Annotated in this window: 206 protein-coding genes, 1 tRNA gene and 1 riboswitch (2 of these 208 cut by a window edge); of the genes, 80 read left to right on the top strand and 127 right to left on the bottom strand. The window is 71.3% G+C overall.

The genetic code is table 11. The annotated features are described in order from the left end of the window. The 5 genes in view from tkt to pgl are tightly spaced (at most 45 nt apart) and all read left to right on the top strand, a layout consistent with a single transcriptional unit that may run on beyond the window. A protein-coding gene (gene tkt, locus J8403_RS32200) for a transketolase (protein WP_211126233.1) crosses the window boundary here: on the top strand, positions 1–1,312 show its 3' portion. Its footprint begins 767 nt before the window's first position; only the last 1,312 of its 2,079 coding nucleotides appear in the window; its start codon lies off the left edge, out of view; it ends in the stop codon at positions 1,310–1,312. Positions 1,313–1,357: 45 nt separating this feature from the next. Continuing rightward, positions 1,358–2,476 carry a transaldolase gene (gene tal, locus J8403_RS32195; protein WP_211126232.1) on the top strand — a complete coding sequence of 373 codons (1,119 nt, stop codon included), beginning with the start codon at positions 1,358–1,360 and terminating at the stop codon, positions 2,474–2,476. Between the two features lie 4 nt (positions 2,477–2,480). After that, on the top strand, positions 2,481–4,004 hold the full coding sequence (zwf, locus tag J8403_RS32190; protein WP_211126231.1) for a glucose-6-phosphate dehydrogenase: 1,524 nt from the start codon (positions 2,481–2,483) through the stop codon (positions 4,002–4,004). Continuing rightward, a complete protein-coding gene (opcA, locus tag J8403_RS32185) occupies positions 4,001–5,152 on the top strand; it encodes a glucose-6-phosphate dehydrogenase assembly protein OpcA (RefSeq protein WP_211126230.1) in 1,152 nt (383 codons plus the stop codon). The genes zwf and opcA overlap by 4 nt, the downstream gene beginning before the upstream one ends. Further along, positions 5,149–5,931, top strand: coding sequence for a 6-phosphogluconolactonase (gene pgl, locus J8403_RS32180; protein ID WP_211126229.1), 783 nt, complete (start codon positions 5,149–5,151; stop codon positions 5,929–5,931). The genes opcA and pgl overlap by 4 nt, the downstream gene beginning before the upstream one ends. Positions 5,932–6,208: 277 nt before the next feature. Here pgl and pgi read toward each other — a convergent pair whose 3' ends face one another. From pgi to J8403_RS32115, 13 genes are all read right to left on the bottom strand, one after another. Then, positions 6,209–7,861: a glucose-6-phosphate isomerase gene (gene pgi / locus J8403_RS32175; RefSeq protein WP_211128535.1), complete on the bottom strand. Its 1,653-nt coding sequence runs from the start codon at positions 7,859–7,861 to the stop codon at positions 6,209–6,211. 51 nt (positions 7,862–7,912) lie between these two features. Continuing rightward, on the bottom strand, positions 7,913–9,151 hold the full coding sequence (locus tag J8403_RS32170; RefSeq protein WP_211126228.1) for an MFS transporter: 1,239 nt from the start codon (positions 9,149–9,151) through the stop codon (positions 7,913–7,915). Between the two features lie 159 nt (positions 9,152–9,310). Next, positions 9,311–9,646, bottom strand: coding sequence for an RNA polymerase-binding protein RbpA (locus J8403_RS32165; protein ID WP_009718803.1), 336 nt, complete (start codon positions 9,644–9,646; stop codon positions 9,311–9,313). Between the two features lie 216 nt (positions 9,647–9,862). Beyond that, positions 9,863–10,090 carry a preprotein translocase subunit SecG gene (gene secG, locus J8403_RS32160; RefSeq protein ID WP_014059875.1) on the bottom strand — a complete coding sequence of 76 codons (228 nt, stop codon included), beginning with the start codon at positions 10,088–10,090 and terminating at the stop codon, positions 9,863–9,865. A 113-nt stretch (positions 10,091–10,203) separates the two neighbouring features. Further along, the gene (gene tpiA, locus J8403_RS32155; RefSeq protein WP_211126227.1) at positions 10,204–10,980 is read right to left on the bottom strand and encodes a triose-phosphate isomerase; all 777 of its coding nucleotides are present in this window, start codon (positions 10,978–10,980) and stop codon (positions 10,204–10,206) included. A 5-nt stretch (positions 10,981–10,985) separates the two neighbouring features. Next, positions 10,986–12,188 carry a phosphoglycerate kinase gene (locus J8403_RS32150; RefSeq protein WP_211126226.1) on the bottom strand — a complete coding sequence of 401 codons (1,203 nt, stop codon included), beginning with the start codon at positions 12,186–12,188 and terminating at the stop codon, positions 10,986–10,988. 82 nt (positions 12,189–12,270) lie between these two features. Beyond that, positions 12,271–13,275, bottom strand: a complete 1,005-nt coding sequence (gap, locus tag J8403_RS32145) for a type I glyceraldehyde-3-phosphate dehydrogenase (protein WP_059144928.1) — start codon at positions 13,273–13,275, stop codon at positions 12,271–12,273. Positions 13,276–13,451: 176 nt separating this feature from the next. Further along, the gene (locus J8403_RS32140) at positions 13,452–16,418 is read right to left on the bottom strand and encodes a M14 family metallopeptidase (protein ID WP_211126225.1); all 2,967 of its coding nucleotides are present in this window, start codon (positions 16,416–16,418) and stop codon (positions 13,452–13,454) included. 321 nt (positions 16,419–16,739) lie between these two features. After that, positions 16,740–17,729, bottom strand: a complete 990-nt coding sequence (gene whiA / locus J8403_RS32135) for a DNA-binding protein WhiA (protein ID WP_059144929.1) — start codon at positions 17,727–17,729, stop codon at positions 16,740–16,742. Further along, positions 17,720–18,739, bottom strand: a complete 1,020-nt coding sequence (locus J8403_RS32130; protein WP_211126224.1) for a gluconeogenesis factor YvcK family protein — start codon at positions 18,737–18,739, stop codon at positions 17,720–17,722. The genes whiA and J8403_RS32130 overlap by 10 nt, the downstream gene beginning before the upstream one ends. Next, positions 18,736–19,671: an RNase adapter RapZ gene (gene rapZ, locus J8403_RS32125; RefSeq protein ID WP_211126223.1), complete on the bottom strand. Its 936-nt coding sequence runs from the start codon at positions 19,669–19,671 to the stop codon at positions 18,736–18,738. The genes J8403_RS32130 and rapZ overlap by 4 nt, the downstream gene beginning before the upstream one ends. After that, positions 19,668–21,755, bottom strand: coding sequence for an excinuclease ABC subunit UvrC (uvrC, locus tag J8403_RS32120; protein ID WP_211126222.1), 2,088 nt, complete (start codon positions 21,753–21,755; stop codon positions 19,668–19,670). Before uvrC ends, rapZ begins: the two co-directional genes overlap by 4 nt. 182 nt (positions 21,756–21,937) lie before the next feature. Further along, positions 21,938–22,363: a Rieske (2Fe-2S) protein gene (locus J8403_RS32115; protein WP_211126221.1), complete on the bottom strand. Its 426-nt coding sequence runs from the start codon at positions 22,361–22,363 to the stop codon at positions 21,938–21,940. A gap of 246 nt (positions 22,364–22,609) precedes the next feature. On the opposite strand from J8403_RS32115, the gene J8403_RS32110 reads away from it, so the two are divergent. Together J8403_RS32110 and J8403_RS32105 are read left to right on the top strand one after the other, a co-directional pair. Next, positions 22,610–23,698 (top strand): LacI family DNA-binding transcriptional regulator, encoded by a 1,089-nt coding sequence (locus tag J8403_RS32110; RefSeq protein WP_211126220.1) that lies wholly within the window; start codon positions 22,610–22,612, stop codon positions 23,696–23,698. Then, complete coding sequence (locus J8403_RS32105) at positions 23,695–24,645, top strand: carbohydrate kinase family protein (RefSeq protein WP_211126219.1); 951 nt, start codon at positions 23,695–23,697, stop codon at positions 24,643–24,645. Before J8403_RS32110 ends, J8403_RS32105 begins: the two co-directional genes overlap by 4 nt. 82 nt (positions 24,646–24,727) lie before the next feature. Here J8403_RS32105 and uvrA read toward each other — a convergent pair whose 3' ends face one another. Beyond that, the gene (uvrA, locus tag J8403_RS32100) at positions 24,728–27,745 is read right to left on the bottom strand and encodes an excinuclease ABC subunit UvrA (protein WP_211126218.1); all 3,018 of its coding nucleotides are present in this window, start codon (positions 27,743–27,745) and stop codon (positions 24,728–24,730) included. Positions 27,746–27,975: 230 nt separating this feature from the next. Between uvrA and J8403_RS32095 the strand changes: the two genes are divergently transcribed. The 3 genes from J8403_RS32095 to J8403_RS32085 all read left to right on the top strand — a co-directional run bounded on the left by J8403_RS32095 (position 27,976) and on the right by J8403_RS32085 (position 30,810). Further along, complete coding sequence (locus tag J8403_RS32095; RefSeq protein ID WP_211126217.1) at positions 27,976–28,707, top strand: maleylpyruvate isomerase family mycothiol-dependent enzyme; 732 nt, start codon at positions 27,976–27,978, stop codon at positions 28,705–28,707. 4 nt (positions 28,708–28,711) lie between these two features. Further along, complete coding sequence (locus tag J8403_RS32090) at positions 28,712–29,368, top strand: MBL fold metallo-hydrolase (protein ID WP_211126216.1); 657 nt, start codon at positions 28,712–28,714, stop codon at positions 29,366–29,368. A gap of 131 nt (positions 29,369–29,499) precedes the next feature. Then, complete coding sequence (locus J8403_RS32085) at positions 29,500–30,810, top strand: MFS transporter (RefSeq protein ID WP_211128534.1); 1,311 nt, start codon at positions 29,500–29,502, stop codon at positions 30,808–30,810. Positions 30,811–30,900: 90 nt separating this feature from the next. Here the strand turns inward: J8403_RS32085 and J8403_RS32080 are convergent, their stop codons facing one another. The 4 genes from J8403_RS32080 to uvrB all read right to left on the bottom strand — a co-directional run bounded on the left by J8403_RS32080 (position 30,901) and on the right by uvrB (position 37,180). Further along, positions 30,901–31,905 carry a TerC family protein gene (locus J8403_RS32080; protein WP_211126215.1) on the bottom strand — a complete coding sequence of 335 codons (1,005 nt, stop codon included), beginning with the start codon at positions 31,903–31,905 and terminating at the stop codon, positions 30,901–30,903. 222 nt (positions 31,906–32,127) lie between these two features. After that, positions 32,128–34,098, bottom strand: coding sequence for a TerD family protein (locus J8403_RS32075; protein ID WP_211126214.1), 1,971 nt, complete (start codon positions 34,096–34,098; stop codon positions 32,128–32,130). Between the two features lie 169 nt (positions 34,099–34,267). Then, the gene (locus J8403_RS32070; protein WP_014059893.1) at positions 34,268–34,846 is read right to left on the bottom strand and encodes a TerD family protein; all 579 of its coding nucleotides are present in this window, start codon (positions 34,844–34,846) and stop codon (positions 34,268–34,270) included. Between the two features lie 195 nt (positions 34,847–35,041). After that, positions 35,042–37,180: an excinuclease ABC subunit UvrB gene (gene uvrB, locus J8403_RS32065; protein WP_211126213.1), complete on the bottom strand. Its 2,139-nt coding sequence runs from the start codon at positions 37,178–37,180 to the stop codon at positions 35,042–35,044. Positions 37,181–37,395: 215 nt separating this feature from the next. Between uvrB and J8403_RS32060 the strand changes: the two genes are divergently transcribed. The 4 genes from J8403_RS32060 (at position 37,396) to J8403_RS32045 (ending at position 40,697) form a co-directional block, all read left to right on the top strand. After that, complete coding sequence (locus J8403_RS32060) at positions 37,396–38,280, top strand: glycerophosphodiester phosphodiesterase (protein ID WP_211126212.1); 885 nt, start codon at positions 37,396–37,398, stop codon at positions 38,278–38,280. A 75-nt stretch (positions 38,281–38,355) separates the two neighbouring features. Beyond that, positions 38,356–38,991 carry a methylated-DNA--[protein]-cysteine S-methyltransferase gene (locus J8403_RS32055; RefSeq protein WP_211126211.1) on the top strand — a complete coding sequence of 212 codons (636 nt, stop codon included), beginning with the start codon at positions 38,356–38,358 and terminating at the stop codon, positions 38,989–38,991. Between the two features lie 359 nt (positions 38,992–39,350). Continuing rightward, a complete protein-coding gene (locus J8403_RS32050) occupies positions 39,351–40,004 on the top strand; it encodes a DUF4360 domain-containing protein (RefSeq protein ID WP_211126210.1) in 654 nt (217 codons plus the stop codon). A gap of 30 nt (positions 40,005–40,034) precedes the next feature. Continuing rightward, a complete protein-coding gene (locus J8403_RS32045) occupies positions 40,035–40,697 on the top strand; it encodes a DUF4360 domain-containing protein (RefSeq protein ID WP_211126209.1) in 663 nt (220 codons plus the stop codon). Positions 40,698–40,755: 58 nt separating this feature from the next. Here the strand turns inward: J8403_RS32045 and J8403_RS32040 are convergent, their stop codons facing one another. Next, on the bottom strand, positions 40,756–41,403 hold the full coding sequence (locus tag J8403_RS32040; protein WP_211126208.1) for a nucleoside/nucleotide kinase family protein: 648 nt from the start codon (positions 41,401–41,403) through the stop codon (positions 40,756–40,758). Between the two features lie 78 nt (positions 41,404–41,481). Here J8403_RS32040 and J8403_RS32035 point away from each other — a divergent pair, with 78 nt between their 5' ends. Beyond that, the gene (locus tag J8403_RS32035) at positions 41,482–42,024 is read left to right on the top strand and encodes a DUF1697 domain-containing protein (RefSeq protein ID WP_211126207.1); all 543 of its coding nucleotides are present in this window, start codon (positions 41,482–41,484) and stop codon (positions 42,022–42,024) included. 41 nt (positions 42,025–42,065) lie between these two features. On the opposite strand, the gene J8403_RS32030 is transcribed toward J8403_RS32035, so the two are convergent. Continuing rightward, positions 42,066–42,572: a type II toxin-antitoxin system PemK/MazF family toxin gene (locus J8403_RS32030; protein ID WP_246586084.1), complete on the bottom strand. Its 507-nt coding sequence runs from the start codon at positions 42,570–42,572 to the stop codon at positions 42,066–42,068. A gap of 70 nt (positions 42,573–42,642) precedes the next feature. Between J8403_RS32030 and J8403_RS32025 the strand changes: the two genes are divergently transcribed. After that, positions 42,643–43,878: an FUSC family protein gene (locus J8403_RS32025; protein WP_211126206.1), complete on the top strand. Its 1,236-nt coding sequence runs from the start codon at positions 42,643–42,645 to the stop codon at positions 43,876–43,878. Positions 43,879–43,965: 87 nt separating this feature from the next. On the opposite strand, the gene J8403_RS32020 is transcribed toward J8403_RS32025, so the two are convergent. After that, positions 43,966–45,174 (bottom strand): ADP-ribosylglycohydrolase family protein, encoded by a 1,209-nt coding sequence (locus tag J8403_RS32020; protein WP_211126205.1) that lies wholly within the window; start codon positions 45,172–45,174, stop codon positions 43,966–43,968. Between the two features lie 155 nt (positions 45,175–45,329). On the opposite strand from J8403_RS32020, the gene J8403_RS32015 reads away from it, so the two are divergent. Then, positions 45,330–45,635, top strand: coding sequence for a DUF6343 family protein (locus J8403_RS32015; RefSeq protein WP_211128532.1), 306 nt, complete (start codon positions 45,330–45,332; stop codon positions 45,633–45,635). A 196-nt stretch (positions 45,636–45,831) separates the two neighbouring features. Further along, the gene (locus tag J8403_RS32010) at positions 45,832–46,038 is read left to right on the top strand and encodes a hypothetical protein (protein WP_211126204.1); all 207 of its coding nucleotides are present in this window, start codon (positions 45,832–45,834) and stop codon (positions 46,036–46,038) included. 517 nt (positions 46,039–46,555) lie between these two features. On the opposite strand, the gene J8403_RS32005 is transcribed toward J8403_RS32010, so the two are convergent. The 3 genes from J8403_RS32005 to J8403_RS31995 form a co-directional block, all read right to left on the bottom strand. Beyond that, positions 46,556–46,924 carry a tetratricopeptide repeat protein gene (locus J8403_RS32005; protein ID WP_059144952.1) on the bottom strand — a complete coding sequence of 123 codons (369 nt, stop codon included), beginning with the start codon at positions 46,922–46,924 and terminating at the stop codon, positions 46,556–46,558. Between the two features lie 197 nt (positions 46,925–47,121). After that, the gene (gene coaE / locus J8403_RS32000) at positions 47,122–47,730 is read right to left on the bottom strand and encodes a dephospho-CoA kinase (RefSeq protein WP_211126203.1); all 609 of its coding nucleotides are present in this window, start codon (positions 47,728–47,730) and stop codon (positions 47,122–47,124) included. A 38-nt stretch (positions 47,731–47,768) separates the two neighbouring features. After that, complete coding sequence (locus tag J8403_RS31995) at positions 47,769–48,713, bottom strand: PAC2 family protein (RefSeq protein ID WP_093460953.1); 945 nt, start codon at positions 48,711–48,713, stop codon at positions 47,769–47,771. Between the two features lie 287 nt (positions 48,714–49,000). On the opposite strand from J8403_RS31995, the gene J8403_RS31990 reads away from it, so the two are divergent. Further along, on the top strand, positions 49,001–49,462 hold the full coding sequence (locus J8403_RS31990; protein ID WP_211126202.1) for a hypothetical protein: 462 nt from the start codon (positions 49,001–49,003) through the stop codon (positions 49,460–49,462). Between the two features lie 62 nt (positions 49,463–49,524). On the opposite strand, the gene rpsA is transcribed toward J8403_RS31990, so the two are convergent. Continuing rightward, complete coding sequence (gene rpsA, locus J8403_RS31985; protein ID WP_093460957.1) at positions 49,525–51,033, bottom strand: 30S ribosomal protein S1; 1,509 nt, start codon at positions 51,031–51,033, stop codon at positions 49,525–49,527. 368 nt (positions 51,034–51,401) lie between these two features. Here rpsA and J8403_RS31980 point away from each other — a divergent pair, with 368 nt between their 5' ends. Both J8403_RS31980 and hrpB read left to right on the top strand, forming a co-directional pair. Beyond that, positions 51,402–52,274, top strand: coding sequence for a class I SAM-dependent methyltransferase (locus J8403_RS31980; protein ID WP_211126201.1), 873 nt, complete (start codon positions 51,402–51,404; stop codon positions 52,272–52,274). Then, the gene (gene hrpB, locus J8403_RS31975) at positions 52,259–54,931 is read left to right on the top strand and encodes an ATP-dependent helicase HrpB (RefSeq protein WP_246586083.1); all 2,673 of its coding nucleotides are present in this window, start codon (positions 52,259–52,261) and stop codon (positions 54,929–54,931) included. The genes J8403_RS31980 and hrpB overlap by 16 nt, the downstream gene beginning before the upstream one ends. Before the next feature lie 220 nt (positions 54,932–55,151). Here the strand turns inward: hrpB and J8403_RS31970 are convergent, their stop codons facing one another. From J8403_RS31970 to polA, 7 genes are all read right to left on the bottom strand, one after another. Beyond that, positions 55,152–55,529 (bottom strand): hypothetical protein, encoded by a 378-nt coding sequence (locus J8403_RS31970; protein ID WP_078640848.1) that lies wholly within the window; start codon positions 55,527–55,529, stop codon positions 55,152–55,154. Next, positions 55,526–55,744, bottom strand: coding sequence for a hypothetical protein (locus tag J8403_RS31965; protein WP_043240610.1), 219 nt, complete (start codon positions 55,742–55,744; stop codon positions 55,526–55,528). Before J8403_RS31965 ends, J8403_RS31970 begins: the two co-directional genes overlap by 4 nt. A 120-nt stretch (positions 55,745–55,864) precedes the next feature. Further along, complete coding sequence (locus J8403_RS31960) at positions 55,865–56,485, bottom strand: hypothetical protein (protein ID WP_237511332.1); 621 nt, start codon at positions 56,483–56,485, stop codon at positions 55,865–55,867. Positions 56,486–56,487: 2 nt separating this feature from the next. Then, positions 56,488–57,489 carry a cell envelope lipid trafficking protein PgfA gene (gene pgfA, locus J8403_RS31955; RefSeq protein WP_211126198.1) on the bottom strand — a complete coding sequence of 334 codons (1,002 nt, stop codon included), beginning with the start codon at positions 57,487–57,489 and terminating at the stop codon, positions 56,488–56,490. A gap of 16 nt (positions 57,490–57,505) precedes the next feature. Next, positions 57,506–57,640 carry an SPW_0924 family protein gene (locus J8403_RS31950; protein ID WP_107119256.1) on the bottom strand — a complete coding sequence of 45 codons (135 nt, stop codon included), beginning with the start codon at positions 57,638–57,640 and terminating at the stop codon, positions 57,506–57,508. 189 nt (positions 57,641–57,829) lie between these two features. Beyond that, positions 57,830–59,626, bottom strand: coding sequence for a lytic transglycosylase domain-containing protein (locus J8403_RS31945; protein WP_211126197.1), 1,797 nt, complete (start codon positions 59,624–59,626; stop codon positions 57,830–57,832). 113 nt (positions 59,627–59,739) lie between these two features. Then, positions 59,740–62,478, bottom strand: coding sequence for a DNA polymerase I (gene polA, locus J8403_RS31940; RefSeq protein ID WP_211126196.1), 2,739 nt, complete (start codon positions 62,476–62,478; stop codon positions 59,740–59,742). Between the two features lie 277 nt (positions 62,479–62,755). Here polA and J8403_RS31935 point away from each other — a divergent pair, with 277 nt between their 5' ends. The 8 genes from J8403_RS31935 to J8403_RS31900 all read left to right on the top strand — a co-directional run bounded on the left by J8403_RS31935 (position 62,756) and on the right by J8403_RS31900 (position 72,482). Then, complete coding sequence (locus J8403_RS31935; protein ID WP_211126195.1) at positions 62,756–65,038, top strand: FdhF/YdeP family oxidoreductase; 2,283 nt, start codon at positions 62,756–62,758, stop codon at positions 65,036–65,038. A gap of 62 nt (positions 65,039–65,100) precedes the next feature. After that, a complete protein-coding gene (locus J8403_RS31930; RefSeq protein ID WP_119986987.1) occupies positions 65,101–65,616 on the top strand; it encodes a hotdog fold thioesterase in 516 nt (171 codons plus the stop codon). A 268-nt stretch (positions 65,617–65,884) separates the two neighbouring features. Then, a complete protein-coding gene (locus J8403_RS31925; RefSeq protein WP_211126194.1) occupies positions 65,885–66,340 on the top strand; it encodes a hypothetical protein in 456 nt (151 codons plus the stop codon). Between the two features lie 464 nt (positions 66,341–66,804). Then, on the top strand, positions 66,805–68,037 hold the full coding sequence (locus tag J8403_RS31920; protein WP_211126193.1) for a branched-chain amino acid ABC transporter substrate-binding protein: 1,233 nt from the start codon (positions 66,805–66,807) through the stop codon (positions 68,035–68,037). A 103-nt stretch (positions 68,038–68,140) separates the two neighbouring features. Continuing rightward, complete coding sequence (locus tag J8403_RS31915) at positions 68,141–69,073, top strand: branched-chain amino acid ABC transporter permease (RefSeq protein ID WP_211126192.1); 933 nt, start codon at positions 68,141–68,143, stop codon at positions 69,071–69,073. Between the two features lie 12 nt (positions 69,074–69,085). Further along, positions 69,086–70,840, top strand: a complete 1,755-nt coding sequence (locus J8403_RS31910; RefSeq protein WP_211126191.1) for a branched-chain amino acid ABC transporter permease — start codon at positions 69,086–69,088, stop codon at positions 70,838–70,840. After that, a complete protein-coding gene (locus tag J8403_RS31905; RefSeq protein ID WP_211126190.1) occupies positions 70,837–71,769 on the top strand; it encodes an ABC transporter ATP-binding protein in 933 nt (310 codons plus the stop codon). Before J8403_RS31910 ends, J8403_RS31905 begins: the two co-directional genes overlap by 4 nt. Further along, positions 71,766–72,482, top strand: coding sequence for an ABC transporter ATP-binding protein (locus tag J8403_RS31900; RefSeq protein WP_093460985.1), 717 nt, complete (start codon positions 71,766–71,768; stop codon positions 72,480–72,482). Before J8403_RS31905 ends, J8403_RS31900 begins: the two co-directional genes overlap by 4 nt. A 78-nt stretch (positions 72,483–72,560) precedes the next feature. On the opposite strand, the gene J8403_RS31895 is transcribed toward J8403_RS31900, so the two are convergent. Beyond that, positions 72,561–73,193 carry an ANTAR domain-containing response regulator gene (locus J8403_RS31895; protein WP_014059928.1) on the bottom strand — a complete coding sequence of 211 codons (633 nt, stop codon included), beginning with the start codon at positions 73,191–73,193 and terminating at the stop codon, positions 72,561–72,563. A gap of 96 nt (positions 73,194–73,289) precedes the next feature. On the opposite strand from J8403_RS31895, the gene J8403_RS31890 reads away from it, so the two are divergent. Both J8403_RS31890 and J8403_RS31885 read left to right on the top strand, forming a co-directional pair. Continuing rightward, positions 73,290–73,365: transfer RNA gene (locus J8403_RS31890), tRNA-Leu, on the top strand. 109 nt (positions 73,366–73,474) lie between these two features. Continuing rightward, entirely contained in the window at positions 73,475–74,233 is a 759-nt protein-coding gene (locus J8403_RS31885) for a transcriptional regulator (RefSeq protein ID WP_211126189.1), read from the top strand. A gap of 36 nt (positions 74,234–74,269) precedes the next feature. Here the strand turns inward: J8403_RS31885 and pyk are convergent, their stop codons facing one another. Both pyk and J8403_RS31875 read right to left on the bottom strand, forming a co-directional pair. Next, positions 74,270–75,700: a pyruvate kinase gene (pyk, locus tag J8403_RS31880; RefSeq protein WP_211126188.1), complete on the bottom strand. Its 1,431-nt coding sequence runs from the start codon at positions 75,698–75,700 to the stop codon at positions 74,270–74,272. Positions 75,701–75,857: 157 nt separating this feature from the next. Continuing rightward, a complete protein-coding gene (locus J8403_RS31875) occupies positions 75,858–76,622 on the bottom strand; it encodes an SIMPL domain-containing protein (protein WP_246586082.1) in 765 nt (254 codons plus the stop codon). Positions 76,623–76,847: 225 nt separating this feature from the next. Here J8403_RS31875 and J8403_RS31870 point away from each other — a divergent pair, with 225 nt between their 5' ends. Beyond that, positions 76,848–78,644, top strand: coding sequence for a bifunctional metallophosphatase/5'-nucleotidase (locus tag J8403_RS31870; protein ID WP_211126187.1), 1,797 nt, complete (start codon positions 76,848–76,850; stop codon positions 78,642–78,644). A 37-nt stretch (positions 78,645–78,681) separates the two neighbouring features. Here the strand turns inward: J8403_RS31870 and J8403_RS31865 are convergent, their stop codons facing one another. From J8403_RS31865 to J8403_RS31845, 5 genes are all read right to left on the bottom strand, one after another. Next, positions 78,682–80,190 (bottom strand): lysine N(6)-hydroxylase/L-ornithine N(5)-oxygenase family protein, encoded by a 1,509-nt coding sequence (locus J8403_RS31865; RefSeq protein ID WP_211126186.1) that lies wholly within the window; start codon positions 80,188–80,190, stop codon positions 78,682–78,684. Next, the gene (locus J8403_RS31860; protein ID WP_211126185.1) at positions 80,187–81,599 is read right to left on the bottom strand and encodes a pyridoxal phosphate-dependent decarboxylase family protein; all 1,413 of its coding nucleotides are present in this window, start codon (positions 81,597–81,599) and stop codon (positions 80,187–80,189) included. The genes J8403_RS31865 and J8403_RS31860 overlap by 4 nt, the downstream gene beginning before the upstream one ends. Before the next feature lie 165 nt (positions 81,600–81,764). After that, a complete protein-coding gene (locus J8403_RS31855; protein WP_211126184.1) occupies positions 81,765–81,998 on the bottom strand; it encodes a hypothetical protein in 234 nt (77 codons plus the stop codon). Positions 81,999–82,063: 65 nt separating this feature from the next. Then, positions 82,064–84,640 (bottom strand): aminopeptidase N, encoded by a 2,577-nt coding sequence (pepN, locus tag J8403_RS31850; RefSeq protein WP_211126183.1) that lies wholly within the window; start codon positions 84,638–84,640, stop codon positions 82,064–82,066. 107 nt (positions 84,641–84,747) lie between these two features. Then, positions 84,748–85,089, bottom strand: a complete 342-nt coding sequence (locus J8403_RS31845; protein ID WP_093470218.1) for a chorismate mutase — start codon at positions 85,087–85,089, stop codon at positions 84,748–84,750. Between the two features lie 636 nt (positions 85,090–85,725). Here J8403_RS31845 and J8403_RS31840 point away from each other — a divergent pair. Next, positions 85,726–86,112, top strand: a complete 387-nt coding sequence (locus J8403_RS31840) for a VOC family protein (protein ID WP_211126182.1) — start codon at positions 85,726–85,728, stop codon at positions 86,110–86,112. Between the two features lie 125 nt (positions 86,113–86,237). Here the strand turns inward: J8403_RS31840 and J8403_RS31835 are convergent, their stop codons facing one another. Next, on the bottom strand, positions 86,238–87,035 hold the full coding sequence (locus J8403_RS31835; protein ID WP_211126181.1) for a S1 family peptidase: 798 nt from the start codon (positions 87,033–87,035) through the stop codon (positions 86,238–86,240). Positions 87,036–87,276: 241 nt separating this feature from the next. Between J8403_RS31835 and J8403_RS31830 the strand changes: the two genes are divergently transcribed. Further along, on the top strand, positions 87,277–88,164 hold the full coding sequence (locus J8403_RS31830; RefSeq protein WP_211126180.1) for a hypothetical protein: 888 nt from the start codon (positions 87,277–87,279) through the stop codon (positions 88,162–88,164). Between the two features lie 126 nt (positions 88,165–88,290). Beyond that, complete coding sequence (locus tag J8403_RS31825; RefSeq protein WP_078640871.1) at positions 88,291–88,764, top strand: PPOX class F420-dependent oxidoreductase; 474 nt, start codon at positions 88,291–88,293, stop codon at positions 88,762–88,764. Between the two features lie 72 nt (positions 88,765–88,836). Here the strand turns inward: J8403_RS31825 and J8403_RS31820 are convergent, their stop codons facing one another. The 19 genes from J8403_RS31820 to hisI all read right to left on the bottom strand — a co-directional run bounded on the left by J8403_RS31820 (position 88,837) and on the right by hisI (position 110,577). Further along, the gene (locus tag J8403_RS31820; protein WP_211126179.1) at positions 88,837–90,318 is read right to left on the bottom strand and encodes a glycosyltransferase family 39 protein; all 1,482 of its coding nucleotides are present in this window, start codon (positions 90,316–90,318) and stop codon (positions 88,837–88,839) included. A gap of 130 nt (positions 90,319–90,448) precedes the next feature. Then, positions 90,449–91,510: a transporter gene (locus J8403_RS31815; protein ID WP_211126178.1), complete on the bottom strand. Its 1,062-nt coding sequence runs from the start codon at positions 91,508–91,510 to the stop codon at positions 90,449–90,451. Then, entirely contained in the window at positions 91,507–92,580 is a 1,074-nt protein-coding gene (locus tag J8403_RS31810; protein WP_211126177.1) for a translation initiation factor IF-2, read from the bottom strand. The genes J8403_RS31815 and J8403_RS31810 overlap by 4 nt, the downstream gene beginning before the upstream one ends. Beyond that, positions 92,577–93,509, bottom strand: coding sequence for an ABC transporter ATP-binding protein (locus tag J8403_RS31805; RefSeq protein ID WP_211126176.1), 933 nt, complete (start codon positions 93,507–93,509; stop codon positions 92,577–92,579). Before J8403_RS31805 ends, J8403_RS31810 begins: the two co-directional genes overlap by 4 nt. Continuing rightward, positions 93,506–93,937: a GntR family transcriptional regulator gene (locus tag J8403_RS31800; protein WP_093461017.1), complete on the bottom strand. Its 432-nt coding sequence runs from the start codon at positions 93,935–93,937 to the stop codon at positions 93,506–93,508. The genes J8403_RS31805 and J8403_RS31800 overlap by 4 nt, the downstream gene beginning before the upstream one ends. Before the next feature lie 262 nt (positions 93,938–94,199). Continuing rightward, a complete protein-coding gene (locus J8403_RS31795; protein WP_211126175.1) occupies positions 94,200–95,660 on the bottom strand; it encodes a glutamate synthase subunit beta in 1,461 nt (486 codons plus the stop codon). Continuing rightward, positions 95,653–100,203 carry a glutamate synthase large subunit gene (gltB, locus tag J8403_RS31790; RefSeq protein ID WP_211126174.1) on the bottom strand — a complete coding sequence of 1,517 codons (4,551 nt, stop codon included), beginning with the start codon at positions 100,201–100,203 and terminating at the stop codon, positions 95,653–95,655. Before gltB ends, J8403_RS31795 begins: the two co-directional genes overlap by 8 nt. A gap of 301 nt (positions 100,204–100,504) precedes the next feature. Further along, complete coding sequence (locus tag J8403_RS31785; RefSeq protein WP_211126173.1) at positions 100,505–101,236, bottom strand: VIT1/CCC1 transporter family protein; 732 nt, start codon at positions 101,234–101,236, stop codon at positions 100,505–100,507. A gap of 202 nt (positions 101,237–101,438) precedes the next feature. After that, the gene (gene lgt, locus J8403_RS31780) at positions 101,439–102,401 is read right to left on the bottom strand and encodes a prolipoprotein diacylglyceryl transferase (protein ID WP_211126172.1); all 963 of its coding nucleotides are present in this window, start codon (positions 102,399–102,401) and stop codon (positions 101,439–101,441) included. A gap of 70 nt (positions 102,402–102,471) precedes the next feature. Then, positions 102,472–103,299, bottom strand: a complete 828-nt coding sequence (locus tag J8403_RS31775; protein WP_211126171.1) for a DsbA family protein — start codon at positions 103,297–103,299, stop codon at positions 102,472–102,474. Positions 103,300–103,385: 86 nt separating this feature from the next. Next, positions 103,386–104,204: a tryptophan synthase subunit alpha gene (trpA, locus tag J8403_RS31770; RefSeq protein WP_211126170.1), complete on the bottom strand. Its 819-nt coding sequence runs from the start codon at positions 104,202–104,204 to the stop codon at positions 103,386–103,388. Next, entirely contained in the window at positions 104,204–105,451 is a 1,248-nt protein-coding gene (gene trpB, locus J8403_RS31765) for a tryptophan synthase subunit beta (protein ID WP_211126169.1), read from the bottom strand. Before trpB ends, trpA begins: the two co-directional genes overlap by 1 nt. A gap of 117 nt (positions 105,452–105,568) precedes the next feature. Next, positions 105,569–105,721 (bottom strand): tryptophan biosynthesis modulator TrpM, encoded by a 153-nt coding sequence (gene trpM, locus J8403_RS44820; RefSeq protein ID WP_372458418.1) that lies wholly within the window; start codon positions 105,719–105,721, stop codon positions 105,569–105,571. Between the two features lie 20 nt (positions 105,722–105,741). Further along, the gene (gene trpC / locus J8403_RS31760; protein ID WP_059144997.1) at positions 105,742–106,551 is read right to left on the bottom strand and encodes an indole-3-glycerol phosphate synthase TrpC; all 810 of its coding nucleotides are present in this window, start codon (positions 106,549–106,551) and stop codon (positions 105,742–105,744) included. Positions 106,552–106,711: 160 nt separating this feature from the next. Continuing rightward, positions 106,712–107,122, bottom strand: coding sequence for a DUF2752 domain-containing protein (locus tag J8403_RS31755; protein ID WP_211126168.1), 411 nt, complete (start codon positions 107,120–107,122; stop codon positions 106,712–106,714). A gap of 117 nt (positions 107,123–107,239) precedes the next feature. Next, positions 107,240–107,494: an HGxxPAAW family protein gene (locus tag J8403_RS31750; protein ID WP_211126167.1), complete on the bottom strand. Its 255-nt coding sequence runs from the start codon at positions 107,492–107,494 to the stop codon at positions 107,240–107,242. 288 nt (positions 107,495–107,782) lie between these two features. After that, a complete protein-coding gene (locus tag J8403_RS31745) occupies positions 107,783–108,514 on the bottom strand; it encodes a TIGR02234 family membrane protein (protein WP_246586081.1) in 732 nt (243 codons plus the stop codon). A gap of 67 nt (positions 108,515–108,581) precedes the next feature. Further along, on the bottom strand, positions 108,582–110,072 hold the full coding sequence (locus tag J8403_RS31740; protein WP_211126166.1) for an anthranilate synthase component I: 1,491 nt from the start codon (positions 110,070–110,072) through the stop codon (positions 108,582–108,584). A 139-nt stretch (positions 110,073–110,211) separates the two neighbouring features. Further along, positions 110,212–110,577 carry a phosphoribosyl-AMP cyclohydrolase gene (gene hisI, locus J8403_RS31735; protein WP_211126165.1) on the bottom strand — a complete coding sequence of 122 codons (366 nt, stop codon included), beginning with the start codon at positions 110,575–110,577 and terminating at the stop codon, positions 110,212–110,214. A 107-nt stretch (positions 110,578–110,684) separates the two neighbouring features. On the opposite strand from hisI, the gene J8403_RS31730 reads away from it, so the two are divergent. Both J8403_RS31730 and J8403_RS31725 read left to right on the top strand, forming a co-directional pair. Beyond that, complete coding sequence (locus J8403_RS31730; protein WP_211126164.1) at positions 110,685–111,728, top strand: hypothetical protein; 1,044 nt, start codon at positions 110,685–110,687, stop codon at positions 111,726–111,728. 102 nt (positions 111,729–111,830) lie between these two features. Next, entirely contained in the window at positions 111,831–112,463 is a 633-nt protein-coding gene (locus J8403_RS31725; RefSeq protein ID WP_211126163.1) for a TIGR03085 family metal-binding protein, read from the top strand. A 54-nt stretch (positions 112,464–112,517) separates the two neighbouring features. Here the strand turns inward: J8403_RS31725 and J8403_RS31720 are convergent, their stop codons facing one another. Beyond that, entirely contained in the window at positions 112,518–113,348 is an 831-nt protein-coding gene (locus tag J8403_RS31720; protein WP_211126162.1) for an endo alpha-1,4 polygalactosaminidase, read from the bottom strand. Between the two features lie 743 nt (positions 113,349–114,091). On the opposite strand from J8403_RS31720, the gene J8403_RS31715 reads away from it, so the two are divergent. Together J8403_RS31715 and J8403_RS31710 are read left to right on the top strand one after the other, a co-directional pair. Further along, on the top strand, positions 114,092–114,550 hold the full coding sequence (locus tag J8403_RS31715; protein ID WP_211126161.1) for an NUDIX hydrolase: 459 nt from the start codon (positions 114,092–114,094) through the stop codon (positions 114,548–114,550). A 332-nt stretch (positions 114,551–114,882) separates the two neighbouring features. Beyond that, a complete protein-coding gene (locus J8403_RS31710) occupies positions 114,883–115,047 on the top strand; it encodes a hypothetical protein (protein WP_211126160.1) in 165 nt (54 codons plus the stop codon). Positions 115,048–115,157: 110 nt separating this feature from the next. On the opposite strand, the gene J8403_RS31705 is transcribed toward J8403_RS31710, so the two are convergent. Next, positions 115,158–115,901, bottom strand: coding sequence for an SDR family oxidoreductase (locus J8403_RS31705; RefSeq protein ID WP_211126159.1), 744 nt, complete (start codon positions 115,899–115,901; stop codon positions 115,158–115,160). A 156-nt stretch (positions 115,902–116,057) separates the two neighbouring features. Further along, positions 116,058–116,189: a hypothetical protein gene (locus J8403_RS44430; RefSeq protein WP_281427955.1), complete on the bottom strand. Its 132-nt coding sequence runs from the start codon at positions 116,187–116,189 to the stop codon at positions 116,058–116,060. A gap of 155 nt (positions 116,190–116,344) precedes the next feature. Here J8403_RS44430 and J8403_RS31700 point away from each other — a divergent pair, with 155 nt between their 5' ends. Beyond that, a complete protein-coding gene (locus tag J8403_RS31700) occupies positions 116,345–117,109 on the top strand; it encodes a GntR family transcriptional regulator (RefSeq protein WP_211128530.1) in 765 nt (254 codons plus the stop codon). Between the two features lie 16 nt (positions 117,110–117,125). Beyond that, positions 117,126–117,620 carry an HIT family protein gene (locus tag J8403_RS31695; RefSeq protein ID WP_211126158.1) on the top strand — a complete coding sequence of 165 codons (495 nt, stop codon included), beginning with the start codon at positions 117,126–117,128 and terminating at the stop codon, positions 117,618–117,620. On the opposite strand, the gene J8403_RS31690 is transcribed toward J8403_RS31695, so the two are convergent. Beyond that, positions 117,543–117,995, bottom strand: a complete 453-nt coding sequence (locus J8403_RS31690) for a hypothetical protein (protein WP_246586080.1) — start codon at positions 117,993–117,995, stop codon at positions 117,543–117,545. The two genes, J8403_RS31695 and J8403_RS31690, sit on opposite strands and share 78 nt — an antisense overlap. A 67-nt stretch (positions 117,996–118,062) precedes the next feature. Here J8403_RS31690 and fxsT point away from each other — a divergent pair, with 67 nt between their 5' ends. Both fxsT and J8403_RS31680 read left to right on the top strand, forming a co-directional pair. After that, positions 118,063–120,927: an FxSxx-COOH system tetratricopeptide repeat protein gene (fxsT, locus tag J8403_RS31685; RefSeq protein WP_211126157.1), complete on the top strand. Its 2,865-nt coding sequence runs from the start codon at positions 118,063–118,065 to the stop codon at positions 120,925–120,927. Positions 120,928–120,951: 24 nt separating this feature from the next. Further along, positions 120,952–121,422, top strand: coding sequence for an OsmC family protein (locus J8403_RS31680; RefSeq protein ID WP_211126156.1), 471 nt, complete (start codon positions 120,952–120,954; stop codon positions 121,420–121,422). Positions 121,423–121,481: 59 nt separating this feature from the next. Here the strand turns inward: J8403_RS31680 and J8403_RS31675 are convergent, their stop codons facing one another. After that, positions 121,482–122,582 (bottom strand): alkene reductase, encoded by a 1,101-nt coding sequence (locus tag J8403_RS31675; protein WP_211126155.1) that lies wholly within the window; start codon positions 122,580–122,582, stop codon positions 121,482–121,484. Between the two features lie 147 nt (positions 122,583–122,729). Between J8403_RS31675 and J8403_RS31670 the strand changes: the two genes are divergently transcribed. From J8403_RS31670 to J8403_RS31660, 3 genes are all read left to right on the top strand, one after another. Beyond that, entirely contained in the window at positions 122,730–123,107 is a 378-nt protein-coding gene (locus tag J8403_RS31670) for a MerR family transcriptional regulator (RefSeq protein WP_211126154.1), read from the top strand. Positions 123,108–123,199: 92 nt separating this feature from the next. Then, positions 123,200–123,841 carry an RNA polymerase sigma factor gene (locus J8403_RS31665; protein WP_211126153.1) on the top strand — a complete coding sequence of 214 codons (642 nt, stop codon included), beginning with the start codon at positions 123,200–123,202 and terminating at the stop codon, positions 123,839–123,841. After that, positions 123,838–124,881, top strand: a complete 1,044-nt coding sequence (locus tag J8403_RS31660) for a CU044_5270 family protein (RefSeq protein ID WP_211126152.1) — start codon at positions 123,838–123,840, stop codon at positions 124,879–124,881. Before J8403_RS31665 ends, J8403_RS31660 begins: the two co-directional genes overlap by 4 nt. Before the next feature lie 57 nt (positions 124,882–124,938). Here J8403_RS31660 and hisF read toward each other — a convergent pair whose 3' ends face one another. The 8 genes from hisF to hisD form a co-directional block, all read right to left on the bottom strand. Beyond that, positions 124,939–125,709 (bottom strand): imidazole glycerol phosphate synthase subunit HisF, encoded by a 771-nt coding sequence (hisF, locus tag J8403_RS31655; RefSeq protein ID WP_211126151.1) that lies wholly within the window; start codon positions 125,707–125,709, stop codon positions 124,939–124,941. Next, a complete protein-coding gene (locus tag J8403_RS31650; RefSeq protein ID WP_211126150.1) occupies positions 125,706–126,116 on the bottom strand; it encodes a RidA family protein in 411 nt (136 codons plus the stop codon). The genes hisF and J8403_RS31650 overlap by 4 nt, the downstream gene beginning before the upstream one ends. Then, complete coding sequence (gene priA, locus J8403_RS31645) at positions 126,113–126,844, bottom strand: bifunctional 1-(5-phosphoribosyl)-5-((5-phosphoribosylamino)methylideneamino)imidazole-4-carboxamide isomerase/phosphoribosylanthranilate isomerase PriA (RefSeq protein ID WP_211126149.1); 732 nt, start codon at positions 126,842–126,844, stop codon at positions 126,113–126,115. The genes J8403_RS31650 and priA overlap by 4 nt, the downstream gene beginning before the upstream one ends. 76 nt (positions 126,845–126,920) lie before the next feature. After that, the gene (gene hisH, locus J8403_RS31640) at positions 126,921–127,586 is read right to left on the bottom strand and encodes an imidazole glycerol phosphate synthase subunit HisH (RefSeq protein WP_211126148.1); all 666 of its coding nucleotides are present in this window, start codon (positions 127,584–127,586) and stop codon (positions 126,921–126,923) included. Continuing rightward, positions 127,577–127,741, bottom strand: a complete 165-nt coding sequence (locus J8403_RS31635; protein WP_162952980.1) for a hypothetical protein — start codon at positions 127,739–127,741, stop codon at positions 127,577–127,579. The genes hisH and J8403_RS31635 overlap by 10 nt, the downstream gene beginning before the upstream one ends. An 85-nt stretch (positions 127,742–127,826) precedes the next feature. Then, complete coding sequence (gene hisB / locus J8403_RS31630) at positions 127,827–128,420, bottom strand: imidazoleglycerol-phosphate dehydratase HisB (protein WP_059142224.1); 594 nt, start codon at positions 128,418–128,420, stop codon at positions 127,827–127,829. Then, the gene (locus J8403_RS31625; protein WP_211126147.1) at positions 128,417–129,535 is read right to left on the bottom strand and encodes a histidinol-phosphate transaminase; all 1,119 of its coding nucleotides are present in this window, start codon (positions 129,533–129,535) and stop codon (positions 128,417–128,419) included. Before J8403_RS31625 ends, hisB begins: the two co-directional genes overlap by 4 nt. Continuing rightward, the gene (hisD, locus tag J8403_RS31620; RefSeq protein WP_211126146.1) at positions 129,532–130,857 is read right to left on the bottom strand and encodes a histidinol dehydrogenase; all 1,326 of its coding nucleotides are present in this window, start codon (positions 130,855–130,857) and stop codon (positions 129,532–129,534) included. Before hisD ends, J8403_RS31625 begins: the two co-directional genes overlap by 4 nt. Positions 130,858–131,013: 156 nt before the next feature. Between hisD and J8403_RS31615 the strand changes: the two genes are divergently transcribed. Genes J8403_RS31615 through ybaK form a run of 3 tightly spaced genes read left to right on the top strand, consistent with a single transcriptional unit; the run spans position 131,014 to position 133,915 of the window. Further along, positions 131,014–132,609, top strand: a complete 1,596-nt coding sequence (locus tag J8403_RS31615; RefSeq protein ID WP_211126145.1) for an oxidoreductase — start codon at positions 131,014–131,016, stop codon at positions 132,607–132,609. Between the two features lie 56 nt (positions 132,610–132,665). Next, complete coding sequence (locus J8403_RS31610; protein WP_093461062.1) at positions 132,666–133,406, top strand: LON peptidase substrate-binding domain-containing protein; 741 nt, start codon at positions 132,666–132,668, stop codon at positions 133,404–133,406. Between the two features lie 11 nt (positions 133,407–133,417). Continuing rightward, complete coding sequence (ybaK, locus tag J8403_RS31605; RefSeq protein WP_211126144.1) at positions 133,418–133,915, top strand: Cys-tRNA(Pro) deacylase; 498 nt, start codon at positions 133,418–133,420, stop codon at positions 133,913–133,915. Between the two features lie 381 nt (positions 133,916–134,296). On the opposite strand, the gene J8403_RS31600 is transcribed toward ybaK, so the two are convergent. The 5 genes from J8403_RS31600 to J8403_RS31580 all read right to left on the bottom strand — a co-directional run bounded on the left by J8403_RS31600 (position 134,297) and on the right by J8403_RS31580 (position 139,504). After that, positions 134,297–134,908, bottom strand: coding sequence for an ABC transporter permease (locus J8403_RS31600; protein WP_374212280.1), 612 nt, complete (start codon positions 134,906–134,908; stop codon positions 134,297–134,299). 158 nt (positions 134,909–135,066) lie between these two features. After that, positions 135,067–135,969: an ABC transporter permease gene (locus tag J8403_RS31595; protein WP_211126142.1), complete on the bottom strand. Its 903-nt coding sequence runs from the start codon at positions 135,967–135,969 to the stop codon at positions 135,067–135,069. Positions 135,970–136,044: 75 nt separating this feature from the next. Further along, positions 136,045–137,085, bottom strand: coding sequence for an ABC transporter ATP-binding protein (locus tag J8403_RS31590; protein ID WP_211126141.1), 1,041 nt, complete (start codon positions 137,083–137,085; stop codon positions 136,045–136,047). Between the two features lie 67 nt (positions 137,086–137,152). Further along, positions 137,153–137,950, bottom strand: a complete 798-nt coding sequence (locus J8403_RS31585) for an IPT/TIG domain-containing protein (RefSeq protein ID WP_211126140.1) — start codon at positions 137,948–137,950, stop codon at positions 137,153–137,155. Between the two features lie 240 nt (positions 137,951–138,190). Beyond that, positions 138,191–139,504, bottom strand: coding sequence for an NYN domain-containing protein (locus J8403_RS31580; protein WP_211126139.1), 1,314 nt, complete (start codon positions 139,502–139,504; stop codon positions 138,191–138,193). Between the two features lie 289 nt (positions 139,505–139,793). Between J8403_RS31580 and J8403_RS31575 the strand changes: the two genes are divergently transcribed. Beyond that, positions 139,794–139,973: a hypothetical protein gene (locus J8403_RS31575; RefSeq protein WP_093461070.1), complete on the top strand. Its 180-nt coding sequence runs from the start codon at positions 139,794–139,796 to the stop codon at positions 139,971–139,973. Between the two features lie 122 nt (positions 139,974–140,095). Here J8403_RS31575 and dnaE read toward each other — a convergent pair whose 3' ends face one another. Continuing rightward, the gene (dnaE, locus tag J8403_RS31570) at positions 140,096–143,641 is read right to left on the bottom strand and encodes a DNA polymerase III subunit alpha (protein ID WP_211126138.1); all 3,546 of its coding nucleotides are present in this window, start codon (positions 143,639–143,641) and stop codon (positions 140,096–140,098) included. A 214-nt stretch (positions 143,642–143,855) separates the two neighbouring features. On the opposite strand from dnaE, the gene J8403_RS31565 reads away from it, so the two are divergent. The 5 genes from J8403_RS31565 (at position 143,856) to J8403_RS31545 (ending at position 149,752) form a co-directional block, all read left to right on the top strand. Next, on the top strand, positions 143,856–145,181 hold the full coding sequence (locus J8403_RS31565; RefSeq protein ID WP_211126137.1) for a DUF2252 domain-containing protein: 1,326 nt from the start codon (positions 143,856–143,858) through the stop codon (positions 145,179–145,181). 89 nt (positions 145,182–145,270) lie between these two features. Then, positions 145,271–146,242, top strand: a complete 972-nt coding sequence (locus J8403_RS31560) for a thioredoxin domain-containing protein (RefSeq protein WP_211126136.1) — start codon at positions 145,271–145,273, stop codon at positions 146,240–146,242. Positions 146,243–146,286: 44 nt separating this feature from the next. Continuing rightward, positions 146,287–146,988: a hypothetical protein gene (locus J8403_RS31555; RefSeq protein WP_246586079.1), complete on the top strand. Its 702-nt coding sequence runs from the start codon at positions 146,287–146,289 to the stop codon at positions 146,986–146,988. Positions 146,989–147,051: 63 nt separating this feature from the next. After that, on the top strand, positions 147,052–147,882 hold the full coding sequence (locus J8403_RS31550) for a thioredoxin domain-containing protein (RefSeq protein ID WP_211126135.1): 831 nt from the start codon (positions 147,052–147,054) through the stop codon (positions 147,880–147,882). 226 nt (positions 147,883–148,108) lie between these two features. Continuing rightward, positions 148,109–149,752, top strand: coding sequence for an alkaline phosphatase D family protein (locus tag J8403_RS31545; protein ID WP_211126134.1), 1,644 nt, complete (start codon positions 148,109–148,111; stop codon positions 149,750–149,752). 62 nt (positions 149,753–149,814) lie between these two features. On the opposite strand, the gene J8403_RS31540 is transcribed toward J8403_RS31545, so the two are convergent. Then, the gene (locus J8403_RS31540) at positions 149,815–150,405 is read right to left on the bottom strand and encodes a dienelactone hydrolase family protein (protein ID WP_211126133.1); all 591 of its coding nucleotides are present in this window, start codon (positions 150,403–150,405) and stop codon (positions 149,815–149,817) included. 119 nt (positions 150,406–150,524) lie between these two features. Here J8403_RS31540 and J8403_RS31535 point away from each other — a divergent pair, with 119 nt between their 5' ends. Then, positions 150,525–151,679: a mechanosensitive ion channel family protein gene (locus tag J8403_RS31535; RefSeq protein ID WP_211128527.1), complete on the top strand. Its 1,155-nt coding sequence runs from the start codon at positions 150,525–150,527 to the stop codon at positions 151,677–151,679. Positions 151,680–151,695: 16 nt separating this feature from the next. Here the strand turns inward: J8403_RS31535 and J8403_RS31530 are convergent, their stop codons facing one another. From J8403_RS31530 to J8403_RS31515, 4 genes are all read right to left on the bottom strand, one after another. Then, positions 151,696–152,148: a GNAT family N-acetyltransferase gene (locus J8403_RS31530; protein WP_246586078.1), complete on the bottom strand. Its 453-nt coding sequence runs from the start codon at positions 152,146–152,148 to the stop codon at positions 151,696–151,698. A gap of 8 nt (positions 152,149–152,156) precedes the next feature. Next, entirely contained in the window at positions 152,157–153,098 is a 942-nt protein-coding gene (locus tag J8403_RS31525) for an RluA family pseudouridine synthase (RefSeq protein ID WP_059143467.1), read from the bottom strand. 67 nt (positions 153,099–153,165) lie between these two features. Then, positions 153,166–153,753, bottom strand: a complete 588-nt coding sequence (gene lspA, locus J8403_RS31520; RefSeq protein ID WP_211126131.1) for a signal peptidase II — start codon at positions 153,751–153,753, stop codon at positions 153,166–153,168. Between the two features lie 71 nt (positions 153,754–153,824). Continuing rightward, positions 153,825–154,661, bottom strand: coding sequence for a TraR/DksA family transcriptional regulator (locus tag J8403_RS31515; protein ID WP_211126130.1), 837 nt, complete (start codon positions 154,659–154,661; stop codon positions 153,825–153,827). Between the two features lie 598 nt (positions 154,662–155,259). On the opposite strand from J8403_RS31515, the gene ileS reads away from it, so the two are divergent. Then, positions 155,260–158,397, top strand: a complete 3,138-nt coding sequence (gene ileS, locus J8403_RS31510; protein ID WP_211126129.1) for an isoleucine--tRNA ligase — start codon at positions 155,260–155,262, stop codon at positions 158,395–158,397. A 215-nt stretch (positions 158,398–158,612) separates the two neighbouring features. On the opposite strand, the gene J8403_RS31505 is transcribed toward ileS, so the two are convergent. From J8403_RS31505 to rsmH, 16 genes are all read right to left on the bottom strand, one after another. Next, a complete protein-coding gene (locus tag J8403_RS31505; protein WP_125759965.1) occupies positions 158,613–159,803 on the bottom strand; it encodes a DivIVA domain-containing protein in 1,191 nt (396 codons plus the stop codon). 49 nt (positions 159,804–159,852) lie between these two features. Then, positions 159,853–160,149 (bottom strand): YggT family protein, encoded by a 297-nt coding sequence (locus tag J8403_RS31500; protein ID WP_014060001.1) that lies wholly within the window; start codon positions 160,147–160,149, stop codon positions 159,853–159,855. Between the two features lie 82 nt (positions 160,150–160,231). Next, a complete protein-coding gene (locus J8403_RS31495) occupies positions 160,232–160,852 on the bottom strand; it encodes a cell division protein SepF (RefSeq protein ID WP_014060002.1) in 621 nt (206 codons plus the stop codon). A 123-nt stretch (positions 160,853–160,975) separates the two neighbouring features. After that, positions 160,976–161,695, bottom strand: coding sequence for a YggS family pyridoxal phosphate-dependent enzyme (locus J8403_RS31490; RefSeq protein WP_211126128.1), 720 nt, complete (start codon positions 161,693–161,695; stop codon positions 160,976–160,978). A 3-nt stretch (positions 161,696–161,698) separates the two neighbouring features. Then, on the bottom strand, positions 161,699–162,439 hold the full coding sequence (pgeF, locus tag J8403_RS31485) for a peptidoglycan editing factor PgeF (RefSeq protein ID WP_211126127.1): 741 nt from the start codon (positions 162,437–162,439) through the stop codon (positions 161,699–161,701). 43 nt (positions 162,440–162,482) lie between these two features. Next, entirely contained in the window at positions 162,483–163,718 is a 1,236-nt protein-coding gene (gene ftsZ / locus J8403_RS31480; RefSeq protein ID WP_211126126.1) for a cell division protein FtsZ, read from the bottom strand. 276 nt (positions 163,719–163,994) lie between these two features. After that, on the bottom strand, positions 163,995–164,792 hold the full coding sequence (locus J8403_RS31475) for a cell division protein FtsQ/DivIB (RefSeq protein ID WP_211126125.1): 798 nt from the start codon (positions 164,790–164,792) through the stop codon (positions 163,995–163,997). Between the two features lie 13 nt (positions 164,793–164,805). Next, positions 164,806–165,900, bottom strand: coding sequence for an undecaprenyldiphospho-muramoylpentapeptide beta-N-acetylglucosaminyltransferase (gene murG / locus J8403_RS31470; protein ID WP_093461098.1), 1,095 nt, complete (start codon positions 165,898–165,900; stop codon positions 164,806–164,808). 6 nt (positions 165,901–165,906) lie between these two features. After that, complete coding sequence (gene ftsW, locus J8403_RS31465; protein ID WP_211126124.1) at positions 165,907–167,358, bottom strand: putative lipid II flippase FtsW; 1,452 nt, start codon at positions 167,356–167,358, stop codon at positions 165,907–165,909. A gap of 56 nt (positions 167,359–167,414) precedes the next feature. Beyond that, complete coding sequence (gene murD / locus J8403_RS31460; RefSeq protein WP_211126123.1) at positions 167,415–168,866, bottom strand: UDP-N-acetylmuramoyl-L-alanine--D-glutamate ligase; 1,452 nt, start codon at positions 168,864–168,866, stop codon at positions 167,415–167,417. Further along, positions 168,863–169,930, bottom strand: a complete 1,068-nt coding sequence (mraY, locus tag J8403_RS31455; protein WP_093470225.1) for a phospho-N-acetylmuramoyl-pentapeptide-transferase — start codon at positions 169,928–169,930, stop codon at positions 168,863–168,865. Before mraY ends, murD begins: the two co-directional genes overlap by 4 nt. Then, on the bottom strand, positions 169,927–171,366 hold the full coding sequence (locus J8403_RS31450; protein WP_211126122.1) for a UDP-N-acetylmuramoyl-tripeptide--D-alanyl-D-alanine ligase: 1,440 nt from the start codon (positions 171,364–171,366) through the stop codon (positions 169,927–169,929). Before J8403_RS31450 ends, mraY begins: the two co-directional genes overlap by 4 nt. Positions 171,367–171,428: 62 nt before the next feature. Then, positions 171,429–173,189: a UDP-N-acetylmuramoyl-L-alanyl-D-glutamate--2,6-diaminopimelate ligase gene (locus J8403_RS31445; RefSeq protein ID WP_211126121.1), complete on the bottom strand. Its 1,761-nt coding sequence runs from the start codon at positions 173,187–173,189 to the stop codon at positions 171,429–171,431. Between the two features lie 12 nt (positions 173,190–173,201). Continuing rightward, positions 173,202–175,184 (bottom strand): peptidoglycan D,D-transpeptidase FtsI family protein, encoded by a 1,983-nt coding sequence (locus J8403_RS31440; protein ID WP_211126120.1) that lies wholly within the window; start codon positions 175,182–175,184, stop codon positions 173,202–173,204. Positions 175,185–175,287: 103 nt separating this feature from the next. After that, entirely contained in the window at positions 175,288–175,851 is a 564-nt protein-coding gene (ftsL, locus tag J8403_RS31435; RefSeq protein WP_211126119.1) for a cell division protein FtsL, read from the bottom strand. Next, complete coding sequence (rsmH, locus tag J8403_RS31430; protein WP_211126118.1) at positions 175,848–176,810, bottom strand: 16S rRNA (cytosine(1402)-N(4))-methyltransferase RsmH; 963 nt, start codon at positions 176,808–176,810, stop codon at positions 175,848–175,850. The genes ftsL and rsmH overlap by 4 nt, the downstream gene beginning before the upstream one ends. 409 nt (positions 176,811–177,219) lie before the next feature. Here rsmH and J8403_RS31425 point away from each other — a divergent pair, with 409 nt between their 5' ends. The 4 genes from J8403_RS31425 (at position 177,220) to J8403_RS31410 (ending at position 182,864) form a co-directional block, all read left to right on the top strand. Next, positions 177,220–177,774 carry a beta-class carbonic anhydrase gene (locus J8403_RS31425; RefSeq protein ID WP_211126117.1) on the top strand — a complete coding sequence of 185 codons (555 nt, stop codon included), beginning with the start codon at positions 177,220–177,222 and terminating at the stop codon, positions 177,772–177,774. Positions 177,775–177,994: 220 nt separating this feature from the next. Beyond that, positions 177,995–179,050 carry an AAA family ATPase gene (locus J8403_RS31420; protein ID WP_211126116.1) on the top strand — a complete coding sequence of 352 codons (1,056 nt, stop codon included), beginning with the start codon at positions 177,995–177,997 and terminating at the stop codon, positions 179,048–179,050. After that, positions 179,050–180,438, top strand: coding sequence for a DUF58 domain-containing protein (locus tag J8403_RS31415; protein WP_211126115.1), 1,389 nt, complete (start codon positions 179,050–179,052; stop codon positions 180,436–180,438). The genes J8403_RS31420 and J8403_RS31415 overlap by 1 nt, the downstream gene beginning before the upstream one ends. Beyond that, on the top strand, positions 180,435–182,864 hold the full coding sequence (locus J8403_RS31410; protein ID WP_211126114.1) for a transglutaminase TgpA family protein: 2,430 nt from the start codon (positions 180,435–180,437) through the stop codon (positions 182,862–182,864). Before J8403_RS31415 ends, J8403_RS31410 begins: the two co-directional genes overlap by 4 nt. A gap of 385 nt (positions 182,865–183,249) precedes the next feature. Here the strand turns inward: J8403_RS31410 and J8403_RS31405 are convergent, their stop codons facing one another. From J8403_RS31405 to J8403_RS31395, 3 genes are all read right to left on the bottom strand, one after another. Continuing rightward, positions 183,250–183,642, bottom strand: coding sequence for a DUF3040 domain-containing protein (locus tag J8403_RS31405; RefSeq protein ID WP_211126113.1), 393 nt, complete (start codon positions 183,640–183,642; stop codon positions 183,250–183,252). Between the two features lie 272 nt (positions 183,643–183,914). Beyond that, the gene (locus J8403_RS31400) at positions 183,915–184,697 is read right to left on the bottom strand and encodes a methyltransferase (protein ID WP_093461116.1); all 783 of its coding nucleotides are present in this window, start codon (positions 184,695–184,697) and stop codon (positions 183,915–183,917) included. 265 nt (positions 184,698–184,962) lie between these two features. After that, on the bottom strand, positions 184,963–185,496 hold the full coding sequence (locus J8403_RS31395; protein ID WP_211126112.1) for an SAV_6107 family HEPN domain-containing protein: 534 nt from the start codon (positions 185,494–185,496) through the stop codon (positions 184,963–184,965). A gap of 186 nt (positions 185,497–185,682) precedes the next feature. On the opposite strand from J8403_RS31395, the gene J8403_RS31390 reads away from it, so the two are divergent. From J8403_RS31390 to J8403_RS31375, 4 genes are all read left to right on the top strand, one after another. Then, on the top strand, positions 185,683–186,555 hold the full coding sequence (locus J8403_RS31390) for an ATP-binding cassette domain-containing protein (RefSeq protein ID WP_211128526.1): 873 nt from the start codon (positions 185,683–185,685) through the stop codon (positions 186,553–186,555). After that, positions 186,527–188,611 carry a YhgE/Pip family protein gene (locus J8403_RS31385; RefSeq protein ID WP_211126111.1) on the top strand — a complete coding sequence of 695 codons (2,085 nt, stop codon included), beginning with the start codon at positions 186,527–186,529 and terminating at the stop codon, positions 188,609–188,611. Before J8403_RS31390 ends, J8403_RS31385 begins: the two co-directional genes overlap by 29 nt. A gap of 35 nt (positions 188,612–188,646) precedes the next feature. Next, a complete protein-coding gene (locus tag J8403_RS31380) occupies positions 188,647–189,267 on the top strand; it encodes a TetR/AcrR family transcriptional regulator (protein ID WP_211126110.1) in 621 nt (206 codons plus the stop codon). A gap of 391 nt (positions 189,268–189,658) precedes the next feature. After that, a complete protein-coding gene (locus J8403_RS31375) occupies positions 189,659–191,218 on the top strand; it encodes a phytoene desaturase family protein (protein ID WP_211126109.1) in 1,560 nt (519 codons plus the stop codon). 132 nt (positions 191,219–191,350) lie between these two features. On the opposite strand, the gene J8403_RS31370 is transcribed toward J8403_RS31375, so the two are convergent. The 5 genes from J8403_RS31370 to J8403_RS31350 all read right to left on the bottom strand — a co-directional run bounded on the left by J8403_RS31370 (position 191,351) and on the right by J8403_RS31350 (position 196,045). Continuing rightward, a complete protein-coding gene (locus J8403_RS31370) occupies positions 191,351–192,331 on the bottom strand; it encodes a hypothetical protein (RefSeq protein ID WP_211126108.1) in 981 nt (326 codons plus the stop codon). Between the two features lie 46 nt (positions 192,332–192,377). Then, positions 192,378–193,295, bottom strand: coding sequence for a methylenetetrahydrofolate reductase [NAD(P)H] (gene metF / locus J8403_RS31365; RefSeq protein ID WP_211126107.1), 918 nt, complete (start codon positions 193,293–193,295; stop codon positions 192,378–192,380). Positions 193,296–193,480: 185 nt separating this feature from the next. Next, the gene (gene thiE, locus J8403_RS31360; RefSeq protein ID WP_211126106.1) at positions 193,481–194,131 is read right to left on the bottom strand and encodes a thiamine phosphate synthase; all 651 of its coding nucleotides are present in this window, start codon (positions 194,129–194,131) and stop codon (positions 193,481–193,483) included. Positions 194,132–194,394: 263 nt separating this feature from the next. Continuing rightward, the gene (locus J8403_RS31355; protein ID WP_119987167.1) at positions 194,395–194,760 is read right to left on the bottom strand and encodes an Rv2175c family DNA-binding protein; all 366 of its coding nucleotides are present in this window, start codon (positions 194,758–194,760) and stop codon (positions 194,395–194,397) included. A gap of 103 nt (positions 194,761–194,863) precedes the next feature. Next, positions 194,864–196,045, bottom strand: a complete 1,182-nt coding sequence (locus J8403_RS31350; protein ID WP_246586401.1) for an NAD(P)/FAD-dependent oxidoreductase — start codon at positions 196,043–196,045, stop codon at positions 194,864–194,866. A gap of 249 nt (positions 196,046–196,294) precedes the next feature. Beyond that, positions 196,295–196,408: riboswitch (TPP riboswitch) on the top strand. A gap of 57 nt (positions 196,409–196,465) precedes the next feature. Here J8403_RS31350 and thiO point away from each other — a divergent pair. From thiO to J8403_RS31315, 7 genes are all read left to right on the top strand, one after another. After that, on the top strand, positions 196,466–197,695 hold the full coding sequence (gene thiO / locus J8403_RS31345; RefSeq protein ID WP_211128524.1) for a glycine oxidase ThiO: 1,230 nt from the start codon (positions 196,466–196,468) through the stop codon (positions 197,693–197,695). Further along, complete coding sequence (gene thiS / locus J8403_RS31340) at positions 197,692–197,892, top strand: sulfur carrier protein ThiS (RefSeq protein WP_059143435.1); 201 nt, start codon at positions 197,692–197,694, stop codon at positions 197,890–197,892. The genes thiO and thiS overlap by 4 nt, the downstream gene beginning before the upstream one ends. 171 nt (positions 197,893–198,063) lie before the next feature. Beyond that, positions 198,064–198,807, top strand: coding sequence for a thiazole synthase (locus J8403_RS31335; RefSeq protein ID WP_246586400.1), 744 nt, complete (start codon positions 198,064–198,066; stop codon positions 198,805–198,807). Between the two features lie 507 nt (positions 198,808–199,314). Further along, positions 199,315–199,773: an SRPBCC domain-containing protein gene (locus J8403_RS31330; protein WP_246586076.1), complete on the top strand. Its 459-nt coding sequence runs from the start codon at positions 199,315–199,317 to the stop codon at positions 199,771–199,773. A gap of 87 nt (positions 199,774–199,860) precedes the next feature. Continuing rightward, the gene (gene pknB / locus J8403_RS31325; RefSeq protein ID WP_211126103.1) at positions 199,861–201,801 is read left to right on the top strand and encodes a Stk1 family PASTA domain-containing Ser/Thr kinase; all 1,941 of its coding nucleotides are present in this window, start codon (positions 199,861–199,863) and stop codon (positions 201,799–201,801) included. 259 nt (positions 201,802–202,060) lie between these two features. Next, on the top strand, positions 202,061–202,945 hold the full coding sequence (locus J8403_RS31320; protein ID WP_211126102.1) for a deoxyribonuclease IV: 885 nt from the start codon (positions 202,061–202,063) through the stop codon (positions 202,943–202,945). An 88-nt stretch (positions 202,946–203,033) separates the two neighbouring features. Continuing rightward, positions 203,034–203,537 carry a DUF4396 domain-containing protein gene (locus J8403_RS31315; protein ID WP_211126101.1) on the top strand — a complete coding sequence of 168 codons (504 nt, stop codon included), beginning with the start codon at positions 203,034–203,036 and terminating at the stop codon, positions 203,535–203,537. 37 nt (positions 203,538–203,574) lie between these two features. Here the strand turns inward: J8403_RS31315 and J8403_RS31310 are convergent, their stop codons facing one another. Further along, positions 203,575–204,198 carry a sulfite oxidase-like oxidoreductase gene (locus J8403_RS31310; protein ID WP_211126100.1) on the bottom strand — a complete coding sequence of 208 codons (624 nt, stop codon included), beginning with the start codon at positions 204,196–204,198 and terminating at the stop codon, positions 203,575–203,577. A gap of 158 nt (positions 204,199–204,356) precedes the next feature. Here J8403_RS31310 and bfr point away from each other — a divergent pair, with 158 nt between their 5' ends. Then, positions 204,357–204,881: a bacterioferritin gene (bfr, locus tag J8403_RS31305; protein ID WP_093461144.1), complete on the top strand. Its 525-nt coding sequence runs from the start codon at positions 204,357–204,359 to the stop codon at positions 204,879–204,881. A gap of 130 nt (positions 204,882–205,011) precedes the next feature. Here bfr and J8403_RS31300 read toward each other — a convergent pair whose 3' ends face one another. Together J8403_RS31300 and J8403_RS31295 are read right to left on the bottom strand one after the other, a co-directional pair. Beyond that, positions 205,012–205,290: a (2Fe-2S)-binding protein gene (locus tag J8403_RS31300; RefSeq protein WP_211126099.1), complete on the bottom strand. Its 279-nt coding sequence runs from the start codon at positions 205,288–205,290 to the stop codon at positions 205,012–205,014. 140 nt (positions 205,291–205,430) lie between these two features. After that, a complete protein-coding gene (locus J8403_RS31295) occupies positions 205,431–206,780 on the bottom strand; it encodes a class II 3-deoxy-7-phosphoheptulonate synthase (protein WP_211126098.1) in 1,350 nt (449 codons plus the stop codon). Positions 206,781–206,947: 167 nt separating this feature from the next. Between J8403_RS31295 and J8403_RS31290 the strand changes: the two genes are divergently transcribed. From J8403_RS31290 to J8403_RS31280, 3 genes are all read left to right on the top strand, one after another. Beyond that, complete coding sequence (locus tag J8403_RS31290; protein WP_211126097.1) at positions 206,948–207,535, top strand: Uma2 family endonuclease; 588 nt, start codon at positions 206,948–206,950, stop codon at positions 207,533–207,535. 34 nt (positions 207,536–207,569) lie between these two features. After that, positions 207,570–207,626 (top strand): trp operon leader peptide, encoded by a 57-nt coding sequence (locus tag J8403_RS44815; protein WP_106516695.1) that lies wholly within the window; start codon positions 207,570–207,572, stop codon positions 207,624–207,626. A 93-nt stretch (positions 207,627–207,719) separates the two neighbouring features. After that, positions 207,720–209,675 carry an anthranilate synthase family protein gene (locus tag J8403_RS31280; RefSeq protein WP_211126096.1) on the top strand — a complete coding sequence of 652 codons (1,956 nt, stop codon included), beginning with the start codon at positions 207,720–207,722 and terminating at the stop codon, positions 209,673–209,675. Between the two features lie 272 nt (positions 209,676–209,947). Here J8403_RS31280 and J8403_RS31275 read toward each other — a convergent pair whose 3' ends face one another. From J8403_RS31275 to J8403_RS31260, 4 genes are all read right to left on the bottom strand, one after another. Next, entirely contained in the window at positions 209,948–210,976 is a 1,029-nt protein-coding gene (locus J8403_RS31275; protein WP_211126095.1) for a 6-phosphofructokinase, read from the bottom strand. A gap of 179 nt (positions 210,977–211,155) precedes the next feature. Next, a complete protein-coding gene (locus J8403_RS31270) occupies positions 211,156–211,836 on the bottom strand; it encodes a response regulator (RefSeq protein WP_211126094.1) in 681 nt (226 codons plus the stop codon). Then, positions 211,833–213,068 carry a MacS family sensor histidine kinase gene (gene macS / locus J8403_RS31265; RefSeq protein WP_211128523.1) on the bottom strand — a complete coding sequence of 412 codons (1,236 nt, stop codon included), beginning with the start codon at positions 213,066–213,068 and terminating at the stop codon, positions 211,833–211,835. Before macS ends, J8403_RS31270 begins: the two co-directional genes overlap by 4 nt. Positions 213,069–213,146: 78 nt before the next feature. Beyond that, entirely contained in the window at positions 213,147–213,872 is a 726-nt protein-coding gene (locus tag J8403_RS31260; RefSeq protein WP_059143424.1) for a lysophospholipid acyltransferase family protein, read from the bottom strand. Between the two features lie 126 nt (positions 213,873–213,998). Here J8403_RS31260 and J8403_RS31255 point away from each other — a divergent pair, with 126 nt between their 5' ends. Next, positions 213,999–214,820 (top strand): alpha/beta hydrolase, encoded by an 822-nt coding sequence (locus tag J8403_RS31255; protein WP_211126093.1) that lies wholly within the window; start codon positions 213,999–214,001, stop codon positions 214,818–214,820. Further along, positions 214,813–215,457 carry a hypothetical protein gene (locus J8403_RS31250; RefSeq protein WP_211126092.1) on the top strand — a complete coding sequence of 215 codons (645 nt, stop codon included), beginning with the start codon at positions 214,813–214,815 and terminating at the stop codon, positions 215,455–215,457. Before J8403_RS31255 ends, J8403_RS31250 begins: the two co-directional genes overlap by 8 nt. Positions 215,458–215,580: 123 nt before the next feature. On the opposite strand, the gene J8403_RS31245 is transcribed toward J8403_RS31250, so the two are convergent. The 6 genes from J8403_RS31245 to J8403_RS31220 form a co-directional block, all read right to left on the bottom strand. Then, entirely contained in the window at positions 215,581–216,399 is an 819-nt protein-coding gene (locus J8403_RS31245; RefSeq protein ID WP_211126091.1) for an endonuclease/exonuclease/phosphatase family protein, read from the bottom strand. Between the two features lie 25 nt (positions 216,400–216,424). Continuing rightward, positions 216,425–217,366: an ROK family glucokinase gene (locus tag J8403_RS31240; protein ID WP_059143420.1), complete on the bottom strand. Its 942-nt coding sequence runs from the start codon at positions 217,364–217,366 to the stop codon at positions 216,425–216,427. 57 nt (positions 217,367–217,423) lie between these two features. Then, on the bottom strand, positions 217,424–217,897 hold the full coding sequence (locus tag J8403_RS31235) for a DUF5304 domain-containing protein (RefSeq protein ID WP_211126090.1): 474 nt from the start codon (positions 217,895–217,897) through the stop codon (positions 217,424–217,426). 168 nt (positions 217,898–218,065) lie between these two features. After that, positions 218,066–219,427 (bottom strand): ArsA family ATPase, encoded by a 1,362-nt coding sequence (locus J8403_RS31230; RefSeq protein ID WP_211126089.1) that lies wholly within the window; start codon positions 219,425–219,427, stop codon positions 218,066–218,068. A 126-nt stretch (positions 219,428–219,553) separates the two neighbouring features. Beyond that, positions 219,554–219,994: an SRPBCC family protein gene (locus tag J8403_RS31225; protein WP_059143417.1), complete on the bottom strand. Its 441-nt coding sequence runs from the start codon at positions 219,992–219,994 to the stop codon at positions 219,554–219,556. 66 nt (positions 219,995–220,060) lie between these two features. Continuing rightward, positions 220,061–220,822 (bottom strand): metallophosphoesterase family protein, encoded by a 762-nt coding sequence (locus J8403_RS31220; RefSeq protein ID WP_211126088.1) that lies wholly within the window; start codon positions 220,820–220,822, stop codon positions 220,061–220,063. A 252-nt stretch (positions 220,823–221,074) separates the two neighbouring features. Between J8403_RS31220 and J8403_RS31215 the strand changes: the two genes are divergently transcribed. Next, the gene (locus tag J8403_RS31215) at positions 221,075–222,871 is read left to right on the top strand and encodes an AMP-dependent synthetase/ligase (RefSeq protein ID WP_211126087.1); all 1,797 of its coding nucleotides are present in this window, start codon (positions 221,075–221,077) and stop codon (positions 222,869–222,871) included. Between the two features lie 249 nt (positions 222,872–223,120). On the opposite strand, the gene J8403_RS31210 is transcribed toward J8403_RS31215, so the two are convergent. The 6 genes from J8403_RS31210 to J8403_RS31185 form a co-directional block, all read right to left on the bottom strand. Next, positions 223,121–224,263, bottom strand: a complete 1,143-nt coding sequence (locus tag J8403_RS31210; RefSeq protein ID WP_211126086.1) for a glycosyltransferase family 4 protein — start codon at positions 224,261–224,263, stop codon at positions 223,121–223,123. A 71-nt stretch (positions 224,264–224,334) separates the two neighbouring features. After that, positions 224,335–225,609 (bottom strand): hypothetical protein, encoded by a 1,275-nt coding sequence (locus J8403_RS31205; RefSeq protein ID WP_246586075.1) that lies wholly within the window; start codon positions 225,607–225,609, stop codon positions 224,335–224,337. 31 nt (positions 225,610–225,640) lie between these two features. Then, positions 225,641–226,765 (bottom strand): C40 family peptidase, encoded by a 1,125-nt coding sequence (locus tag J8403_RS31200; RefSeq protein WP_211126085.1) that lies wholly within the window; start codon positions 226,763–226,765, stop codon positions 225,641–225,643. A 275-nt stretch (positions 226,766–227,040) separates the two neighbouring features. Further along, entirely contained in the window at positions 227,041–228,066 is a 1,026-nt protein-coding gene (locus J8403_RS31195; RefSeq protein ID WP_137965412.1) for a C40 family peptidase, read from the bottom strand. 359 nt (positions 228,067–228,425) lie between these two features. Continuing rightward, positions 228,426–229,787, bottom strand: coding sequence for an NYN domain-containing protein (locus J8403_RS31190; RefSeq protein WP_211126084.1), 1,362 nt, complete (start codon positions 229,785–229,787; stop codon positions 228,426–228,428). Between the two features lie 17 nt (positions 229,788–229,804). Further along, entirely contained in the window at positions 229,805–230,050 is a 246-nt protein-coding gene (locus J8403_RS31185) for a hypothetical protein (protein WP_059143410.1), read from the bottom strand. A gap of 152 nt (positions 230,051–230,202) precedes the next feature. Between J8403_RS31185 and J8403_RS31180 the strand changes: the two genes are divergently transcribed. After that, positions 230,203–230,686: the 5' portion of a rhomboid family intramembrane serine protease gene (locus J8403_RS31180; protein ID WP_211126083.1), read on the top strand. The gene runs 251 nt beyond the window's last position; the window shows 484 of its 735 coding nt (coding positions 1–484); its start codon is at positions 230,203–230,205; its stop codon lies off the right edge, out of view.

The following is a 230,686-nucleotide window of genomic DNA, read 5'->3' as shown; positions in this document are numbered from 1 at the left end:
CCCCTCGATCATCGCGGCCCGTACGATCATCGCCTGGCCCGCTCCGAACGCGCAGAACACCGAGGCGTCGCACGGCTCGGCGCTGGGCGCCGACGAGGTCGCCGCCACCAAGCGCGTCCTGGGCTTCGACCCCGAGCAGCACTTCGCGGTCGACACGGACGTCATCAACCACACCCGCGCCCTGGTCGACCGTGGCCGCCAGGCGCACGCCGCCTGGGACAAGAAGGTCCAGGAGTGGCGGAACGCCAACCCCGAGCGGGCCGCCCTGTTCGACCGGATCAGCGCGGGCGAGCTGCCCGAGGGCTGGGAGTCCGCGCTGCCGGTCTTCGAGCCGGGCAAGGACGTCGCCACCCGTAAGGCGTCCGGCCAGGTGCTCAAGGCGCTCGGCGGGGTGCTGCCCGAGCTGTGGGGCGGCTCCGCCGACCTCGCGGGCTCCAACAACACCACGATCGACGCGTCCTCATCCTTCCTCCCGAAGGGCAACCCGCTGCCGGAGGCCGACCCGTACGGCCGCACCGTGCACTTCGGCATCCGCGAGCACGCCATGGGCTCGACCATGAACGGCATCGCGCTGCACGGCAACACCCGTGTCTACGGCGGCACCTTCCTGGTCTTCTCCGACTACATGCGCCCGGCCGTCCGGCTCGCCGCGCTGATGAAGCTGCCGGTCACCTACGTGTGGACGCACGACTCCATCGGCCTCGGCGAGGACGGCCCGACCCACCAGCCGGTGGAGCACCTCTCGGTGCTGCGCGCCATCCCGGGCCTGAACGTGGTCCGCCCGGCCGACGCCAACGAGACGGCCATCGCCTGGCGCGAGATCACCCGCCGCCACAGCGCGAACCCGGCTCCGCACGGCCTCGCGCTGACCCGGCAGAACGTGCCGACCTACGAGGCCAGTGAGGACGCCGCCAAGGGCGGTTACGTCCTCTTCGAGGCCGAGGGCGGCGAGCCGCAGGTCATCCTCATCGGCACCGGTTCGGAGGTGCAGCTCGCCGTGGAGGCGCGTGAGCAGCTCCAGGCCGCCGGGGTTCCGACCCGCGTCGTGTCAATGCCCTCGGTCGAGTGGTTCGAGGAGCAGGACAGGGGGTACCGGGAGACAGTGCTGCCGCCGTCCGTCAAGGCCCGCGTGGCCGTCGAGGCGGGTATCGGCCTGACCTGGCACCGCTACGTCGGCGAGGCCGGCCGCATCGTTTCGCTGGAGCACTTCGGCGCCTCCGCCGACTACAAGGTGCTCTTCCGGGAGTTCGGCCTCACTGCCGAGGCCGTGGTGACCGCCGCCCGCGAATCTCTCGACGCCGCAGGGCGCTGACACCCCGCAGACGACTTAGTAGCGACGAGTAGGAGAACACACCCCATGACAGACGCACTCAAGCGGCTGGCCGACGAAGGCGTCGCGATCTGGCTCGACGACCTCTCCCGCAAGAGGATCACCTCCGGCAACCTGGCCGAGCTGATCGACCAGCAGCATGTCGTAGGCGTCACCACCAACCCGTCGATCTTCCAGAAGGCGATCTCCAGCGGTGAGGGCTACCAGCAGCAGGTGGCCGACCTCGCGGTCCGCAGGCTCACCGTCGAGGAAGCCGTCCGCATGATCACCACGGCGGACGTCCGCGACGCGGCCGACATCCTCCGGCCGGTGTACGACGCGACGGGCGGCCAGGACGGCCGGGTCTCCATCGAGGTCGACCCGCGCCTGGCCCACAACACGGCCGCCACCATCGCCGAGGCCAAGCAGCTGGCCTGGCTGGTGGACCGGCCCAACACCTTCATCAAGATCCCGGCGACCGAGGCGGGGCTGCCCGCGATCACCGAGGTGATCGGCCTGGGCATCAGCGTCAATGTCACGCTGATCTTCTCCCTGGAGCGGTACCGCGCGGTCATGGACGCCTTCCTGGCCGGTCTGGAGAAGGCCAAGGCCGCGGGCCTGGACCTGCAGAAGATCCACTCGGTGGCGTCCTTCTTCGTCTCCCGCGTGGACACCGAGATCGACAAGCGCATCGACAAGCTCGGCACCGATGAGGCCAAGGCGCTGCGCGGCAAGGCCGCCATCGCCAACGCCCGCCTCGCGTACCAGGCGTACGAGGAGGTCTTCAGCTCCGACCGCTGGGCCGCCCTGGACCGGGCGAACGCCAACAAGCAGCGTCCGCTGTGGGCCTCGACCGGCGTCAAGGACCCGGCGTACAAGGACACCATGTACGTCGAGGAGCTGGTGGCTCCCGGCACCGTCAACACCATGCCGGAGGCCACCTTGGAGGCGGTCGCCGACCACGGCGAGATCCGCGGCGACACCGTGCGCGGCACCTACGAGCAGGCCAAGGCCGACATCGAGGCGCTGGCCGGGATCGGGATCTCCTACGACGAGGTCGTCCAGGTCCTCGAGGACGAGGGCGTCGAGAAGTTCGAGTCCTCCTGGAACGACCTGCTGAAGTCCACCGAGGCGGAGCTCAAGCGCCTCGCACCCTCGGAGGCGTGAAACCGTGACCAGCAGCAATCCGCTGCGTGACCCACGAGACCGACGGCTCCCGCGCATCGCGGGGCCGTCCGGCCTCGTGATCTTCGGCGTCACGGGCGATCTGTCCCGTAAGAAGCTGATGCCCGCCATCTACGACCTGGCCAACCGCGGGCTGCTGCCGCCGGGCTTCTCGCTGGTCGGCTTCGCCCGCCGCGACTGGGAGGACGAGGACTTCACCCAGGTCGTGCATGACGCGGTCAAGGAGTACGCGCGGACCCCGTTCCGCGAGGAGGTCTGGCAGCAGCTGGCCGAGGGGTTCCGCTTCGTACCCGGCGAGTTCTCCGACGACGAGGCGTTCACGACCCTGCGGGCGACCATAGAGGAGCTCGACAAGGCGCGCGGCACCGGCGGGAACTTCGCCTTCTATCTGTCGGTCCCGCCGAAGTTCTTCCCCACCGTCGTCCAGCAGCTCAAGAAGCACGGGCTGTCGCAGGGGCAGGGCGACTCCTGGCGGCGCGCGGTCATCGAGAAGCCCTTCGGCCACGACCTGAAGAGCGCCCAGGAGCTCAACCAGGTCGTCCACGAGGTCTTCCGGCCCGGTGATGTCTTCCGGATCGACCACTACCTGGGCAAGGAGACGGTCCAGAACATCATGGCGCTGCGCTTCGCCAACACGATGTTCGAGCCGATCTGGAACCGGTCGTACGTCGACCATGTGCAGATCACCATGGCCGAGGACATCGGCATCGGCGGGCGCGCGGGCTACTACGACGGCATCGGCGCGGCCCGTGACGTCATCCAGAACCACCTGCTGCAGCTCCTCGCGCTGACCGCCATGGAGGAGCCCGCCTCCTTCGAGGCGTCCTCCCTGGTCACCGAGAAGCTGAAGGCGCTGCGGGCGGTCAAGCTGCCCAGGGACCTGGGCAAGCACACGGTCCGCGGACAGTACGCCCCCGGCTGGCAGGGCGGCCAGGAGGTGCGCGGCTATCTCGAGGAGGAGGGCATCGACCCCCACTCGAAGACCGACACCTACGCCGCGATCAAGCTGGAGATCGACAACCGCCGCTGGGCGGGTGTCCCCTTCTACCTGCGCGCCGGCAAGCGGCTGGGGCGGCGGGTCACCGAGATCGCGGTGGTCTTCCAGCGCGCCCCGCACTCCCCCTTCGACGCCACCGACACCCAGGAACTCGGGCAGAACGCCCTGGTCATCCGGGTGCAGCCGGACGAGGGCGTCACCATCCGGTTCGGCTCCAAGGTGCCCGGCACCTCCATGGAGATCCGGGACGTGACGATGGACTTCCAGTACGGCGAGTCCTTCACCGAGTCCAGCCCCGAGGCGTACGAGCGGCTGCTGCTCGATGTCCTGCTGGGCGAGGCGAATCTCTTCCCCCGCCATGAGGAGGTCGAGCAGTCCTGGCGGATCCTCGACCCGATCGAGGAGTACTGGGAGAAGCACGGCAGGCCCGAGCAGTACACGGCCGGGACCTGGGGGCCGAAAGCCGCGGACGAGATGCTCGCACGAGACGGACGGAGCTGGCGGCGGCCATGAACATCGATCTCACGGACACCACGTCCAGCCGGATCAACTCCGCTCTGATCCAGGCGCGCCGGTCCACCGGCACGCCGGCCGTGGGCATGGTGCTGACCCTCGTCATCGTCACCGACGAGGGCAATCACTACGACGCGCTGAGGGCGGCCAGCGAGGCGTCCAAGGAACACCCCTCGCGCATCCTGGTCGTCATCAAGCGTCCGGGCCGGTCGCCGCGCGACCGCAAGATGGCCCGGATGGACGCCGAGGTGCGGGTCGGCGGCGAGACCGGCACCGGCGAGACGGTGCTGCTGCGGCTGCACGGCGAGCTCGCCAACCACGCCTACTCGGTGGTCCTGCCCCTGCTGCTGCCGGATGCCCCGGTGGTGGTGTGGTGGCCGGAGGACGCCCCGGAGCACCCCAGCGAGGACCTGCTCGGACAGCTGGCCCAGCGCCGGATCACCGACGCCCAGGCCACCGAGGACCCGGTCGCGGCCCTGGGGCTGCGGGCCGCGACCTACACCCCGGGCGACACCGATCTGGCCTGGACCCGGATCACCCCGTGGCGCAGCGTCCTGGCCGCCGCCCTGGACCAGCGGCACTCCTCGATCACCTCCGCGGTCGTCGAGGGCGAGGCGTACAACCCGAGCAGCGAGCTGCTCGCGCTGTGGCTCGCCGAGCGGCTGGGGGTGCCGGTGAACCGGCAGGTCTCGGAGGGCCCCGGGCTCACCGCGGTGCGGCTGGAGACGGCCGACGGCGTGATCTGCCTGGACCGGGCGAACGGCTCGCTGGCCGAGCTGGCGATGCCGGGCCAGCCCGACCGGCATGTGGCGCTGCAGCGGCGTGAGATGTCGGAGCTGATCGCCGAGGAGCTGCGCCGGCTGGACCCCGACGAGATCTACGCGTCGTCGGTGAAGTTCGGCGTGAACAAGCTGGGCAAGGGCGGCGTGGGCACGCTGGAGCGGGACGCCAAGGCCGCCCCGGCGACCGAGGTGGCACCGGGGCCGGACCGGCCGCCACTGCCGACCCGGGACCCGGAGGCGCCGCCGGAGCACGCGCCCGGTTCGCCGAAGAACCCGCCGCAGGCACCGGCACAGCCGCCGGCTCCGAAGCCTCACCCTCCGGCGAAGGCCCAGGAGCGGAAGGCGGACGGGAAGGCGGACAAGTGACCGCACCACAGGTGGTCGTCCACCGCGACAAGGAGCTGATGGCCCAGGCCGCGGCGGCCCGGCTGATCACGAAGATCGTGGACGCCCAGGCCACCCGTGGCTCCGCCTCGGTCGTCCTGACCGGCGGGCGCAACGGCAACGGCCTGCTGGCCGCGCTCGCCGCCTCCCCGGCGCGCGACGCGGTCGACTGGTCGCGGCTGGACCTGTGGTGGGGCGATGAGCGATTCCTGCCGGAGGGCCACCCCGACCGCAATGTCACCCAGGCCCGCGAGGCGCTGCTGGACGAGGTGGAGCTGGACCCGGCGCGGGTGCACGCGATGCCCGCGTCCGACGGGCCTCACGGCGGCGACGTGGACGCCGCGGCCGAGGCGTACGCCGCCGAGCTGGCCCGGGCCGCGCGGCCGGAGAACCACGGCGCGGTGCCGTCGTTCGACGTGCTGCTGCTGGGCGTCGGCCCGGACACCCATGTGGCCTCGCTCTTCCCCGAGCTGCCCGCCGTCCGGGAGACCGAGCGGATGGTGGTCGGGGTGCGCGGCGCGCCCAAACCGCCGCCCGTGCGGATCTCGCTGACCCTGCCCGCGATCCGCGCGGCACAGGAAGTGTGGCTGCTGGCGGCCGGTGAGGACAAGGCGAGGGCGGTCACGATAGCCCTGTCGGGTGCCGGGGAGCTGCAGGCTCCGGCGGCGGGTGCGTACGGCCGCCGCCGCACGCTGTGGCTGCTGGACCGGGCCGCGGCGGCGGGTCTGCCGCGCGAGCTGTATCCCCCGGCGTCGCCGTAACCCTCCTCTCGCACACGATCCCCCGCGCGCCTCGGGCGCCCGGGGGATCGTCGCGTTTTCTGTGCTGTTCCGTGCTCTAGGTGCTCCAGTGCTCCAAGCGGCCTCGATGCAGTCCGGCGCGGTTCGGGTGCGCCCCGAAGGGGCGCGGGGCTGTGTCGATATGCGGCTCCGCCGCGTGGGACCAGCCACGGCACAGCCGCGGACGAACGACGGCACATCCCGGCGCATCCGGCCGAGCGCTCAGGCGCTCCTCGTGCTCTTCCCGTGCCTCGGGACCTCAGCGGCCGCGCAGCGAGCGGTAGGTGGCCACCAGATGCTCGGTGGAGGTGTCCAGACCGGGCACCTCGGCGCCCTCGGTCAGGGCGGGCTCGACGCGCTTGGCGAGCACCTTGCCCAGCTCCACTCCCCACTGGTCGAAGGAGTCGATGTTCCAGACGGCGCCCTGGACGAAGACCTTGTGCTCATAGAGGGCGACCAACTGGCCCAGCACCGACGGGGTGAGCTCGGAGGCGAGGATGGTGGTGGTGGGGCGGTTGCCCGGGAAGGTCTTGTGCGGCACCAGCTCCTCGGGCACCCCCTCGGCGGCGACCTCCTCGGAGGTCTTGCCGAAGGCCAGCGCCTGGCCCTGGGCGAAGAGGTTGGCCATCAGCAGGTCGTGATGGGACTCCAGCCCGGGAGGCAGATCCTTCACCGGCCGGGCGAAGCCGATCAGATCGGCCGGGACCAGCTTGGTGCCCTGGTGGAGCAGCTGGTAGTAGGCGTGCTGGCCATTGGTGCCGGGAGTGCCCCAGACGATCGGGCCGGTCTGCCAGCCGACGCGGTTGCCGTCCCGGTCCACGGACTTGCCGTTGGACTCCATGTCCAGCTGCTGCAGATAATCGGTGAACTTCGACAGATAGTGGCTGTACGGCAGGACGGCATGCGCCTGGGCGTCATGGAAATTGTCGTACCAGATGCCCAACAGGCCCATCAGCAGGGGGACGTTCTCCTCCGGCGGGGCGCTGGCGAAGTGCTCGTCGACCAGATGGAAGCCGGCCAGCATCTCGCGGAAGCAGTCCGGGCCGATGGCGACCATCAGGGAGAGGCCGATGGCCGAGTCATACGAATAGCGCCCGCCGACCCAGTCCCAGAACCCGAACATGTTGTCGGTGTCGATGCCGAACTCGGCGACCTTCTCCGCATTGGTCGACACCGCCACGAAGTGCTTGGCGACGGCCTCCTCACCGGCCCGCAGCCCGGTCAGCAGCCAGTCGCGGGCGGAGAGGGCGTTGGTAATGGTCTCGACGGTGGTGAAGGTCTTGGAGGCGACGATGAACAGCGTCTCGGCCGGGTCCAGGTCGCGCACCGCCTCGTGCATATCCGCGCCGTCCACATTGGAGACGAACCGGAAGGTCATCGAGCGGTCGGAATAGGCGCGCAGCGCCTCGTACGCCATCTTCGGGCCCAGATCGGAGCCGCCGATGCCGATGTTGACGACGTTCTTGATCCGCTTGCCGGTGTGGCCGGTCCAGTCGCCGGACCTGATGCGGTCGGTGAAGACGGCCATCTTGGTGAGCACGGCGTGCACTTCGCCGACGACGTCCTCGCCGTCCAGCTTGATCTCCGCGGAGTGCGGTGCGCGCAGCGCGATATGCAGCACCGCGCGGTCCTCGGTGGTGTTGATCCGCTCACCGCGGAACATGGCGTCCCGCAGCTCGGCCACCTTGGTGGCCCGGGCCAGCTCGCGCAGCAGCCGCAGGGTCTCGTCGGTCACCAGGTGCTTGGAGTAGTCGACGTGGAGATCGCCGACCTGAAGGGTGAGGCGGCGCCCGCGCTCAGGGTCGCCCGCGAACAGGTCGCGCAGATGCGCGTCGCCCATCTCCTTGCGGTGTGCGGCCAGCGCATGCCATTCCGGCAGCTGGTCCAGCCTGGTGCGGCCTTCCATGGTCATCTCGGACATCAGCCCACTTCTCGTCGGTGCCTGGCCCCCGTGGCCACCAACCTAATTGATGACGGACCGCATTCCCGGAACGAGGGCCGCCACCCCGCAGACGAAGAGCGCCGCGGACCCCAGCGCGGGGGTGTTGAGCCCCCACGCCTCGGCCATCACCCCGCCCAGCAGCGCGCCGAGCGGGGTGCCCGCGATCGACAGGGTGCGGAAGGCGGAACTCACCCGCCCCAGCGCCCCGTCGGGGCTGCTCTGCTGCATCATCGTCACCTCGGTCACGTTCCAGACGATTCCCGCGAAGCCGAAGAGGCCCATGGCGGCGACCGCGGCCGGCAGGCTCCGTATCGCCCCGAGGACGACCAGGGCGCCGATCTGCGCGGTGCCGCACACCACGAGGGCACGGGCGCGGCCCAGCTTCTCGGTGAGCCGGGCGGCCACCAGCCCGCCGATCACACTCCCGATGCCGTACACGGTGATGACGGCCGCATAGCCGGTGTTCCCCGCGCCCAGCCAGCCGGTGATGTGCAGCACGAGGGTGGCGATGAGCGCGCCGATGCCGATATTGCACAGCGTGGTGGAGGCGCACAGCGCCCGCAGCGTCCGGTCCCGCCACAGCACGGCCAGGCCCTCGGCGATATCGCGCCGCAGCGATCCGCCCGGCGGGCGCGGGGCCCGCTGAGGGGGCGTCACCCCCAGCGAGGCGACCAGCACGGCCGCGGCGAGATAGGTGACCGCGTCCGCCGCGAACGGCATCGCGGCGCCGAGACCCAGCAGCACCGGCACCAGCGGGGCGCCCACGAACCGGCCCATGACCTCCTGCCCGGTCATCAGCCGGGCGTTGGCCCTGCTGAGCGCCTCCTGCCCGACCACCGAGGGCAGCAGCGCCGTGGCCGCGTTGTCGAACAGGGTCTGCAGCGTGGTCAGGGCGAAGGCGAGGGCGAGCAGCAGCCCGATGGTGGCCTTATCCAGCCAGACCGCGACGGCGAACCCCGCCATCAGGACGGCCCGCGCGCCGTCCACCGCCCACATCGCCCGCCGCTGGTCCACCCGGTCGGCGATCGCCCCGCCGATCAGCCCGAACAGCAGCCAGGGCAGAAAGCCGCAGGCGGTCACGAGCGAGACCAGCACCGGCGAATCGGTCAGCGAGACGGCCAGCAGCGGCAGCGCCGCACCCCGCAGGGCGTCCCCGAACCGGGAGACGACCGCGGCCGCCCACAGCCGCCCGAACCCCCCGCGCCACGCGGGCACCGCCGGTTTTCCGGCGCCCAGCTCACCGGCGTCCACCGCGGCCATGACATCCCCCTCCGCATCCACCCCGCCCGGCGGGACGGCTCCGACGGCTCCCCCCGGTGATCGAGCACCCCATGACCGTAGCCCGCACCACTGACAACGGCCCGGCCGCGCACCCCTCACAGGAGGTGCCCGGCCGGGCCGTCGTACCGCGTTCGGTGTCTAGATCTCGCCCCGGAGCTTGGCGAGTGCCTCGGCGAGGATCGCCTCGCCGTCGGCGTCGCTGCGCCGCTCCCGTACGTACGCCAGATGCGTCTTGTACGGCTCGGTGCGCGGCGGGTCCGGCGGGTTGTCCCGGTCCTTGCCGGCCGGGAAGCCACAGCGGGGGCAGTCCCACGTGTCAGGGATCTGCGCATCGCTGGCGAAGCTCGGCACGGTCTCATGTCCGTTCGAGCACCAGAAGGAGATGCGCAGGCGCGGCGCCGATTCGCCTCGCTCGGCCTCTCCCATCGGCCCCGCTCCGACCCGGCTTCCACGGATCGCGTTGCCACTTGCCACGGTCGTAACTCCCTGCGTGATGGTGCCGCGAAGCCTCGATTGGCAGCTTCGCCGCCCGGCGCCCCAGTCTACGTAAGGCCCAACGCGCGTCCAGTGAGAGGAGTTACACCCGTCCCCGAGGACGCCATGCCATCATAGGCCGCATATGGGCCCCGCTGACGACGGTACGTCAGTTATCGGGCGTCGGCCGGGCCCTCAGCGGGCCCCGCCGGAGCCTCAGTCGAGCTTCATCAGCAGCCCGAGCACGACGATGCAGACGAACCACAGCAGCCCGACCACCACGGTGATGCGGTCCAGGTTGCGCTCGGCGACCGAGGAGCCGCCCACCGAGGACTGCATGCCGCCACCGAACATGTCGGACAGGCCGCCGCCCTTCCCCTTGTGCATGAGCACCAACATCATCAGCAGCAGGCTGAAGATGATGAGGGCGATCGAAAACCCCATGATCACAGCTGGACCAACCTTCTCGGGCTTGTACGGACGTCGGGGGCCGGACGGTGCGATTCCCACCGCCTCGACCCCCGACAGGGTACGACGACGCGCGCGCTAGGGCCTACTCACTGGTCGCGGAAACGAACGATCTTGACGAATTCGTCCGCGTCCAGCGCCGCACCGCCGATCAGGGCGCCGTCCACATCCGGCTGGGCCATGATCGCGGCGACGTTCCCGGACTTCACCGAGCCGCCGTACTGGATCCGGACCTTGTCGGCGACCTCCTGGCCGTACAGCTCGGCCAGCCGGCCGCGGATGGCCCCGCAGACCTCCTGGGCGTCCTCGGGGGTCGCCACCTCGCCGGTGCCGATCGCCCAGACCGGCTCGTAGGCGATCACGATGGTCTCGGCCTGCTCGGCGGGGATGTCCTTGAGACCGCCGTCCACCTGCGCGAGGGTGTGGGCGACCTGGTTGCCCGCCTTACGGACCTCGAGGCCCTCGCCGACGCACAGGATCGGGGTGAGGTCATGGCGGAAGGCCGCCTTGACCTTGGCGTTGCAGAGCTCGTCGGACTCGCAGTGGTACTGGCGCCGCTCCGAGTGTCCGACGACGACGAAGGCACACTTGAGCTTGGACAGCATCGCGCCGGAGATCTCGCCGGTGTAGGCGCCGGAGTCGTGCGCGGAGATGTCCTGGGCGCCGTACTTGATCTTCAACTTGTCGCCGTCGACCAGGGTCTGCACCGACCGCAGATCGGTGAAGGGCGGCAGCACCGCGACCTCCACGGCCTCGTAGTCCTTGTCGGCGAGTGCGAAGGCGAGCTTCTGGACGTGGGCGATGGCCTCGAGGTGGTTGAGGTTCATCTTCCAGTTGCCCGCCATCAGCGGCGTACGGTCACTCACAGTGTTCAGTCCTCCAGTGCGGCGAGGCCGGGGAGCGTCTTGCCCTCGAGGTATTCGAGGCTCGCTCCACCGCCGGTCGAGATGTGGCCGAAAGCGTTCTCGTCGAAGCCCAGGATGCGTACGGCCGCGGCGGAGTCGCCGCCGCCGACCACGGTGAAGGCCGGGCTGTCCAGGAGCGCCTGGGCCACGGCCCGGGTGCCCTCGGCGAAGTCGGGGTGCTCGAAGACGCCCATCGGGCCGTTCCAGAAGACGGTGGCCGCGTCGGCCAGCTTCGAGGCGTACAGCTTGCGGGTCTCCGGGCCGATGTCCAGCCCTTGAAGATCGGCCGGAATCGCGTCGGCGGCGACGACCCGCGGGTTCGCGGGGGCCTTGGTCTTCAGGTCCGGGAATTCGGACGCGGCCGTGACATCGACCGGGAGCACGAACTCCACGCCGCGCTCCTTGGCCCGGCGCAGATAGTCCTGGACCGCCGGGACCTGGTCCTCCTGCAGCAGCGAGCCGCCGACCTCATGGCCCTGGGCCTTGAGGAAGGTGTAGGCCATGCCGCCGCCGATCAGGATGCGGTCGGCCTTCTCCAGCAGGTGGTCGATGACGCCGAGCTTGTCGGAGACCTTGGCGCCGCCGAGGACGACCGCGTAGGGCCGCTTGACGTCCTCGGTGAGCTTCTTCAGGACCGAGAGCTCGGTGGCGATCAGCTCGCCCGCGGCGTGCGGCAGCCGGGCCGGGAGATCGTACACGGAGGCGTGCTTACGGTGGACCGCGCCGAAGCCGTCGCCCACGTAGAGGTCGGCGAGGGCGGCGAGCCGGTCGGCGAAGGCGCCGCGCTCGGCGTCGTCCTTACTGGTCTCGCCGGCGTTGAAGCGCAGGTTCTCCAGCAGCGCGACCTCGCCGTCGCCGAGCGCCGCCACGGTCGCCTGAGCGCTCTCGTCCACGGTGTCGGTCGCGAAGGCGACCTGCTTGCCGAGGAGTTCGCCGAGCCGCCGGGCGACGGGGGCGAGCGAGTACTGGGGGTCCGGGGCGCCCTTGGGACGGCCCAGGTGCGAGGCGACGATCACCCTGGCGCCCCGGTCCAGGAGCTTGTTGATCGTCGGGACGGCGGCGCGGATCCGGCCGTCGTCGGTGATCGTCTCGCCGTCGAGCGGGACGTTCAGATCGGCGCGGACGAAGACCCGCTGCCCGGCGACCTGAAGATCGTCAATCGTCTTCACAGAGATGACTCCTTGATCATGGATCGGGGCCCGCTACGACGCCGTCGTAGCGGGCCCCATTCCTAGCTCATCGGGACGGGGGTCAGAGCCGCTCGCCGACGAAGACGGTCAGGTCGACGAGGCGGTTGGAGTAGCCCCACTCGTTGTCGTACCAGCCGACGACCTTGACCTGCTTGCCCTGGACCATGGTCAGGGAGGAGTCGAAGGTGCAGGACGCGGGCCAGTTGACGATGTCCGAGGAGACGATCGGGTCCTCGGTGTACTCCAGGATGCCCTTGAGCTGACCCTCGGCGGCCTTCTGGAAGGCGGTGTTGATCTCGTCCTTGGTGACCTCGCGGTCGAGCTCCAGGACGAGGTCGGTGACCGAGCCGGTCGGGACCGGGACGCGCATCGCGATGCCGTCCAGCTTGCCCTTGAGCTGCGGGAGGACCAGCGCGGTGGCCTTGGCGGCACCGGTGGAGGTCGGAATGATGTTCTCCGCCGCCGCGCGGGCGCGACGCAGGTCCTTGTGCGGGAAGTCCAGGATGCGCTGGTCGTTGGTGTACGCGTGGACCGTCGTCATCATGCCCTTGACGATGCCGAAGTTCTCGTCGAGGACCTTGGCCATCGGCGCCACACAGTTGGTGGTGCAGGAGGCGTTGGAGATGACGTGCTGGTTCGCCGGGTCGTACTTGTCGTTGTTGACGCCCATCACGATCGTGATGTCCTCGTCCTTGGCGGGCGCGGAGATCAGGACCTTCTTGGCGCCTGCGGCGAGGTGCTTGGCGGCGTCCTCGCGCTTGGTGAAGATGCCGGTGGACTCCACCACGATGTCGGCGCCGAGCTCGCCCCACGGAAGGGCCGCCGGGTCGCGCTCGGCCATCGTCTTGAAGGTCTGGTTGCCCACCGTGATGGTGTCCTCAGTGTGGCTGACCTCGTGCTTCAGCCGGCCGAGGATGGTGTCGTACTTCAGCAGGTGCACCAGGGTGGCGTTATCGGTCAGGTCGTTGACACCGACGATCTCGATGTCCGCGCCCTGCTCAAGGAGCGCGCGGAAGTAGTTGCGACCGATGCGGCCAAAGCCGTTGATGCCTACGCGGATCGTCACGAACCGATCTCCTCGTTGGTGTGCCGGTCTGGAACGCCGGCGAACGTATATGGGATGTCCCCGACCGCCTCCGACCCTACCGCTATCACGGGACGTACGTGACATTGGCATCGGCGGCCCATGACCACCGGAAAGTGGTACGGACCGCCGATTCAGTCACGATTTGTCACGCGCTGTCAACGACGCAGCGCACGTAGCGCGTCGGCCACCAGCCGGGCCCTCTGGGCGGCGTCCGGGACATGCTCCAGGCCGAAGCCCAGCAGCACGGTGTCCCGGGTGGTGACGCCCGCGACGGTGTGGAAGAGCTCCCGGGAGCGGGACCAGTCCCCCGAGTTCGCCGGGCTCCCCTCCGGCGCCCCCGAGACCGTCCAGGGGCCGAGCGCGGTCTCGAAGCCCTCGGAGTCCTCGGCGGTGCCGCCGACGGTGAACTCGGTGCCGTCCACGAAGGCACCCCGGCCGCCGGTGCCCGGGTCGGTGATGTACGAGACGGCCAGCTCGACCTTCTTGCCCGCGTAGCCGCTCAGGTCCACGGAGACCGGCCGCCACCCCTCGGAGGAGCCGGTCAGGCTGTTCCAGGCTCCGGTGCTGCCCTGTGCGCCGCAGCCGTCGTCGCCGGGGGTCAGGTAGTGCTTCAGGAACGGGTGCAGATTGAGCAGGAAGCCCGCCTCGCACTCGGTGGGCACCTGAGTGGAGGAACCGCCGTTCGCGTCGGGGAGGGTGGTCCAGTCGTCCTGGCCCGCGGTGTGCGCCTCGATGACCACATGGTCGTAGCCGGGCTCGGTGTCAAAGCTCAGCTGGAAGCCCAGGGCCGGTTTGTCGGCGGCGGCCACACCGGTCAGGTCGACCGTACGGGACAGCCGCATCCAGGAGTTGTCACGGTGGCTCGCGGCCGCCATCCAGTCGCCCTCATAGGGCTGGTACGGGGTGCGCGTGCCCGGGTACGCGCCCGCGCCCGCGCTGCGGAACTGGGGGAAGTCCTTCGGCGGCAGCACATCGGAGGTGACCGTGTAGGCGCCCGCGGCGTCCAGGGGGTTGCCGGGGGCGTCGCCGAGGTGCGCGCCGGTGCCCGCGAGCGCGCCGGCGCCCTGGAAGGCGGTGGGCGACTTCAGCGTGAGCCGGCTGTCGGCGCCCAGGTAGTACTGGCTGAAGTCATCCGTATCGGCCGGTCCCACCTCGGAGCTGCCGCCCGCCCGCTCACCGGTGGTGATCAGCTTGCCGCCCTCGTTGAGGAAGTCGCGCACCGCGAGCAGGGTCGGGCCGCCGGGCCGTTCGGCGCCGGTGTACCAGAGCACGGTCTTGAAGTGGCTCAGTACCCCGAGCGCGGACGGCGCCCCCTGGGTGGCCACGTCCCAGACGGCGGCCTTACGGCCGTTGTCGGCCAGCGCCCCGGTGTACGCGGCGGTGTGCCGGGCCGGGGAGCTGCCGCCCTCCTCGGCGATCACCAGCGTGTCGGCGCGGGCCCGCTTGGCCACGGTGTAGGTGAACGGCTCGCTGACGGTTCGCTTGCCGCTCTTCGTACGGCCGGTGAACCAGACCTTGACCCGCTGCCCGGGGTCCGCGCCCTCGACGGCGGCGCGGTACTGGTCGAAGAGGACGTTGTCCTCGCCGCCGTAGGTCTCGCCGCCCTTCCACGCCTTCAGCGAGGCGGTGCGGGTGCGGCCGCCGTCCACGCGGTAGTTGAGCTTCTTGTCGCGAACACTCTTGCGGACGGTGACGGCGACGTCCTGGTCGCCGCCGCGGGCGTAGGACGTGGTGAAGGCGTCGGGGGTGAAGTCGGGCGCGGTCAGGCCGACGGAGGAGGCCGGCCGGTCGGGGTGCTCGGCGGTCTCGGCGACGGAGAGCGCGAAGGGGATGTTCTTGGTGAACTCCTGCGCGATCAGCTTCTCGTCGTCGGGGAAGGTGAAGACGGACGCGCAGTCACGCGGCTGCCAGGCGTCGTTCGGGTCGACGCCGGAGGCGGTCTGACACGTCGACATCTCCGGGGTGAACATCATCATCCCGTTGACGTTCGCCGCATGGCCGTCGGCCTCGCCGTTGGTGGTGTACAGCTCCGAGGAGACCTGCGGGTGGTACCCGGGGATCGCGGAGTGCTCCGGGGTGCCGGCCAGGGACTTGTAGAGGACGTCGTCGGGGGTCGGGGTGGCGACCTGCCAGCCGACGCCGTAGAGCAGCAGTTCGGCGGCCGAGTGGTAGTTGATGCCGTACGTGAAGCCGATGCGCTTCTCGAACGCGTCCAGCGCCTTGGTCTCCGGCTCGGAGCCGGGCGCGGGGCCGCGGTAGGTCTCGTCGGCCGGGTCGGCGGACGAACCCTCGTTGTCGTAGCCCCACTTGTAGGCGAAGTTGCGGTTGAGGTCGACGCCGTCGCCCGCGGTGATCTTGCCGTCGCCGTTGTTGTCGCGCAGGTTCTTGCGCCACTGGCGGTTGTCCGGGCTCTGATGCGTGTAGTCGTAGCCGTCCGGGTTGGCGGACAGGACGAACCACAGTTCGGTACGGTCCACGATCCGGGTGACGCGGTCGTCCTTGCCGTAGTTGTCGAGGTAGTAGTGCATCAGCCGGCGGGTCATCTCCGGCGTGATCCACTCGCGGGCGTGCTGATTGGACATGTACAGCACCGACGGCTTGCTGCCGTCCCGGGTCTTCCCGGCGCCCTTGCTCAGCTTGAGGGCGAGGATGTCCTTGCCGCGGCCGGTCTTGCCGATGCTGACGACCTTGGTGAGGCCGGGGTGGGCCCGGCCGGTTTCGACGATCTCCTGCTGGAGCCCGCCCTCGCCGCTGTAGGGGCGGAAGACGCCGTCGCCCGCGGCCTTCAGGCGGTTGCCGGTCCGGGCGGAGATCTTCTTCTCGGTGAGCCGCACGCCCTTGCCGCGCAGTGCGGCGGCCTGCTTCCCGGTGAGGTAGAGCTCGACCGGGCCGGTGCCCTTCTCGGGCACCTGCCGCCCCAGTTCGGTGCCGTCCGCTCCGGCGCGCAGCAGCAGCGGAATCTGACCCTTGGTGACCTGGGCGGTCCATACGGACAGCCCGTCGCCGGCGGGGTTCGCCGGCGGTTGTGCGGGGGCCGCGGGTGCCGCGGCCAGTCCCCCCAGGAGCAACGCGGCCAGTGCCACCACCGCGCCGCTCGATCTCACCGTGCGTCTGAGCTTCATCAGCCCCCCTGGCTGTCGTGTGAAGACCCGCGGGTGCGCAGGCGCACCAGACTTGTCAGGACACATGGTCATGTCAACAGCGGCGCGCGGAACCGGTCCGAACACAACCCCGGGGACGCATACGCCCCCGGATCGCCGACGTGATCCGGGGGCGCGGGGTGCGGCTTCGGTGCGGCTGTGGGGGAGACCGCTCTTGGGGCGCTCGTTCCGCGGGCGGTCGCTCTCGGGGCAGCCGCTCTCGGGGCAGCCGCTCTCGCGGAGGTCGCTCTCGAGGTGGCCGCTCTGGGGGCAGCGGCCCTCAAGTGGCCGCTCTCGGGGCGGTCAGCCGACCATGCCCTCGGCCATCTCCTCGGTGAGGCTGGACTCGGTGCCGGGGATGCCCAGGTCCTGGGCGCGCTTGTCGGCCATGGCCAGCAGTCGGCGGATGCGGCCCGCGACGGCGTCCTTGGTCAGCGGCGGGTCGGCGAGGGCGCCCAGCTCCTCCAGGGACGCCTGCTTGTGCTCCATGCGCAGCCGGCCGGCCGCGGCGAGGTGCTCGGGCACCTCGTCGGCCAGGATCTCCAGGGCGCGCTGCACCCGGGCCCCGGCGGCGACGGCGGCGCGGGCCGAGCGGCGCAGATTGGCGTCGTCGAAGTTGGCGAGGCGGTTGGCGGTCGCCCGCACCTCGCGCCGCATCCGCCGCTCCTCCCAGGCGAGGACCGACTCATGCGCCCCCAGTCGCGTCAACAGCGCGCCGATGGCGTCACCGTCCCGGACGACCACCCGGTCCACCCCGCGCACCTCGCGCGCCTTGGCGGCGATCTGCAGCCGACGGGCGGCGCCGACCAGCGCGAGCGCGGCCTCCGGACCGGGGCAGGTCACCTCCAGGGAGGACGAGCGGCCGGGCTCGGTGAGCGAGCCATGGGCGAGGAAGGCCCCGCGCCAGGCGGCCTCGGCGTCGCAGGTGGCGCCGGAGACGACCTGCGGCGGCAGTCCGCGGATCGGCCGGCCGCGGCCGTCGACCAGGCCGGTCTGCCGCGCCAGCTGGTCACCGCCCGCCACCACCCGCACCACGTACCTGCTGCCGCGGCGCAGCCCACCGGGGGCCATCACCACCAGATCCGAGGAGTGCCCGAAGATCTCCAGGATGTCCTTGCGCACCCTGCGGGCCGCGATCCCGGTGTCCAGCTCCGCCTCGATCACGATGCGCCCGCTGACCAGGTGCAGCCCGCCCGCGAACCGCAGGATCGCCGAGACCTCCGCTTTCCGGCAGCAGGTCCGGGTGACGGGGAGCCGGGAGATTTCGTCCTTCACCGCTGCCGTCATCGCCATGGGCCGATCCTTCCATGCATCCGAAAAATACGGTCGTACGCGGCCGCCAGAAGCTCCGGGTCGTGCTTCGGGGCACCGTCGGTCGCGGCCACCGGCGCCAGCTCGACCGTGCCGCCCAGCCGCTTGGCCGCGTCGCACAGACTGCTCTGGTCGGGGACGGCGGCCTCATCGGCCAGCACCACGTCGAAGGCGAGTTTAGGGGCGTGTCGGGCCAAAACCTCCAAATGACGCTGCGGAGAGAAGCCATCGGTTTCTCCCGGCTGAGGGGCGAGGTTCAGTGACAGCACCCGCCGGGCCTTGGTCTCGGTGAGGGCCTGGAGCAGATCGGGGACCAGCAGATGCGGGATCACGGAGGAGAACCAGGAGCCGGGCCCCAGCACCACCCAGTCGGCGTCCATGACCGCCTCGACCGCCTCGGGGACGGCCGGCGGATCGTGCGGCACCAGATGGACCGACTGCACCTCGCCGCGGGTCAGCGCCACCGTGGCCTGCCCGGCGACGGTGGAGACCTCGTCCGGGCGCGCCGGGTCATGGCCCCGGACATACGCCTGGAGCTCCAGGGGGACGGCCGACATGGGCAGCACCCGGCCATGGGCGCCCAGCAGCTTGCCGACCAGGTCGAGCGCCTTCACATGGTCGCCCAGCTGCTCCCACAGGGCGACGATCAGCACATTGCCGACCGCGTGGCCGTGCAGCTCGCCCTCGCTGATGAAGCGGTGCTGGATGACCCGCGCCCAGGTCTGGCCCCAGTCGTCGTCCCCGCACAGCGCGGCCAGGGCCTTGCGCAGATCGCCGGGCGGCAGCACGCCCAGCTCGTCGCGGAGCCGTCCGCTGGAGCCTCCGTCGTCGGCCACGGTGACGACGGCGGTGAGGTCGCCGGTGATCCGGCGCAGTGCGGCGAGCGACGCGGACAGGCCCATGCCGCCGCCGAGTGCGACGACCTTGGGCTGCGCGCCCCGGCTGGTCCGTGTTCCGACCAGCCGTCGCAGCCGCTTCGTACGAATGGTCACTCGCGCCCCATGTCCCGGTGGACGATGACGGTCTCCACTCCCTCGGCGGCCAGCCGCGGGGCGAGCCGCTCGGACATCGCCACACTGCGGTGCTTGCCGCCGGTGCAGCCGATGGCGATGGTCACATAGCGCTTGCCCTCGCGGCGGTAGCCCGCGGCGATGAGCTGGAGCAGCTCCGCGTAGCGGTCGAGGAACTCCTTGGCCCCGGGCTGGTTGAAGACATAGCTGGAGACCTCCTCGTTGAGCCCGGTGAAGGGGCGCAGCTCGGGGACCCAGTGCGGATTGGGCAGGAAGCGGCAGTCCACCACCAGATCGGCATCGACCGGCAGCCCGTACTTGTAGCCGAACGACATCACGGTGGCCCGCAGCTCGGGCTCCTCCTCGCCCGCGAACTGGGGGTCCATCTTGGCGCGCAGCTCATGGACGTTGAGGCTGGAGGTGTCGATCACCAGGTCGGCGTCGCCGCGCAGCTCGCGCAGCAGATCGCGCTCGGCGGCGATGCCGTCCACGATCCGGCCGTCGCCCTGGAGGGGATGCGGGCGGCGCACCGACTCGAAGCGGCGCACCAGGGCCTCGTCGGACGCCTCCAGGAACAGCACGCGCCGCTTGACGCTCTTGGCGGCGAGGTCGGCGAGGGACTCGCGGAGGTTGTCGAAGAAGCGGCGGCCGCGGACGTCCACCACCACGGCGATCCGGGCCACATTGCCCTGGGAGCGGGCGCCCAGGTCGACCATGGTGGGGATCAGCGCGGGCGGCAGGTTGTCCACGACGAACCAGCCGAGGTCCTCCAGACATTTGGCGGCGGTGCTGCGGCCCGCGCCGGACATTCCAGAGATGATCACCAGCTCGGGGATGGCCGCCGCCTCGGCGGGCTCGCCCGACGTGCCCGTATTCACCTGCGCTCCGTCTCCATGGTTCTCGTGCCCGGTCATGGTCTGGTCCCCCCGTTCGACGAGGACGCCGCACCGGCGGCCTCGTCCTCAATGATCTCTCCTGTGGCGGTGTTCACGGCGGGCGCGGCCGGGGCGGACCCGGCGAGCGCCGCGGCGACCGTCTCGGCCGTCTTACGGCCGACGCCCGGCACCTCGCAGATCTGCTCGACCGTGGCGGCGCGCAGCCGCTTGACCGAGCCGAAGTGCTTCAGCAGGGCCTGCTTACGGCTGTCACCGAGGCCCGGAACGGTGTCCAGCGGCCCGGCCTTCATCGACTTGGCGCGCTTGCTGCGCTGGTAGGTGATGGCGAAGCGGTGGGCCTCGTCGCGGACCCGCTGGAGGAGGTAGAGCCCCTCGCTGCTGCGGGGCAGCACCACCGGGTCCTCCTCGTCCGGCAGCCACACCTCCTCGAGCCGCTTGGCGAGACCGCAGACGGCGACATCGTCGACGCCGAGCTCGTCCAGGGCCCGCTGGGCGGCGGCCACCTGCGGCTTTCCACCGTCGACCACGACGAGCTGGGGCGGGTAGGCGAACCGCTTCGGCCTGCCCTCCTCGTCGATCGGGCCGGAGGGTCCTTCGGAGGTGCTGTCGGAGGGACCGCCGAGCGCCTGCCCGGTGGTCCCTGTGTCTTGCGTCGTATCTTCCCTGGCCCCGGTGGCCTGCTCCTCCCACTCCCCCGTCTTCTGCTTCTCCAGCAGATAGCGCCGGAAGCGGCGGCTGACGACCTCATGCATGGAGCGGACATCGTCCTGCCCGGCGAAGCTCTTGATCTGGAAGCGGCGGTACTCACTCTTACGGGGGAGCCCGTCCTCGAAAACCACCATGGAGGCCACCACGTCATCTCCCTGGAGATGGGAGATGTCGAAGCATTCGACGCGCAGCGGTGCGGAGTCCAGCCCCAGGGCCTCGGCGATCTCCTCCAGCGCCCGGGAGCGGGTGGTGAGGTCGGAGGCGCGCTTGGTCTTGTGCAGCGCGAGCGCCTGCTGGGCGTTGCGCTGGACGGTCTGCATCAGGTCCTTCTTGTCGCCGCGCTGCGGGATGCGCAGATCGACCAGGGAGCCCCGGCGCTCGGAGAGCCACTGGGTGACCGGCTCGGCCGGGTCCGGCACGGCGGGCACCAGGACCTCCTTGGGGACGGCGTCGCCGCGCTCCTCCCCGTAGAGCTGCTGCAGGGCGTGCTCGACCAGCCCGGCGGTGTCGACGGCCTCGACCTTGTCGGTGACCCAGCCGCGCTGGCCGCGCACCCGGCCGCCGCGCACATGGAAGATCTGGACGGCGGCCTCCAGCTCGTCCTCGGCGACCGCTATCAGATCGGCGTCGGTGGCGTCGGCGAGAACCACCGCGTTCTTCTCCATGGCGCGCTTGAGCGCCCCTATGTCGTCGCGGAGCCGGGCCGCCTTCTCGTACTCCATGTCCTCGGCGGCCTCGTGCATCCGCTGCTCCAGGCGGCGCAGATAGGTGCCGGTGCGGCCGGCCATGAAGTCGCAGAACTCCTCGGCGAGTTCGCGGTGCTCCTCGGCGGTGACACGGCCGACACAGGGGGCCGAGCATTTGCCGATATAGCCGAGCAGACAGGGGCGGCCGATCTGGGCGGAGCGCTTGAACACCCCGGCGGAGCAGGTCCGGACAGGGAACACGCGCAGCATCAGGTCGACGGTCTCGCGGATGGCCCAGGCGTGGCCGTAAGGGCCGAAGTAACGCACGCCCTTCTTCTTGGCGCCGCGCATCACCTGGACCCGGGGGAACTCCTCGTTCAGGGTCACGGCGAGGAAGGGGTAGCTCTTGTCGTCACGGTATTTGACGTTGAACCGGGGGTCGAACTCCTTGATCCAGGAGTACTCGAGCTGCAGGGCCTCGACCTCGGTGGAGACCACGGTCCACTCCACGGCGGCGGCCGTGGTGACCATGGTCCGGGTGCGCGGGTGGAGGTTCGCCAGGTCCTGGAAGTACGACGAGAGCCGCGGGCGCAGGCTCTTCGCCTTTCCTACGTAGATCACCCGGCCGTGCTCGTCACGAAACTTGTAGACCCCCGGCGACTCGGGGATCTGTCCCGGCTTGGGGCGGTAGCTGCTCGGGTCGGCCATGGTCACCACCCTACTTGCGAGGAGTGACACATCCGGGCCTTCGGAGGTGGTCGGCTGAGGTCCAGTGGATTTGGGGATTCCGCGGCCGCTCGGGGGCGCGCCGGGCGCCCGCCGAGGCGCCGGACCCGCCCGGGCGTCCGGCTTGGCTCAGGCGCCGGGCCCGCCCAGGCGTCCCGCTCCGCTCAGGCGTCGGGGCCCGCCACGAGCCGTCCGCCCTTCGCGGTGACCGGGACCGACGGCAGCGGCTTCTCCGCGGGCCCCTGGAGGACCTTGCCGGTGCGGGCGTCGAACTGGCTGCCGTGGCAGGGGCAGTTGATCTTGCCGTCCTCGACGCTGTCGACAACGCATCCGGCGTGGGTGCACACCGCGCTGAAGGCCGTGAACTCGCCCTTGGCGGACTGGGCGACCACCACCCGCTGCTCGCGGTAGATCTTGGCGCCGCCGACCGGGACGACACCGGCCGAGCCGAGTTCGACGGGGGCGGTGGGCGTCGAGGACGTCTTCTGGCCCGAACCGTCCGGGGAGCAGGCCGCCGCGCCGAGACCGGCGGCTCCGGCCAGCGCGGCGCAGCACAGCACGGTTCGGCGGGAGGCGGGCTGGCTGGACATATACGGCTCCTGGAGGTGTGAAGGCCCTCCGACCATACCGGCACAGATCCCTCCGCTCGCCGCCGCCTCCCAGGGAGGACGTAAGCGCTTGCGCAAACGTTTACGTCGGCCCGCGGATGCGATACGTTACGGCCCCCGGCCCGGTGACTCCCATGAATCCGGTGGCCCCAGGAATCCGGTCACCCCAGGAATCCTGTGCCCCGACCCGACGACCCGACGACCCCTCGACGCGGAGGACCGCAGCGGATGGCAACCATGGTCGACGTCGCCCGGCGCGCCGGGGTCTCCGTGGCCACCGTCTCGCATGTGCTCAACGAGACCCGGCCGGTCCGTCCGGACACCCGTAAGGCCGTGCTGGACGCCATCGACGACCTCGGGTACATCCCCAATACGCTGGCGCGCTCCCTGGTGACCGCGCGCACCCGCTCGATCGGTCTGGCCGTCTCGGCGATCAGCAATCCGTACTTCACCGAGATCCTCCAGGGCGTCGAGTCCAGCGCCCTGGAGCAGGGGTACGGGCTGCTGATCGCCGATCCGCACGACGATCCCGAGCATGAGCGCAAGGCCGTCCGGCTGCTCCATGAGCGGCGGGTGGACGGCGTGATCGTCGCCCCGTCGGCCGAGCCCGCCGGGCTGCTGGAGTATCTGGCCGGCCGTAAGGTCCCCGCCGTCTTCCTCGACCGGCTGGTCGGCGACGCCCATGACCAGGTGTGCGCCGAGAACACCCGCCCCGTCGAACAGCTGGTCCAGCACCTCGCGGGCCTCGGCCACACCCGCATCGGACTGGTCGCGGGGCTGCCGGGGCTGAGCACCACCACCGAGCGGATCGCGGGCTACCGGGCCGGGCTGGAGCGGCACGGGCTGCCGTTCCGTCCCGGGCTGCTGGCCGAGGGCCACTCCGAAGCCCGGGGCGCGGAGGACGCCGTGCACCGGCTGCTGGCATCCACCGAGCCGCCCACCGCGATCATCACCGCGAACAACGCGATGACCATCGGCGCGCTGCGCGCCCTGCGCACGGCGGGCCTGGGCGTGCCCGACGATCTCGCGCTGGTCTGCTTCGACGACTTCTCCTGGGCGGATGTCTTCTCCCCCGGGCTCACCGCGATCTCCCAGCCCGGCCGGGAGGTCGGCGCCACCGCCGTCCGGCTGCTGCTCGACCGGCTGGAGAACCCGGGGCGGCCGCCGCGCACCGTCCGGCTGCCCTGCACCTTCGTCCACCGCACCTCCTGCGGCTGTGTGGCCGAAGCCCCCGACCGACCGCTCGACCGCCCGCTCCCCGGAACCCCCGGAATCCCCGGACTCGCCGGACTCGCCGGAAAGGACCCCGTCTCGTGATCGTCGTCGCCGGAGAAGCCCTGATCGACCTCGTGCCCGAGCGCACGTCGAGCGCCGCGGCGGGCGACCGGCTGCCCGCGCTGCGTCCGGCGCGCGGCGGCGGCCCGTACAACACCGCACTGGCGCTGGGGCGGCTCGGCTCGCCCACCGCGTTCTGCTCGCGGGTCTCCACGGACGGCTTCGGGGAGGCCCTGCTGGAGGGGTTGCGGAAGGACGGCGTGGACACCGCGCTGGTGCAGCGCGGCCAGGAGCCCACGACCCTCGCCGTCGCCTCCATCGGGGCCGATGGCTCGGCCGGATACGGCTTCTATGTGCAGGGCACCGCGGACCGGCTCTTCACCCTGCCGCCGTCCCTTCCCGAGGGGGTGAGCGCGCTGTCGCTGGGCACCTGCTCGCTGGTGCTGGAGCCGGGCGCGAGCGCGTATGAGGAGCTGCTGCGGCGTGAGGCCGCGCGTGGTGTCTTCACCACGCTGGACCCCAATATCCGCACCGGGCTGATCCCCGACGCCGACGCCTACCGGGCCCGTTTCCAGGGCTGGCTGCCCCATATCGGCCTGCTGAAGCTGTCCATAGAGGACGCGCGGTGGCTGGCCGGCTCGGAGGACGCGGACGATGTGGAGACGGCCGTGGGCGAGTGGCTGGCGGCGGGCCCGGCGGCCGTGGTGCTCACCCATGGCGGCGAGGGGCTGAGCGTACGGCGCCAGGACGGCTCCGTGCTCTCGGTGCCGGGCGAGCGGGTGGACATCGTGGACACCATCGGGGCGGGCGACACCGTGAACGCCGCGCTGCTGCACCGGCTGGCGGGCCACCAGGCGCTGTCGGCGCCCGCGCTGGCCAAGCTGGACGAGGCGGCCTGGCGGGATGTGCTGGGCTTCGCGGCCCGCGCCGCCGCGATCACCTGCTCCCGCGCGGGCGCCGAGCCGCCCTACGCCTCCGAGCTGGCCTGACCCCCGCCGCGCCACCCGTACGTACGCCGCGCCCGGTCGATCCGGGCGCGGCGTGGCGTATGGCAAGCGCGGGGGCCGGGGGCTACTTCGCGGCCGTCCGCTTGGAGGCGGCCGTGGACTTGGCCGCCGCCTTCTTGGCCACGGTCTTCTTCGCCGCGGTCTTCTTCGCCGCCGTGCTCTTGGCGGCGGCCTTCTTGGCGGGCGTCTTCTTGGCGGCCGCGCCGCCGTTGCGCGCGGCGGGCACCGTCGCGTCGCTCACCCAGTCGCCCAGCATGTCGCGCAGGAACTTGCCGGTGTGGCTGGCCGGGACCGAGGCCACCTCCTCCGGGGTGCCCTCGGCGATCACCAGACCGCCGCCGCTGCCGCCCTCGGGGCCCATGTCCACGACCCAGTCGGCCGTCTTGATCACATCGAGGTTGTGCTCGATGACGATCACGGTGTTGCCCTTGTCGACCAGACCGGAGAGCACGCTGATCAGCTTGCTGATGTCCTCGAAGTGCAGACCGGTGGTCGGCTCGTCCAGGACGTACACCGTGCGGCCGGTGGAGCGCTTCTGCAGCTCGCTCGCCAGCTTGACGCGCTGGGCCTCACCGCCGGACAGGGTCGGCGCCGGCTGCCCGAGCCGGACATAGCCGAGCCCGACCTCGTTGAGCGTGCGCAGATGGCGGGCGATGGTGGGCACCGCCTCGAAGAAGTCCAGCGCCTCCTCGATGGGCATGTCCAGCACCTCGGCGATGGACTTGCCCTTGTAGTGCACCTCCAGGGTCTCCCGGTTGTAGCGCGCGCCATGGCAGACCTCGCACGGCACATACACATCCGGCAGGAAGTTCATCTCGATCTTGATGGTGCCGTCACCGGAGCAGTTCTCGCAGCGGCCGCCCTTGACGTTGAAGGAGAACCGCCCGGGCTGGTACCCGCGGACCTTGGCCTCCATGGTCTCCGCGAACAGCTTGCGCACATGGTCGAAGACGCCGGTGTACGTCGCCGGGTTGGACCGCGGGGTGCGGCCGATGGGCGACTGGTCGACATGGACCACCTTGTCGACGAGATCGTCACCGGCGACCCGGGTGTGCCGCCCCGGCACCGCCCGCGCGCCGTTCAGCTCGCGGGCCAGATGGGTGTAGAGGATGTCGTTGACCAGCGTGGACTTACCCGATCCGGAGACACCGGTGACGGCGGTGAGCACCCCCAGCGGGAAGGACACGTCGATGTCCTGGAGGTTGTTCTCCCGGGCGCCGTGGACCGTCAGATGCCGCTTGGGGTCCACGGCCCGGCGCGTCGACGGCAGCGGGATGGCCTTCTTGCCGGACAGATAGTGGCCGGTCACCGAGTCCTCGTTGACCAGCAGCTCGCTCAGCGGCCCGCTGTGCACCACCTTGCCGCCGTGCTCGCCCGCGCCCGGGCCGATGTCCACCACCCAGTCCGAGGTCTTGATGGTGTCCTCGTCGTGCTCCACGACGATCAGGGTGTTGCCGAGGTCGCGCAGCCGCACCAGCGTTTCGATCAGCCGGTGGTTGTCGCGCTGGTGCAGGCCGATGGAGGGCTCGTCCAGCACATAGAGCACACCGACCAGACCGGAGCCGATCTGGGTGGCCAGCCGGATGCGCTGGGCCTCGCCGCCGGAGAGGGTGCCCGCGGCGCGGTTGAGCGAGAGATAGTCCAGGCCGACGTCGACCAGGAACCTCAGCCGCTCGTTGACCTCCTTGAGGACCCGCTCGGCGATGGTCTTCTCGCGCGGGCTCAGCTCCATGGCGCGCAGGAACTCGGCGCATTCGCTGATCGACATCGCGGAGACATCCGCGATGGACTTGTCCTGCACGGTGACCGCGAGAACGATCGGCTTGAGGCGGGTGCCCTCACAGGTGGGGCAGGGCACCTCGCGCATATAGCCCTCGAAACGCTCCCGGCTGGCGTCGCTCTCCGCCTCCGAGTGGCGCCGCTTCACATAGGGCACCGCGCCCTCGAAGGCCGTGGTGTACGCCCGCTGGCGGCCGTAGCGATTGCGGTAGCGGACCTCGATCTGGGTCCGGTGGCCGTTGAGGAGCGCCTTCTTGGCGCGCTGTGGCAGCCCGGCCCAGGGGATGTCCGTACGGAAGCCGAGGGCATCGGCGAGCGCGCCGACCAGCCGCCCGAAGTAGTCCTTGGTGTGGCCGTGGGACCAGGGGTGGATGGCACCCTCGTCGAGCGACTTCTCCTCGTCCGGGATGATCAGCTCGGGGTCGACCTCCATCCGGGTGCCGATGCCGGTGCAGTCCGGGCAGGCGCCGAAGGGCGAGTTGAAGGAGAAGGTGCGCGGCTCCAGCTCCTCGAAGGACAGGTCGTCGTACGGGCAGTACAGATGCTCGGAGAACATCCGCTCGCGCTGCGGGTCGTCCTCGTCGAGGTCGACGAAGTCGAGGATCACCATGCCGCCGGAGAGGCCGAGCGCGGTCTCCACCGAGTCGGTCAGCCGGCGCTTGGCGCTGTCCTTGACGGTGAGGCGGTCGACGACCACCTCGATGGTGTGCTTCTCCTGCTTCTTCAGCTTCGGCGGGTCGGAGAGCTGGATCGTGGCGCCGTCCACCCGGGCGCGGCTGTAGCCCTTGGTCTGGAGATCGGAGAAGAGGTCGACGAACTCCCCCTTGCGCTCGCGCACCAGCGGGGAGAGCACCTGGAAGCGGCTGCCCTCGGGGAGCTCCAGCACCCGGTCCACGATCGCCTGCGGCGACTGGCGGGCGATCGGACGGCCGCACTCAGGGCAGTGCGGCTTGCCGATGCGGGCGAACAGCAGCCGGAGGTAGTCATAGACCTCGGTGATGGTGCCGACCGTCGAGCGCGGATTCCGCGAGGTCGACTTCTGGTCGATCGACACCGCGGGGGACAGGCCCTCGATGAAGTCCACATCGGGCTTGTCCATCTGCCCCAGGAACTGGCGGGCATAGGAGGAGAGCGACTCGACGTAGCGGCGCTGCCCCTCGGCGAAGATCGTGTCGAACGCGAGGGACGACTTGCCCGACCCGGACAGCCCGGTGAAGACGATGAGCGAGTCGCGAGGAAGGTCGAGTGAGACGTTCTTGAGGTTGTGCTCGCGAGCGCCACGAACGATGAGACGGTCGGCCACGCCGGTCGGCACCTTTCTTGAGAGTGACGGGGTGCGCCGAGCCCGCTCGCCGGGGCGGCCCTGCCGGACGGAGCAGAGGCGGAGCGGAGCGAAACCCCCAACCCAGGGTATGGGGGCACGACGACGATGTCTTAAGGATGCAGCACACCGAGCCTATAGCACGCACATTCGATTTGCGGGCGACGGGAGCCGACTTCACCCGATCGTGTGGCGCGGACTACGGTCGGGTCATGACCGACTACGTGAGGGACGCCCTCGCCGTACAGGAGGCGACGGACCGGCTGCTGACCGCCGTCGCCGCTCTCGACGACGCGTCCCTCATGAGCCCTTCGGAGCTCCCCGGCTGGACCCGCGGCCATGTCCTGGCCCACCTGGCCCGCAACGCGGACGCCCTGGTGAACCTGCTCACCTGGGCCCGGACCGGCCAGGAGACCCCGATGTACGCCGACGCCCACACCCGCGACGCCGAGATCCTGCGCGACGCCGCCCGGCCGCTCGCCGCCCACCTGGACGACCTGCGCACCAGCGCCACCCGCTTCGACGCGGCGGTCACCGCACTGCCCCCGGAGCGCCTGCCGTACGAGGTGACCCTGCGCGGCGGGATCCGGGAGTCGGCGGCCGGGCTGCCACTGCGCCGCCTCGCCGAGGTCGAGCTGCATCATGTCGATCTCGGTATCGGCTACACCGTGGCGGATCTGCCCGCCACCTTCGTCGAGAGCCAGCTCTCCGTGCTCATCCGTACAAGGTTCGCCGGGCACCCGGATATTCCCCCGCTGCGGCTGGCCACCGGGCCCGGTGACGGGGACCTCCGGCACACCGGCCGCCCCGCCGCCCCCGGGGAGCCCCCGGTCACCGTCACCGGCTCCCCCGCCGCCCTGCTGGGCTGGCTCACCGGCCGTACGGACGGCTCCGGCCTCTCCTGCCCGAACGGCCCCTTGCCCGTCCTCCCCGCACTAGGCTGAGGCCATGACCTACAGCGGAGTAGTGACGGTCGGTGGACCGGCGGACGTGCACGAACTGCCCGATCTGATGATCTCGAAGGTCGCGGTCGGCCCCATGAACAACAACGCGTACCTGCTGCGCTGCCGGGCCACCGACGAGCAGCTCCTGATCGACGCCGCCGCCGAGCCGCACACCCTGCTCTCCCTGATCGGCGAGAGCGGCATCGCCTCCGTCGTCACCACCCACCGCCACCAGGACCACTGGAGCGCGCTGCGCGAGGTGGTGGACGCCACCGGCGCCCGCACCTACGCGGGCCAGTACGACGCCGAGGGCATCCCGGTGCCCACCGATGTGCCGGTCGCGGACGGCGACACGGTGCGGGTCGGCCGGGTCGAGCTGACCGCGCGCCATCTGGTCGGCCACACGCCCGGCAGCATCGCCCTGGTGTACAACGACCCGCACGGCCATCCGCATGTGTTCACCGGCGACTGCCTCTTCCCGGGCGGCGTCGGCAACACATGGAAGGACTCCGAGGCGTTCGAGAGCCTGATCAACGACGTCGAGACCAAGCTCTTCGACCAGCTTCCGGACGAGACCTGGGTCTACCCCGGCCACGGCGACGACACCACGCTCGGCGCCGAGCGCCCGCACCTCGGGGAGTGGCGCGAGCGCGGCTGGTAGCGACGCCGGCGGTACGCGCGGCTCGTAGCGGCGCGCACACCGCCCCAGAGCGCCGCGCACCTCCGTACGCCCCGTGACCCCCGGCGGGCCATGGCGGTTGTCGCGTCATGCACCATGACCGCTCCCCGTCCATGGCCCGCCTCGCCGCCGCGTCCCTGGCCGGCACCGCGATCGAGTTCTACGACTTCTTCGTCTACGGCACGGCCGCAGCCCTCGTCCTCGGCCCGCTGTTCTTCCCCACCTTCTCGCCGCTGGCCGGCACCCTCGCCGCCTTCGGCACCTTCGCCGTCGGCTTCGTCTCCCGGCCCCTGGGCTCGATGCTCTTCGGGCCCATCGGCGACCGCCACGGGCGCCGGCCGGTGCTCATCGCCTCCCTGCTGCTCACCGGCGTCGCGACCGTCGCCGTGGGCTTCGTCCCGACCTACGGCTCGATCGGCATCGCCGCCCCCGTCCTGCTGCTCGTGCTGCGGTTTCTGCAGGGGCTGGGGCTCGGCGGCGAATGGGGCGGTGCGGTGCTGCTGACCGCCGAGCACGCGCCCGCGGAGCGGCGCGGGCTGTGGTCGGGCTTTCCGCAAGTCGGTCCGGCCATCGGCTTTCTGCTGGCCAACGGCACGATGCTGGCCCTGTCGGCCACGCTGAGCGATGCCGCGTTCCGGTCCTGGGGGTGGCGGGTGCCGTTCTGGGGCGCGGGGCTGCTGGCAGGCGCCGGGCTGCTGCTGCGGGCCCAGCTGTCCGAGTCCCCGCGGTTCCGGGAGCTGGCCGAGCAGGGCGAACGGGCCAGCGCGCCACTGGCCGAGGTGGTGCGCGGCCACTGGCGGCTGGTCCTGCTGACCGCGGGCGGGCTCGCGGTGGGCTATGCCGTCTTCTACGCGGTCACGACCTGGTCCCTGGCGTACGGCACGGAGCGGCTCGGTGTCGCCCGCACCACCCTGCTGGGCTGCGTCATGGCGGCCGTGGCGGTCATGGGCGCCCTGACGCCGCTGGCCGCCCATCTCGGCGACCGCTTCGGGCGGCGGCCGCTGTGTCTGGTGGGCTGCGTGGCCACCGTGGTGTGGATGTTTCCGCTGGTCGCGTTGTTGCGCACCGGTGAGCCGCCGCTGATGTTCCTCGGCTTCCTGGGCGCGCTGCTCGCCTTCATCACCATGTTCGCCGTGACCTCGGCCTATCTGCCCGAACTGTTCGAGGCGCGGGTGCGCTGCACGGGAGCGGCGCTCGGCTACAACCTGGCGGGTGTCCTGGGCGGGGCGCTCACGCCGATCGTCGCGACGGCGATGTCCCACGGGGACGGCCCGCCCTGGGGCGTCGCCGCGTATCTGACCGCCGCCGCGCTGCTGAGCCTGGGCTGCTTCGTGCTGCTGCCGGAGACACGGCCGACGGCCGACCGTCCTGATGGTGGACGATCGGCCGTACGGCCTCTGGAGGCCGGGGAGGCGGCCGTGTGAGCCGTCTCCCGGATCCGGGACGCGGACGGTCGCCGCGCGCCTTCTGACGCCGTCGGGCGAGTCAGGGCGGTGACGCCGCGGAAGACACCGTCAGACGTCGGCGCTGTCCTTGTCCCGGGCCCGGTCCTCCCCGCTCCCCGCCTCCGCCAGGGCCTGTTTCCTCGAGGCGTGGAGACTGGTGACCGTCGTGACGGCGAGCACCGCGCAGATGACGCCGAGCGAGACGGGGATGCTGATCTCCGGGACATGCACCCCGGCCTCGTGCAGGGCGTGCAGCACCAGCTTGACGCCGATGAAGCCGAGGATGATCGACAGCCCGTACGAGAGGTGGACCAGCTTCTTGAGCAGGCCGCCGATGAGGAAGTACAGCTGGCGCAGGCCCATCAGCGCGAAGGCGTTGGCGGTGAAGACGATGTACGGGTCCTGGGTGAGGCCGAAGATCGCGGGTATCGAGTCCAGCGCGAACAGGACGTCCGTGGTGCCGATCGCCAGCATGACGATCAGCATCGGGGTCATCAGCCGCTTGCCGTTCTCCATGATGAACAGCTTGGTGCCGTGGTACTGGTCGGTGGACGGGAACCGCTTCTCGACCGCCTTGAGCAGCCGGTTCTCCTCGAACTCCTCTTCCTCCTCATCGGCCCGCGCCTCCTGGATGAGCTTCCAGGCCGTCCAGATGAGGAAGGCGCCGAAGATGAAGAAGACCCAGGAGAACGTCGAGACGATCGCGGCTCCGGCGGCGATGAAGACCGCACGCAGCACAAGGGCTATGAGCACGCCCACCATGAGCACGCGCTGCTGGTAGATCGTCGGCACGGCGAACTTCGCCATGATCAGGACGAAGACGAAGAGGTTGTCGACGCTCAGCGACTTCTCGGTGATGAAGCCCGCGAAGAACTCACCGGAGGGCCGGCCGCCCGCGAAGACCAGCAGCCCGAGCCCGAAGAGCACGGCGAGCGCGACCCAGACGGCCGTCCAGATCCCGGCCTCCTTGATGGAGACCTCATGCGGTTTACGGCCGCCTATGAAGAAGTCGGCGGCGATGAGGGCGCAGAGGCCGACGATGGTCAGCCCCCACATGGTCACGGAAACGTCCACAGTTCCTCCGGCATTCGTACGGCAATCTCAGCGTCGTCGCTGCCGGAGGTCTCTTCCGCCCATGGACCGCGCCACGGACCGGCGCCCCGGGATTCCGTCCGGCCTCCTGGGGCCGGACGGAATCCGTGGTGACGGGAACACCGCTACAGGAGTACTCCCCTCCGCGTACACGAGAGTACAGGAATTCCCATGGAAGAGTAAAGAGATGGATAAAAGCGCAGGTCAGCTGCCATATGACGGGCGGGCCCTGGCCGCCTTCAGAGCCCTCGCGGCCCGCCCCGCCTCGCCCAGCACCTGGTTCAGCACCCGGCTGCCCCGCGGCACCATCGACGGCTCGTACGTCCACGCATGGCCCACCCAGGGGTCGGCGAGGTGGTCGTCGGCGACCGGGGTGAGCCGCAGCAGCGACCGCCACAGCGGGTCCAGCACCGGACCGTAGCCCCGCGCGTCCTCACGGTCGGCGACCATCATCAGATGGACGCCCACGGAGGGCCCCTCGTCCGCCAGATAGCGCAGCTGGGTGACGGCCCGGTCGTCGAAACCGTGCGGGAAGTCGTGGACGATCAGCAGCTGCTCGACGATGTCCAGATCGGGCGGCAGCGCGTCCGTGGCGCCGCTGCGGACCGCCATCTGCACCAGGTCCACGCGCCGGGTCAGGGCGGCCAGCACCGAGGAGACCCCCTGGGCTCCGGCGGCCGGTGGCTCGGCCAGCGCGCCCGACCCCACCAGCGGGGCGAACGAGCCCGCGGCCGAACCCGCCGGGTCGATCACATGCACCGCGATCTCCCCCGCCGGATAGACGGCCAGCAGTCGCGCGGCGATGGCGACCGCCGCGTCCGCGGCCAGCCTGCGCAGCTCACCGGAGTCGGCCGGCCCCTCGTCGAACCCGCCCGAACGCCCGGCGTCGATCCACAGCCCCCGCTCCAGCGGCAGCCGCACCAGCATGGGAATGCGCAGGTCGGTGCGCTCCGGGAGGTACAGATCGCCCACCCGCAGGGCCATCGGGACCTCCATCGGCACCTGGTACGCCTGCCACACCGGGCTGTCCCAGCGGGCGTAGGCGGGCGGCAGCGCGGGCTCCACCACCTCGGCCTCGGCGGTGAGCTGCGCCAGATCGCGGTCGAGGGCGGCGCGGGCCTGCTCGACGAGGTCGGCGTGCTTGGCGCGCGCGTCGGCACGGGCGGAGTCGGCGGCCGGGCCCACCCGGGTGCGCGGATCGGAGAGCACCCGGTCCAGCTCCTGCTCCATCCGGGACTCGGCGAAGTCCACGGCGCTGCGGTAGGCCGCGGCCGTCCGGGCCAGGTCCTCGAACATGCCCCAGACCTGGTTGTAGAGCCGCTCGTCCATGGTCCAGCCGGAGGCGTCGCCCGCGACCGGCTGGGCGGGCTGTCCGGGGGCGGCGGGCGGCGCGGTGGGCGCGGGGGTGGGCGGCGCGGCCGTACGGCGGGCCGGGTGCTCGTAGTTGACCGGCCCTCCGGCGGCGGGCGCGCCCTGGGTCTGCTGCGGCGGGGTCGGCGGCTGGGCGGGGGCCGGATCGGCGCCGCCGCTCGCAGGGGCCGCCGGGTCGGCGCCGCCCGCGGCCGATGTGCGCACCCGGTCGTCGGCCTCGGAGCGGGGCGGGGGCTGGGCGACCGAGCGGGCCATGCCCCGCGCCACCGCCTCGTTGATCCGCGCCGCGAGGTCGGTGCCCTCCGCCAGCCCCTGGTCGTGCAGCATGGCGGCCAGCCCGCCCGCGTACCCCTGGCCGACCGCGCGCACCTTCCAGGCGCCCTGCCTGCGGTAGAGCTCCAGGGCGGTCACCGCGGACTCCGAGTCCAGATCGGTGATGGTGTAGCCGGCGATCTCGGTGCCGTCGAGGCCGGTGACGGCGACGAACGGTGCGGCCATGACGCCGAACCGGGCCGGGCCGCCGACGCCGACCGGCAGCGCGAGCAGCACGGTGACCCGGTGGATGTGGTCGGGCATCGCGTCGAGGTCGACGGCGAGCCGGTGGTCGGCCGCCGCCTGTTTGGGCACCTCTATCCCGGCCAGCTGGGGCGAGGCGGGGTGCGCGACCCATTCGGCGCCGTGCACCGTGCCCCGCTCATCGCCGAGTGTCGCCCCGGCCACGATCGGATTGCCCGCAGAGATCCGGATCTCCAAACGGGTCTGGGGCAGGGGGTGGTTCTGCCCTCGGACCAGCTCGGCCGTCATGGCTGCGTCCCCTCGTCGTATTCCGCTGATGCCGTACGGGTGCGGTGAGCGCGTCGGCCCGGTGAGCTGTGCTCCACCGGGCCGACGCGCTCATCCGGGCGGTTCGCCTCCGGGGCGGATCCGCTGGTCGACGTGTACGCCACTCGTCCGAGCGGCGGTGACGGCCGTTTTACAGATGCGGCACGATGTGCGGCATCAGGTCCTGGAAGGTACGGCCGTTGGCCGGCTCGCCGACCGCCTTCATCTGCCAGGCACCGCCCGCGCGCTGGACCGTGGCCATGATCTGGGCGGTGTACTGCCCGCCGCCGGTGAGGGTGTAGCGGGCGAGCTCCTGCCCGTTGGTCTCGTCCACCAGCCTGCAGAACGCGTTCTGCACCTCGGCGAAGGTCTGGCCGGTGAAGGAGTTCACCGTGAAGACGATCTGGTCGATGTGGACGGGCACCCGCTGCAGATCGACCAGGATCGCCTCGTCGTCGCCGCCCTGTCCGGCCCCGCCCACGAGGTTGTCACCGGTGTGGCGGACCGAGCCGTCGTCGCTGACCAGGTGGCGGAAGAAGACGACATCGGTCGGCTGCTTGTCGGCGAAGAGGACGGCCGACGCATCGAGGTCGATCTCCCTCGTACGGGAGCCGAACAGTCCGCGGCGGGGCGCGGCCTGCCAGCCCAGCCCCATCCGCACCGCGGTCAGGGCGCCCCCGTCGGCCTTCTGCAGGCTGATGGCCTGTCCCTTGGACATGTTGACCGTCACGCGCTGTCCCTACTCTCGTCTCTCGATTCCCCGTGGCCGCCGCGGGTGTGCGGCCGTGGCCGCGCCGTATGCACGGCCCTCCGAAAACCCTATGCACTGCCGCCAGGGCTCCGGCCGGACGAGTGGGCTTTTGTGTCGGTCTTGCAACACAGCGAGCGGGCGGGCGCCCCGGGGAAGACCCGGGGCGCCCGGCCGTCAGGAGACTCCCGCCTCCCTCATCTGCCGCAGCTCCTTCTTCAACTCCGACACCTCGTCGCGCAGTCGCGCCGCCACCTCGAACTGGAGCTCCGCCGCCGCGGCCCGCATGCGGTCGGTCATCTCCTCGATCTGCTCGGCGAGCTCGGCCGCGGGCCGGTCGGTCAGCACCTCTTCCTTGGCCTTGCCCTTGGCGGCCTTACCGCCCTTGGCCGCCTTACCGCCGGCCGCCGGGACGGGGGTCTTCCCGTCCTTGCCGTCCTTCAGCTTGCGGTAGCCGGTGCCGAGCAGCTGCTCGGTGTCGACGTCCTCGCGGGCGATCTGGGCCACGATGTCGTTGATCTTCTTCCGCAGCGGCTGCGGATCGATCTTGTTGGCCTTGTTGTACGCGATCTGCTTCTCGCGGCGGCGGTTGGTCTCGTCGATGGCCTTCTCCATCGCCGGGGTGACCTTGTCGGCGTACATATGCACCTGGCCCGACACGTTACGAGCGGCCCGGCCGATGGTCTGGATCAGCGAGGTGCCCGAGCGCAGGAAGCCCTCCTTGTCGGCGTCGAGGATGGCGACCAGGGAGACCTCCGGAAGGTCGAGGCCCTCCCGCAGCAGGTTGATGCCGACCAGCACGTCGAACTCACCGGCCCGCAGCTCGCGCAGCAGCTCGACCCGGCGCAGGGTGTCCACATCGCTGTGCAGATAGCGCACCTGGATGCCGAGCTCGAGCATGTAGTCGGTCAGGTCCTCGGCCATCTTCTTGGTGAGGGTGGTGACCAGGACGCGCTCGTCCTTCTCGGTGCGGGTGCGGATCTCATGGATGAGATCGTCGATCTGGCCCTCGGTCGGCTTGACGACGACCTCGGGGTCGATCAGACCGGTCGGGCGGATGATCTGCTCCACGAAGCCATCGCCCCGGGAGAGCTCGAACGGGCCCGGGGTCGCGGAGAGATAGACCGTCTGGCCGACGCGCTGGAGAAACTCCTCCCACTTCAGCGGGCGGTTGTCGAGCGCGGACGGCAGCCGGAAGCCGTGCTCGATCAGGGTCCGCTTACGGGAGGCGTCGCCCTCGTACATCGCGCCGATCTGCGGCACCGTGACATGCGACTCGTCGATGACCAGGAGGAAGTCCTCCGGGAAGTAGTCCAGCAGGGTGTGCGGCGGGGAGCCGGTCTCCCGGCCGTCGATGTGCAGCGAGTAGTTCTCGATGCCCGAGCAGGTGCCGATCTGGCGCATCATCTCGATGTCGTAGGTGGTGCGCATCCGCAGCCGCTGGGCCTCCAGCAGCTTGCCCTGCTTCTCCAGCCGGGTCAGGGTCTCCGTGAGCTCGGCCTCGATCCCGGCGATGGCCTTCTCCATGCGCTCGGGCCCGGCCACATAGTGGCTGGCCGGGAAGACATACAGCTCCCGGTCGTCGCTGATCACCTCGCCGGTGAGCGGGTGGAGCGTGGAGAGCGCCTCGATCTCGTCGCCGAACATCTCGATGCGGACCGCGAGCTCCTCGTAGACCGGGAAGATCTCGATGGTGTCGCCGCGGACCCGGAAGGTGCCCCGGGTGAACGCCATGTCATTACGGGCGTACTGAATGTCGACAAAGCGACGCAGCAGCTGATCGCGGTCGATCTCCTCGCCGACCTTCAGCGGCACCATGCGGTCCACGTACTCCTGCGGCGTACCGAGGCCGTAGATGCAGGAGACGGATGCCACCACGACCACGTCACGCCGGGTGAGCAGCGAATTCGTGGCCGAGTGGCGCAGCCGCTCCACCTCCTCGTTGATCGAGGAGTCCTTCTCGATGTAGGTGTCCGACTGCGGGACGTACGCCTCGGGCTGGTAGTAGTCGTAGTACGAGACGAAGTACTCGACCGCGTTGTTCGGCAGCAGCTCGCGGAACTCATTGGCCAGCTGGGCGGCCAGCGTCTTGTTCGGAGCCATGACCAGCGTGGGCCGCTGGAGCTTCTCGATCATCCAGGCGGTGGTCGCCGACTTGCCGGTGCCGGTCGCGCCGAGCAGCACGACATCCTTCTCACCAGCGCGGACGCGCCGATCGAGGTCGGCGATGGCGGTGGGCTGGTCACCGCTGGGCTGATAGGAGCTGACGACCTCGAAGGGCGCCACCTTGCGTTCGAGCTGAGTTACGGGCCGCATGACACCAACCGTACGACTCGCCACTGACAACGGCGGGGCGTTCCCGTGCGCGGCCCGCCCCCCGGCCCTCCGGCCGGATTCGGACGATCATGCGCATGATGTCGCCCGTGGCACGAATTTTCCGTCCATCCGATACCTATCCTCCGCTACCGCGCATCTGGGACCCTCTGCCCGTCCATGAGTCAGACGAGAGTCAGACCACGCGAGGAGTCCGTATGCAGATCCGCCCGGCCGCCGCGTTAACCGGCGCGCTCATCGGGATGTCCGCGCTCTTCCTCCCCACGGCCACCGCGACCGCCCAGCCCACCGGGCAGACGCATCACCACACGGTCACCGTGGCCCACCGCGGCGCCTCCGCCTACGCCCCCGAGAACACCCTGGCCGCCGTCGACGCCGCCGACGACCTGGGCATCGACTGGGTCGAGAACGACGTCCAGCGCACCAGGGACGGCGAGCTGATCGTGATGCACGACACCACGCTGAGCCGGACCACCGACGTCGAGCAGGTGTTCCCGGACCGGGCGCCCTGGAACATCTCCGACTTCACCCTCGACGAGATCGAGAAGCTGGACGCCGGAAGCTGGTTCGGCCCCGAGTTCCAGGGCGAGACGGTGCCGACCCTGGAGGAGTACATGGACCGGGTTTCGGACAATCACCAAAAGCTTCTGATGGAGCTCAAGGCTCCTGAGCGCTATCCGGGGATCGAAGGCCAGACGCTGCGGGAGCTGCGCAGAGAGGGCTGGCTGGACCATCGGCACAAGCGCCGGCTGATCATCCAGAGCTTCAGCGCCGACTCCGTGCGGACGGTCCACCGGCTGCGGCCGGACGTCAAGACCGGCTTCCTCGGCACCCCGACCGTCGCCGACCTGCCGGAGTACGCCGAGTTCTCCGACCAGATCAACCCCAGCTACACCACCATCGACGCCGGCTACGTGGCCGCGGTGCGATCGGTGGACGGGGCGCACGGCAAGCCGCTGGAGGTCTACACCTGGACCGTCAACGACGGACCGTCGGCGGTCTCGGTCGCGGGCATGGGTGTGAACGGCATCATCACCAACAAACCCGATGTGGTCCGGGACGCCCTCGACGACGCCTCCTGACCCACGGCTCGTGAACGAGGCGCCCCGCCGGCCGACCGGCGGGGCGCTGTCGGTGGCGGGTTCTACGCTGAGGGCGTGACGATCGCGGAGCGGCAGACACAGCGGGACCCGCACGAGGGGCCAAAGCGGCGGGACGCGCGCGCCTGGGCCTGGGCGGTCCCGGCCACGCCCATCGGCCCGCTGCTGCTCGCGGCCACGGACGAGGGGCTGGTCCAGGTGGTCTTCCACGCGGCGGGGAAGACGGCGGCCGAGGCCGTCGCCAGGCTCACCCGCCGCCTGGGCACCGAGCCCACGCCCCTGCCCTCCCCGGCCGGCGGCACCGCGGCCGCCCCGGCGGCGCCTCGCTGCGCCGAGCATCTCGCCGAGGCGATCCGCCAGGTGGAGAGCTATTTCGCCGAGGACACCAAGGCGTTCACCCTCACCCTGGACTGGTCCCTGACCACCGGCTTCAACCGCCGGGTGCTGCGCGAGCTGGCCGCCCATGTTCCCTACGGCACGGTCGTCGGCTATCAGGACCTCGCCGACCGGGTGGGCGAGCCGGGCGCGGCCCGTGCCGTCGGCGTGGCCATGGGGAGCAATCCGCTGCCCGTTGTGGTGCCCTGCCACCGGGTGGTCGAGAGCGACGGGGGCATCGGCGGCTTCGGCGGCGGGCTGGAGACCAAGCGCTCCCTGCTGGCACTGGAAGGCGTTCTTCCGCAACCGCTCTTCTGAATCGTTCTTCCCGGCCGGGACGGAAATATCTTGTTCCGGAATTCCTCGGCCGTCTTGTGGCGCTTGCCTATCACCCCTATCTTAGGAGCGCCCATCGCCCTGGCATTCCGTCACCCGCCGGGCATGGGGCTCTCATTGCGTTCGGCCGTACGAACCGTACCGCGCGATAACGCTCTTCCCCGCTCTTCCGCACTGCAGCTCATCTGCTCTTCTGCTCTTCTGCTCTTCCTCGTTTCATCGATCTTCCCGCTCCACCCGCTCCTGCGGTTCCCCCTGCCCTACCCGCACGCCCTGTTCTTCCCGCTCCTTGGAAATTCACCGCTCAACTACGTCCCCACAAGTGATCGAATTGGAGAACCATGTCCGGTGTTCTGCTCGCGGGCGGCGCCGCCGCGGCGCTATTCGCCTCGGCCCTTTCCACCCAAGGTGTTTCCTCGGCTCCTGACACGCCGCCGGAAAAGATCCAGATAAGCGTCAAGACGGTGAACGGCTCCGGCTGCCCCAAGGGCACCACCGCCGTGGCCACCGCCGCCGACAACTCGGCCTTCACCGTGACCTACAGCGACTATCTCGCCCAGGTGGGCCCCGGCGCGGATCCGACCGACATCCGTAAGAACTGCCAGCTCAGCCTCGGCGTGCATGTGCCGCAGGGATTCACGTACGCCATCGCCCAGGTCGACTACCGGGGTTATGGCTACCTCGAAAAGGGCGCCAAGGGCACCGAGAAGGCGAGCTACTACTTCCAGGGCTCGGCGGACACCGCGTCACGGACCCATGAATTCAGCGGTCCGTACAACGACAACTGGCAGACCACCGACAGCACCGACTACAGCGCCCTGGTGTGGGCCCCCTGCGGCCAGGACCGCAACTTCAACGTCAACACCGAGCTGCGGGTCAGCGCCGGCACCTCCTCCTCGGGCAGCACCAGCTTCATGGCCATGGACTCGACGGACGGCGGCGTCAGCACCATTTACCACCTCGCCTGGAAGGAATGCCCCTCCGCCGTCCAGTAGCGCGGTAAATCCACCATCGAATGGAGAATCATGCCCGGTGTTCTGTACGCAGGCGGCGTGGTCGCGGCGTTATTCGCCTCGACGCTCACTTCCCAGGCATATGCGCAACCCCCGTTCGACACCGTGCCACCGGACAAGATCGTGATCACGGTCGCCACCGTGAATGGATCGGGCTGCCCGGCGGGCACCGCGGCGATCGCCGTGTCCCCCGACAACACGGCCTTCACCGTGACCTACAGCGAGTACCTCGCCCAGGTGGGCAAGGGAGCCAAGCCGACGGACTTCAGAAAGAACTGTCAGCTGAGTCTGGTCACGCATGTGCCACAGGGCTTCTCCTACGCCATCGCCAGTGTCGACTACCGTGGTTTCGCCCATCTGGAAAAGGGCGCGTCCGCCACGCAGAAGGCCTCGTACTACTTCCAGGGGCAGTCGCAGACCTCGTCCAACACGCATGACTTCGCCGGTTCCTACGACGACAACTGGCAGGTCACCGACACGGCCGATATCGCGACCGTGGTGTGGTCGCCGTGCGGCGAACTCCGCAACTTCAACATCAACACCGAGTTGCGGGCCAACGCCGGAACGTCCAACACCAAGGAAACGACCAGCTTCATCGCGATGGACTCGACCGACGGCGATGTGAGCACCACCTATCACTTCGCCTGGAAGGAATGCCCGCCGGACAAGAAGTGACCTTCCGCGCACCACCCCGGACATGATGTCCCGCGCACCGCCCCGAGACGCACCCCGGTTACGGCTCGGGGCGGTGCCAGGCCGGATGCCGGGGGTCGTCCATCCGCACCACCACATCCGCCGCCTCACCCGGCCCCACCTCGTCCTCGTAGCGCGCGAAGGCCGGCAGGGTCCAGCGGTCGTCCTCCTGCGTGCGGCGGGCGAGGGCCGCCGGGGACAGCCGCAGATGCACCGACAGATCGAACGGGAACCAGTGCCCCAGCAGCAGCGCGCCGTGCAGCAGCAGCACCCCGCCCCGCGGAAGTTCGGCGTACGGGCTGCGCGTGGCCCGGTCGGTCACCGGATCCCACAGGTCGGGCAGGACCCGCCCGGTGCCGCCCGCCCCCGGGTCCAGCGGATCGAAGACCTCGCGCCACAGGGCACCGGTGTCCAGCCAGCGGTCGTAGTACGCGTCGGGGTCCCGCTTCCCGTACTCGAAGCGCAGCGAGGCGGGCCGCCAGAACCCCGCCGACCCGACCACCAGCACCGGACGCCCCCGGATCCGCAGCGCCTCCGACAGATCCCGCGCCAGCTCGGCGGTGGGCGCCGCCGGAGCCCCGTCGACGGCCACTCTCAGCCAGGGGCCGCCGTCCGCCGCCGTCAGCCCGGCGATGCGGTCGGCGGTCGCGTCGGTCAGCCGTTCCCAGGTGATCGCTTCGAGCCGCACGCCCCCATCATGCCGTGGGCTCCCCGGCCCGGGCCGCGGGGGCCCGGCTCCGCGCCCGGGGAGCGGTACCCTCCGGCCATGGCATTTCAGATAGCGCTGCTGCGCGGCATCAATGTGGGCGGGAACAGGAAGTTTCCCATGGCCCGGCAGCGTGAGCTGATGGCCGAGCTGGGCTTCGAGGACGTCACCGTCCACCTCCAGACCGGCAATATCGTCTTCGCCGACCCCGGCACCCCGCCCGAGCGGACGGCCCGCACCCTCGAGGACGGCTTCGCCGCCGACCTCGGCTTTCCCGTGCCCGTCATGGTCCGTACGCGCGATGAGCTGGCCGCGGCGATCGAGGCCAACCCCTATCCGGAGGCCGCGGCCGAACCCAAGACCCTCCATGTGGTCTTCCTGGCGGCCGTGCCCATGGACACGGCCGCGCTGGACGCACTGGATCCGGCAGCCTACGCCCCGGACGAATTCCGCCTCATCGGGCGCGAGATCTTCCTGCGCTGCCCGGACGGGGTCGGCCGCTCCAAGCTGGCGGCGAAGGTCACCAACGCCCGGCTCGGCGTGCCGGCCACCGCCCGCAACTGGAACACGGTCACCAAGCTGCTGACGCTGGCCGACGCCTGAGACGTCTCCTAGACGGGCGAGACCCCCGAGAGGCACACCCCTCAATCCCGAGGTGCGTCCCCCAGGTTGAGCCCTGTTGTGCTCCAGCCGTACCGCTGCCGCAGCCGCATCGCGACCAGGTCGAAGCGCGGCCGGTCGAGTGCGCACGCCTCGCGCCGCATCCCGTCCGGGTGCACCCGCAGCACCCGGTCCACATCGACCCAGGAGTCCCGCCCCGCCCGGTCCCACGGCCCGGAGCCGATCGGCACCCACTCGCGGTCGGCGTCATGCCGCTTGCTCGACAGCTGCACGGCGAGCAGTGTCCCGCCCCGCTCCCGCGCGACCACCAGCACCGGCCGGTCCTTGCCGCGGCCGTCGTTCTCCTCGTACGGCACCCATGTCCAGACGATCTCCCCGGGGTCCGGGTCCCCGTCCGGATCGGGTGCGTACTCCGTCCGTACCCGCCCGACCTGGCGCGGATGAGCCTCGACGGTGGCGGCGGGACCGGTGCTTCCGGGAAGCGCCGCGCCGTCCTCCGTCCCCTGCGTTCCGTTGAATGGCCTGATCACGCGCGACACGTTAACCCGTACGCGGCGGCCGATGACATGGCGGCCCCCTCCGCGTGGAAGGGGCATGTACGTGCCTGATGTTCCCGACCCGGTGGCCGAGCTCGTCAAACGGCGCCATGATCCGGTCGTCGTCCAGACAGTGCGTTCCACGGCGGCCGCGACCATCGCGTACGTCGTCGCCCTCGAGCTCAGCAAGGAACCCGCCCCGCTCACCGCCCCGCTGACCGCCCTCCTCGTCGTCCAGGTCACCCTCTACGCGACCCTCACCCGGAGCCTGCGCAGGGTCGAGGCCGTGGTCGTGGGCGTCCTGATCGCCGTCGCCTTCAGCGTGCTGGTCGGGCTGACCTGGTGGAGTCTGTGCCTGATCATCCTCGCCGCCCAGACCGCCGGCTATCTCACGCGGGTGGGCGACTGGGTCCAGGAGGTGGCGATCAGCGCCATGCTGGTCCTCGGCGTGGCCCAGGTGACCACCTACGCCTGGGACCGGGTGCTGGAGACCCTCATCGGGGCCGGTGTCGGGATGGCCTTCAACTTCTTCCTCGCCCCTCCGGTGTGGGTCGAGACGGCCGGCAAGTCGATCGAGGACCTGGCCCGCCGGATGCGTCAGCTGATGTTGCACATCGGTCAGGAGCTGGGCAGCCAGATCGCCGTCGACCGCGCCGCCGCCCGCCTCTACGAGGCCCGGCGGCTCGACCACGACATCACCCAGGTCGACGCCGCACTCCGCCAGGCGGAGGACAGCGTGCGGCTCAACCCCCGCGTCAAGGAGGGCCTGCTCTACCGCGTGGTGCTCCGCACCGGCCTGGACACGCTGGAGATCTGCACCGTCATCCTGCGCGTGATGTCCCGGACCCTGACCGACCTCGCCAAGGCGCGGACGGAGGAGCCGCTCTTCCCCCCGGAGGTGGCGGAGGCCCTCAAGGACCTCTTCGTCCATCTCGCCGCCGCCGTCGAGAGCTTCGCCGTCCTGGTCACCACGCAGGTCAGCGCCAACGCCGAGGAAGCCGAATCCCGCCTCTCCAGCGAGCTCGTGAAGGCCCACGCGAGCCGCGACCGCGGCGCCGATCTCCTGCTGCGCCGCGTCCAGGAACACCCTCGCCAGTGGCAGCTCCACGGTGCGCTGCTCGCGGAGATCGACCGCATCCTCGACGAACTCGACATGGAGCAGCGCTCCAAACGCCTCATGGAAGAGCTCGACCGCAGCACCCGCGAGAAGCGCGAGCGCTTTCTCTTCCTCCACAAGATCCGGCGCCGGATCCGGCGCTGGATCCGGCGCGACCGTAAGGACGGCTCCCCGGCCGGCTGAGCGGGGGTCCGGGGGCCGCGCACCGGCTCCCGGGCGCGGTCAGCTGAGCGCTCCCGGACGCCGTCAGCTGAGCGCTCCCGGGCGCGGTCAGCTGAGCGGGTAGCGGTCGCGCGGGAAGACGACGTCGTCGTAGGGCTCGTACAGCTCCACGGAGCGGTGGAACTCGGAGGCGAAGTCGTCGGCGAGTTCGGCGACCGTGCCGCGGCCCTCGGTCAGGGCCAGCCAGGACGGGGGCAGGCGGAGGTCGCCGTGGTGGGCGCCGAGGAGGTTGCCGCAGATCGAGCCCGTCGAGTCGCTGTCGCCCGAGTGGTTGACGGAGAGCAGAAGGGCCGCCTGGACAGGGGTGCGCGGGGGCGCCGGGTCGTAGCTGATCTTGCCGCCGGGGCCGTAGAGGATCTGCTGGGCGGGGGTAGGGGCCAGGGCGCTGTAGACCGCGATGGCCAGCGCCTCCTCGGCGACCCAGCCGCCGCCGAGCGATTCGGCCTTCTCGGCGGTCGGATCGCCCTCGGCCGCCAGGTCGACCGCCTTACGGAGGGCGGCGGTGGTCTCCTCGTGGCGGGGGTAGCGGGCGAGGAGTTCCAGGGCGCGCAGGGTCGCGCCTTCGAGGGACTCGCCGTCCAGCAGGCACGCGATCATGGCGGCCAGGGCGCCGGCCGCGTAGGAGCCCGTCGGATGGCCATGGGTGATCGTGGCGCAGCGGGCGGCGAGTTCGAAGCAGTCGCGGGGTTCGAGCCCGGTGAGGCCGAACGGCGCCGAGCGCATCACGGTGCCGCAGCCCTTGGAGCCGGGGTTCACCGGGCCGGGGGTGCCGTCCAGGGGCGCCCGCGGGGCGGGGACATGCTGCGCGGTGAGGCCGGAGAGGCAGGCGTTGCCGGGGGCCCGGCGGGCGTACAGCCAGGGCTGGGTGCGCAGCCAGCCGGAGCGGACCAGGTCGCCGGTGCCCTCGGCGGGCGGCGGCCCGGGGTGGTTCTGGGTGTCCAGCCAGCGCAGATAGGCATGGCGGACGACGGCGGTCTCGGACCCTTCGATGCCCTTGGACGAGGATCTGGCGTGGGCCCGTATCAGGCCCTCGGCCGTGAAGAGCGTCATCTGGGTGTCATCGGTGACCCGGCCCACGACTCCGCTGCCGTCCGGGACGAGGGTGGTGATGCCCGTGGCGCCATAGGTCTCGCGGATCGACCGCAGGGAGAGGAACTCGATCGGATTGCCGAGGGCGTCCCCGATCGCCCCGCCCAGCAGGCACCCGCGGATACGGGCCCGCTTGGCGGCCGATTCGTCCCATGACTGGCGGATCACTGGCAGCTCCTCATCGTCCTGGTCCCAAGCCGTCCCGTGTGGATGCTCACGACATGATCTCAGGTATCGGGGGGCGCCCCCCGGCGGTAGATTCGAGGAGTAACAAAGCGGGAGAAAGCAGAAGAAAGCTGCCGAAAACGGGAGAGACGATGCCCATGCCGACGCGGCTGATCCGCACGGGTGACGAACCGGTACACGCGCGCAGCCCGCTGCGCATGCGGCTGGGGCTGGCCACGTGGGGGCTGCTCTGGACGCTCGGCGGCGCGGTGGCCTTCGCGGTCGTGGGACGGCCGGGATGGGCGGCCGCGTGTGGGGCGCTGGCCGTCGTCACCCTGGTCGATCTGGTCCTGGTGATCCGGCACATCCGGCAGGGGCCGCACTATCAGCCCGGCCCGGACGTGCCGCCGTACGCACCGCTCGGCGAGCGCAGTCGCGGCCGCGGGCGGCGCCGGGCGCCGTAAGGCGTGCACGGCGTGGCCGTCTTACGGCATCGACGCCGTCAGGCATGGCCGCCGTAAGGCGTGACGGACCGCCGTAAGGCGTGCACGGCGCTCCGGGGATGACGGGATATCGACGGCCGGGAGCCCCGCATTCCGGGAGATACTGGCGAGTACCTACTGGGTACCTGCTCAGTACCTGCCGCGACAGGGGGCCGTCATGGGGGTGCTGGCGATCGGCATCGCGCTCTGTGCGCTCGGGCTGATGCTCTCCGGAACCGGAGAGCCATACGAGCGGCGGGAGGCGCGGCCGGGCCGGGAGGCCGACCCGTACGACCTCGTCCGGCAGCGCGGCGTGGCACTGGGGCTCGGCGGCGTGGTGCTACTGGCCGCGGTGGTCCTCGGCGGCTTCGCCCTCTGGCGCTGATCGGGAGCGAGCCGCCGGCGCTGATCTGGGCGGGCCGCCTCGCGCCGACCCGGAGCGGGCCGCCTCGCGCCGACCGGGGGCGAGCCGCCTGGTGCGACCGAGGAGGGCCGCCTCGTGCTGGCCTGGGACGGGCCATCTGGCGCTGGCCGAGGGCGGACTACCCGGCGCTGACCAGAGGCGAGCCACCCGGCACCGACCTGGAGCGAACCGCCCGGCACCGACCGGCGCGAGCCACCCGGCACCGACCTGGAGCGAACCGCCCGGCACCGACCGGCGCGAGCCACCCGGCACCGACCTGGAGCGAACCGCCTCGCGCCGACCGGGGCGGGCCACCCGGCGCTGGCCTTGGGCGAGCCGTGGGGCGACCGGGGCGGGCCGCCCACGGCGGTCCGGCTTGGGCCGCCGGGTACGCGGGCGACGGTTCGCCCGGCCCTGCCGCGGGCCGAACCCGGCGGAGGGGGCGGAGTCCGGGCCCGGCCATCGTCGCGGCCCAGCCCGCGCCCCGTCTGCCGGTCCGTCAGTCCCGCTCGCCGAACCGGGCCGCCTCGACGAAGTCCGGGCGCGGATCGAGCGCCGCGGCCAGCCGGAAGTGGCGGGTGGCCTCGGCCGAGCGGTTGGCCCGCTCCAGGGTGCGGGCCAGGGCGAAGTGGGCGAACGCGTTGTCCGGCTCGCGCTCGATGACGAGCTGGAACTCCAGCTCCGCCGAGCGCAGCTGCGCCGCGAGGAAGAACGCGCGCGCCCGCAGCAGCCGGGCCGCCGTGTTCTCGGGGTGGGCGCTGATGACGGAGTCGAGCAGCTTCACGGCGCCCCGTGGATCTCGGGCGGCGAGCAGTTGCTCCGCGGCGCGGTAGTCGATGACGTGGGTCTCGGGCGTGGGCTCGGGCACAGCCGTTTCCTTCCCCGGGTACGTGCTCGGTGATGGGGCGGTGGATCGGGTGAGGGGATGGGATGAACCGTCACGGATGATCGTTCGCTACGAGGACCACAACAATCACCCCGCACGCCGCATTCCCCGCCGCGGGCGCGCGCACGCTCCGCGCCGCGCCCCGGCTCAACCCCGCACGCTCCGCGCCGCGCCTCCGCTCAGCCCTCCGCGCCGGCCGCCCGCTTCACCAGATCCGCCCAGACCTTGGTGACCTGCGGCTCCAGGGCCTCGATCGGGCCATTGTTGTCGATCACGACATCGGCGATCGCCAGCCGGTCGGCGCGGGTGGCCTGCGCCGCCATCCGGGCCCGCGCCTCGTCCTCGGCCATGCCGCGCAGCCGTACCAGCCGGTCGAGCTGGGTCTCGGGCGTGGCGTCCACGACCATCACCAGGTCGTAGAGCGGGGCCAGCTTGTTCTCGGCCAGGAGCGGGACGTCATGGACCACGACGGCGTCGGGGGCGGCGGCCGCCTGGAGCTCCGCGGAGCGGTCCCGGACCAGCGGGTGGATGATCGCGTTCAGCGCGCTCAGCCGCTCCGGGTCGTTGAAGACGATCCCGCCGAGCCTGGGCCGGTCGAGACGGCCGTCGGCGGCCAGCACCTCGGGGCCGAATTCGGCGACGACGGCGGTCAGTCCCGGCGTGCCCGGCTCGACCACCTCGCGAGCGATCCGATCGGAGTCGATCAGCACCGCTCCCAGTGAGGTCAGGATCCGTGAGACCTCGCTCTTGCCCGCGCCGATTCCGCCCGTGAGCCCCAGCTTCAGCATGGGGCCCACGCTATACGGCGCACCGGCGGGATCCTGGCTCAGGCTCCACCCTCGCCCTCCCGCTCGGCCAGGAACCGCTCGAACTCCGCGGCCAGTTCATCCGCCGAGGGCAGCTCGGCCGGCTCCGCGACCAGATTGCCGCGGCTCTCGGCCCCGGCCACCGCGTCGTACTGGTGCTCAAGGCCCCGTACGAGCGCGACCAGCTCCTCGTCCCCCTCCGAGATCTGCCGCTCGATCTCCTCCTGCGTCTTGAGGGCGTCGTTGCGCAGGGCGTGGGTGGGCCCCGGCAGGACCAGACCGGTGGCCGCGGTGATGGCCTCCAGCGCGGTGAGCGCCGCGTCCGGATAGGCCGACCGGGCCAGATAGTGCGGCACATGCGCGGCGACGCCGAGCACATCGCGGCCCGCCTCGGCGAGCCGGTACTCGATCAGGGATTCGGCGCTGCCGGGCACTTGGGCCTCGTCGAAGAAGCCGCGGTGACCCGGTGTCAGGTCGGTGCGGTTTCCATGCGGGGTGATGCCGACCGGCCGGGTGTGCGGAACGCCCATCGGGATGCCGTGGAAGTTCACCGCGAGCCGCACGTTCAGCCGCTCGACCATCTGGCGCACGGCCGCCGCGAACCGCTCCCACTCCACGTCCGGCTCCGGCCCGGCGAGCAGCAGGAACGGGGCCGCGGTCGCGTCGCGCACCAGATACAGCTCGAGCTTCGGGGTCTCGTACGCGGTCCAGCGGTCGCGCTGGAAGGTGAGCAGGGGACGCCGGGCCCGGTAGTCGACCAGCCGGTCATGGTCGAAGCGCGCGACGACCTTGCGTGGCAGGCCGTCGAGCAGCCGCTCGACGATCTGGTCCCCCGTCTCGCCGGCGTCGATATAGCCGTCGAAGTGGTACAGCAGCACCAGCCCGGCCGAGTCCCGCGAGGCTATCGCGTCGACCTCCGCCAGCCCGCTCGGTTCCCATGCGTACAACTCCTGCGGATCTTGCACTGTGACCGCTCCTCCTTGTGTCCGCTCCGAAGAACACCGAATAAGGGCGGGGGCATTCCCCGGGCGGTATCCGGGCCGGCCCGGCGGCCGTGAACCGCGTGGCGAAGGGGCCCACTTGGGCTGACGGGAGCGGCCCGAACTCGACGTCGGCGCACTTCGCGGGGTTGACGCGCATATGCGGCACGCCTATCTTCGCCAGCCGTCAGCGGTTCATCATGTCATCCGGCGTTCACTGACCAGAACCCAGCGTGTTCACCTCTGGCCACGGCACAGGAAGGCAGCCTCCTATGCACTCCCCCGGCCGCACTCCCACCCGATTACGCACCTTCGTCACCGCCTCCGCCGCCGGGCTGGTCGCCGCCGGTGGGCTGATCGCGGCCGGCACGACCGCGCGGGAGGCCCCCGCCGCCACCGCCGTCCCGATCTCCGTGAACGACGCGGACGGGCTCAGGGAGGCCCTTGCCGGGGCCCGGCCCGGCGATACGATCCGGCTCGCCGACGGCCGGTATCGCGGCAGCTTCGAGATCACCGCCTCCGGCACCTCGGGCTCGCGGATCACCCTCACCGGCTCGCCGAAGGCGGTCCTCACCGCGAGCGGCGGCTATGGGCTGCGGCTGAACGGCGCCTCGTACTGGACCGTCAGGGGGATCACGGTCCGCGGCGGCCGGGAGGGCATCAGGATCGACGCCGCCCGGAGCGTGACCGTGGAGTCCGTTTCGGTCAGTGTGCGGCGGCCCGGGCATGCGTAAGGCCCGCTCCCCGGGGGGAGCGGGCCTTACCCATTCAGCTGGTGCCGACTAGCGGCCGGTGATCAGCTCTGGCCGCCGGCCAGCTTCTCGCGAAGCGCGGCCAGCGCCTCGTCCGAGGCCAGGGCGCCGGAGTTGTCGGCCGACTCCGAGGAGTACGAACCGCCGCCGCCGGACGCCTGCCCGCCGGGCGCCGGAGCGGCACCGCTGCCCGCCTCGGCAGCGGCCTGCTCGTCGGCCTCGCGGGACTTGATGACCTGCGCCTGGTGCTGCTCGAACCGCTGCTGCGCCTCGGCGTACTGGGTCTCCCACGCCTCCCGCTGGGTCTCGAAGCCCTCGAGCCAGTCGTTGGTCTCGGGGTCGAAGCCCTCGGGGTAGATGTAGTTGCCCTGGTCGTCGTAGGACGCGGCCATGCCGTACAGGGTCGGGTCGAACTCGACCACGGACGGGTCGGCGCCGAACGCCTCGTTGGCCTGCTTCAGCGAGAGGCTGATGCGGCGGCGCTCGAGGTCGATGTCGATGACCTTGACGAAGATCTCGTCGTTGACCTGGACGACCTGCTCCGGGATCTCCACGTGGCGCTCGGCCAGCTCGGAGATGTGGACCAGACCCTCGATGCCCTCGTCCACGCGGACGAACGCACCGAACGGAACGAGCTTGGTGACCTTACCCGGGACGACCTGACCGATCTGGTGGGTCCGGGCGAACTGCTGCCACGGGTCTTCCTGGGTCGCCTTGAGCGACAGGGAGACGCGCTCGCGGTCCATGTCGACGTCCAGGACCTCGACCGTGACCTCCTGGCCGACCTCGACGACCTCGGAGGGGTGGTCGATGTGCTTCCAGGACAGCTCCGAGACGTGGACGAGACCGTCGACGCCGCCGAGGTCCACGAACGCACCGAAGTTGACGATGGAGGAGACGACGCCGGAGCGCACCTGGCCCTTCTGGAGGGTGGTGAGGAAGGTCTGGCGGACCTCGCTCTGGGTCTGCTCCAGCCAGGCGCGGCGGGACAGGACCACGTTGTTGCGGTTCTTGTCGAGCTCGATGATCTTCGCCTCGAGCTCCTTGCCCACGTAGGGCTGGAGGTCGCGAACGCGGCGCATCTCCACCAGGGAGGCGGGGAGGAAGCCACGGAGGCCGATGTCGAGGATGAGACCACCCTTGACGACCTCGATGACGGTACCGGTGACGATCCCGTCCTCTTCCTTGATCTTCTCGATGGTGCCCCAAGCGCGCTCGTACTGCGCGCGCTTCTTCGAGAGGATCAGCCGGCCTTCCTTGTCCTCCTTCTGGAGGACCAGGGCCTCGATCTCATCGCCGACGGCGACGACCTCATTGGGGTCGACGTCGTGCTTGATCGACAGTTCGCGGGAGGGGATGACGCCTTCGGTCTTGTAACCAATGTCGAGCAGGACCTCGTCCCGGTCGACCTTCACGATGACGCCGTCGACGATGTCGCCGTCGTTGAAGTACTTGATCGTCTCGTCGATCGCGGCGAGGAAGGCTTCCTCGGAACCGATGTCGTTTACCGCCACCTGCGGGGTGGTGCGGGTTGCCTCGGTGCTGCTCGTCATGTGGAAAAGGGCTCCGGTACGGACATGAAGTCGTAGGTACTGCTACGCCGGGGGCCCTTATCGCACTGCCGAAGCCGGACAGCCTTGGAGGCACCGAATCTTTCCGATTTCGAATGATCGAAAAGCCCATGTACCTCGACAACCGAGGGGACATACAACAGATGCGAGTGCGGCCTGCTCGGTCCGAGGCGCACAGGCCCGCAGCGCAACTTGTAGCATACGGGGGCAGCCGGGCATGGTCAATGCACGAAGAGCACACGTGGGGATTAACTCCCCGAACCCGGCCAATTGCATGGTCCGTACTGCGACGCGGTCTTCACCGTGCCCCGCAGCCACAGGTCGATACAGAGAGTACGACGACGCGCGCGATGCTCCAAGAACACGAGCCCAGCACCCCTGAGGAGGCGGCCGAGCCGACGGCCACCCGCCGGATCGCCGACGAGGCGGAGAGCAGCCGGGCCAGCCGGGGATGGTGGGACCGCAACGCGGACGAGTACCAGGAGGAACACGGCGCCTTCCTGGGCGACGACCGGTTCATCTGGGGCCCGGAGGGACTGGACGAGGCGGAGGCCGGGCTGCTGGGCCCGGTGGCGGCGCTCAAGGGGCGCGATGTGCTGGAGGTGGGCGCGGGCGCCGCACAGTGCGCCCGCTGGCTGGCCGCCCAGGGGGCGCGGCCGGTGGCCCTGGACCTCTCCCACCGGCAGCTGCGGCACGCGCGGCGGATCGACGCGGAGTCAGCCGCCGGGGGCGGCGACGGGGCGGGCGAGCGGGCCGGGGTCGCGCTGGTGCAGGCCGACGCCACGGCCCTGCCCTTCCGGGACGGCTCGTTCGACCTGGCGTGCTCGGCGTACGGGGCGGTGCCGTTCGTGGCCGAGCCGGTGCGGGTGATGCGCGAGGTGCGCCGGGTGCTGCGGCCTGGCGGGCGGTGGGTCTTCTCGGTGACGCATCCGATCCGCTGGGCGTTCCCCGACGAACCGGGGCCCGAGGGGCTGTCCGTCGCCGGCTCCTACTTCGACCGCACGCCCTATGTGGAGCAGGACGAGTCGGGCCGGGCCGTCTACGTGGAGCACCACCGGACGCTGGGCGACCGGGTGCGGGACGTGGTGGCGGGGGGCTTCCGGCTGGTCGACCTGGTCGAACCGGAGTGGCCCGGGTGGAACCACCAGGAGTGGGGCGGCTGGTCCCCCCTGCGGGGGAACCTCATCCCGGGCACGGCGATCTTCGTATGCGAGCGGGACTGAGCGGGATCGGGGCAGAGCCGTTGACCACTCCTGGGGACCCGCGCGCCGAGGCCCTCGACCGCCTTCCCGTACGCGAGGCCGTCCCCGCGCTGCTGCGCGCGCTCGAGGACCGCGGGGTCGCCGTGCTGTGCGCGCCTCCGGGGACCGGTAAGACGACGCTGGTGCCACTGGTGCTCGCCGGGCTGGTGGGCGGCGGACCGGTGCGGCGGGTGCTGGTCGCCGAGCCGCGGCGGATCGCGGCACGGGCCGCCGCGCGGCGGATGGCGTGGCTGCTGGGCGAGCGGCCGGGCGGGAAGGTCGGCTTCACCGTGCGCGGGGAGCGGCAGGCCGGCCCCGGGACCGTGGTCGAGGTGGTCACCACCGGTGTGCTGCTGCAACGGCTGCAACGCGACCAGGAGCTGGCCGGCGTCGATGTGGTCGTGCTCGACGAATGCCATGAGCGCCATCTGGACGCGGACACGGCCGCCGCCTTCCTGCTGGACGTCCGGGCCGCCCTGCGCCCCGACCTCCGGCTGATCGCCGCCTCGGCGACCACGGACGCGGAGGGCTGGGCGCGGCTGCTCGGCGACGGCGGGAACGAGGCGACGGACGGCGGGAACGAGGGGACGGACGGCGGGAACGAGGCGACGGACGGCGGGGACGGGCCTGAGGGGCCCGCGCCGGTCGTCTCGGCACCGGGTGTGTCCCATCCGGTGGAGGTGGTGTGGGCACCGCCCGAGCGCCCCGTACGGCCGCCGCACGGGATGCGGGTCGACCCCGCCCTGCTGGACCATGTCACGGCCGTGGTGCGGCGGGCGCTGCGCGAGCGGGAGGGCGATGTGCTGTGCTTCCTGCCGGGCGTGGGCGAGATCGCCCGGGTGGCCGGGAAGCTGGGCGGGCTCGCCGAGGCGGAGGTCCTGCAGGTGCACGGGCGTGCGCCGGCCGCCGTACAGGAGGCGGTGCTGGCCGGTGCGGACGGCGGACGGCGGCGGGTGGTGCTGGCCACCTCGGTCGCCGAGTCGAGCCTGACCGTGCCGGGCGTGCGGATCGTCGTGGACTGCGGGTTGGCGCGTGAGCCCCGGATGGACCACGCACGCGGGCTGAGCGCGCTGACGACCGTAAGGGCGTCACGGGCGGCCGCCCGGCAGCGCGCGGGCCGTGCGGGCCGTGAGGCGCCCGGGGCGGTCTACCGCTGCTGGCCGGAGGCGGAGGACGCCCGGCTGCCGCGTTTTCCGTCCCCGGAGATCGCCGGCGCGGACCTTACGGCCTTCGCGCTGCAGACGGCGTGCTGGGGCGATCCGGACGCCTCGGGGCTGGCCCTGCTCGATCCGCCGCCCACCGGGGCGATGACGGCCGCCCGCGAGACGCTGACCGCGATCGGCGCCGTGGACGCCGCCGGACGGGCCACCGACCGCGGCACCCGGATGGCCCGCCTCGGCCTCCACCCCCGCCTCGCGCGGGCGCTCATCGACGGCGCGAAGGAGGTCGGCGCGCGCCGGGCGGCCGAGGTGGTGGCCCTGCTGAGCGAGGAACCCCCGAGGGAGTACGGCGACGACCTCGCCGCCGCCTGGCGCACCGCCCGCCACGGCGGGGACCCCTACGCCGCCCGCTGGCGCCAGGAGGCCCGGCGACTCGAACAGGCCCTCACCGGCACGGACGGCGCGCGGCCCGATGGCGCACGTGGCGCGCAGCGGGCGGCGCGCGGCGATGACGCCGTGGCGGGGCTGCTGGCCGCGCTGGCGTTCCCGGAGCGGGTGGCCCGGCGGCGCGGCGAGCGGGCGTACCTCATGGCCGCCGGGACGGGCGCGGAACTGGGCGAGGGCTCGCGGCTGGGCGGGTCGCCGTGGCTCGCGGTGGCCGTCGCGGACCGGCCGGTGACCGCCGCGTCGGCGCGGGTGCGGCTCGCGGCCGTAACCGACGAGGACACCGCCCGGGCGGCGGCCGCGGCGCTGGCCTCGGAGGGTGCGGAGGTGCGCTGGGCCGACGGGGACGTCGTGGCGCGCCGGGTGGCCCGGCTCGGCGCGATCGAGCTGGTGTCCCGGCCGCTGGCCGAGCCCGATCCCGAGCTGGTGCGGCAGGCGCTGCTGGAGGGGCTGCGCCGCGAGGGGACGGGGCTGCTGCGCTGGTCGGCGCAGGCCACGGCGGTCCGGCAGCGAATGGCGTTTCTCCACCGGGAGCTGGGCGGGGCCTGGCCGGATGTCTCCGACGCGGCACTGCTGGACCGCGCGGACGACTGGCTCGGGATGGAGCTGGCGCGGGCGCGCGGGCGGGCCGATCTGGGGCGGGTGGACGCGGGAGCGGCGCTGGCCCGCCTGATGCCGTGGGCCACGGGCGAGGCCGCGCGGTTCGAGGAGCTGGCGCCGGAGCGGATCGAGGTGCCGAGCGGCTCGCGGGTGCGAGTGGACTACGGCGCGGACCGGCCCGTGCTGGCGGTGAAGCTGCAGGAGCTGTTCGGCTGGCAGGAGGCGCCCCGGATCGCGGGCGGGCGGGTGCCGCTGCTGGTGCATCTGCTGTCCCCGGCGGGGCGTCCGGCCGCGGTCACCGCCGATCTGGCGTCGTTCTGGAAGGACGGCTACCGCGCGGTGCGGGCCGAGCTGCGCGGCCGGTACCCCAAGCATCCGTGGCCGGAGGATCCGTCGACGGCCGAACCGACCCGGCGCACCAACACCCGCCGCTGAGCCCGCCCGACGTCAGCCGCTCAGCCCGTAGTCGTAGCCGCAGAGCCCGCCCGACGCGTGCCACTGAGCCCCGCCGCCGCTGAGCCCGCCCGACGCCCGCGCGCTCGGCCCACGGCCGCCGGGGGCCGCTCAGCGGGCCCCATCGGGCATCAGCGGGCCGCGTCGGACACCAGCCGACCCCATCGGGCATCAGTTGGACATCGGCGGCCCGCATCGGGCATCAGTCGGCCCAGTCGCGCAGCCGACGCGCGGTCTCGCCGAGCCGGAATCCGCTGATCTCCCGTATCTCGCGGACGAGTTTGACCATGCCGCCGGGCGGAGGCGTGATCGGCTCTCCCGACTCCTCCATGTACATCCGCGCGCAGGCCGCGCCGATCGTGGCGTTGTAGTCGGAGAACGGCTCGAGGATCAGTGAGGTGTGCAGAAAGGTCGCGGCGCGGGCGGCGGCCTCCTCGTAATAGGGCTCCCCCGAGAACCGCTCATAGCGGTGGCGTTCGGTCATGCAGTGCAGCGCACCCCAGTCCCGGACCGGGGTGTTCACCGGGGAGACCTCGACCTGGACGTTCAGCACCCAACCGGCGTCGACATACAGGATCACCGCATGCCGTGCGGGAACTCCCGCTCGAACTCGGGCTTGTACTCCAGGGCGAACTTCACGGCGCCCTCGACGAAACGCTGCTTCTGCCGCCGCCGGACCACGTCCTCGGTCAGTATGTCGTGCGCCAGGCGCTTGATCGCGACGCCCTTCTCCCTCGCCTCGGCACGCAGCTCGGCCAGCTCCTGCTCGGTGAACTCAATCGTGATGCCAGGCATGGGCGGCATGCTAGCCACGCCTTCGCCCTGATCACTACCGGCTTGGCCACCACGAGCGAATCGCGGGGACGCGGGTTGACGCGGTGATGGACATGGCGATTGACGCGGCGGCCGCCCCGCTCAGCACTCCAGCCTCAGGGCGAACTGCTCCCCCGTCGGGAACGGTTCGTCCACGGGGTGCGGCCCGACCCATATGAGCGCCTGCTCGAAGGTCATATACGAGCCGTTGTCGACGCACTGGCCGACCACCACCGCATTGCCGCCGCAGCGCCAGGCGGCGTAGTTCCACGGGTGGTCGCCCTTCTCGTCCCGCACGACGGTCTCCGGCTCGCCCAGGCGCTCGCCGAAGGCGTCGACGGCGGCGCGCCACCGGTCGTCGAAGACCGAGCGGTCGGCGTCGCGGTCGAAGACCCATGCGGGGTCCTCGGAGTGGTATTCGGCGAGCCAGTCGACATTGCCGCTGAGCCCGTCGGCCTGCAACTCCGCGTCGAAGTCGTCCGGCTCGTAGTAGTAGCAGAACGGGATCAGGCATTCGGTGTCCGCGTCATCGGGCCCGCCGAACCACTCCGGATGGACAAAGTGCCCGGTGTTGGTGGCGTGGGAGGACGTGTGGGAGCGGTCGGGCACCCAGCCGAAGCGCTCGGCGGCGGCCGCCGTGGCGCCCGGCGTCCACTCCAGGCGCGCCAATTCGACGATGTGGCCGACGAGTTCGGGCCCGGGGACGCAGCTGTTCACTGGCATGGTCATACGCTATGGCCCGCCACCGACAACGGGGTCGGCGCCGCCGCGGCCGACGGCGGGCCGGCCGCGCGCCCGCGGGCCTCCAGCAGCAGGGCGAGCGCGAGCAGGGCCAGGCCGAGGATCAGGAAGCCCCACGGCAGATAGGCCGTGAGCAGCAGGACCAGCTGGCGCTGGGACTTCACCATGTCGACCGTGTGCCGGATGTAGTCCTCGCGCATCTTCACATGGCCGGAGAAGACGGTCACCCGGTCGCGGTCGCCCAGCAGGGTGCCGCCGCGCAGCTCCTCCTTGTGGATCTCCTGCCCGTTGACCGGGGCGCCGGTGGTGGGCTCGACCCAGAACATCCGCTTGGTGCTGTACCAGCGGGAGGTGCCGGCCTTGCGGACGGTCTCGGGGGTGACGCCCTCGACCGGCATGGTCTTGGGCAGCGCCACCTTGGTCCAGGGGATGGTCTGTTCGAAGTAGTAGACCTTCAGGCCGCGGAAGGTCTGGGTGGCCTTGTAGTGGATGGGGGCGGAGGTGCGGGTCTGGGCGTCGAAGTAGCGGTAGTCGCGCTTCTCGGTGAGGAACGGCCATTTGAACTCGATGCCGTCGCGGCGCACCGCGTCCCCGTCGACATGTTCCCCGCCCGCGTGCACCGGGTCCTGGGAGTGGGCGTCGAAGACATAGCGCTCGGGGATCTTGGAGACCATCTTGCCGTCGGGCCCGGCCACATAGGACAGGGCGTCCCAGACGACGACATCGCGCCCGGTCGCCTTCCCGGTCTTCTCGGCGGCGGGCACATTGCCGCGCAGGGTCTGCACGATGCTGACCTTGGAGACCTTGCGGGGCCGCATGGTGCCGTAGTCGAGCAGGGTGGCCGGACTGGCCTCCAGGACCGCCGTCTGGTACTCGCTGGGCGGGATCTTGGCCAGCCGGGGATAGGCGTACCAGCGCAGCAGCGGCGCGAGGGCGGCGAAGAAGACGGCGAAGGCCAGCAGCACCAGGCTTGCTCTGCGGCGCATGGCGGATGTCCCTCCCTCAGGGGTGCTTGGGGACGGTGGTGAGCAGGGGTTCCGGGGAGGTCTTACCGCTGGGCGCGCCGATGGCCGTCATCGTGAGGACGATGGCGAGGGCGGCGGCGAGTCCGATCGCGGCGGCGGCGAGGGCGCGCATACGGGCCTCCTCGTGGTCCGGTACGAGGCACTGCCTGACGGTTCGTCAGGGATGGGGCACCGTAGCAACGGGGGCCGCAGATGAGAACACGAAGGCGCGAAAGCGTCGCGCCGCCCCTGGCCCGGTGGGGGGCTCAGAGGCGGCGCGAGGAACCGCGTGATCCGCGGCGGTGTTCGGCTGCCGGACGGCTTACGAGGCGGGTGAGGCGGGGGCCTGGGTCTGGGCCTGGGTGACCGTCAGCTCGATGTCCAGGACGGCGCCGCCCTTGGCGGTGAGGCGGAGCAGGAAGGTGCCCGCGTGGTCATCGGTGAGGATCTTCGGCAGGGTGAGCTGCCCGAGGGCGTCGGTCTTCAGGGCGGTCAGGGTGCGCACCGGCTTGCCCTTGTCGTCCAGGAAGTAGGGCCCCTTGTCGTTGAGGTCGGGGTCCTTCGCCGAGGTGATCATGGTGGCGGTCACCGGCACATCCGCCGTGGCCTTGCCCTTGCTGGTGGCCGTGACGGTGAGCGCGTCGGCGAAGGAGGCGCCGGTCCGGGCCGTGAGCTCCTTGTCGCCGGAGCGGGCCAGCGCATCGGCCTGCGGTACGGGACGGGCCTTGACGGTCGCCGCGAACTCGACCGGGGCGGCCTCCCGCCCCACGGCGGTGGCGCGCACGGTGAAGGTGCCGGCCTTCTCGCCCGCGAGCAGCTTCGGCGCGGTGGCGGTGCCGTCGGTGCCGGTCAGCATGGTGGCGGACTTGACGAGGCCGAGGAAGCGCGTGTCGGTCTCGCCGAGGATCTCGTACCTCACCCGCGCACCGGCCACCGGCTTGCCCACGGCGTCCACGGCCTTGACGCGTGGCGACTGGGCGAAATCGGTGCCCGCGACGGCGGACAGCTCCTTCGCGCCGACCGTGGTGAGCTTGCTGGTGCCGCTCGGGGTGGACGGCGGAGTGGTCGGGGGCTTGGGGGTCGGGGTCCCGGTGCCGGGGGTCCCGGGAGTTCCACCGTTCTCGCCGGCCGGAGGGGTCGGGGTGGAGGTGTCGGGCTTGTCTTCGGGCTTGGGCAGGGTACGGGGGTGCTCCGGGTCCTTCCCGGTGTCCTTGCCGTTTCCGCCGCCGTTGCCCGAGTCCTTGCCCGAGTCCTTGCCCTTGTCGCCCGAGCCGCCGGAGCCGTCCCCGGAGGGCAGCACACCGGTGCCGTCGGGGACCTCGTGGGTGCCGCGCTTGTAGTACTCGAACCACGACAGGACGGTGTTCAGATACTCCTGCGAGTGGTTGTAGCCGAGGATCGCGCGGTCCAGATCGGCCTTGACGGACAGATCGCGGCCGTCCGCACAGAGGTAGTTGCCCGCGGCGAGGGCGGCGTCATAGATGTTGTTGGGGTCCCTCTCGCCGTCACCATTGCCGTCCCGCCCCCAGTTGGCCCAGGTGGAGGGGATGAACTGCATGGGGCCGACCGCGCGGTCATGGGTGCTGTCGCCGTCGTAGGCACCGCCGTCGGTGTCCTTGATCAGGGCGAAGCCGTCGCCGTTGAGGACCGGGCCGAGGATGGGTGAGACGGTGGTGCCGTCGGCCTTCACATTGCCGCCGCGGGCCTGGCCGGACTCGACCTTGCCGATCGCGGCGAGCAGCTGCCAGGGCAGGTTGCAGCCGGGGTTTGACTCCCTCAGGGCCGCTTCCGCCTTCTTGTAGGCGTCCAGCACGCTCGCCGGTATGCCCGCCTCGGGCTTGGTGTTGCCACTCCCGGGGAGCCCGGGCAGATCGATCGAGGAGCCCGGCTTGTCGGGAGTGACCAGCGGTGGCAGATCGGTGTGGTACGACGAACCACCGTCAATGGGGGTGTCGTCGGGCGCCGGTGCCTCCCCCGCCCGCTGCTCCCGGTGCCGGTCGCCCTGGTCGGAGTCGGCGAACCCGGGTGCCTGGGAGGCGGTGAGGGCGGCCATCGCGGCCGCCGCCACCGCCGTCGTGGCGGCCCCCTTGCGCAGTCGTCGGCCGATTAGCGGTGCCATCCGTGTGTCCCTCCCGTCGAACACAGTGCGCTCCCCCGGCGCGTCAACTCTGGTGACACTACGACAACTTATGGCCCGCAGCTACCGGTGCAAACACCGCATCAGTGGAACCCTCAGTGAGCCGCCGATTCCCAGTCCGACCCGGATCCTACCGATACGTCCAGCGGAGCGCTCAGACCGAAGGCGCCCGTCATCTCCCGGCGGACCAGCTCCTCGACCCGCTCCCGCTCACCGGACGCGATCTCCAGCACGATTTCGTCGTGGACCTGCAACAGCATCCGCGACGAGAGTTTCTCCCGCGTCAACGCCGCGTCCACCTTGAGCATCGCGATCTTCACGATATCGGCGGCGGTGCCCTGGATCGGGGCGTTGAGCGCCATCCGCTCGGCCATCTCGCGGCGCTGGCGGTTGTCGCTGGTGAGGTCCGGGAGATAGCGGCGGCGGCCGAGCATGGTCTCCGTATAGCCGGTGGCGCGCGCCTCCTCGACGACCCGCTGCAGATAGTCGCGCACCCCGCCGAACCGCTCGAAGAAGTTCTCCATCAGCTTGCGGGCCTCATCGGGGGTGATGCCCAGCTGCTGGGAGAGGCCGAACGCCGAAAGGCCGTACGCCAGCCCGTAGGACATGGCCTTGATCTTGCGGCGCATCTCCGGGTCGACCGCCGACTTGTCGACGGAGAAGACCTGGGAGGCGACCGTGGTGTGCAGGTCCTCACCGGAGGTGAACGCCTCGATCAGGCCCTCGTCCTCGGAGAGATGGGCCATCACGCGCAGCTCGATCTGGCTGTAGTCGGCGGTCATCAGCGACTCGAAGCCGTCGCCGACGACGAAGCCGCGCCGGATCGCCCGGCCCTCGTCCGTGCGCACCGGGATGTTCTGCAGATTGGGGTCGGTGGAGGAGAGCCGGCCGGTGGCCGCCACCGTCTGGTTGAAGCTGGTGTGGATGCGGCCGCCGGGGGCGATGGTCTTGATCAGGCCCTCGACGGTGGAGCGCAGCCGCGCCTGCTCCCGGTGGCGCAGCATGATCACCGGGAGCTCGTGGTCGGTCTGCGCGGCCAGCCACGCCAGCGCGTCGGCGTCCGTGGTGTACCCGGTCTTGGTCTTCTTGGTCTTGGGCAGGCCCAGCTCGCCGAAGAGCACCTCCTGGAGCTGCTTGGGCGAGCCCAGGTTGAACTCATGGCCCACCGCGGCGTGCGCCTCCTGCACGGCGTGCTGCACGGCGGCCGCGAACTGCTGCTCCATGCGCTCCAGCCAGCCGCGGTCGGCGGCGATGCCCGAGCGCTCCATCCGGGCCAGCAGCTCGGAGACGGGCAGCTCCATGTCGTGCAGCAGCCCGGCGGCGCCCACGTCCTTCAGCCGGCCGCCGAACGCCTCGCCCAGGTCCAGAATGGTCCGCGCCTTGATCATCAGGGCGTCCCGCTCGGCCTCGTCATCGGCACCGAAGGCCAGCTGTCCGCTGTCCGCGGCGACCGCCGGGGAGAGCTCACGGCCCAGGTACTCCACCGACAGGGCGTCCAGCTCGAAGGAGCGGCGGCCGGGCTTGACCAGATAGGCCGCCAGCGCGGTGTCCATGGTGACGCCCGCGACGGACCAGCCGTGCTCGGCGAAGACCCGCATGATCCCCTTGGCGTTGTGCAGCACCTTGGGGCGGTCGGGGTCGGCGATCCACTCGGCGAACGCCCGCTCATCGGCCTCGTCCAGCTGCGAGGGGTCGAAGAACGCGGCGGGGCCGGATCCGGTGGCCAGCGCGATCTCGCTGACGCTGCCGCTGCCCAGCGCCCAGGTGTCGACCGTGGCCAGGCCCAGCGGAGCGTCGCGGTGGCTCTCCAGCCAGGGGGCGAGCTCGCCCGCGCCCAGCACCACGCCGTCCACCGCGATACCCGGCTCCGCGGCCGCGGGCTCGTCCGCCGCCGCGCCCGGGTCGACGGCCATGATCCGGTCGCGGAAGTTCTGGTGGCGGAACTCCAGCGCGTCCAGGATCACCGAGAGCGCCTCCCGGTCGTACGGAGCGCGCCCCAGCCCCTCGGGGCCGGCGGCCAGCTCCACGTCCCGCACCAGCTCGGTCAGCTGGCGGTTGAGCTTGACGGACTCCAGGTGGTCGCGGAGCTTCTCGCCGACCTTCCCCTTGACCTCGTCGACCCGCTCCACCAGCTCCTTGAACGAGCCGAACTGATTGATCCACTTCGCCGCGGTCTTCTCGCCGACGCCCGGGATACCGGGGAGGTTGTCCGACGGGTCGCCGCGCAGGGCCGCGAAGTCGGGGTACTGGGCCGGGGTGAGGCCGTACTTCTCCTGCACCTTCCCGGGGGTGAACCGGGTCAGCTCGGAGACGCCCTTGGTGGGGTAGAGCACCGTGACATGGTCGGTGACCAGCTGGAACGAATCCCGGTCGCCGGTGACGATCAGCACGTCGAAGCCCTGCTCCTCGGCCTGGGTGGCGAGGGTGGCGATCACGTCGTCGGCCTCGAAGCCGTCCACCGCGAACCGCGTGATGTTCATGGCGTCGAGCAACTCGCCGATCAGCTCGACCTGGCCCTTGAACTCGTCGGGGGACTTGGAGCGGTTCGCCTTGTACTCCGTGAACTGTTCGGAGCGCCAGGTCTTGCGCGAGACGTCGAACGCCACGGCGAGGTGCGTGGGCTGCTCATCACGGAGCGTGTTCGCCAGCATCGAGGTGAAGCCGTAGATCGCGTTGGTGGTCTGGCCGGTGGTCGTGCTGAAGTTCTCCGCCGGCAGCGCGAAGAACGCCCGGTATGCCAGGGAATGCCCGTCCAGCAGGAGCAGGCGGGGACGGTCCTCCCCCGTGCGGTCGGGCGCGGGCGCTGCGGTCTTCTTCGATGCTTTCTCTGCCACGCCCCCGATCCTGCCACGGCCCACCGACAATGCCTCCCGCCCCGGCCACCGGACCGGATCGCACCCGGCCACCGGACCGGCCCGCCCCGGCCACCGGACCGGACCCGGCACAAGATCGGACCTGGCCGCGTACAAGATTCGGAGCAGGCGGCGCCCGAGACCGCGCCCCAGCCCGGCCGGACCGGGCCGCCGCCTCGGCTGTCGTAGGCCCGTGACAGGATTTGACCTACAGGTCCACGCACAGGTCCCGCAACGTTCGAGCCCAAGGGGAGCGACGATGGCAGCCAAGCCGCCCGCAGGCGATCCGATCCAGGACGCGCCCGAGGTCACACCCCCGCAACATGCCGCCGCCGGGCTGCCGGCCGTGGGGCATTCGCTGCGCATCGCCCAGCAGCAGATGGGGGTGCGCCGCACCGCGCTCACCCTCCTGCGCGTCAACCAGAAGAACGGCTTCGACTGCCCCGGCTGCGCCTGGCCCGAGCCGGACAAGCGCCACGCGGCCGAGTTCTGTGAGAACGGGGCGAAGGCCGTCGCCGAGGAGGCCACCCTTCGCCGGGTCACCCCCGACTTCTTCGCCGCCCACCCGGTGGCCGACCTCGCCACCCGCAGCGGCTACTGGCTCGGCCAGCAGGGCCGGCTCACCCAGCCGATGTATCTGGACGAGGGCGCCGAGCGGTACGAGCCGGTGTCCTGGGACCGGGCCTTCGACATCATCGGCGACGAGCTGACCGCGCTCGACTCCCCCGACGAGGCGGTCTTCTACACCTCGGGCCGCACCAGCAACGAGGCGGCCTTCCTCTACCAGCTCTTCGCCCGCGAATTCGGCACCAACAACCTGCCCGACTGCTCCAACATGTGCCATGAGTCCTCCGGCTCGGCGCTCACCGAGACCCTCGGCGTCGGCAAGGGCAGTGTGCTGCTCGAGGACCTGTACCAGGCCGACCTGATCATCGTGGCCGGGCAGAACCCCGGCACCAACCACCCGCGCATGCTCTCCGCCCTGGAGAAGGCGAAGGCCGGCGGCGCGAAGATCATCTCCATCAACCCGCTGCCCGAGGCCGGGCTGGAGCGGTTCAAGAACCCGCAGAACGCACGCGGCATCGCCGGCGGCGGCACCGCGCTCACCGATCTCTTCCTGCAGATCCGGCTCGGCGGCGACCAGGCCCTCTTCCGCCTCCTCAACAAGCTCATCCTGGAGACAGACGGGGCCACCGACGAGCAGTTCATCGCCGAGCACACCCACGGCTTCGAGGAGTTCGCCAAGGCCGCCCGGGACGCCGACTGGGACGAGACGCTGCGCGCCACCGGCCTCGACCGCGCCGACATCGACCGCGCGCTGCGCATGGTCCTCGACTCCCAGCGCACCATCGTGTGCTGGGCGATGGGCCTGACCCAGCACAAGCACTCGGTGCCCACCATCCGGGAGGTCGTCAACTTTCTGCTGCTGCGCGGCAATGTCGGCCGCCCCGGCGCCGGAGTCTGCCCGGTGCGCGGCCACAGCAATGTGCAGGGTGACCGCACCATGGGCATCTTCGAGCGCCCCGCCCCGGCCTTCCTCGACGCCCTGGAGCGCGAGTTCGGCTTCGCCCCGCCCCGTGAGCACGGCTTCGACGTCGTGCGGGCCATCCGCGCCCTGCGCGACGGCCAGGCGAAGGTCTTCTTCGCCATGGGCGGCAACTTCGTGGCGGCCTCCCCCGACACCGAGGTCACCGAGGGCGCGATGCGCGCCGCGCGGCTGACCGTCCATGTCTCCACCAAGCTCAACCGCTCCCATGTGGTCACCGGGGCGCGGGCGCTGATCCTGCCCGCCCTCGGCCGCACCGAGGCCGATCTGCAGGGCGGCGGCCCGCAGTTCGTCACCGTCGAGGACTCCATGGGCATGGTGCACGCCTCCCGCGGGCGCCTGGAGCCCGCGAGCCCCCATCTGCTCTCCGAACCGGCCATCGTCTGCCGGCTGGCCCGCCGGGTGCTCGGCCCCGAAAGCCACACCCCCTGGGAGGAGTTCGAGAAGGACTACGCACGGATCCGCGACCGCATCGCCGCCGTCATCCCCGGCTTCGAGGACTTCAACGCCCGGGTGAGCGACCCCTCCGGTTTCGCCCTGCCGCACGCCCCGCGCGACAGCCGCAGCTTCCCCACCACCACCGGTAAGGCCAACTTCACCGCCGCCCCCGTCGAGTACCCCACGGCGCCCGAGGGCCGGCTGCTGCTGCAGACCCTCCGCTCCCACGACCAGTACAACACCACCATCTACGGCCTGGACGACCGCTACCGCGGCATCAAGAACGGCCGCCGGGTGGTGCTGGTGCACCCCGAGGACGCCCAGGAGCTCGGGCTGGCCGACGGGAGCTACGCCGACCTGGTCAGCGAGTGGACGGACGGCACCGAGCGGCGCGCCACCGGCTTCCGCGTGATCCACTACCCGACCGCGCGCGGCTGCGCCGCCTCGTACTACCCGGAGACCAACGTCCTGGTCCCGCTGGACGCCACCGCCGACACCAGCAACACCCCGGCGAGCAAGTCCGTGGTGGTCCGCCTGGAACAGACACCCCCGGCCTAAGCGTTTACTCAGTCACCTGGTAAGAAGGTGGCCACCACAAGCAACCGAACGGAGCCGGTCCGATGGGCGAGCAGACCAGCGTGAAGTTCCCGCAGGAGGTCATCGACGAGTACGCGGCGCTCGGCGTGGACCTTCCCGCGCTGTTCTCCGCCGGGCACCTGGGCACCCGCATGGGCGTGCAGATCCTGGAAGCCTCCGCGGACCGCGTCGTGGCCACCATGCCCGTGGAGGGCAACACCCAGCCGTACGGACTGCTGCACGGCGGGGCCTCCGCCGTGCTGGCCGAAACCCTCGGTTCGGTCGGCTCGATGCTCCACGGCGGCAGCGGGCGGATCGCGGTCGGCGTCGACCTCAACTGCACCCACCACCGCGGGGTGCGCTCCGGCCTGGTCACCGGTGTCGCCACCCCCGTCCACCGGGGCCGCTCCACCGCCACCTACGAGATCGTCATCAGCGATGAGCAGGACCGGCGGGTGTGCACCGCCCGCCTCACCTGCCTGCTGCGCGAGGTCGACGAGGCCGGCCAGGCCAAGACGGTCGCCGAGGTCACCGAGGCCAAGGAGCGCGGCGAAGCGTGACGCCCGGCGGGCCGGACGCCCCCGGGGCGGCGTCCGGCGCCCCGGCCTCCGGCCCCGGCCGGAGACCAGGACCCCGCTTCCGGCCCCGGATGACTTCCGCACCCCGCTTCCGGCCCCGGGCGGTCCGGCCGTCGTCGTAACGCCGGTCCGGCCCTGGCCGTAACGGTCGGCCCGGCCCTCGCCGTAACGGCCGGTCCGGCCCTCGCCGTAACGGCCGGTCCGGCCCTCGCCGTTGTCCCCCCGGGAGGCCGGGTCTAGCGTGCCCCCCATGGGGGCAACGACCCGGGCGGGTTCCTGGCCCGCCACCGCCTGTGGCTGCGCTCTCGTACTCGCCGTGACACTGACCGGATGCGGCGGATCCGGTTCCGGCGGCTCCGACGGCTCTCGTGGCTCGGGTGACAACTCCCCGGCCGCGTCCGCCCCCGGCCCCAACAGCCCCGCGCCACAGGCAGCTTCGCCCGTGCGGCTGTGCGCCGATCTCATCTCCTACTGGGCCGAACAGGACCTTGCGGGCAGCCGCTGGGCCGGGCTCGACTGGGAGCAGAAGGGCCTCTCCAACCAGCAGTACGAGATCTACGACGACATCGTCCACGCCGCGCGCGCCGAGCGGCGGCGGCATGGCACCCCGGCCGCCAAAGCGCTGATCAAGCGCCTGGCCGAGCGCCGCTGCGCGGCCGCGAACGGCGCCACCCACAGCTCCGAGAACTGGCGCCCGCCCACCTGAGCCGCGCCCGTCCTACGCCCCCGCCACGGCACCGCACCAATGCCGACGGTCGTAACACTCCGTAACACTGACGCAATATAAGATCGCATTTTCGCCACTCACGGCGTCGCCGAACTCGATCTTTCCCGGCTCGTCCGCACACGACCGTTCGCGCACCGTTCGCCAGTCCCCCGCACTCCTTAGCGGAACTGCATCTTCTCAGGATCCGGACCTAATGATTGGATCAGATTCGCCCCATTCGTCCCTTACGTCCGCTACACGGACATCCCGGGGTGACGCGCGTCATAACAAGACAGTCACATCATCGTCTGGACCTCTGCCACCGGTCGCGCCCCGCGCTTAGAGTCACAGCCAGTCACGGCCCCGTGGGGTGTACGCCGCACCCGCACGGCCATTCCAGGTTCATCCGGCGAGGACACGGCACCCCATGAACCCGGGGTGCCGGGCCAGCGAAAGGATTCCTCGTGCGACACCGTTCCTTGCTCATCATCACGACCGCGATCACCGCGGGCGCCCTCACGCTCAGCGCCTGCGGGTCGCGCGACGACAAAAACGACAGTGGCGGCAAGGACAGCAAGACGACCGTGGTCATCGGTGTCGACGCCCCGCTCACCGGCTCGCTGTCCGCCCTCGGCCAGGGCATCAAGAACTCCGTCGACCTCGCGGCCAAGGTGGCCAACAAGAACAACGAGGTCGACGGGGTCACCTTCAAGGTCAAGTCCTTCGACGACCAGGCCGTGCCCTCCTCCGGCAAGGCGAACGCGACCTCGATGGTCGACGACGAGGAGATCCTCGGCGCGGTCGGGCCGCTGAACTCGGGCGTCGCCCAGTCCATGCAGGGCGTCTTCGACCGGGCCGACCTCGCCCAGGTCTCCCCCGCCAACACCAACCCGGCCCTCAGCCAGGGCGACGACTGGGCCTCGGGCAAGAAGTCGCGCCCGTTCAAAACCTACTTCCGCACCGCGACCACCGACATCATCCAGGGCCGCTTCGCCGCGCAGTACTACTACAAGGACGCGAAGAAGCGGAAGGTCTTCGTCATCGACGACAAGCAGGCCTACGGCAACGGCCTCGCCACCATCTTCGCCCAGGAGTTCCAGCGCCTCGGCGGCAAGGTCGTCGGCCGGGACCACCTGACCGTCAAGGAGACCGACTTCTCCGGCATCTCCAACAAGGTCAAGTCCTCCGGCGCCGACTCCGTCTACTTCGGCGGCCAGTACCCCGAGGGCGGACTGCTGTCCGACCAGGTCAAGCAGGCCGGCGCACAGGTCCCGGTCATGGGCGGCGACGGCATCTACGACCCCGCCTTCATCAAGGCGTCGGGCACCAACAACGACGGCGACCTCGCCACCTCCGTCGGCTACCCGGTCGAGCAGCTCGACTCCGCCAAGACCTTCGTGAAGAACTACGGGGACCAGCACTACAAGGACCCGTACGCGGCCTACGGCGGCTACTCCTACGACGCCGGCTGGGCCATCATCCAGGCCGTCAAGGCCGTCGTCGAGGACAACGACGGCAAGCTCCCGGACGACGCCCGCGCCAAGATCACCGAGGCGCTCGGCAAGGTCTCCTTCGACGGCGTCACCGGCAAGGTCTCCTTCGACCAGTACGGCGACACCACCAACAAGCAGCTCACCGTCTACAAGGTCACCAAGGGCGCCTGGAAGTCCGTGAAGAGCGAGACCTTCAAGGACTGACCCCCGGCAGCGATCCGCACACCCACGAAACGAATCCGCGCGAGGGCGTACACCATCGCCCTCGCGCGGCGTCATATCCGACACGCTCATCGGAGGCCCTGCGGTGCACGAACTGCCGCAAACGCTGGTCAACGGCCTGACCCTTGGCGCCCTCTACGGCTTGATCGCCATCGGGTACACCATGGTCTACGGCATCGTCCAGCTCATCAACTTCGCCCACGGCGAGATCTTCATGATCGGGGGCTTCGGGGCCCTCACCATCTACATCTGGCTGCCCAGCGGCACCGCGCTCTCCCTCGCCCTGCCCCTCATGCTGATCGGCGGCGTCATCGCCTCGGTCGCCATCGCCACCGCGGCGGAACGCTTCGCCTACCGGCCCCTGCGCGGCGGCCCCCGGCTCGCCCCCCTGATCACCGCGATCGGCCTGTCCATCGCACTGCAGCAGGCCGTCTGGGCCTTCTACCCCGACGCCAAGAAGCCCCGCAGCTTCCCGCAGTTCAAAGGCTCCTCGTTCGAGATCTTCAGCGATCTGCACATCCAGCGCGGCGACGCCTTCCTCCTCATAGCCGCCCCGGTGTGCATGCTCGCCCTCGGGCTGTTCGTCTCCAAGAGCCGCGCCGGCCGCGCCATGCAGGCCACCGCACAGGACCCCGACACCGCCAAGCTCATGGGCATCAACACCGACCGCATCATCGTGATGGCCTTCGCCATCGGCGGTGCGTTCGCCGCCGTCGCCGCCCTCTCCCACGGGCTCAAGTACGGCCAGATCAACTTCGAGATGGGCTTCATCGCCGGCCTCAAGGCATTCACCGCCGCCGTGCTCGGCGGCATCGGCAACATCTACGGCGCCATGCTCGGCGGCGTCGTCCTCGGCATCGTCGAGGCCCTGGCCATCAAGTACATCCAGGACATCCCCGGGATGGACCAACTCGGCGGCGGCGCCTGGAAGGACGTATGGGCCTTCACCCTGCTCATCGTCGTCCTGCTGGTCAGGCCACAGGGCCTGCTCGGCGAACGCGTCGCGGACCGGGCGTGAGGGAGTGAACCGATGACCACCGACAAGACCCAGCCCACCCCCGTGGACGAGACCGAATCCGGCACCACCGCACCGCGCACCACCCTGCTCCGCGCCCTCACCGCGGCCGGCGGCGCCGCCGCCGTCGTCTCCACCTTCCTCGCCTGGACCTGGACCGCCGAATTCCCCGGCGACCTGACCGTCTACGGCTACCCGGGCGGACTCCAGCTCCTCACCCTCGTCCTCGGCATCGCCACCGCCGTCTTCGCGCTGGCCGCCCTCGACCTGAAGGGCCTGCGCTGGCTCACCCCCAGCGGCTCCACCGGGGCCCTGCGGATGCTGGCCCTCGGCACCTTCGCCGTCACCTGGTTCACCGTCATCGCCATCGCCGTGGACCTGGACGGCCTGGTCAACCTCGAGCCCGGCGGCTGGATCGCCGCGGTGGTGACCGCCGCCCCCGTGGCCACCACCTTCCTGCTCCCGGACGACACCCGCCCCCTGTGCCGCCCCAAGCAGCTGCCGTCCTGGGCCGACATCCTGATCATCGCGGGCGTCTTCGCCCTCGGCCTCTACGTGGTCAACTACGGCATCCAGACCGACGCCGACCACCCCGAGCCGTTCATCGGCTACCTCATCGCCGTCGCGTTCGCCGCCGTCGCCCTCGTCAAGGCCGGGCTCGTCAGCCGGATCAGCGAGCTCACCAGCGCCTACCGCTCCACCACCCTGGTCGCCGCGCTGATCACCGCGATCGTCTTCCCCTTCTTCCAGGACAAGTCCAGCTTCACCGAACTCGGCGTCAACATCGCGATCTTCGCGACCGTCGCCCTCGGCCTGAACATCGTCGTCGGCCTCGCCGGCCTCCTCGACCTCGGATACGTCGCCTTCCTCGGCGTCGGCGCCTACACCGCCGCCCTGGTCTCCGGCTCCACCGCCTCGACCATCGACGTCAGGTTCCCCTTCTGGGCCGCCGTCATCACCGGCGGTGTGGTCTCGCTGATCTTCGGCGTGATCATCGGCGCCCCCACCCTGCGGCTGCGCGGCGACTACCTCGCCATCGTCACCCTCGGCTTCGGAGAGATCTTCCGTCTCGCCATGCTGAACCTCGACGGCACCTCAGGCCCCTCCGTCACCAACGGCCCCGACGGCATCCCCAACATCCCGCCGCTGGAGATCTTCGGGTTCAACTTCAACGACGACCACAACATCGCCGGGCTCAGCCTCGACTCCAACGGCAACTACTACCTGCTGATGCTGCTGGTCACCATCGTCGTCGTACTGATCTTCAGCCGCGCCGGCAACTCCCGCATCGGCCGCGCCTGGGTCGCCATCCGCGAGGACGAGACCGCCGCCACCGCCATGGGCATCAACGGATTCCGGGTCAAGCTGGTCGCCTTCGCACTCGGCGCCACCCTCGCCGGAGTCGCCGGCGCCGTCTGGGCCCACTTCCAGTCCACCGTCGTCCCCGAGCAGTACGTCTTCGCCGGCCCCGTCCCGCCCAACTCCACCTTCCTGGTCGCCGCCGTCATCCTCGGCGGCATGGGCACCATCGGCGGCCCCCTGCTCGGCGCCACCCTGCTCTACCTGATCCCCAAGAAGCTGGAATTCCTCCAGGACTACCAGCTCCTCGCCTTCGGTATCGCGCTCATCCTGCTGATGCGCTTCCGCCCCGAAGGGATCGTCCCCAACCGGCGGCAGCAGCTCGAATACCACGAGACCGGCCAGCTCGACGTCCCCGGCGCGACCGGACTCAAGGACGGTGCCGTCGGCGTCACCAAGGCGGAGGCATGACACAGATGACCACCACCACGACCTCCCCCGTGCTCACCGCCACCGGCGTCACCATGCGCTTCGGCGGACTCACGGCCGTACAATCCGTCGACCTCGACGTCCACCCCGGCGAGATCGTCGGCCTCATCGGCCCCAACGGCGCCGGCAAGACCACCTTCTTCAACTGCCTCACCGGCCTCTACATCCCCACCGAGGGCAGCGTCGCCTACCAGGGCACCGTCCTGCCGCCCAAGCCCCACCTCGTCACCCAGGCCGGCATCGCCCGCACCTTCCAGAACATCCGGCTCTTCGCCAACATGACGGTCCTCGAAAACGTCCTCGTCGGCCGCCACACCCGCACCAAGGAAGGCCTGTGGTCGGCCCTCCTGCGCGGCCCCGGCTTCAAACGCGCCGAAGCCGCCTCCAAGGCCCGCGCCATGGAACTCCTGGAATTCACCGGCCTCGCCGACAAGGCCGACCACCTCTCCCGCAACCTCCCCTACGGCGAACAGCGCAAGCTGGAGATCGCACGCGCCCTCGCCAGCGACCCCGGACTGCTGCTCCTCGACGAGCCCACCGCCGGAATGAACCCCCAGGAGACCCGCGCCACCGAGGAACTGGTCTTCGCCATCCGGGACCTGGGCACCGCCGTACTCGTCATCGAGCACGACATGCGCTTCATCTTCAACCTCTGCGACCGCGTCGCCGTGCTCGTCCAGGGCCAGAAGCTCGTCGAGGGCACCTCCGAGGTCGTCCAGAGCGACGAGCGCGTCATCGCCGCCTACCTCGGCACCCCCTTCGAAGGCGCACCCGGCGCCGAAGAGGCCGCCGAGGTCGAGGCGGCGGAAGCCGGAGCCTCGGAGGCCGGAGCCACCACCGGCGCCACGACCGGCGCCCCGCAGGACGAGACCCAGCGGGGCACCACAGCACGTACGGAGGACGGACAGTGACCGCACTGCTCGAGGTCGAGGACCTGCGCGTCGCCTACGGCAAGATCGAGGCCGTCAAGGGCATCTCGTTCAGCGTCGAGGCCGGCCAGGTCGTCACCCTCATCGGTACCAACGGCGCGGGCAAGACCACCACCCTGCGCACCCTGTCCGGCCTGCTCGAACCCCTCGGCGGAGAGATCCGCTTCGACGGCCAACCGCTGAAGGGCGTCCCCGCACACAAGATCGTCGCCCTGGGGCTGGCCCACTCACCCGAGGGCCGGCATATCTTCCCGCGGCTGTCGATCGCCGAGAACCTCCAGCTCGGAGCGTTCCTCCGGAAGGACGCGGACGGCATAGCCGCCGACATCCGCCACGCGTACGAGCTCTTCCCCATCCTCGGCGAACGCCGCGCCCAGGCCGCCGGCACCCTCTCCGGCGGTGAGCAGCAGATGCTCGCGATGGGGCGCGCGCTGATGTCCCGCCCCAAGCTGCTGATGCTCGACGAGCCCTCGATGGGCCTCTCGCCGATCATGATGCAGAAGATCATGCACACCATCGCCGAGCTCAAGTCCCAGGGCACGACGATCCTGCTGGTCGAACAGAACGCCCAGGCGGCCCTGTCGCTGGCCGACCAGGGCCATGTGATGGAGATCGGCAAGATCGTGCTGTCGGGAACGGGGGATGCGCTGCTGCACGACGAGTCGGTGCGCAAGGCGTACCTCGGCGAGGACTGAGGGCAGACGGAGAGCGGGAAGTGGGCCCGCACCGCCGCGTCGGCGGTGCGGGCCCACTTCCCTTCCGCTCGTCCCCTATTACTCCTTGGCCTTCTTCTCCGCCGCGTCCTCGATAACGGCCTCGGCCACCTGCTGCATCGACAGCCGGCGGTCCATCGAGGTCTTCTGGATCCAGCGGAAGGCGGCGGGCTCGGTCAGCCCGTACTGCGTCTGCAGAATGCTCTTGGCCCGGTCAACCAGCTTGCGCGTCTCCAGCCGCTGAGAGAGGTCGGCGACCTCCTGCTCCAGCGTCTTCAGCTCGGTGAAGCGGGAGACGGCCATCTCGATGGCCGGGACCACATCGCTCTTGCTGAACGGCTTCACCAGATACGCCATCGCCCCGGCGTCCCGGGCCCGCTCGACCAGCTCGCGCTGGGAGAAGGCGGTCAGCATCAGGACGGGCGCGATACGGTCGGCCGCGATCCGCTCGGCGGCGGAGATGCCGTCGAGAACCGGCATCTTCACATCGAGGATGACGAGGTCGGGGCGGTGCTCCTGGGCAAGCGCGACAGCCGTCTCACCATCGCCCGCCTCGCCGACGACGGAGTACCCCTCCTCCTCGAGCATCTCCTTCAGGTCGAGGCGGATGAGCGCCTCGTCCTCGGCGATGACGACGCGGGTTGTCAGCGGTGGGACGTGCGACTGCGCGTCGGGGGCGTCAGCGGTGCTCACTGTGCTCCTCGTTTTCCTGGCCGGTGGGCACCACGAGCCTACCTAGCTACGGTAAGGTGGACGCGCAGCGGGTCGTTGATGACCTTCGAACCGTTGGCCCCGGTAGCCCAATTTGGCAGCAGGCAATGGATTCAAAACCCATACAGTGTCGGTTCGAGTCCGACCCGGGGCACTTTTCCTTCGATTCCAAGGTCACAAGGGAATCTCACTTCTTCACCCGATGAAGTGAACAATACTTCGAGCGCTCACATGATGACCGCCCTATGAGCAGGCTCGCATGTGTGTACGACCTCGAAACGCGTAAACGCGCTCTTGCCTTGGTTCGCCAAGGGCGCAGCCTGAACTCCGTAAGCAAGCAGATCGGGATTTCCCGATTCGCGATTCGCGCATGGCAGCTTCGGCTGGAGCCCATCTCCCGCACGACGGATTGCCCCAGATGCGCGCCCCACCCACGGCCACCGGACGATACCGCCGCCTATTCCTATCTACTCGGGCTCTATCTCGGCGATGGCTGCGTCAGCCGCCTGCGAAAGGGCCTTTGGTTCCTGCGCATCGCATGTGCGGATGCCTGGCCGGGGCTCATCGACTCCTGCGCGGAGGCGATGCGCGCCGTTCGACCCGACAACAGCGTTTGCCGCGTCCAGCGGCAGGGGTGCGTCATGGTGACCGGCTACAGCAAGCACTGGCCGTGCCTGCTTCCTCAACATGGGCCGGGCAAAAAGCACGAACGGTCCATCACCCTGGAACTCTGGCAGCAGGAAATTGTCAGCGCCCACCCTTGGGACTTCGTCCGGGGGCTGGTGCACTCCGACGGCTGCCGTATCACCAACTGGACGGCGAAGGTCGTCGCCGGGGAGCGCAAGCGCTATGAGTACCCCCGGTACTTCTTCACCAACCGCTCCGACGACATCCGAAAGCTCTTCACCGACACGCTCGACCAGCTCGGGATCGCATGGCGGCAGACCAACGCATGGAACATCTCCGTCGCCCGCCGTGCCTCCGTCGCCCTCATGGACGAACACGTCGGGCCGAAGTACTGAGTCCAGCACTTCGGCCCCGGGGGGAGCGAGGTTCGGCTACCGCAGGTCGTCCGCGCCGATGTGGTGGACGCGCACGAGGTTGGTGGAGCCGGAGACGCCGGGCGGGGAGCCGGCGGTGATGATGACGAGGTCGCCCTTGCGGCAGCGGCCGAGGCGGAGCAGTTCCTCGTCGACCTGGGCCACCATCTCGTCCGTGGAGTTGACCATCGGGCCGAGGAAGGTTTCGACGCCCCAGGTCAGGTTGAGCTGGGAGCGGGTGCCCGGTTCGGGGGTGAAGGCCAGGAGGGGGATCGGGGAGCGGTAGCGGGAGAGGCGGCGGACGGTGTCGCCGGACTGGGTGAAGGCGACGAGGAACTTCGCGCCGAGGAAGTCGCCCATCTCGGCTGCCGCGCGGGCCACCGCGCCGCCCTGGGTGCGGGGCTTGTTGCGCTCGGTGAGCGGGGGGAGGCCTTTGGCGAGGATGTCCTCCTCGGCGGCCTCGACGATGCGGCCCATGGTCTTGACCGTGACGATCGGGTATTTGCCGACGCTGGTCTCGCCGGAGAGCATCACCGCGTCCGTGCCGTCGATGATGGCGTTGGCGACGTCGGACGCCTCCGCGCGGGTGGGACGGGAGTTCTCGATCATCGAGTCGAGCATCTGGGTCGCGACGATCACCGGCTTGGCGTTCCGCTTGGCCAGCTTGATCGCGCGCTTTTGGACCATCGGCACCTGCTCGAGCGGCATCTCCACGCCGAGGTCGCCGCGGGCGACCATGATGCCGTCGAAGGCGTCGACGATGCCTTCGAGGTTCTCGACCGCCTGCGGCTTCTCGATCTTGGCGATGACGGGGAGCCGGCGGTCCTCCTCGTCCATCACCCGGTGGACGTCCACGACGTCTTTGCCGTTGCGGACGAAGGAGAGGGCGATGACGTCGGCGCCGGTGCGCAGTGCCCAGCGCAGGTCTTCGATGTCCTTCTTGGACAGCGCGGGGACGGAGACGGCCACGCCGGGGAGGTTGAGCCCCTTGTGGTCGGAGATCATGCCGCCCTCGATGCAGATGGTGTGCACCCGGGGTCCGTCGATGTCGACGACCTCGAGGGTGACCCGGCCGTCGTCGACGAGGATCCGCTCGCCCTTGCTGACGTCGCCGGCCAGCCCCTCGTAGGTGGTGCCGCAGCGGAACCGGTCGCCCTCGATGGGTTCGACGGTGATCGTGAACTCGTCTCCGCGTTCAAGGAGTACGGGTCCTTCACGGAAGCGGCCGAGCCGAATCTTCGGACCTTGAAGGTCGGCGAGGATGCCGACGCTGCGACCGGTTTCGAGCGAGGCTTTGCGCACTCGCCGATAACGCTCCTCGTGCTCGGCATAGGTGCCGTGGCTGAGGTTGAAGCGGGCCACATCCATTCCGGCTTCGATGAGTGCCTTGATCTGCTCGTACGAGTCGGTGGCGGGTCCCAAAGTACAGACGATTTTTGCTCGGCGCATGATGTCGAGCCTATGACTTACCGGCGAGTAAAGAGCCCGGAACTTCACACTCCTCCATGGCCTTTGGATGGCGGGCTCTTGACAACTAATGAAACGTGCAGCGGGGTGCTCCGATGAGCGTCTCGGAGGATGGTTTCAAGAGTCGGAAGAAGGGCCCTCAGAGCTCGGGAGGGGTGATCGTGAAGCGCGCGTTGACATGGGCGTACACCGTCTGGCGCTGCGGTTCGAGGTCGAGCGGGGCGGCGGCGTCCCGGTCGGCGGGGCCGCCGAAGGCGGACCGGCCGCGCGTGGCGGCGGCCACGGGCTGGAAGGGGCCCTGCTCGGCCTCGAGGTCGGCGAGCTCGGTGAGCGCGACCAGCCGGGAGCCGAGCGCTCCGGCGTACTCGCGGGCCCGCTGCACGGCCTCCCGCACCGCCTGCTGCCGGGCCCGGCCGTAGGCGGGCGAGTCGGGGCGCAGTCCCCACCAGGGGCCGTCGACGCGGGTGAGCTCGAGGTCGGCGAGGCGGGTGGTGAGCTCGCCGAGGGCGGTGAAGTCGGTGAGGGTCGCGGTGAGGTGCACCCGGCCGTGGTAGGCCCGTACGCGCTCATGGCGGCTCTTGGGGTTGATCTCGGGGGTGACGGAGAAGGCGCCGGTCTCCAGCTTCTCGACGGCTTCGCCGTAGGGCTTCACGAGTGCGAGGACCTGGTTGTTGCGGCGGGTGAGGTCGTCGAGCGCGGTGCGCCGGTCGGCGCCGCGGGCGCTGACGGTGATGGTGAGCCGGGCGATCTCGGGGTCGACCTCCAGCGTCGCCTCGCCGCGGACGGCGACGTGCGGGGTGTCGGGGGTGCCGTAGGGCACGGGGGCGGCGGGTACGGAGGCGGCGGGCGCGGGCGCGGGGGCGGCGGACTGCGGCGGCTGGGTGGGGTGGGCCGGCTGGTCCATGGCGGCTCCTGGTCGGGGGTGCGCGGGGTGGTGTCCGGAGCGTACGACGCCCGGGCCCTCGGCGGGGTGGGACGACCCGGCCGGGATGTTCCGGCCTGACCGCCCCTCAGGAGGCGCCGGGGGCAACCTGATCGCAATCTGCCGGGGGTGGTGCGGAGTGGTGCGGCTGGGCCAGAATCTACGCGCGTTGTGCTCATTTCGCAGGTATCTCAGAGGAGATCAGCCATGCCGCTCAACCGTCGGAAGTTCCTGGGCCGCACCGCGGCGACCAGTGCGGGGGCCGCCCTCGCCTCGGCCGCGGCCGCCGTCCCGGCCGAGGCGCGGGGTCACGGGCGCCCCCGGCGGCGGTACGCCTTCACCGTGATGGGCACGACCGATCTGCACGGCAACGTCTTCAACTGGGACTACTTCACCGACGCCGAGTTCGACGACACGGCGCACAACGATGTGGGCCTGGCGAAGATCTCCACGCTGGTCGATCATGTCCGTAAGGAGAAGGGGCGCCGCAATACGCTGCTGATCGACGCGGGCGACACCATCCAGGGCACCCAGCTGTCGTACTACTACGCCAGGGTGGACCCGATCACCGGGGAAGGCGGCCCGGTGCATCCCATGGCGCAGGCGATGAACGCGATCGGCTATGACGCGGCGGCGCTGGGCAACCATGAGTTCAACTACGGCATCCCGGTGCTGCGGAAGTTCGAGGAGCAGTGCGACTTTCCGCTGCTGGGGGCGAACGCGCTGGACGCGAAGACGCTGCGGCCCGCCTTCGCGCCGTACTGGATGACGCGGCTGCGCACCCCGTGCGGGCGGGATGTGAAGGTGGCGGTGCTGGGGCTGACCAATCCGGGCATCGCGATCTGGGACAAGGTCAATGTGCAGGGGAAGATGACCTTCCCGGGGCTGGAGGAGCAGGCGGCGAAGTGGGTGCCGCGGCTGCGGTCGATGGGCGCGGACGTGGTGATCGTCTCGGCGCATTCGGGGACCAGCGGCACCTCCAGCTACGGCGACCAGGTGCCGTATGTGGAGAACGCGGCGGCGCTGGTGGCCGAGAAGGTGGCGGGGATCGACGCGATCCTGGTGGGCCACGCGCATGTGGAGATCCCGGAGTCACGGGTGGTCAACAAGGAGACCGGGCGCGAGGTCGTGCTGTCGGAGCCGCTCAAGTGGGGTCAGCGGCTGACCCTCTTCGACTTCGAGCTGGAGTGGGAGCGGGGGCGCTGGCAGGTGGCGTCGGTGTCGGCGAAGGTGCTGAACTCCAACGCGGCCGAGGAGGACCCGCGGATCGTGGGGCTGCTCGGGGATGAGCACAAGAAGGTCGTCGGCTATGTGAATCAGACCATCGGCACCTGCTCGGCGGCGATGACGGCGACCGAGGCGCCGTACAAGGATGTGCCGATCATCGACTTCATCAACCATGTGCAGTCGGAGACGGTGAAGGCGGCGCTGGCGGGGACGGAGTACGCGGCGCTGCCGGTGCTCTCGCAGGCGTCGTGCTTCTCCCGTACGGCGGCGATTCCGGCCGGGGACGTCACGATCCGGCAGGTGGCGGGGTTGTATCCGTTCGAGAACACGCTGGAGGCGCGGGTGCTGACGGGCGCCCAGCTCAAGGAGTATCTGGAGTTCTCGGCGCGGTATTACGTACAGACTCCGGCGGGCGGCGATGTGGACCCGTCGAAGCTGACGAACGCCGGCAACACGCCCGACTACAACTACGACGCGGTCGGCGGCCTGACGTACGAGATCGATATCGCGAAGGCGCCGGGCTCGCGGATCGCGAAGCTGAGCTTCGAGGGCAAGCCGATCGATGAGAAGGCGCAGTTCGTGCTGGCGGTGAACAACTACCGGGCGAGCGGGGGCGGCAACTTCCCGCATGTGGCCTCCGCGAAGCAGGTGTGGGCCAACTCGGAGGAGATCCGGAACACGATCATCGCCTGGGTGCAGGCGGAGAAGTCGATCGAGGTGTCGCGGTTCGCGTCGGTGGACTGGAAGCTGACCCGGGACGGCGTTCCGGTGTTCTAGTGCGCTTCGTGCGGGACGAGGCGTGTCCCCTGCGCGGTCAGGTGCGCGTGGGGGCGAGGGGGGCGCGCTGGTCGGGGAGGTGCGGGCCGCCGATGACGGTGCCGCACCGCCCCGACGGCTGGAGGCCGAAGGCGGTGAACGCGGTGCGGGACGGCAGCCGATAGGCGGGTTCCGCGAGCAGCGAGTTGAGGATGACGGCGGAGCGCCAGGCGGCGAGGCCGAGGTCGGGGGTGCCGACGCCATGGGTGTGGCGCTCGGCGTTCTGGACGTAGACCGAGCCCTTGATCATGGGGTCGAGGACGAGGCGGTGGTCGGCGTCGACGCGGGGGCGCTCGGAGGCGTCCCGGCGGACGTAGGGGTCGAGGGCGGCGAGCAGGGTGTCGACGCGGCGCTCGCGGTAGCCGGTGGCGAGGACGACGGCCTCGGTGGTGTGGCGGGCGCGGGTGCCCTGCTCGGTGTGTTCCAGGTGGAGTTCGAGGCGGGCGGCGGCGATACGGCCGGCGGTGCGGACGGTGACGCCGGGGGTGAGGACGACGCCGGGCCAGCCGTCGGCGTGCAGGGCGCGGCGGTAGAGCTCGTGGTGGATGGCGTCGAGGGTCTCGTGGGCGATGCCCTTGTAGAGCTGCCACTGGCGGGGCAGCAGCTGGTCGCGGACGGGTTCGGGGAGGGTGTGGAAGTAGCGGGTGTAGTCGGGGCTGAACTGCTCCAGGCCGAGTTTGCTGTATTCCATGGGCGCGAAGGCGGGGGTGCGGGCCATCCAGTGGAGCCCTTCGGCGCCCAGCGGCCGGTTGCGCAGCAGGTCGAGGAAGACTTCGGCGCCGGACTGGCCGGAGCCGACGACGGTGACGTGGCCGGTGGCCAGGAGCCGCTCGCGGTGTTCGAGGTAGTCGCAGGAGTGGAGGACGGGGACGTTGGGGGCGTCGGCGAGGGGGCGCAGGGGTTCGGGGACGTACGGTTCGGTGCCGACGCCGAGGACGATGTTGCGGGCGTAGGCGCGGCCGAGGGCCCTGCCGTCCTCGTCGGTCCCGGTGGGGTGGGGCGCGTGGGCGTCGTCGGCCGGGCCGCCGAGCCGGGTGAAGTCGATTTCGAAGAGCTCGTATTCGTGGTCCCAGCGGACGGCGTCGACGCGGTGGTCGAAGTGGAGTCCGGGGAGCTGTTCGCTGACCCAGCGGCAGTAGGCGTCGTATTCGGCGCGCTCGATGTGGAAGCGCTCGGCGACGTAGAAGGGGAAGAGCCGCTCATGGGCCGTGAGGTACTGGAGGAAGGTCCAGGGGCTGCCGGGGTCGGCGAGGGTGACCAGGTCGGCGAGGAAGGGGACTTGGATGGTGGCGCCGTCGATGAGCAGGCCGGGGTGCCAGTGGAAGGCGGGCCGCTGTTCGTAGAAGGCGGTGCGCAGGGCGGGGACGCCGTGGGCGAGGGCGGCGAGGGAGAGGTTGAACGGGCCGATGCCGATACCGGCCAGGTCCAGGGGCCGGTCGACGCCGGGGGCGGATCCGGCGGCGGGGGCGGGATCGGCGGCGGGGGTGGGGGGTTGTTCGGTGCTCATGGGGTGGTGTGGCCTTCCACGAGTTCGAGCAGCCCGCGCAGATCGTCGGGCTGGGTGTGCGGGTTGAGAACGGTGGCCTTGAGCCATAGCCCCTCGGGGGTGGCGGCGCGGCCGAGGACGGCCGTGCCGTGGTGGAGGAGGCGGCGGCGCAGCGCGGCGACGGCGGCGGGTGGTGCCCCGGTGGGGCGGAAGAGGACGGTGCTGATGGTGGGGCGGGCGTAGAGCTCGAGTCCGGGGCGGGTCTCGATGAGGTCGGCGAGGTGCTGGGCGGCGGCGCAGACGTGGTCGACGAGGTCGCCGAGGCCGCGCCGGCCGAGTGCCCGCAGGGTGACGGCGATCTTGAAGATGTCGGGGCGGCGGGTGGTGCGGAAGGAGCGGCCGAGCAGGTCGGGCATTCCCGCTTCGGTGTCGTCGTCGGCGTTGAGGTACTCGGCGTGGTGGGCCAGCGGGGCGAGGGCGGCGCTGTCGGGGACGGCGAGGAGGCCGGCGGCGACCGGCTGCCAGCCGAGTTTGTGCAGGTCGAGGGCGACGGTGGGGGCGCGGTCGAGTCCGTGGAGCCGTTTGTGGAGGGTGTCGCTGAAGAGGAGGGGTGCGCCGTAGGCGGCGTCGATGTGGAGGGTGGCGGCGTGGTGGTCGCAGACGTCGGCGATGTCGGGGAGCGGGTCGATGGCTCCGGTGTCGGTGGTGCCGGCGGTGGCGACGACGAGGGTGGGGGCGTCGGCGTCGGGCAGCCGGTCCAGGGCGGTGTGGAGGGCGGCCGGGTCGAGGACGCCGGTGGGGGTGGGGAGGGTGTGGGGTGCGGGCAGCCCGAGGAACCAGGCGGCGCGGTGGATGCTGTGGTGGGCGTTGCCGCCGCAGATGATCCGCAGGGGGCTGCCGATGCCGCCCGCGGCTTCGCGGGCGAGGAGCAGTGCGAGCTGGTTGGACTCGGTGCCGCCGGTGGTGACGAGCGCGTCGGGGGCGGGGCCGTCGGGGTGGACGAGCTCGGCCAGGGCGCGGCAGGTCAGCGCCTCCAGTGCGCAGGCGGCGGGGGCCTGGTCCCAGGAGTCGAGGGAGGGGTTGAGCGCGGATACCGCGAGGTCCGCGGCGGTGGCCACGGCGAGCGGCGGGCAGTGCAGATGGGCGGTGCAGCGCGGGTCCGCGGGGTCGGCCGCGCCGTGGGTGAGGGCGCGGACGAGGGTGCGCAGCGCGTGGTGGGGCCCCTCCCCTTCGTCGGGGATGAGCGGCCGGGCCGCACCGCGTATCCGCCGGTCCACCGCGGCCGGTCCCCCGGCCGGGAGTGGCCCGCCGCGGTCGGCGGCGCCGTGGGCGAGGGCGTCGAGGACGGTGTCGACCATCGGGCGGAGCACGCCCGGTCCGCCTTGGCCCCCGGCGAGGAGGCGGGCGGTTCCGGATGCGGGCACGGGCATGGGTGTGCCCCTAGGGGGTGTCTGGGAGTCGGGCAGGTGGAAGCGGTCGGGCGGCGGTCAGGGTTGCCCAAACTACTTCGCGTACCCGTGGTCCGGTCCGGGGTCGGCGGGAAGTGCACCCGTACGTGGTACGGCCCGGTCACACGGATTGATTCGCCCGCCCGGCTACTCGATGTACCCGGTGTCGGGGTCCACCTGGCCGAGGAACTCCCGCGCGGAGTCCTCGAGTTGCCGGGTGCTGAGGGAGTCGGCCCCATGGACCCGGGTGGTGAAGCCGTATCCGGGGTTCGGCCCGGTCACCCAGGTGAAGTCGTAGGTCCCGGGTTCGCCGGGTCGCTCGGCGACGTCGAACCTCTCTCCGTCGACTGTCAACGTCCGCTCAAGGGTTTCTCGATCCATGCCCGTCAGTCTGCCCCGTCCGTGCCACGGCCCGGACGAGGCAGGGGCTGCCGCGTCGGGGGTGGTTATTCGCTCTGCTTCTCTCGTACGTGCAGGGCGCGGCGCAGGTCGTCGAGTTGGTCGGCGAGGCGGCGGCGGAGGGCGGGGAGGGCGTCGGGGTTCGCGAGGCATTCCTCGCCCCGTCGCAGGGTTTCGGCGTCCACGGTGCTCGGGAAGCCGAAGCGGGCGACGGTGTCGGCGATGGCGGGGCCGCGGCGGGTGCCCAGGGTGACGGCGGCCGGGAAGTAGCGCGGCACGTAGTCGGCCAGGACGTCGTGGTGCTCGGGCTGCCAGAAGCCGGCGAGGGTCGCGGTGACGAGGTAGTTGGAGAGTTCGGTCCCCTGGTCGTCCCTGTCAGGGGCGAAGAGGGTCTGCCACGCTGCCTCCTTGGCGGCGGCGTCGGGCAGGGCGGCCCGGCAGCGGGCGGCGCCCTCCTGGCCGGTGGCGCTGGAGTCGCGGGCGAGTTCGGCGTCGATGTGGGCGGGGCCGACGGCGCCGAGGACGGCGAGCCGGCCGAGGGTCTGCCAGCGCAGTTCGGGGTCGAGGGCGGGGCCGCCGGGGACGCTGTCGCCGTCGAGCCAGTCGGTGAGCTCGGCCGGGTCGGTGGCGCTGCCGATGAAGGTGCGCACGGCGGCGAGCCGCAGCCCGGCCCCGGTGCCGTCCTCGGTGCGGCGCAGCAGATCGCGGCAGGTGGCGCGGATGGCGGCCAGGGCGGCGGGGCGCCGGTCGGCGGGGAGGTAGCGGTCGGCGATCTGGGTGCGGGCGAAGGCCAGGACGCCCTGGACGATCGCTATGTCGGTCTCGTGCGGCAGATGGGCGCGGGCGGCCTCGAGGAACTCGGCGGGCGGGAGGTCGCCGTCGCGCACCATGTCGCGGGCGGCGTTCCAGACCACGGCGCGGCTGACGGCGTCGGGGAGGCCGGACAGGGCGCGGTGGACGGCCTTCCAGGAGCCGGGGTCGAGCCGGATCTTGGTGTAGGTGAGGTCGCCGTCGTTGAGCAGCAGCAGATCGGGGCGGGGCCCGGTGAAGGAGAGGCTGAGGGCGGGCTCGGCGCCGTCGAGGTCGGCCTCGACGCGTTCGCGCAGGACCAGCTGGTGCGGGGCGGCGGGCGCGTGGTCGTAGAGGCCGATGGCGATGCGGTGCGGGCGGCGCGTGGGGGCGTCGCCGTCCGGGCCGCCGCCCTGGTGGCGGATCTCGGCGCTCCAGCGGCCGCCGCCCGCGGTGACGACGGGGGCGAGGGTGTCGACACCGGTGGTGCGCAGCCAGCGGTCGGCCCAGGCGTGGACGTCGCGGCCGGAGGCGCGGGCGAGCGAGTCGATGAAGTCGGCGAGGGTGGCGTTGCCGAAGCGGTGCCTCGTGAAGTGGTCGTTGATGCCGTCGAGGAACGTCTTCTCGCCGAGCCAGGTGACGAGCTGGCGCAGCGCGGAGGCGCCCTTGGCGTAGGAGATGCCGTCGAAGTTGAGCCGGGCGGCGGCGGTGTCGGGGACCAGCTCGGGCTCGGGGGCGACCGGGTGGGTGGAGGGGCGCTGGTCGGCGTCGTAGCCCCAGTTCTTGCGGCGGACGCCGAAGTCGGCCCAGGTGTCGGTGTAGCGGGTGGTCTCGGTGAGGATCTGGTAGCCCATGTACTCCGCGAAGGACTCGTTCAGCCAGATGTCGTCCCACCACGTCATGGTGACGAGGTCGCCGAACCACATATGGGCCATCTCATGGGCGATGACCATGGCGCGGGTCTGGCGCTCGGCGTCGGTGACGGCGGAGCGGAAGACGAATTCGTCGCGGAAGGTGACCAGGCCCGGGTTCTCCATGGCGCCGCTGTTGAATTCGGGGACGAACGCCTGGTCGTAGGAGTCGAAGGGGTACGGCTCCTCGAAGATCTCGTGGTAGCGGTCGAAGCAGCGCCGGGTGATGTCGAAGAGCTCGTCGGCGTCGGCCTCGAGGTAGGGCGCGAGGGAGCGGCGGACGTGCAGCCCGAAGGGCAGCCCGGCGTGCTCGGTGCGCACCGAGTGGTACGGTCCGGCGGCCAGGGCCATCAGATAGGTGCTGATGGGCGGGGTGGGCGCGAGCTGCCAGCGGCCCTCCTCGGGGGCGCCGACGCGGGTGGCGATGCCGTTGCCGAGCACGGTCCACTGGGGCGGGGCGGTGACGCGGACGTCGAAGACGGCCTTGAGGTCGGGCTGGTCGAACGCGGCGAAGACGTCGTTCGCGTCCGCCATGCAGCACATGGTGTAGAGGTACGTCTCGCCGTCGGCGGGGTCGGTGAAGCGGTGCATGCCCTCGCCGGTGTGGGAGTAGCGCATGTCCGTCTCGACGCGCAGCTCGTGCTCGCCCTCGGTGAGGCCGGTGAGCGGAAGCCGGCCGTCCGCGAGCGCCTCGGCGATGTCGCCGGTGAGGTCGAGCTCGCGGCCGTCGAGTACGGCACGGTGGACCGCGGCCGGCGCGAGCTCGGCGAAGGTGTCCGCGCCCGCCTGGCGCGCGCTGAAGCGGATGGTCGTGGTGGAGCCGAAGAGCTCCTCCCCGCGGGTGAGGTCGAGGTCGATGGTGTAGCGGTGGACCTCGATCAGGCGGGCTCGGATCTGCGCTTCCTCGCGCGTCAGTACGGACATGGGGACATGCTGCCCTACGTGCGGCGGGCCGCACACGGGTGGGAAGTGGTTGCCCGGGGCGGACGGCCGTACGGGCGCACCACCGGAGTGCGCCCTGGGGGCCGGGGTCAGGAGCGGGCGATGGTCTCGTGGTGCCGGATGACCTCGGCGATGATGAAGTTGAGCAGCTTCTCGGCGAAGCCGGGGTCGAGCTTGGCGCTCTCGGCGAGCTGCCGCAGCCGGGTGATCTGGCGCGCCTCACGGGCCGGGTCGGCCGGGGGGAGCCGGTGGGCGGCCTTGAGGTGGCCGACCTGCTGGGTGCATTTGAAGCGCTCGGCGAGCATATGGACCACGGCCGCGTCGATGTTGTCGATGCTGTCACGCAACCTGGTCAGCTCGTCGAGGACGGACGGGTCGATCCCCTCGGGGTCGCCCGGCGTCGCCGGCTGCCCGGCGGTGTGGTCGCTCATGCTGTGCGTCATGCCTCCCGAGACTACTTTTTCTCGGGGCTCGGTTCCTCTCCGGGGCGCTTGGGCCTCAGCTCCGGGGCGCTTCGGCCTGCGTCTGCCGCCGCCGGGGGGGGCGGACCGAGCCCCCGCGGCGCCCTGTGCCCGGGCGCAGTGCCCGGGCCGGTCGCGGCCGGGCCCCGGACCGCCCCGACCCCTGTGGGGGGTTTCGGAACCGGCCCTCGAAGGGGCCCCGGAAGGGGGCGGGGCGGTCATGGTGGAGGGCCGCTCCCGAGGCGGTGTCTCCACCGTGGAGGAGTCGCCTGGGCGGGGGGAGGTTCCACTTCCGGGCCGGCTTTCGCGGTGGCCCGCTCCGGAGGGAGCCGTTCCGGGGCAGGGGTCTCCGGTGGGTCTTGGCGCCTGCGGCGGGCTGTTCCCCTCCCCGCCCCTTCCCGAAACTGGGGCTCCGCCCCAGACCCCCAAGCCGGGGCGGTGCCCGGGCCCCGAGCCAGGGCTCCGCCCCAGACCCCGAATCGGGACTTCCGCCCAGACCCTAAGCCAGGGCTCCGCCCCAGACCCCGAATCGGGGTTCTGCCCCGGGCCCCGGGGTCCAGGGGCGAAGCTCTGCCGCGCGGGTGGGACAGCCCGTAGGGTCTCCGCATGATCGCGACGCTTCAGTGCACCGTCATCGACTGTCCCGACCCCGCCGCGCTGGCCGCCTTCTACGGACGGATCCTGGGCTGGCGGGTGGACGACAGCGATCCCGAGTGGGCGACCCTGGCCGCCGAGGACGGCCGGCGGCTGGCCTTCCAGCTGGCGCCGGACCATCAGCCGCCGCGCTGGCCGGACCCGGCGCATCCGCAGCAGATCCATCTGGACTTCGACGTGGACACGATCGAGGACGCGGAGCGGGCGCAGCAGGAGCTGATCGAGCTGGGGGCGACGTTCCTGCACGACAGCGGCGGGGAGCGGTCCGGGTTCCGGGTCTTCAACGATCCGGCCGGGCACCCGTTCTGCATCTGCTACGGACAGAGCGGGCAGAGCTGAGGGCACAGCCACAGCTCGGAGAACCGACAGCACCGACAGAGCCGACAGAGCCGACAGAGCCGACCGGGGCCGGCCCGATGGCCGGACCCCGGTCAGCTCCTGGCGGAGGCGAGGCTGAGGAGGCGTCAGCCGCCGAGCTCGCTCGCGGCCGCCTTGATGTCCTTGGCGAAGGTGCTCACCTCGGTGTAGACGCCGGGCTTGCCGGGCCGCGCGCAGCCCTCGCCCCAGCTGACGATGCCGACCTGGATCCACTGGCCGCTGTCGTCCTTGCGGAACATCGGGCCGCCGGAGTCGCCCTGGCAGGTGTCCACGCCGCCCTGGGCCATCCGGCCGGCGCAGATCTCCTCGCCGGGCACGAGCTCGTCGTACGCGGACTTGCAGGTGGCGTCGTCGACGAACGGCACGGTGGCCTTGAGCAGGTAGCGCTGCTGGCCGCCGCCCTCGACGGCCGCGCCCCAGCCGGCGACGGTGAAGTCGCCCTTGTTGTACGCCGTGGTGTCGGCGATCTTCAGGGTGGGCTGGTTGATCGGCTTGGCGAGCTTGATGAGCGCCCAGTCCTTGCCGGTGCCGTTGTAGCCCGGGGCCTGGAGCACCTCGGTGGACTTGACCTTGATGGCGCTCGAGCTCTGGAGGTCGACGACGCCCCCGGTGGCGGTGATGGAGGTGTTGGCGCCGCTGCCGTCCACACAGTGGGCGGCGGTGAGCACGATGTCCTGGGTGTAGAGGGCGCCGCCACAGCCCATGGACAGCCGGACCATGAAGGGGAATTCGCCCTGGGCGGCACGGGTGCCGCCGACGACGGAGGGGCTCGGCTCGGGGCCGGTGGGCGCGGCGGTGGCGCTGCCGGGCGTGAGGCTGAAGGCAGCGAGGGCGACTGCGCCGGCGGCCGAGGCTCTCTTGAGGTGCTTCAGGGTCTTCCGCAACGGACTGTCCTTTCGTGGGGGGTTCGGCGCGCATGTCAGGCTCATGCCAAGCAAAAAATCCGGAAACCTCTCCGAAAGCCCGTGGATGAGCCGGTAAAACGCCCTGTGATTATGTGGAGCGGGTGAACGGGGTGACAAGGGTCGGTTTTCAGCCAGCGCGGCCTACCCGCCGCCCCGCCGAACGACCGTAAGGTTGAGATGAGACAGGGCGCACGGCTGGCGACGGGCACGGGGTGACGGCGTGGCGGCACCGGGCAGCGACATCGAGCACGGCTATCCCCACCTGGACACCGTCCGGGCCTCGATCACCGCGCTCTACCACCGGCTGTCCCGCGACACGGTGGACACCTTCGGGCTCAGCGTGCTCCCCGGCGATGTCGCCTTCTCCGACCAGGACGACCTCTACCTGGGCGTTCAACGGGTGGCCGGGGTGATGGTGCAGCATCTGCGGCTGCCCGACGCCCGGATGATCGTGAGCTTCCGGGAGATGCGGCACGCGGGAAACGTGGAGCTCGCCGCGGGCCCGGAGTACTTCATCGAGCTCAACTCCCGCTTCAAGACCCACCGTCGGGACATCGGCGCGGCCCTCGCCCATGAGGTCACGCATGTGTATCTGCACCGCCTCGATCTGTCGTTCCCCGGCACACGCGACAACGAGATCCTCACCGACACCACCGCCGCCTATCTCGGCACGGGCTGGTTGCTGCTCGACGCCTACCGCCAGGACTCGCTTTCCAGCCAGAAACTGGGCTATCTGACGCCGGAGGAGTTCGGCTACGTACTGGCCAAGCGGGCGCTGCTCTTCGACGAGGACCCCTCTCCCTGGTTCACCTCTCCGCAGGCGTACGAGGCATACGCCAAGGGGCTGGAGCTGGCGCGCCACGACCAGGCCCGGCCGCCGCTCGCCGCCGCCGGCTGGACCGGCCGCCGCCGCTACGCCAAGGACCGCCGGTCGGCCCAGTCCGGCGACCCCTCCCCCACCGGAGGCGACTACGCCTTCGACAGCGGCCCTCCGCTCAGCGTCTCCTTCCCCTGCCCGACCTGCCGTCAGCGCATCCGGGTCCCGGTGCGCGGCCGGGTGCGGGCCCGCTGCGGGCTGTGCCGCACGGTGCTGGAGTGCGACACCTGACGCGACACGCGACCCGGCGCATGGGGCGGCAGGTGACGCGGCACCTCACGCCACATCCGACGCGGTGCCGGTCCGGTCCGTGGCCGTACGGGCTTGGAGTGCGCTCGACGTCGTACGCTCGCCTGCATGAGCCCCTCCATCGCCACCAACACCCGTGTCGGCCTCGACGAACTGCTGGAGTTCGTACGCCCGCGCCACCGTGCGCTGCTGATGACCCGCCGGGCGGACGGCTCGCCCCAGGCGTCCCCGCTGACCTGCGGAGTCGACGACTCCGGCCGTATCGTCATGTCCACCTACCCCGAGCGCGCCAAGGTGCGCAACGTCAAGCGCGAACCGGCCGTGAGCCTCGTCGTGCTGTCCGACGAATGGAACGGCCCCTGGGTGCAGATCGACGGCACCGCCGAGGTGGTCGACACCCCGGAGTCCGTCGAGCCGCTGGTCGAGTACTACCGCAATATCGCGGGCGAGCACCCGGACTGGGACGAGTACCGCGAGGCCATGCGCAAGCAGGGCAAGTCGCTGATCCGGGTCACCCCCGAGCGCTGGGGCCCGGTCGCCACGGGCGGCTTCCCGGCCCGGCTGGTCGAGAACGAGGCGTGAGCACGCCGCGCGAGGCGTGAGCGCGGCCCCGCCGGCCTGAGCGCTCTACCCGCCCCCGTGCGACCCGAGCGCTCAGCACCGCCCCGCGCGCCCGTAGAGCACGATCCGCATCCCGGTGACGTCCCTGACGGCGCATCGGTGGAAGTGTTCCGCGAGCACCTCCCGTTTCACCCGCTCCTGAGGGGTGTCGTCCAGCGGCTGGCCGGGCGGGTCGTTCACCGTGACGATCCGCCCGGCCGTCAGCATCCGGGCCCGGATCCGCGGTGCGGGCAGCTCGATGCCGTGCAGTGTGCCCGAGGGGATCGCGTGCCGGGCCAGCGCCAGCTCCCGCAGGCCCCGGAAGTCCTCCGGGCCGGACATGATCGGCTCCCGGCGCCGCGCGGGCAGGAAGAGCACCCCGTCGCCGGGCCGCCCCAGCTCCCGTACGGCGCGCGCCGCCGCGAGGGTGTCGTCGAGCCGGCTCTGCGGGGTCCGCAGCTGGAGCGAGTACGGCAGCAGCGCCGCCACGGCGGCCACCGCCAGTCCCCCGGCCACTCCCCGTGGGACGGCGACGGTGCGCGACAGCGCGTCCAGCCGGGCGCCGATCAGCAGCGCGAGGCCGACGTAGACGTAGAGCACATACCGGTCGACGTAGAGCGGATGGAGATACGACACCGCCATCAGCGCGGCCGGTGGCAGGATCAGCAGTGCCAAGGCGAGGTCGCGCAGCGGGACGGGGCCCCGGGCGGGCAGCGGCCCCCGGGCGCAGACGAGGCCGATCAGGGCGAGCGCACCGAAGCCGAGCAGTTCCGGCGGGCCCGGCGCGGAGATCCAGCCGACCAGCGCCGCCTGCTGCTGACTGACGATCACCAGCGGTGCCAGCACCACGGCCACCACGGAGGCCGCCTGCGCCCACGCCCAGCCGGACCGCGCGCCCACCCGGGCCCGGTACAGCGCGACGCCGTGCGCGGCGACGGCCAGGATCGCGAACTCGTGCAGCAGACAGGCCAGCGAGGCGACGGCGGCGTAGCCGGCCCAGGTGCGCTTGCGGGGCCTGGCCACCGCGCTCAGCAGCAGATGCGTGGCCGCCACGACGGCGGCGCTGACCAGCGCGTACGACCGCCCCTCCTGTGCGTACCGCTGCACCGCCGGGGCCAGCGGGAAGACCAGCCCGGCGACGAGTCCGGCCCGGGGCCCGGCGAGCCGGTGGCCGAGCAGCCCCACCCCGGCCGCGGTGGCGGCCATGGCCAGCACCGAGGGGAGCCGCAGGGCGAGCAGCCCGCCGTCCCAGAGGGCGAAGACGGCGTGCATCAGCAGGTAGTAGAGGCCGTGCGCCACATCGGCGTTGCCGAGGAGGTGCCCGATCTCGCCGACGCTTCGGTGTGCGATCTGGTACGTCGTCGACTCGTCCCGCCACATGCTGTTCTCCCGGCGGATCCCCCACAGCCCGAGCGCCAGCGCCAGCCCGGCCGGGGCGAGCGCGACGACGGCCGGGCCGGGGCGACGGCGCACCGGGGGCGCCGGGTGGACGCGTGGGGCGCCCCGGGCCGTGTCGAGGGCGGGCGAGATGGCCATGGGAAAGGGGACTCCGATCGGAGCGGAAGGATGAGGAGCGGGGGAAGGGTGAGGTGCCGCGGCAGGCGCGGAGCCGCGGAAGGAGAAGAGCCGCGGGAAGGTGCGGAGCCGTCGTGGAACGGTGCGCCGGTCAGGCCCGTCTGCGCCCGATCCACCACACGCAGAACGCGGCGAGCGCGACGGCCACGGCCAGGCAGATCCCGGCCTGGATCCACTGCATCGGCCAGAAGTGGCCGATGGGGTGGTAGTCCTCGTACTCCTCGGCCAGCCGGCGGCGGTCGAGGCAGCGGAAGATGGCCGGCCACCCGCCGAGCCCCTTGCAGACCGACCCGTCGACCCTGGCACCGGTCCCGTCGAGATACCCCGAGCCGACGTACCACCCTCCGAACGGCGCCTCCGCGTGGACGTGGACGCCCGCCGTCACGGTGAGCCGGGGCATCAGATGCGGGCGCAGTTGCTGGAGGCCGTACACGACGCCGGCGGTGACGGCCAGGGTGCAGGCCATGGCGGGCAGCGTCCGCCGGAGCAGCAGGCCGAAGGCCGTGCCGAGCAGGAGGGACAGCAGGGACAGCGCCACGAAGGCCGGACCCATCACGTCGAAGGGCAGGGTGTCGCCCCAGTGGACGTCCGGGAAGGTGCCGCGCACCGGCCACCACCACCAGGTGAACAGCCCGGCCAGCAGGGTGGTGGCGGCCAGGGTGGCGACGACGGGGAGGGCGAGCGTGGCGATGAGCCAGCGCACCCTGCCGATCGACTGGGACCAGACGAGCGCGGCGGTGCCGCTCTCGAATTCGCGCGCGATCAGCGGGGCGCCGACGAAGGCCCCGATGACGGCCGGGATCGCGAGCATCAGCCGGGCGGTGTCGAGCAGCGCCGCACGGTAGGTCTCCAGCCGGACGAACGCGTCGGACAGCCTGTCCGAGGATTCCAGGGGCGCCCCATTGCAGTCGCGCCACAGCCGGCAGTCGGCGACGTCCCGGTCGTGGATCAGGGCGGCCATGCCGGTGCGCTGGTACACGAGGTATCCGGCGAGGGCGAGGATCAGCACGCCGCCCGTCACCAGGACGGTCCGCTGGCGGCGCCAGGCCAGCCAGAGCGCACCGCGCGGGCTCAGCGGGGAGCCGGTGTGCCGCGGCCTCGGCGGGGATCCGGTGTGCGGCGGGCCCGGGCGCGGGGCGGTAGCGGTCTTCACGCCGCCTCCTTCACCGCGGGCCGCCGCCGGATCCACCACACGCAGAACGCGGCGAGCGCGACGGCCGCGGCCAGGCAGATCCCGGCCTGCATCCACTGCATCGGCCAGTAGTGGCTCGCCGGGTGCAGCTCCTCGTACTGCCTGTCGGTGGCGCCGAACCGGGCGAGGCAGCGGTCCCAGCCGTCCTGGCCGATGGCGGACGAGCAGCGGTCCGAGGGGATCTTCGCCCCGGAGCGGGTCAGGAAGCCGTCGCCCATACCGCGCCAGGAGGTGAAGAAGACCTCGGTGGGGGTGTGCACGAAGTCGCCACTGGCGTTGGAGACGACCGTGCGCGGGGTCATCAGATGGGGGCGCAGGGCGCCGAGCCCGTACTGGACACCGGCGGTGGCCCCCAGGGTGACGGCCATGGCGGGCACGGTGCGCCGCAGCAGCAGCCCGGCCACCGCGCCCAGGAAGAAGGCCAGTGGGGCGAGGGCGACGGCCGCCGGACCGGTCGCGTCGAACGGTACGGCGGTGCCCCAGGCGATGTCCTGGAACGGGGTCCGGGCCGCCCGCCACCACCAGGTGTAGAGGGCCGCGAGGACCGCGGTGCCGGCCGTGACGGCGACCAGGGGCAGGGCGAGTTTGGCGATGAGCCAGCGGGTCCTGCTGATGGACTGGGTCCACACCAACTGGTGGGTGCCCATCTCCAGTTCCCGGGCGAACAGGGGCGCGCCGATGAAGACGCCGGTCAGCGCGGGCAGCGCGATGAGCAGCCGTCCGGTGTGGAGCAGCGGCGTGCGGTAGGTGTCGGTGAGGTGGCGGAGCGCGTCGATCGTCGGGTCGCCCCGCTCCAGCTGGGTCCGCCTGCCGTGGCAGAACCGCTTCCAGTCCGCGCAGCCCTCGATGTCGTGGGCCCGCAGATAGCCGACCATCCCGGCGCGCTGCCAGACGATGTACGCGGCGACCGCCGCGAGCACGGCGAGGCCGGCCCAGAGGGCGGCCCGGTGCTGCCGCGCCACCAGCCACACCAGCCCTCGGGTGCGGGGCCGGGCGCCGGAGGCGCCGAGCCGTATGCCGACCGTGCTCATGCCCCCACCTCCGTATCGGGCGTCCGCGTGCCGTCCGCGAGCAGCGGCGGGGCGTCGGGAGCGCGCAGATAGCCGAGCAGGACCTCTTCGAGGGAGGGTTCGGTGACGATCCAGCCGTCCTCGCTCGGGGTGCCCTCCGGGCGTATCAGCGCGGTGAGCTGACGGCCCGTCGTGCGGGTCTCGACCACGGTGTGGCGGGCGAGCGCGGCCGGTGTGCCGCCGCCGGTCTCGCTCGGGCCGGTGATGACGCGGTGGGCGGCCTGGATGTCGTCCGCCTCGCCCGCCAGGCGGATCCGGCCGCCGCCCATCAGCAGCAGGTAGTCGCAGACTCCGTCGAGTTCGGCGAGCACATGGGTGGAGATGACCACTCCCGTGCCGCGCTCGGCGGCCTCGGCCATCAGCACGCCCATCATCCGGTGGCGGCGCAGCGGGTCCTGATCGGACATCGGCTCGTCCAGCAGGAGCAGATCGGCGCGTTTGCCGAGGGCGAGGGCGAGGGCCACACAGGTGCGCTGGCCGCCGGAGAGCGAGCCGACGCGTGCGGACAGCGGCACCTCGGCCTCCTCCACCACCCGTTCGGCGGCCTTCTGGTCCCAGCGGGGGTTGAGCTCCCGGCCCAGGCGCAGGGTGTCGGCGACGGAGAAGCGCGGGTAGAGCGGCTTGTCCTGGGCGACGAAGGCGACGCGCTCGCGGGCGGCGGGCGCGGAGGGCTCCTGGCCGAAGACCCGCAGCGTGCCGGTGGTCGGGGTCAGCAGGCCGGCGGCGAGGGACAGCAGGGTGCTCTTGCCGGAGCCGTTGGGGCCCACCAGCGCGCAGATCCGTCCGGCGGGCAGGTGGAAGGCGACATCTCTCAGGGCCCAGCCGCGCCGGTACGTCTTGCCCAGCCCGGACGCCTCCAGCGCGCCGGCCGCGTCGTTCTCGTCGGTCACCGGTTCTCACCGTCTTCCTCGTGGCCACGCTCGCTGAGGGTGGCGGTCTCGCCGAAGCGCTCTTCGAGGACCGAGGCCACCAGCGCCGTCACGTCCTCGCGGTCCAGCCCGGCGGCGCGGGCCCGGTCGGTCCAGTCGGCGAGCTCCGCGCGCAGCGGCGAGTCCGCGGCGGCGCCGGGCCGGGCCAGCGACCGGCGGACGAAGGTGCCCAGGCCCGGCCGGGGTTCGACCAGGCCCTCGCGCTCCAGCTCGCGGTATGCCTTCAGGACGGTGTTGGGGTTGATGGCGGTGGCCGCGACGACCTCTTTGGCCGTGGGCAGCCGGTCCCCTGGCTGCAGCAGTCCGAGGCGGAGCGCCTGTTTGGTCTGCTGGACGATCTGCAGATAGGTGGCGATGCCGCTGCGCCGGTCGATGCGGTACTCGACCATCCGTCCACCACCCTTTCACTAATCAGTTAGTGGAATGATGGTGGAGCGCGCCCGGGGCAATGTCAACTCCTGAGCCGACGTCAACTCCTGAGCCGACGTCGGCCGCTGAGCCGACGTCGACCGGTGACCGAAGGCCGACCGGTGAGCGAAGGGCCGCAGACGCCACGCGGCGCCTGCCCCCTGGTCGGGTAGGGGGAAGGCGCCGCGCGGCCGGTCCGTACGCCGTTGTACGGGCGGAGATCCGGGAAGACCGGGGACCGGGTCAGACCATGAGGGCCCGGTCGGTGGGGCGGATCGGGGCGGGCAGTTCGCTGGCCCCGGCCAGATAGCGGTCCACCCCGCGCGCCGCGGAGCGGCCCTCGGCGATGGCCCAGACGATCAGCGACTGGCCGCGGCCCGCGTCACCGGCCACGAAGACACCCGGCACATTGGTGGCGAAGGAGGCATCGCGCGCGATGTTGCCGCGCTCGTCGAGCTCCAGGCCGAACTGCTCGACCAGGCCGTTCTTCTGGTCGGTGCCGGTGAAGCCCATGGCGAGGGTGACGAGCTGGGCCGGGATCTTCCGCTCGGTGCCGGGCTTCTGCTCCAGCTTGCCGTCCTTGAACTCCACCTCGATCAGGTGCAGCCACTGGACGTTGCCGTCCTCGTCGCCCTCGAAGTGGGTGGTGGAGACGGAGTAGATCCGCTCACCGCCCTCCTCGTGCGCCGAGGTGACCTTGTAGAGCATCGGGAAGGTCGGCCAGGGCTGGTTGGCGTTCCGCTCGTCGCCGGGCTTGGGCATGATCTCCAGCTGGGTGACGGAGGCGGCGCCCTGGCGGTGGGCGGTGCCGACGCAGTCCGCGCCGGTGTCGCCGCCGCCGATGACCACGACGTGCTTGCCCTCGGCGGTGATGGGGGCGGTGGTGAGGTCGCCCTCCTGCACCTTGTTGGCGAGCGGCAGGTACTCCATCGCGAAGTGGATGCCGTTCAGCTCCCGGCCGGGGGCCGGCAGATCGCGCGAGGTGGTGGCGCCGGCCGCGATGACCACGGCGTCGTACCGCTTGCGCAGCTTGGCGGCGTCGATGTCGCGGCCGATCTCGGTCTCGGTGCGGAACTTGGTGCCCTCCGCGCGCATCTGCTCGATACGGCGGTTGATGTGCCGCTTCTCCATCTTGAACTCGGGGATGCCGTAGCGCAGCAGCCCGCCGATGCGGTCGGCCCGCTCATAGACGGCCACCGTGTGACCGGCCCGGGTGAGCTGCTGGGCGGCGGCCAGGCCCGCGGGGCCCGAGCCGATGACGGCGACGGTCTTGCCGCTGAGCCGCTCGGGCGGCTGCGGGGTGACATCGCCCGCGTCCCACGCCTTGTCGATGATGGTGACCTCGACGTTCTTGATGGTCACCGCGGGCTGGTTGATGCCGAGCACACAGGCCGACTCGCACGGGGCCGGGCACAGCCGCCCGGTGAACTCCGGGAAGTTGTTGGTCGCGTGCAGCCGCTCGCTGGCCTCGCGCCAGTCCTGCCGATAGGCGTAGTCGTTCCACTCGGGGATGAGGTTTCCCAGCGGACAGCCGTTGTGACAGAACGGGATGCCGCAGTCCATGCACCGCCCGGCCTGCTTGCTGATGATCGGCAGCAGCGAACCGGGGACGTAGACCTCGTTCCAGTCCTTGACGCGCTCGTCCACCGGACGGGTCTCGGCGACCTCGCGGCCAGTGGTCAGGAAGCCCTTGGGGTCAGCCATTGATCGCCGCCTCCATCATCTTCTCGGTGGTCTCGGACTCGGAGAGCCCGGCACGCTCGGCGGCGTCCTTGGCGGCGAGCACGGCCTGGTACGTAGCGGGGATGATCTTGCTGAAGCGGGTGAGGGCGGTCTCCCAGTCGTCGAGCAGCGCGCTCGCGACCGTGGAGCCGGTCTCCTCGTGGTGGCGGCGCACCGCGTCGTGCAGCCACTGCTTGTCGGTGTCGTCCAGCGCGCCGAGGGCGCTGCGCAGCTCCACGTTGACGTTGTCCGGGTCGAGGTCGATGACATACGCGATGCCGCCGGACATACCGGCCGCGAAGTTACGGCCGGTGGGGCCGAGGACGAGCGCATGGCCGCCGGTCATGTACTCACAGCCGTGGTCGCCCACGCCCTCGGAGACGACCGTGGCGCCGGAGTTGCGGACGCAGAACCGCTCGCCGACCCGGCCGCGCAGGAACATCTCGCCGCCGGTCGCGCCGTAGGCCAGGGTGTTGCCCGCGATGGTGGAGTACTCGGCGAGGTGGTCCGCGCCCCGGTCCGGGCGGACGATGATCCGGCCGCCGGAGAGGCCCTTGCCCACGTAGTCGTTGGCATCGCCTTCGAGCCGCAGGGTGACGCCCCGGGGCACGAACGCGCCGAAGGACTGGCCGGCCGAGCCGGTGAAGGTGATGTCGATGGTGTCGTCGGGCAGGCCCGCGCCACCGAAGGTCCGGGTCACCTCATGGCCGAGCATGGTGCCGACGGTCCGGTTGATGTTGCGGATCGCGACCTGGGCGCGGACCGGTTGGGCGGCCTCGGCGCTCTCGGCGTTCAGCGCGTCGGCGGCCAGCTTGATCAGCTGGTTGTCGAGCGCCTTCGCCAGGCCGTGGTCCTGCGCGATCGCCTGGTGGCGGACGGCCCCCTCGGGCAGCTCGGGCACGTACAGCAGCGGTGCGAGGTCCAGTCCCTGCGCCTTCCAGTGCTGGACGGCGCGGGCGGTGTCCAGCAGCTCGGCGTGGCCAATGGCCTCGTCCAGGGTGCGGAAGCCCAGCTCGGCGAGGAGCTCGCGGACCTCCTCGGCGATGAACTCGAAGAAGTTCACCACGAACTCGGCCTTGCCGTTGTAACGCTCGCGCAGCACCGGGTTCTGGGTGGCGATGCCGACCGGGCAGGTGTCCAGGTGGCAGACGCGCATCATGACGCAGCCGGAGACCACCAGCGGCGCGGTGGCGAAGCCGAACTCCTCGGCACCGAGCAGCGCGGCGATGACCACGTCACGGCCGGTCTTCAGCTGGCCGTCGGTCTGCACCACGATGCGGTCGCGCAACCCGTTGAGCAGCAGCGTCTGCTGGGTCTCGGCGAGGCCGAGCTCCCAGGGGCCGCCCGCGTGCTTGAGCGAGGTGAGCGGCGAGGCGCCGGTGCCGCCGTCGTGGCCGGAGATCAGCACCACATCGGCGTGGGCCTTGGAGACGCCCGCGGCCACCGTGCCGACGCCGACCTCGGAGACCAGCTTGACGTGGATCCGGGCCTGCGGGTTGGCGTTCTTCAGGTCGTGGATCAGCTGGGCGAGATCCTCGATCGAGTAGATGTCGTGGTGCGGCGGCGGGGAGATCAGGCCGACGCCCGGGGTGGAGTGCCGGGTCTTGGCGACCCAGGGGTAGACCTTGTGGCCGGGCAGCTGGCCGCCCTCGCCGGGCTTGGCGCCCTGCGCCATCTTGATCTGGATGTCATCGGAGTTGACCAGGTATTCGCTGGTCACGCCGAAGCGGCCGGAGGCCACCTGCTTGATCGACGAGCGCCGGGCGGGGTCGTGCAGCCGGTCGGAGTCCTCGCCGCCCTCACCGGTGTTGGACTTAGCCCCCAGCTGGTTCATGGCGATGGCGAGGGTCTCGTGCGCCTCCTGGGAGATGGAGCCGTACGACATGGCGCCGGTGGAGAACCGCTTGACGATCTCGCTGGCGGGCTCGACGTCGTCGATCGGGATCGAGGGGCGCTCGCCCTTGAAGGAGAACAGGCCGCGCAGCGTCATCAGCCGCTCGGACTGCTCGTTCACCCGCTCGGTGTACTTCTTGAAGATGTCGTAGCGGCGCGACCGGGTGGAGTGCTGCAGCCGGAAGATCGTCTCGGGGTCGAAGAGGTGCGGCTCGCCCTCGCGGCGCCACTGGTACTCGCCGCCGATCTCCAGGGTGCGGTGGGCGGAGGGGACGCCGGAGGCGGGGTACGCCTTGGCGTGGCGGGCGGCGACCTCCTTGGCGACGACGTCCAGGCCCGCGCCGCCGATCTTGGTGGCGGTGCCGTGGAAGTAGGTGTCCACGAAGGACTCGTCCAGGCCGACGGCCTCGAAGACCTGCGCGCCCCGGTAGGACGCCACGGTCGAGATGCCCATCTTGGACATGACCTTCAGGACGCCCTTGCCGAGCGCCTTGATGAGGTTCTTGATCGCGGTCTCGGCCTCGACACCGGGCAGGAACGTCCCGGCCCGGACCAGGTCCTCGACCGACTCCATCGCCAGGTACGGGTTGACGGCCGCGGCGCCGTAGCCGATCAGCAGCGCGACATGGTGCACCTCGCGGACGTCGCCCGCCTCGACCAGCAGCCCCACCTGGGTGCGCTGCTTGGTGCCGATGAGGTGGTGGTGGACCGCGGAGGTGAGCAGCAGGGAGGGGATCGGGGCGTGCTCGGCGTCCGAATGGCGGTCGGAGAGCACGATCAGCCGGGCGCCGTCCTCGATGGCGCGGTCGGCCTCGGCGCAGATCTCGTCCAGCCGGGCGGCGAGCGCCTGACCGCCGCCACCGACCCGGTACAGGCCCGAGAGGTTCGCCGCCTTGAGGCCCGGCATGTCCCCGTCGGCGTTGATGTGGATGAGCTTGGCCAGCTCATCGTTGTCGATCACCGGGAAGGGCAGGGTGACGCTGCGGCAGGAGGCCGCGGTCGGCTCCAGCAGGTTGCCCTGCGGGCCCAGCGAGGAGATCAGCGAGGTGACCAGCTCCTCGCGGATCGCGTCCAGCGGCGGGTTGGTGACCTGCGCGAACAGCTGGGTGAAGTAGTCGAACAGCAGCCGCGGCCGCTCGGAGAGGGCGGCGATCGGCGAGTCGGTGCCCATCGAGCCGATCGGCTCGGCGCCGGCCTTGGCCATCGGCGCGAGCAGGACGCGCAGCTCCTCCTCGGTGTAGCCGAAGGTCTGCTGGCGGCGGGTGACCGAGGCGTGGGTGTGCACGATGTGCTCGCGCTCGGGGAGGTCGGCCAGGTCGATCAGACCGGCCTCGAGCCACTCGCCGTACGGCTGCTCGGCGGCCAGCTCGGCCTTGATCTCGTCGTCCTCGATGATGCGGTGCTCGGCGGTGTCGACCAGGAACATCCGGCCCGGCTGCAGCCGGCCCTTGCGGACCACCTTGGCCGGGTCGATGTCCAGGACGCCGACCTCGGAGGAGAGCACGACCAGGCCCTCGTCGGTGACCCAGTAGCGCCCGGGCCGCAGACCGTTGCGGTCCAGCACGGCGCCGACCTGGGTGCCGTCGGTGAAGGTGACACAGGCCGGGCCGTCCCAGGGCTCCATCATCGTGGAGTGGTACTGGTAGAAGGCGCGCCGGGCCGGGTCCATGGAGGGGTGGTTCTCCCACGCCTCGGGGACCATCATCAGCACCGAGTGCGGCAGCGAGCGGCCGCCGAGGTGGAGCAGCTCCAGGACCTCGTCGAAGGTCGCGGAGTCGGAGGCGTCGGGGGTGCAGAGGGGGAAGATCCGCTCCAGCCCCTTCTCTCCGAACAGGTCGCTGACCAGCTGGGACTCCCGGGCGCGCATCCAGTTGCGGTTGCCCTGGACGGTGTTGATCTCACCGTTGTGGGCGACGAAGCGGTACGGGTGGGCCAGCGGCCAGCTCGGGAAGGTGTTGGTGGAGAACCGGGAGTGGACCAGCGCGACGGCGGTGGCGAAGCGGCGGTCGGAGAGGTCCGGGAAGAACGGCTCGAGCTGGCCGGTGGTCAGCATGCCCTTGTAGACCAGGGTGCGGGCGGACAGCGAGGGGAAGTAGACCCCCGCCTCGCGCTCGGCGCGCTTGCGCAGCACGAACGCCATGCGGTCCAGGGCCACGCCGGTGCTGGTGCCGTCGGCGACGAAGAGCTGGCGGAAGGCGGGCATGGTGGCACGGGCCCCGTTGCCCAGCAGCTCGGGGGCGACGGGCACCTCGCGCCAGCCGAGGACGGTCAGGCCCTCCTCGGCGGCGAGCCGCTCGATGTGCTCCGCGGCGGCGGCGCTCTCGGCCTCGCCCTCCGGGAGGAACGCGATGCCCACCGCGTAGGCACCGGCCTCGGGCAGCTCGAAGCCGGTCACACTGGCCCGCAGGAAGGCGTCCGGAACCTGGACGAGGATGCCCGCGCCGTCGCCCGAGTCGGGCTCGGAACCGGTGGCGCCGCGGTGCTCGAGGTTCCTCAGCACGGTGAGAGCCTGTTCCACGAGCTCATGGCTGGCCTCGCCGGTGAGGGTCGCCACGAAGCCGACGCCACAGGCGTCGTGCTCATTGCGCGGGTCGTACATCCCCTGGCGGGCGGGGTGGGATGCGGAACGCATCGGCTCTCCCGTCGTCGTCATGGCATTTTGCGTGTGCCGAGGGACGACGTTGGCCCTCCGCGAGAATTTCGTGCAGGTTACATGATGGGTCGAATCTCGGGAAGCGGGAATTCCGTTCCATCATGCGGACACCCCAGGGGTGCGGCGATATCAGGCAATACGGGCAGTAGTGGATGGGGCGACCAGCGTCGCCATAGCGCGGACCGGGCGACTCTGCCCAAGCGCTTCCGGCTTATGCCCGCCCGCAAAAGATTCGAAACCGAGGAGTAACGGCGTAGTTATGCGGCTCACCGTATGCCTGTCATCCTACGGCCGTTCCGAACAAAACGCCGAGGGCATAGGTCACACCCGCCGCCGCGCCGCCCAGCGCCAGCTGCCGCAACCCGCTGTACCACCAGGAACGGGCCGTCACCCGCGCCACCGCCGCACCGCAGCCGAAGAGCCCGATCAGCGCCAGCACCACGGCCGGCCACAGCGCCGTGGCGCCCAGCAGATACGGCAGCACCGGCAGCAGCGCGCCCAGCGCGAAGGAGCCGAACGAGGAGACCGCCGCGACCAGCGGTGAGGGCAGATCGTCCGGATCCACGCCCAGCTCCTCGCGGGCGTGTATCTCCAGCGCCTGCTCGGGGTCGCGGGAGAGCTGCTCGGCCACCTCACGGGCCAGCGCCGGCTCCACACCGCGCGACACGTAGAGCGCCGCCAGCTCCTCCAGCTCGTCCAGCGGGTGCTTGCGCAGCTCGCGCCGCTCCACCTCCAGCTCGGCCTGGACCAGCTCGCGCTGGGAGGCAACGGAGGTGTACTCACCGGCGGCCATGGAGAAGGCACCGGCCGCGAGGCCCGCAAGACCGGTGATCACGATGGTCTGCCGGTCCACGGCGCCGCCGGCCACGCCGGTCATCAGCGCGAGGTTGGAGACCAGTCCGTCCATGGCTCCGAAGACGGCGGGGCGCAGCCAGCCGCCGGTCACATCACGGTGGGTGTGGTTGTCGCGGTGGGCGATGTGCGGCGGCTCAGCGGCATCGATGACGGACATATGAAGATGTGCTCCCTTCGAGAAGGGTGTGGCGATGCGGCCTCACCCCAATGGTTCGAAGGTACGCACGAGTTACCCCGCTCCGCCAGCAAGGAAGGCCGAACTTACCTCGCTGACCTGCGGAAACGTAAAGAGGCCGCCGAAACCCCGAGGGGTCCGGCGGCCTATTGGACGTCCTGTGGGACGCGACGCGGCGCGCGCGTCAGGGTTTCTTGGAGGGCTCCGCCTCGGCGGCCACCGCACCGGTCTCCTCCGCGCCGCCGCTCCCGGCCGGAGCGCCGTCGCCCGTCTCGGTGGCGGTGGCCGGGGCCGGTCCGCCGCTCGCGTCCGCGCCGTCCTCGACCGCGGCGGGCTCGACGATCTCCTCGCGGCCGGGGGACTTCTTCGCGGAGATCACCAGATAGGCCACCGCGGCCAGGAAGACCACGACGGACGTCCAGTTGTTGAGCCGCAGCCCGAGCACATGGTGGGCGTCGTCCACCCGGAGGTACTCGATCCAGAAGCGGCCGACGGTGTACGACGCGACGTAGAGAGCGAACGCACGGCCATGCCCCAGCTTGAAGCGGCGGTCCGCCCAGATCACCAGGAGGGCCACGCCGATGCACCACAGCGACTCGTACAGGAAGGTCGGGTGGTAGGTGCCGGCCACCCGGCCCGCGTCGGCGTCGCCGTCGATCTTCAGCGCCCACGGCAGGGTGGTCTCCCTGCCGTACAGCTCCTGGTTGAACCAGTTGCCCCAGCGGCCGATCGCCTGGGCGAAGGCGATGCCGGGCGCGATGGCGTCCGCGTAGGCCGGAAGGGGGATGCCCCGGCGGCGGCAGCCGATCCAGGCGCCCAGCGCGCCCAGCGCGATGGCCCCCCAGATCCCCAGGCCGCCCTGCCAGATCTTGAACGCGTCCACCCAGTCACGGCCGTCGGTGAAGTACAGCTCGTAATCGGTGATGACGTGGTAGAGGCGGCCTCCGACCAGGCCGAAGGGCACCGCCCAGACGGCGATGTCGGCAACGGTGCCGACGCGGCCGCCCCGGGCGACCCAGCGCCGCCCGCCGAGCCAGACCGCGACGAAGACGCCGATGATGATGCAGAAGGCATAGCCGCGCAGCGGGACCGGACCGAGATAGATCACGCCGGACGACGGGCTGGGGATGTAAGCGAGGAGGTCCATGACAGGACCGACGCTACCGTGCCGGGCGGGAGATGCGGCAACCCACCCGGCAACGGCTGCGTAACAAGGATCAGTCCCGGGCCGCCGCGAGGACCATGCGCTTCAGCTTGTTGGGGCTCAGCGGCTTGTCGGGGTCGCCGTACACGGACTTCCCGCCCAGCAGCACGGTCGGCGTGGAGGCATAGCCGGAGTGGGCGAAGACATCGTTGGACTTGCGCACCCAGGCGTCGTGCCGGCCCTCCTCGACACACTTCCGGAAGGCGGCGGTGACCAGCCCGGGGACCTGGTCCGCGAGCTTGATCAGCCGGGCGTTCTTCGCGTAGCTGTCCCGGGTCTCCGGGGGCTGATGGCGGTAGAGCACATCGTGGTACGCCCGGAACTTCCCGGCGTCCCGGTCCTGGGCGCAGGCCGCGGCGTTCGCCGCGCGGACCGAACCGGTGCCGCCGAGGTTTCCGTCGATGATCGTCACCAGGTGGTACTCGACCTTCATCCGGCCCTGGTCCTGCAGCTCGTGGACGGTCTTGCGGAAGACGTCCTCGAACTGCTTGCACCCGGGGCACCGGAAGTCCTCGTACACCGTCAGGGTTACCGGGGCCGGCTTCCCGGCCTTGTCCGCCTGCCCGGCCTTCCCCGCCTTGTCCACCCTCCCCGAGGGGATCACCAGGCGCCCCTTGCCGACCGCTCCGCGCGGTGGCACCACGGAGCTGCCCGACTTGCCCGAGTCGTCTTCGCTCCTGGAGGCGACCATGCCGACCCCCACGGCCCCGGCGAGGACGGCCACCACCGCCCCCAGGACGCTCAGCGTCCGCTTCCGCTTCGCACGCGACCGCTCCCGCTCGCGCTGTTCCCTCAGGCGCTCTCGGGCGCCGCGCTTTCCCTCACGGTTTCTCTGGCTCACGCCCTCGCCAACGAGGCGGAGGAGCACCGCCGAGCTCCTCCGCCCCGTTCTTCCCTCTAACGAGCGACCCTCCAACGGGCGAGTCGCTAGCGGGCGGCGCGCACGCCTTCCGCCAGCTCACCCGCGAGCTCGCGCAGCCCCGCCAGACCGGCCTCGGTGTCGCCCTCGGCGTCCAGCAGCCGCTTGACGAAGGCCGAGCCCACGATGACCCCGTCGGCGAACGCCGCCACCTCGGCCGCCTGGGTGGCGTTGGAGACGCCGAGCCCCACGCAGACCGGGAGCGTGGTGGTGCCGCGGGTGCGCTCCACCAGCTCGCGCGCCTCCTGGCCCACCGATTCCCTCGTTCCGGTGACGCCCATCAGGGACGCCGCGTAGACGAAACCGCTGCCCGCCGCCGTGATCTTCGCCAGCCGCTCATCACGGCTGCTGGGCGCGACCACGAACACGGTCGCCAGACCGTGCTGCTCGGCGGCCTTCCGCCAGATCTCCGACTCCTGGACCGGCAGATCGGGCAGGATGCAGCCCGCGCCGCCGGCCTCGGCGAGATCGGCGGCGAACCGCTCGACGCCGTACCGGTCCACCGGGTTCCAGTACGTCATGCACAGGATCGGGGCGCCCGTCCGGGCGTGCACCTCCCCCACCGTGCGGATCACGTCGCGGATCTTGACCCCGCCGCGCAGCGCGATGTCGTCGGCGGTCTGGATCACCGGCCCGTCGAGCACCGGATCGCTGTGCGGCAGCCCGACCTCGACGATGTCGCAGCCGCCCTCGATCATGGCGGTCATCGCGTCCACCCCGCCGTCGATGGAGGGGAAACCGGCGGGCAGATAGCCGACGAGCGCGGCGCGCCCCTCGTCCTTCGCGGCCGCCAGGACGGATCCCAGCAGCTCCAGATTCCCGGCCATCACTTCGCTCCCTGGTCGCTCTGCTGGTCGTAGAGCCCGAAGTACCGAGCCGCCGTGTCCATGTCCTTGTCGCCGCGCCCGGAGAGGTTGACCAGCACCAGGCCCTCGCTCCCCAGCTCACGGCCGAGGTCCAGGGCGCCTGCCAGCGCGTGGGCGCTCTCGATCGCCGGGATGATGCCCTCGGTCTCCGAGAGCAGCCGCAGCGCCCGCATCGCCTCGTCGTCGGTGACCGCCCGGTACTCGGCGCGGCCGATGTCCTTCAGATACGCGTGCTCCGGCCCGACGCCGGGATAGTCCAGACCGGCCGAGATCGAGTACGGCTCGGTGATCTGGCCGTCCTCGTCCTGCAGCACGAACGACCGGGAGCCGTGCAGGATCCCGGGCTCGCCCTGGCTCAGGGTGGCCGCGTGCTCCCCGGTCTCCACACCGTGTCCGGCGGGCTCGAAGCCGACGATGCGCACGCTCTCGTCCGGCAGGAAGGCGTGGAACAGCCCGATCGCGTTGGATCCGCCGCCCACACAGGCCGCGACCGCGTCCGGCAGCCGCCCGGTCCGCTCCAGGATCTGCCGCCGCGCCTCCACGCCGATCACCCGGTGGAAGTCGCGCACCAGCGCCGGGAAGGGGTGCGGGCCGGCCACCGTGCCGAAGAGGTAGTGGGTGCGGTCCACATTGGCGACCCAGTCCCGGAACGCCTCGTTGATGGCGTCCTTCAGGGTGCGGCTGCCGGACGTCACCGAGATGACCTCGGCGCCCAGCATCCGCATCCGCGCCACATTGAGCGCCTGCCGCTGGGTGTCGACCTCGCCCATGTAGATGGTGCATTCGAGCCCGAACAGCGCGCATGCGGTGGCCGTGGCCACGCCGTGCTGACCGGCGCCGGTCTCGGCGATGACGCGGGACTTGCCCATGCGCTTGGTGAGCAGGGCCTGCCCCAGCACGTTGTTGATCTTGTGGGAGCCGGTGTGGTTGAGGTCCTCCCGCTTGAGGAAGACCCGGGCGCCCCCGGCGTGCTCGGCGAACCGCCGCACCTCGGTCAGCGCACTGGGCCGGCCGGTGTAGTTGACCAGCAGATCCTCGAGCTCGGCCGCGAAGGCGGGGTCCGTCTTGGCCTTCTCGTACTCGGCCGCGACCTCGTCGACGGCTGCGACCAGCGCCTCGGGGATGAACTTGCCGCCGAAGGGGCCGAAATAGCCCTCGGCGCTGGGCACTCGACCCTCCGGGTCGGGGATGAAGAAATCAGAGGACATGGGTGGTACTCCTCGATCGGGGCAGCGCCCCGCAACGGATGTGATGGGTGGAAGAGCCATGGCCCACCGGGCGGAAAGCCTCCGGTACGGCCCACGGCTACGGCCTGCGGCGCACGCTCAGCGCGTTGCCGTCCGACGCCATCGCCGCCCGTTGATCTGCCCCGGCTCACATCCGATGTGGTAGCGCACGCGCCGCCCCCGCACCCGCCGCGCGGGCGCGCGGCAGCCCCGGGGCCGACAGCCCCGGGCCAGGCGCGCGTACGTCTCCATGGTCCGCCGGTCCCGTCCCGTCAGTCCCGGCCGTGGCGCAGCGCCGGGTGGGCGCCCGCCGCCACCAGATCGGCCACCGCGGCCTTGGGGTCGCGCCCGGTCACCAGGGACTCGCCGACCAGCACCGCGTCCGCGCCGTCGTTCGCGTAGGCGATCAGGTCGTGCGGACCACGCACCCCCGACTCCGCGATCTTGACGATGTGGTCCGGGATCTCCGGTGCGACCCGGGCGAAGGTGGAGCGGTCCACCTGGAGGGTCTTGAGGTCGCGCGCGTTGACGCCGATCACCCGGGCCCCGGCGTCGACCGCCCGGACGACCTCGTCCTCGTCGTGCACCTCGACCAGCGGCGTCAGCCCGATCGACACGGCCCGCTCGATGAGCGAGACCAGCGCCTCCTGCTCCAGCGCGGAGACGATCAGCAGGATGACGTCGGCGCCGTACGCCCGCGCCTCCCACAGCTGGTAGGAGGTGACGATGAAGTCCTTACGGAGCACCGGAATGTCGACCTTGGCCCTTACGGCCTCCAGGTCGGCCAGCGAACCGCCGAAGCGCCGCTGCTCGGTCAGCACGCTGATGACGGACGCGCCGCCCGCCTCGTAGTCGGCGGCGAGCCCCGCGGGGTCGGCGATCGCGGCGAGCGCGCCCTTGGACGGGCTGGACCGCTTGACCTCGCAGATCACCTTGACGCTGTCGCCCTTGAGCGCCGCGACACCGTCCTTCGCCGGCCGGGCCTTGGCCGCCCGCTCCTTGAGCTCGTCGAGGGTGACGCGCGCCTGCCGCTCCGTGAGGTCGGCACGGACTCCGTCGATGATCTCGTCGAGCACACTCATCGAGCGGGCCCCCTTCCGTGACGGGGATGAAGCTGGCTTTGAATCCGCCGGGTGCGGCGGCATACCGCCTCACCTGGCACTGCGATGGTAGCCGCCACAGGGCCGAGGTCTCGCATCCGGTTGACGCGGTCGGCCCCCACATGCACATACACAACAGCGGTCACGGCGCCAGTAGTCCCCCGAACGGGAAATTCCGGACGATCGTGAAGACCAGGGCCACCGCGCCGAGCGCCCCCGCGTGCCACGGCCGCGCCGCCGGGAACCGTCCGCGCACACACCACACCGCCCAGCAGACGGCGAAGAGCGCGTAACAGCCGACGGCCAGGGCGTTGTCACGCAGCGCGGCCACCAGGTCGCCGTGGGCCAGGGCGTGGGCGCCGCGCAGCCCGCCGCAGCCGGGGCAGTACAGCCCGGTGAACCGCAGCAGCGGGCAGACGGGGTAGTGACCGGGCTCCCGGGGGTCGACGACGCCGACGTAGCCGAAGGCGGCGAGAACGCCCGCGAGCACCCCGAAAGGTGCCGCGAGACGCCGCGCCACGGGGGCCGGGGCGGTCGGCGGTGGTTCGGTCACACCGCCAAGTCTCCCCCGGGATCCACGAAGGCGCAGCTCAGGGCCGGTGCGTCGGCCTCCGTACGGCTCAGTGCCGAGCGCGGTGGAGGCGGGCGCGGCCCCGGGCCGCGCCCGGGCTCACTGCTGGGTCTGAGCCTGCGCCTGCGCCGTGGGCTTGGGCTGCGGGAGCGAGTGCTGCTCCTTGGGCAGGCCCAGCCCGGCCGCGCGCATCGCCGCGCCGACGACACCGCCGAGGGCGATGATCACCATGCCGGCCCAGAAGCCGAGCGGGTTGGCCGCCACGGTGAACGCGCCGGCGACGCAGAAGCCGATGAAGGCGATGGTGACACCGGTCCAGGCGGCCGGGGTGTGTCCGTGGTTGTGACCCGCCATGAATTCTCCTCGTAGCTGTACTGCGCCTGGTCCGGGCGCTCGGGGGCGAACGCTCCCAGGCCATTGTCCCCGACGCGCGAAATGCCCTTGAGCGGGGGTGGGCCTTGCGGTCCGGGACGGGACGGGGGCGCGAAGAAGCCGCTAGGCGCTCCGCGGGGAGTGCCACGAGGTGCGGTCGTTCATCCGCGGCTGTGTCGTGGCTGGTCCCACGCGGCGGAGCCGCATATCGACACAGCCCCGCGCCCCTCCGGGGCACGCCCGAACCGCACCGGACTTCATCGAGGCCGCCTAGGCGCCCCGCTCGGCGTCCTGCCGGGCCTGGGTCGGGGCCTGGTCCTGGTCCTGGGTCGGGGCCGGGGCCTGGGTCGGGTCCTCGCCCCGGTCCAGGGCCTTCCACAGCTCCTCGGGGCGGTCCGGGTCGGGGGCGGGGCCACCGCGCCGGGGGCGGGCCCGGCCCGCGGCGCCCGCGGTGCCCGCGCGCTCGTACCGCCCGGACATGGCCGGCCAGTGGCGGCCGTAGCCCAGGGCGAGCACGCCCGCGAGCAGCAGCAGCACGCCGCCGGCCGCGGCGACCCACGGCCAGGGGGTGTACGCCACGTCGTGGATGGGGCTGTGGGTCAGACCGCTCACCTTGGACGCCTTCTCCTCCAGCGCGGCCTTGTCGGTCGCGCCGAGGGCCGAGCTGACGACGATGCCCGCGCCGCTGAGGGCGAGCAGCGCCGAGACGGCGCCACGGCCCAGGCGGCGCACGGCGAAGATCGCGACCAGCGCGGCGAGGCCGACGATCGCCAGCGCGCCGGGCAGCCCGGTGATGTCATCGCCGTTGGCACTCTGCGGGAGAGAGCCCTGGGCGACGGAGGCGGTGCCCTCGGCCCACTTGCGGCTGGTGGCCAGCAGGACGAGGGCGGCGCCGAGCGCACCGGCGAGCAGGGCGATGGCAAGGCTGCTTCGGCGGCCGCGCGCGGCGGGGGCGGAGGGCTCGTTCTCGGCCCTGGGCTGGGGTACGGCTGCTGCAGTCACGCCTACCACTATCCCCCACCCGGGTACGGCACCGTCCCCGGGTGGGGGATATGGGAACTACCGGGAACTACCGCCCCAGCCGGCCCGCCGCGTGCACCGCCCGCAGCACCGCCGCCGCCTTGTTGCGGCACTCCGCGTCCTCGGCGGCCGGCTCGGAGTCGGCGACGATCCCCGCGCCCGCCTGCACATAGGCCGTGCCCTCGCGCAGCAGCGCGGTGCGGATGGCGATCGCGGTGTCGGAGTCGCCCGCGAAGTCGAGATAGCCGACACAGCCGCCGTAGAGCCCGCGGCGGCTCGGCTCCAGCTCCTCGATGATCTGCAGCGCCCGCGGCTTGGGGGCGCCGGAGAGGGTGCCCGCGGGGAAGCAGGCGGTGAGCACGTCGAACGCCGTACGGCCCTCGGCGAGGCTGCCGGTGACCGTCGAGACGATGTGCATGACGTGGCTGTAGCGCTCGACCGACATGAAGTCGACGACCTCCACGCTGCCGGGCTCGCAGACCCGCCCGAGGTCATTGCGCCCGAGGTCGACGAGCATCAGATGCTCGGCCCGCTCCTTGGGGTCGGCCAGCAGTTCCTCGGCGAGGGCGGCGTCCTCCTGCGGGGTGGCCCCCCGGGGGCGGGTACCGGCGATGGGATGCAGCATCGCCCGGCCGTCCTCGACCTTGACCAGGGCCTCCGGGCTGGAGCCCACCACATCGAAGCCCTCGAACCGGAAGAGGTACATATAGGGGCTCGGGTTGGTGGCGCGCAGCACGCGGTAGACGTCGAGGGCGCTGGCCGAGCACGGCGTCTCGAACCGCTGCGAGGGGACGACCTGGAAGGCCTCGCCCGCGCGGATGCGCTCCTTGATTTCGTCCACGGCCGCCATGAAGTCCTCGCCGCCCCACAGCGCGGTGTACTCGGGCAGCTCGGACTCGGGCAGCGCGGTGGGGTCGGTCGGCACGGGGCGCACCAGGTCGGCGGCCATCGCGTCGAGCCGGGCCACGGCGTCCGCGTACGCCTCGTCCACCCCGGTGTCGAGGTCGTTGTGGTTGATCGCGTTGGCGATCAGCAGCACGGTGCCGTCCCAGTGGTCCAGCACCGCGAGGTCCGAGGTGAGCAGCATGGTCAGCTCGGGCAGGCGCAGATCGTCCCGCCCGTGCTCGCCGACCTTCTCCAGGCGGCGGACGATGTCGTAGCCGAGGTAGCCGACCATGCCGCCGGTGAACGGCGGGAGCTGGACCAGGCCCCCGAGGTCGCGGGGGGTGTGCAGGGTCTCCACGGTGGCGCGCAGCGCCTGGAGGGGGTCGCCCTCGGTGGGCACGCCGACCGGCGGGGTGCCCAGCCAGTGGGTGCGGCCGTCGCGTTCGGTGAGGGTGGCGGAGCTGCGGACGCCGATGAAGGAGTAGCGGGACCAGGAGCGGCCGTTCTCGGCGGATTCGAGGAGGAAGGTGCCGGGGCGCTCGGCGGCCAGCTTGCGGTAGAGGCCCACGGGGGTGTCGCCGTCCGCGAGCAGCTTGCGGCTGACGGGGATGACGCGGCGATCGGCCGCCAGCTTGCGGAAGGTCTCGAGATCCATCGTGACAACGTCCTGGGTCAAGGGCTGGGGAGCCCGGCGGGCGGGTGCGGTGATGGGGCGGATGCGGTGCCGGCCGGTCCGGCGGCCGGACTCCGGACTGCCGGACTCCGGACTGCCGGACTCCGGACTGCCGGCCGGGCTACGGGCCGAGCGGGAGGTCGTCGGCGTCGAAGCAGGTGCGGTCGCCGGTGTGGCAGGCGGCGCCGACCTGGTCGACCTTGACGAGGATGGTGTCGGCGTCGCAGTCGAGGGCGACCGACTTGACCAGCTGGACATGGCCGGAGGTGTCGCCCTTGACCCAGTACTCCTGGCGGCTGCGGCTCCAGTAGGTGCAGCGGCCGGTGGTGAGGGTGCGGTGCAGCGCCTCGTCGTCCATCCAGCCGAGCATCAGCACCTCACCGGTGTCGTACTGCTGGGCGATGGCGGGCAGCAGCCCGTCGGCGCCGCGCTTGAGGCGGGCGGCGAGGGCCGGGTCGAGGGCGGAGGGGCGGTCGGAGCCGGTCATGCGACCATTCTGCACGCCCGGAGGGGGGTCTTTGCGAATGATCTCCGCCGGGCCGGTATGCCGGGCCCGATGGTCGGGTTGTCGGTGGAATGGGGCATGCTTCGGGCATGACGTTTCCGCCGCCGTCGAATGACCCCAACCGGCCTGGAAACGGCGGGGGGTTCGGTCCACCGCCGCAGCCGCATGAGCAACCACCGTCTCAGCCCCAGCAGCCTCCGCGGCAGCCGCAGCAGGGCTTCGGGCCGCCGCCCGCGGCGGATGGGCCCGCGCGGCCGGGCGAGCCGGGGCCGCAGGCCCAGCCCGGTCCGTACGCCCAGCCGGGGCCGTACGCCCAGCCCGGTCCGCCCGGGCAGCCGAGCGGCGGTTTCGGCCCGCCCGCCCCACCGGCCCTGCTGCCCGGCGGGCCGCCCCCGGGCGCGCTGCCGCCGGGGGCGATACCCCCGGGCGCGCTGCCGCCTCCCCCGCCGGCCGGCCCCGGTGGTTCCAAGGTCGCGGCGATCGTCATCGCGGCGGTGGTGGCCGTGGCGGTGGTCGTCGGCGCGATCGTCATCGGGACGAAGGACGACGGGGACAAGAAGACCTCGGCCGGCGCCGGCCCGTCCGCCTCCGCCTCGGACCGCCCCCTCTCCTCGCCCTCGGACGGCGGGGCGTCCGCCGCCCCGCCGGGCTCGGAGGACCCCGGTCAGGGCGCGCCGCTGGGCGGCGGAAGCGATGCCCCCGACGCGGATCCGGACACCTCCGATTCGGCCGCCCCGGACGCGTCGGAGTCCGGCGAGCCCGGTGACAAGGTGCCGTATGTGGTGCTCGACCCCGGCCAGTGCTTCGACCACCCGGCGATGGACAGCAGCGTCACCAAGGTCGAGAAGCGCTCCTGCCACGGCCCGCACGACGGCGAGGTGATCGCCAACGAGAAGCTGAGCGGCGACTTCTCCTCCGAGAAGGCGATTCAGACCAAGGCGCTGTCGCTGTGCGGTACGGACGCCAAGAAGCGGCTCAAGACCATCCCCAACGACGGCCGGATGTATTACTACTACGCGCTGTATCCCGCGCTGGGCACCTACTCCATCCAGGGCGAGGACCAGGTCTCCTGCGCGCTCACGCTGAGCGCCGCACGCGACGGCAAGAAGCTGAGCAAGCCGCTGCCGGGATAGGCCCGGCAGCCCCTCCGGGATGGGCCCGGGCGGGGCGGCCCCGGCGGGCGCGCGGCGGCGCTCCTCATGGCAGCGGGCGGGCCCCGGCCGTAGGGTGGACGTATGTCCACTCACGCGAAGCGCGAACGCCTGCTCCTCGCCGACCTCTTGGACGGCGCGGGCCCCGGGGCCCCGACGCTGTGCGAGGGCTGGAACACCCGCGATCTGGCGGCCCATCTGGTGGTCCGTGAGCGCCGCCCCGACGCGGCCGCCGGGGTGCTGGTCAAGCCGCTGGCCGCGCGGTTGGCCCGGGTCCAGGAGGAGTTCGCGGCGAAGCCGTACGAAGAACTGCTCCAGCTCTTCCGCACCGGTCCGCCGCGGATGTCGCCGTTCGCGCTGAAGCAGGTGGACGAGGCGGCCAACAGCTTCGAGTTCTACGTCCACGGCGAGGATGTGCGCCGCGCCCGCCCGGAGTGGACACCGCGCGAGCTGGACCCGGTCTTCGCCGACACGCTGTGGTCCCGTATCGAGCGCGGCGCCCGGATCTTCGGCCGCCGCTCCCCCGTCGGCCTGGTGCTGCGGCGCCCGGACGGCCGTACGGCGGTGGCCCACCGCGGCGTCCCGGTCGTCACGGTCACCGGCGAACCGGGCGAGCTGGCGCTCTTCCTCAGCGGCCGTCAGGAGGCCGCCCGGGTCGAGCTGGAGGGCGACAAGGAGGCCGTGGCCGCGGCGCGTGAGGCCAAGCTGGGCGTCTGAGCCCGTGGTGCGTCTCCGCCGCCCTGCGGGCATGCGGGGACGCACCGGGATTCCCTAACAGGTCTCGCGGACGTAATCCTCACCGTCGTCGGTCGAGACGTCCTCGTCCCGCAGGACGATGCTGAGCCGGTCGCCCCAGCCCTCGCAGGCCTTGGCGAAGCCCTCCTCGCCGTACTCGACCACCACCACATGGTCGTCGTAGGCCTTGGCGAACTCACCGCACTCGTCGTACTGGCCGCACTCCTCGACCACCGCGAAGTCCAGCCCGGCCGCCTTGCGGTCGGGGAGGAGCTCCGCGGTGTTCTTCTGCGCGATGGCCAGCCCCTGGGCGTGCGCGTGCTCGGACAGCAGGGCCATGAACTCCTTGGCGTGACTGGCGGTCAGCAGCTTCTGGGAGCGCTCGTAGCTGTCGTAGTTGTCGGGCTCGACGGCGTCGAAGCCGTCCTTGGCACAGCCGTCGATCCAGCCGTTGACCTTCTCCGCCACGCGCTCGCGCTTCTTGGCGGTGCTGATGTCGAGCAGCGGTTCCTTCCAGTGGGTGTCGATGACGAGATCGCCGTCGCGGTCCCGCAGCAGCAGGTCGTCGGGCCACTGGTCGCGCTCGCCCGGCTGGACCTGGAAGGCGTTGACGTAGCAGATGTTGTACAGCCCGTCCGCCGGGGAGTCCGCGCGGTCGCGGCTGACGATGTCGACGCCCTTCGGCGGGGTGTACTCGCCGCCGATCTGGTAGTCGAAGCCGCCGTGGACGGGCGGCAGCGCCACTTCGGACGCGCTGGCCCCCGAGGACATGGACACGGCCACGACGGCGGCCGCGGCGGCCGCGGCCGCCGCCACCGACGCGAGGACCCAGCGGCGACGAAGGCGGGCGGCATGGCTGGCTGGCATGAAAGCTCCAACACTCGCGGGTAACGGCCCCGCCTCGGATGGCATCCGCCGTCCTGGCGACTGAGTCCGGGCTCGGGACCGGAACCGGGCCCCCTACCGGCTGGGCGTACCTCTTGGGCGGCACGGGGGCGGTACACCCGTGCGGCAGTTGCGATCAAAGCGGCCCCCGCCAGCGGCGTCAAGTCGACAGCTACCGGGACCGACTCACGCCCAACCACCACTGTTACCCCCGTTGACCGGCGACAGTTCCGGCTCGCTGGGGCGAGGCGCCCAAGGGGCGGTGCGTGGTCACTGCCACTCCGGAGGAGTACGAGCGGTGGATGATCCGCGACTGCGCCCACTGCGGCCGTCGAGCCTCGAAGTCCGCCGAGTGGTCGGACGGTCCGATCTGCCCGACCTGCTACGAACGGGCGACGCACGTCCGCGGCCTCTGCCCGTGTTGCGGCACCGATCGGCTGCTGCCGGGTCGAGACACCGGTGGCACACCGATCTGCCGAGACGCCTGGCACGCCGAGAACCTGGCCACCCGCCGTCCGTCTCAGTCATTCCTGCGGTGGTGCATGAAGACCGGCCGGATGCCCCGCCTCACGCTGCCGCCCGTGCAAGCCCCGGCCCCCGTTATTCGCGAAGGCACTCGGCTATCACGACAAGACCGCCACTCGCCTGGTCACCGAAGCCGGCGGCACCTGGAGCCGATACGCCTCCGGCAATCATGAACTCCGCCGACAACGGACAATGCCGGGATGACTCGACCCAGAATCCGTGTCGCCGCATACGTGATCCGACATCGCGCCGTCCCCGAGCTGCTGGTGTTCGATCACATCGGTATGCCGGAGGCCGGCACCCAGGTCCCGGCGGGAGGAGTCAAATCAGGCGAAGGACTGGAAGAAGCGGTTCTTCGAGAGGTCGCCGAGGAGACCGGTCTGCTCACAGCCACAGTGGTCCGGCAGATCGCTGTTGAGGACAAGCCTCACCCCGACACGGGACAGCCACGACGAACCGGCTTCTTGCACCTCCAGGCACCCGCAGACACCGCCAATGAGTGGGAGCACCACGTCCACGACGACGGAGACGACGCTGGCCTCACCTTCGCCTGCCGGTTCCTCTCACTTCCCCTGAAGCAACCACTGGCCGACGATCAAGACGCATGGCTGGGCCGCATCGACCCGCGCTGGACCACCGCTACCGGCCACAGTCAGTAATCAGGAGCCGGAGTCCGCTGAATACGCGACACCTCGACATGCGGGCTTACCAGTCCCGAGGCCGCACATGCCTGGACACGTGTACACCAGTTCGGGACCGCTCGGTGTGGCGGAACCCTGCTGTTCACCAACCGATCCCGAATCCGCAGTACCCTGTTCCTCTCAGGCCCTCTCAGTAAGCGCGCAGAGAAACGGGCCGTTAGTGGCGGGAGACCCGCTGTTGACCCCTGAGACTCGCGTGAGCGCGTAACGCAGTCCTCAGCTCGACCACTTCAGTAGGTGGTCGGACTGAGGCTGCCCGCCACCAGTTCGACCACCAGGAAGGTCAACTGGTGGACTGGAACGCCATCACTCTCACTGTGCTCGCAGTCTTCGGCCTGCTGAGCTTGTTCGTGACGTTGCTTATTCAGCTCGTCAATCAGCTTCCCGACCTCTTCCAAGCTGTACGTAGGGCGCTGTCGGCGCTGAAGTCCGGCGAAGACGACACTGCTGAGTGAGCCCCACAACAGTCGGGCCGCCCTGAAGCTGAGGTCCGGGGAGTGGCACAGGAAACCGCTCAACCGACCTTCGTGGGTACTCCTGTTCGAGCGGTACCCCCGCGCGGCCCCTACTGGGCGCTCGCGACCGGGCGCACCACGATCTCGTTGACGTCGACCTCGGCCGGCTGACCGATGGCGTACGCGATGGCGTCGGCGATCGCGGACGCGGGCAGGGCCACCGAGCGGTAGGTCTTCATGGCCTCACGGGCCGCCGGATCGGAGATGGAGTCGGCGAGTTCGGACTCGGTCACGCCCGGGGAGACCAGGCTGACCCGGATGTCACCGGCCGATTCCTGGCGCAGCCCCTCGGAGATGGCGCGCACGGCGAACTTGGTGGCGCAGTACACCGCCGCCGTGGGCGACACCTCGTACGCGCCGACCGAGGCGATGTTCACGACATGCCCGCCACCCTGCTCCTTCATCACCGGCAGCGCCGCGGCGATGCCGTACAGCACACCGCGCACATTCACATCCAGCATCCGGTCCCACTCGTCGACCTTCAGCGCCTCGAGCGGCGACAGGGGCATCGCCCCGGCGTTGTTGACCACCACATCCACCCGCCCGAACCGCTCCCGGGCAGCCGCCACGAAGGCCCGCATGTCCCCGGCCGCGGTGACATCCAGCCGCTGGTACGCCGCGCTGCCGCCCTCCGCGGTGATCTGCCCGGCCAGCTCCCCCAGCCGCTCGGTCCGCCGCGCCCCCAGAAACACCCGGTGCCCCTCGGCGGCGAGCCGACGCGCGGTCGCCTCACCGATCCCGCTGCTGGCCCCGGTGATGAGCACGACCTTGCCCGTCTCGGTAATGACGTTCATGGCGATATCCTTTTCGCTCCTGATCCCGTTTCCCCCTGCCCCACCGAGTCTGGGCAGGTCAGCGGGCCAGTACCAGGACGGGCTTCTCCTGGGTGCGCCGCACCCCGTCAGCGCGCCGACGCTGCCCTGCGACCTGCGGCCTGCTGGCGGAGCGGGTCACACCACGATGGCGCGGTACCCGAGTGCCGCGTCGACGATGTCCTCAGCGGAAGCGTTCAGCGGGTCGGCGGGAGGGTGGAAGATCATGTCGGTGACGCGCGGATGAGCGTCACCTTGAAGACCCGTCATGTGCGCCATTGCACCCTCCTCACGGAACATCTCTAGACATCTCCAGTGAAGCGGCGCATCTCTAGAGATGTCAAACCCGCCCAAAGCTGCCCCGGATTGCTCAAACAAGCGAGCGGACACCTAGGGTGTCTCTAGAGAAGATCGGAGGGTGGTCGGTGACAGCGGGGCAGGGCAGCGGCGGAGAGCGCAAGTACCAGCGGATCGCCAACGAACTCAAGGCGGCGATCACTGCTGGGGAGTACCGGCCGGGTGATCGTTTGCCCGGCGAGAACGAGCTGATGACCACCTACCAGGTCGCTCGTATGACCGCCCGACAGGCGCTGAGCGTGCTGCAGAGCGAAGGCATCGCGGAAGCCCGCAAGGGCGCCGGGGTCTTCGTACGCACCTTTCGGCCACTACGGCGGCGCGGCATTCAACGTCTCGCCCAAAGCCAATGGGGAGCGGGACGGTCGGTCTGGTCGGCCGATCTGGACGAGGACCGGGAACTCGTCGTGGACAGCATTGCGGTGACGGAGAAAGAGGCTCCGAGTCATATCGCCGCCGTTCTCGGGCTCGGAAGCAGCGACCGGGCCTGTACCCGCAGTCGCCGCTTCGTTCTGGACGGCAAGCCCGTCCTGCTGTCCACGTCGTACTTTTCAGCCTCCCTCGTGGCAGGCTCGGCCATCACCCAGGAGGACAGCGGCGCCGGCGGCGTCTACGCGCGGCTCGCCGAACTCGGCCATGCGCCCGCCCGCTTCCGCGAGGAGATCCGGTCGCGCATGCCCTCCGCGACCGAGGCCCAGGACCTGCGGCTCCCCGGTGGAACGCCCGTCTTTCTCGTATGCCGCACGGCTTTCACCGAGGACGGAACGGCCGTTGAGGTCAATGAAATGGTGCTCGACGCGGGGTCGTACATCCTCGAATACGAGTTTCACGCCTGAGCGCGTGGGAGGGCTCGTGGACGACTGCGTTTTCTGCCGCATCGTGGAAGGCGTCGAGCCCGCGCGCATCGTCTACTCCGATCAGGAAACGGTCGCCTTCCTCCCGCTCATTCCAGCCGTTGCGGGTCACGTCCTGGTCATCCCACGGCAGCATGTGCGGGATGCCTGGGAGCTGGACGAGCCGACGAGTTTCGCGCTCACGCGTGTCGTACGCCAGGTCATGCACGCGGTGCGGACCGCGTTCGAGCCCGAAGGGATGAACATCATCACCTCGGTCGGCTCGGTGGCGACACAGAGCGTCATGCACGTACACGTGCACATCGTTCCCCGCAACGAGAACGATCGCATGGGCCGCATCTGGCCGCCGCCGCAGAGTTCGCCCCCCGAACACCTGGACCAACTGGCCGAGCGCCTGCGCGTTGCTGTGCGGAGTTCAGCCGAGAACGACGGCGAGCAGCACGGCGAGGTGCGCGACCCCGATCCCGCCGTAGAAGAGCGAGAGAGTGACTGAGAAGGTGGCCTGCCACCACCGCACCTGGCCCGCGCAGGGGTACGGATTCATGGAAAAGAGCTCCACCTCGGCACCTGGCTTCCGCGCTTGATCGTAGAGCTTGCGGAACAGCCGCTCCTGCCACAGGAAGTAGCCGTCGAGAAACCAGAACGCCACCAGGGGAACAAAGGCCGTCGCGGCCACCGACCAGCGCGAACCTTCGGCGGCGAATGCCAGCAGCCCTGCGGCCAGTGTCAGGCACCAGCCCTTGACCAGGAAGGAATTGTTGCCGAGCCGGGTGATGACAGCCTGGATGAACTCCAGGTGCTTGACCTGGTCCTGGCTGAGCATCGGCCGGCTGCCGAGTATCCCCGTCGGTTCCGCTTCGCTTGTCACCCGACGAGAGTGTAATTCCTCGCCGATAGGCATACTGGAGGACCGTTGGCCTGGTGCAGGGGGGTACATGGAGACGGTGTCGGGCGCTCCGGAGAAGGTCGACTTCTTCATCAGTTACGCCGGAGTGGAGCGGGCCTGGGCCGAATGGGTCGCCTGGCACCTCCAGCAGCACGGCTTCAGCGTGGAGTTCGATCACTGGCACTGGCAGGCGGGGGACAACACCACGCTGCGCATGAGTGACGCACTGGCCCGCGCCGACAGGTTCCTCGCGTTGCTGTCACGGTCGTACTTCGAGCGCCCCCGGTACACCCGGGACGAGTGGACCGCCGCCTTCGACGACCGTGAGCGGGGGACGGGCGGCTTCATCCCCATGCACGTGGCCGAGCTGGAGAAGAGCGAGATCCCCGATCTGCTCCGCCCGATCAAGGCCGGCATCTTGTACGGGAAGAGCGAGGAGGAGGCGCTCACGGAACTGCTGAGCGCCGTCGGTCAGCCCGCGGGGCCGCAGGGTAAGCCCGGCTTCCCCGGTTCGGCGGCCACGCTCGGAGACCGGGACGAAGCGGCCCCCCGGTTACCCGCGTCCACGCCCAAGGCGTCGAACGTCCCGCCCCGGCTCCCCCTGTTCACCGGCCGGGACGAGGTACTCGACCGCATCCGTACGACCTTTCAGTCCCGGTCCCCCGTCCAGGCGTTGCACGGCATGGGCGGCGTGGGCAAGACACAGACCGCGGCCGAGTACTGCCATCGCTTCGCCTCCCAGTACGACACGGTGTGGTGGCTGGATGCCGAGCAGACCGTCACGCTCGACAGCCAGCTCGCGGACCTGGCCCATACGCTCAAGACGGTGCCCGCCACCATGCCGGTGGCGGACGCCGCCCAAAGCGCCCGCCAGTATCTGCGCACGAGCGGTCGATGGCTGCTGGTCTTCGACAACGCGGAGGACCCCGACACCTTCAGGAGCCTCCTCCCCGAGGGCGGCGGCCATGTGCTGATCACCTCGCGCGACCCGGGCTGGCACAGTGCCGCCACTCCCATGGACATCGGCCTCTTCGCGCGCGCCGAGTCCCGGTCCCTGCTGGCCGCGTATGTACCCAAGCTCCCGCAGACCGAGGCCGATCGACTCGCCGAGGCCCTTGGGGATCTTCCACTCGCCCTCGCCCAGGCGGGTGGCCTCATCGCCACCTCCGGCTTCTCCGTGGACACCTACCTCAAGGACCTCACTGCCACCAGCCGCCTCCTCGATCGCAGTGCCCCGATCACCTACCAGCACAAGACGCTCGGCGCGGCCGTACGACTGTCGTCGGATCACCTGGACCGCACCGACCCCGCGGCCTCGGAGCTCCTCCGGATCTGTGCCTTTCTCGCCCCCGAGCCCATCCCGCTTGACGCATGGCTCACCAAAGCGGGGGTCGAGCTGCCGCCCTCGTTGAACGGCCTGGTCGGAGATCCGGTAGCGGTCGCCGACTCCATTGCCGCGATGGCCAGGCTTGGGCTGGTGCGGCCCCAACACGGCGGGCTGACGATCCACCGCCTCACGGCGGCGATCCTGCGAGACAACCCCGAACCCAGGACCGCCGAAGCGGCACACGAACACGCACGGGACCTTGTCATCAGCGTGAGACCGAACAATGAAGGGAGGGACCCGGCGGCCTGGAGTGAGTGGGCTGGAATCCTCCCCCATGTTCTAGCGCTCAGCGAGGCCTGGACCCAGGACGATGCCATGCGGCAGCTCTCCCTTGACGCAACGCTGTACCTACTGCTTCGAGGCACGACGAGCGCCGCACACGATTCCGCCCGGATGCTTCATGAACATTGGTCGAATCAGATCAGCCGCGGCCATCCACATTTTCTGAGTGCCGCCGCCCTCCTCACTGACACCCTTAACGGGCTCGGCCGGTACCAAGAAGCTCTTGCCATAATTCAGCAGGCCATTGAGGTCAGTCAGCACACTGTGGGCGAGGACAGTCGGGAAATCCTAGTGGCTAAGACTTCCTTGGCCAGCGCGCTGACCGAAGTGGCCGACTACCAACAGGCTCGGCAGATTGAAGAAGAGGTCCTCGCGAAACGTCGCTCCCTCCTTGGCTTGGATCACCGGGATACGCTCATGTCCGGCAACAATCTGGCAGTGACAATGAGCCTTCTCGGGCATCACCGTGAGGCGTACGCGCTCAAGGAAGACGTTCTCGCGCGCCAGCGCAGAACTCTTGGGTACGACCATCCAGACACTCTCACCAGTGCTGGAAACCTTGCCACCACGCTGGGCGACCTGGGCCTGCATGCCGAAGCGAAGGAACTCCTCGAAGACACACTCGACCGGAGCCGTGCGACCCTCGGAGAGGAGCACCCTTCCACTCTCGCCTCCGCGCAGTATCTGGCGTCGACCCTGAACGACCTTGGTCAGCACGAGCAGGCCCGAGCTCTCAGGGAGGACGTCCTCAGCCGACAGTGCAAGGTCCTCGGCGAGGATCATCCGGACACCCTCGCCTCGCACGGCAACCTCGCCTTGAGTCTGGATGCTCTGGGCGAGCACGTTCAGGCGCGCGCGATGCTCCAGGACACGCTCAACCGCAAACGCAGAGTCCTCGGTCGCGGTCACCCCCGCACCCTGATCACTGCCCACTACCTCGCCCATAACCTGGGGACCCTCGGCCAACATGTTCTGGCACGTGCACTGCTCCAGGACACACTCGACCACGCGCGAGGGGTCCTCGGCGATCACCATCCCGAGACCCTCTCCATATCCAATAGCCTCGCCAGTGCCCTCGGCGCTCTCGGGCACCGAAAAGAAGCACGGGCGCTTCTGGAGAAAACCCTCGAAGGGCGGCGCAGAACCCTCGGCGAAGACCACCCCCAGACGATGAACACAGCCAACCAACTCGCCAGCTACAAGAAGGTCTTCGGGGTGCGCAAGAAAAAGATCCGCCGCCCGTAGACCACGACAGGGAGCACACAACCGATGGGCCGACAGCATTCCTACCGCGCCACCGTCCGGTGGACCGGCAATACCGGTTCGGGGACGAGTGGTTACCGGGGCTACGAGCGGTCGCACGACATTCTCGGGGACGGTAAGCCGGCCCTGCGGGGCAGCGCCGATCCGGCATTTCTGGGAGATCCGGGGTGCTGGAATCCGGAGGAGTTCCTGCTGGTCTCGCTCTCGCAGTGCCACATGCTGACGTACCTGTCCGTATGCGCCCGGGACGGGGTGCGGGTCACTGCGTACGAGGACGTGGCCACCGGGGTCATGGAGGAGGCGGCCGGGCACAGTGGGCGCTTCACCGAGGTGGTGCTCAATCCGGTGGTCAGCGTCGCGGACGCGGCGATGGTGGAGCGAGCGCGTTCGGCGCACCATGACGCCCATCAGGCGTGCTTCATCGCCAATTCGGTCAACTTTCCCGTCCGTCACGAGCCGACCGTCCGGGTCGGCTGAACCGGGTCCGCTGAGCCGGGTCCGCTGAGCCGGATCGGCTGAGCCGCGTTCGGCTGCGCTCAGGCCGCCGTCAGCGTGGGGTAGTCCGTGTAGCCGGTCTCCCCGCCCACGTACATCAGATAGGCGTCCCGGATGGGGTTGAGCGGGGCGCCGGTGCGCAGGCGGGCGACCAGGTCGGGGTTGGCCAGGAAGGTGCGGCCGAGGGCGATCAGGTCGGCTCCGGCGGTCAGCAGCCGTTCGGCCTGGCGCATGCCGCCGTCGGCGGGGACGCCGTCGCCGGGCAGTGACGGGTTGGCGATCAGCGTGGCGGGCCAGGCGGCGCGGAGTTCCCGGAAGAGGGGGTGGTCCGGTTCGGCGCGGACGATGTGGAGGTAGGTGAGGCCGGTGTCCGCCAGTTCCTTGATGAGGGCGGGGTAGAGGGTCTCGGTGTCGCCCTCCTCGATGCCGTTGACGGTGGATCCGGGGGAGATCCGCAGGCCCACCCGCTCGGGGCCGATCGCGTCGGCGACGGCGTGGACCACCTCGGCCACGAACCGGATGCGCCCCGCCACCGAGCCGCCGTAGGCATCGGTGCGGCGATTGGTGTTCCGGGCCAGGAACTGGTGGAGGAGGTAGCCGTTGGCGGCGTGCACCTCCACTCCGGCGAAGCCCGCGTCGAGGGCGTTGCGCGCGGCGGTGGCGAAGTCGGCGACGGTGGAGCGGATCTCCTCGACCGTCATTTCGCGCGGTACGACGGCCTCTTGGTGGCCGCCGGGGGTGAAGATCGTGTCCGGGAGCGGGACCGGCGAGGGAGCCACCGGGGTCAGCCCGCTGGTGTCCGGGTGGCCGACCCGGCCGCCGTGCTGCAGTTGGAGGAACATCCGGCCACCCGCCGCGTGCACCGCGTCGGTCACCCGCCGCCATCCGGCCACCTGTGCCGCGCTGTGGATCGCGGCGATGTCGGGGTAGGTCTGCCCCACCGCGTTGGGCGTGGCGGCCTCGGCGACGATCAGCCCGGCCGTGGCGCGCTGGGCGTAGTAGGTGGCCATGATCGGTTCGGGTACGCCGTCGGCGGCGGCGCGGTTCCGGGTCATGGGCGCCATCACCAGGCGGTTGGGCAGCTCCAGCCGGCCCAGGCGGGCCGGTTCGAAGAGGCGGGGTATCCGGGGTGTGTGCGTCATGCCGGTACGGTAGAACTTGACATTGGTGTCAGATTCAAGTCCTCAGATTCAAGTCCCCGGTTCATGTCCCTGGCTTCAAGTTCCCGGATTCAAGCCCCCCGGATTCATGTCCCGGATTCACGTCCCGGCCCGGCAGACGAGGTGACCATGCGGATCGGCGAACTGGCTCGGCGCACCACCGTGAGCGAGCGCTCGCTGCGCTATTACGAGAAGCAGGGGCTGATGACGGCCGAGCGTACGCCGGGCGGTCATCGCGACTACCCCGAGGGCGCGGTGGACCGGGTGATCCGCATCCAGGAGCTCTTCGCCGCGGGGCTGTGCAGCGAGAAGATCGCCCAACTGCTCCCCTGTATGCGCGATGCGGACGGCGGCCCGTCCCGGCGGGCCAACGCCCAGCTGGTCTCCGACCTCACCACGGAGCGGCAGCGCATCAACCGGATGATCGACGACCTGCTCCGCTCCCGCGATGTCCTGGACGAGGTGATCGCGACGGCGTCGGAGGCCGTCGAGCCGCCCGCTCGGTAACCGACGAACCGCCCGCCCCGGAAGGGGTGTGGCGCAGGTCACGGGAACTACCTCCGCCGTGCGGAGAGGCACGGGTGTGAGGTGTAAACAACATGAGCGATGACCTGCGAGCGCGGGTACGAGCGGGTGACCGCGAGGCGTTCGCAGAGCTCTACGCAGAGTACGCGCGTGCGGTCTACAACCATGCCTACCGGCTGACCGGCGACTGGTCGGTGGCCGAGGAGGTGATGGGGGACACGTTCCTCGACGCCTGGCGTACCCGAGCGCAACTGGAGCCGGGCGACGGCACGCTGAAACCGTGGCTGCTGGGCGTGGCGACGAACAAGGCCCGCAACGCCAACCGCGGCATCGGCCGGCGCCTGGCCTTCCTGGCCCGCCGTCCGGCGCCCGCCCCGGTGGCGGACTTCGCCGACGAGACCGCCGGGCGGATCGACGACGCCCGCCGGCTCGCCGCCGTGCGCACGGTGTACGGCCGGCTGCGGCGCGGCGAGCAGGAGGTGCTGGCGCTGTGCGTGTGGTCCGGGCTGGACTACGCGCAGGCCGCCCAGGCGCTGGGGATTCCGGTGGGCACCGTGCGCTCGCGGCTGTCCCGGGCCCGCGCCCGGCTGCGCAAGCTCGCCGATCAGCGGCTCGCGGAAGAAAAGCCGGAACCGCCACGCCGTCGCGGAGAGGTACAGCGTGGGGCCGCGTTCGCGGCCCTGCCCTATCAGGAGTTTCAGGAGGAACCCCGATGAACGCCGCTGGCTCCGGGCCCGACCGGGCCGAGCACGAGAAAGCGGAGCGCGAGGAAGCGGAGCGCGAGGAACTGGCCCGGCTGCTTCCCGCCCCGGCCGAGCGGGACGTTCCTTCCGAGCCCTACCTCCACCACAAGGACCGTTTGATGCAGCACATCGATGACGACCAGAACCGCACCACCGCCCCCGCCCCCGCCCGGAAGGCCCGGCCGCGGCTGCTGCGCCCCGCGCTGGTGATGCCCGCCGCGGCCCTGGCGCTGGCCGGGGCGCTGGCCGTCACCTTCACCGGGGGCGGAGGGTCCGGCGACAGCGCCGCCCAGCCCCGCGAGACCGCCACCGTCCTGCTCGACCGGATCGCCGGGACCGCGGCGAAGTCGGACGTCCGGCCGGTGCGGCAGGACCAGTTCGTCTACGTCAAGAGCGTGACGGCGGGGGCCGAGATGAAGGAGGACGGCTCCTCGAAACTGGAGCCGCGCCATGAGCGCGAGGTCTGGATGTCGCAACAGGTGAAGCGGATCACCAAGACCGGCGAGATAAAGGAAGACGGGGAGTGGGGCCGGATGGCCGAGTTGGGCGGGTCCCCGGCGGGCCTCTACCGCCCCACGTACCAGTGGCTGGCGTCCCTGCCGACCGACCCGGACGCCCTACTCAAGGAGCTGTACCGAATGGCCGAACCGGACGAGGGCGTGGAAAAGGCACAGGCCGTCTTCGGCCGGATCGGCTCCTGCCTGGGTGAGACGGTGATGCCGCCGGAGAACGCGGCTGCTCTCTACAAGGCCGCCGCGAAGATCCCCGGGGTGACGCGGAAGGAGGACGCGGTGGACGCGGCGGGCCGCCATGGGGTCGGCATCGCCCGTGTCGACAAGAGGTCGGGGGAGGCCACCGAGTGGGTCTTCGACCGGGACAGCCTGACCCTGCTCGGTGAGCGCAGCTACCTGACGAAGGACGTCAGGGCGGGCAAGAAGGGCGACGTCATGGAGAAGACGGCGTACCTGAAGCGCGGGATCGTCGACCACTACCGCGAGCGGCCGACCAGCTGAGACGGCACCGGTGGCGGGGGATCACCATGCGGTGGTCCCCCGCCACCGTGACGTACCTCAGCGGACCGGGTGCCCCGCGTCCCGCAGCGCGCCCTTGACCTGGCCGATGCGCAGATCGCCGAAGTGGAAGACGGAGGCGGCCAGCACCGCGTCCGCGCCCGCGGCGACCGCCGGCGGGAAGTCGGCCAGCTTGCCTGCGCCGCCGCTGGCGATGACCGGGATGGTCACGTGCTTGCGGACGGCCTCGATCATGGCCGTGTCGTAGCCGTCCTTGGTGCCGTCCGCGTCCATCGAGTTCAGCAGGATCTCCCCGGCGCCCAGCTCGGCCGCGCGGTGGGCCCATTCGACGGCGTCGATGCCGGTGCCGCGGCGGCCGCCGTGGGTGGTGACCTCGTAGCCGGAGGGCGTGTCCGTCCCTTCGGGACAGCGGCGGGCGTCGACCGAGAGGACGAGCACCTGGCTGCCGAAGCGCTGGGAGATCTCGCGGATGAGCTCGGGGCGGGCGATGGCGGCCGTGTTGACGCCGACCTTGTCCGCCCCGGCGCGCAGCAGCTTGTCGACGTCCTCCGGGGTGCGGACGCCCCCGCCGACCGTCAGCGGGATGAAGACCTGCTCGGCGGTGCGGCGGACCACGTCATAGGTGGTCTCGCGGTCGCCGGAGGAGGCGGTGATGTCGAGGAAGGTCAGCTCGTCCGCGCCCTCCTCGCCGTAGACCTTGGCCATCTCGACCGGGTCGCCCGCGTCGCGCAGATTCTGGAAGTTGACGCCCTTGACGACCCGGCCGTTGTCCACGTCCAGGCAGGGGATGACTCGGACCGCCAGGGTCATGACTGTCGTGCTCCTCGGAATGCTTCCAGTTCGACTTCCACCAGCACCCGCGAATCGACGAAACCGGACACCACGACCAGCGTCGCGGCCGGGCGCACGGCGTCGAAGAGCTCCTTGTGGGCGCGGCCCACTTCGTCCACGTCGCGGGCGTGGGTGAGATACATACGGGTGCGGACCACCGATTCGACGCCCAGGTCGAACCTCTTCAGCGCGTCCAGCGCATGGCGGAAGGCGGCGAGCGTCTGCTCGTACGGATCCCCCTCGCCCTCCAGTACGCCGCGCTCCGCCAGCGGCATCGTCCCGGCGACGAGCACCAGGTCACCGACCTCGACGGCCCGGGCGAACCCGATGGTCTCCTCCCAGGGGCTTTCGGTCTGGACCCGCCGCGCGGACTCGGGTGAGGTCATACGGATACCGCCTCCAACGCCTCTTCCAAGGTGAACGCCTTGGCGTAGAGTGCCTTGCCCACGATGGCGCCCTCGACACCTTCCGGTACCAGAGTCGCAAGGGCACGCAGGTCGTCGAGTGAGGAAACGCCGCCGGAGGCGACGACCGGCTTTTCGGTCGCGGCGCAGACGTTGCGCAGCAGCTCCAGGTTGGGGCCCTGGAGGGTGCCGTCCTTGGCGATGTCGGTGACCACGTAGCGGGCGCAGCCCTCGGAGTCGAGGCGAGCCAGCGTCTCGTACAGATCGCCGCCGTCCCGGGTCCAGCCGCGGCCGCGCAGCGTGGTGCCGCGCACATCGAGGCCCACCGCGATGAGGTCGCCGTGCTCGGCGATGACCTTGGCGACCCATTCCGGGGTCTCCAGGGCGGCCGTGCCGAGGTTCACCCGGGCGCAGCCGGTGGCCAGGGCGGCGGACAGCGAGGCGTCGTCGCGGATGCCGCCGGACAGCTCGACCCTGAGGTCCATGGCGCGGGCCACCTCGGCGATCTGCTCACGGTTGTCCCCGGTGCCGAAGGCGGCGTCGAGGTCCACCAGGTGCAGCCATTCGGCGCCCGCCCGCTGCCAGGCCAGGGCGGCCTCCATCGGGTCGCCGTACGACGTCTCGGAGCCGGACTCGCCATGGACGAGGCGGACGGCCTGGCCGTCGCGGACATCGACGGCGGGGAGGAGTTCGAGGCGGTTCGAGCGCATGCGGACAACCTTCGGTGAGAGCGTGCGGGCGGTGCGGGTGGGGAGGGCGGATGCGGACCGGGCCGGCGCGGGCCGGTCAGAGCGTGTCGAGCCAGTTGCGGAGCAGCCGCGCTCCGGCGTCACCCGACTTCTCGGGGTGGAACTGGGTGGCCCACAGCGGGCCGTTCTCCACGGCGGCGACGAACGGCTCGCCATGGGTGGCCCAGCTGACCTTGGGGGAGGGCATATGGGGGTTGGTGACCTCCAGCTCCCAGGTGCGGACCGCGTAGGAGTGGACGAAGTAGTACCGCTCGTCCTCGTCCAGGCCCGCGAAGAGCTGTGAGTCCCCGGGCGCCTTGACCGTGTTCCAGCCCATGTGGGGAACGACGGGGGCGCGCAGCGGCTCGACCGTGCCGGGCCATTCGTCCAGGCCCTCGGCCTCGACACCGTGCTCGATACCGCGCCCGAAGAGGATCTGCATGCCGACACAGATGCCCATGACCGGGCGGCCGCCGGACAGCCGGCGCCCCACGATCCAGTCGCCGCGCGCCTCGCGCAGCCCGTTCATGCAGGCGGCGAAGGCGCCGACACCAGGCACGAGGAGGCCGTCGGCGGCCATGGCCTTGTCGTAGTCACGGGTGATCTCGACCCGCGCGCCGACATGGGCGAGGGCCCGCTCGGCGGAGCGTACGTTGCCGAATCCGTAGTCGAAGACGACGACGTTCTTCGCGGTGGTGCTGTGCGTCAGGTCGCTCAATTCCATACCTCAAGCCGCAGGATGCCGGCGAGCAGCGCCATCGTGGCACCGATCCCGAGCAGCGTGACGATGCTCTTGGAGATGCCCTGCTTGACGAAGGAGATGACCCCGCCGAGCAGAAACAGCCCCACGAGGATGAACACGGTCGACAAGCCGTTCAAGACGCTACCTCGTTCGCTTCTCCGCCCGCGCGGCGAAAGCGCGGGTCGCAAGTCATCTGCGGCCCGGCGGCCGCGCGCGCGACGCTCACAGGGCCCCCTTCGTGGAGGGGAGGATCCCGGCGGCGCGGGGGTCGCGCTCACTCGCGTAGCGCAGGGCCCGCGCCAGGGCCTTGAACTGGCACTCCACGATGTGGTGCGCGTTGCGCCCGTAGGGGACGTGGACGTGCAGGGCGATCTGCGCCTGGGCCACGAAGGACTCCAGGATGTGCCGGGTCATCGTGGTGTCGTAGGTGCCGATCATCGGCGCGATGTTCTCCGGCTCGGTGTGCACCAGGTACGGGCGGCCGGAGAGGTCGACCGTCACCTGGGCCAGCGACTCGTCGAGCGGCACCGTGCAGTTGCCGAACCGGTAGATGCCCACCTTGTCGCCGAGCGCCTGCTTGAAGGCGGCGCCGAGCGCGAGGGCGGTGTCCTCGATGGTGTGGTGGGTGTCGATGTGCAGGTCGCCCTCGGTCTTGACGGTGAGGTCGAAGAGGCCGTGGCGGCCGAGCTGGTCGAGCATGTGGTCGTAGAAGCCGACGCCTGTTGATACAGCCACATCGCCCTTACCGTCGAGATCGATCTCGACGACGACCGAGGTCTCCTTGGTCGTGCGCTCCACACGTCCCACGCGGGTCATGCGCTCTTCTCCTTCATCAGCTCGCGTACCGCGTCGAGGAACGCGTCGTTCTCGGCCGGTGTGCCCGCGGTGACCCGCAGCCGGCCCGGTACGCCGTTGTCACGGACCAGGACGCCCCGGTCCAGCAGGCTCTGCCACGCCGCGTGGGCGTCCTCGAAGCGGCCGAACTGGACGAAGTTGGCGTCGGAGTCGGTCACCTCGCAGCCGAGGGTGCGCAGCTCGCTCACCAGCCGGTCGCGCTCGGCCTTCAGCGCCTCGACGTACCCCAGCAGCGTATCGGTGTGCTCCAGGGCGGCCAGCGCGGTGGCCTGGGTGACGGCGGACAGGTGGTACGGCAGGCGGACCAGCTGGACGGCGTCGACGACCGCCGGGTCGGCGGCGAGATAGCCGAGCCGCAGCCCGGCCGCGCCGAACGCCTTGGACATCGTGCGGGAGAGCACCATCCGCGGCCGCCCCTCGATCAGCGGCAGCAGCGAGGGGCGGTGGCTGAACTCCCCGTACGCCTCGTCCACGACGACGAGGGCCCCGGCCGCGTCCGCCCTGGCGGCCTGCGCCGCCTCGTAGAGCGCCAGTACGGTCTCGGCCGCGACGGCGGTGCCCGTCGGATTGTTCGGCGAGGTGATGAAGACGACATCGGGGCGGTGCTCGGCGATGGCCCTACGGGCGGCATCGACATCGATGGTGAAATCGTCGTTCCGCGGACCGGAAATCCAGCCGGTGCCGGTGCCGCGCGAGATCAGCGCGTGCATCGAGTATGAGGGCTCGAAGCCGATCGCGGTGCGCCCCGGTCCGCCGAAGGTCTGCAGCAGCTGCTGCAGCACCTCATTGGACCCGTTGGCCGCCCAGACCTGGGCGACACCGACCTCGAGACCGGCCGTACGGCTGAGGTAGCGGGCCAGCTCGGTGCGGAGCTCGACCGCGTCCCGGTCCGGGTAGCGGTTGAGGTTCCGGGCCGCCTCGGTGACCCGCTCGGCGATGCGGGCGACCAGCGGCTCGGGCAGCGGATAGGGGTTCTCGTTGGTGTTCAGCCGTACGGGCACCTCGAGCTGCGGGGCGCCGTACGGGGATTTGCCACGGAGCTCGTCCCGGATCGGGAGATCGTCAATGCCGGTCACTTGCTCGGTGGCACCTTCCAGTCGAACCTTGCCTTCACCGCGGCGCCGTGGGCGGGCAGATCCTCCGCCTCGGCCAGCGTCACCACATGGCCGGCGACCTCGGCCAGCGCCTCCCGGCTGTAGTCCACCACATGGATGCCGCGCAGGAACGACTGCACGGACAGCCCCGAGGAGTGGCAGGCGCAGCCGCCGGTGGGCAGCACATGGTTGGAGCCCGCCGCATAGTCGCCGAGCGACACCGGCGCATAGGCCCCGACGAAGATCGCCCCGGCGTTGCGCACCCGGGCCGCGACGGCCGCCGCGTCCTCGGTCTGGATCTCCAGGTGCTCGGCCGCGTACGCGTCCACGACGGCCAGGCCCTGCTCCAGACCGTCGACCAGCACGATGCCGGACTGCCGCCCGGACAGCGCCGGACGGATCCGGTCCTCGACGTGCTTGGTGGCCGCCAGCTGGACGTCCAGCTCCTTCTCGACCGCGGCGGCCAGCTCCTCGGAGTCGGTGACCAGCACGGAGGCGGCCAGCGGGTCGTGCTCGGCCTGGCTGATCAGGTCCGCCGCCACATGCACCGGGTCGGCGGTGGCGTCGGCGAGGATGGCGATCTCGGTCGGCCCGGCCTCGGCGTCGATGCCGATCCGGCCCTTGAGCAGCCGCTTGGCCGCGGCCACGAAGATGTTGCCCGGCCCGGTCACCATCGCGACCGGGCGGCAGTCCTCGGTGCCGTAGGCGAACATGGCGACGGCCTGGGCGCCACCCGCCGCGTAGACCTCGTCCACGCCCAGCAGCGCGCACGCCGCGAGGATGGTGGGGTGCGGCAGCCCGCCGAACTCCGCCTGCGGCGGGGAGGCGACGGCCATCGAGCCGACCCCGGCCTCCTGCGCGGGCACCACGTTCATCACCACGGAGGAGGGGTAGACCGAGCGCCCGCCCGGTACGTACAGCCCCACGCGCTCGACCGGCACCCAGCGCTCGGTGACCGTGCCGCCCGGCACCACCTGGGTGGTGTGGTCGGTGCGCCGCTGGTCACGGTGGACCAGCCGGGCCCGCCGGATGGACTCCTCCAGGGCGGCGCGCACGGCCGGGTCCAGCTCCGCGAGGGCGCGCTCCAGCGCCTCCGCGGGGACCCGCACCCGCTCTATGGCGACGCCGTCGAACCGATGGGCGTAGTCGATCAGCGCAGCGGTACCACGATGGCGCACGTCGTCGCAGATGGGCCGCACCTTCTCCAGGGCGGCCTCGACGTCGAGCTCGGCACGGGGCAGCAGGTCGCGGTCGATGCCGCCTTCCGGGAAGGCGGCACCGCGCAGATCGATACGGGAGATCACGCGATCAATTGTCTCAGACCCGCCACGACGCCCCTCCCCCCGTATCAGTCAGTGATACGGACGCCCTAAGTTGACCCTGACCGTTGGCGTTCAACCGGTTACTCAGCGGGAATGTGCTCCGTACGGGGACACGGAGAATCAGGAGGGGACACGGCTGTGACCGAGCCGCACGATGGCGACCCACCCCCGGGCCTCGATCTGACCACCGCCGAATGGGGCATGTGGCAGGCGTTCCGCAATGGCAGCACCCATGATCTGCGCACGTCGCACCCCCAGCGGAACGACCCCTCCGGCCCGTACGCCTGGGGCCCGGAGCGCAGTGTCCGCGCGCGTGTCGTGGCCCTCCTGCTGCTGGACGGACCGCCCGCGCAGCCGGGCCGGGTCGCCGCGCTCAAGCTCAACGGGGTGCACATCACCGGCACGCTCGATCTGGCCGGCGGAAACATCGAGCCCTATGTGGAGCTGAAGAACTGCCGCTTCGAGCGGGAGGTGCTGCTCCCCGAGGCGCAGTTCACCACTCTGCGCCTGGTGGGCTGCGCCCTTCCGCGGTTGGAGGCGGCCCGGCTGCGCACGGAGGGCGATCTTCATCTGCCGCGCTGTGTGGTCGAACACGGGATCCGGCTCACCGACGCCCATATCGGCACGGATTTACTGCTCAACCAGCTGATCGTGCGCCGCGACCGCCGGGGCATGTCGATCAGCGCCGACGGGCTGACCGTCGCCCAGGACTTCCAGGCCGACATGATCGAGTCCTATGGCGAGCTGAGCCTGCGCGGGGCGCAGATCGGCGTGTCGCTCAGCCTGCGCGGCAGCCGGCTGCGCAACCCTTACGGCCGCCGCGCGCTCAACGCGCCGCAGCTCACCGTGGAGCGCAGCCTCTACCTCACCGCGGGCGGGGTGAGCACGTACTCCAGCGGCTCCACCCCGCCGTACGGGACCGCCTCCACCCCCACCCGGGGCACCCGGATCCAGCGCTTCGAATGCGAGGGCGGGCTCCGGCTGGACGACGGGCGGATCGGCGACGCCATCGACTTCGACCAGGCCCGCTTCATCATGGAGAACGACCAGGAGCTCTCGCTGCGCCGGGTCCAGACCCCCGAGCTGCGCTTCCTCGGGGAGCGGCCGCAGCGGGGACGGGTGATCCTCTCCGGCGCCCGGGTGGTCAATCTTGTCGACAAGTCGGTGAGCTGGCCGGGGCCGGGCGGGCTGACCATGGCCGGGTTCAGCTATGAGTGCCTGATCCCGCGCGGCCACTTCCCGCTGGCCCGGCGGCTGGAGTGGGTGGCCGCGGCGACCCCCGAGTACGCGCCCGAGCCGTACGAGATGCTGGCCAACACGATGCGGGCCAGCGGCGAGGACGCCGACGCGCGCGAGGTTCAGCTCGCCAAGCAGCGCCGCCGCCGGGAGACGCTGCCGCTCGCCGGAAAGGTGTGGGGCTATCTCCAGGACTGGACGGTGGCCTACGGCTACCGCCCGGGCCGGGCCGCGGTGTGGATGGCGGTGCTGTGGGCGGTCGGCTCGGTGTTCTTCGCCCACAACCGGCCGGAGGCGCTGAAGCCCGATGAATCCCCGCACTGGAACGCCTCGCTGTACACGCTCGATCTGCTGATCCCGGTGATCGATCTGGGCATGGACGGCTACTGGAGACCGGACGGCGCCGTCCAATGGGCGTCCATCGTGATGATCCTGCTGGGCTGGGTGCTGGCCACCGCGGTCGCCGCCGGCGCGTCCCGGCTGCTGCGGCGCCAGTGACCGGCTGCTGCGGCGCCATGACAAGGAAACGCGCGGGGCCATTAGGCTTACGCCCCGTGACCTCCGCGCGCCTTCCGCTCTTCCCGCTGAACACGGTGCTGTTCCCGGGGCTCGTCATGCCCCTGAACGTCTTCGAGCAGCGGTACCGCTCCCTGATGCGCGACTTGTCGGCGCTTCCCGAGGACGCGCCGCGCCGGTTCGGGGTGATCGCGATCCGGGACGGCCATGAGGTCGCCCCGAGCGCGGTCGGCCTCCCGGACTCCGTCACGCGGCCGGACCCCGGCCCCACGGCCGGGTTCGGACCCGATCCCGCCAAGTCCTTCTACGCCGTGGGGTGCGTGGCGGACGCGGCCACCATCCGGGAGCAGGAGGACGGCACCTTCGAGGTGCTGGCCACCGGCACCACCCGCTTCGAGCTGGTCTCCGTGGACTCCTCAGGCCCCTATCTGACGGCCGAGGTCAAGGAGCTGGAGGAGGAGCAGGGCGAGGGTGCCGGGGCGCTGGCCTCGGGGGTCGTACGGGCCTTCCGCATGTACCAGAAGCGGCTCGCGGGCGCCCGTGAGCGGACCCTGGCGAACGAGCAGGACCTGCCGGGCGAACCGTCCGTGCTCTCCTATCTGGTGGCGGCCGCGGCCGTGCTCGACACGCCCGCGAAGCAGCGGCTGCTGCAGGCGCCGGACACCGCGAGCCGGCTGGCCGACGAGCTGAAACTCCTTCGCGCCGAGAGCGCCGTCATCGGTAAGCTCCCGTCGCTCCCGGCCGTCGATCTGACCCGCGGTCCCACCAGCCCCAACTGACGCGGACGAATATGCCCAAGAAGACCAAGAAGACCTCGGCGGGCACCCCCGCCACCACCGCCCTCACCGCGGCGGGCACGGTTTTCACCCTGCACTCCTACGAGCACGACCCGGCGGCCCCCTCCTACGGCGAGGAGGCCGCCCAGGCGCTCGGCGTCGAACCGGGCCGGGTCTTCAAGACCCTTGTCGCGAGCGTCGATGACCGCCTTACGGTCGCCATCGTGCCGGTCTCGGCCACGCTCGACCTCAAGGCGCTCGCCTCGGCGGTGGGCGGCAAGCGCGCCACGATGGCCGACCCCGCGGCGGCCGAGCGCACCACGGGCTATGTGCGGGGCGGGATCTCCCCGCTCGGCCAGCGCAAGCGCCTTCCCACGGCCCTGGACGAGTCGGCCACCGCCTACGAGACGATCTGTGTCTCCGCGGGCCGCCGGGGGCTGGAGGTCGAGCTCTCGCCGGGAGACCTGGCGTCGCTGACGGACGCGGTACTGGCGCCGATCGCCCGCGTATAGCACTCACGGTGGCTCGTGCCGCCGGGGCTCCGCCCCGGACCCCGGTCCTCAAGCGCCGGACGGGCTGATTTCAGCCCGTCCGGCGCTTGAGGACACGCCCGAAGGACGTCCGGGGTCCGCGGCGGAGCCCCAGCACGCGGCCGAGCCGCATATCGATGCTGCGGGAAGGGACGGGATGGGGCGCAGCCTGCCCCACCGCAGCCCGATGCCCCACCCCGGAACCGGGGTCTGGGGCAGAGCCCCAGTTTCGGGAAGGGGCGGGGTGGGGAACAGTCCGCCGCAGGCGTCACGATCCGCCGGACGCCGCCCCCAGCCGCTGTGAGGCCCCAGCACGCTCACGCAGGGCCCCGCAGCACGCCTGAGATGGGCCGAGCCGCTTCTCTAGCGCGCTTCCGGGCTCGCCACCGGCGGCAGCGCGGGCTCCGGGTCGCGGGGGCCGAACAGCCCCGTCAGCGCCAGATGGATCACCATCGCCGCCACCGACCACGCCAGCAGCGCCCCCTTCGCGCCCAGCTTGAGCGGTCCGTCGAAGGTGACGCCCTTACCGGCCTCCTTGGCGTGGGCCACGACGTCCGAGGTGGGCCCCAGCCAGAGGCCCAGCCGCCAGGCGATCACCGAGGCGAGCACCCCACCGATCGCCAGGCCGATGACCAGCGCGATACCGCCGTGGCGGAAGAGCAGAAAGACGATGAGGGCCGAGACGGCCCCGAAGGCGAGCCCGAGCAGCGTGAACACACCGTCCGCGCCGATCGCGTCCTCCCCTTCCGAGTTCTTCAGATAGACGGCGGAGCCGTCCGAGACCAGCGGAACCTTCGGCGCCAACCACAGCCACAGCAGACCCAGAAGCACCCCGGAGACCGCCACCGCGATGGCGACCACCGACGCCTGCACCAGTTCGGCGCGCAACTCGGGACCCGGCTCGGAGTACTCGGAGTCCTCCGGATGGCCGGAAGGGTACTCGGGGTGCTGGGGATACCCGGAGGGATTCGGCACGGAGGAGTCCCCGGCAGGCTGCCCGTGGGCCGGGGGGCGTCCCTCGGCGGGGTCCTCGTGCGGCGGAGGCGGATCATGTGGCGTCAACGGTGCGGTCACCCCGTCATCGTGCCAGGCGGACGGCGTACTTCGGTCGGCGGGACGTTCGCTGCGGCGCGTCACCGCACGGCCGCCCGCCGATAGGCCCAGGTCGCGGCGGCGAGGGACACCACGGCCACCCCGGCGCACACCCCGAGGTCGGCGCAGACCACCCACCAGTCGGGCTGCCCGTCGAAGGTCCGGGCCAGGGCCTCCACACCGTACGTCGACGGCAGCAGATCGCGCGCGTACGACACCACCTGCGGCATCCGGTCCGCGGGCAGCACTCCGAGCAGCAACGCGGCGGACATCCCCAACTGCCCGCACAGTGTGGCCAGTTCCTGGCGCGGGGCGAGCAGCCCCAGCACGGCGCCGAGTCCGGCGAGGGCGGCGCCGGAGAGGGGGATCACTGCCAGGAGGATCCACAGGTGCGTCATGGGCAGTTGGAAAAGCACACTGCCCATGACCGCGGTGACGATGGTCCCGGGCACGGTGAAGGAGGCGTACGCGGCGGCCGCGCCGAGCACCACGGCCGAGGGCGGCACCGGCAGGGTCGCGTAGTGGTCGAGCCCGCCGCTGGCCCGGAGCTGGCCGAAGTACTGGGCGAGCAGGTTGAGCGCCACGAAGGCGACGACCAGTACGCTCGACCCGGCCACCACCGACCGCGCCTCGCTCCCGCCGTCCACCACTCCGCGCATCAGGATCATGATCCCGATGGACTGGAAGGTCGCGACGAAGAGCAGCGGTATCCGGGCCACCCGGGCCCGCGAGAGCTGGGCGCGGTAGACCGCGGCGAGCGCGGGGAAGAGCCGCGCCCGCGCCGCCAGCGGCGCGGGGAGGTCCCCGGCCTCACCGGACGCCCCCGACGTACCGGAGGCACCGGGCGAGACACCGGGCGTACTGGGCAGCCCAGTGGAAGCACCGGACACACCAGGCACACCAGTGGTCCCGGACACACCGGACACGGCGGGCATGACACTCACGTTGCGCGGCTCCTCTTCGCCTCTACGGCTCTTACGGTCACGGTCACCGACGTGTTCACCGGCTCGCCCCGGCGGTCACGCCTTCACCAGCCCCTCCGCGCCCTCCGCACGGCCGCCCAGGGCGATGTACACATCCTCCAGGCTCGGCGTGGCAAGGGTGAAATCGTCCAGCGCCGCGAAGGCGGGGCCACCGGTCACGGTGGCGATGGCGGCGCGCGCCTCGTCCGGCGGGAGCCGGAGCGTCCAGCGCCGGCCGGAGACGCCGTCGGCGGCCCGGGCCGCCTCGGCGGCCTTCCGCAGGGCGGCGACCTCGGGCACGTCCAGTGGCGGCTCGGTGCGCCACACCAGGTCCAGCCGCACCTCGTCGGCGACCAGCGCCTTCAGCCCGGCGGGCGTGTCGCAGGCGATGACCTTGCCGCGGTCCAGCACGGCGACCCGGTCCAGAACCGTTTCCGCCTCGATCACATTGTGGGTGACCAGCACCACCGTCACGCCCCGCTCGGCCCGCCGCCGGTCCACGGCCGCCCATACGGCGCGCCGGGCGACGGGGTCCATTCCGCTGGTGGGCTCGTCCAGCACCAGCAGCGGCCGCTCCCCCACCAGCGCGGCGGCGACACAGGCAAGGCGCCGCTGGCCGCCGGAGAGCTTCTTCAGCGGGCGCCCGGCGATCTCCCCGAGCCCCAGTTCCTCGATCACCGCGTCCCGCTCGGCACGGGCCGCGCGGGCCTCCAGCCCGCGCAGCCGCGCGGTGGTCTCGGCGGCGAGGGCGACGGTCAGCTCGTCCAGCGCGGTCGAGTCCTGGCCGAGGTAGCACAGCAGCCGGGCGGCGCGCTCGGGGTGGCGTACGAGATCGTGGCCGAGCACCCGCACACTGCCCTCGTCGGGCCGCAGCAGGCCGGTGAGCTGCCGTACGAGGGTGGATTTGCCGGCGCCGTTGGGCCCGAGCAGCCCGAAGACCTCGCCGCGCACCACATCGAGATCGATGCCGTCGCTGGCCCGGACGGCGGGCGTGGCGGGGGCGCCGCGGCGGCCGCGCGCCGCGGGATAGGTCTTGACCAGGCCGCGCACGGTGCACACCACATCGCCGCTCGTCGCCTGTTTCGCGCCCGTCCTCACGAGCTATGAGGGTACGCGCCCAAACACCCGCTCCCGCCCCCGGGGCCCTCGGGGACGGATCGGAGGATCACAGGACGAGCAGGGTCGGCGGCGCGGTCGTGTCGGTGCCACCGGGGGTCGTGACGAGGACGGAGTACGTCCCGGGGAGCACCACGGGCACGACGGCGAGGATCTGGGTCGGGGAGAGGTTCACAAAGGTGGCGGGGGTCTGGGTGAGCCCGTCGCTGAGGGCCACCGCGGTGGCGTCGAGCAGACAGGTGCCGCTGATCGTGACGTTCTGGCCGGAAAGCTGCGCCGCCGGGGTGACGGAGACGGCGCTGGGGGCGTCGTAGAAGGTGTACGCACAGCCGCTCCCCATGGGGACGCTCGTTCCGCCGAGGGAGGTGACGGTGACGTCCACCGTGTCGGTGCAGCCCGCGATGGGGGTGGTGTGGGCGGGTGTGGTGACGGTGAGCTCGCCGTCGGTCGCGGGCGGGAACGTTCCGGTGGCCGCGCCGACCGATCCGAAGGTGACGCCGGTGGCGGTCAGGAAGCCCGTGCCGAGGAGCGTGACCGCAGTGGGCCCGGCCGGTCCGGCATTGCTGCTCAGGCCGTGGCAGACCGGCGCGGGGATGACGAAGAAGGGTAAGAAGTTGCTGGTCGTCGAGGTCCGGGCGGTGACGGTGACGCGGTACTGATCGGCACACAGCGCCGGAACGGTCGCGGTGACCGCACCGGCGGTCACGGTGCTGGGGACGACCGGTTCCGCCCCGAAGTTCACCCGGGTGGTGTCCGCGAGGCCCGAGCCGCTCAGCGTGACCGTGTCCCCGGCCTTGCCCTGGTCGGTGCCGGTGGCGGGGTTCACCAATGACGTGAGAGTTGCCATGGTCATCCTCCTTGGCGCATACGGCCGGTGACCGCGCCGGGCCCTCGGCGAGCCGTCCCCGAAAGCCGATTGCCTCCCGGTTGCAGTCGATTGAAGCAATCGGACAAGCGGAACAACAGGCGCAAGGGGCGCATTACGGCGGGCGCGGAGCGGCGGGCGCGGGACGGCGCGCCCCGCCCAGAGTGAGCCCCCTTGGACCCCGCTCCTCAGACACCGGAGGGCTGGCTGTGCGGAGCGGCGCTAGCCGCCCGTCTGGGCGTGTTCCGCGGCCGAGCGGAGGTCGATTTCGCGCCAGAAGCCCGCCCGGATCGCATAGCGGTCGTGCTCGTCGATCTGGTCGTCCTTGTGGGCCAGCAGCCCGAAGCGGGCGGCGTAGCGCAGCAGTTCACCGTCGATGCGGTGCGGGATGCGGGGGTACTCCGTGGAGATCTGGCGCAGGGGCCCCGGTTCGGCGAGCCGGTCGGTCCAGCGGCGGGCGAAGACCTGGCCGACCTCGAACGGGTCGCCGCTGACGGCCGTGATGTCCTCCTCGCGGTCGGCCCAGCGCTGCTCCGCGCTGGTGAGCTGGGCCAGCATGGGGAGGTTGGCGGTCTCCGGCGGCTCCCCCACCGCGCCGGGGCCCCGGTCGATCCAGCCCTTGTCGGAGGACCAGCGCAGGGTGGCCCCGGCGGCCTGCTGCCGCTCCGTCTGGCCGCCGGGCGCGGCCGGGCCGCGGCCCAGGTCGGCGAGGTCCTTGGGGGTGGGCACCCCCTTGCCGGCGCCCGCCGCCACGCCGTCCGCGCCCGGCTCGGGGGCCGGGGCGGCGGGACGGCCGGGGGCGGCGGCCGGGCCGGTCACCTCGGCGCCGGGCCGGGCGGCGCCGTTACGGCCGCCAGGGGCCTCCGCCGTGCCGGGTGACCCGGCCGCGGCCGCGGCGGCAGCGGCGGCCGTCTCCGGCAGCGGGGCGGAGAGAATGGCCGCGATCTCCGGGCGGGGCTCGGAGACGGGCGCACAGGGCCCGGGAAGCTCCTTGGCGCGCACCGCCCTGGTGATCCAGGCGCGGTCGAGGACGCGCCGCTCATCGGCCTCGGCGACCAGGTCCTCGGACTGGTTGTAGTCGCCGTCGGCGGCCTGGACCGCCCAGAGGTGGACGGCGACGCCGTGCTCCTTGGCCGACATCAGTCCGGGCAGCAGGTCTCCGTCGCCGGTGACGAGGACGATGTCGGCACAGGCCCGGTTGCGGGCGAGCTCGGTGAGCTCGGCGTGCATGGCGGCGTCCACGCCCTTCTGGGCCCAGCGGCCGTCACTACGGGTGAGCGCGCCCAGCCGTACGGTCACCCGGGGCATCACGCGCAGCCGCCGGTGCTCGGGCTGGGGCACCCGGTCGGGGGCGCCGTCGAACCAGTAGATGCGCAGCAGCGGGCACTCGGTCTCGGTCTCGGCGCGCTCCCGCAAGCCCTGGATGAGGGTCGCGTGGTCGACGGAGATACGCGATCGGGCGGGCTCCCCGGCCAGCAGGCTCGCGGCGGCGCCCAGCAGATACCCGGCGTCCACCAGGACGACGCAGCGGTCCACGTTCCACCCTCTTTCCTGACGGTCCAGTCCTCGGTCGCCCCCCGCGCACAGCCGTGCCCCGGATGTGGTTTTCGACTTTCTTCGAGTCTGCCCGACCGTGCGGGGGTTATCAGTCCGAACTGGATCACCGGCGTGGCGGATACGGCCTACCCGCCAATACCCTCCTTCTCACTCACCGTAATTGCCCGAAATGCACGGGTCACCGCGGCATGTCACTGTTTCTTCCCGAAGGGCTTCTCCCGGCAGGGCCCTTCGCCAGGGGGCTGATCCCAACCGGAGGAACACCACCATGGGCAAGAACAAGAACCGCGATCGCAAGCAGCAGCAGGAACAGCGTCAGGAGCGCGGCACGGCCGACCGCTCCGCCGAGCAGCAGCCGTCGATGGAGGGGCAGTCGCAGGCGATGCGACCGGAGGGCAGCCCCTCGACGGCCCGTAAGGGCCGGCAGAAGAGTTTCGGCCACAACTGACGCACCGCGCACCGGCGCTGGGCCACCGCGGTGGCAGGCCGCGTGACCGTGGCCCCCCAGGGGCGCGCCCGATGCGGGCGCGCCCCTGGTGCGTTCGCGCCGGCGTCAGGGCCGCCGGGCGCTCATCCGGCCAGGCAGGACGCCCCCAACAGCACCTTGAGATCCCCGAAGAGCGCCGGATCGGCGGTGACGCGGTGCCGGTCCAGCCGCAGCACGGTGGTCTTCCGCGCCCCTTGGAGCTTGATCCGCACCTCGGTGGCGCCGCGGTGGTGGGTGAGCACCTCGCCCAGCTTCTCGACCAGCGGCGGGGTGACCTTGACCGTGGGAATGGTGATCGTCACGGGCGCGTTGGCCGACGCCTCGGACAGATCGGGGACCATCAGCTCCATGGCGACCAGCCGGGGCACGTCCTCGCGCTTGTCGAGGCGGCCCTTGACGAAGACCACCGCGTCCTCGACGAGCTGGGTGGAGACCAGCTGGTAGGTGGCCGGGAAGAACATGCACTCGATGGAGCCGGCCAGGTCCTCCACGGTGGCGATGGCCCAGGCGTTGCCCTGTTTGGTCATCTTGCGCTGCAGACCGGAGATGATGCCGCCGATGGTGACGATCGCGCCGTCCGCGTGCTCACCCCCGGTGAGCGCGGAGATCGCCGCATCCGCCTTCTCGTTCAGCACATGCTCGATGCCGAACAGCGGATGGTCGGAGACATACAGGCCCAGCATCTCCCGCTCCTGGGCCAGCAGATAGGTCTTCTCCCATTCGACGTCAGAGAACTCGACGTCCAGGCCGAAGCCCGGGCCTTCGCCGTCCCCGCCGTCACCGGCCATGCCGCCGAAGAGGTCGAACTGCCCCTCGGCCTCCTTGCGCTTGACCGCGACGACATTGTCGATCAGCGCCTCGTAGTGCGCCGTGAGCCCCTTACGGGTGTGGCCCATCTCGTCGAAGGCGCCCGCCTTGATCAGCGATTCCGTGGTGCGCTTGTTGCACACCACCGCCTCGACCTTGTCCAGGTAGTCCGGGAACGAGGCGTACTTCCCCTTGGCCTTACGGCCACGGATGATCGCTTCCACCACGTTCTGACCGACGTTCCGGACCGCCGTGAGACCGAAGAGGATCACATCATCACCCTGAGCGGTGAAGTTGGCCTCGGACTCATTGACGTTCGGCGGCAGCACCTTGATGCCCATGCGACGGCACTCGTTCAGATAGACCGCCGACTTGTCCTTGTCGTCACGCACCGAGGTGAGCAGTGCCGCCATGTACTCGGCGGGGTAGTTGGCCTTGAGGTACGCGGTCCAGTAGGTGACCAGGCCGTACGCGGAGGAGTGCGCCTTGTTGAACGCGTATCCGGCGAACGGGACCAGGACGTCCCACACCGCCTGGATGGCCTCGTCGGAGTAGTTCCGCTCGCGCATGCCCTTCTGGAAGGGCACGAACTCCTTGTCCAGGACCTCCTGCTTCTTCTTGCCCATGGCCCGGCGGAGCAGGTCGGCCTGGCCGAGCGAATAGCCGGCGAGCACCTGGGCGGCCTTCTGCACCTGCTCCTGGTACACGATGAGGCCGTAGGTGATGCCCAGGACCTCCTTGAGCGGCTCCTCCAGCTCGGGGTGGATCGGGGTGATCTCCTGCTGCCCGTTCTTCCGCAGCGCGTAGTTGATGTGCGAGTTCATGCCCATCGGGCCCGGCCGGTAGAGGGCCGAGACGGCGGAAATGTCCTCGAAGTTGTCGGGCTTCATCATGCGCAGCAGGGACCGCATGGGGCCGCCGTCGAACTGGAAGACGCCGAGGGTGTCACCGCGGCAGAGCAGTTCGAAGGTCTTGGGGTCGTCCAGGGACAGATCGAGCAGCTTCAGATCGATGCCCTTGTTGGCGCGCACCATCTTGACGGCGTCGTCCATGATGGTGAGGTTGCGCAGGCCCAGGAAGTCCATCTTCAGCAGGCCGAGCGACTCACAGGTGGGGTAGTCCCACTGGGTCACGACCTGGCCGTCGTTCTTCGGCGAGAAGACCGGGACGTGGTCGGTCACCGTCTCGCTCGACATGATCACGCCGGCGGCGTGCACACCCATCTGGCGCACCAGGCCCTCGATACCGCGCGCGGTGTCGATGACCTTCTTCACATCCGGCTCGTTCTCATACATCCCGCGCACCTCGCCCGCCTCGCTGTAGCGGGGGTGCTTCTCATCGGTGATGCCGGAGAGCGGGATGCCCTTGCCGAGGACGTCGGCGGGCATGGCCTTGGTGATGCGGTCGCCCATCGCGTACGGATAGCCGAGCACGCGGGCCGAGTCCTTGATGGCGTTCTTGGCCTTGATGGTGCCGTAGGTGCCGATCTGGGCGACCTTGTCATGGCCGTATTTCTCGGTGACGTACCGGATGACCTCACCGCGCCGACGCTCGTCGAAGTCGATGTCGACATCGGGCATGGACACACGCTCGGGGTTGAGGAACCGCTCGAAGATCAGCCCGTGCTCGACCGGGTCGAGGTCGGTGATGCCCATCGCGTACGAGACGATCGAACCGGCCGCGGAGCCACGGCCGGGGCCGACCGCGATGCCGTTGTTCTTGGCCCACATGATGAAGTCGGCGACCACGAGGAAGTAGCCCGGGAACCCCATCTGGATGATGACGTCCATCTCGTACTCGGCGAGCTTCTGACGGTCCTCGGGGACGCCGCCGGGGAAGCGGCGGGCCATCCCCTTCTTGACCTCCTCCTGGAACCAGGTGACCTCGGTATACCCCTCGGGGACGTCGAACCGCGGCATCAGGTCGCGCTTCTCGAACCAGCCGGTGGCGTCGATCTGCTCGGCGACCAGCAGGGTGTTGCGGCAGCCCTCCTGCCAGGCGTCCGAGGAGTCGATGGCGTACATCTCCTCCGTGGACTTCAGGTAATAGCCGGTGCCGTCGAAGCGGAAGCGGTCCGGATCGGAGAGGTTCTTGCCGGTCTGGACGCACAGCAGCGCGTCATGGGCCGTCGCCTCGCGGGAGTACGTGTAGTGCGAGTCATTGGTGACCAGCGGCGGGATGTCCAGCTTCTTGCCGATCTCCAGCAGCCCGTCCCGGACCCGGCGCTCGATCTCGATGCCGTGGTCCATCAGCTCCAGGAAATACCGGTCCTTGCCGAAGATGTCCTGGTACTCGGAGGCGGCCTTGAGCGCCTCGTCGAACTGGCCGAGCCGCAGCCGGGTCTGCAGCTCGCCCGAGGGGCAGCCGGTGGAGGCGATCAGGCCCTCGGACCACTGGGCGATGGTCTCCTTGTCCATCCGCGGCCACTTGACGAAATAGCCCTCCATATAGGCGTCCGAGGAGAGCCGGAAGAGGTTGTGCAGACCGGTCTTGTTCGACGCCCAGATGGTCTTGTGGGTGTAACCACCGGAACCGGAGACGTCATCGCGCTTCTGATGCGGCTGGCCCCACTGGACACGCCGCTTGTAGCGCCGCGACTCGGGCGCCACATACGCCTCGATCCCGATGATCGGCGTGACCCCGGCGCCCGTCGCCTGCTGGTAGAAGTCGTACGCACCGTGGAGGTTGCCATGGTCGGTCATGGCGATGTGGGTCATGCCCATCTCGTTGCACGCGTTGAACATGTCCTTGAGCCGCGCCGCACCGTCCAGCAGCGAGTACTGGGTATGGACATGCAGGTGCGTGAAGGGCGGCTTGGTCACGGTGGAAGACCTCCGGCGAACAATCGATGACGGCAGGGCGAGACAGCTCCGAAGGTTACCCCTCCGCACTGACAGGAGCCGGGCACTCACGAGTAGCCTCAGGCGTTGATCCCGACGGGTCATCCGGTCTTCGCGCGCACCTGGCGCGACGGAACATACCCTGTCGTATCTGCCACACCGATCACATCCCTCATGCCCCAGGAGGCGTTCCGCGATGTCGAACCAGCAGACCCAGGCGGAACAGCGCGGCGAGCACATCCTCGCCGTATTCGACACCGCCTTCGGCGAGCTGCTCGCCGCCGACCCGGCCGCCTTCCGCGTCAAGTTCCGGAAGATGGCCGCCTCGGCGTTCGCGTTCTACCGCGGCACCGCCTGCCTGTTCTATTCCGATGTGGAGCGGGAGCGCGCCGGCGGGCCGTACCTGGACGACCGCACCAGCCGGGTGTGGATCCATGGCGACCTCCACGCCGAGAACTTCGGCACCTACATGGACGCCAACGGCCGGCTGATCTTCAATGTGAACGACTTCGACGAGGCCTACGTCGGCCCCTTCACCTGGGACCTGAAGCGCTTCGCCGCCTCCGTGGCGCTCATCGGCTACACCAAGGCGCTCAGCGACGACAAGATCTCCGAGCTGGTGCGGACGTACGCCGGCGCCTACCGCGAGCGCATCCACGCCCTGGCCACCGGCGCCAAGAACGACGAGGTGCCGCCCTTCACCCTGGAGACCGCCGAGGGTCCGCTGCTGGACGCGCTGCGTGACGCCCGCTCGCTGACCCGCTTCGGGCTGCTGGACTCGATGACCGAGATCCGCGACTTCGAGCGCCGCTTCACGGCCGGCGGCGGGTCCATCGAGCTGGACGCGGCCACCCGCTACAAGGTCCTGGCCGCCTTCGACGGCTATCTGGAGACGCTCCCCGAGTCCAGTCTCTCGCGCCCGGACTCCTACCGCGTCAAGGATGTCGTGGGCCGCCGGGGCATCGGCATCGGCAGCGCCGGGCTCCCCTCGTACAACATCCTCCTGGAGGGCAACAGCGACGCCCTGGAGAACGATGTGGTGATCTACATGAAGCAGGGGCAGACCCCGGCGGTCTCCCGGCACATCACCGACGAGCAGGTGCGGTCGTACTTCCACCACGAGGGCCACCGCACGGTGATCTCCCAGCGCGCGCTGCAGGCCCACGCCGACCCGTGGCTGGGCTGGACCGAGCTGGACGGGGCCGGGCAGCTGGTCGCCGAGGTGTCGCCGTACGCGGTGGACCTCGACTGGTCCGACATCGACGACCCGGCCGAGATCGCGGCGGTCGTGGCCGACCTGGGGCGGGCGACGGCCACCATGCACGCGGCCGCCGACGACCAGAGCGGCCACTCGCTGGTGCCGTTCTCCACCGAGCGCGCCATCGACGCGGTGATCGCCGCCGACGAGGACGGCTTCGCCGACCTCCTGGTGGACTTCGCGCACTCCTACGGTGCCCGCGCCCGGGCCGACCACCAGATCTTCGTGGACCTGTTCCGCAACGGCCGCATCCCCGGGCTCTGATCGTCACGCCGGGCTCTGATCGCCACCCCGGCCCCTGATCGTCCCCCGGCCATGGCCGCTGTCTGCTCGCCCCCCTATGGTTACCGGTCATGTGGCCTGGACAGCAGCCGCCGGGGGGCGAGCAAAACCCGCAGCAGAACCCGTACCAGCAGCCGGAGCACCCGCAGCCGGGTCATCCGCCGCCTCCGGCCCAGCCGCCGGGCTTCCCGCCCGCTCCCCCGCCGCCCGGGCCGGGCGGCGGGCCCTGGGGCGGCGCTCCCGCCCCGGCGGACCCGCAGCGCAAGGCCGGGCTGACGGCCGTGGTGGCGGTGACGGTGGCCGCCGCGGTGGTCGCGGGCGTTCTCCTGATCACGGATGACGACAAGGGCTCCGGGGGCGGCTCATCGGACGATGTCGTCCAGGGCCCGCCGGGAGTCCCGGGCCCGGACGGCTCCGGTGGCTCACAGGGCCCGGGAAACCTCGTCGCGCCCGCCCACAGCTCCGGTCCCGGCGGCACCACCGTGGTGATCGGCGAGGCCGATGCCGGGCACACCCTCGACGTCTACGAGGACCTGCGCTGCCCGCCGTGCGCCTCCTTCGACCAGGCGGTCGGGCCGACCATCGCCAAGGACATCAAGGCCGGCAAGTACAAGGTCTCGTTCCACTTCGCCGCCATCATCGACAAGAGCATGGGCGGCAGCGGCTCCGCGAACGCCCTGAGCGCCCTCGGAGCGGCCCTGGACGTGAGCACCGACACCTTCCTCGACTACAAGGCCGCCCTGATGTCGCCGAAGAACCACCCCGAGGAGAGCAAGGACTCCTACGCCGACGACAACGAGCTGCTGACCATCTCCCAGGAGGTGTACGCGCTCAAGACGAACGCCTCCTTCCGGGAGGCGCTGCGCGAGGGCACCTACGACCCCTGGGCGAAGAAGATGATCGCCGACTTCGACGCCTCCGGGGTGAACGGCACCCCCACCGTCAAGCTCGACGGCTCCCAGCTGACCGGAAGCGGCGGCTCCACGCCGATGACCGCGACGGAGTTCACGGAAGCGGTGGACAAGCAGCTCAAGGGCGGTTAGCCGGCCGCCGGGGCCGATTCTTCACATGGTCCCTACAGCCGTTCATGGCAGAATTCGAAGTCATGGACGGCACCGGACCGCAGCTGAGGGCAGTGCGCGCGGCGCTCTTCACCGCGCTGTGCGTCATGCTGTCCTCGGCTTCGCATGTCCTGCTGTCGGCGGCCCCGCTGCCGCTGGGCACCGTCGGCGCGCTCTCGGTGGCCGTCTTCGCCGTCGCCTACGCCCTCGCGGGCCGGGAGCGGGGCTTCTGGTCCATAGCGGCCCTGCTGATCCCGCTGGAGCTGGCCGCCGACACGATCTTCACCACCGGCCAGCAGGCGTGCTACGGCCAGTCCGGCGGCCCCGTGGCGGGATCCCTGCGCTCCATGGGGGTCACCGTGCTGTGCGGCGGCGGCGATCTCGGCAGTCCGCTGCCCGGGGTCTCCCAGCACGGCGTGGGCACCCCGCTGGCGGCCGCCGTGAGCTCCGCCACCCCCTGGCTGCTGCTCGCCGCGCATGTCGCGGTGGGTCTGCTCGCCTCGGCCTGGCTGCGGCGCGGCGAAGCCGCCCTGAGCCGTCTGCTGGCCTCCCTGGCCGCCTTCGCCTTCCGGCCGCTGCTGCTGGCCGTCGCGGCCCACGCCGCGGCCCTGCGGCCCCGTCGTCGCCCGGCCCCGCGATCCGTACGGCCGGTGCGCCCGGCGCCGGCGCTCCCTCTCCTCGTGCACTCCGTGGTGCGTCGTGGACCGCCCTGCTCGGCCGCTGCCTGAGCACAGCGATCCACACCCCCGTACGCATCACCGACGACGCACACCCACGGAGATCGATCCATCATGAGCAACCGCAACAACCAGCAGAACAAGCAGGCCGCGCGCGAGCGGCTGCGCGCCGAGCGCGAGCGCCAGGCCAAGAAGGACCGGATGCGGCGCCAACTGTTCGTCGGCGGCGCGGTCGTCGCGGTCCTCGCGATAGCCGGCGGCATCGGCTACGCCGTCACCAACATGGACTCGTCGGACGACGCCAACCAGAAGTGGCGGGCGGCGGCCGAGAAGAAGACGTTCGCGAAGCCCGCCCACACCAGCGGCTCCCAGGGCACGACGGTCGTCATCGGCGACAAGAAGGCCAAGAACACCCTGCACGTCTACGAGGACATGCGCTGCCCGGTCTGTGCCCAGTTCGAGAAGTTCACCGGCCCGACCGTGCTCAAGGACATCAAGGACGGCACCTACAAGGCGCAGTTCACCATGGGCACCTTCCTCGACGACAACAAGCAGATGCCCGGCGCCGGCTCGAAGAACGCGCTGAGCGCGCTCGGCGCGGCGCTCAACGTCAGCCCGCAGGCGTTCCTGGACTACAAGGAGGCGCTGTACGCGCCGAAGAACCACCCCCAGGAGACCGATGACGCCTTCGCGAACGACCAGAAGCTGATCGACGTCGCCCAGCAGGTCAAGGAGCTGAAGGGCAACACGGCCTTCGAGAAGGCCGTGAAGAACGGCACCTACGACCGGTGGGCGCTGGCCATGTCCAAGTCGTTCAACGACACCAAGGACGTCGACGCCACCCCGACCTTCAAGCTCAACGGGAAGAAGCTGGAGGTGGGCCAGAACCCGCCGATGACCCCGGACCAGTTCACCCCGCTCGTCAAGCAGAACCTCGAGAAGTAGCGTCCGGCCCTTCCCGGCCGAGTCGGCGGGCGTGCCCCCTGGGGCGCGCCCGCCGACGGCGTTGTGGCCCGGCGACGACGGCGGCAGCGGTGGCCCGGCGGCCGCGGTGGTGGTGACCTCGCGCCCATGGCGGCGGTGATCTCGCGCCGACGTCGGCGGTGACCTGGCGGCGACGGATGGGCGAACATCCCCCAAGCCCTCTGTCCCCGCACGCTACTTGTCAGTAATGTCCTCGGCCGTGACCGACCTCCACATCTCGCGCCGCAGCGCCGTCACGGCCGCGGCGGCTGCCGCCGCCCTGCTGCCCCTCGTCCCCGGACCCGCCGCCCACGCCGGCTCCGGGCCCGCCTTCCTGCACGGCATCGCCTCGGGTGACCCGCTGCCCGACGGGATCCTGCTGTGGACCCGTATCACGCCCGCCCCCGACGCCGTGCCCGGTTCGGGGCTCGGCCCGGCCATCGAGGTGACCTGGGAGGTCGCCGAGGACCGGGACTTCCGCTCGGTCGTCGCCCGCGGCACCGTCAAGGCCGCCGCCGGCACCGACCACACCGTCAAGGCCGATGTGCGCGGGCTGCGCCCCGCCACCGACTACTTCTACCGCTTCGGCGTGGACGGCGGCGTCCGCTCCCCCGTCGGGCGCACCCGCACCACCCCCGCGCACGACACCGCGGCCGACGGGGTCCGCTTCGGCGTGGTCTCCTGCGCCAACTGGGAGGCGGGCTGGTTCTCCCCGTACCGCCATCTGGCCGCCCGTACCGACCTGGACGCGGTGCTCCATCTCGGCGACTACATCTACGAGTACCAGAGCGGCGAATACCCGGAGACAAAGGACGTCATCCGCCCGCACGCCCCCACCCACGAGATCGTCACGCTCGCCGACTACCGCGTCCGGCACGGGAACTACAAGACCGACCCCGACGCCCAGGCGCTGCACGCCGCGCTCCCCCTGATCGCGATATGGGACGACCACGAGTTCGCCAACGACGCCTGGTCCGGCGGGGCGGAGAACCACACGCCCGGCACCGAGGGGGCGTGGGCCCAGCGGGTGGCCGCCGCCAAGCAGGCGTACTTCGAGTGGATGCCGGTGCGCCCCTCCACCCAGGGCACCACCTACCGGCGGCTGCGCTACGGCACCCTCGCCGATCTCCATCTGCTCGACCTGCGCTCGTTCCGCTCCCAGCAGGCGGCCACCGGCAGCGGCGACGTGGACGCCCCGGAGCGCACCCTGACCGGCCGCGCCCAGCTGGACTGGCTGAAGTCGGGCCTGACCGCCTCGGACACCACCTGGCGGCTGGTGGGCAACTCGGTGATGATCTCACCGGTCGCCTTCGGGGCCCTCCCCGCCGAGCTGCTGAGCCCGCTCGCCGAGCTGCTGGGGCTGCCCAAGGGCGGGCTGGCCATCAACACCGACCAGTGGGACGGCTATACGGACGACCGGCGCGAGCTGCTCGCCCACCTCACCGACCACGCGATCGGCAACACGGTCTTCCTCACCGGTGACATCCACATGGCGTGGGCCAACGACGTACCGGTGAAGGCCGCCACCTATCCGCTCTCCCGGTCGGCCGCGACCGAGTTCGTGGTCACCTCGGTGACCTCGGACAACCTCGACGATCTGCTCCATGTGGCACCGCAGACGGTGTCCTTGGCCGCGGCCGCCGCGATCCGGGCCGCCAACCGCCATGTGAAGTGGGTGGACATGGACTCGCACGGCTACGGCGTGCTCGATGTCACCCCTCAGCGGGCCCAGATGGACTACTACACCGTCTCCGACAAGACCGATCGCAACGCCACGACCGCCTGGGCGCGGTCCTACCGCACCCAGGCGGGCAGCCAGCGGGTCGAGCGCGCCGACGCACCCGTGCGCTGACGCACCGGTTCACCGACGGTTCACGGGCTCGGACGGTTCACCGGCTCGGACGGTTCACGGGCTCAGAGGTCGGCCAGGAAGCCGAGCGCCACCCGCCAGGTGGCCTCGGCGGCCTCCTTGTCGTAGTCCGGCAGCTCGGGGTCGGTGAAGATGTGGCCGGCCCCGGCGTAGCGGAAGACCTCCACATCGGCGCCGGCCCGCCGCATCCGCAGGTACCAGGCGTTGAGCCAGTCGTGTGGCTCGAACGGGTCGGGGTCGGCCACGTGCAGCTGCACCGGCAGCTCATCGACCGTGGTGTCGTCGGCGATGTCCGAAGTGCCGTGCAGCAGAAGCAGTCCGCGCGCCTTGTCGTCGGCCAGCGCCAGGTTCTGCGCCAGGGCGCCGCCGAGCGAGAAACCGGCGTAGACCAGCCCGCGGTCCGAGTAGGGCGCGGCGGCGGTGATGGCCCGTTTCAGCAGCTCGTCGCGGCCGATCCGCTCCTTGATCACCATGCCGTCCTCGACGGTTTCGGCGGTCTGCCCCTCGTACAGGTCCGGCACGACCACCTCGTGCCCGGCCGCACGCAGTCGGTCGGCCGCCTCCTGTACGGCGGGCCGCAGCCCGTACGCGGAGTGGAACAGAACAATCGTCGAGGTATCGGCCACCGCTGTCACTTTCCTTTCCGTGGATCGCCCCCTCCCATCGTGCCAGTACCGGTCTGAGGACACCGGATCCGGGGAAGGCGGGACAGGACACCCGGAGTCTCCCTGAGGGAAGGATGAGGTAGGTGTCCATGGAGGACGTGCTGCGTCCGCTCGTCGTCATCGGCGGCTCACTGGCCATCACGCTGTTCATCGGCTGGGCCGTCGACTGGCTGCTGCGGAGGGTCGATGCCCGGCATCCCGAGACCCCCTTGTGGGGCCATCTGCGGCGCTGCCGGCTTCCGCTGCAGGTGACCGTGTGCACGGCGCTGCTGAGCGGTTCGTACGACAAGACGCAGGCGAGGGTTGTCCAGGAGCATGAGTCGGCGATCGGCAGGCTGCTCGCGCTGGTGCTGATCGCGGCGACGGCGTGGCTCGTGGTGCGGGTCTCCTCGGCGGTCGTGGAGTCCTCCTACTTCCGCTACGCCTCCAGTGCGCACGACGCCGCGCGGGTGCGCCGGGTGCGCACCCAGGTGACGCTGATCCAGCGGGTGGTGGCCGCGATCGTCGGCGTGGTGGCGGTCTCCGCCATGCTGCTGACCTTCCCGGCGATGCGCACGGTCGGCACCTCCATGCTGGCCTCCGCCGGGATCCTCGGTGTGGTCGCCGGTGTCGCCGCCCAGTCCACGCTGGGGAACCTCTTCGCGGGGCTGCAGATCGCCTTCGGCGACATGGTGCGGATCGGCGACACGGTGGTCGTGGACGGCGAGTGGGGCACGGTCGAGGAGATCACGCTGACCTTCCTGTCCGTACGGACCTGGGACGAGCGCCGGATCACCATGCCGGTGTCGTACTTCACAAACAAGCCGTTCGAGAACTGGTCGCGGGGCGGCACCCAGAAGGTGGCCACCGTCCTGTTCCACCTCGACCACACGGCGCCGATCGAGGAGATGCGAGAGCGGCTGCGCGAGATCGTGCAGAAGTCCCCGGCCTGGGACGGCCGGGACTGGAACCTGGTGGTGACGGACACCACCCCGAGCACCATCGTGGTGCGGGCGCTGATCACCGCGCGGGACCCGGACGACGCCTGGACCGTGCGCTGCGAGGTGCGCGAGAAGATGATCACGTGGCTGCGGGACGCCCATCCGCACGCCCTGCCGCGCATCGCCACCGCCCCGGCCGCCCAGCCCCCGCTGGCACGGCTGGAGCACGAGCGGGGCCGAGACCTCCACGACCGCCACGGCGGTCACGACCGTCTCGCCCGCTTCGAGGACGGGCTCCGCAAGGACACCCCGCGCACACGGTGAGGGTGCCGTCAGGCAGCTACAGCGGCCGTCGCATCGCGCGGTGGGGGATGCCGCTGCCCTCGTCGAACTCGGGGCCGAACGCCTCGTAGCCCAGCCGCTCGTAGAAGCCGAGCGCATGGGTCTGGGCCTCCAGATAGACCTCGGCCAGACCGCGCCGGTGGGCCTCCGCCTCGACGGCCCGCACCAGCTCGGCCCCCAGCCCCGTGCCCCGCGCCGCCCCGGCCACCGCGAGGCGGCCGAGAACGGCGGTGGTGGCGCCGTCGACACCGGCGTGGGCGTACTTCTTGTCCGCGGCGGCCCCGTGCAGAAAGCGCGCGGTGCCCACCGGGCGGCCCTCGCCGTCGGTGGCCAGGAGGTGGACGGCGTGCGCGTCGTACGCGTCCATCTCCTCCTCCTCGGGGATCCGCTGCTCCACCACGAAGACCTCCCGGCGGACCGCGAAGCAGCCGGACAGGTCCCCGTCGGTCACGACCTCGATCACGCGCTCTCGGCCCTCACGATGTCCAGCGCCCCGCGCAGATCGTCCGGGTAGGCGCTCTCGAACTCGACCCACTGGCCGTGCGCGGGGTGCTCGAAGCCGAGCCGCATGGCGTGCAGCCACTGCCGGGTCAGCTTCAGCCGCTTGGCGAGCGTCGGGTCCGCGCCGTAGGTGAGGTCGCCGACGCAGGGGTGGCGGTGGGCCGCCATATGCACCCGGATCTGGTGGGTGCGGCCGGTCTCCAGCTTGATGTCCAGCAGGCTCGCGGCCCGGAACGCCTCGATGAGGTCGTAGTGGGTGACGCTCGGCTTGCCGTCCGCCGTCACCGCCCACTTGTAGTCGTGCTGCGGATGGCGCCCGATCGGGGCGTCGATGGTGCCGCTCAGCGGGTCCGGGTGGCCCTGGACCAGCGCGTGGTAGCGCTTGTCCACGGTGCGCTCGCGGAAGGCCTGCTTGAGCACGGAGTACGCCAGCTCGGACTTGGCGACGACCATGAGCCCGGAGGTGCCGACGTCCAGCCGGTGCACGATCCCCTGGCGCTCGGCGGCGCCCGAGGTGGAGACGCGAAAGCCGGCGGCCGCGAGACCGCCGATCACGGTGGGGCCGGTCCAGCCGGGGCTGGGGTGGGCGGCGACGCCGACCGGCTTGGAGACGACCACGATGTCCTCGTCGTCGTGCACGATCTCCATGCCCTCGACGGGCTCGGCGACGACCCGCACCGGCGGCGCGGCCTGCGGCATCTCGACCTCGAGCCAGGCACCCCCGGAGACCCGGTCGGACTTCCCGGCGACGCTGCCGTCGAGCTGCACCTTTCCGGCGGCGGCCAGCTCGGCCGCCTTGGTCCGGGAGAAGCCGAACATGCGGGCGATCGCGGCGTCGACGCGCTCGCCCTCCAGACCGTCCGGTACGGGCAGGGTGCGGATCTCGGGAATCGTACTCACCCGACGAGTATGCCGGACCGCGGGCACCGGTTCGTACGCCCGTCGGATACCGTCCGCCGGGAGCCGGTCAGTCCTTGTGGACCGTGCCGTCCGGGTCCAGCCCGCGGAAGGACAGGATCACGATCAGGAAGCCGCCGCAGACGATCGCCGAGTCGGCGAGGTTGAAGACCGCGAAGTGGGAGGGGGCGATGAAGTCCACGACCGCCCCCTGGAAGTCCCCGGGCGCCCGGAAGATCCGGTCGGTGAGATTGCCGAAGGCGCCGCCGAGCAGCAGGCCGAGCGCGACGGCCCAGGGCAGGCTGTGGAGCTTGCGGGCCAGCCGCGCGATCACCACGATGACGCCGACCGCGATCACCGTGAAGACGATGGTCATGGCCTCGCCGAAGCCGAAGGCCGCCCCCCGGTTGCGGATCACCTCGAACTGCAGCCAGGTGCCGATCACCTCGACCGGAGCGTGGTGCTCCAGCTTCGCGACCACGGCCAGCTTGCTGACCAGGTCGATCACATAGGCCAGCGCCGCGACCGTAAGGAGCACGCCGACGCGCCGCTTCCCCCTGCCCGCCACGGCCTCATCGGCTCCGGCAGCGCTGGTCCCGGCACCCTCCTCTGCCTTCCCCGCATCCGGCGTACCGATGGCCTGCTCCGCCTCTGTCACGTGAGTCCCTCAACTCGTCCGGGCCAGTCTCCCCCTGTGAGGGACGAGGGTACGGCACATGCGTACGGGCGTCAGCGCCGCTCCTGGCGCTGCTTGCACTCGACGCACAGCGTGGCCCTGGGGAACGCCTGCATCCGGGCCTTGCCGATCGCATTGCCGCAGTTCTCGCACAGGCCGTAGGTGCCGGTGTCCAGCCGGTCCAGGGCCCGCTCGGTCTGCAGCAGCATCTCGCGGGCGTTTCCGGCCAGGGCCATCTCGTGCTCGCGCGTGATGTTCTTGGTGCCGGTGTCGGCCTGGTCGTCACCGGCACCGTCGCCGGAGTCGCGCATCAGCCCGGTGATCGCCTGCTCGGAGGCGAGGATCTCGGTGCGCAGCCGGCCGGCCTCGGTCAGCAGCCCGGCGCGCGCCTCGTCCACCTCCTCGGCGGACCAGGGGTCCTCGCCCGGGCGGACGGCGAGCTCGCTGGGGTCGACGGGCGCGCCCGCCGCACGGGCCTTGGGCAAGGGGGGCGCGGTCGTCGTGGCCTTCTTGTCGGTCGGCGCACCACCCGGAGTCTTCTTCGCAACCACTTTCCTGGCTCCCGTCTTCTTCGCGGGCACCGCCTTGTCGGCGGGCGCGGCCTTCCTGGCCGTGGTCTTACCGGCCGTGGCCCCGGCCACGGTCTCCCCGGTCACGCCCTCCTCGGTCGGCGCGACCGTCTTGGCGGATGCGTGCTTCCTGGTGGGCGTCTCCGAGTTCTTCCTCGGGGCGCTCTTCCTGGCCGCCTTGGCGGCGCCTTGCGCGGCGGCTCCGGCGGGGGCCGCGGTCTTGTTGTTGACGGCCTTCTTGCCCGAGGCGCTCTTCTTGCCGGGCGCGGCCTTCGTCGCCTTCGCCGTGCTCTTCTGCACGGCGGTCTTTCTCGCCACCATGGCCGCGGCCCCTTCACATATTGTGATCTTGCGCGCGAATCGTTCCGGAACGATAAATCGACTCCGGGCGGGCGGCAACGGGGCACGCCGCCCGATTCGCCCGGCTTGCCCGTACGACAACCCGGTCCCCACCTTTGTGCCCCACACCGCGTCCGGTAATCCGTCCGGAATCCGGCACCCACCGGTGACCGAGTGTGACGGCCGTGGCCACGACACCCGGCGTATCGGCATTCGGGCCAATCCCCGGAGCCGGCCGTCCCCCACTCGGCGCAGTGCGGCATTCGGTCGGCCCCTGTCCCCCCGGCCCCGTACACTGGGGCGCAGCGAGAGGCGTGGATGGGGACGAGTAGCGTCGTAGGCGGCCCAGAGCGACCCGGGGACGGTGTGAGCCCGGGGGCGAGCGCGATGTGAAGGATCACCCCGGAGCCGCCGGAAGAACGCCCGCACTGGGTCAGTAGAACCGGCATCGCGATCCCAATGAGGGGGCCGGGAGCCGACCAGCTGCCGGTCAAGGAGGGTGGTACCGCGGGAGCGCACGGCTCTCGTCCCTCCGACGGAAACGGAAGAGCACGTGTCCGCCGGAGGAAGAAGAGCCCCGATGACGCCGCAGTACCGCCAGGTGCCCGCCCAGGTCGACCTGCCCGCCCTCGAGCACGCCGTGCTCGACTTCTGGCGGGAGAACAAGATCTTCTCCCGTAGTCTCGAGCAGTCCGAGGGGCGGCCCGAGTGGGTCTTCTACGAGGGCCCCCCGACCGCGAACGGCATGCCGGGCGCCCACCACATCGAGGCCCGCGTCTTCAAGGACGTCTTCCCGCGCTTCCGCACCATGCGGGGCTACCACGTCGACCGCAAGGCGGGCTGGGACTGCCACGGCCTGCCGGTCGAGCTGGCGGTCGAGAAGGAGCTGGGCTTCAACGGCAAGAAGGACATCGAGGCGTACGGCATCGCCGAGTTCAACGCCAAGTGCCGGGAGTCCGTCACCCGGCACACCGACGCCTTCGCCGAGCTCACCACGCGGATGGGCTTCTGGACCGACCTCGACGGCGCCTACTGGACCATGAACCCCGGCTATATCGAGTCGGTGTGGTGGTCCCTGAAGGAGATCTTCAACAAGGGGCTGCTGGTCCAGGACCACCGGGTCGCCCCCTGGTGCCCGCGCTGCGGCACCGGGCTGTCCGACCACGAGCTGGCCCAGGGCTACGAGACGGTCGTCGACCCCTCGGTCTTCGTCCGCTTCCCGCTGACCTCGGGCCCGCTGGCGGGCGAGGCGGCGCTGCTGGTGTGGACGACCACGCCGTGGACCCTGGTCTCCAACACCGCCGTGGCCGCGCATCCGCAGGTGCGCTATGTGGTCGCCACCAACGGCGAGGAGAAGCTGGTCGTCGCCGAGCCGCTGGTCGGGCAGGCGCTCGGCGAGGGCTGGACCGTCACCGGGGAATCCTTCACCGGGGCCGAGATGGAGCGCTGGACCTATCGGCGCCCCTTCGAGCTGGTGGAGATCCCCGACGCGCACTACGTCGTCAACGCCGACTATGTGACGACCGAGGACGGCACCGGTCTGGTCCACCAGTCCCCCGCCTTCGGCGAGGACGACCTGCTGACCTGCCGTGCCTACGGCCTGCCGGTGGTCAACCCGGTCCGCCCCGACGGCACCTTCGAAGAGGGTCTCGACCTGATCGGCGGCCAGTTCTTCAAGAAGGCCGACGAGGCGCTCACGGCGGACTTGAAGGAGCGCGGGCTGCTGTTCCGGCATGTGCCGTACGAGCACAGCTACCCGCACTGCTGGCGCTGCCACACCGCGCTGCTCTACTACGCCCAGCCGTCCTGGTACATCCGCACCACCGCGATCAAGGACGCGCTGTTGCGGGAGAACGAGAAGACCAACTGGTATCCCGAATCGGTCAAGACCGGGCGCTATGGCGACTGGCTCAATAACAACATCGACTGGGCGCTGTCGCGCAACCGCTACTGGGGCACCCCGCTGCCCATCTGGCGCTGCGCCGAGTCCCATCTCACCTGCGTCGGCTCCCTCGCCGAGCTCTCCGAGCTGACCGGCACCGACCAGAGCGGTCTGGACCCGCACCGCCCGTACATCGACGACATCACCTTCACCTGCACCGCCGACGGCTGCTCGCTGACGGCCGAGCGGGTGCCCGAGGTGATCGACGCCTGGTACGACTCGGGCTCGATGCCGTTCGCGCAGTACGGCTACCCGTACCGGAACAAGGAGCTCTTCGAGAGCCGCTACCCGGCGCAGTTCATCTCCGAGGCCATCGACCAGACCCGCGGCTGGTTCTACACGCTGATGGCGGTCGGCACGCTCGTCTTCGACAAGTCCTCGTACGAGAACGTGGTCTGCCTCGGTCACATCCTGGCCGAGGACGGCCGCAAGATGTCCAAGCACCTGGGCAACATCCTTCAGCCGATCCCGCTGATGGATCAGCACGGCGCGGACGCGGTGCGCTGGTTCATGGCCGCGGGCGGCTCGCCGTGGGCGGCCCGGCGGGTGGGCCACGGCACCATCCAGGAGGTCGTGCGCAAGACGCTGCTCACCTACTGGAACACGGTCGCCTTCCAGGCGCTGTACGCCCGCACCTCGGGCTGGGCGCCGTCCGCGGCCGACCCGGCCCCGGCCGAGCGGCCGCTGCTGGACCGCTGGCTGCTGGGCGAGCTGGGCACGCTCACCGAGCAGGTCACCGAGTCCCTGGAGGCGTACGACACCCAGCGCGCCGGAAAGCTGCTGTCGGCCTTCGTCGACGATCTGTCCAACTGGTACGTGCGCCGCTCCCGCCGCCGCTTCTGGCAGGGCGACGCCGCCGCGCTGCGCACCCTGCACGATGTCATCGAGACCGTCACCCGGCTGATGGCGCCCCTGGTGCCCTTCATCACCGAGCGGGTCTGGCAGGACCTGGTCGTCCCGGTGGTCCCGGAGGCCCCCGCCTCCGTGCACCTGACCAGCTGGCCGAAGCCGGACCGGTCGATGATCGACCCGGCCCTCTCGGCCCAGATGGCGCTGGTGCGGCGCCTGGTGGAGCTGGGGCGCGCGACCCGGGCGGAGTCCGGTGTGAAGACGCGCCAGCCGCTCTCGCGCGCGCTGGTCGCGGCGGCCGGCTTCGAAACCCTGGGCGCCGAACTGCGCGCCCAGATCGAGGAGGAGCTGAACGTCTCCTCGCTCGCCTCGCTGAGCGAGGTCGGCGGCTCGCTGGTCGACACCACGGCGAAGGCCAACTTCCGCGCCCTGGGCAAGCGGTTCGGCAAGGGCACCCAGCCGGTCGCCAAGGCGATCGCGGAGGCGGACGCGGCCGCGCTGTCGGTCGCGCTGCGCGAGGGGAACGCGTCGGTCGTGGTGGACGGCGAGACGGTGGCCCTCTCCCCCGACGAGGTCATCATCACCGAGACCCCGCGCGAGGGCTGGTCGGTCGCCTCCGACGCGGGCGCCACGGTCGCCCTCGACCTGGAGATCACCCCGGAGCTGCGCCGCGCGGGTCTCGCCCGTGACGCGATCCGGCTGATCCAGGAGGCCCGTAAGAACAGCGGGCTGGACGTGGCCGACCGGATCGCGCTGCGGTGGGAGACGGCGGACGAGGAGCTGCGGCAGGCGCTGACGGATCACGCGGGGCTGATCGCGGATGAGGTCCTCGCGACCGACTTCGCCGCGGGCGAGGCCGACTCCGCGTACGGCACGCCCTTCGAGGACGCCCCCCTGGGCCTGACGTTCCGCCTCCGCAAGGCGTAACGCTCGGGCGAGGGTTCCCGTACCGGGGGCCCGCCCGGGACCCCGGTCCTCAAGCGCCGGACGGGCTGGAATCAGCCCGTCCGGCGCTTGAGACACGCCCGAAGGGCGTCCGGGGTCGCCACCCCACCCGCACGGCAAAGGGCCGGGCCCGGGAGCTCAATGCTCCCGGGCCCGGCCCTTGTGATTGCCGAACGCTCCGCGCTACGCGGCCCGCGTCAGTTGTCGTCCTCGTCGATGAGGAAGCCCCGCATCGGGCTCGGCGCCTGCTGCATCGGCTGCGGACTCTGCGGCCGCACCGGTGCCATCGGCTGGGTCATCGCGGGAGACATCTGCTGCTGCCCACCGTAGGACGGCGCTCCGCCGTTCTGGTTGTGGCCGCCCATGGTCTGGTTGCCACCCATGGTGTGGCCGCCCATCGAGCCGGCGCCGGCCGAGGCCATGGAACCGCTCATCGACGGGGACGGCGGCAGCGAAGCGGTCGCCGGGGTACGCGGCGGGGCGAGCGAGTCGTCGGCCTGGTTCTCCAGCTGGCGCAGCTGGCTCTCCAGGTACGACTTCAGCCGCGTGCGGTACTCGCGCTCGAAGCCGCGCAGATCCTCGACCTTGCGCTCGAGCGTGGCACGAGCGGACTCCAAGGAACCCATCGCGACACGGTGCTTCTCCTGCGCGTCCCGCTCCAGCGCGTCGGCCTTGGCGCGGGCGTCCCGCTCCAGGCCCTCGGCGCGGCTACGGGCCTCGCCGACGATCTTGTTGGCCTCGGAACGGGCCTCCGCGATCGCCTGGTCGGCGGTCTGCTGCGCGAGCGAGAGCACGCGTGCGGCGCTGTCGCCGCCCGGGCCCTGGCCCGGCTGGGGCAGCTGCGGGCCGCCGGGGCCGCCAGGACCACCGGGACCGCCCATCGGGCCACCCATGGGACCGCCGGGACCCATGGGGCCGTTCTGGCCCATCGGACCGTTCTGACCCATGGGGCCGGGTCCGCCCTGCTGCATCGGGCCAGGCCCGCCCTGCTGCATCGGACCGGGTCCGCCCTGCTGCATCGGTCCGGGGCCGTTCTGGCCCATCGGACCCGCCGGCAGCTGCGGGGCTCCGCCCGGGAGTTGGGGCGGACCACCCATCTGCTGCTGGCCGGGCGGCACCGGCTGCGGTCCGGATATGGCGGCGGGCACAGGTGCGCCGGGCCTCTCCTGCTGTTCGGGAGGCTTGCGCATACCTTGTTGCTGACTCTGGGCGGCGGCACGGGTCGCCGCGGCCAGCTTGGCGCGCAGGTCCTCGTTCTCCCGTAGCAGCCGGGTCAGTTCGGCTTCGACCTCGTCGAGGAAGGCATCGACCTCGTCCTCGTCATAGCCTTCTCGGAGGCGGACGGTCGTGAACTGCTTGTTCCGCACGTCCTCGGGGGTCAACGGCATCTCTACTTCACCTCAACGTAGTCGTCGGCAATCGGCAAGACCGTATCGTTCACACCCTGCTCGCAAAATTGCTCACGACGGTGATCAGGATCCAGACGATGATCATCAGCACGAAGAAGGACAGGTCGAGCGCCACACCCCCGAGACGCAGCGGCGGAATGAACCGCCGCAGCAGCTTGAGTGGCGGATCGGTGACAGTGTAGGTGGCCTCGAGGATGACCACCATCGCCCTACCGGGTTGCCACGAGCGCGCGAACTGGAAGACATAGTCCATCACGAGCCTGAAGATCAGCACGATCAGGTAGCAGTAGAGCGCGATGTAGATCACCTGTAGTGCGATGCCCATCCCGCGCGTCCCTCTCCCCTGGTTCGTACTCGGCCTTTCGGCCTCGGATGACTCGGTGTTGCCGGTTTGCCGTTTTTGCGTCTCAGCTCTGGTTGAAGAACCCGCCCTCTGCGATACGGGCCTTGTCCTCCGCCGTGACATCGACGTTAGCAGGAGACAACAGGAACACCTTCTGCGTCACCCGCTCAATGCTCCCATGGAGACCGAACACCAGACCGGCGGCAAAGTCGACAAGTCGCTTCGCATCCGTGTCGTCCATCTCCGTCAGATTCATGATCACGGGAGTGCCCTCACGGAAGTGTTCCCCGATAGTACGGGCCTCGTTGTAGGTCCGGGGGTGCAGTGTGGTGATGCGGTACGGCTCCCGCTCGGACACAACCTTGGGCATGATCACTGGCGCGTTCTTCTCCAAGTTCTGACGTTCAGGTGTGATGGATGCCACGGGGGCAATTCGCGCGGGTCGCCCGGTTTCCACCGCAAGAGGAGCCGGTTCACGTTGTGCGGGAGGGTGGACGACTCGCACAGATTCGCCCCTTTCCGGCCGCGGTTCGGTCTCCACTACCTGATGCCGCCGACGGTCCCGCTCCCGTTCGGGCTCCGGCTCGGGCTCGAAGTCGTCGTCGGGGTCGAATCCCCGGCCGTCGTACCCATCGTCCTCCACGAGGCCGAGGTAGACCGCCATCTTGCGCATCGCGCCGGCCATTCTCTGCGTCCTCCGCTCTGTGGTGGATCGGCTCCGCCACCGGATGCCATGGATCCACGTGGCCAGCCCGCCTTTTGACGGGAATGACCATATTTTCTGCTGTGGTCCGACTTCTTCGCGACGTTACCGGAGGCTGGGTCGGACTCCGAGTACCGCAGTGCCGACGCGCACATGTGTCGCTCCCGCCGCCACGGCTTCCTCGAGGTCCGAGCTCATCCCCGCCGAGACCATGTTCGCAGCCGGATGAGCCACGCGCAGGCGGGATGAGATTTCCATCAGCCGGTCGAACGCCGCCCGCGGCCGCCCCTCGTAGGGGCCCGCCAGCGGGGCGACGGTCATCAGTCCGTCGAGCCGGAGTCCTTCGGCCTCGGCCACGGACTCCGCGAGCCGTTCCACTCCGCCCGGTCCCACGCCCCCGCGCGCTCCCCGTTCATCGGAGTCCGCGTCGAGCGCGACCTGAATCAGAACGCCCATCTCCCGCGCGGCCCCCACAGCCGCACGGGAGAGCGCGTCGACCAATCGCTTACGATCGACAGATTGCACCACATCGGCATAACTGGATACGGAACGCACCTTATTGGTCTGCAATTGCCCGACAAAGTGCCAGATCAACGGCAGATCCGCGCATTCCGCAGCTTTGGGGGCGGCTTCCTGGTCGCGGTTCTCGGCGACATGCCGTACGCCGAGTTCCGCGAGCAAACGGACATCGCTCGCCGGATAGGTCTTGGTGACCACGATCAGGGTCACCTCTTCGCGCTTGCGACCGGCCTCGGCGCAGGCGGCAGAGATACGTTCCGTCACCCGGGCCAGATTCGCGGCCAGTTCCGTCTTGCGATCCGTCACAGCTCAGCCGCCCAACCAGACGTAGCTCGCGAGCCGCCCCGTGGTGTGCTCGCGCCGGTACGAGAAGTGGTCCGCCGACTCCAGGGTGCAGATGTGAGATTGTCCATCCTTCTCGTCCATCCGCACACCGGCACGGGCCAGTTGGGCCCGTACACCGGCCGCCACATCCACCGCCGGGGTACCCCACCGGGTCTCGGCCCACGCCTCCGGCACGCTCTGCGCGACATCGGCGCGCATGTCCGCGGGAACCTCGTAGCAGCGTCCGCAGACCGCGGGGCCGGTGCGGGCGACGATCCGGGCGGTCTCGGCGCCCTGTTCGGTCATCGCCCTGACCACCGCCGGGACCACTCCGGCGACCAGTCCCGGCCGGCCCGCGTGGGCGGCGCCGACGATCCCGGCCACCGGATCAGCCAGCAGCACCGGGGTGCAGTCGGCGGTGAGGACGGCCAGGGCGAGCCCCCGACGCCGCGTCACCACCGCGTCCACCGCCGGAATCTCATCGTCCGACCACGGTCCGTCGACCACCGCGACATCCCGGCCGTGCACCTGGTTCATCCATACGACGGCCGCCGGGTCCAGGCCCATCGCCTTGGCGGCCAGTTCGCGGTTGGTCCGTACGGCCTGGGGGTCGTCGCCGACCGCCCCGCCGAGATTGAGCTCGTCATACGGAGCGGCGCTCACCCCGCCCCACCGGTCGGTGAAGGCGAAGTGCGCGCCGCTCGCGTCGTGCTGTTGCGCTATCACGTCTGATTCACTTCAGGGTCGCCGTCGAGCCATGCCGGACGGCTCACTTCAGGAAGTCCGGGACGTCCAGCTCCTCGGCCTGGCTCTCCGGGTACGGACGGGCCGGCGGGACCTGGGGGTGCGGGGTGGGCACCGGGGGCGGCGGCACCTCGGCGACCGGAGCCGGGTCCGCCGGGGCGGACTCCTCCTCGCGCGGGGTGACGCTGCCGAGCCCGCCGAAGGACGGGCGGCTGTTCTCCTGGCCGGACGGGCGGCCGGCGGAGCTGCCGGATCCCTCCTCGCGGCTGCCGCTGTAGGAACCCAGCACCTTGTCGCGGTTCTTGGCGGGCGGCTGACCGCCGTCGAAGCCGGCCGCGATCACGGTGACCCGGACCTCGTCGCCGAGCGCGTCGTCGATCACCGCGCCGAAGATGATGTTGGCCTCGGGGTGGGCGGCCTCGCTCACCAGCTGGGCGGCCTCGTTGATCTCGAACAGACCGAGGTCGGAACCGCCGGAGATGGAGAGCAGCACGCCCCGGGCGCCGTCGATGGACGCCTCCAGCAGCGGCGAGGAGATCGCCATCTCGGCCGCGGCCACCGCGCGGTCGTCGCCGCGGGCCGAGCCGATGCCCATGAGCGCCGATCCGGCCTCGGACATCACGGACTTGACGTCCGCGAAGTCGAGGTTGATCAGACCCGGGGTGGTGATCAGATCGGTGATGCCCTGAACACCCGACAGCAGCACCTGGTCGGCCGACTTGAACGCGTCGAGCACGCTCACCTGACGGTCCGAAATGGACAGCAGCCGGTCGTTCGGGATCACGATGAGGGTGTCGACCTCGTCCCGCAGACCCGCGATGCCGTCCTCGGCCTGATTGGCACGGCGACGGCCCTCGAAGGTGAACGGGCGGGTGACCACACCGATCGTCAGGGCCCCCAGCGAACGCGCGATATTGGCGACCACCGGCGCACCGCCGGTGCCCGTGCCACCGCCCTCGCCCGCGGTCACGAAGACCATGTCGGCCCCCTTGAGGACCTCCTCGATCTCCTCACGGTGATCCTCGGCGGCCTTACGGCCGACATCCGGGTTGGCGCCGGCTCCAAGGCCCCGGGTGAGCTCACGTCCGACGTCCAGTTTGACGTCCGCGTCACTCATCAGCAGGGCCTGCGCATCGGTGTTGATCGCGATGAACTCGACGCCCTTGAGCCCGACCTCGATCATCCGGTTGATGGCATTCACGCCACCGCCGCCGATGCCGACGACCTTGATGACTGCGAGGTAGTTCTGCGGTGCTGCCACGTCGAAGGCCTCTCGCCTCGAGTTACGTGTCGCCACCCCGCCGTTGCCGCGGTGCGCCGACTGATGCCGAATGGGACGGTTCCGATTGCCGACCCCAACCCTAACGCTGAAGTTTAGGGTTACCAGTGCCTCTGTTTCCCGGACTCTTCGGAACAGGACACTAAGTCGACAAGTGGCGCACGTTCAATGAACACGCCGAACCTCCCGCTTTTCTTTTCACCCTATGTGATCACCCAGTGGGCTAGCCAACCAGGGTGCTGGCCTGCCGCTATCAGGTCAACTGCGAGACACCGCGGGGGCGCTCGGCGCACTGACGTCGAAGTGGTCCGCGTCCGGCTGCGCTTTCATCAGTGCGGTGAGTGTCTTCGCCTTCGCCTCGCCTCGCTCTCCGCTCCCCCAGGCGATGGTACGGCCTCCGGTCAGCTCCAGGGTGATCGAATCGTACGAGCGGACCCGCAGGGAACGGGTGTCCTGGCGGACCTTCTCGGGGAGTTGGGTGACCACCCGGACCGCCTCGCGACGCAGTCCGGCGGGGCCGAAATGGCGCGAACTCGGCGACCGGTCCGGCTCCATTTCCAGCACCGGAACCCCCTTCGGACGCTTGCTCACGGTCGAGAACCGGACTCCCGCGGCGTCCACTTCATGGAACTTCCCGCCCTCTTCGACAATGGCTTCGGGCCTGCGTTCTGTCACTACCAGACTGATGGTGTGCGGCCATGACCGGGATACGTCCACTTTTGCAATCCGCGGCAGCCGCTCACGCAACCGGTGTTCGATCGCGGCCGTGTCCACCGCGACCATCGGGGTGTTCAGCGGAACGTCGGCGGCGGAGCGCACCTCCTCGGCGGTGAGGACCCCGGCACCGGCGACCCGCACCCGCTCGGCCCGCAGCCAGCTCGAGCCGTACAGCAGCCAGACCGCGCCGGCGCCGAGCAGGGTCACCGCCACCGCCGTCACCACCAGGGGGCGGCGGCCGGGCAGCCGGAACCTGCGGCGCGCCCGGAGGAAGCGTGGGGGCGGGCCGGACGGAGTCGTCCCTCGTGCGCCGCGCTCGGCGGTCGACGGTCCGGCCACGCTCCCTGCCTTCTCACGCCTGGCGGCGTGCGCTGATCGCCTCGTACACCATGCCGACCAGCAGCTCGTCGGCGTCCCTGCGGCCGAACTCGGCGGCCCGCCGGGACATCTCGTACAGCCGGTGCGGGTCGCCGAGCACCGGGAGCACATTGCCCTGCACCCACTCCGGGCTCAGCTCGGCGTCGTCGACCAGCAGTCCGCCGCCCTCCTTGACCAGCGGCTGGGCGTTGAGCCGCTGTTCGCCGTTGCCGATCGGCAGGGGGACGTAGGCGGCCGGGAGCCCGACGGCGGACAGTTCGGCGACGGTCATCGCGCCCGCGCGGCAGAGCATCATGTCGGCCGCGGCATACGCGAGGTCCATCCGGTCCAGGTACGATACCGGGATGTACGGCGGCATTCCGGGCATGTTGTCCACATGCGGCAATTCGTTTTTCGGACCGACCGCGTGCAGCACCTGGATCCCGGCCCGCTGCAGGAAAGGCGCCACCGCCTGGACCACCTCGTTGAGCCGCCGCGCGCCCTGCGAACCGCCGGAGACCAGCAGCGTCGGCAGGTTCTGGTCGAGCCCGAAGGCCGCGCGGGCCTCGGGGCGGACCGCCGCCCGGTCGAGGGTGGCGATGGAGCGGCGCAGCGGGATGCCGACGTAGCGGGCGTTGCGGAGCTTGCTGTCGGGGGTGGAGACCGCCACGTACTTGGCGTAGCGCGAGCCGATCTTGTTGGCCAGCCCGGGACGGGCGTTGGCCTCGTGCACGACGATCGGCACTCCGAGCCGCTTGGCCGCCAGGTATCCGGGCAGGGCCACATAGCCGCCGAAGCCGACGACACAGTCGGCCTTGGTGCGCTCCAGGATCTGCTCGGCGGCCTTGATGGTGCCGCGCAGCCGCCCGGGGACGGTGATCAGCTCGGGGGTGGGCTTGCGCGGCAGCGGTACGGCCGGGATGAGCCCGAGTTCATAGCCACGCTCCGGTACGAGCCGGGTCTCGAGCCCACGCTCCGTTCCGAGCGCCGTGATCCCCACGGTGGGGTCCTGCCTGCGCAGGGCGTCCGCGAGGGCGAGCGCTGGCTCGATGTGGCCGGCGGTCCCCCCACCGGCGAGTACGACATGCACCGAAATTCACCGCTCTCCGGACGGCCGCCTCTTGACGGGCCGTCGCATCGTCTTCCGTCTCACCCGAGCCAGCTTCTTCCGCAAAGCAGGCTGCCGCATGGCCAGCGCCGCTCGCGCACCGGGCTCAGCCCGTGCGAAGGCGATCAGCAGGCCGACGGCGAACATGGTCGGCAGCAGGGCGGACCCTCCGTAGGAGAACAGCGGGAGCGGAACACCGGCGATCGGCAGCAGACCGAGCACCGCACCGATATTGACCACGGCCTGGGCCGTGATCCAGGTGGTCACACCTCCCGCGGCGTACCTCACGAAGGGGTCCTCCGTGCGTCCGGCCACGCGGATACCCGCATAGCCTAGAGCCGCGAAGAGAACGAGAACCGACAGCGTCCCCGCCAGGCCGAGTTCCTCCCCGGTAATGGCGAAGATGAAGTCGGTATGCGGTTCGGGTAGTTCACCCCATTTCTCCATGCTTGCCCCGAGTCCGGATCCGAACCAGCCGCCGTTGGCGAGCGCGTAGATCCCGTGGACGGCCTGCCAGCACTGATCGTGGGCACCGGGCTCGGTGGCGCCGATACAGGCGAGCCGGGACATCCGGTTGGCGCTGGTCTTGATCAGCAGCATGCCGATGGCCCCGGCGAAGGCGAGGACGCCCACGAAGAGCCGGGTGGGGGCGCCGGCCAGCCAAAGCAGGCCGAAAAGGATCGCCGTGAGGATGATCGCGGTGCCCATGTCCCCGCCCAGCATGATCAGGCCGAGCAGCATGCCGGTGGCGGGCACCAGCGGGACCAGCAGGTGTTTCCACTGGGCCAGCAGCCGCTTGTCCTGTTTGCGGGCGAGAAGATCGGCGCCCCACAGGACGAGCGCCAGCTTGCCGAACTCACTGGGCTGGAGGAGGAACGGGCCGCCGAAGGAGATCCAGTTCTGGTTGCCGTTGACCGCGATGCCCATGCCCGGGACCTGCACCAGACACATCAGGAAGACCGAGACCGCGAGCAGCGGATAGGCGAAGGCGCGGTGCAGTTTGATGGGCATCCGCACGGCGAGCAGCATCAGCGCGCCGCCGAGCGCGGCGGCGAAAAGCTGTTTGCGGAAGAAGTACGACGGTGAGAGCCCGGACTGCAGCGCCTTGATCTGGGAGGCGGAGTAGACCATGACCAGACCGAGCACCAGGATCAGCAGCGAGCCGCCGAGCAGCAGGTAGTACGCGGTCAGCGGACGGTCCCAGGCCCTCCGGAGGCGCTGCTGCAGCCCGCGCAGCGCGTCCAGGGCATTTCCCCCCGACGGGCGGCGCGGAGGGCGGGAGGCGCCCGCTGTGCCACGCGGACGGGCCGGGGACGCCGCCCGGCCCTTCGCCGGTACGGCCTCCCGCAGCCGGGGGGTGCCGCCCGGGCGCGGCGCGGGGCGGCCGGTGCCGGGGCGGGCCGGCCGGGAGCGCGGGGCGGCGGGCTGGTCAGGCGTCATGGTCTTATCCCCTCCGGTTTCCCCGCGCGGGCGGTCCTCGCCGGGGGACCGGCGGGCTACTGATCGTCCGGCACCCGGCCGGAGGCCAGGTCCCGAACCGCCGCGGCGAAGGCGTCGCCCCGCTTGTTGTAGTTGATGAACATGTCCATCGAGGCACAGGCCGGGGCCATCAGGACCGTATCGCCCGGCCGGGCGAGCCGCGCCGCTTCGCGCACAGCCGCCGCCATCGCCCCAGTGTCGGTCCGGTCGAGGTCCACGACCGGGACATCTGCTGCGTGTCGCGCGAGCGCTTCGCGGATCAGTGCGCGGTCGGCGCCGATCAGCACGACGCCGCGCAGCCGCTCGGCCGCCGTGAGGACGAGCTCGTCGAAGGTGGCCCCCTTGGCGAGGCCGCCCGCGATCCACACGATGTGCTCGTAGGCGCCCAACGACGCCTCCGCGGCATGGGTGTTGGTCGCCTTGGAGTCGTCGATATAGGCCACGCCGTCGACGTCGGCCACATGCTCCACCCGGTGCGGATCCGGCCGGAAGGCGCGCAGGCCGTCCCGTACGGCCTTCGGCGGGACGCCGAAGGAGCGGGCCAGGGCCGCCGCCGCGAGGGCGTTGGCGATGTTGTGCGGGGCCGGCGGGTTCACATCGGAGACCTCGGCGAGCTCCTGCGCCTGCTTCTGCCGGTCCGCCACGAAGGCCCGGTCGACGAGGATGTTCTCCACGACGCCGAGCTGGGAGGGGCCGGGGGTGCCGAGGGTGAAGCCGATCGCCCGGCAGCCCTCCTCGACGTCGGCCGCGCGCACCAGGTCCTCGGTGGCGGGGTCGGCCACGTTGTAGACGCAGGCCACCTGGTTGCCCTCGTAGATCCGGCCCTTGTCGGCCGCGTAGGCCGCCATGGAGCCGTGCCAGTCGAGGTGGTCCGGGGCGAGGTTGAGCACCGCCCCGGAGTGGACGCGCAGCGAGGGCGCCCAGTGCAGCTGGTAGCTGGAGAGCTCGACGGCCAGCACGTCGTACGGCTCGTCGCCCAGCACGATGTCCAGGAGCGAGACGCCGATGTTGCCGACCGCGGCGGTGCGCAGCCCGGCCGCCTCCAGGATGGCGGCCAGCATCCTTACGGTGGTCGTCTTGCCGTTGGTGCCGGTCACCGCGAGCCACGGCGGGGCGTCCTCCCCGCGCAGCCGCCACGCCAGCTCCACATCGCCCCAGATGGGCACGTTCGCCTCGGCGGCGGCCAGGAAGAGCGGGCTGGTGGGCTTCCACCCGGGGGTGGTCACGATCAGCTCGGTGCCCTTCGGCAACGTCTCGCCGTCGCCGAGGCGGACCGTGATCCCCAGCGGCTCCAGTTCGGCCGCCTGGGCGCGCTGCGCTTCGCCGTCGCCGCCGTTGACCACGGTCACCGAGGCCCCGAGGCCCCGCAGCGCACGCGCCGCGGGGACCCCGGAGACGCCGAGTCCGGCGACGGTGACCTGCCGTCCGGCGAGGTCGGACACGTCGAGGGCGCCGGCGTCGGAGGTCACGAGGCTCGCCACCCCGCGTAGAAGAGGCCGAGGCCGACGATCACGCACATGCCCTGGATGATCCAGAACCGGACCACCACAAGGACCTCGCTCCACCCCTTGAGTTCGAAGTGGTGCTGGAGTGGCGCCATCCGGAAGACCCGTCGCCCGGTCGTCCGGAACGAGCCGACCTGGATGACCACGGACATGGTGATCAGCACGAACAGGCCGCCGAGGAGGGCCAGCAGCAGCTCCGTACGGGAGCAGATGGCCAGGCCCGCGAGCGCGCCGCCGAGCGCGAGCGAACCGGTGTCGCCCATGAAGATCTTGGCGGGTGAGGTGTTCCACCACAGGAAGCCGAAGCACGCGCCCATCAGGGCGGAGGCGACGACGGCCAGATCGAGCGGATCACGGACCTCGAAACAGGACGCCGGGTTGGTGAGCGTCTCCGCGTTGGCGCAGGACTCCTGGTACTGCCAGACGCCGATGAAGGTGTAGGCGCCGAAGACCATCACGGAGGCGCCGGTGGCCAGACCGTCGAGACCGTCGGTGAGGTTCACGCCGTTCGACATCGCCAGGATCATGAACAGCGCCCAGATCGCGAAGATCACCGGGCCGAAGGACCAGCCGAAGTCCTGGACGAAGGAGAGCCGGTCGGAGGCGGGGGTCTGCTGGCGCGCGTCGGCGAAGTTCAGCGCGAGGATCGCGAAGGCGATACCGACGATCAGCTGACCGGCCATCTTGGCCTTGGCCCGCAGGCCCAGGCTGCGCTGCTTGACGATCTTGATGTAGTCGTCGAGGAAGCCGACCAGGCCCATACCGGCGAACAGGAAGAGCACCAGCACGCCCGAGAAGGTCGGCTGGCTGCCCGTGATCACCTTCGTCAGGGCGTAGGCGATCAGTGTGGCCAGGATGAAGGAGATACCGCCCATGGTGGGCGTGCCCTTCTTGCTGCCGTGCGTCCGCGGACCATCGTCCCGGATGTACTGGCCATAGCCCTTGCGGGCCAGCAGCTTGATCAGCAGCGGTGTGCCGATCAGGGTCAGAAAGAGCCCGATGGCTCCCGAGAAGAGGATCTGCCTCATGCCCATCGGCCGGAGACCTCACCCTCACCGTCGAGCAATGCCTGCGCAAGCCGCTCCAGGCCGACCGACCTGGATGCCTTCACCAACACGACGTCCCCCGGTCGCAGCTCGCTGCGCAGCAGATCGACCGCTGCCCGCACGTCGGACACGTGCACCGACTCCTCACCCCACGAACCCTCGTTCTTGGCGCCCATGTCCAGCCAGGCGGCCTCCTGGCCGCCGACCGCCACGAGCTTGCTGACGTTGAGCCGGACGGCCAGCCGCCCGACCGCGTCGTGCTCGGCCAGTGACTCCTCGCCCAGCTCGGCCATCGGGCCGAGCACCGCCCACGTGCGACGCCCCGGTGTGGCAGCGCCCATGGCGACCAGCGCGCGCAGCGCTGCTCGCATGGACTCGGGGTTCGCGTTGTAGGCGTCGTTGACGACCGTCACGCCGTCCGAGCGCTCGGTGACCTCCATCCGCCAGCGGGAGAGCTGCCCCGCCTCGGAGAGCGCCACGGCGATCTCGTCGACGGACATGCCCAACTCATGGGCGACGGCGGCCGCGGCGAGCGCGTTCGACACGTGGTGCTCACCGTACAGGCGCATGGTCACTTCGCTGCACCCGGTAGGGGTGTGAAGCGTGAAGGCGGGGCGGCCGCCGTCGGCGAGCCGGACATTCCCGGCACGCACATCGGCGTCCTCGGCCTCGCCGAACAGGACGGTACGGGCCTTGGTGCGCGACGCCATGGCGCGCACGAAGGGGTCGTCGGCGTTGAGCACCGCCACCCCGCCCTCGTCGGCGGGGGGCAGGGCCTCCACGAGCTCGCCCTTGGCCTCGGCGATCTGCTCCCGGCCGCCGAACTCTCCGATATGGGCGGTGCCGACGTTGAGCACGAGTCCGATACGGGGCGGGGTGAGGTCCGTCAGGTACCGGATGTGGCCCTTACCGCGGGCACCCATCTCCAGCACCAGGTGCAGGGTGGCCTCGTCGGCGCTCATCGCGGTGAGCGGCAGGCCGATCTCGTTGTTGAGTGAGCCCGGCGTCCATACGGTGGGGCCGCGGCGCTGGAGCAGCTGCGCGATGAGGTCCTTGGTGCTGGTCTTGCCCGCGGAGCCGGTGAGCGCGACCACGGTGGCGTCCAGGCGCTCGACGACGGCGCGCGCGAGCGTTCCCATGGCGGCGATGACATCGGGTACGACGATCGCCGGTACGGGCGCGTCCGCGGTGCCGACGGGGCGGGCGGCCAGGACCGCCGTGGCCCCGGCCTCGATCGCCCCTCGGGCGAAGTCGTGGCCGTCCACGCGCTCCCCGGGGAGCGCGGCGAAGAGGCTGCCGGGCCGCACCTCACGGGAGTCGATCACCACAGGGCCCGTGACCTTCAGGTCCGGGTCCGGTATGTCGTGCGGCTGTCCACCGACTAGGCCGGCGATCTCGGTGAGGGACAGTGCGATCACTGATCACCTCCGGCCGTGCGGGAGAGCTGCCTTGGTGGGGCTGGTGCGCGCATGGCGGTCTGTCATCCCTGGTCGTCTTGGTGATTGTCCCGGTGCTGTGGGCTTGCCTCGGGGCGCGTGGCATCGCGCCTGTGGGCTCGCTCACTGAGCTCGATGGCTTCGCGGAGTACCTGGCGGTCGTCGAAGGCACGGATCACGCCGGCGATGTCCTGGCCCAGTTCGTGGCCCTTGCCGGCCACGATGACGGTGTCACCCGGCTCCGCGCGGGCGACTGCGGCCGCGATGGCGTTGGCCCGGTCCTCCTCGACCAGCACATCACCGCGCTCGTGAGCGGGCACCTCGGCGGCGCCCGCGAGCATGGCGGCGAGGATCGCGAGCGGGTCCTCGGAGCGCGGGTTGTCGGAGGTGAGGACGGCCGTGTCGGAGTACCGGGCCACCGCGGCGCCCATGGGGCCGCGCTTGAGCCGGTCGCGGTCCCCGCCGCAGCCGAGGACGGCGTGCAGTTTGCCGTCGGTCACCTTGCGGAGGGCACGCAGCACCGACTCCACGGCGTCGGTCTTGTGGGCGTAGTCGACGACCGCGAGGTAGGGCTGGCCCACGTCGACCCGCTCCAGCCGGCCCGGTACGCCGGGGACGGCGGCGATGCCGTCGGCGGCCGTCTGCGGGTCGATCCCGGCGACGGCGAGGGCGACGACGGCGGCGAGTGCGTTGGCCACGTTGAAGGGGCCCGGGAGGGGGGCTGCGGCCCGTACGGACTCACCGTTCGGGCCGACGGCGGTGAAGGTCGAGCCGAGCGGGCCGACCTCGACGTCCGCGGCGCGCCAGTGGGCGTCGGGGTGGCCCTCGGCGGAGAAGGTGGTGACGGGTACCTCGGACTGCTCGATCAGCCGCCGGCCGTACTCGTCGTCGTAGTTGATCACTCCGGCGCGGCTGCGGGCCTTGGTGAACAGCTGGGCCTTGGCCTGGAAGTAGTCCTCCATGCCGGAGTGGAACTCCATGTGCTCCGGGCTGAGGTTGTTGAAGACCGCGACGTCGAAGACGCAGCCGTCGACACGGCCGAGGACCAGGGCGTGGCTGGAGACCTCCATGACGACCGAGCGGACGTCGCGCTCGCGCATCACCGCGAACAGGGCCTGCAGATCGGTGGCCTCGGGGGTGGTGCGCTCGGACTTGATGCGCTCGTCGCCGATCCGCGTCTCCACGGTGCCGATGAGACCGGTAAGGCCGCCGTCGTGCTTCGCGGCGGCCTTGAGGCCGCCCTCGATGAGATACGCGGTCGTGGTCTTGCCGGAGGTGCCGGTGATGCCGATCTGCAGCAGGTCCGCACCCGGCTCGCCGTAGATCGTGGCGGCCAGCGCGCCCATCCGGCCGCGCGGGTCGTCCACCGCCAGGACCGGCAGTCCGGTGGCGGCGGCGCGCTCGGCGCCTGCCGGGTCGGTCAGCACCGCGACCGCGCCGAGGTCGGCGGCCTGGGCGGCGAAGTCCGCGCCGTGGAGGCGGGCGCCGGCCAGCGCGGCGTACACATCGCCGGGGCGTACGGCTCGCGAGTCATGGGTGATCCCGGTGACCGCGGCCCCCTCCGGGGCTTCGGGGGCATCGACGCCCAGCTGATCCGCCAGCTCCGCCAGCGGGATCGGGCGGACCTGGAGAGGGCGGGGCGCTCCCGGGTATTCCACAGAAACGTCCTTCTGAGGGGTTTGGGACTGATCAGCGTGGGGCACGGCGGTGAGCGTACCCGGGACACCCGCTCCCCCGCGAAATGAGGCGGCGAAGCGGGGCCGTACCGGACCGTGGTTCCCGGAGTCCGGCGTGATCGTCGTCACTGCTGGGTCCGCTCACTGGCCCGGGTTGTAGCTCACGGGGAGCCGTTTGGGCTGCTTCCCGGAGGGCGGGACCTGCAGGGCCTTGAGGCCGAACTCCATGACCTTCTTGTAGACCGGTCCGCAGACCTGACCGCCGAAGTAGCTGCCCTTCGTCGGGTTCTGAACGGCACAGTAGACGGTCAGCCGGGGTTTGTCGGCCGGGGCGAAGCCGGCGAAGGACGCGGTGTAGCCGCGGTAGCGGCCGGTCTTGGGGTCCACCCGGTTGGAGGTGCCGGTCTTGCCCGCGACAAGATAGCCGGGGATCTTCGCCTTGGCGCCGGTGCCCTGCTGGTCGTCGACGACCGACTCGAGCATCTCGGCGAGCGTCTTCGCGGTCTTCTTACTGACGACACGGGTCTTCTCGGGGGCGGGCGCGGCCGTGTAGTCGCCGCCGGGCCCCTTGGTGCCGCGGACGAGGGTGGGCGCGATGCGCTCGCCGCCGTTGGCGATGGTGGAGTACACGGAGGCCGCCTGGACGGCGTTGAGGGACAGCCCCTGGCCGAAGGGGATGGTGTACTGCTGCGAGGCGCTCCAGTCCTGCGGCCGGGCCAGGATGCCCGGGGTCTCGCCGGGGAAGCCGAGCCCGGTGGGCCGGCCGATCCCGAACTTCCGCAGGTAGGAGTAGAGGATCTGGTTCCTCTGCTTCTTGGTCTTCCCCAGCTGCTCGGTGGCGAGGATCGTGCCGATGTTGCTGGACTTGGCGAGCACGCCGTTGAGCGTGAGGTACCAGGTGGGGTGGTCGATGTCGTCGGCGAAGGCCCGGTCGGCGCGCGGCAGCCGGTTGGGGACCACCACATGGGTGTCCCAGCGGGCCACGCCCTCCTGGAGGACGGCGGCCATGGACATGAGCTTGCTGACGCTGCCGGGCTCGTAGGCGTCGGAGACCGCGGCGTTGCCGAGGTCGTCGGCGTCCGTCGTGGTGATGTCGCCGGGGTCGAAGCCGGGCGCGTTGGCCATCGCCAGGAGCTGTCCGGTGCGGGTGTCCTGGACGATGACGTAGCCGCGGTCGGCCCCGGACTTGCGGACCTGCTCGGCGATGGCGCTCTGGGCGGCCCACTGGATGTCCCGGTCGATGGTCAGCTCGTAATCGCTGCCGGGGACCGCGGGCTGCTCCTTGAGGTCCCCGGTGGGCACCTGGTGGCCGCCGGACTGGGCGTAGACGCGCTTGCCGTCCTTGCCCGCGAGCTTCTTGTTGAGCTGCTGCTCGAGTCCGGCGGCGCCGCGGCCGTCGGCGCCCACGAATCCCAGTATCCCGGCGGCGAGATCCCCGTTCGGGTAGACGCGCTTGCTGTGCGCCTCGCGGTTGACCCCGGCCAGGACGTTGGTGCCCTTGCCCTTGGTCGCCGCGTCGTCCAGGGCGCTCTTCAGGTCCTTGATCTGATTCCAGACCTGCGGGGACTGCTGCCGGGCGAGCACCACGTACTGCGACGTGGGGTTGTCGGTGAGCTTCTTCTCCAGGTCCGCCTCCTCCTTGCCGAGGATCGGCGCGAGGAGGGCGGCGGCCTGGCGCGGCGCGTCACGGGTCTTCGCCGTCTTGGGGGTGAGCAGGTCGGGGGCGGCGGTGATGTCGTAGGCGTCCACCGTGGTCGCCAGGTCGACGCCGTTGCGGTCGGTGATGGAGCCGCGCTCGGCGGACAGCTTCACCGGGATGTAGCGGTTGACGTTGGCCTTGGCCGCGTAGGCGCTGGCGTCTACGGCCTGCACCTGCAGCAGCCGTACGACGAAGACCAGCATGACGAGGGTGAGGCCGAGGCTGATCAGCCGCAGCCGGGGACGCGGGCTGCCGAGCCGCAGCGGCTGGGCGCCACCGGGGCGCGGACGCTGGGCCGGACGGCCGGACGATCCTCCCTGGCGCTCACCGGGGCGCCGCGCCGCGTCCTGGCGCGGGCGGCGGTCGCCGCGCGGACCGGCCGGGCCCGGTACGCCGCGGCGGCGGGGATCCTGGGGGGCGCTCACGCGACGGCCGCCCTCGGCTCGGCGGCCGCCCACCGCGCGCGGGCGGTGCTCCGCGCGGGCGGGCCGGACTGGGCGCGGGCTGGGGATCGCGTCACCGTGTCACCTACTGAGGGGCCGGGGTGGACTGCGCGGAGGCGGAGGAGGTCGCGGAGAGGGCGGTGGGCAGCCCCCACGGGGTCACGGAGGCCGTGCCGGTGCCCGCCCCGGACGGGGTGGCGGCCGAGGGCGCGAGGGCGGACGGGGTGGCCGGCGCCTGGGACGGGGTGGGGTCGAGCGCGGACGGCAGCACCGGGCCGGGGGCGCCGAGCACCGAGGGCTGCCCCGAGGCGGGGGCGGGCACCCCGCTGACCGAGCCGTCCGGGTTGAGGAAGGCCGGGCTGCCACCGGGCACCATCCCCAGCTCGCGGGCGCGCCGCTCCAGTTCGGCGGGGGCGGAGAGCCGGTCGACGTCCTGCTGGAGCGCCTGGCGCTCGTCGGTGAGCTCCCCGGTCTGTTTCTCGAGCCTGCTGAGCTCGAACGACCCCTGGTTGAGGGAGGAGTTCAACAGCAGCAGGGCGATCAGGCCGGAGCCGAGCAGGACCACGACGAGCAGCACGAAGGGCGTGCGCCTGGCCGTGGTGGCCCCCGGCACCGGCCGGCCTTTCGGCCCCGTCCCCCGCACGCTCATGGACCGACCTCTTCCCGGATGCGCTCCGCCCCCCGGAACCGGGCCGGGGCGGCCCGCCGGTTCTCGGCGATCTCCTCCTCGGTGGGCAGCTCCGCGCCGCGGGTGAGCAGCTTCAGCCGGGGCTGGTACTGCTCGGGGACGACCGGCAGCCCGGGGGGCGCCGTATTGCGGGCACCGGCCGCGAACACCTGCTTGACCAGGCGGTCTTCCAGCGAGTGATACGAGAGCACGGCGATCCGCCCGCCGACCGCGAGCGTCCCCACGGCCGCCGGAATGGCCCGCTCCAGGACCGCGAGCTCGCCGTTGACCTCGATCCGCAGCGCCTGGAAGGTGCGCTTGGCCGGATTGCCGCCGGTGCGCTTGGCGGCCTGCGGCAGCGCCGCGCGGATCAGCTCGACGAGCCGGGCGCTGTTGGTGAACGGCTCCTTGGCGCGCTCGCGCACCACCGCGTCCACGATCTTCTTGGCGAACTTCTCCTCGCCGTACGCCCGCAGGATGCGCACCAGCTCGCCCGGGGGGTAGGTGTTGAGCACCTCCGCCGCGCTGACGCCGGTGGTCTGGTCCATCCGCATGTCCAGCGGGGCGTCCTGGGCGTAGGCGAAACCGCGCTCGGCCTCGTCCAGCTGCATGGAGGACACGCCGAGGTCGAAGAGGATCCCCTGGACACGGGGGACGCCGAGCCGGTCGAGGACCTCGGGCAGCTCGTCGTAGACCGCGTGGACCAGCGTGGCCCGGTCGCCGTACGGGGCGAGCCGCTCACCGGCGAGTCGCAGCGCGGACGGGTCGCGGTCCAGGGCGATGAGCCGGGCCTCGGGGAAGTCGCGCAACAGCGCCTCGCTGTGGCCGCCGAGGCCCAGGGTGCAGTCGACCACGACCGCGCCGGGCCGGGCGAGAGCGGGGGCCAGCATGTCCAGGCAGCGCTGGAGCATGACGGGAACATGGAGAGCGTTGCTGCTCATTGCGCTGCTGGTGCGCCCTTCTGAGGATCGGGCGAGGATGGTACGCACCTCCGGGTCCCCGCCCGCTCTGAAGGGGAAGTGGCCTACTGGCGCCGGGGAAGTGACGTCAGGCGACCGGAGCGGGAGGAGGCCGAGGGGTACGTACGCACCGCGCTCACGCGAAATTCCGGGATCCGAGGGGAGCGTCACGCCTCCCACTTCGCGCCACTTTAGTCCACTCGTCCCCTCGGTCAACCAACCGGCCAGCGCGTCCCGCCCCGGGGGTGGTATCGCCTCCCCCGGGCACCACACCGAGGGGCACGGAGGGCTGTGGGTTGCCTCACATCACCCGCTCGGCCCACCCCGTTGCCCTCGTTTGCCCTACCTAAAGAGAAGACAAAGTTCCCTGGTGAGAGGTAGTGTCGTCATCATGTCGATATCAGCGCCGCAGCCGAATCCGTCCACCGACCGCGACGCCCGTACGGGAGAGACGGTCACCGACCGCCTTGTGGAGGCCAACCGCAAGTACGCCGAGAAGTTCACCGACCCCGGAATGGACGCGCGGCCCGTGCAGCGCGTCGCCGTCGTCGCGTGCATGGACGCCCGACTGGACCTGCATGAGGCGCTCGGCCTGGAGCTGGGCGACTGCCACACCATCCGCAATGCCGGCGGTGTGGTCACCGACGACATCATCCGGTCCCTGACCATCAGCCAGCGCGCGCTCGGGACCCGCAGCGTCGTGCTCATCCACCACACCGGCTGCGGTCTGCTGAGCCTCACCGAGGACTTCCGGCATGAGCTGGAGGAGGAGGTGGGCCAGCGTCCGTCGTGGGCGGTCGAGGCGTTCAAGGACCTCGACGCCGACGTCCGCCAGTCGATGCAGCGGGTGCGCACCTCGCCGTTCCTGGTGCACACCGACGACGTCCGCGGTTTTGTCTTCGACGTGACGACGGGTCTGCTGCGGGAGGTCGCACCGCGCGCCTGAGGGATGCCGAGGTTACTGAAGGGATTCAGCGCCCGAACTCGTACAAGCATGACAAATAACCCCGGGTTATCCACAGCCGAGTGACGCGAGGCCGCGGAGACCGCAAGAATGCATAGGTGACATCGTCCCCCGCAACCACGCGGGGGACCGATGTCAGCGTTTGCGGTGGGCCGGTCCGTTCCGAGGGCAACGGCCCTGAGAACGGGCCGAGGAGGGCCGGGTGACGACCTATGACGAGCGAGCGAGCCTCAGCGATCTGACCACCACAGCGGAGCGGATCCGCCGGTCGGTGGAGGGTGTGATCGAGGGCAAGCCCGAGGTCGTACGGCTTTCGCTGACCGTGCTGCTCGCCGAGGGGCATCTGCTGATCGAGGACGTCCCGGGCGTGGGCAAGACCATGCTGGCCAAGGCGCTCGCGCGGTCCATCGACTGCTCCGTGCGGCGGATCCAGTTCACCCCGGACCTGTTGCCGTCCGACATCACCGGCGTGAGCATCTTCGACCAGCAGCGCAAGGAGTTCGAGTTCAAGCCGGGCGCCATCTTCGCCCAGATCGTGATCGGCGACGAGATCAACCGCGCCTCGCCCAAGACCCAGTCCGCGCTGCTGGAGTCGATGGAGGAGCGCCAGGTCACCATCGACGGGGAGAGCTACGAGCTGCCCAACCCCTTCATGGTGGTGGCCACGCAGAACCCGGTCGAGATGGAGGGCACCTATCCGCTGCCCGAGGCGCAGCGCGACCGCTTCATGGCCCGTGTCTCCATCGGATACCCCAGCCCGCAGGCCGAGCTGCAGATGCTCGACATCCACGGCGGCGTCTCCCCGCTGGACGACCTGCAGCCCGTCGCGCACGCCCATGAGATCGTCAAGCTGGTCGAGGCGGTGCGCTCGGTGCACGTCGCCGAGGCCGTCCGGCGTTACGCGGTGGACCTGGTGGCCGCCACCCGCAGCCACCCCGATCTGCGGCTGGGTGCCTCGCCCCGGGCCACGCTGCATCTGCTGCGGGCCGCCAAGGCGTCGGCCGCCCTGGCCGGGCGGGAGTTCGCGCTGCCGGACGATGTGCAGTCCCTCGCCGTGGCGGTGCTGGCGCACCGGCTGCTGCCCACCGCACAGGCCCAGCTGAACCGGCGCACCGCGGAGCAGGTCGTCACGGACATCGTGCAGCGCACCCCGGTGCCCACCTCCGGCTCGCGCGGCACCGGTGGCGGGATGCCCCCGATGCCGCCCATGCCCCCGGCCGACTTCGGCCGGCAGCAGCCGGGCGCGCGGAGGCTGTGATGGCCGCAGGGGGGACGGACATGGGCCCCGAGGGCCCCGGCGCCGGCGAGGACTCGGGCGGGCTGCGGGCCGCCCTCGCCGGGCTGACCACCCGCGGCCGTTCCTTCCTGGCCGCCGGGGTGGCCGCCGCGGTGTGCAGCTATGTCCTGGGCCAGGCGGATCTGCTGCGGGTCGGGCTGCTGCTGGCCGCGCTGCCGCTGGTCTGCGTGGCCGTGGTCTACCGCACCCGGTACCGGGTGGCGGGCAGCAGACGGCTCGCGCCCGCGCGGGTGCCGGCGGGCTCCGAGGCCCGGGTGCATCTGCGGATGGACAATGTCTCGCGGCTGCCCACCGGGCTGCTGATGCTCCAGGACCGGGTGCCCTATGTGCTCGGGCCGCGCCCCCGGTTCGTGCTGGACCGGGTGGAGCCGGGCGGCCGCCGCGAGGTGTCCTACCGGGTCCGCTCGGATCTGCGCGGCCGCTATCCGCTGGGCCCGCTGCAGCTGCGGCTGAGCGATCCGTTCGGGATGTGCGAGCTGACCCGCGCCTTCAGCGCCTACGACACGCTCACGGTGGTCCCCCGGGTCGAGCCGCTGCCCCCGGTGCGCCTGACCGGCGAGGCCGCGGGGTACGGGGACGGGCGGCACCGCTCGCTGGCCCTGGCCGGTGAGGACGATGTCATCCCGCGCGGCTATCGCATAGGCGACGATCTGCGCCGGGTGCACTGGCGGTCCACCGCGCGCTACGGGGAGCTCATGGTCCGCCGGGAGGAGCAGCCGCAGCGGGCCCACTGCACGGTGCTGCTGGACACCCGGCGTACGGCGCACTACGGCTCAGGGCCCGACTCGGCCTTCGAATGGGCGGTCTCCGGGGCGGCCTCGGCCGCGGTCCATCTGCTGGAGCGGGGCTATGCGGTCCGGCTGCTGACCGACTCCGGAAGCTCGGTGCCGGGCCCGGACGGCGGGGGCGGCTTCACCGGCTCCACCCATGACTCGGCGGAGACAGCCGGGCTGATGCTGGACACCCTCGCCGTGGTGGACCACTCCGACGGCGGAGGGCTCTCGCCCGCCTTCGAGGTGCTGCGGGGCGGCGGTGAGGGGCTTCTGGTGGCCTTCCTGGGCGATCTGGACGAGGAGCAGGCGGCGACGGCCGCCCGGATGCGGCACCGCACCACCGCCGCGGTGGCGTTCGTGCTGGACGGCGCGGCCTGGTCGCGCGGGGCGGAGTTCGGGGGCACCCGGGAGCTGGAGGAGCGGCTGCGGCAGCTGCGCGAGGCGGGGTGGACTGCGCTGCCCGTCGGCCCTGGAGCCTCGCTGGCACAGCTGTGGCGGCAGGCCGACACCCAGGGCGCCACCCGGGCGGACGCCGGAGGTCCCACGATCGGCGGCATGACAGGGAGCTGGGCATGAGTGGGAGCGTTCGGCTCGCGATATGTGCGGCGCTGGCCACGGTGGCGGCGGCCTGTGCGCTGCTGCCACTGGTGGACCCGGCGAGCTGGCTGTTGCAGGCCACCCTGTTGCTGGCGGTCCAGAGCGGGACGGGCGTGGCGGCCCGCCGGGTGCCACTGGCCCGCCCGCTGACGGTGGCCACGCAGGCCGTGGTGACGCTGCTGCTGCTCACCCTGGTCTTCGCGCACGAGCAGGCGCTGGGCGGGCTGCTGCCGAGCCCGCAGGCCCTGAACGAGTTCGCGCTGCTGCTGCGCGACGGCGCCGACGACGTGGGGCGGTACGCGATCCCCGCGCCGCTCACCGATGGTATCCGGCTGATGCTGGTGGCCGGGGTGCTCGTGATCGGCCTGGTGGTCGACGCGCTCGCGGTGACCTACCGCAGCGCGGCCCCCGCCGGGCTGCCGCTGCTCGCGCTGTACTCGGTCGCGGCCGGCCTGTCCGACACCGGGAGCGACTGGCTGTGGTTCCTGCTGGCGGCGGCCGGCTATCTGCTGCTGCTCCTGGCCGAGGGCCGGGACCGGCTCTCCCAGTGGGGCCGGGTCTTCAGCGGCGGCGCCCCGCGTCCGGGGGGTATGCCGCCCTCGGGTCTGGCCGGGGCCGGCGGCGCCCCGGCGCTCGCCCCGGTCCGCACCGGCCGCAGGATCGGCGTGCTGGCGCTCGGCATCGCGCTGGTGGTGCCCGCGGCGCTGCCGTCCCTGGACGGCGGGCTGCTGGACCGGCAGGGCAGCGGTGGCGGGTCGGGCAGCGGCGGCGGCACGATCTCGGCGGTCAATCCGCTGGTGTCGCTGCAGGACAGCCTGAACCAGCCGGAGAACAAGGAGGTGCTGCGCTATCGCACCTCCTCGCAGACCACGCAGGATCTGTATCTGCGGATCGTGGCGCTGGACCGGTTCGACGGCACCTCGTGGAAGTCGTCCGAGCGCCATGTCACCGATGTGCCCGGCCAGCTCCCGTCGCCCGCCGGGCTCGGCCCCTCGGTCCGGGTCTCCTCGATCGACACCTCGATCTCGGCCGCCGACTGGTACGCGCAGAACTGGCTGCCCCTCCCCTACCCCGCGTCCAGGGTGGAGATCGACGGGCGCTGGCGGTATGAGCCGGAGGGCCGCACGCTGGTCGGCGACCGCGGCCAGACCACCCGGGGCGCGCGCTACCGGGTCACCAGCCTGCTGGTGGAGCCGACGCCCGAGCAGTTGGCGACCGCGCCCGCACCGCCCTCGCGGCTGCGGAAGGAGTACACCGAGGTGCCGGACTCGCTGCCGTCCGTGGTGGCCAGTACGGCGCGGGAGGTGACCGCCGGCGCGTCCAACGCGTACGAGAAGGCGGTCAAGCTCCAGGACTGGTTCGCGGTGAACGGAGGATTCCGTTACGACACCGAGGTGCAGTCCGGCAGCGGCTCGGCCGCCATCGTCCGGTTCCTGAAGCAGAAGGAGGGCTTCTGCGTCCACTTCTCCTTCTCGATGGCGGCGATGGCCCGGACGCTGGGCATTCCGGCGCGGGTGGCGGTCGGGTTCACCCCCGGCACCGCCCAGGCCGACGGCTCGGTGTCGGTGGGCCTGAAGGACGCGCACGCCTGGCCCGAGCTGTACTTCGAGGGCGTGGGCTGGACCCGTTTCGAGCCCACCCCGAGCCGTGGCACCCAGCCCGACTACACCATGGAGCAGACGCCCTCGGGCAGCCCGTCCGACGAGCCGACGAGCGAGCCCAGCACGACCTCCGAGCCGACGGCCGCCCCGACCGCCTCCGACAGCTGCTCCCTGGAGATGAAGAAGCTGGGCACCTGTGGAGGCGCCGCGGCCCAGCAGCCGGACAACGGCGCCTCGGGCGGCGGCTGGTCGGCGACCAAGGTCACCAGCTGGAGTTCGCTGGCGGTGCTGCTGGCCGTGGTGCCCCTGCTGCCCATGCTGTGGCGGCGGCGGATACGGACCCGCAGACTGGACGGCTCGGGCGGGCGCACCGAGCAGGACGCCGCCGACCGGATCCTCGCCGCCTGGCGTGAACTCACCGATTCGGCCTGGGACTTCGGCGTGCTGCCGGACGACTCGCTGACCTCGCGCAGGGCGGTGGCCCGCATGGTGCGGATCGCCGACCTCGACGACGATTCGGCCCGGGCGGCGCAGCGGGTGGCCGAGGCGGTCGAGCAGGTGCTGTACGCACCGCGGCCGCGCCCGTTCGCGGGCGTCGCCGACGACGTCCGGCAGGTGCTGGCCGGATTCCAGGCCAAGGCGGGGCGGCGGGAGCGGCTGCGGGCGCTGCTGGCGCCGCGGTCCGCGGCTCAGCTGCTGTGGGCGTGGGGACAGCGCTGGTCCGCGCTGGTCCAGCGGTGGGGAGCCCCGCGCTGGGCCCGCTGGGCCTCCCAGCTCCGGCCCCCGCGCGGCCAGGGGAGCTGACCTCGGGGCGGCCTGACCTTCGGGCGGTCCTGAGCCCTTGCCGCTGGGGCCCGGCGGCCGAGGCCCGGCGCTAAGGCCCCGCGGCTGAGCCCCCGCGGCGCGCGCGGGGGCTCAGTCCGTTCGGCCGCTCGGGCACGCCACGGGGGCTCAGGGCCGCCCCCGGGCTCGCTCCAGGACCCTGCGAGAGCCAGGGCCAGGGGCAGGGTGCGGGACGCGGTTGCTGGGCTGGGAGCGGGTTGCAGACCCAGGACACGGTTGCGGGCCCAGGAGCCGGTTGCTGGGCTGGGGCACGGCTGAAGAGCTACGGCCCGGAAGGGCAACCGCACGGTTGAGGGGCGGTCGCCGGTCGGCGACCGCCCCTCAACCGCTCATCCAAGAATTATTCTCAGTGGCCCTGCTCATCGCGGCGACGCTGCCACCGCTCCTCGATACGCGCCATCATCGAACGGCGCTGACGGCCCTGACGGCGGGGAGCCGCCCCGCCACCGCTCTGCGCCTCGCCGGGTTTGGGAGCCTTGCGCCAGCCGGTCACCGCGAGCACCGCACATCCCAGCATGATCAGGAAGCCCACCACGCTGATCCAGATCTGGGGAACGATCACTCCGACCATGAGGAGTGCGATGCCCACCAGAAAACCCGCGACCGCCTGGTAGACCCGTCGCCGGGTGTACGTGCGCAGGCCGCTTCCCTCAAGCGCTGTCGCGAACTTGGGATCTTCGGCGTACAACGCTCGCTCCATTTGCTCGAGCATGCGCTGCTCGTGCTCCGAGAGCGGCACGGAGTCCTCCTACTCGTCGGTCGCGGGGGGCGACCGGGTGCGACCCTTTCAGGATAGGCAGGGAATCGCCCCCGTGAAACCCGCCCCTCAACGCCAATTCGCCCACCCCCACGGGCGTGGCGAAAGTTGACGCTGAGACGTCCATTCCCCTCCCGCCGATTGGCCATGCCGGACGGTGTACCCCGATCATACGGGGCCTGGCGTCCAATCGGGTCTCCTGTGGCCGACTCCACCTGCGCCGCCCGTCGTCCGGTGGGGCAGGAAGGGACCGCTCAGTCCCGCTCGGCGAGAACGTGCAGCTGAGTGGCGACCGAGCGGAAGGCGGGCAGCCCGGCGGCGGCCTCCTCCAGCTGCAACAGGGCGTCCAGCGCCCCGGGCTCGGTGTCCACGAGCACTCCGGGGACCAGATCGGCGAAGACCCGCACCCCGTGCACCGCGGCGATCTCCAGACCGGCCGCCTCCACCAACTCGGACAGCTGGTCGGCGGTGAAGCGGCGCGGCATCGGGTCTCCGGAGCCCCAGCGGCCCTCGGGGTCGGTAAGCGCTTGCCGGGCCTCGGTGAAGTGACCGGCCAGGGCACGGGCCAGCACGGCGCCACCCAGGCCCGCCGCGAGCACGCTGAGGGTCCCGGCGGGGCGCAGGGCCGCCGCCGCGTTCCGCAGGCCCTCGGCGGGGTCGTCCACGTACTCCAGCACGCCATGGCAGAGCACCACGTCGTAACCGCCCCGCTCGACCACGTCGAACAGCCCGTGGGCATCGCCCTGGACTCCGCGCACCCGGTCGGCCACCCCGGCCTCGGCGGCCCGCCGCTCCAGGGCGAACAGGGCGTTCGGACTCGGGTCGACCACGGTGACGCGGTGGCCGAGGCCGGCCACGGGGACGGCGAAATTGCCGCTGCCGCCGCCGGTGTCCAGGACGTCCAGCGCGCCGTGCACGGCCCCGCCCTCGGCGGCCTCCCGGCCCGTGGCCTTGGCCCGCCGTTCCAGGGCGTCTTTCAGGACCTCCCAGACCACGGCGGTACGGAGGGACGCACGGGGGCGCTGCGGGTCTGACACGGCGGGTGGCTCCTCGGCGCGGTGCCGCCACCGCCCGGAGGCGGTGACGACGACTTACTGACGTCGGCGGTCCCAGCCTATTGCCTCCATGGGGCGGGGTGCGCCGAGGCCGCCGGCCCCACGGGCCCGCGGCGGATACCGGACGGACAGCGGCCGGGGCCCGAGCGGATACCGAACGGCGCTCGAGCCGATGCCGCACCGCGCCCCGGCGGACACCGGGCCGCGCCGGGGCGGTCACCGGGCCACCTCTCGCGCTTCCCGGCTCTCACGCTCCCGGCGGGCCCGGCTCGTCGCCCGGCGGGGCCTGGTGGGGCAGGGTCGGCTGGAGCATCAGCATCCGCTCCACCAGCCGCAGGAACATCGCGGTGGCACGCAGCAGATCGTCCGCGTCCCGCCGGCTCGCGGCGCCCTGTATCCCCGCCTCGGCGCGGGCCCGGCGCTCGGCGCCGGAGGCGAACAGCGCGCTCCACTCGGCCAGTTCGGGAGCGACCTCCGGCAAGACCTCCCAGGCGCTGCGGATCCGGGCGCGGCGGCGCGCGGTGGGCTCGGGGCGGCCGCGCACGGCGAGCACGGCGGCGGCTGTGCGCAGGGCGGCCAGATGTGCGGTCGCGAAGCGCTCGTTGGCGGTCTCGAGCGCGGCGGCCTCTTCCAGACCCTGATGGGCCTGGGTGAGCAGACCGGCGGCAGCGGGCGGGGCGGACGCGCGGCGCAGCACGGGGTGGACATCGGTCGCGGGGCCGGTCAACGAGGGGGCAGGGGCGGCGGCACGGTGCCGGCGCGCTGCGGCGGTACTGGCCATGACGAACCTCCTGTCGTCGCGTGGCGGCCGGTCGTGTGGTAGAGCGACCGCCGTATGGGGCCATCGTGGGGCACACCACTGACAATCGGCTCTGACCAGCGCGAACGACCCCGCCGCCCCGTCTGGCCCCGCCATGACCCATACTTGTTTTTGCACTGACCAGTCAGTTCAAAAATCAAGGAAGTGATGTGCGTGGGGGGCACCCCAGAAGCGGAGACCGGGGCGGCGGTGACGGCCGAGGGGCTCGGCGTCAGGGGGTCGCACGGCTGGGCGTTCCGCGGTGCCGGCATCGCCGCCGACTCCGGTGCGCTGATCGCGATCGAGGGCCCGTCCGGCTCGGGCCGCACCTCCCTGCTGCTGACGCTCACCGGCCGGATGCGCCCCACCGAGGGACACGGCGCGGTCGGGGGCTTCCGGGTTCCCCAACAGATGGCGCGCATACGCCGGTTCAGCGCGCTCGCGCACGTACCGGGCGTCAGCGAGCTCGATCCGGTACTCACGGTCGCCGAGCATCTGCGGGAGCGGGCCCTGCTGCGGCGCCGGTTCGCCGACTCCCCGCGCGGGCTGCTGCGCCCGCGCCGTGAGCGGGCCGCCGCGTCCCGGGCCGGGATCGACGCGGCCCTCACGGCCGCCGGGCTGGACCTCGACACGCTGCCCAAGGGGCCGCGTACGGCCGTACGGGACCTGGAGCGGCTGGAGGCGCTGCGGCTGTCGATCGCGCTGGCGCTCATCGCCCGGCCGCGGCTGCTGGCCGTCGACGATGCCGACATGAAGCTCTCGGACACCGAACGCAAGCGCGCCTGGGCGCTGCTGCGGGAGATCGCGGAGGGCGGCACCACGGTCCTCGCGGTGTGCAGCCAGGCTCCGGCCGACGCGGTCGTGGTCCGCACCGCGCGGAAGAGCCCGGCCGAAGAGAGCCGGAAGAGCCATGAGGCCGACGCGGACACCTCCGGCACTCCCTCCGCCGACGAGGCCGCCCACGAAGCCGCCCACGGGGCCGGACCCGACGAGAACGAGAAGGGGGCGGCGGATGCGCTCGCCGAAACTCGCCGCGCTTGAGCTGAAGCGGTTCGGGAGGGGGAAGCTGCCACGGGCGGCGCTGGCCGCCCTGCTCCTGCTGCCGCTGCTCTACGGTGCGCTGTACCTGTGGTCCTTCTGGGACCCGTACGGCAAGCTGGACAAGATCCCGGTCGCCCTCGTCAACTCGGACACCGGCGCCACCGTGAAGGGCGACCGCCTCACCGCGGGCGACGACATCAGCGGCAAGCTGCTCGACAGCAAGACCTTCGACTGGCACCGCACGAGCGCCGCCGAGGCCCGTAAGGGCGTCGCGAACGGCACGTACTACCTCTCGCTGACCGTGCCCTCGGACTTCAGCCGGCAGATCGCCACCAGTTCCGGCAAGTCCCCGGAGACCGGCGCCCTCAAGGTGCGCACCAACGACGCCAACAACTACATCGTCGGCCAGATCTCCCGCTCGGTCTTCTCCGAGGTGCGCGCCGCGGCCTCCACCAAGGCGTCCCGCGGCTTCTACGACAACATCTTCATCTCCTTCGCCGATATCCACGGCGAGACGGAGAAGGCCGCCAAGAGCGCCGACAAGCTCGGTAAGGGCATCGGCAAGGCCAAGAAGGGCGCGGACGACCTCGCCAAGGGCCTGGCCAAGGCCAAGGAGGGCAGCCGCGATCTGAAGTCCGGGCTCGGCACGCTCTACCAGGGCTCCGGGACGCTCAAGACCGGCGCGGGCGGAGTCGCCGACGGCACCCAGTCGCTGTCCGACAAGGTCAACGACGTGGCGGCCAAGGTGCGCCCGTTCCTCAAGGAGCACGGCAAGGAGATCGGGGACGTCTCCCAACTGGTCGCCGACGCCTCCCAGAAGGCGTCCGACAGCCTCGACACCCTGCCCGAGACGACCGCCACGGCGGCCACCAGGGCCCGTAAGGCGTCCGACGACCTCGCCGCCGACTACCGGACCCGCTGCGAGGGGGCGGTGCCCGCCGACCCGGACTGTCCCGCGCTCAAGAAGTCGGTGGCGGCGGCCGACACCGCCGCCGATGTGGCCGAGGACGTCAACAAGCTGGTCCAGGACCACACCACCCAACTCGACGCCCTCGGCGGCCATCTGGACGATCTGCACGACCAGGCGCTCTGGCTCGCGCGGAACGCCCCGCACCTGGGCACCGACCTCGACACCGCCGTACGGAAGGTCAACGCCCTCAACTCCGGGGCGCACAAGGTCGCCAAGGGCGCCGGAACCCTGCACACCGGGCTGAGCACCGCCAAGACCGGCGCCTCCGACCTCGACAGCGGCGTCGGTAAGGCGCGCGGCGGCGCGGACACCCTGGGCGGCGGGATGTTCCGGCTCGTGGACGGCTCGGGCAAGCTCTCCGGCGGGCTGCACGACGGGGCCGACAAGATCCCCGACTACGGCAAGCAGGACCGGGACGCCCGGACCGAGGTGATGGCGGATCCGGTGCGGCTGGTCAACCAGGCGCTGCACAAGGCGCCCAACTACGGCACCGGTTTCGCCCCGTACTTCATCCCGCTCTCCCTGTGGGTCGGCGCGATGGTGGCCTACATGCTGATCCAGCCGCTGAACAAACGCGCGCTCGCGGTGGGTGCCTCCTCCTGGCGGATCGCGTTCGCGGGCTGGCTGCCGGTCGCCGCGATCGGTGTGTTCCAGACGCTGGCCCTGATGGCGGTGTTGCACTGGGCGATCGGCCTGCAGATGGTGCGGGCCGCGGGCACCCTCGGCTTCCTGATGCTGGTCACGGCCTGTTTCGCGGCGATCGTGCAGTGGCTGAACGCCCGCTTCGGACCGGCCGGCCGGATCCTGGTGCTGGCCCTGCTGATGCTCCAGCTGACCTCGGCGGGCGGCACCTATCCGGTGCAGACCAGTCCGCGCTTCTTCAACGCCATCCATCCCTTCCTGCCCATGACCTACGTGGTGGACGGGCTGCGCCGGCTCATCACCGGCGGCGGGCTCGGCCCGGTCTGGCTGGCCTGTGGGGTGCTCCTGGGATTCAGCGCGGCGGCCCTGGCGCTCACCGCGTGGTCGGCGCGGCGGCGGCAGGTATGGTCGGTGGACCGGCTGCATCCGGAGCTGAGCCTGTGAGCGGCATAACATCAACAACGGGCAGAATCGGCGCCATGGACAGCAGCAGCACGCGCCGCCAGGCCACACGCCAGAAACTCTTCGAGGCGGCGGTGACCCTCATCGCCGAACAGGGCTTCTCCTCCACCACAGTGGACGAGATCGCCGAGCGGGCCGGGGTGGCCAAGGGCACGGTCTACTACAACTTCGCCAGTAAGACCGTGCTCTTCGAGGAGCTGCTGCAGCACGGCATCGAGCTGCTGACCGCATCCCTGCAGAGCGCCGCCGACGAGAACGCCGAGCGCGGCGGCAGCCATGTGGACGCGCTGGACGCCATGGTCCGGGCCGGGCTGGACTTCATCTCCCGCTATCCGTCGCTGACCCAGCTGTACGTGGCCGAGCTGTGGCGCACCAACCGCGCCTGGCAGTCCACCTTGATGATGGTCCGGCAGCGGGCCATAGCGGTGATCGAGGCCGAGCTGCGGGCCGGGGTGGCCGCGCAGGAGTTCAGCGGGGAGATCGACATCCCGCTGACGGCGTCGGCGCTGTTCGGGATGGTGCTGGTGGCCGCTCTGGACTGGCAGTCCTATCAGCCGGAGCGGTCGCTGGAGGATGTGCACGCGGCGCTGTCGCGGCTGCTGCAGGGCCGCGTCGGCGGGACCGTGGCCTCCGGATAGCCGACCGCGCCTCCGGATGGCCCGGCCTGGCGGGCGGATCGACTCCCCCGGACACACGTAGAAGGCGCTGTTCCGGCAGATCGACTCTCGTCGACCTGACCGGAACAGCGCCTCCCCCCGTAACTCCCCCGTACTTCCCCCGTTGGAGGCTCCTGGTTCAGGAGACTCCCGGTGACTCCCACCTTTCGTCCGGGCCGCCGCGCCGTTCCGCCGCCCCGTGCCGGCGGTCCGGCGCGCGGCCCTTCCGTATGCACCACTCTCCCGTCCGAGCAGGTGGCGGCCCATCCGCGCGACTACTCATCTCCTCGGCTGAGTACGCGTACTCAGGTCTGGGCGCTCGTGCCCAGGCGCGGTGGCCCGGCTGTCGGTGGGGGCGGATAAAGTCGCGGTCATGGCACGGATTGTGGTGATCGGCTCCGGGATGGGCGCCATGGCGGCGGCCGCCCGGCTGGCCGTGGCGGGCCACCGGGTGGTGGTGTACGAGCGCGGGCGGACCCATGGCGGCGGGGTCGGCCGCTTCGCGCGGGACGGATTCCGTTTCGACACCGGCCCGGGGCTGCTGCACCTGCCCGCCGTCTACCGGGATCTGTTCGTGAAGACCGGCAAGCAGACCCTGGAGCAGAGCGTCGAGCTCATCCAGGTCGACCCGGCGAGCCGCCATCTTTTCGCCGACGGGACGGATGTCCGGCTGCCCAATGCCTCCCGGGCCGGGGTGCTCCAGGCGCTGGACGGCGCCTTCGGCGCGGGCGCGGGCGAGCGCTGGAGCGATCTGGTCAACCGGGCGCGTGAGGTGTGGGACGCCACCCGCAGACCGCTCCTGGAGGAGCCGCTGCGCGCCGACTGGCGGGTCCTGGGCCGCGATCCCTATCCGGCCGCCCCCGTGCGGCGCCGCGGGCGGCTCGGCGGGCTGTTCGGCCGGGGCGGCGCCGACGGTCCGCCCACGCTCGCCGCCGTGGCCCGCCGTGAGCTGAAGGATCCGCGGGCCGGGGCCCTTCTGGAGAGCCATGCGCTGGCGCACGGCCTCGACCCGCGCTCCGCCCCCGCCGCGGCCACCGTACTGCCCTATGTCGAGCAGACGTTCGGCACCTGGTATGTGCGCGGGGGCATGCGGGCGCTGGCCGATGCCCTGCATGAGCGCTGCCGCCAGCGGAAGGTCGAGTTCCACTTCGACGCCGAGGTCACCGGCATCGTGGAGAAGGACGGCCGCGCGGCGGGCGTGGAGCTGGCCGACGGCACCGTCGCGGAGGCCGACGCGGTGGTCTCGGGCATCGACCCCGCCCTGCTGCCCCCGCTGCTCGGCGGACAGGCGCCCTGGCGGGAGGGGGACGTGCGGCCGGAGCCCGGCGTAGGCGGCGGCACGCCGGGGCGGCTGACCGTCTTTCTGGCGCTGCGCGGCGCCCGCCCCGAGGAGACCGCACACCGCACCGTGGTCCACGCCCCGGACCGGGAGGCGGAGTTGGATGCCGTCTTCGGCGACGGCAGCGGGCTCCGCGAGCCCTGCCCCCACCCCACGGTCACCGTGCTGCGCCCGGACGACCCCACGGTCCGCCCGGACGAGGAGCACGAGGCCGTCACCCTTACCGCCGTCGTCGCCCCGCACGGCCCGGTGGACTGGACGGACGGCTCGGCGGCGGAGCAGGACGCCCAGCGGCTGATCACGGCCGCCGAGGCCGCGATACCGGGGCTGCGGGACCGGATGCTGTGGCATGAGGTCCGCACACCCGCCGACACCGGGGCGGAGACGGGCGCCAGGGGCGGCGCCGTGCCGGGCCCGGTGCTCGCCGGGGCGGACGGCGCGTTTCTGCGGCCCGCCAATGTCACCCGGCTCCCGGGCCTGTATCTGGCGGGCGGCTGGGCCCATCCGGGCGGCGGGCTCGCCCACGCCGGGATGTCGGGCGCGCTGGTGGCCGGGCTGATCGTCGAGGGCGAGGACTGGCGCGGCTCCCAGTAGAGCGGCTCCCAGAACTCCCAGAACTCCCAGGGCCCCTACGGCTCTCAGGGCACCGGGGCACCCGGAGCACCCGGAGCACCCAGGAAACGCGTGAGCCCGCTCCCGGGGAGCGGGCTCACCTGGCAGCGGGGCTCAGTAGCGGTACTGCTCGTCGAAGCCCTGGGGATAGCCCTGACCCTGTTGCTGCTGCTGGTACGGGTACGCCTGCTGGTCCGGCGCGGGCGCGGCGTCGCCTTCGCGCTGCTGCGGCACCCAGGGCCCGCCGGACTGCATCACGTCGTACGCCGGGTCAGGCGAGGGGTAAGAGGCGTCGGCCGCCCAGTGGTCGCCGCCATAGGCCCCGGCGCCGTACGGATCCTGCTGGCCGTAGGCCGCGTACTGGTCGGCGTACTGCTGCTGGCCGTAACCCTGCTGGTCGTAACCCTGCTGCTCATAGGGCTGGGCCTGGGGCTGGGCGCCGCCGTACGGGTCCTGTCCGTAGGCCGCGTACGCCTCGTTCCCGTAGCCGTACTGCCCGCCCTGGCCCATCTGGTCCGCGTAGACGTCCTGGCCGTAGTTCTGGCCCTGCCCCTGGCTGTGGTCCTGCTGCGAGCCGTAGCCGCCGTACGTCTCGTACGCGCTGTAGCCACCGGCCACCTCGCCGCCGTACGCGCCCGCGCCCGCGGCCGGGGTGAAGGCCGACGGCTCCTCGTAGACGCCGTATTCGCCGGTGTCATCGGGCAGCGGCTGCGGCTGGTACGTGGGCGGCTCCGGCTGCGCCGCCGGGACCGCCTCCAGGTCGGACACCTCGAGGATCGGCTCCTTGTCCGCGTCGTCCACCCGGGGGCCGCGCTCCTCGCGGCCGAGCAGCCCGGGCAGCCCGCCGCTCAGCGCCCAGCCCGCGGCGAAGCCGCGCCGGAAGGAGAGCGTCACATACGTCTGGCCTATGGCGAAGGCGATCGCCCCCACCCCGATCACCGGAACCGAGGGGATCAGCACGCCGACGACCACGCCCAGAAAGCCGACGAAGGCCAGCAGCCGCCAGCGCAGCCGCGCCTTGTACTGCAGGAGGACCTCCCCCAGCAGCCACAGCGCGACGACGCCGAAAGCGATGTAGAGGACCGTCCAGCCCATGCCCGCCCCTCTCAATGCGGCCGCCCGTCGGCTGCCGTCATCAGGATCAGGACCGCTGATGCAGTCCCAGATTCTCGTAGATTTCCAGCGTCGCCGGGGAGTGGTTCAGGGTGATGAAGTGCAGCCCGGGGATCTCCTCGGCCATCAACCGCGCGCACACCTGCGTGGCGTAGTCGATTCCGATCGAGCGTACAGCCGCCGGGTCGTCTTTCACCGCCAGGATCCGTTCAGCCAGTCCGGGCGGGAACGCGGCATTGCTGAGCTGCGCGAACCGCTCGATCTGCTTGACGTTCGTGACGGGCATGATCTCAGGGATGATCGGTGTCGTACAGCCCGCTGCCGCGACCCGGTCGCGCAGCCGCAGATAGTCCTCGGGGTAGAAGAACATCTGCGTGATGGCGAAGTCGGCGCCCGCACGGCACTTGTCGATGAAGTGACGGATGTCGGTGTCCCAGTCCGTCGAGCGGGGGTGCATCTCGGGGAACGCGGCCACGCCGACGCAGAAGTCCCCGGACTCCTTGATCAGCCGGACCAGCTCGGCGGCGTAGGTGAGGCCGTCCGGGTGCCGGACCCACTCCCCCGTGGGGTCGCCCGGCGGGTCGCCGCGCAGGGCCAGCATGTTCCGGATCCCGGCATCGGCGTACTGCCCGATGATGTTGCGCAGGTCGGCCCGGGAGTGGTTGACGGCGGTCAGATGGGCGACGGGGGTGAGCGTGGTGTCCGTCGCGATGCGCTCGGTGACGCGCACGGTGCCCTCACGGGAGGAACCGCCGGCTCCGTAGGTCACGGAGACGAAGGTGGGCGAGACGGCTTCCAGCCTGCGGATGGCGTTCCACAGCGTCTGCTCGCCCTTCGCCGTCTTGGGGGCGAAGAATTCGAAGGAATACGACTGCTCGCCCGATGCGAGCAGATCGCGCACGGTCCGGGCGCGATCGGTCCTGGTGGAAGCGGTGCCTAGGGCCATACGTGCAGGCTATCCACCCGGCTCGGCTACGCCCACCCGACCCCGGAGATTTGGGGGTTTTGCCAGCTTTCTGTCCGCAGTGCGGACAGCTCGGCGCACCCTCGACCGGCGGACGAGCCGGGCCGGATGAAAACCGGGTGAAAGTCGGGTGACAAACCGGGTGACAAGCCGGGGCCGGGCCCCGGTCAGGCCGCGCGCACCCGCTTCGCCAGCTCCGCCGTCGCCGCCGCCGGGTCGTCGGCGGCCGTGATGGCCCGGACCACGACGATGCGGCGGGCGCCCGCCTCCAGGACCTGATCCAGGTTGGAGGCGTCGATTCCGCCGATGGCGAACCACGGCCGCTCGGTGCCGAGCGCCGCGGCGTGGCGCACCAGGGGCAGCCCGGGGGCGTGGCGGCCCGGCTTGGTGGGGGTGGGCCAGCAGGGGCCGGTACAGAAATAGTCCACCCCGGGCTGGACGACCGCCGCGTCCACCTCGGCCTCCGCATGGGTGGAGCGCCCGATCAGCACGTCCGCGCCGAGGATCGCGCGCGCCGCGGGCACCGGCAGATCGCCCTGGCCCAGATGGAGCACATCCGCGCCGATGGCATGCGCGACATCGGCGCGGTCGTTGACGGCGAGCAGCTTTCCGTGGCGACGGCAGGCGTCCGCGAAGACCTGGAGGTGCGCCAGCTCCTCGGCCGCCTCCATCTCCTTCTCCCGCAGCTGGACGATGTCCACCCCCGCCGCCAGGACGGCGTCCAGGAACTCCGGCAGGTCGCCCTGGCGCTTCCGCGCGTCGGTGCACAGATAGAGGCGGGCATCGGCCAGCTGCTCATGAGCGGTGGCGGTGGACATGGTTCGGTCCCCCCGGAGGGTCGGCGGCGTACGGACCGTGCGCGGAGCCCGGCCCGTACGCCGGGTACGACAACGTGCGACTAGGTGCGGCTACATGCGACTACGTGCGGCTACGTGCGGCTACGTGCGGCTACGTGCCACTACATGCCCTTGCGCGCGGCAAGGACGACGTAGGCGCGAGAGCGACCAGCCCTGTACACGCCCCGTACGAGCTGTGGACGAGCCCCGTACGGAAGACGGCGGAAGGCTGGACGGGAGCGGCGTCAGACGGCGAGCGCCTGCGCGCGCCGCTTCACTTCCGTACCGCGATTCTCGCTCAGGGCCCGCGCCGGGGTGCCGGGCAGGCTCGGGTCGGGGGTGAAGAGCCACTCCAGCATCTCTTCGTCACTGAAGCCGTCGTCCTTCAACAGCGTCAAGGTGCCCACGAGGCCCTTGACGACCTTTCCGTCGGCGATGAACTCCTCGGGCACCTGAAGCACCCTGTTCTCGCCACGGCGCACCGCGATCAGCTGGCCCTCCTTGACCAGCTGCCGGACGCGCGTCACCTCGACACCGAGTCGTTCGGCGACGTCGGGGAGGGTGAGCCAGGCGGGGACGAGAGCATCGATCTTTGCGTCAATCTCGGTCACGGAACAAGCCTGCCATCTGGGACTGACAGTGGGTAGCCGGGCGCCCGCCGCGCGGGCCGCTTCGGCCCGCTCCGGACGCCCCGCCCACTGACCGGCCGGCCGGTCAGCAGACGGCCGACTTCAGCGGCACCGACGGGTCCTCGGCCCGCGTCCGGTCCAGCCGGGCGCCGCGCTCGATCAGCTTGCGTCCCTGGGCCAGATCGCGCGGACGGCCGACGGCCAGCAGGGCGACCAGGGCGCCCTCGCGCAGCCAGCACACCGACCAGGCGGCACCGGTCGGATCGCCGCGCCAGACCAGTTCGTCGCCCTCCGAATGGTGCCCGGCGTACTGCACGAAGCGCCCGAACTGCTCGGACCAGAAGTACGGCACCGGGTCGTAGACCGCGCCCGGGAAGTGGGCGGCCGTCCGGCTCCCGACCACATTGGCGGCGACGGTGCGCGGGCCCTGCAGCGCGTTGTCCCAGTGGTGCACCAGCAGCCGCGTGCCGTAGCGGGCGGACGGGAAGGAGGCGCAGTCGCCGACCGCGTAGACGTCCGGCGCCGAGGCGCGCAGCCGGTCGTCGGCGGCGACGGAGCGGTCCTCGGCCAGCTCCACGCCCGAGCCCGCCAGCCAGTCCGTGGCCGGCCGGGCCCCGATCCCGACCACCACCGCGCCCGCCCGCAGCCGGGTGCCGTCGCCGAGCACCAGCCCGCTCTCGTCCACGGAGGCCACCCGTGCGCCGGTCACCAGCCGGGCGCCGCAGTCCTCGTACCAGGCCGCCATGGGGGCCGCGACCTCGGGCGGGAGGGCGCCCGCCAGCGGCCGGTCCGCGGCCTCGACGACGGTCACGGCGCAGCCCGCCTCGCGCGCCGCCGTGGCGAACTCCGCGCCGATCCAGCCCGCCCCCACGACCGCGATCTCGCGCTGCCGGGCGAGCAGCGGGCGCAGCCGCACCGCGTCGTCCAGGGTGCGCAGCAGATGGACGCCGGGCACGCCCTCGCTGCCCGGCAGCGGGACCGGCTCGGCGCCGGTGGCGAGCACCAGGACGTCGTACGGGAGCTGTCCGGTCGCGGTCTCGACGAGCCGCTTGTCCGTGCGGAGCCCGGTGACCTGGACGCCGAGCCGCAGCGCGATGCCGAGCCCGGCGAAGTCCACGTCGAGCGTCGAACCCTCGGCCTTGCCGAGCAGCACGGCCTTGGACAGCGGCGGCCGGTCGTAGGGCTGGTGGGTCTCCGCGCCCAGCAGGACGATCTCCCCCGCCCAGCCCTGTTCGCGCAGCGCGACGGCGGTCTGCACCCCCGCCATGCCCGCTCCGACGATCACCACCCGCTGTTCGCCGCCGCCGCTCGAGGACGGCTTCGTCGTCGTCTCATCGCTCACACGATCACTGTATTGCGGCTGGTGGGGCGGACCGCAGAGGGCGAGGGGAGATCTCGGGCACAGAGCCCCGCCGGGGCGCCGCCCCGGACCCCGCTCCTCAAACGCCGGAGGGGCTGGATCGCGGCGGGTGGCCGGGCTTTCGGGGGGTTCGGGGCTCGTACTAGGGTGGCGGGACAGAGCACTCGCGGGAGCCCGGACGCACCGGGCTGAGAGGGAGGCTGAAACGGCCTCCGACCGTACGAACCTGATCCGGGTCATGCCGGCGAAGGGAGGGGCAGCGTGTCCACGCACGCACCAGGTCACGACGACCGACCACACACCTCGGGGCCCGACGGCCCACCATCCGTGGGCGGACCGGCCGACGGGCGCTACGACGTCCTCGTCATCGGCGGCGGCATCATCGGGCTGGTCACGGCCTGGCGGGCGGCCCAGCGGGGGCTGCGCACCGCCCTCGCCGACCCGGCGCCCGGTGGCGGAGCCGCCTGGGTCGCGGCCGGGATGCTGGCCGCCGTCACCGAGCTTCATTACGGCGAACAGACCCTGCTCGGGCTCAACATGGCCTCCGCGCGCCGCTATCCGGACTTCGTGGCCGAGCTGGAGGAGGCGAGCGGCCAGGACGTGGGGCACCGCGCGTGCGGCACGCTCGCCGTGGCGTTCGACGCCGACGACCGCGCCCAGCTGCGGGAGCTCCACACGTTCCAGCAGGGGCTCGGGCTGGAGTCCGAATGGCTGACGGGGCGTGAATGCCGCCGCCTGGAACCGATGCTCGCGCCGGGCGTCCACGGCGGGCTGCGCGTCTCCGGCGACAACCAGGTCGACCCACGGCGGCTGACCGCCGCGCTGCTCACCGCGTGCGAGCGGGCCGGGGTCGCCTTCCACCGCGCCCGCGCGGAGCGGCTGCTGCTGGACGGCGACCGCGCCACCGGGGTCGAGCTGACCGGGGGCACGCGCCTGGCCGCCGAGCGGACCGTACTGGCCGCCGGCAGCCTCAGCGGACGGCTCGCGGGCGTCCCCGACGACGTCCTGCCGCCCGTACGACCCGTCAAGGGGCAGGTGCTGCGGCTGTCGGTGCCCGAGCGGTACGCGCCGTTCCTCTCCCGGACCGTACGGGCCGTGGTGCGCGGCGGGCCGGTCTACCTGGTGCCGCGCGAGAACGGCGAGCTGGTCATCGGCGCGACCAGCGAGGAGCTGGGCTGGGACACCACGGTCACCGCGGGAGGGGTGTACGAACTGCTGCGGGACGCCCATGAGGTGGTGCCCGGCATCACCGAACTGCCACTGGTGGAGACGTGTGCCGGGCTGCGCCCCGGCTCGCCCGACAACGCCCCGATGCTCGGCCCGACCGCGCTGCCGGGGCTGCTGCTGGCCACCGGCCACCACCGCAACGGCGTCCTGCTCACCCCGATCACCGGCGATGTCATGGCCGAGGCGCTGACGAGCGGAGAACTCCCGCCGGAGGCCCGGCCGTTCACTCCGCTGCGTTTCGCGGCCCCCTCGGCGGCCGGGGCGGCCCCGGCCGCCCCCGCCGCCGCCCCCGCAGCCACCCCCTCCCCAGCACAGGAGCAGCACCCATGACCGTCTCCGTCAACGGCGAACCCCGCGAGGTCCCGGACGGGACCACCCTCGACCGGGTCGTCGCGACCCTCACCCAGGCGCCCTCCGGCGTCGCCGCCGCCGTCAACGAGACGGTCGTCCCACGCACCCAATGGCCCGCGACCCCGCTCGGCGACGGTGATCGCGTCGAGGTCCTCACCGCGGTCCAAGGAGGCTGATCCCCCATGGCTCCCACCACGACCACCACGAGCACCACACCCGTCACCACCGGCGCGAACACCCCGGACGCCCCGGACGCCACGGACGCCACGAAGGCCCCCGGCCGCGCGCCTCTCGCCGTCCCCGACCCGCTCACCATCGCCGGGACCGACTTCGGCTCCCGTCTGATCATGGGCACCGGCGGCGCTCCCAGCCTGGACATCCTGGAGCGCTCGCTGCTGGCCTCCGGCACCGAGCTGACGACCGTCGCGATGCGGCGGCTCGACCCCACGGTGCAGGGGTCGGTGCTCTCCGTGCTCAACCGGCACGGCATCCGCCCGCTCCCCAACACCGCCGGGTGTTTCACCGCCGGTGAGGCCGTGCTCACCGCCCGCCTCGCCCGGGAGGCCCTGGGCACGGACTGGGTCAAGCTGGAGGTGGTCGCCGACGAGCGCACCCTGCTCCCCGATCCGATCGAGCTGCTGGACGCCGCCGAGACGTTGGTCGACGACGGGTTCACGGTCCTCCCGTACACCAATGACGACCCGATCCTGGCCCGGAAGCTGGAGGACGTCGGCTGCGCCGCGATCATGCCGCTCGGCTCCCCGATCGGCTCCGGCCTCGGCATCCGCAATCCGCACAACTTCCAGCTGATCACCGAGCACGCCACCGTACCGGTGATCCTGGACGCGGGCGCGGGGACGGCGTCGGACGCCGCGCTGGCCATGGAGCTGGGGTGCGCGGCGGTGATGCTCGCCTCGGCCGTCACCCGGGCCCAGGAGCCGGAGCTGATGGCGCGGGCGATGCGGCACGCGGTGGAGGCGGGCCGGCTGGCCCAACGGGCGGGGCGGATCCCGCGGCGCCACTTCGCCGAGGCGTCTAGCCCGGCGGAGGGGTTGGCGGCGCTGGATCCCGAGCGCCCGGCCTTCGGCTAGGCCCTGTCCGGGCGCGGCGTCCGGCCACCCGGCGTCCGGCCGCCCGACTTCCGGCCGCCCGACTTCCGGCCACCCGGCGTCCGGCCACCCGACACCCGGCCTGTGGGCGCCTCCGGTGGGTAGTCCCCCACCCCGCCCCTTCCCGAAACGAAGGGGCTCCGCCCCCTCGGCCCCCGCCGGGGCTCCGCCCCGGACCCCGCTCCTCAAACGCCGGAGGGGCTGGATTGCCGAAGCGCCGCAGGGGGCTGGGGGACGCCAAGGCGGCTGGATTGCGGATAGCGCCGGAGGGGCTGGGGGGGGCGGCTGGATTGCGGAAGCGCCGCAAGAGCTGGCGTAGGGCAGCTGGATTGCGGATACGCCGCAAGAGCTGGGGTGGGGCGCCAGGGCGGCTGGATTGCGGATAGCGCTTGAGGGGCTGGATTAGCGCCAGCAAGGGCTGGATTGACGGTCCGGCGCGGCCCTCTACCGTGGATGGAGGGAGCAGCGCACAGCGCGGAGGTGGTCACCGTGACCGTGACCGTGGCCGACCGGATCGAGCGCGAGGTGTACGTACCGGCGCCGATCGACCGGGTGTGGCGGGTGCTGACGACGCCCGAGCACATCCGCGTCTGGTACGCCCCCGGCGGCTGCGAGATCGATCCGCACCCCGGTGGGAGGCTCCGGTTCCGGTGGGACGAACACGGAGAGTTCCACGGTCAGGTCGAGCGGGCGGTCCCCGACACGCTCTTCCGCTTCCGGCTGGCCCTGGAACCCGATCACGCGCCCTCGGACCCGGGGGAGGCGACCCTGGTGGAGTTCGCGCTCTCCGCCGAGGGACAGGGCACCCGGCTGCGGCTGGCGGAGAGCGGTATCCGCGCCTTGGCCGTCCCCGACGACGCCAAGGCCAAGCACGCCGAATACGCCACGCTGTCCTGGACCTCCGCTCTCGAGGAGCTGGCCGCGATCGCCGCCGCGTCGCACAACTGACCCGCCGGTGTCACCGTTCCGCTGCAGTACCCGCCCCACCTGGGGCGGCCGGTCATGGCTCAGATCGATGCCTCGTAGACTTCCCCCGTGGATACGACCCTCCAGGACCCCCTCGTCGGGCAGGAGCTCGACGGCCGCTACCGCGTTGAGGCGCGGATCGCCGTTGGCGGGATGGCGACGGTCTACCGGGCCGTCGACACCCGGCTGGACCGTGTGCTCGCCCTGAAGGTGATGCACCAGAGTCTCGCCTCCGACGCCGCCTTCGTCGACCGCTTCATCCGTGAGGCGAAGTCCGTCGCGAGACTGGCGCACGCCAATGTGGTCGGCGTCTACGACCAGGGAGCGGACGGCGGCCATGTCTATCTGGCGATGGAATACGTCGCGGGCTGCACCCTGCGCGATGTGCTCCGCGGGCGCGGGGCGCTGCATCCGCGCGCCGCGCTGGACATCCTGGAGCCGGTGCTGGCCGCGCTCGGGGCGGCCCACCGCGCCGGTTTCGTCCACCGCGACATGAAGCCCGAGAACGTGCTGATCGGGGACGACGGCCGGGTCAAGGTCGCCGACTTCGGCCTGGTCCGGGCGGTGGACACCAACACCAGCGCCTCCACCGGCACCGTCCTCGGCACCGTGTCGTATCTCGCGCCCGAGCAGATCGAGCAGGGCACGGCCGATCCCCGGGCCGATGTCTACGCCTGCGGTGTGGTGCTGTACGAGATGCTGACCGGCTCCAAGCCGCACGGCGGCAGCACCCCGGCGCAGGTCCTCTACCAGCATCTGAACGAGGACGTCCCGCCGCCGTCCGCCCTCGCGCCCGGGGTCGCCCCCGAACTGGACGCGCTGGTCGCCACGGCCACCGCGCGCGCGGCCGAGGGGCGCCCCGTCGACGCCGTCGCGCTGCTGGGCGCGGCCCGCTCGGTACGGGCCGCGCTGACCGACGACCAGCTGGACGCGGTGCCCCCGCAGGCCAGGGAGGACACCTCGGCCGGTGCCGAGAACCGTACGACGGTGATTCCGCGCCCGGCGGCGGCCGTCGACGACGAGCAGGAGCCGCTCAACCACACCAGCCGTCTGGAGCTGCCGCCGGAACCGCCCCGGCAGCAGGGGCATGGCCGACGCGGCCGGGGCGGGATGTCGCGCCGCGGGATCGTGACGATCGTCGCCGCGGTGGTGCTGGCCATCGCCCTCGGCGCCGGTATCTGGTACATCAGTGCCGGTCAGTTCACCGAGGTCCCGCCGGTACTGCGGAAGACCCAGGCGGAGGCGGAGAAGAAGCTGCACGGCGCCGGGCTCGATGTGAAGGTCGTCAACGAGTTCAGCGATGTCATCCCCAAGGGCAAGGTCATCGGCTCCAAGCCCGGCCCGGGCGAGCGCGTGCGCGACACCGGCACCGTGACCATCCGGGTCTCCCAGGGGCCGCCGCGGGCCGAGGTGCCCAATGTGGTGGGCATGCCGCTGGCCGAGGCCAAGCGGAAGATCGCGGACCAGGGGCTGACGATCGGCAAGGTCATCCGCCGCTTCAGCAGTGAGACGGCCCAGGACTCGGTCCTCTCCACCAGCCCGGCCTCCGGCTCCGTGCGCCGCCCCGAGACGCCGGTGTCGATCGTGGTCAGCAAGGGCCGGCCGATCGACATCCCGGACGTGGTGGGCGATTCGGTCGACGACGCCCGGTCCGAGCTGGAGGACCAGGGCTTCAAGGTGAAGATCGCCGAGCAGCAGGTGTTCTCGGAGGAGGACAAGGGCTCGGTCGCCGAGCAGTCCCCCTCGGGAGACGGCGACGAAGAGGGCGCCAAGGGCGATACGGTCACGCTGATCGTCTCCAAGGGCGTGCAGATGATCGAGGTGCCGGACGTCACGGGTATGACGGCCGACGACGCCAAGGCGCAGCTCGAGGGCGCCGGCTTCAAGGTGAACGTCGAGAAGGCGCTGCTGTTCCCCGGGGACAAGGTGCAGGACCAGTCGGTGGACGGCGGGGACGAGGCGCCCAAGGGAAGCACGATCACCATCAAGCTCAAGGGCGGCGTGTTCTAGGGCCCCCTGCTTCTGGGGCTCCCTTCTGAGGCTCTGGTTCCGGGGCCCCTGCTTCTGGGGCTCCCTTCTGAGGCTCTGGTTCGGGGGCCCCCGGCTTATGGAGCCCCGCTTCTGGGGCCTCTGCCCAGCGGTCTTGCGGCTGCCGGACGGCGATCCCCGATCCGCGATCCGTCCGGCAGCACGTCACACTGGAGGCGCCCGCCGACAGTTGGAACGGGCCCGATCACGCGGGCCCTCCCCACCTGGGAACCTTGGTTACGTGAGTACGCATCGGATCCGCAATCCCATCGGTGGCCATGTCCGTGTGGCCGGTGGCCTTGCCACCGTCGGTCTGGCGCACGCCGCCGACATCGGCGCCGAGACCGTCCAGGTCTTCGTCGCCAATCCGCGCGGCTGGGCCACCCCGGCCGGTACGCCCGCCCAGGACGAGGCGTTCCGTGCCGCCTGCGCCGAGCGGTCCATACCGGCGTACGTCCATGCCCCCTACTTGATCAACTTCGGTTCGCACACCGAGGCCACGGCCGACCGGTCCGTGGATTCCCTGCGCCATTCGCTCCGGCGCGGCCGGGAGATCGGTGCGCTCGGCGTCGTGGTCCACACGGGCTCGGCGACCGGGGGGCGCGCGCGGGCCACCGCGATCGCGCAGGTGCGGGAGCGGGTGCTGCCGCTGCTGGACGAGCTGACCCGGGACGACGACCCCTGGCTGCTGCTGGAGCCGACCGCCGGGCAGGGCACCTCGCTGTGCGCGCTGGTGGAGGACCTGGGCCCGTACGTCGAGGCGCTCGACCGGCATCCCCGGCTCGGTGTCTGCCTGGACACCTGTCATGTGTTCGCGGCGGGCCATGACCTCGCGGCGCCGGGCGGGATGAAGCAGACCCTGGACGAGCTGGTGGCCGTCGCCGGCGAGGGGCGGCTCAAGCTGATCCACGCCAATGACTCCAAGGACGTGGTCGGCGCCCACAAGGACCGGCACGCGAACATCGGTGCCGGGCATATCGGGGCGGAGCCGTTCCGCGAGCTGTTCGACCACCCCGCGACGGACGGGGTGCCGCTGGTGATCGAGACACCGGGCGGACCGGGCGGTACGGAGGGGCATGCGGCGGATGTGGCCCGGCTGAAGGAGTTGCGCGCCGGGGTGGCCTGAGAAAAGCCCGACCCATGGAGGAATACCCCTAGGGGGTATAGCGTTGAATGGGGTCGACCGATCACCGATCACCGCTGGGGGTAGGGACATGCGGGAGCATGAGCACACGCGGAGCGGACCTTACGAGCGCCATGGAGACCATGAGCACCGTAAGGGCGCGACGAGTTGGCCGATGGCCGCCCAGGCCACTGCGCACTGCCTCACCGGCTGTGCCATCGGCGAGATCGTGGGCATGGCCATCGGCACGGCCCTGGCCTGGCATAACGTCCCGACCATGATCCTGGCGATCGTGCTCGCCTTCGCCTTCGGCTACTCGCTCACGATGCGGGGCGTGCTGCGGGCGGGGCTCGATGTGCGCAGTGCGCTGCGGGTGGCCCTGGCGGCCGACACCGTCTCGATCACGATCATGGAGCTGGCCGACAACGGAACCATCGCCCTCTTCCCCGGCGCGATGGACGCGACGCTCTCGGACGCGCTCTTCTGGATCAGCCTGGCCCTGTCGTTCGTGGTGGCGTTCCTGCTCACCACGCCGGTCAACAAGTGGATGATCGCGCGGGGCAAGGGGCATGCGGTGGTCCACCAGTACCACTGACCGCGAAAGGCGGCGGCCCGGACTACGGCGGCCCGGACTAGAACTCCGGGCCGTCGCCCGGCTCCTCCTGATAGGCGTAGCGCTGCTCCGCCCAAGGGTCGCCGACGTTGTGGTAGCCGCGCTCCTCCCAGAAGCCACGGCGGTCGGCGGTCATGTACTCCACGCCGCGCACCCATTTCGGGCCCTTCCAGGCATAGAGATGGGGCACCACCAGCCGCACCGGAAAACCGTGCTCGGCGGTGAGCGGCTCCCCGTCCTTGTGCGTCGCGAAAATCGTGGTCTCCGCCATGAAGTCCGTCAGGCGCAGATTCGAGCTGAAGCCGTATTCCGCCCACACCATCACGTGGGTGACATCGGGCGCCGGCGGCGCCAGCTCCACGATCTCCAGGGCGGAAACCCCGCCCCATTCGGCACCGAGCATGCTGAATTTGGTGACGCAGTGCAGATCGGCCACGACCGTCGAGTACGGCAGCGCCGAAAACTCTTCATGCGTCCAGCAGTGCTTATCGCCGTCCGCCGTGGCGCCGAAGACCCGGAACTCCCATCGCTCCGGCCTGAACTTCGGGACCGGCCCATAGTGCGTAACCGGCCAACCGCGCTGCAGTCGCTGCCCAGGGGGCAGCTTCGCGAGCTCCCCCTCGCGGCTTTCCGACTGACCCATGGGCTCCATGGTCTCAGACCGCCGGGGGTGGTCGTGACCAGGGCATCAGGGACGGGTACAACTCGTACTAAGCGTGCACTTACTGGACGCCCCAACAGGCGCGGTGACACGATGCGCGGAACCTGCCGTTCCCGATCGGATTGGAAGGAGCCCCTCCGATGCAGGGTGACCCCGAGGTCCTCGAGTTCCTCAACGAGCAGCTGACCGGCGAGCTGACCGCGATCAATCAGTACTTTCTGCACTCCAAGATGCAGGATCACTTTGGCTGGACTCGGCTTGCCAAATACACCCGGTCGGAGTCTTTCGATGAGATGAAGCATGCGGAGCTTCTCACCGACCGGATCCTCCTCCTGGATGGCCTGCCCAATTACCAGCGGCTCTTCCATGTCCGGGTGGGCCAGACGGCGACCGAGATGTTCCAGGCCGACCGGCAGGTGGAGGTCGAGGCGATCGACCGCCTCAAGCGGGGCATCGAGCTGATGCGGTCCAAGAACGACATCACCTCGGCCAATCTCTTCGAGTACATCCTCGCCGACGAGGAACTGCACATCGACTATCTCGACACGCAGCTCGAGCTGATCGAGAAGCTCGGTGAGGCCCTCTACATCGCCCAGCAGATCGAGCAGCCCAGCGATGACCACGGCGGGGGCAACTACTCCGGGAACGGCCACCCCGGCCACTGAGCCCGGGGCGACGCCGGGAGCGACCGGGCCTGGCGCCGGATCAGCCCGCCTCGGCCGCCGTCGGTCGGGCCGCTGTCGGTGGGGCCGCTGTCGGTGGGGCCGCCGTCGGTCGGGTCGCCGTCGGTGGCGGTCAGGCCGCCTCGGCCGCCGTCGGCGCCGGAACGGCAGTGGCGGCGACAGCCGCCGTCGCGCTCGTCGTCACCGCGGCCGTCGTCAGGACGACCGGGTCCAGCGCCTCGCGCCGGGGGCATGCACCGCGACCCAGCAGCGCCTGGATCTTCCGCACGCACGATCCGCAGTCCGTGCCCGCCTTGCAGGCACCGGCGATCTGGCGCGGGGTGCACGCGCCCGTTTCCGCGTGCTGACGCACCTGCTGCTCGGTGATGCCGAAGCATGAGCAGACGTACACGGGCTCTCTCCAGCGTTGGCGTTGATCAGTGAGGTAACCCTTACCTTACCTGCCGCACCGGGGCCCCACAACGGACGAGGGGCGCGGATCGTTGTGATCCGCGCCCCACCCGCGTCTTTATGATCTCCGCCGGACGACCCTCACTGGTCCCGGTACATCTCCGCCACCAGGAACGCCAGGTCCAGCGACTGGCTGCGGTTGAGCCGCGGGTCACACGCCGTCTCGTAGCGCTGGTGCAGATCGTCGACGAAGATCTCGTCGCCGCCGCCCACGCACTCGGTGACATCGTCGCCGGTCAGCTCCACGTGGATGCCGCCAGGATGGGTGCCGAGCTCCTTGTGGACCTCGAAGAAGCCCTTGACCTCGTCCAGCACATCGTCGAAGCGGCGGGTCTTGTGCCCGGAGGCCGCCTCGAAGGTGTTGCCGTGCATCGGGTCGCAGACCCAGACGACCTGCGCACCGGAGGCGGTCACCTTCTCCACCAGGTTGGGCAGCTTGTCGCGGACCTTGTCCGCGCCCATCCGGGTGATGAAGGTCAGCCGGCCCGGCTCGCGGTCCGGGTCGATCCGCTCGATCAGCGACAGCGCCTCTTCCGGCGTGGTCGTCGGGCCCAGCTTCACGCCCACCGGGTTGCGGACCTTCGAGGCGAACTCGATATGCGCCCCGTCCAGCTGCCGGGTGCGCTCACCGATCCAGACCATGTGCCCGGACACGTCGTACAGATCACCGGTGCGCGAGTCGGTGCGGGTCAGCGCCGTCTCGTAGTCCAGGATCAGCGCCTCGTGCGAGGAGAAGAACTCGACGGTCTTGAACTCCTCCGGGTCCACCCCGCAGGCGTTCATGAAGGACAGCGCCCGGTCGATCTCGCGCGCCAGCGCCTCGTAGCGCTGACCCGACGGCGACGACTTCACGAAGTCCTGGTTCCAGGCATGCACCTGGCGCAGGTCGGCGTAGCCGCCGGTGGTGAAGGCGCGCACCAGGTTCAGCGTCGAGGCCGACGCCTGGTACATCCGCTTCAGCCGCTGCGGATCCGGGATCCGCGCCTCGGGGGTGAACTCGAATCCATTGACGGAGTCGCCACGGTATGTGGGCAGGGTCACCCCGTCCCGGGTCTCGGTCGGCTTCGAGCGCGGCTTGCTGTACTGCCCGGCGATCCGGCCCACCTTCACCACGGGGACGGATCCGGCGTAGGTCAGCACGGCGCCCATCTGCAGCAGCGTCTTCAGCTTGTTACGGATCTGGTCGGCGCCCACACCGTCGAATGCCTCGGCGCAGTCCCCACCCTGCAGCAGAAACGCCTCGCCCCGCGCCACGGCCCCCAGGCGGTGCCGCAGCGCGTCGCACTCGCCCGCGAAGACGAGCGGCGGATAGGACTCAAGCTCAGCGATCACATCGCGCAGAGCCGCTCGGTCCGGCCAGTCGGGCTGCTGCGCCGCGGGAAGAGACTGCCAGGTGTGGCCACCGGCGTGGGATTCAGCGTTCACGGTCACCCGCACAAGGTTACGGGGTCTCCTCGGCCGTCCAGCCCGATGCCCACAGGGTGAGACGTCTTCCACCACGCCATGGACGCGCCCCGCCGCATCCGTAATCTTCGGCTCGGCCGCCAGGACCGGCCGACTCCGGCCCCGCGATCCCTCCCGCCGCGTACTCTTGCCCCATGACTGCCGAGCCGCTGCCCGACTGGCTGATCCCGCCGCCTGGCGGCTTCACCGCCGAGGATCTTCTGCGGCTGCCCGGACTTCCTCCACACACCGAGCTCATCGACGGGAGCCTCGTCTTCGTGAGCCCGCAGCAAAAATGGCACAGCCGGGTGATCAATCTGCTGGTCAGGGAGCTGGACCAGCAAGCCCCCGACGCCTTGCGGGCCGATCGCGAGATGACCGTGCGCCTCGCCAAGCGCCAGGCTCCCGAGCCGGACGTCATCGTGGTGACCCGTGAGGCGTACGAGCGCGACGAGCCATCCACGTTCTACCTGCCGGAAGACGTCGTGCTGGCGGTCGAGGCCGTGTCGCCGGACTCGGAGGAGCGGGACCGCGACACCAAGCCACGGAAGTACGCGAAGGCCGGCATCCGCCACTACTGGCGGGTGGAGAACGACGAGGGCCGCACCGTCGTCTACACCTACGAGAGCGACCCGGCCACGGAGTGCTTCTCCCTGACCGGAATCCACCATGACAAGCTCGCGATCACAGCGCCCTTCACGGTGGACATCGACCTCACCACCATCGGCAGGCGCACCGGCTGACCCCAAGTCCCGCCGCTGAGGTAAAGTCCACTGCATGTTCGCGCGACTGACCATGACCTGGTGGTGGACCGCTCATCCGGCGGCCCACTGAATCGCGCGCTCCCAAGATCTCGCGAAGGCCGCCCGAGGGGCGGCCTTCGGCGTTTGTACGGGTCGTTCCTCCTTCCGGAAGGAACCATCCGCCATGCACCACACCGCTGAGGCCGTCGTCGCCCGGCTGCTCGCCGACGACGCGCCGCCCTTCGCCCTGCTGCACCGACGCACCCCGGGCCGGGCACCCGACACCGTAGAGGTACTGCTCGGCCCGGTCGGCGAGGTGGAGCGGCTGACCGACATCCCGCTGCCCACCGGCGCGCCGAAGGACGGCGCGCCGGTGGCGGACGCCCTCGCGCTGGTGCCGTTCCGGCAGATCCGCGAGCGGGGGTTCGAGGTGCGCGACGACGGCACGCCGCTGGCCGTGCTGCGCCCGCGGGAGAGCTACGAGCTGCCGCTCGCCGAGGCGCTGGAGGCGCTGCCCGCGCACCGGGTGCGGGTCGAGGACGGGGCGTTCGACGTGGACGACGACGCGTACGCGTCCATCGTGAGCCGGGTCCTCGAGGACGAGATCGGCACCGGCGAGGGCGCCAACTTCGTCATCCGGCGGACGTTCCGGGGCGAGATCCCGGGCTTCGGCAGCAGCGACGCGCTCGCGCTCTTCCGGCGGCTGCTGGCCGGTGAGCGGGGCGCCTACTGGACGTATGTGGTGCGGCTGGCGGACGGGCGGACGCTGGTGGGGGCCAGCCCCGAGGTGCATGTGCGGATGTCCGGCGGAACCGTCGTGATGAACCCGATCAGCGGGACCTACCGCTACCCCGAGAGCGGGGCGAGCGCGGAGGGGCTGCTGGAGTTCCTGCACGACCGTAAGGAGGTGGAGGAGCTGTCCATGGTCGTGGACGAGGAGCTGAAGATGATGTGCACCGTCGGCGACATGGGCGGGACGGTGATCGGGCCCCGGCTCAGGGAGATGGCGCATCTCGCGCACACCGAGTACGAGCTGCGCGGCCGCTCCTCGCTCGACGTCCGGGAGGTGCTCCGCGAGACGATGTTCGCCGCGACGGTCACCGGGTCGCCGGTGCAGAACGCCTGCCGGGTGATCGAGCGCTATGAGCCCCTCGGGCCGGACGGCGCCGCGCGTGGCTACTACGCCGGGGCGCTCGCGCTGATCGGGCGGGACGGCGGCGGCGCCCAGACCCTGGACTCGCCGATCCTGATCCGCACCGCCGACATCGACCCCGGAGGATCGCTGAAGGTGGCGGTCGGCGCCACGCTCGTCCGCCACTCCGACCCGCACGGCGAAGTGGCCGAGACCCACGCCAAGGCGGCCGGGGTGCTGACCGCGCTGGGCGTGCGACCGGCGCCCGTACGGCCGGAGGGGCCGGATCCGCGGCCGCGGCTCGCGGACGATCCGCGGGTGCGGGCGGCGCTGGACGCGCGGCGTGCGGACCTGGCGCCGTTCTGGCTGCGGATGCAGCAGACCCCGTCGTCGGCGGAGGAGCCCGTGGCCGGGGGGCTGTCCGGGCATGCCCTGGTGATCGACGCGGAGGACACGTTCACCGCGATGCTCGCGCATCTGCTGCGCACCTCGGGTCTGACCGTGACCGTGCGGCGGTACGACGAGCCGGGGGTGCGGGAGGCGGCCCTGGCGCACCAGGGGCCCGTGGTGCTCGGCCCGGGGCCGGGCGACCCCGGCGACGCCGCCGACCCCAAGATGCGGTTCCTGCGGGCGCTGACCGCCGAGCTGGTGGCCGGGCACCGGCACGGGCTGCTGGGGGTGTGCCTGGGGAACGAGCTGATCGCGGCCGAGCTGGGGCTGGAGATCGTGCGCAAGGACGTGCCGTTCCAGGGCGCGCAGGAGCGGATCGACTTCTTCGGGCGCGAGGAGACCGTCGGCTTCTACAACACCTTCACGGCGCGCTGCGACGAGGCGGCGGAGACGGAGCTGGCGATGCACCGCGTGGAGCTGAGCCGGGACCCGGTGACCGGCGATGTGCACGCGCTGCGCGGACCGGGCTTCGCCGGTGTGCAGTTCCACCCGGAGTCGGTGCTGTCCCGGGACGGGGCGGCGCTGGTGGCGGAGCTGCTGGCGGCCGTGCTGGTCTGAGGGGCCGACCGGCCCGACGGGCGGCTGTTCGGGACGGCCCACCGGCCCGCGAGGCGGCGTGGCGGCATGAGGGCGACGTGGCGGCGTGAGGCCGACGTGGCGGCGTGAGGCCGACGTGGCGGCGTGAGGCCGACGTGGCGGCGTGAGGCCGACGTGGCGGCGTGAGCGCGACGTGGCGGCGTGAGCGCGACGTGGCGGCGTGAGCGCGACGTGGCGATGGGCCGGGTGCGGTGAACGCGCCCGGCCCATCGCCGTACTGCACCCAGACGGCCTCAGCCGAAGAAGACCTCGGCCTCGGCGTAGAGCGAGGGATCGACGGTCTTGAGCCGTGCGGTCGCCTCGGCAAGCGGAACCCTGACGATGTCGGTGCCGCGCAGCGCCACCATCTTCCCGAAGTCCTCGTCCCGCACCGCGTCGATGGCGTGCAGCCCGAAGCGGGTGGCCAGCCAGCGGTCGAAGGCGCTGGGCGTGCCCCCGCGCTGGACATGGCCGAGGACGGTGGTGCGGGCCTCCTTGCCGGTGCGCTTCTCGATCTCCTTGGCCAGCCACTCGCCGACCCCGGAGAGCCGGACATGGCCGAAGGAGTCCAGCGAGTCGTCCTTGAGGACCGCGTCGCCGTCCCTGGGCATCGCGCCCTCGGCGATGACCACGATCGGGGCGTAGCGGATCTTGAAGCGGGACTCGACCCAGGAACAGACCTGGTCGACGTCGAAGCGCTGCTCGGGGAGGAGGATGACATTGGCGCCGCCGGCCAGCCCCGAGTGCAGGGCGATCCACCCGGCGTGACGGCCCATCACCTCGACGACGAGCACGCGCATATGCGATTCGGCGGTGGTGTGGAGCCGGTCGATGGCCTCGGTGGCGATGTTGACGGCGGTGTCGAAGCCGAAGGTGTAGTCGGTGGCGGACAGGTCGTTGTCGATGGTCTTGGGGACGCCGACGCAAGCGATCCCGTAGTCGCCGGAGAGCCGGGCGGCGACGCCGAGGGTGTCCTCGCCGCCGATCGCGATCAGCGCGTCGACCTCCTGCTTGACCAGGGTCTCCTTGACCCGCCGGATGCCGTCCTCGCTCTTGAGGGGGTTGGTGCGGGAGGAGCCGAGGATGGTGCCGCCGCGCGGCAGGATGCCGCGCACCGCGCGGATGTCGAGGGGAACGGTGTCGTTCTCGAGAGGGCCTCGCCAGCCGTCCCGGAAGCCGATGAAGTCATAGCCGTATTCCTGTACGCCCTTGCGCACGACGGCGCGGATGACCGCGTTGAGCCCGGGGCAGTCACCGCCGCCGGTCAGCACTCCGACCCGCATCGTTTCTTCCCTTCTCCCATGGAATCCCGTGATTGGGCCCGGTACGGAGAGCCACGCTAACGGTGATCCAGGTCACACGGGATGGGGCGTCAGTCGATTCCCGCGCGGATCAAGGGAGTTGGTTTTGAACTTCACCCGTACGAGGGGTGAGACGGTGTCAGGGCCTCAGCCGGACGGCCTCAGGCGTCGTCCAGGCCGCGCTCGATGGCGTAGCGGACCAGCTCCACGCGGTTGTGCAGCTGGAGTTTGCCGAGGGTGTTCTGGACGTGGTTCTGCACCGTGCGGTGCGAGATGACCAGCCGCTCGGCGATCTGCTTGTACGACAGCCCCTTGGCCACCAGCCGCAGCACCTCCGTCTCACGCTCGGTGAGCTGCGGGGCGGCGGGCTGGTCGGCGGCGGTGGGGGCGGGCTCGCCCGCGAGCCGCCGGTACTCGCCGAGCACCAGGCCCGCGAGGCCGGGGGTGAACACCGGGTCGCCGGCCGCCGTGCGGCGCACCGCGTCCAGCAGCTCCTCGGTGCTGGCCGACTTCAGCAGATAGCCGGTGGCCCCGGACTTGACCGCCTCCAGGACGTCCCCGTGCTCACCGCTCGCGGAGAGCACCAGCACCCGCAGCTCGGGGCGGTCGGCGAGGACCTCCTTGCACACCTCGACCCCGGGCAGCCCGGGCAGGTTGAGGTCGAGCACCAGGACGTCGGGCCCGGCGGCCTTGGCCCGGCGGACCGCCTGCGGTCCGTCCCCGGCCGTGGCCACCACGTCGAACCCGGCCTCGGCCAAGTCCCGGGCCACCGCGTCGCGCCACATCGGATGGTCGTCGACCACCATCACCCTCATCGGGCGGCCGTCGTGCTGAGCGGTCATCGTGCCGCTTCCCCCTTCGCCTTCGCCTTCTTCGCAGGCGCCTTCGGAACCGTCAACTCCACCTCGGTGCCCTGCCCCGGCGCCGAGATCCACGCGGCGGTGCCGCCGAGGTCGCGCAGCCGCCCCCGGATCGACAGGGCCACCCCCAGGCGGCCCTCCGCCTCCGCGTCCGCCAGCCGGCCCTCGGGGATGCCGGGGCCGTCGTCCCGTACGGTCACCATCACCGCGTCCGGCTCGTCCTCCAGCAGGATCCAGGCCTGGGCGTCCTCCCCGGCGTGGACCCGTACGTTGTCCAGGGCGGCGCCCACGGCGGCGGCCAACTCTCCGGCGACGCCCGCCGGGAGGAGCACCGGGGCGCCCGGTTCGGAGAAGGTGACCCGGGAGCCGGCGTGCGGCGCCAGCAGGGCCCGCAGATCGCAGGGTCCGCCGTCGGAGCGCTCGGGGTCGGGCGGACAGGGCGGGGCCGACGGGCCCGCCGCGTCCGGGAGGTCGCCCGGGTCGGGTGCGGCGTCCGCCCCGCGCGGCGGGGTCACCAGGCCGGTGGAGACCAGGGTGCGCAGCGCGATCTCCTGCTCCCCCGCCATCCGGCCCAGTTCGGCCGCCTCGCCGCCGATCGCGGCGCCGCGCCGCTGCACCATGGCGAGCACCTGGAGGACGCTGTCGTGGATGTCGCGGGCCAGCCGCTCCCGCTCCCGGGTCGCCGCCTCGATGCGCAGCGCGCGGGCGAGGGTGCGCTCACTGGCGCGGGCCACCTCGACCACATAGCCGATGCCCACGCTCGCCACCCACACCAGCGACAGCATGTGGACGGTGTCCTGGGCGAATCCGCCGCGCTCGATCACATTGGCGGCGCAGACCACGGTGGAGGCCGAGGCGCCCCAGCGCCAGCCGCCCTTGATCGCGAAGCCGAGGACCGCGCCCATCGTCCATATCGAGGGCAGGGTGGGCGTGCCCTGGACGATCCGGTCGTGGGTGTCCACGAGCGGAGTGAGCAGAATGCCGGTCACCGCGATGCCGAGGTCGCCGACGAGGAACCGCCGGGTGCAGCGCTCGGCCGAGGAGACCATCCGGAAGGTGAGCGCCGTCCACAGCGTGAGCACCGCCAGATAGACGACGGCGCCGAGCGGGTGGTCGTAGTCCTCGAAGGAGTAGACGCACAGGCCGAGCGCGTAGAGCAGGGTGAGCACCCGGTAGGCGGTCAGCGCCTGCCACAGCGGCTGCTCGACGGACATCCGCACCACGCGCTCGCCCCCGGCGCGCTCACCTCTGGACCGCTCCGTCAACGTCCCCCACCCCCCGGTGCGGCGCGGCTAGGCGCCGGACTTGTGTTTGTCCTTCTCCTTCTCGGCCGCCTTACGGGCCGCCTCCGCGTCCGCAATCTGCCGCTTGGCGGCGGTCGCGTAGACGTCCACGTACTCCTGGCCGGAGAGCTTCATGATCTCGTACATGACCTCGTCGGTCACCGAGCGCAGGATGAAGCGGTCGCCGTCCATGCCGTGGTAGCGGCTGAAGTCCAGCGGCTTGCCGATCCGGATACCGGGCCGCATCAGCTTGGGCATGACCTTGCCGGGGGGCTGGATCTTCTCGGTGTCGATCATCGCCACGGGGAGCACCGGCGCACCGGTCGCGAGCGCGACCCGGGCCAGGCCGCCCGGCTTGCCCCGGTAGAGCCGTCCGTCGGGCGAGCGGGTGCCCTCGGGGTAGATGCCGAAGAGCTCACCCCGCTTGATCACCTCGATGCCCGCCTTGATGGCGGCCTCGCCGGCGCCGCGCGAACCCGAGCGGTCCACCGGGAGTTGGCCGACGCCCTTGAAGAAGGCCGCCGTCAGCCGCCCCTTGACCCCGGGGGTGGTGAAGTACTCCTGCTTGGCGATGAAGGTGACCTTCCGGTCGAGCATCGCGGGCAGGAAGAAGGAATCGGAGAAGGAGAGGTGGTTGCTCGCGAGGATGGCCGGCCCCTCGGCGGGGACGTTCTCCAACCCCTCGACCCAGGGCCGGAAGGTGAGCTTCAACGCGCCACCCACCGACAGCTTCATAGCGCCGTAGAACAACCGGGACCTCCTGTATCCGACGAGGAGACCTTAACCTGCCTACCCCGTATGCGGCGCGCCGCGTACGCTGAGGACCTCGATACCCGCTTCCCCAGTGAACGGAGATCCGTGGTGCCGCTCCTGCCCGGAGCCGAGCCGTTCCGCCATGACGGCGGAGAGATCGGCGTCCTCGTCTGTCACGGCTTCACCGGTTCCCCGCAGTCCGTGCGGCCCTGGGCCGACCATCTCGCGGCCCGTGGTCTGACCGTCTCACTGCCGCTGCTTCCCGGCCACGGCACCCGCTGGCAGGACCTCGCCGTCACCGGCTGGCAGGACTGGTACGCGGAGGTGGACCGCGAGCTGCGATCGCTGATCCGGGCCTGCGAGCGGGTGTTCGTCTGCGGTCTGTCGATGGGCGGGGCGCTGGCGCTGCGGCTGGCCGCCCAGCACGGCGCGGAGATCAGCGGCCTGGCCCTGGTGAATCCGGCCAACCGCATCCACGATCCGCTGGCCGTGGCCCTTCCGGTGCTGCGGCATCTGGTGCCCTCGGTGAAGGGCATCGTGAGCGATATCGCCAAGCCGGGGGCGCAGGAGTCGGGCTACGACCGGATGCCGCTGCACGCCGTGCACTCGATGCGCCGCTTCTACCGGGTGGTCGACGCCGAACTGCCCCAGGTGACCCAGCCGCTGCTGGTGATGCACAGCCCGCAGGACCATGTGGTGCCGCCGGCCGACTCCGAGCGCATCCTGAGTCAGGTGTCCTCGCGGGACGTCACCGAGCGGCTGCTGGAGCGCAGCTTCCACGTGGCGACCCTGGACCATGACGCCGAGTTCATCTTCGAGGAGACGGACACGTTCATCACCCGGCTGACGGCGGGTATGGGTGAGGACACCGACACCCGGACCGACCTAGGGAAGGGAAGCGGGAAGGAGGGGGCGGCGGCCAGTGGCTGAGCGCGACTCGAATGAGAACGAGGCGGACGCGCGGCGCGATGACGACGCCGCCTTCGCCGCCATCGTCGCCGCGTACGGGGAGGAGCCGCAGGACCCTCCCGGCGCCGAGCGATGGCCCGCCGCCGAGAACCTCGGCGAGGAGCGGGAGCGGGACCAGGACCGCCCGTCCGCGGCGGACGACGACACCGGCACCGACCCCGACACCGACACCGACCGCGAAGGACCCGGTGACGGCGAGGCCATCGGCGGGGCGGCGACGGCCGGGCTGACCAAGACCGACAAGACCGGCAAGCCGGTGGGCGGCTTCATCGTCTACGCCCCGGGCGTGGGCCCCCGCGACTGGGAGCCCGAGGAGCCGTCCGAGGACGACTTCGACGAGACCGACGAGGGCCATTTCGTCCCGCCCGAGCCGCCTCCGCTCCCCGAGTCCGACACCACCTCCCGCTTCGCCTGGCTGGGCGTGCTGGGCGGGCCGCTGCTGCTGCTCGGTGTGGTGCTGTTCCAGGTGGAGATGGTCTGGTGGATCGCGACGCTGGGCGTCGGGGGTTTCCTGGGCGGCTTCGTCACGCTGGTGATGCGGATGAAGGACGACGACGAGGAAGAGGACGAGGACCCGGGGCGCGGCGCCGTCGTCTGACGGCGGGCTGCAGTCGTCCCGGGCGCGGCGCCGTCGTCTGATGACGGCGGGCCGCAGTCGTCTGACCCCGGGGCTCCGGGGCCGGGCGTCCCGGCTCCGGCTCCGCCCGGGGGCGATCGGGCCTCAGACCGGGGCGACGCGGGGCAGCCGGAGGGCGGCCAGCACCGGAAGGTGGTCCGTGGCCGCCAGGAGGTCCTCGTCGGTGACGCCGGGCAGCCCGGTCGGGACCCCACAGCCGATGATCTCGACGCCCTCGGAGGCGAAGACGGCGTCGATCCGCTGATGCGGGTTCCTGGGGTTCGAGGTGGCCTCGCTCCCCCAGGGCTCGGTGGCCCAGCCGTCCCGCAGCTTGCCCGCGATCCGGCGGAAGGCGAGGCCGTCCGGCCGGTCGTTGATGTCTCCGGCCGCGATGGCGTACGGGACGTCCAGCGCGGCCAGGTGGTCCAGCAGCAGCCCGGCCTGCTCGTAGCGCTCGGCCTCCGCGAGGCTCAGATGGCAGCTGACCACGCCGAGCCGGACGCCGTCGGCGCTCTCCGGGGTGCCCTCCCCGCTCTTCCGGGCGCCGGTGTCGCGGTGGCCGCCGCCGAAGCGCAGCACGGCGGTCGCGAAACCGCGCCGGTGCAGCCCGGGCACACGGGGCAGCAGGGTGTCCTCGGCGTGCTCCACATGGGCGCGCAGCGAGGTGAGGATCATCGGGCCGGCGGCGGGGGCCCCGCCCGTGGTGTAGACGAGGCCGGTCTCCCGGGCCAGCCAGGCGGCGGCCTTGCGCCAGCGGAAGAAGCGCGGCGCCTCCTGGACGCAGACGACATCGGGGGTGCAGGCCCGGATCACCCGGGCCAGCGCCTCGCGGTCGTCCCGCATCGAGCGGATGTTGTAGCTGAGCACCCGCACCACGGCCGCGTCCGGGTCGGTGGTGGATCCGGGCAGGTCCGCGAGCGGCACGATGACGCTTCCCCCCCCTGGCCGCTCAGCCCTGGCGGGCCAGGTCGGCGGCGCCGACGAGCCCGGCCTTGCCGCCGAGCTGGGCGGCGAGCACCTGGGCGTGCGGACGCCACTGATTGCCGACCAGCCAGCGCCGGAAGGACTTGCGGATCGGCTCCAGGACCAGATCGCCCTCGTCGGAGACCCCGCCGCCGACGATGAACGCCGAGGGGTCGAAGAGCGAGGCGAGGTCGGCCAGCCCGGCGCCGGCCCAGCGGGCCAGCTCACGGAAGGAGTCGATGGCCACCGGGTCGCCCTGGCGGGCGGCGTCGCTGATGTGCTTGCCCTCGATGCCCTCGGCGGTGCCGTCGCCCAGGCCGAGGAGGACCGTGGCGTTCTCCGGGGTGGCGGCGGCGCGCTGCCGGGCGTAGCGGACCAGCGCACGGCCGGAGGCGTACTGCTCCCAGCAGCCCTGGCTGCCGCAGCCGCACAGCAGACCGTCGGGGACGACCCTTATGTGGCCGAACTCGGCCGCGACGCCGAAGCGGCCGCGGTGCAGCTTGCCGCCGATGATGATGCCGCCGCCGAGGCCGGTGCCGAGCGTGATGCACACGACGTCGTCATGGCCGACCCCGGCGCCGAAGCGGTATTCGCCCCAGGCGGCGGCGTTGGCGTCGTTCTCCACCACGACGGGCAGGCCGACGCGCTGTTCGACCTTGTCCTTGAGCGCCTCGTGCCGCCAGTTGATGTTGGGCGCGAAGAGCACGGTGGCGCGCTTGTCGTCCACATATCCGGCCGCGCCGATGCCGACGGCCTCGATCTCGTGTCCCTCGCTGACGATGCGCACCGCGTCCGCGATGGCGTCAACGACTCCCTCGGGAGTCTGCGGGGTCGAAACCTGGCTCGTCTCGAGAATCGAGCCCTCTTCGTCGACCACGCCGGCCGCGATCTTCGTACCGCCGATGTCGACGCCGATGGTGAGTCCCATGAGTCCCTCAGTTATTTGGTCGAACCCCGCCGAGGCTAACGGTACCGGAGGTGGCGCTCAGTCGAGGTCGATGTGTTCACTACTCGAACTCTCGGATTCTTTGCCGTGATCTTTGGTGCCGCCCTCGGCGCCCTGGGTCCAGCGCCGCTCCTGGCCGGTCACGGCGGCGCGATAGGCGGCGAGCAGTTCGGATCCGGCGCTGGCGAGGTGTTCGAAAACGTCTGGATTGCGCTCTATGACCGGTTCCGCGGCGGCCTTCGCCTGTTCGATCAATTGTTGTACGGCCCCTTGAACCGCCGTCCCGGCGAGCGGCGCCTGGAGCCCGGCGACCTTGTCGGCGAGCGCGTCGGCCAGCTTGAGGAACTCCTCGGCGACGCTCCCCGGCTCCTCGGCGGTCTGCCGGGCCCGCCGCCTGGCCCGCTCGGCGGCGAGGTCCTCCGCACACGCCTGCTCCCAGGCGTCGGGATCCAGCTCGGTGACCGGTACATCGGTGAGCGGGGGCTCTGCGGGGCGCTCGGTGGCATCGCTCATGGCGAACTCCTGCGGCGGGGAATGCTGGCTGCCCGGTGACGTTCATCCGGGCTTGTGACCGACGTTACCCGAAGGAGGGGGGCGGGGTCAGAGCCCGGGACCGGCCAGGACGGGAGCCGGGGACCGGCCGGAGCCGGGGACCCGGACCGGCCGGAGCCGGAGCCGCGGTCAGAGCCGCTTCGGCCACAGGTCGGGGTCGGGGGTGAAGCGCACCTGGAGCCATCCGTCGCGCAGCCCGGCGCCGGAGACCGTGCAGCGGCGCAGGGCGGACGGCAGCGGCAGCACCCGGTGGAACGGGCCGACGGAGACGATCAGTTCGTCGCCCCGGCGCACCAGCCCGAGCCCGTCGCGGTCGGCTCCGGGCAGCGGCAGCCGCCACAGCAGCACCCCGTCGTCGGCCAGCCGGTCCTCGACGGTCCAGGGGTCGGGGGCGGGGCGGTCGGGCCGCGCCCCGGGGGCCCCGACGGCCCCGGCGAGCGCGGCGAGCCCGGCCGGGGCGCGCTGGGCTTCCCCACCGTCCCCACCGGCCCCACCGTCCTCCCCGGGCCGCGGCTCCGCGCCCCGCGGGTCGCCGACACCGTGCGGGTCGCCGACACCGTGCGGATCGCCGACACCGTGCGGATCGCGGCCCAGATGCGGCAGCTCACGGACCGGGACGGCGGGCGCCCACTGCTCGTACAGCTCCTTGAGCGCGTCCTGCTGCTGGCCGGAGAGCGCGGCGAGCCACGGGTCGGAGGTGCCGGTGGGCAGCAGCCGGTTCGCGATCACCGCCTCCACCCGGCAGCCGTGCAGCGCCAGACCGGCGCGGGCGGTGAGCAGCGCCCGGTCGGCGAGCGGCCCGGGCTCCACGACCAGCCGTACCGTCGTGGCCTCGGATTCGATCACCCCCTGGACGGCGGCCAGTTCCCGCTCCCAGCGCTCGGCCGTCTCGTACAGCTTCTGCGCGGGCATCGGCACCCCCGCGAGCTGCGCCAGCATCGGCCGCAGCGCACGGGCCGCCTGCCGCTCGGCGGGCAGCAGCCGTCGCAGATAGCGCCGCAGCTGCTCGGGCAGCGCGAGCAGTGCGACGGTGTCCGGGGCGGGCGGCATGTCGACGACGAGGACGTCCCAGCCGGTGCCGGGCGGGGCGGTCTGGGCGGCGCGCAGGGCGCGCAGCAGCGCGATGGACTCCACCCCGGGGAGGGCGGTCAGCTCCTCGCCGTCCAGCGGGGTCGCGCCGAGCAGGTCGAGCAGGCCGTGGCCGCGGTCCTGCAGGGCGGTGAGTTCGCCGCGGAACCACTCGTCCGTGATGATCCGCGCGGCCCACAACCCCGGGGCGAGCTCGACGGGTACGGACCACGGCAGCCGGTCCGCCGGCCGCCCGGGGGCGGTGCGCAGCGCGCGGATGCCGAGCAGCGCCTCGGGGGTGCCGTCCGGGTCGGCGGTGAGCAGCAGCGTCCGCTGCCCCTCACGGGCGGCGGCGAGGGCGGTCGCGGCGGCCACGGTGGTGCGGCCCGCGCCGCCGGTACCGGTGACGAGGACCGTACGCATGAAGGGAGCCTCCGGCAGGGTGGTGCGTCAGATGCGCGGCGCGGGTTGGATGATCCGCCCGGCCGGAGCGTACCCCGCGCCGCGGACCACCCCGGGCACCGTCGGGGCCCGGGTGGTCCGCCCGGGTCAGGCGCTCTCGACGCGCTTCTTCAGGCCCGCCAGCGCGCGGTCGATGATGACCTTCTCGGCCTTGCGCTTGATCATGCCCAGCATGGGGATCTTGACGTCGACCGTGAGCTGGTACGTCACCTCGGTGCTCTTGCCGCCGTCGAGCGCCGACAGCCGGTAGGAGCCGTCAAGGGTGCGCAGCATCTGGGACTTGACCAGGGACCAGTTGACCTGGTCGTCTCCGGTCCAGCTGTACTGGAGGGTGTAGTCGTCCTTGATCGCCCCGGCGTCGAGCAGCATCCGCACCTGCTCGGCGCGCCCCCGCTCGTCCTTGGTGAGGATGTCGGCCTCCTTCACCTCACCGGACCACTCCGGGTAGCGGTCGAAGTCGGCGATCACCTCCATCACGTCGGCCGGGGCCGCCTCGATCGTGATGCTCGAGCTGGTGTGTTCCGCCATCGCCGTGGCTCCTCCGTACCGGTCCGCCGCATGAGCTCTCTGCCGCTGAAGGCTACCGCGCGCGCGTCACCACTCCAGGGTCCAGGGGGTGCCGGAGGAGGCGAAGTGTCCGACATTGACGCACTCGGTGGCGCCGATCCGCATACGGCGGACGAGCGGCTGATGGACATGGCCGAAGAGGGAGTACTTGGGACGGACGGTGTGGATCGCCTCCAGCAGGGCGGCGCTGCCGCGCTCGAAGCGGCGGGCCACGGTGTCGTAGCAGAGGTCGGGCACATCCGGCGGGATGTGGGTGCAGAGCACGTCCACCTCGCCGAGCGCCGCGATCTTCGCCGCGTAGGCCTCGTCGTCGATCTCGTAGGGGGTGCGCATGGGGGTGCGCAGCCCGCCGCCCACGAAACCGAAGACCAGCCCGCCGATCTCGGCGCGCTCACCGTCGAGGACGGTGGTACCGGACTGGGCGTACTCCGGCCACAGTGCCGGCATGTCGACATTTCCGTAGGTGGCGTACGTCGGAGTGGGGAACGCGGCGAAGAGCGCGGCGTACTGGCGGCGGATCGCCGACTCTATGGCCGTGTGCCGGTCGATCCCCGCCCACAGCCGGTCGCCGAACACCCGGGCCTCCTCGAAGCGGCGGGCGGTGCGCAGTTCGACGAGGCGATCGGCGTTCTCGACCCCGAAGAGGTCGGGGAAGATGCCACGGGAGTGATCGGCGTAGTCGAGGAAGAGCACGAGGTCACCGAGGCAGATCAGGGCGTCCGCCCCGTCACCGGCCTTCTCCAGGTCCTCACTGTTGCCATGCACGTCACTCACCACGTGGACTCGCATGCATGTCACCCTAAGACGTAAGGGCCCGTGCCCGTAAGGTGTTCTGGCTGCAGCGACCCGCGTCCACCTGCGGTTCCTCAGCGGCCGCGGCGTCCGTCGACTAGTCTGCGGGCAGCATGAAGGCGGTGTGTGACGCATCAAACATCTGGGCAGGAACCCCTATCCCGGAAGCGTACCGATGGGTAACGTCCGGGCCGTCCACCACCCCCCATGCCCTGTAGCGGCGCCGGCGCCCCATGAGGAGCAGCAGTCTTGCGCGAGTTCAGCCTTCCGGCCCTGTACGAGGTTCCGGCCGACGGCAATCTGACGGATCTCATCCGCCGCAATGCCGCACAGCATCCCGACGTCGCCGTGGTCGGCCGCAAGGTCGACGGCCAATGGGAGGACGTGACCGCGACCGCGTTCCTGGCCGAAGTGCGGGCCGCCGCCAAGGGCCTGATCGCGGCCGGGGTCGAGCCGGGCGACCGGGTCGGCCTGATGTCGCGGACCCGCTACGAATGGACGCTCCTGGACTTCGCCATCTGGAGCGCCGGCGGCGTCACCGTGCCGGTGTACGAGACGAGTTCACCGGAGCAGATCCAGTGGATCCTCAGCGATTCGGGCGCGGTGGCCGCGCTGGTCGAGACCGGGATCCACGAGGCCGCCGTCGAGGCCGTACGGGACAGCCTGCCCACCCTCGAGCACGTCTGGCGGATCGAGGGCGATGCCGTCGGGACGCTGCGGAAGCTGGGCGCGGACGTGCCCGAGGAGAAGGTGGACGAGCGCTCCTCGATCGCCAACGCCGACTCCCCCGCCACCATCGTCTACACCTCGGGCACCACGGGCCGCCCCAAGGGCTGTGTGCTCTCGCACCGCAGCTTCTTCGCCGAATGCGGCAACGCGGTGGCGCGGCTCAAGCCGATCTTCCACACCGGTGAGTCCTCGGTGCTGCTGTTCCTCCCCGAGGCCCATGTCTTCGGGCGGCTGGTGGAGGTCGCGGCGGTGCTGGCGCCGATCAAGCTCGGCCATGTGCCGGATGTGAAGTCCCTGACCGACGAACTCGCCGCGTTCCGTCCCACCTTGGTGCTGGGCGTGCCGCGGGTCTTCGAGAAGGTCTACAACTCGGCGCGGGCGAAGGCCCAGTCCGAGGGCAAGGGCAAGATCTTCGACAAGGCGGCCGACACCGCCATCGAGTACAGCAAGGCGCTGGACGCCCCGGGCGGGCCGTCCTTCGGGCTCCGGTTCAAGCACAAGGTCTTCGACCGGCTGGTCTACAGCAAGCTGCGGGCCGTGCTGGGCGGCCGGGCCACCCACGCCATCTCCGGCGGCGCGCCGCTGGGCGCGCGGCTGGGCCACTTCTACCGGGGCATCGGCTTCACGGTGCTGGAGGGGTACGGCCTGACGGAGTCCTGCGCGGCCACCACCTTCAACCCCTGGGACCGGCAGAAGATCGGCTCGGTCGGGCAGCCGATGCCGGGCACGGTGGTGCGCATCGCCGACGACGGCGAGGTGCTGCTCCACGGTGAGCACCTCTTCACCGAGTACTGGAACAACGAGACGGCCACCGCGGACGCGCTGTCGGACGGCTGGTTCCACACCGGGGACGTGGGCACCCTCGACGAGGACGGCTACCTCACCATCACCGGCCGCAAGAAGGAGATCATCGTCACCGCGGGCGGCAAGAACGTCGCCCCGGCGGTGATCGAGGACCGGATCCGCGCCCATGCCCTGGTCGCCGAGTGCATGGTGGTCGGCGACGGCCGTCCCTTCGTGGGCGCGCTGGTCACGGTGGACGAGGAGTTCCTGCCCCGCTGGGCGGCCGAGCACGGCAAGCCCGAGGGCGTGACGGTGGCCGAGCTGCGCGAGGACCCGGATCTGCTGGCCGAGATCCAGCAGGCGGTGGAGGACGGCAACGCGGCGGTGTCCAAGGCGGAGTCGGTGCGCAAGTTCCGCGTCCTGGCGACGCAGTTCACCGAGGACTCCGGGCATGTGACGCCCTCGCTGAAGCTGAAGCGGAACGTGGTGGCGAAGGACTTCGCGTCCGAGATCGAGGCCATCTACCGCGGCTGACGGCCGCCAGGCCGTAGGGCCCGAGGCGCGCCCCGGGCCCTACGGGGTGTCCTGCGGACCACGCGGCGGAGCCGCAGATCGCTCCCCGCGACGGAGCCGCAGATCGATGCTCCCCCGTCCTCCTACGCCTGCGGCGGGCTGCTCCCCTCCCCGCCCCTTCCCACAACTGGGGCTTCGCCCCAGACCCCGGGGTCCAGGGGCGAAGCCCCTGGTAACGGAATCACGATCCGCCGGACATCCCCTGAGCCGTCACAGCAGTGACTTCAGGCGGTCGGCCAGCAGATCCCAGCGCCAGCGCTCCTCCACCCAGGCGCGGCCCCGCTCGCCCATGCGGCGGCGCAGCTCGGCGTCCTCCAGCAGGGCCACGACGCGCTCGGCGCTCTCCTCGGCGGAGTCGCCCCGGACGACCCACCCAGTCTCCCCGTCCAGCACCGCGTCCGGCGCCCCGCCCGAGTCCCCGGCGACGACCGGCAGACCGGTCGCGGACGCCTCCAGATAGACGATCCCGAGACCCTCGACGTCCAGCCCGCCGCGGCGGGTGCGGCAGGGCATGGCGAAGACGTCGCCCGCGCCGTAGTGGGCGGGCAGCTCCTCCCAGGGCACGGGGCCGGTGAAGCGCACGGAGTCGGCCACGCCCTCGGTCTCCGCGAGCCGGCTCAGGTCCTTCGCGTACGGCCCGCCGCCGACGATCAGCAGCACCGCGTCCGGCACCCGCTCCAGGATCCGCGGCATGGCCCGGATCAGCGTGTCCTGTCCCTTGCGCGGCACCAGCCGGGAGACGCACACCACGACGGGCCGCTCGGCGAGGCCCAGCCGGGCCCGGATCTCCTCGCCGCCCGAGCCGGGGTGGAAGGTCTTCTCGTCCACCCCGGGCGGCAGTTGCACCATCCGGGCGGCGTCCCGGGGGTCGAGCGCGGCGGCGATACGGGAGCGGGTGTACTCACCGAGATAGGTGAGGGTGTCCGTGGACCCGCCGATCCGCCGCAGCAGCCGCCGTGCGGCGGGCAGCTGCGCCCAGGCCGCCTCGTGGCCGTGCGTCGTGGCCACCAGCCGCCGCGCCCCCGCCGCGCGCAGCGCCGGGGCCATCAGCCCGAGTGGCGCGGCGGCGCCGAACCACACCGAGGTGCAGCCGTGCTCCCGCAGCAGCGCGGTCGCGCGGCGGGTGACCCGCGGGGTGGGCAGCAGCATGGTCGTCCGGTCCCGGACGACCTGGTACGGCTGCTCGGCGTCGAAGCGGGCGGTGGCCTCGGCGCCCTCCTGGCCGCGCTTCCACGTGGAGGCGTAGACGACGATCCGGTCCGGGTCGAGGCGCAGCGCGATGTTGTGCAGAAACGCCTGGATGCCGCCGGGGCGGGGCGGAAAGTCGTTGGTCACGAGCAGGGTCTTGTCCATCGTGGCCGACAGTACCGGGTGCCGCGGCGGGCCCGCTCCGGCCCACCCGGGCCGGGGACCCGGGGCGGCGCTCAGCCCAGCTCGGTCGCCACGTACTTCCGCCACAGCTCCGTGAACTCGGTCAGGCTCACCCCCAGCACCTTCCGCAGCGCGGACTCCACCGCCCCCGAGCGCTCGGAGGCCCGGCCCACCGCGCGGTAGAAGTCGACCAGCTTCTTCTCGCCCCACCGGTCCGCGATCAGGCGGCAGGCGAGCCAGCCCTGTTCGTAGGCGCGGGAGAGGCGGTCGGGGTCGCTGCCGAAGCGGAAGTCGTCGTCGCGCGGCAGCGAGGTGGGCAGCCGCCCGGCGACGACGGCGTCGGTGAGTTCGGGGGCGACCTGGCGGGGGGTGCGGCCGGGGGTGCGGTAGCCCACCCAGTCGGCGAAGCCCTCGGAGAGCCAGAGCGGGGTGGCGGGGCTGGTGGCGGTGCGGGTGGCGACATGGGCCGTCTCATGGGTGATCACGACGCGCCGGCCGAAGTCGCCGAGGACCTGGTACGCCTCGGGGTTGACGATCACCCGGTCGGCGGGCGCCTCGTCACCGGCCCCGCCGACCTCGCCCGTGGTGACGGCGGCGATCCCGCGGTAGCCGTCCGCGGAGGCGCCGAGCAGGGCCGCCATCCGGTCCAGGGAGTCGGGGACCTCGACCACCACGCGTCGGGCCCACTCATGGGGCCAGACCCGGCCGAGGGCGGGCACCGCCCGGTCCGCGATCCCGGCGACCGCGCGCAGCACCCGCCGCTCCTGGCCGACGCCCAGGACGAGGCTGTGGGCGCCGCGGACGACGTCGACCGTGCCCTGGTCCCAGAGCTGTTCCGTACCGCGCTTGCCGTCCACCACACCGTCGTCGGAGGCGACGTACCACCGCCCGTCGCGCCGGGCGAGGGTCAGGTACTGGGCGGAGACGACCGGTGCGGTGTCGTATCCCGTCAGCCGGTACCGGAGTTCGACCTGTGCGGCGAGGCTGCGGCCGCCGACCGGGGCGGGGGTGAAACCGCCGGTGCGCACCAGCCGGTAGGTCCAGGAGCGCAGCGGTACGGCGGACATCTGCCGGAACACCCGTCGCTGCTCGGCCACATAGCGGGCGGAGCCGCGGTCCACGGTGGCGAGGAAGGCGTCCGCGTCCCGCTCCCGGACGGCGGCGGCCCGCTGGTCCAGCAGGCGCTGTACGGCCCGGCCGTCGCGCCCCTCGGGGTCGTCGGGCGCGGGGGCGGGGGCGCAGCCGCCCAGCGCGGTCAGGGTGAACGTGCCCACCAGCGGCAGGCACAGCAGCGCCCGCCATCCGCCCGATCTCCACCGACCCGCCACGTCTTAGATCGTACGAGGCCGCGCGCCGGCTTCAGACGCGAGTGATGGAAGAGATCGGCAACATGTCCACGGGGTCGTAGCGGACCCGTGCCCCGGGGTAGGGGGCGTGGATCACCTGTCCGTTGCCCGCGTACATGGCGACATGGCTGGCGTCGGAGCGGTAGACCACCAGATCGCCGGGGCGGGCCTGGGACAGCGGCACCGACTGCCCGGCGTGCGCCTGGGCCTGTGAGGTGCGCGGAATGGCCACCCCGGCGTGGGCGTAGGCCCATTGAGTCAGCCCGGAGCAGTCGAAGGCGGTGGGCCCGGCGTGGCCCCAGGCGTACGGCAGCCCGAGGGCCGCCCGTGCCGCGCCGAACGCCGCGGCGGCCCGCCCGGAGAACGGCGCGGCATGCCGTCCGCCGACGCGGCCGCCGGGGAGCTCACCGGGGCCGGTTCCGGGGCCGGAGGAGAGGGTGCCCGGCGGCAGGCCGGCGAGGGCGCCGGGTTCCCGTCCGCCGGCCCGCGAGGCGCGGTGGGCGTAGCTCTCCCGCTCCCCGGGCGGCAGCGCGTTCACCAGCCGCCGCGCGGTGGCCAACCGGTGCTGGACCGCCCGCTTGTGGCGGGCCACGGCCCGGCGGCTGTGCTCCAGCTTCACCAGCTTGGCCGCGGCCTCCGCGCGCTCCTGCCGCAGCGTGCGCTGGGCGCTCTGGACCACCCGCAGCTGTGCGGCCTGGCGGCTGGTGATCCGCTCCAGGGTGGCGGCCCGGTCGAGGTACTGGGCCGGGTCGCCGGAGAGGAGCAGGGCCAGGCCCGGGTCGATCCCGCCGGTGCGGTACTGCCCGCCCGCGAGGGCGCCGAGCGCCACCCGCATCCGGTTGACCCTCCCCTGGCCCCGGGCGACCCGGTCCTGGATCCGGTCGACCTCGCGGCGCAGGGCCTGGGTGCGCGTCCGCGCCGCGTTGTAGCGCTCGGTGGCCCGCTCCGCCTGGGCGTAGAGCGTGGCGACGCGGTCGCCGGCGGACCGGGCGGCCGGACGGCCCGCCGGGTCATGCGGTTCGGCACCGGCCGCCGCGGCGGACAGCGCGGCGGCGGAGGCCACCGCGGCCGCCGAGGCGGCGGCCTTGACGGCGGCCCGGCCGGACCCGGGTTTCGCGGCGCGACGACAGGACGCCATGGGTAGCCGCACTCCCTTCCGCAGTGTCGGGCTGAGAACTGCGGGCAGACAGTAGCCGCGGTGCTACCCACGGTCCAACGGCCGTGGTGTGCGGAGAAACTGACGCCCCGCCGAGTGACGCAGGTCACCGGCGGGGCGGGGGATCAGCGAGGGCGCTGGAGATTCGCCCTAAAGGATGGCCCTTGAGGCGGTTTGAGACCCGTTTTCCGGTCCCTGATCAGACCTTCTCGATCAGGCCTTCCGGGTTCAGGCCATCCGGGTCCGTACCTTCCGGATCAGACCCGGACGCCGAACTGGAACGGCATGTTGTCCATCGACTCGTAGCGCACACCGGCACCGGGCTTGGGCGCGTGCAGCACCTGGCCGTTGCCCGCGTAGAGACCTATGTGGTGCAGGTCGCCGTAGAAGAGCACCAGGTCGCCCGGCTTGAGCTCACCGCGGCCGATGCGGGTGCCGGCGTTCGCCTGGTCCTGGGAGATGCGCGGCAGCTGCACCCCGGCCTGCTGGTAGGCCCAGCCGGTGAGTCCGGAGCAGTCGAAGGAGGACGGACCGGTCGCGCCCCAGACGTACGGGAGGCCGATCTTCGTCTTGGCGGCGGCGAGCGCGGCGGCGGCACGCCCCGACTCGGGCACCTCGTTGCCCAGGTCGACCCGGCTGCTGGAGCGGTTGGCGCGCTCCGCGTCCTGGGCCGCCATCTGGGCGCGCTCCTTGGCGGTCAGGGTGTTGAGGAGGTTCCGGGCCTTGGACAGCTTGCCCTGGATCTCGTCCTTCTTCTTGCCGAGCGCCTTACGGGTGTCCGCCAGGTCCTGCAGCTTGGTGGACGCCTCCTCGCGCTGCTGCTTGAGGGTGCGCTGCTTGTCGGCGATCTTCCGCAGGGACTCGGCCTGCTTGCCGCTCAGCTGGCTGAGGGTGGACGCCTTCTCGAGGTAGGTGTCCGGGTCGGAGGAGAGGAGCAGCTGCACCGACGGGTCGATGCCGCCGGAGCGGTACTGGGCGGTGGCCATCGAACCCAGGCCGTTGCGCAGCTTGTTCAGGTCCTCCTGACCGCGCGCCACCTTGTCCTGCAGATCGCCGACCTGCTTCTCCAGCTTCTGCTGCTTCTCCTTGGCGCCGTTGTACTTCTCGGTCGCCTGCTCCGCCTCTTCGTAGAGCTTGTCGACCTGCTCCTTGACGTCCTTCTTGTCCTGCTTCGGAGCGGCCTGGGCGGCCTGGGAAGTGAGAGCGACGGCGGCGGCCGCGGTCGCGGTAAGGACGGTTACCCGAGTGCGGCTCGGCTGCTTGGGTCGACGGTGGGACGCCACGAAGGCGAGCTCCTTCTTCCTCCAGCCGCCTACCGGGAGTTGGTGGGGTGTGAGCCCCGGCTCCGCGACAGGGCGCGGACTCGGCGGTACCTCCGCTGTCACCCCGGATGGGTGATCAACCGCGCGAAGGTTCGAGCCGACCTTAGTGACCCCGCCGTGATCCGTTCAAATCCCAACGGCAAAAAAGTCGCCCCGGAAGCGCATCTTTTACGAATGTCACACGGGCAGTGATGGTCGATCGACGCTCCGCTGACAACAGAAGTGGTGCGAGGTCGACCTCTGAAGAGAGTTCGGGCGCGGAGCCACAGAAACACGGAAACCGGGGATACGGGAATAACGGAGATATGGGCTACGACGCCTCAGGTACGGGCAAGTCGCTTCAGCAGCAACGCGGATGCCACGGGGCGCGCTCCGGCGCGCGCCACCCCGTCGGCCACCTCGCGGTCGGTGGACACCACCACCACCGGCCGGCCGGGCGGCTCCGCCCGCACGATCTGGCGGATCAACTCGTCCGCCGTCACCCCGGGCTTGCTGAACAGCACCCGCACCCCGCGCGGCGGCGCCAGCAGCACCGGCGCGGCCAGCTCGGCCCCGTCGAAGACACAGGTCATCTCCGCGCCCGTCTGGGCCGCGAGCACCGCCAGACCGCCCAGCAGCCGCAGCCGCTGCTTCTCCAACGGCATCGTGGGATAGCCGGTCTTGGTGACGTTGTAGCCGTCCACCACCAGATGCGCCTGCGGCAGCGCGAGCAGCTGGTCCAGCAGGGCCGGGTCCATCTCCGACAGCGCCCTGGTCGCTATGTCCTTCGGCGTCATCTTCCCCGGCTCCACGGCGTCCACCATGTCCGCCGGGCGCATCGAGGCGGGCGGCAGGGCCAGTTCGCGCCGCAGCCCCTGCGCCGCGTCCAGCACCGTGTCCAGCAGCAGCCGCAGCCGCATGTCCTCCACGCTGCGCCCCTCGCGCACCGCCCGCCGGCTGGCCTCCAGCGCCGACTCCGCCTCCGCGAGCCGGGCCCGCAGCCGCCGCGCCTCGCTGTCCGCGGTGGCCTGACGGGCCGCCGCCTCCGCCCGTACGGCCTCCAGCTCCGCCTCGGCCTTGCGCAGCGCGGCCGCGCCCCGCCGCACATCGCTCTGCGCGCTGCGCAGCTTGCGCTGCAGCCCGTCGTTCTCCTTGCGGGCGGCCTCCAACTCGGTGCGCGTCCGCTCCGTCTCATGCCGGGTGGCCGCCTTGGCCTCGGCGAGTTCGTCGCGCAGCCGCTGCAGCTCGCGCGCGGCCTCCTCACCGGCCCGCTCGGCGGAGGCCCGCTGGGCCTCCTCGCCCGCCGCCTCGACCAGCTTGACCCAGCCCACCGGCCGCAGCACATACGCCACCGCCGCCACATCCACCGGATCGGCCGCGGCGGGCGGCGAGCCGCCCTCGATGGCCTCGGCCAGCTCCCGCTGGGTCTCCCGCAGCCGCCCCGCGATCCGCTGCCGGAAGACGGGGTCGCTCTCCACCGCGGCGGCCATCGCGTTGCCCGCGAACTTGGCGCGGCGGGTCGGGGTGAAACGGGCGTACTGCCGCAACTGGGTGGGCAGCTCGGTGACCGTCAGTCCGCCGAAGGCGTCCGCGACCAGCGCCACCACCCGCCGCCGCACCCCTTCCGGCAGCGGGCGGTCCAGCGCCTCGGTGACGCCCTCGGCGTCACCGGCCGCCCCGGGGTCGCCGGTCCGCTCCACCACCTGTCATCGCTCCGTTCTCAGGCGCTCAGGCCGGTGCTCGGACGGTCCACGAGTTCTACCTGGTCGACCGCGTTGCACCAGCGACAGCGCACTGACTCAATGGTCTCACTGAGCACCTCGCGTTCCTCGACACTGGGTTCCCCGGCCAAGTCGAGATGCACATACTCCACGGCTCTGGTCGAGCGGGTCACATCGAACCGGGTGAGGTTGCCGCACAGTGTGCAACGCCAGCGGGTCCGGTCGGTCGGCAGGGGCACGGCCATGATTGCGGGTCCTCGCTTCTCGGCTCGTCGGCGGCGTCCTGTAACCCTACGGCCTGAGCCTTGCCCCGCGCCGGGCCCGTCCCGCCCGCGTCCCGGCGGGAGCGCGGCGAGGCGCTCTGTGGAGGTTGCGCCCGGTACGGAATGATCTGACCATGATCGAGACGTCGTCGGGGCGCGACCGCCCCTGGATGGCGGGGCCCGGCCGCCCGTGGGTGACATACGGCCTGATCGTCAGCTGCTGCCTGCTCTTCGTCATCGGACCGGCCTCGGGACTCAACCCCGGCTATGGCACGGGCGGGCGGCTGGTGGAGGCCCAGTCCACGTACTTCGAGCGCTGGGGAGTGGTGCCCAGCGCCCTGTGGAGCGGCGCCCCCGATCAGCCGCTCGCCCCGCTGACCGCGCTGTTCGTGCACGGAAACTGGCTGCATCTGCTCGGCAACATGCTGTTTCTCTACGTCTTCGGGGCGATGACCGAGGAGCGCATGGGGCGAGTCCAGTTCGCCGTCTTCTACCTCGTCACCGGCTATCTGGCGCTGCTCGGCTACGCCGCCGCGCACGCCGACTCCGCCCAGACCCTGGTGGGCGCCTCCGGGTCCATTTCCGGAGTGCTCGGCGCCTTCTTGTGGCTGTTTCCCC

Origin of the sequence: Streptomyces yatensis (assembly GCF_018069625.1) — a bacterium.
Classification (GTDB): Bacteria; Actinomycetota; Actinomycetes; order Streptomycetales; family Streptomycetaceae; genus Streptomyces; species Streptomyces yatensis.
The sequence above is the reverse complement of the archived record's forward strand: the minus strand, read 5'-3'. Positions and strand labels throughout refer to the sequence as shown.

What these genes read in the sequence shown, in the direction of transcription:
- tal (WP_211126232.1), top strand. Translation starts at nt 1,358, where the DNA reads ATGACAGACGCACTCAAGCGGCTGGCCGACGAAGGCGTCGCGATCTGG.
- opcA (WP_211126230.1), top strand. Translation starts at nt 4,001, where the DNA reads ATGAACATCGATCTCACGGACACCACGTCCAGCCGGATCAACTCCGCT.
- pgi (WP_211128535.1), bottom strand. Translation starts at nt 7,861, where the DNA reads ATGACCATGGAAGGCCGCACCAGGCTGGACCAGCTGCCGGAATGGCAT.
- J8403_RS32170 (WP_211126228.1), bottom strand. Translation starts at nt 9,151, where the DNA reads ATGGCCGCGGTGGACGCCGGTGAGCTGGGCGCCGGAAAACCGGCGGTG.
- secG (WP_014059875.1), bottom strand. Translation starts at nt 10,090, where the DNA reads ATGGGGTTTTCGATCGCCCTCATCATCTTCAGCCTGCTGCTGATGATG.
- J8403_RS32140 (WP_211126225.1), bottom strand. Translation starts at nt 16,418, where the DNA reads ATGAAGCTCAGACGCACGGTGAGATCGAGCGGCGCGGTGGTGGCACTG.
- whiA (WP_059144929.1), bottom strand. Translation starts at nt 17,729, where the DNA reads ATGGCGATGACGGCAGCGGTGAAGGACGAAATCTCCCGGCTCCCCGTC.
- rapZ (WP_211126223.1), bottom strand. Translation starts at nt 19,671, where the DNA reads ATGACCGGGCACGAGAACCATGGAGACGGAGCGCAGGTGAATACGGGC.
- uvrC (WP_211126222.1), bottom strand. Translation starts at nt 21,755, where the DNA reads ATGGCCGACCCGAGCAGCTACCGCCCCAAGCCGGGACAGATCCCCGAG.
- J8403_RS32115 (WP_211126221.1), bottom strand. Translation starts at nt 22,363, where the DNA reads ATGTCCAGCCAGCCCGCCTCCCGCCGAACCGTGCTGTGCTGCGCCGCG.
- J8403_RS32110 (WP_211126220.1), top strand. Translation starts at nt 22,610, where the DNA reads ATGGCAACCATGGTCGACGTCGCCCGGCGCGCCGGGGTCTCCGTGGCC.
- J8403_RS32095 (WP_211126217.1), top strand. Translation starts at nt 27,976, where the DNA reads ATGACCGACTACGTGAGGGACGCCCTCGCCGTACAGGAGGCGACGGAC.
- J8403_RS32090 (WP_211126216.1), top strand. Translation starts at nt 28,712, where the DNA reads ATGACCTACAGCGGAGTAGTGACGGTCGGTGGACCGGCGGACGTGCAC.
- J8403_RS32085 (WP_211128534.1), top strand. Translation starts at nt 29,500, where the DNA reads ATGGCCCGCCTCGCCGCCGCGTCCCTGGCCGGCACCGCGATCGAGTTC.
- J8403_RS32075 (WP_211126214.1), bottom strand. Translation starts at nt 34,098, where the DNA reads ATGACGGCCGAGCTGGTCCGAGGGCAGAACCACCCCCTGCCCCAGACC.
- uvrB (WP_211126213.1), bottom strand. Translation starts at nt 37,180, where the DNA reads ATGCGGCCCGTAACTCAGCTCGAACGCAAGGTGGCGCCCTTCGAGGTC.
- J8403_RS32060 (WP_211126212.1), top strand. Translation starts at nt 37,396, where the DNA reads ATGCAGATCCGCCCGGCCGCCGCGTTAACCGGCGCGCTCATCGGGATG.
- J8403_RS32050 (WP_211126210.1), top strand. Translation starts at nt 39,351, where the DNA reads ATGTCCGGTGTTCTGCTCGCGGGCGGCGCCGCCGCGGCGCTATTCGCC.
- J8403_RS32045 (WP_211126209.1), top strand. Translation starts at nt 40,035, where the DNA reads ATGCCCGGTGTTCTGTACGCAGGCGGCGTGGTCGCGGCGTTATTCGCC.
- J8403_RS32035 (WP_211126207.1), top strand. Translation starts at nt 41,482, where the DNA reads ATGGCATTTCAGATAGCGCTGCTGCGCGGCATCAATGTGGGCGGGAAC.
- J8403_RS32015 (WP_211128532.1), top strand. Translation starts at nt 45,330, where the DNA reads ATGCCGACGCGGCTGATCCGCACGGGTGACGAACCGGTACACGCGCGC.
- J8403_RS32010 (WP_211126204.1), top strand. Translation starts at nt 45,832, where the DNA reads ATGGGGGTGCTGGCGATCGGCATCGCGCTCTGTGCGCTCGGGCTGATG.
- coaE (WP_211126203.1), bottom strand. Translation starts at nt 47,730, where the DNA reads ATGCTGAAGCTGGGGCTCACGGGCGGAATCGGCGCGGGCAAGAGCGAG.
- J8403_RS31990 (WP_211126202.1), top strand. Translation starts at nt 49,001, where the DNA reads ATGCACTCCCCCGGCCGCACTCCCACCCGATTACGCACCTTCGTCACC.
- rpsA (WP_093460957.1), bottom strand. Translation starts at nt 51,033, where the DNA reads ATGACGAGCAGCACCGAGGCAACCCGCACCACCCCGCAGGTGGCGGTA.
- J8403_RS31980 (WP_211126201.1), top strand. Translation starts at nt 51,402, where the DNA reads ATGCTCCAAGAACACGAGCCCAGCACCCCTGAGGAGGCGGCCGAGCCG.
- hrpB (WP_246586083.1), top strand. Translation starts at nt 52,259, where the DNA reads ATGCGAGCGGGACTGAGCGGGATCGGGGCAGAGCCGTTGACCACTCCT.
- J8403_RS31965 (WP_043240610.1), bottom strand. Translation starts at nt 55,744, where the DNA reads ATGCCTGGCATCACGATTGAGTTCACCGAGCAGGAGCTGGCCGAGCTG.
- J8403_RS31960 (WP_237511332.1), bottom strand. Translation starts at nt 56,485, where the DNA reads ATGCCAGTGAACAGCTGCGTCCCCGGGCCCGAACTCGTCGGCCACATC.
- pgfA (WP_211126198.1), bottom strand. Translation starts at nt 57,489, where the DNA reads ATGCGCCGCAGAGCAAGCCTGGTGCTGCTGGCCTTCGCCGTCTTCTTC.
- J8403_RS31950 (WP_107119256.1), bottom strand. Translation starts at nt 57,640, where the DNA reads ATGCGCGCCCTCGCCGCCGCCGCGATCGGACTCGCCGCCGCCCTCGCC.
- J8403_RS31945 (WP_211126197.1), bottom strand. Translation starts at nt 59,626, where the DNA reads ATGGCACCGCTAATCGGCCGACGACTGCGCAAGGGGGCCGCCACGACG.
- J8403_RS31935 (WP_211126195.1), top strand. Translation starts at nt 62,756, where the DNA reads ATGGCAGCCAAGCCGCCCGCAGGCGATCCGATCCAGGACGCGCCCGAG.
- J8403_RS31930 (WP_119986987.1), top strand. Translation starts at nt 65,101, where the DNA reads ATGGGCGAGCAGACCAGCGTGAAGTTCCCGCAGGAGGTCATCGACGAG.
- J8403_RS31925 (WP_211126194.1), top strand. Translation starts at nt 65,885, where the DNA reads ATGGGGGCAACGACCCGGGCGGGTTCCTGGCCCGCCACCGCCTGTGGC.
- J8403_RS31910 (WP_211126191.1), top strand. Translation starts at nt 69,086, where the DNA reads ATGACCACCGACAAGACCCAGCCCACCCCCGTGGACGAGACCGAATCC.
- J8403_RS31905 (WP_211126190.1), top strand. Translation starts at nt 70,837, where the DNA reads ATGACACAGATGACCACCACCACGACCTCCCCCGTGCTCACCGCCACC.
- pyk (WP_211126188.1), bottom strand. Translation starts at nt 75,700, where the DNA reads ATGCGCCGAGCAAAAATCGTCTGTACTTTGGGACCCGCCACCGACTCG.
- J8403_RS31875 (WP_246586082.1), bottom strand. Translation starts at nt 76,622, where the DNA reads ATGGACCAGCCGGCCCACCCCACCCAGCCGCCGCAGTCCGCCGCCCCC.
- J8403_RS31870 (WP_211126187.1), top strand. Translation starts at nt 76,848, where the DNA reads ATGCCGCTCAACCGTCGGAAGTTCCTGGGCCGCACCGCGGCGACCAGT.
- J8403_RS31865 (WP_211126186.1), bottom strand. Translation starts at nt 80,190, where the DNA reads ATGAGCACCGAACAACCCCCCACCCCCGCCGCCGATCCCGCCCCCGCC.
- J8403_RS31860 (WP_211126185.1), bottom strand. Translation starts at nt 81,599, where the DNA reads ATGCCCGTGCCCGCATCCGGAACCGCCCGCCTCCTCGCCGGGGGCCAA.
- J8403_RS31855 (WP_211126184.1), bottom strand. Translation starts at nt 81,998, where the DNA reads ATGGATCGAGAAACCCTTGAGCGGACGTTGACAGTCGACGGAGAGAGG.
- pepN (WP_211126183.1), bottom strand. Translation starts at nt 84,640, where the DNA reads ATGTCCGTACTGACGCGCGAGGAAGCGCAGATCCGAGCCCGCCTGATC.
- J8403_RS31845 (WP_093470218.1), bottom strand. Translation starts at nt 85,089, where the DNA reads ATGAGCGACCACACCGCCGGGCAGCCGGCGACGCCGGGCGACCCCGAG.
- J8403_RS31840 (WP_211126182.1), top strand. Translation starts at nt 85,726, where the DNA reads ATGATCGCGACGCTTCAGTGCACCGTCATCGACTGTCCCGACCCCGCC.
- J8403_RS31825 (WP_078640871.1), top strand. Translation starts at nt 88,291, where the DNA reads ATGAGCCCCTCCATCGCCACCAACACCCGTGTCGGCCTCGACGAACTG.
- J8403_RS31820 (WP_211126179.1), bottom strand. Translation starts at nt 90,318, where the DNA reads ATGGCCATCTCGCCCGCCCTCGACACGGCCCGGGGCGCCCCACGCGTC.
- J8403_RS31810 (WP_211126177.1), bottom strand. Translation starts at nt 92,580, where the DNA reads ATGAGCACGGTCGGCATACGGCTCGGCGCCTCCGGCGCCCGGCCCCGC.
- J8403_RS31800 (WP_093461017.1), bottom strand. Translation starts at nt 93,937, where the DNA reads ATGGTCGAGTACCGCATCGACCGGCGCAGCGGCATCGCCACCTATCTG.
- J8403_RS31795 (WP_211126175.1), bottom strand. Translation starts at nt 95,660, where the DNA reads ATGGCTGACCCCAAGGGCTTCCTGACCACTGGCCGCGAGGTCGCCGAG.
- gltB (WP_211126174.1), bottom strand. Translation starts at nt 100,203, where the DNA reads ATGCGTTCCGCATCCCACCCCGCCCGCCAGGGGATGTACGACCCGCGC.
- J8403_RS31785 (WP_211126173.1), bottom strand. Translation starts at nt 101,236, where the DNA reads ATGTCCGTCATCGATGCCGCTGAGCCGCCGCACATCGCCCACCGCGAC.
- lgt (WP_211126172.1), bottom strand. Translation starts at nt 102,401, where the DNA reads ATGGACCTCCTCGCTTACATCCCCAGCCCGTCGTCCGGCGTGATCTAT.
- trpA (WP_211126170.1), bottom strand. Translation starts at nt 104,204, where the DNA reads ATGGCCGGGAATCTGGAGCTGCTGGGATCCGTCCTGGCGGCCGCGAAG.
- trpB (WP_211126169.1), bottom strand. Translation starts at nt 105,451, where the DNA reads ATGTCCTCTGATTTCTTCATCCCCGACCCGGAGGGTCGAGTGCCCAGC.
- trpM (WP_372458418.1), bottom strand. Translation starts at nt 105,721, where the DNA reads ATGGAGACGTACGCGCGCCTGGCCCGGGGCTGTCGGCCCCGGGGCTGC.
- trpC (WP_059144997.1), bottom strand. Translation starts at nt 106,551, where the DNA reads ATGAGTGTGCTCGACGAGATCATCGACGGAGTCCGTGCCGACCTCACG.
- J8403_RS31750 (WP_211126167.1), bottom strand. Translation starts at nt 107,494, where the DNA reads ATGGCGGGTCACAACCACGGACACACCCCGGCCGCCTGGACCGGTGTC.
- J8403_RS31740 (WP_211126166.1), bottom strand. Translation starts at nt 110,072, where the DNA reads ATGGATCTCGAGACCTTCCGCAAGCTGGCGGCCGATCGCCGCGTCATC.
- hisI (WP_211126165.1), bottom strand. Translation starts at nt 110,577, where the DNA reads ATGACCGGCTCCGACCGCCCCTCCGCCCTCGACCCGGCCCTCGCCGCC.
- J8403_RS31730 (WP_211126164.1), top strand. Translation starts at nt 110,685, where the DNA reads ATGACGTTTCCGCCGCCGTCGAATGACCCCAACCGGCCTGGAAACGGC.
- J8403_RS31725 (WP_211126163.1), top strand. Translation starts at nt 111,831, where the DNA reads ATGTCCACTCACGCGAAGCGCGAACGCCTGCTCCTCGCCGACCTCTTG.
- J8403_RS31720 (WP_211126162.1), bottom strand. Translation starts at nt 113,348, where the DNA reads ATGCCAGCCAGCCATGCCGCCCGCCTTCGTCGCCGCTGGGTCCTCGCG.
- J8403_RS31715 (WP_211126161.1), top strand. Translation starts at nt 114,092, where the DNA reads ATGACTCGACCCAGAATCCGTGTCGCCGCATACGTGATCCGACATCGC.
- J8403_RS31705 (WP_211126159.1), bottom strand. Translation starts at nt 115,901, where the DNA reads ATGAACGTCATTACCGAGACGGGCAAGGTCGTGCTCATCACCGGGGCC.
- J8403_RS44430 (WP_281427955.1), bottom strand. Translation starts at nt 116,189, where the DNA reads ATGACGGGTCTTCAAGGTGACGCTCATCCGCGCGTCACCGACATGATC.
- fxsT (WP_211126157.1), top strand. Translation starts at nt 118,063, where the DNA reads ATGGAGACGGTGTCGGGCGCTCCGGAGAAGGTCGACTTCTTCATCAGT.
- J8403_RS31680 (WP_211126156.1), top strand. Translation starts at nt 120,952, where the DNA reads ATGGGCCGACAGCATTCCTACCGCGCCACCGTCCGGTGGACCGGCAAT.
- J8403_RS31675 (WP_211126155.1), bottom strand. Translation starts at nt 122,582, where the DNA reads ATGACGCACACACCCCGGATACCCCGCCTCTTCGAACCGGCCCGCCTG.
- J8403_RS31670 (WP_211126154.1), top strand. Translation starts at nt 122,730, where the DNA reads ATGCGGATCGGCGAACTGGCTCGGCGCACCACCGTGAGCGAGCGCTCG.
- J8403_RS31665 (WP_211126153.1), top strand. Translation starts at nt 123,200, where the DNA reads ATGAGCGATGACCTGCGAGCGCGGGTACGAGCGGGTGACCGCGAGGCG.
- J8403_RS31660 (WP_211126152.1), top strand. Translation starts at nt 123,838, where the DNA reads ATGAACGCCGCTGGCTCCGGGCCCGACCGGGCCGAGCACGAGAAAGCG.
- hisF (WP_211126151.1), bottom strand. Translation starts at nt 125,709, where the DNA reads ATGACCCTGGCGGTCCGAGTCATCCCCTGCCTGGACGTGGACAACGGC.
- J8403_RS31650 (WP_211126150.1), bottom strand. Translation starts at nt 126,116, where the DNA reads ATGACCTCACCCGAGTCCGCGCGGCGGGTCCAGACCGAAAGCCCCTGG.
- priA (WP_211126149.1), bottom strand. Translation starts at nt 126,844, where the DNA reads ATGCGCTCGAACCGCCTCGAACTCCTCCCCGCCGTCGATGTCCGCGAC.
- hisH (WP_211126148.1), bottom strand. Translation starts at nt 127,586, where the DNA reads ATGGAATTGAGCGACCTGACGCACAGCACCACCGCGAAGAACGTCGTC.
- hisB (WP_059142224.1), bottom strand. Translation starts at nt 128,420, where the DNA reads ATGACCCGCGTGGGACGTGTGGAGCGCACGACCAAGGAGACCTCGGTC.
- ybaK (WP_211126144.1), top strand. Translation starts at nt 133,418, where the DNA reads ATGCCCAAGAAGACCAAGAAGACCTCGGCGGGCACCCCCGCCACCACC.
- J8403_RS31585 (WP_211126140.1), bottom strand. Translation starts at nt 137,950, where the DNA reads ATGGCAACTCTCACGTCATTGGTGAACCCCGCCACCGGCACCGACCAG.
- J8403_RS31575 (WP_093461070.1), top strand. Translation starts at nt 139,794, where the DNA reads ATGGGCAAGAACAAGAACCGCGATCGCAAGCAGCAGCAGGAACAGCGT.
- J8403_RS31565 (WP_211126137.1), top strand. Translation starts at nt 143,856, where the DNA reads ATGTCGAACCAGCAGACCCAGGCGGAACAGCGCGGCGAGCACATCCTC.
- J8403_RS31560 (WP_211126136.1), top strand. Translation starts at nt 145,271, where the DNA reads ATGTGGCCTGGACAGCAGCCGCCGGGGGGCGAGCAAAACCCGCAGCAG.
- J8403_RS31555 (WP_246586079.1), top strand. Translation starts at nt 146,287, where the DNA reads ATGGCAGAATTCGAAGTCATGGACGGCACCGGACCGCAGCTGAGGGCA.
- J8403_RS31550 (WP_211126135.1), top strand. Translation starts at nt 147,052, where the DNA reads ATGAGCAACCGCAACAACCAGCAGAACAAGCAGGCCGCGCGCGAGCGG.
- J8403_RS31545 (WP_211126134.1), top strand. Translation starts at nt 148,109, where the DNA reads ATGTCCTCGGCCGTGACCGACCTCCACATCTCGCGCCGCAGCGCCGTC.
- J8403_RS31535 (WP_211128527.1), top strand. Translation starts at nt 150,525, where the DNA reads ATGGAGGACGTGCTGCGTCCGCTCGTCGTCATCGGCGGCTCACTGGCC.
- J8403_RS31515 (WP_211126130.1), bottom strand. Translation starts at nt 154,661, where the DNA reads ATGGTGGCGAGAAAGACCGCCGTGCAGAAGAGCACGGCGAAGGCGACG.
- ileS (WP_211126129.1), top strand. Translation starts at nt 155,260, where the DNA reads ATGACGCCGCAGTACCGCCAGGTGCCCGCCCAGGTCGACCTGCCCGCC.
- J8403_RS31505 (WP_125759965.1), bottom strand. Translation starts at nt 159,803, where the DNA reads ATGCCGTTGACCCCCGAGGACGTGCGGAACAAGCAGTTCACGACCGTC.
- J8403_RS31500 (WP_014060001.1), bottom strand. Translation starts at nt 160,149, where the DNA reads ATGGGCATCGCACTACAGGTGATCTACATCGCGCTCTACTGCTACCTG.
- J8403_RS31495 (WP_014060002.1), bottom strand. Translation starts at nt 160,852, where the DNA reads ATGGCCGGCGCGATGCGCAAGATGGCGGTCTACCTCGGCCTCGTGGAG.
- ftsW (WP_211126124.1), bottom strand. Translation starts at nt 167,358, where the DNA reads ATGACGCCTGACCAGCCCGCCGCCCCGCGCTCCCGGCCGGCCCGCCCC.
- mraY (WP_093470225.1), bottom strand. Translation starts at nt 169,930, where the DNA reads ATGAGGCAGATCCTCTTCTCGGGAGCCATCGGGCTCTTTCTGACCCTG.
- ftsL (WP_211126119.1), bottom strand. Translation starts at nt 175,851, where the DNA reads ATGAGCGTGCGGGGGACGGGGCCGAAAGGCCGGCCGGTGCCGGGGGCC.
- rsmH (WP_211126118.1), bottom strand. Translation starts at nt 176,810, where the DNA reads ATGAGCAGCAACGCTCTCCATGTTCCCGTCATGCTCCAGCGCTGCCTG.
- J8403_RS31425 (WP_211126117.1), top strand. Translation starts at nt 177,220, where the DNA reads ATGTCGATATCAGCGCCGCAGCCGAATCCGTCCACCGACCGCGACGCC.
- J8403_RS31415 (WP_211126115.1), top strand. Translation starts at nt 179,050, where the DNA reads ATGGCCGCAGGGGGGACGGACATGGGCCCCGAGGGCCCCGGCGCCGGC.
- J8403_RS31410 (WP_211126114.1), top strand. Translation starts at nt 180,435, where the DNA reads ATGAGTGGGAGCGTTCGGCTCGCGATATGTGCGGCGCTGGCCACGGTG.
- J8403_RS31395 (WP_211126112.1), bottom strand. Translation starts at nt 185,496, where the DNA reads ATGGCCAGTACCGCCGCAGCGCGCCGGCACCGTGCCGCCGCCCCTGCC.
- J8403_RS31390 (WP_211128526.1), top strand. Translation starts at nt 185,683, where the DNA reads ATGTGCGTGGGGGGCACCCCAGAAGCGGAGACCGGGGCGGCGGTGACG.
- J8403_RS31385 (WP_211126111.1), top strand. Translation starts at nt 186,527, where the DNA reads ATGCGCTCGCCGAAACTCGCCGCGCTTGAGCTGAAGCGGTTCGGGAGG.
- J8403_RS31380 (WP_211126110.1), top strand. Translation starts at nt 188,647, where the DNA reads ATGGACAGCAGCAGCACGCGCCGCCAGGCCACACGCCAGAAACTCTTC.
- J8403_RS31375 (WP_211126109.1), top strand. Translation starts at nt 189,659, where the DNA reads ATGGCACGGATTGTGGTGATCGGCTCCGGGATGGGCGCCATGGCGGCG.
- J8403_RS31370 (WP_211126108.1), bottom strand. Translation starts at nt 192,331, where the DNA reads ATGGGCTGGACGGTCCTCTACATCGCTTTCGGCGTCGTCGCGCTGTGG.
- metF (WP_211126107.1), bottom strand. Translation starts at nt 193,295, where the DNA reads ATGGCCCTAGGCACCGCTTCCACCAGGACCGATCGCGCCCGGACCGTG.
- thiE (WP_211126106.1), bottom strand. Translation starts at nt 194,131, where the DNA reads ATGTCCACCGCCACCGCTCATGAGCAGCTGGCCGATGCCCGCCTCTAT.
- J8403_RS31350 (WP_246586401.1), bottom strand. Translation starts at nt 196,045, where the DNA reads ATGGCGGGGGTGCAGACCGCCGTCGCGCTGCGCGAACAGGGCTGGGCG.
- thiS (WP_059143435.1), top strand. Translation starts at nt 197,692, where the DNA reads ATGACCGTCTCCGTCAACGGCGAACCCCGCGAGGTCCCGGACGGGACC.
- J8403_RS31335 (WP_246586400.1), top strand. Translation starts at nt 198,064, where the DNA reads ATGGGCACCGGCGGCGCTCCCAGCCTGGACATCCTGGAGCGCTCGCTG.
- J8403_RS31315 (WP_211126101.1), top strand. Translation starts at nt 203,034, where the DNA reads ATGCGGGAGCATGAGCACACGCGGAGCGGACCTTACGAGCGCCATGGA.
- J8403_RS31310 (WP_211126100.1), bottom strand. Translation starts at nt 204,198, where the DNA reads ATGGGTCAGTCGGAAAGCCGCGAGGGGGAGCTCGCGAAGCTGCCCCCT.
- bfr (WP_093461144.1), top strand. Translation starts at nt 204,357, where the DNA reads ATGCAGGGTGACCCCGAGGTCCTCGAGTTCCTCAACGAGCAGCTGACC.
- J8403_RS31290 (WP_211126097.1), top strand. Translation starts at nt 206,948, where the DNA reads ATGACTGCCGAGCCGCTGCCCGACTGGCTGATCCCGCCGCCTGGCGGC.
- J8403_RS31280 (WP_211126096.1), top strand. Translation starts at nt 207,720, where the DNA reads ATGCACCACACCGCTGAGGCCGTCGTCGCCCGGCTGCTCGCCGACGAC.
- J8403_RS31275 (WP_211126095.1), bottom strand. Translation starts at nt 210,976, where the DNA reads ATGCGGGTCGGAGTGCTGACCGGCGGCGGTGACTGCCCCGGGCTCAAC.
- J8403_RS31270 (WP_211126094.1), bottom strand. Translation starts at nt 211,836, where the DNA reads ATGACCGCTCAGCACGACGGCCGCCCGATGAGGGTGATGGTGGTCGAC.
- macS (WP_211128523.1), bottom strand. Translation starts at nt 213,068, where the DNA reads ATGTCCGTCGAGCAGCCGCTGTGGCAGGCGCTGACCGCCTACCGGGTG.
- J8403_RS31260 (WP_059143424.1), bottom strand. Translation starts at nt 213,872, where the DNA reads ATGAAGCTGTCGGTGGGTGGCGCGTTGAAGCTCACCTTCCGGCCCTGG.
- J8403_RS31240 (WP_059143420.1), bottom strand. Translation starts at nt 217,366, where the DNA reads ATGGGACTCACCATCGGCGTCGACATCGGCGGTACGAAGATCGCGGCC.
- J8403_RS31235 (WP_211126090.1), bottom strand. Translation starts at nt 217,897, where the DNA reads ATGAGCGATGCCACCGAGCGCCCCGCAGAGCCCCCGCTCACCGATGTA.
- J8403_RS31230 (WP_211126089.1), bottom strand. Translation starts at nt 219,427, where the DNA reads ATGCGTACGGTCCTCGTCACCGGTACCGGCGGCGCGGGCCGCACCACC.
- J8403_RS31225 (WP_059143417.1), bottom strand. Translation starts at nt 219,994, where the DNA reads ATGGCGGAACACACCAGCTCGAGCATCACGATCGAGGCGGCCCCGGCC.
- J8403_RS31220 (WP_211126088.1), bottom strand. Translation starts at nt 220,822, where the DNA reads ATGCGAGTCCACGTGGTGAGTGACGTGCATGGCAACAGTGAGGACCTG.
- J8403_RS31210 (WP_211126086.1), bottom strand. Translation starts at nt 224,263, where the DNA reads ATGGACAAGACCCTGCTCGTGACCAACGACTTTCCGCCCCGCCCCGGC.
- J8403_RS31200 (WP_211126085.1), bottom strand. Translation starts at nt 226,765, where the DNA reads ATGGCGTCCTGTCGTCGCGCCGCGAAACCCGGGTCCGGCCGGGCCGCC.
- J8403_RS31185 (WP_059143410.1), bottom strand. Translation starts at nt 230,050, where the DNA reads ATGGCCGTGCCCCTGCCGACCGACCGGACCCGCTGGCGTTGCACACTG.